Annotated in this window: 211 protein-coding genes and 1 pseudogene (2 of these 212 running past the window's edge); 94 read left to right on the forward strand and 118 right to left on the reverse strand. The window is 70.2% G+C overall.

From position 1 onward, the window contains the following. The 6 genes from B9Y95_RS10515 to B9Y95_RS10540 all read right to left on the reverse strand — a co-directional run. Nucleotides 1–712 carry the 5' portion of a zinc-binding dehydrogenase gene (locus tag B9Y95_RS10515; protein WP_085511839.1) on the reverse strand. Its footprint begins 416 nt before the window's first position, so only the first 712 of its 1,128 coding nucleotides appear in the window; the start codon lies at nt 710–712; the stop codon falls past the left edge of the window. Between the two features lie 19 nt (nt 713–731). Continuing rightward, entirely contained in the window at nt 732–1,532 is an 801-nt protein-coding gene (locus tag B9Y95_RS10520) for an HAD family hydrolase (protein WP_234994077.1), read from the reverse strand. Further along, nucleotides 1,529–2,776, reverse strand: coding sequence for a TIGR03364 family FAD-dependent oxidoreductase (locus B9Y95_RS10525; protein WP_234994078.1), 1,248 nt, complete (start codon nt 2,774–2,776; stop codon nt 1,529–1,531). Before B9Y95_RS10525 ends, B9Y95_RS10520 begins: the two co-directional genes overlap by 4 nt. 11 nt (nt 2,777–2,787) lie before the next feature. After that, nucleotides 2,788–4,545, reverse strand: coding sequence for a phosphonate ABC transporter, permease protein PhnE (gene phnE, locus B9Y95_RS10530; protein ID WP_085511841.1), 1,758 nt, complete (start codon nt 4,543–4,545; stop codon nt 2,788–2,790). Next, nucleotides 4,545–5,540, reverse strand: coding sequence for a phosphonate ABC transporter ATP-binding protein (phnC, locus tag B9Y95_RS10535; RefSeq protein ID WP_085511842.1), 996 nt, complete (start codon nt 5,538–5,540; stop codon nt 4,545–4,547). The genes phnE and phnC overlap by 1 nt, the downstream gene beginning before the upstream one ends. A gap of 117 nt (nt 5,541–5,657) precedes the next feature. Continuing rightward, nucleotides 5,658–6,578 carry a phosphate/phosphite/phosphonate ABC transporter substrate-binding protein gene (locus B9Y95_RS10540; RefSeq protein WP_085511843.1) on the reverse strand — a complete coding sequence of 307 codons (921 nt, stop codon included), beginning with the start codon at nt 6,576–6,578 and terminating at the stop codon, nt 5,658–5,660. Nucleotides 6,579–6,839: 261 nt separating this feature from the next. On the opposite strand from B9Y95_RS10540, the gene B9Y95_RS10545 reads away from it, so the two are divergent. Together B9Y95_RS10545 and B9Y95_RS10550 are read left to right on the forward strand one after the other, a co-directional pair. Continuing rightward, nucleotides 6,840–7,985: an alpha/beta hydrolase gene (locus tag B9Y95_RS10545; RefSeq protein ID WP_234994079.1), complete on the forward strand. Its 1,146-nt coding sequence runs from the start codon at nt 6,840–6,842 to the stop codon at nt 7,983–7,985. A gap of 58 nt (nt 7,986–8,043) precedes the next feature. Next, complete coding sequence (locus tag B9Y95_RS10550) at nt 8,044–9,474, forward strand: alanine--tRNA ligase-related protein (protein ID WP_085511845.1); 1,431 nt, start codon at nt 8,044–8,046, stop codon at nt 9,472–9,474. 14 nt (nt 9,475–9,488) lie between these two features. Here the strand turns inward: B9Y95_RS10550 and B9Y95_RS10555 are convergent, their stop codons facing one another. Both B9Y95_RS10555 and B9Y95_RS10560 read right to left on the reverse strand, forming a co-directional pair. Then, complete coding sequence (locus tag B9Y95_RS10555; RefSeq protein ID WP_085511846.1) at nt 9,489–11,540, reverse strand: bifunctional lysylphosphatidylglycerol flippase/synthetase MprF; 2,052 nt, start codon at nt 11,538–11,540, stop codon at nt 9,489–9,491. Nucleotides 11,541–11,594: 54 nt separating this feature from the next. Next, nucleotides 11,595–13,190, reverse strand: coding sequence for a PucR family transcriptional regulator (locus B9Y95_RS10560; RefSeq protein WP_085511847.1), 1,596 nt, complete (start codon nt 13,188–13,190; stop codon nt 11,595–11,597). A 156-nt stretch (nt 13,191–13,346) separates the two neighbouring features. Here B9Y95_RS10560 and gabT point away from each other — a divergent pair, with 156 nt between their 5' ends. The 13 genes from gabT (at nt 13,347) to B9Y95_RS10625 (ending at nt 28,313) form a co-directional block, all read left to right on the forward strand. Continuing rightward, nucleotides 13,347–14,711, forward strand: coding sequence for a 4-aminobutyrate--2-oxoglutarate transaminase (gabT, locus tag B9Y95_RS10565; RefSeq protein ID WP_085511848.1), 1,365 nt, complete (start codon nt 13,347–13,349; stop codon nt 14,709–14,711). Nucleotides 14,712–14,872: 161 nt separating this feature from the next. Beyond that, complete coding sequence (locus B9Y95_RS10570; protein ID WP_085511849.1) at nt 14,873–16,339, forward strand: NAD-dependent succinate-semialdehyde dehydrogenase; 1,467 nt, start codon at nt 14,873–14,875, stop codon at nt 16,337–16,339. Between the two features lie 342 nt (nt 16,340–16,681). Then, nucleotides 16,682–18,040, forward strand: a complete 1,359-nt coding sequence (locus B9Y95_RS10575) for a flavin monoamine oxidase family protein (protein ID WP_085511850.1) — start codon at nt 16,682–16,684, stop codon at nt 18,038–18,040. 251 nt (nt 18,041–18,291) lie between these two features. Continuing rightward, nucleotides 18,292–19,188, forward strand: a complete 897-nt coding sequence (locus B9Y95_RS10580) for a universal stress protein (RefSeq protein WP_079705049.1) — start codon at nt 18,292–18,294, stop codon at nt 19,186–19,188. Next, a complete protein-coding gene (locus tag B9Y95_RS10585) occupies nt 19,185–20,762 on the forward strand; it encodes an APC family permease (protein WP_079705048.1) in 1,578 nt (525 codons plus the stop codon). Before B9Y95_RS10580 ends, B9Y95_RS10585 begins: the two co-directional genes overlap by 4 nt. A 104-nt stretch (nt 20,763–20,866) precedes the next feature. Next, nucleotides 20,867–21,127 carry a phosphoribosylformylglycinamidine synthase subunit PurS gene (gene purS / locus B9Y95_RS10590; protein WP_064294182.1) on the forward strand — a complete coding sequence of 87 codons (261 nt, stop codon included), beginning with the start codon at nt 20,867–20,869 and terminating at the stop codon, nt 21,125–21,127. Further along, a complete protein-coding gene (purQ, locus tag B9Y95_RS10595; protein WP_064294181.1) occupies nt 21,124–21,825 on the forward strand; it encodes a phosphoribosylformylglycinamidine synthase subunit PurQ in 702 nt (233 codons plus the stop codon). The genes purS and purQ overlap by 4 nt, the downstream gene beginning before the upstream one ends. A 109-nt stretch (nt 21,826–21,934) precedes the next feature. Then, nucleotides 21,935–22,636, forward strand: coding sequence for a FadR/GntR family transcriptional regulator (locus tag B9Y95_RS10600; protein ID WP_085511851.1), 702 nt, complete (start codon nt 21,935–21,937; stop codon nt 22,634–22,636). A 174-nt stretch (nt 22,637–22,810) separates the two neighbouring features. After that, a complete protein-coding gene (locus B9Y95_RS10605) occupies nt 22,811–23,695 on the forward strand; it encodes an NAD(P)-dependent oxidoreductase (RefSeq protein WP_123539680.1) in 885 nt (294 codons plus the stop codon). Between the two features lie 48 nt (nt 23,696–23,743). After that, nucleotides 23,744–25,072: an MFS transporter gene (locus B9Y95_RS10610; RefSeq protein ID WP_085511853.1), complete on the forward strand. Its 1,329-nt coding sequence runs from the start codon at nt 23,744–23,746 to the stop codon at nt 25,070–25,072. 80 nt (nt 25,073–25,152) lie between these two features. After that, complete coding sequence (locus B9Y95_RS10615) at nt 25,153–26,046, forward strand: transketolase (RefSeq protein WP_085512181.1); 894 nt, start codon at nt 25,153–25,155, stop codon at nt 26,044–26,046. Further along, a complete protein-coding gene (locus B9Y95_RS10620) occupies nt 26,043–27,053 on the forward strand; it encodes a transketolase family protein (RefSeq protein ID WP_085511854.1) in 1,011 nt (336 codons plus the stop codon). The genes B9Y95_RS10615 and B9Y95_RS10620 overlap by 4 nt, the downstream gene beginning before the upstream one ends. Nucleotides 27,054–27,059: 6 nt before the next feature. Then, a complete protein-coding gene (locus tag B9Y95_RS10625; protein ID WP_085511855.1) occupies nt 27,060–28,313 on the forward strand; it encodes a four-carbon acid sugar kinase family protein in 1,254 nt (417 codons plus the stop codon). A gap of 66 nt (nt 28,314–28,379) precedes the next feature. Here the strand turns inward: B9Y95_RS10625 and B9Y95_RS10630 are convergent, their stop codons facing one another. Continuing rightward, complete coding sequence (locus tag B9Y95_RS10630) at nt 28,380–28,754, reverse strand: winged helix-turn-helix transcriptional regulator (protein ID WP_085511856.1); 375 nt, start codon at nt 28,752–28,754, stop codon at nt 28,380–28,382. 116 nt (nt 28,755–28,870) lie between these two features. Here B9Y95_RS10630 and B9Y95_RS10635 point away from each other — a divergent pair, with 116 nt between their 5' ends. From B9Y95_RS10635 to B9Y95_RS10655, 5 genes are all read left to right on the forward strand, one after another. Continuing rightward, entirely contained in the window at nt 28,871–29,728 is an 858-nt protein-coding gene (locus tag B9Y95_RS10635; protein WP_085511857.1) for an SDR family oxidoreductase, read from the forward strand. Between the two features lie 213 nt (nt 29,729–29,941). Next, nucleotides 29,942–31,645 (forward strand): amidohydrolase, encoded by a 1,704-nt coding sequence (locus tag B9Y95_RS10640; RefSeq protein WP_085511858.1) that lies wholly within the window; start codon nt 29,942–29,944, stop codon nt 31,643–31,645. Between the two features lies 1 nt (nt 31,646). After that, on the forward strand, nt 31,647–32,540 hold the full coding sequence (locus B9Y95_RS10645; RefSeq protein WP_191940473.1) for an ABC transporter substrate-binding protein: 894 nt from the start codon (nt 31,647–31,649) through the stop codon (nt 32,538–32,540). Continuing rightward, on the forward strand, nt 32,537–33,514 hold the full coding sequence (locus B9Y95_RS10650) for an amino acid ABC transporter permease (protein WP_085512183.1): 978 nt from the start codon (nt 32,537–32,539) through the stop codon (nt 33,512–33,514). The genes B9Y95_RS10645 and B9Y95_RS10650 overlap by 4 nt, the downstream gene beginning before the upstream one ends. Beyond that, nucleotides 33,511–34,287, forward strand: coding sequence for an amino acid ABC transporter ATP-binding protein (locus B9Y95_RS10655; RefSeq protein ID WP_085511859.1), 777 nt, complete (start codon nt 33,511–33,513; stop codon nt 34,285–34,287). Before B9Y95_RS10650 ends, B9Y95_RS10655 begins: the two co-directional genes overlap by 4 nt. A gap of 75 nt (nt 34,288–34,362) precedes the next feature. Here the strand turns inward: B9Y95_RS10655 and B9Y95_RS10660 are convergent, their stop codons facing one another. The 6 genes from B9Y95_RS10660 to B9Y95_RS10685 form a co-directional block, all read right to left on the reverse strand. Then, complete coding sequence (locus B9Y95_RS10660; RefSeq protein ID WP_064294172.1) at nt 34,363–34,581, reverse strand: hypothetical protein; 219 nt, start codon at nt 34,579–34,581, stop codon at nt 34,363–34,365. A 151-nt stretch (nt 34,582–34,732) separates the two neighbouring features. Further along, on the reverse strand, nt 34,733–35,356 hold the full coding sequence (locus tag B9Y95_RS10665; RefSeq protein ID WP_085511860.1) for a hypothetical protein: 624 nt from the start codon (nt 35,354–35,356) through the stop codon (nt 34,733–34,735). Then, nucleotides 35,353–35,961: a DUF6286 domain-containing protein gene (locus B9Y95_RS10670; protein WP_085511861.1), complete on the reverse strand. Its 609-nt coding sequence runs from the start codon at nt 35,959–35,961 to the stop codon at nt 35,353–35,355. The genes B9Y95_RS10665 and B9Y95_RS10670 overlap by 4 nt, the downstream gene beginning before the upstream one ends. Further along, complete coding sequence (locus tag B9Y95_RS20665) at nt 35,958–36,371, reverse strand: hypothetical protein (RefSeq protein WP_085511862.1); 414 nt, start codon at nt 36,369–36,371, stop codon at nt 35,958–35,960. Before B9Y95_RS20665 ends, B9Y95_RS10670 begins: the two co-directional genes overlap by 4 nt. Continuing rightward, on the reverse strand, nt 36,368–36,559 hold the full coding sequence (locus tag B9Y95_RS10680; protein WP_056008790.1) for a DUF2273 domain-containing protein: 192 nt from the start codon (nt 36,557–36,559) through the stop codon (nt 36,368–36,370). The genes B9Y95_RS20665 and B9Y95_RS10680 overlap by 4 nt, the downstream gene beginning before the upstream one ends. After that, nucleotides 36,556–37,014: an Asp23/Gls24 family envelope stress response protein gene (locus B9Y95_RS10685; RefSeq protein ID WP_079001390.1), complete on the reverse strand. Its 459-nt coding sequence runs from the start codon at nt 37,012–37,014 to the stop codon at nt 36,556–36,558. The genes B9Y95_RS10680 and B9Y95_RS10685 overlap by 4 nt, the downstream gene beginning before the upstream one ends. Before the next feature lie 241 nt (nt 37,015–37,255). On the opposite strand from B9Y95_RS10685, the gene purL reads away from it, so the two are divergent. After that, nucleotides 37,256–39,589 carry a phosphoribosylformylglycinamidine synthase subunit PurL gene (gene purL, locus B9Y95_RS10690; protein ID WP_085511863.1) on the forward strand — a complete coding sequence of 778 codons (2,334 nt, stop codon included), beginning with the start codon at nt 37,256–37,258 and terminating at the stop codon, nt 39,587–39,589. A 210-nt stretch (nt 39,590–39,799) separates the two neighbouring features. Here the strand turns inward: purL and B9Y95_RS10695 are convergent, their stop codons facing one another. Further along, nucleotides 39,800–40,240, reverse strand: a complete 441-nt coding sequence (locus B9Y95_RS10695; protein WP_085511864.1) for a GntR family transcriptional regulator — start codon at nt 40,238–40,240, stop codon at nt 39,800–39,802. A gap of 184 nt (nt 40,241–40,424) precedes the next feature. On the opposite strand from B9Y95_RS10695, the gene B9Y95_RS10700 reads away from it, so the two are divergent. From B9Y95_RS10700 to B9Y95_RS10740, 10 genes are all read left to right on the forward strand, one after another. After that, a complete protein-coding gene (locus B9Y95_RS10700; protein WP_085511865.1) occupies nt 40,425–41,111 on the forward strand; it encodes a GntR family transcriptional regulator in 687 nt (228 codons plus the stop codon). A 118-nt stretch (nt 41,112–41,229) separates the two neighbouring features. Next, nucleotides 41,230–41,895, forward strand: coding sequence for a nicotinamide riboside transporter PnuC (gene pnuC / locus B9Y95_RS10705; protein ID WP_085511866.1), 666 nt, complete (start codon nt 41,230–41,232; stop codon nt 41,893–41,895). A 252-nt stretch (nt 41,896–42,147) separates the two neighbouring features. Next, complete coding sequence (locus B9Y95_RS10710; RefSeq protein ID WP_085511867.1) at nt 42,148–43,215, forward strand: peptidoglycan-binding protein; 1,068 nt, start codon at nt 42,148–42,150, stop codon at nt 43,213–43,215. Beyond that, on the forward strand, nt 43,212–43,943 hold the full coding sequence (locus B9Y95_RS10715; protein WP_085511868.1) for an ABC transporter ATP-binding protein: 732 nt from the start codon (nt 43,212–43,214) through the stop codon (nt 43,941–43,943). The genes B9Y95_RS10710 and B9Y95_RS10715 overlap by 4 nt, the downstream gene beginning before the upstream one ends. Continuing rightward, nucleotides 43,940–45,151 carry an ABC transporter permease gene (locus tag B9Y95_RS10720; protein WP_085511869.1) on the forward strand — a complete coding sequence of 404 codons (1,212 nt, stop codon included), beginning with the start codon at nt 43,940–43,942 and terminating at the stop codon, nt 45,149–45,151. The genes B9Y95_RS10715 and B9Y95_RS10720 overlap by 4 nt, the downstream gene beginning before the upstream one ends. Before the next feature lie 115 nt (nt 45,152–45,266). Next, nucleotides 45,267–45,545, forward strand: a complete 279-nt coding sequence (locus B9Y95_RS20360) for a hypothetical protein (protein WP_123539678.1) — start codon at nt 45,267–45,269, stop codon at nt 45,543–45,545. Continuing rightward, nucleotides 45,542–47,296, forward strand: a complete 1,755-nt coding sequence (locus B9Y95_RS10725) for an alpha/beta hydrolase (protein ID WP_123539677.1) — start codon at nt 45,542–45,544, stop codon at nt 47,294–47,296. Before B9Y95_RS20360 ends, B9Y95_RS10725 begins: the two co-directional genes overlap by 4 nt. 5 nt (nt 47,297–47,301) lie before the next feature. Continuing rightward, nucleotides 47,302–47,850, forward strand: coding sequence for a YgdI/YgdR family lipoprotein (locus tag B9Y95_RS10730; protein WP_085511871.1), 549 nt, complete (start codon nt 47,302–47,304; stop codon nt 47,848–47,850). Continuing rightward, the gene (locus tag B9Y95_RS10735; protein ID WP_085511872.1) at nt 47,847–48,269 is read left to right on the forward strand and encodes a YgdI/YgdR family lipoprotein; all 423 of its coding nucleotides are present in this window, start codon (nt 47,847–47,849) and stop codon (nt 48,267–48,269) included. The genes B9Y95_RS10730 and B9Y95_RS10735 overlap by 4 nt, the downstream gene beginning before the upstream one ends. 159 nt (nt 48,270–48,428) lie before the next feature. Next, entirely contained in the window at nt 48,429–48,884 is a 456-nt protein-coding gene (locus B9Y95_RS10740) for a VOC family protein (RefSeq protein ID WP_085511873.1), read from the forward strand. A gap of 2 nt (nt 48,885–48,886) precedes the next feature. Here B9Y95_RS10740 and B9Y95_RS10745 read toward each other — a convergent pair whose 3' ends face one another. After that, nucleotides 48,887–49,573, reverse strand: a complete 687-nt coding sequence (locus B9Y95_RS10745; RefSeq protein WP_085511874.1) for a TetR/AcrR family transcriptional regulator — start codon at nt 49,571–49,573, stop codon at nt 48,887–48,889. 151 nt (nt 49,574–49,724) lie between these two features. On the opposite strand from B9Y95_RS10745, the gene B9Y95_RS10750 reads away from it, so the two are divergent. From B9Y95_RS10750 to B9Y95_RS20845, 3 genes are read left to right on the forward strand one after another with little or no spacing between them, the layout of a single operon-like run. Continuing rightward, nucleotides 49,725–52,562, forward strand: coding sequence for an MMPL family transporter (locus tag B9Y95_RS10750; protein ID WP_085511875.1), 2,838 nt, complete (start codon nt 49,725–49,727; stop codon nt 52,560–52,562). Continuing rightward, nucleotides 52,559–54,673: a YhgE/Pip domain-containing protein gene (locus B9Y95_RS10755; RefSeq protein ID WP_085511876.1), complete on the forward strand. Its 2,115-nt coding sequence runs from the start codon at nt 52,559–52,561 to the stop codon at nt 54,671–54,673. The genes B9Y95_RS10750 and B9Y95_RS10755 overlap by 4 nt, the downstream gene beginning before the upstream one ends. Before the next feature lie 34 nt (nt 54,674–54,707). Then, nucleotides 54,708–54,848 (forward strand): hypothetical protein, encoded by a 141-nt coding sequence (locus tag B9Y95_RS20845; RefSeq protein WP_162852291.1) that lies wholly within the window; start codon nt 54,708–54,710, stop codon nt 54,846–54,848. Nucleotides 54,849–55,003: 155 nt separating this feature from the next. On the opposite strand, the gene B9Y95_RS10760 is transcribed toward B9Y95_RS20845, so the two are convergent. The 5 genes from B9Y95_RS10760 to B9Y95_RS10780 form a co-directional block, all read right to left on the reverse strand. Continuing rightward, nucleotides 55,004–55,996, reverse strand: a complete 993-nt coding sequence (locus B9Y95_RS10760; RefSeq protein ID WP_085511877.1) for an NADP-dependent oxidoreductase — start codon at nt 55,994–55,996, stop codon at nt 55,004–55,006. A gap of 147 nt (nt 55,997–56,143) precedes the next feature. Beyond that, a complete protein-coding gene (locus B9Y95_RS10765) occupies nt 56,144–56,980 on the reverse strand; it encodes a carbohydrate ABC transporter permease (protein ID WP_085511878.1) in 837 nt (278 codons plus the stop codon). Then, nucleotides 56,977–57,957: a carbohydrate ABC transporter permease gene (locus tag B9Y95_RS10770; RefSeq protein WP_085511879.1), complete on the reverse strand. Its 981-nt coding sequence runs from the start codon at nt 57,955–57,957 to the stop codon at nt 56,977–56,979. Before B9Y95_RS10770 ends, B9Y95_RS10765 begins: the two co-directional genes overlap by 4 nt. Nucleotides 57,958–57,963: 6 nt before the next feature. Beyond that, nucleotides 57,964–59,262 carry an ABC transporter substrate-binding protein gene (locus B9Y95_RS10775; RefSeq protein WP_085511880.1) on the reverse strand — a complete coding sequence of 433 codons (1,299 nt, stop codon included), beginning with the start codon at nt 59,260–59,262 and terminating at the stop codon, nt 57,964–57,966. A 98-nt stretch (nt 59,263–59,360) separates the two neighbouring features. Next, the gene (locus B9Y95_RS10780; RefSeq protein ID WP_085511881.1) at nt 59,361–60,593 is read right to left on the reverse strand and encodes an aminotransferase class V-fold PLP-dependent enzyme; all 1,233 of its coding nucleotides are present in this window, start codon (nt 60,591–60,593) and stop codon (nt 59,361–59,363) included. A gap of 237 nt (nt 60,594–60,830) precedes the next feature. Between B9Y95_RS10780 and B9Y95_RS10785 the strand changes: the two genes are divergently transcribed. After that, complete coding sequence (locus B9Y95_RS10785) at nt 60,831–61,523, forward strand: FadR/GntR family transcriptional regulator (RefSeq protein ID WP_085511882.1); 693 nt, start codon at nt 60,831–60,833, stop codon at nt 61,521–61,523. Between the two features lie 184 nt (nt 61,524–61,707). On the opposite strand, the gene B9Y95_RS10790 is transcribed toward B9Y95_RS10785, so the two are convergent. The 3 genes from B9Y95_RS10790 to aztA all read right to left on the reverse strand — a co-directional run bounded on the left by B9Y95_RS10790 (nt 61,708) and on the right by aztA (nt 64,006). After that, nucleotides 61,708–62,649 carry an SDR family NAD(P)-dependent oxidoreductase gene (locus tag B9Y95_RS10790; protein ID WP_085511883.1) on the reverse strand — a complete coding sequence of 314 codons (942 nt, stop codon included), beginning with the start codon at nt 62,647–62,649 and terminating at the stop codon, nt 61,708–61,710. Nucleotides 62,650–62,906: 257 nt separating this feature from the next. Beyond that, nucleotides 62,907–63,251, reverse strand: a complete 345-nt coding sequence (locus B9Y95_RS10795; protein ID WP_064296108.1) for a chorismate mutase — start codon at nt 63,249–63,251, stop codon at nt 62,907–62,909. Between the two features lie 62 nt (nt 63,252–63,313). Beyond that, complete coding sequence (gene aztA / locus B9Y95_RS10800; protein WP_200811391.1) at nt 63,314–64,006, reverse strand: zinc ABC transporter ATP-binding protein AztA; 693 nt, start codon at nt 64,004–64,006, stop codon at nt 63,314–63,316. A 50-nt stretch (nt 64,007–64,056) separates the two neighbouring features. Between aztA and aztB the strand changes: the two genes are divergently transcribed. From aztB to aztD, 4 genes are read left to right on the forward strand one after another with little or no spacing between them, the layout of a single operon-like run. Then, entirely contained in the window at nt 64,057–65,055 is a 999-nt protein-coding gene (gene aztB, locus B9Y95_RS10805; protein ID WP_085511885.1) for a zinc ABC transporter permease AztB, read from the forward strand. Beyond that, nucleotides 64,947–66,272, forward strand: a complete 1,326-nt coding sequence (locus B9Y95_RS10810) for a hypothetical protein (protein WP_234994081.1) — start codon at nt 64,947–64,949, stop codon at nt 66,270–66,272. The genes aztB and B9Y95_RS10810 overlap by 109 nt, the downstream gene beginning before the upstream one ends. Before the next feature lie 2 nt (nt 66,273–66,274). Continuing rightward, nucleotides 66,275–67,207 (forward strand): zinc ABC transporter substrate-binding protein AztC, encoded by a 933-nt coding sequence (gene aztC / locus B9Y95_RS10815; protein ID WP_085511886.1) that lies wholly within the window; start codon nt 66,275–66,277, stop codon nt 67,205–67,207. A 28-nt stretch (nt 67,208–67,235) separates the two neighbouring features. Next, nucleotides 67,236–68,483: a zinc metallochaperone AztD gene (aztD, locus tag B9Y95_RS10820; RefSeq protein ID WP_085511887.1), complete on the forward strand. Its 1,248-nt coding sequence runs from the start codon at nt 67,236–67,238 to the stop codon at nt 68,481–68,483. An 84-nt stretch (nt 68,484–68,567) separates the two neighbouring features. On the opposite strand, the gene B9Y95_RS10825 is transcribed toward aztD, so the two are convergent. The 3 genes and pseudogenes from B9Y95_RS10825 to B9Y95_RS10835 form a co-directional block, all read right to left on the reverse strand. Then, on the reverse strand, nt 68,568–69,962 hold the full coding sequence (locus B9Y95_RS10825) for an FtsX-like permease family protein (RefSeq protein ID WP_234994082.1): 1,395 nt from the start codon (nt 69,960–69,962) through the stop codon (nt 68,568–68,570). 233 nt (nt 69,963–70,195) lie between these two features. Continuing rightward, a pseudogene (locus B9Y95_RS10830) lies at nt 70,196–70,891 on the reverse strand (ABC transporter ATP-binding protein); the annotation flags it as partial. A 102-nt stretch (nt 70,892–70,993) separates the two neighbouring features. After that, the gene (locus B9Y95_RS10835) at nt 70,994–71,308 is read right to left on the reverse strand and encodes a hypothetical protein (RefSeq protein ID WP_085511889.1); all 315 of its coding nucleotides are present in this window, start codon (nt 71,306–71,308) and stop codon (nt 70,994–70,996) included. Between the two features lie 127 nt (nt 71,309–71,435). Between B9Y95_RS10835 and B9Y95_RS10840 the strand changes: the two genes are divergently transcribed. After that, nucleotides 71,436–72,590 (forward strand): AI-2E family transporter, encoded by a 1,155-nt coding sequence (locus B9Y95_RS10840; protein ID WP_085511890.1) that lies wholly within the window; start codon nt 71,436–71,438, stop codon nt 72,588–72,590. Between the two features lie 65 nt (nt 72,591–72,655). Here the strand turns inward: B9Y95_RS10840 and B9Y95_RS10845 are convergent, their stop codons facing one another. The 8 genes from B9Y95_RS10845 to B9Y95_RS10880 form a co-directional block, all read right to left on the reverse strand. Continuing rightward, nucleotides 72,656–73,753, reverse strand: a complete 1,098-nt coding sequence (locus tag B9Y95_RS10845; RefSeq protein WP_085511891.1) for an ABC transporter ATP-binding protein — start codon at nt 73,751–73,753, stop codon at nt 72,656–72,658. Next, complete coding sequence (locus B9Y95_RS10850) at nt 73,750–74,562, reverse strand: ABC transporter permease (RefSeq protein WP_085512186.1); 813 nt, start codon at nt 74,560–74,562, stop codon at nt 73,750–73,752. The genes B9Y95_RS10845 and B9Y95_RS10850 overlap by 4 nt, the downstream gene beginning before the upstream one ends. Then, nucleotides 74,559–75,527 (reverse strand): ABC transporter permease, encoded by a 969-nt coding sequence (locus B9Y95_RS10855; RefSeq protein ID WP_234994083.1) that lies wholly within the window; start codon nt 75,525–75,527, stop codon nt 74,559–74,561. Before B9Y95_RS10855 ends, B9Y95_RS10850 begins: the two co-directional genes overlap by 4 nt. Further along, a complete protein-coding gene (locus B9Y95_RS10860) occupies nt 75,527–76,636 on the reverse strand; it encodes an ABC transporter substrate-binding protein (RefSeq protein WP_085511892.1) in 1,110 nt (369 codons plus the stop codon). Before B9Y95_RS10860 ends, B9Y95_RS10855 begins: the two co-directional genes overlap by 1 nt. A 387-nt stretch (nt 76,637–77,023) precedes the next feature. Beyond that, the gene (locus tag B9Y95_RS10865) at nt 77,024–77,656 is read right to left on the reverse strand and encodes a GNAT family N-acetyltransferase (RefSeq protein ID WP_085511893.1); all 633 of its coding nucleotides are present in this window, start codon (nt 77,654–77,656) and stop codon (nt 77,024–77,026) included. Nucleotides 77,657–77,705: 49 nt separating this feature from the next. Then, nucleotides 77,706–78,821 carry a lactonase family protein gene (locus B9Y95_RS10870; RefSeq protein ID WP_159453386.1) on the reverse strand — a complete coding sequence of 372 codons (1,116 nt, stop codon included), beginning with the start codon at nt 78,819–78,821 and terminating at the stop codon, nt 77,706–77,708. A 42-nt stretch (nt 78,822–78,863) separates the two neighbouring features. Then, the gene (locus B9Y95_RS10875) at nt 78,864–79,157 is read right to left on the reverse strand and encodes a winged helix-turn-helix transcriptional regulator (RefSeq protein ID WP_085511895.1); all 294 of its coding nucleotides are present in this window, start codon (nt 79,155–79,157) and stop codon (nt 78,864–78,866) included. Nucleotides 79,158–79,190: 33 nt separating this feature from the next. After that, nucleotides 79,191–80,477 (reverse strand): adenylosuccinate synthase, encoded by a 1,287-nt coding sequence (locus B9Y95_RS10880; RefSeq protein ID WP_064295554.1) that lies wholly within the window; start codon nt 80,475–80,477, stop codon nt 79,191–79,193. A 252-nt stretch (nt 80,478–80,729) separates the two neighbouring features. On the opposite strand from B9Y95_RS10880, the gene B9Y95_RS10885 reads away from it, so the two are divergent. Further along, nucleotides 80,730–81,482 carry an HAD-IIB family hydrolase gene (locus B9Y95_RS10885; protein WP_064295553.1) on the forward strand — a complete coding sequence of 251 codons (753 nt, stop codon included), beginning with the start codon at nt 80,730–80,732 and terminating at the stop codon, nt 81,480–81,482. Nucleotides 81,483–81,647: 165 nt separating this feature from the next. Here B9Y95_RS10885 and B9Y95_RS10890 read toward each other — a convergent pair whose 3' ends face one another. Beyond that, on the reverse strand, nt 81,648–82,124 hold the full coding sequence (locus B9Y95_RS10890; RefSeq protein WP_064295552.1) for a DUF3151 domain-containing protein: 477 nt from the start codon (nt 82,122–82,124) through the stop codon (nt 81,648–81,650). A 125-nt stretch (nt 82,125–82,249) separates the two neighbouring features. Between B9Y95_RS10890 and B9Y95_RS10895 the strand changes: the two genes are divergently transcribed. From B9Y95_RS10895 to B9Y95_RS10905, 3 genes are all read left to right on the forward strand, one after another. Further along, nucleotides 82,250–82,945 (forward strand): TetR/AcrR family transcriptional regulator, encoded by a 696-nt coding sequence (locus B9Y95_RS10895; RefSeq protein WP_085511896.1) that lies wholly within the window; start codon nt 82,250–82,252, stop codon nt 82,943–82,945. Continuing rightward, nucleotides 82,935–83,591: an ATP-binding cassette domain-containing protein gene (locus B9Y95_RS10900; RefSeq protein WP_064295550.1), complete on the forward strand. Its 657-nt coding sequence runs from the start codon at nt 82,935–82,937 to the stop codon at nt 83,589–83,591. Before B9Y95_RS10895 ends, B9Y95_RS10900 begins: the two co-directional genes overlap by 11 nt. 70 nt (nt 83,592–83,661) lie before the next feature. Further along, nucleotides 83,662–85,539 (forward strand): YhgE/Pip family protein, encoded by a 1,878-nt coding sequence (locus B9Y95_RS10905; protein ID WP_085511897.1) that lies wholly within the window; start codon nt 83,662–83,664, stop codon nt 85,537–85,539. Nucleotides 85,540–85,969: 430 nt separating this feature from the next. Here the strand turns inward: B9Y95_RS10905 and B9Y95_RS10910 are convergent, their stop codons facing one another. Next, nucleotides 85,970–86,290, reverse strand: a complete 321-nt coding sequence (locus B9Y95_RS10910) for a hypothetical protein (RefSeq protein WP_085511898.1) — start codon at nt 86,288–86,290, stop codon at nt 85,970–85,972. 247 nt (nt 86,291–86,537) lie between these two features. Further along, the gene (locus tag B9Y95_RS10915; protein ID WP_085511899.1) at nt 86,538–87,143 is read right to left on the reverse strand and encodes a TrmH family RNA methyltransferase; all 606 of its coding nucleotides are present in this window, start codon (nt 87,141–87,143) and stop codon (nt 86,538–86,540) included. A 170-nt stretch (nt 87,144–87,313) separates the two neighbouring features. Here B9Y95_RS10915 and B9Y95_RS10920 point away from each other — a divergent pair, with 170 nt between their 5' ends. Both B9Y95_RS10920 and B9Y95_RS10925 read left to right on the forward strand, forming a co-directional pair. Next, entirely contained in the window at nt 87,314–88,111 is a 798-nt protein-coding gene (locus B9Y95_RS10920) for an HAD-IIA family hydrolase (protein ID WP_079705004.1), read from the forward strand. Between the two features lie 71 nt (nt 88,112–88,182). Then, nucleotides 88,183–89,223, forward strand: coding sequence for an alcohol dehydrogenase catalytic domain-containing protein (locus B9Y95_RS10925; protein WP_085511900.1), 1,041 nt, complete (start codon nt 88,183–88,185; stop codon nt 89,221–89,223). A 24-nt stretch (nt 89,224–89,247) separates the two neighbouring features. Here B9Y95_RS10925 and B9Y95_RS20850 read toward each other — a convergent pair whose 3' ends face one another. The 3 genes from B9Y95_RS20850 to B9Y95_RS10940 all read right to left on the reverse strand — a co-directional run bounded on the left by B9Y95_RS20850 (nt 89,248) and on the right by B9Y95_RS10940 (nt 95,168). Then, nucleotides 89,248–92,901 (reverse strand): hypothetical protein, encoded by a 3,654-nt coding sequence (locus tag B9Y95_RS20850; RefSeq protein ID WP_085511901.1) that lies wholly within the window; start codon nt 92,899–92,901, stop codon nt 89,248–89,250. Further along, the gene (pyrE, locus tag B9Y95_RS10935; protein ID WP_175116436.1) at nt 92,901–93,449 is read right to left on the reverse strand and encodes an orotate phosphoribosyltransferase; all 549 of its coding nucleotides are present in this window, start codon (nt 93,447–93,449) and stop codon (nt 92,901–92,903) included. The genes B9Y95_RS20850 and pyrE overlap by 1 nt, the downstream gene beginning before the upstream one ends. A gap of 162 nt (nt 93,450–93,611) precedes the next feature. Then, a complete protein-coding gene (locus tag B9Y95_RS10940) occupies nt 93,612–95,168 on the reverse strand; it encodes an amino acid permease (RefSeq protein ID WP_085511902.1) in 1,557 nt (518 codons plus the stop codon). Nucleotides 95,169–95,407: 239 nt separating this feature from the next. Between B9Y95_RS10940 and B9Y95_RS10945 the strand changes: the two genes are divergently transcribed. The 5 genes from B9Y95_RS10945 to B9Y95_RS10965 all read left to right on the forward strand — a co-directional run bounded on the left by B9Y95_RS10945 (nt 95,408) and on the right by B9Y95_RS10965 (nt 100,694). Then, nucleotides 95,408–96,775, forward strand: a complete 1,368-nt coding sequence (locus B9Y95_RS10945) for a glutamine synthetase family protein (RefSeq protein ID WP_071262237.1) — start codon at nt 95,408–95,410, stop codon at nt 96,773–96,775. Continuing rightward, on the forward strand, nt 96,762–97,598 hold the full coding sequence (locus tag B9Y95_RS10950) for a gamma-glutamyl-gamma-aminobutyrate hydrolase family protein (protein ID WP_085511903.1): 837 nt from the start codon (nt 96,762–96,764) through the stop codon (nt 97,596–97,598). The genes B9Y95_RS10945 and B9Y95_RS10950 overlap by 14 nt, the downstream gene beginning before the upstream one ends. Continuing rightward, on the forward strand, nt 97,595–98,959 hold the full coding sequence (locus tag B9Y95_RS10955; protein WP_085511904.1) for an aldehyde dehydrogenase family protein: 1,365 nt from the start codon (nt 97,595–97,597) through the stop codon (nt 98,957–98,959). Before B9Y95_RS10950 ends, B9Y95_RS10955 begins: the two co-directional genes overlap by 4 nt. A 128-nt stretch (nt 98,960–99,087) precedes the next feature. After that, nucleotides 99,088–99,876: a 3-oxoacyl-ACP reductase gene (locus B9Y95_RS10960; RefSeq protein WP_085511905.1), complete on the forward strand. Its 789-nt coding sequence runs from the start codon at nt 99,088–99,090 to the stop codon at nt 99,874–99,876. Between the two features lie 53 nt (nt 99,877–99,929). Next, nucleotides 99,930–100,694 (forward strand): FadR/GntR family transcriptional regulator, encoded by a 765-nt coding sequence (locus B9Y95_RS10965; protein WP_085511906.1) that lies wholly within the window; start codon nt 99,930–99,932, stop codon nt 100,692–100,694. A gap of 142 nt (nt 100,695–100,836) precedes the next feature. On the opposite strand, the gene B9Y95_RS21100 is transcribed toward B9Y95_RS10965, so the two are convergent. Next, nucleotides 100,837–100,959 carry a hypothetical protein gene (locus B9Y95_RS21100; RefSeq protein WP_255376692.1) on the reverse strand — a complete coding sequence of 41 codons (123 nt, stop codon included), beginning with the start codon at nt 100,957–100,959 and terminating at the stop codon, nt 100,837–100,839. Between the two features lie 71 nt (nt 100,960–101,030). Between B9Y95_RS21100 and B9Y95_RS10970 the strand changes: the two genes are divergently transcribed. After that, nucleotides 101,031–101,981 (forward strand): LysR family transcriptional regulator, encoded by a 951-nt coding sequence (locus B9Y95_RS10970; protein WP_085511907.1) that lies wholly within the window; start codon nt 101,031–101,033, stop codon nt 101,979–101,981. Between the two features lie 12 nt (nt 101,982–101,993). Here the strand turns inward: B9Y95_RS10970 and B9Y95_RS10975 are convergent, their stop codons facing one another. Then, nucleotides 101,994–102,695 (reverse strand): DedA family protein, encoded by a 702-nt coding sequence (locus B9Y95_RS10975; RefSeq protein WP_085511908.1) that lies wholly within the window; start codon nt 102,693–102,695, stop codon nt 101,994–101,996. Between the two features lie 220 nt (nt 102,696–102,915). On the opposite strand from B9Y95_RS10975, the gene B9Y95_RS10980 reads away from it, so the two are divergent. Next, on the forward strand, nt 102,916–103,791 hold the full coding sequence (locus B9Y95_RS10980) for an exodeoxyribonuclease III (RefSeq protein ID WP_085511909.1): 876 nt from the start codon (nt 102,916–102,918) through the stop codon (nt 103,789–103,791). 24 nt (nt 103,792–103,815) lie between these two features. Here the strand turns inward: B9Y95_RS10980 and B9Y95_RS10985 are convergent, their stop codons facing one another. From B9Y95_RS10985 to B9Y95_RS10995, 3 genes are all read right to left on the reverse strand, one after another. Beyond that, nucleotides 103,816–105,396 (reverse strand): DUF4832 domain-containing protein, encoded by a 1,581-nt coding sequence (locus B9Y95_RS10985; protein ID WP_085512188.1) that lies wholly within the window; start codon nt 105,394–105,396, stop codon nt 103,816–103,818. A 159-nt stretch (nt 105,397–105,555) separates the two neighbouring features. Beyond that, entirely contained in the window at nt 105,556–107,148 is a 1,593-nt protein-coding gene (locus tag B9Y95_RS10990; RefSeq protein WP_200811392.1) for an amino acid permease, read from the reverse strand. A gap of 160 nt (nt 107,149–107,308) precedes the next feature. Next, nucleotides 107,309–108,229: an AEC family transporter gene (locus B9Y95_RS10995; protein WP_085511910.1), complete on the reverse strand. Its 921-nt coding sequence runs from the start codon at nt 108,227–108,229 to the stop codon at nt 107,309–107,311. A 164-nt stretch (nt 108,230–108,393) separates the two neighbouring features. Between B9Y95_RS10995 and B9Y95_RS11000 the strand changes: the two genes are divergently transcribed. Beyond that, the gene (locus B9Y95_RS11000) at nt 108,394–109,503 is read left to right on the forward strand and encodes a Glu/Leu/Phe/Val dehydrogenase family protein (RefSeq protein ID WP_085511911.1); all 1,110 of its coding nucleotides are present in this window, start codon (nt 108,394–108,396) and stop codon (nt 109,501–109,503) included. Between the two features lie 79 nt (nt 109,504–109,582). Here B9Y95_RS11000 and B9Y95_RS11005 read toward each other — a convergent pair whose 3' ends face one another. Next, nucleotides 109,583–110,596, reverse strand: a complete 1,014-nt coding sequence (locus tag B9Y95_RS11005; RefSeq protein WP_085511912.1) for an NADP-dependent oxidoreductase — start codon at nt 110,594–110,596, stop codon at nt 109,583–109,585. Nucleotides 110,597–110,692: 96 nt separating this feature from the next. Next, nucleotides 110,693–111,079, reverse strand: a complete 387-nt coding sequence (locus B9Y95_RS11010) for a DUF1304 domain-containing protein (protein ID WP_085512190.1) — start codon at nt 111,077–111,079, stop codon at nt 110,693–110,695. Nucleotides 111,080–111,218: 139 nt separating this feature from the next. Here B9Y95_RS11010 and B9Y95_RS11015 point away from each other — a divergent pair, with 139 nt between their 5' ends. The 14 genes from B9Y95_RS11015 to B9Y95_RS11085 all read left to right on the forward strand — a co-directional run bounded on the left by B9Y95_RS11015 (nt 111,219) and on the right by B9Y95_RS11085 (nt 125,928). Next, a complete protein-coding gene (locus tag B9Y95_RS11015; RefSeq protein WP_085511913.1) occupies nt 111,219–111,800 on the forward strand; it encodes a TetR/AcrR family transcriptional regulator in 582 nt (193 codons plus the stop codon). A 131-nt stretch (nt 111,801–111,931) separates the two neighbouring features. Next, complete coding sequence (locus B9Y95_RS11020; protein ID WP_085511914.1) at nt 111,932–112,840, forward strand: ABC transporter ATP-binding protein; 909 nt, start codon at nt 111,932–111,934, stop codon at nt 112,838–112,840. A gap of 54 nt (nt 112,841–112,894) precedes the next feature. Beyond that, entirely contained in the window at nt 112,895–113,956 is a 1,062-nt protein-coding gene (locus tag B9Y95_RS11025; protein WP_085511915.1) for an aliphatic sulfonate ABC transporter substrate-binding protein, read from the forward strand. A gap of 37 nt (nt 113,957–113,993) precedes the next feature. Continuing rightward, nucleotides 113,994–114,839, forward strand: coding sequence for an ABC transporter permease (locus tag B9Y95_RS11030; RefSeq protein ID WP_085511916.1), 846 nt, complete (start codon nt 113,994–113,996; stop codon nt 114,837–114,839). A gap of 161 nt (nt 114,840–115,000) precedes the next feature. After that, entirely contained in the window at nt 115,001–116,434 is a 1,434-nt protein-coding gene (locus B9Y95_RS11035; protein ID WP_085511917.1) for a DUF6421 family protein, read from the forward strand. Between the two features lie 134 nt (nt 116,435–116,568). Then, on the forward strand, nt 116,569–117,972 hold the full coding sequence (locus tag B9Y95_RS11040; RefSeq protein WP_085511918.1) for a sensor histidine kinase: 1,404 nt from the start codon (nt 116,569–116,571) through the stop codon (nt 117,970–117,972). After that, nucleotides 117,969–118,676 carry a response regulator gene (locus tag B9Y95_RS11045; RefSeq protein WP_085511919.1) on the forward strand — a complete coding sequence of 236 codons (708 nt, stop codon included), beginning with the start codon at nt 117,969–117,971 and terminating at the stop codon, nt 118,674–118,676. The genes B9Y95_RS11040 and B9Y95_RS11045 overlap by 4 nt, the downstream gene beginning before the upstream one ends. A 63-nt stretch (nt 118,677–118,739) precedes the next feature. Next, nucleotides 118,740–119,744 carry an aldo/keto reductase family protein gene (locus B9Y95_RS11050; protein WP_085511920.1) on the forward strand — a complete coding sequence of 335 codons (1,005 nt, stop codon included), beginning with the start codon at nt 118,740–118,742 and terminating at the stop codon, nt 119,742–119,744. A 187-nt stretch (nt 119,745–119,931) separates the two neighbouring features. Further along, nucleotides 119,932–120,816, forward strand: coding sequence for an ABC transporter ATP-binding protein (locus B9Y95_RS11055; RefSeq protein WP_085511921.1), 885 nt, complete (start codon nt 119,932–119,934; stop codon nt 120,814–120,816). Beyond that, nucleotides 120,813–121,964: an ABC transporter permease gene (locus tag B9Y95_RS11060; RefSeq protein WP_234994084.1), complete on the forward strand. Its 1,152-nt coding sequence runs from the start codon at nt 120,813–120,815 to the stop codon at nt 121,962–121,964. Before B9Y95_RS11055 ends, B9Y95_RS11060 begins: the two co-directional genes overlap by 4 nt. Then, nucleotides 121,961–122,398: a hypothetical protein gene (locus tag B9Y95_RS11065; RefSeq protein WP_085511922.1), complete on the forward strand. Its 438-nt coding sequence runs from the start codon at nt 121,961–121,963 to the stop codon at nt 122,396–122,398. The genes B9Y95_RS11060 and B9Y95_RS11065 overlap by 4 nt, the downstream gene beginning before the upstream one ends. Before the next feature lie 164 nt (nt 122,399–122,562). Then, the gene (locus tag B9Y95_RS11070; protein WP_175116455.1) at nt 122,563–123,672 is read left to right on the forward strand and encodes a threonine aldolase family protein; all 1,110 of its coding nucleotides are present in this window, start codon (nt 122,563–122,565) and stop codon (nt 123,670–123,672) included. A gap of 92 nt (nt 123,673–123,764) precedes the next feature. Next, complete coding sequence (gene thrC, locus B9Y95_RS11075) at nt 123,765–125,210, forward strand: threonine synthase (RefSeq protein WP_085511923.1); 1,446 nt, start codon at nt 123,765–123,767, stop codon at nt 125,208–125,210. 373 nt (nt 125,211–125,583) lie between these two features. Beyond that, complete coding sequence (locus tag B9Y95_RS11085) at nt 125,584–125,928, forward strand: hypothetical protein (protein WP_143736442.1); 345 nt, start codon at nt 125,584–125,586, stop codon at nt 125,926–125,928. A gap of 213 nt (nt 125,929–126,141) precedes the next feature. On the opposite strand, the gene B9Y95_RS11090 is transcribed toward B9Y95_RS11085, so the two are convergent. After that, nucleotides 126,142–127,083 (reverse strand): NADP-dependent oxidoreductase, encoded by a 942-nt coding sequence (locus B9Y95_RS11090; RefSeq protein ID WP_085511926.1) that lies wholly within the window; start codon nt 127,081–127,083, stop codon nt 126,142–126,144. A 175-nt stretch (nt 127,084–127,258) separates the two neighbouring features. Here B9Y95_RS11090 and acs point away from each other — a divergent pair, with 175 nt between their 5' ends. Both acs and B9Y95_RS11100 read left to right on the forward strand, forming a co-directional pair. Next, entirely contained in the window at nt 127,259–129,355 is a 2,097-nt protein-coding gene (gene acs, locus B9Y95_RS11095; protein WP_085511927.1) for an acetate--CoA ligase, read from the forward strand. Nucleotides 129,356–129,435: 80 nt separating this feature from the next. Then, nucleotides 129,436–130,017, forward strand: a complete 582-nt coding sequence (locus B9Y95_RS11100; protein WP_085511928.1) for a nitroreductase family protein — start codon at nt 129,436–129,438, stop codon at nt 130,015–130,017. Nucleotides 130,018–130,087: 70 nt separating this feature from the next. On the opposite strand, the gene B9Y95_RS20370 is transcribed toward B9Y95_RS11100, so the two are convergent. The 5 genes from B9Y95_RS20370 to B9Y95_RS11125 form a co-directional block, all read right to left on the reverse strand. Then, a complete protein-coding gene (locus B9Y95_RS20370; RefSeq protein WP_143736444.1) occupies nt 130,088–130,273 on the reverse strand; it encodes a hypothetical protein in 186 nt (61 codons plus the stop codon). 361 nt (nt 130,274–130,634) lie between these two features. Continuing rightward, nucleotides 130,635–131,288 carry a DUF1345 domain-containing protein gene (locus B9Y95_RS11110; protein ID WP_229940487.1) on the reverse strand — a complete coding sequence of 218 codons (654 nt, stop codon included), beginning with the start codon at nt 131,286–131,288 and terminating at the stop codon, nt 130,635–130,637. A 60-nt stretch (nt 131,289–131,348) separates the two neighbouring features. Beyond that, entirely contained in the window at nt 131,349–131,768 is a 420-nt protein-coding gene (locus B9Y95_RS11115) for a hypothetical protein (protein WP_085511930.1), read from the reverse strand. Between the two features lie 88 nt (nt 131,769–131,856). Further along, entirely contained in the window at nt 131,857–132,834 is a 978-nt protein-coding gene (locus B9Y95_RS11120) for a PrsW family glutamic-type intramembrane protease (protein ID WP_085511931.1), read from the reverse strand. A gap of 253 nt (nt 132,835–133,087) precedes the next feature. After that, the gene (locus B9Y95_RS11125) at nt 133,088–135,250 is read right to left on the reverse strand and encodes an ATP-dependent Clp protease ATP-binding subunit (protein ID WP_085511932.1); all 2,163 of its coding nucleotides are present in this window, start codon (nt 135,248–135,250) and stop codon (nt 133,088–133,090) included. Nucleotides 135,251–135,372: 122 nt separating this feature from the next. Between B9Y95_RS11125 and B9Y95_RS11130 the strand changes: the two genes are divergently transcribed. The 4 genes from B9Y95_RS11130 to B9Y95_RS11145 are packed head-to-tail and all read left to right on the forward strand — an operon-like array spanning nt 135,373 to nt 139,243. After that, complete coding sequence (locus B9Y95_RS11130) at nt 135,373–136,323, forward strand: siderophore-interacting protein (protein ID WP_085511933.1); 951 nt, start codon at nt 135,373–135,375, stop codon at nt 136,321–136,323. 4 nt (nt 136,324–136,327) lie between these two features. Further along, nucleotides 136,328–137,398 (forward strand): iron chelate uptake ABC transporter family permease subunit, encoded by a 1,071-nt coding sequence (locus B9Y95_RS11135; protein WP_085511934.1) that lies wholly within the window; start codon nt 136,328–136,330, stop codon nt 137,396–137,398. Next, the gene (locus B9Y95_RS11140; RefSeq protein WP_085511935.1) at nt 137,395–138,438 is read left to right on the forward strand and encodes a FecCD family ABC transporter permease; all 1,044 of its coding nucleotides are present in this window, start codon (nt 137,395–137,397) and stop codon (nt 138,436–138,438) included. Before B9Y95_RS11135 ends, B9Y95_RS11140 begins: the two co-directional genes overlap by 4 nt. A 1-nt stretch (nt 138,439) precedes the next feature. Next, nucleotides 138,440–139,243 carry an ABC transporter ATP-binding protein gene (locus B9Y95_RS11145; protein WP_085511936.1) on the forward strand — a complete coding sequence of 268 codons (804 nt, stop codon included), beginning with the start codon at nt 138,440–138,442 and terminating at the stop codon, nt 139,241–139,243. A gap of 189 nt (nt 139,244–139,432) precedes the next feature. Here the strand turns inward: B9Y95_RS11145 and B9Y95_RS11150 are convergent, their stop codons facing one another. Continuing rightward, nucleotides 139,433–140,263, reverse strand: coding sequence for a hypothetical protein (locus B9Y95_RS11150; RefSeq protein ID WP_143736446.1), 831 nt, complete (start codon nt 140,261–140,263; stop codon nt 139,433–139,435). A gap of 20 nt (nt 140,264–140,283) precedes the next feature. Next, nucleotides 140,284–140,691, reverse strand: a complete 408-nt coding sequence (locus tag B9Y95_RS11160) for a hypothetical protein (protein WP_143736448.1) — start codon at nt 140,689–140,691, stop codon at nt 140,284–140,286. Between the two features lie 440 nt (nt 140,692–141,131). Here B9Y95_RS11160 and B9Y95_RS11165 point away from each other — a divergent pair, with 440 nt between their 5' ends. Beyond that, nucleotides 141,132–142,133: an ABC transporter substrate-binding protein gene (locus tag B9Y95_RS11165; protein ID WP_200811393.1), complete on the forward strand. Its 1,002-nt coding sequence runs from the start codon at nt 141,132–141,134 to the stop codon at nt 142,131–142,133. A gap of 118 nt (nt 142,134–142,251) precedes the next feature. On the opposite strand, the gene B9Y95_RS20670 is transcribed toward B9Y95_RS11165, so the two are convergent. Further along, entirely contained in the window at nt 142,252–143,991 is a 1,740-nt protein-coding gene (locus B9Y95_RS20670) for a hypothetical protein (RefSeq protein ID WP_085511941.1), read from the reverse strand. After that, nucleotides 143,988–144,656, reverse strand: coding sequence for an ABC transporter ATP-binding protein (locus tag B9Y95_RS11175; RefSeq protein WP_123539674.1), 669 nt, complete (start codon nt 144,654–144,656; stop codon nt 143,988–143,990). The genes B9Y95_RS20670 and B9Y95_RS11175 overlap by 4 nt, the downstream gene beginning before the upstream one ends. 106 nt (nt 144,657–144,762) lie before the next feature. Here B9Y95_RS11175 and B9Y95_RS11180 point away from each other — a divergent pair, with 106 nt between their 5' ends. Next, nucleotides 144,763–147,021, forward strand: coding sequence for a beta-glucosidase family protein (locus tag B9Y95_RS11180; RefSeq protein WP_085512193.1), 2,259 nt, complete (start codon nt 144,763–144,765; stop codon nt 147,019–147,021). Between the two features lie 10 nt (nt 147,022–147,031). Here B9Y95_RS11180 and B9Y95_RS11185 read toward each other — a convergent pair whose 3' ends face one another. From B9Y95_RS11185 to B9Y95_RS11210, 6 genes are all read right to left on the reverse strand, one after another. After that, complete coding sequence (locus B9Y95_RS11185; RefSeq protein WP_085511943.1) at nt 147,032–148,495, reverse strand: MGDG synthase family glycosyltransferase; 1,464 nt, start codon at nt 148,493–148,495, stop codon at nt 147,032–147,034. 9 nt (nt 148,496–148,504) lie between these two features. Further along, nucleotides 148,505–149,710 carry a glycosyltransferase gene (locus B9Y95_RS11190; protein WP_085512194.1) on the reverse strand — a complete coding sequence of 402 codons (1,206 nt, stop codon included), beginning with the start codon at nt 149,708–149,710 and terminating at the stop codon, nt 148,505–148,507. A 52-nt stretch (nt 149,711–149,762) separates the two neighbouring features. Continuing rightward, nucleotides 149,763–150,332 carry a DUF2017 family protein gene (locus B9Y95_RS11195; protein ID WP_085511944.1) on the reverse strand — a complete coding sequence of 190 codons (570 nt, stop codon included), beginning with the start codon at nt 150,330–150,332 and terminating at the stop codon, nt 149,763–149,765. After that, entirely contained in the window at nt 150,329–150,613 is a 285-nt protein-coding gene (gene clpS, locus B9Y95_RS11200) for an ATP-dependent Clp protease adapter ClpS (protein ID WP_085511945.1), read from the reverse strand. Before clpS ends, B9Y95_RS11195 begins: the two co-directional genes overlap by 4 nt. A gap of 52 nt (nt 150,614–150,665) precedes the next feature. Continuing rightward, the gene (locus tag B9Y95_RS11205) at nt 150,666–152,387 is read right to left on the reverse strand and encodes a PAS domain-containing sensor histidine kinase (protein WP_159453387.1); all 1,722 of its coding nucleotides are present in this window, start codon (nt 152,385–152,387) and stop codon (nt 150,666–150,668) included. A 167-nt stretch (nt 152,388–152,554) separates the two neighbouring features. Next, nucleotides 152,555–153,472 carry a DUF817 domain-containing protein gene (locus B9Y95_RS11210; RefSeq protein ID WP_085511947.1) on the reverse strand — a complete coding sequence of 306 codons (918 nt, stop codon included), beginning with the start codon at nt 153,470–153,472 and terminating at the stop codon, nt 152,555–152,557. Between the two features lie 91 nt (nt 153,473–153,563). Between B9Y95_RS11210 and B9Y95_RS11215 the strand changes: the two genes are divergently transcribed. Next, complete coding sequence (locus tag B9Y95_RS11215) at nt 153,564–155,036, forward strand: hypothetical protein (RefSeq protein ID WP_085511948.1); 1,473 nt, start codon at nt 153,564–153,566, stop codon at nt 155,034–155,036. Nucleotides 155,037–155,126: 90 nt separating this feature from the next. On the opposite strand, the gene B9Y95_RS11220 is transcribed toward B9Y95_RS11215, so the two are convergent. The 7 genes from B9Y95_RS11220 to dnaK form a co-directional block, all read right to left on the reverse strand. Then, nucleotides 155,127–156,326 carry a class I SAM-dependent methyltransferase gene (locus B9Y95_RS11220; protein ID WP_085511949.1) on the reverse strand — a complete coding sequence of 400 codons (1,200 nt, stop codon included), beginning with the start codon at nt 156,324–156,326 and terminating at the stop codon, nt 155,127–155,129. Between the two features lie 42 nt (nt 156,327–156,368). Further along, on the reverse strand, nt 156,369–156,761 hold the full coding sequence (locus B9Y95_RS11225; protein WP_085511950.1) for a RidA family protein: 393 nt from the start codon (nt 156,759–156,761) through the stop codon (nt 156,369–156,371). An 84-nt stretch (nt 156,762–156,845) separates the two neighbouring features. Then, the gene (locus tag B9Y95_RS11230; RefSeq protein ID WP_143736452.1) at nt 156,846–157,490 is read right to left on the reverse strand and encodes a hypothetical protein; all 645 of its coding nucleotides are present in this window, start codon (nt 157,488–157,490) and stop codon (nt 156,846–156,848) included. A 90-nt stretch (nt 157,491–157,580) separates the two neighbouring features. Continuing rightward, nucleotides 157,581–157,997: a heat shock protein transcriptional repressor HspR gene (locus B9Y95_RS11235; protein WP_064297156.1), complete on the reverse strand. Its 417-nt coding sequence runs from the start codon at nt 157,995–157,997 to the stop codon at nt 157,581–157,583. 30 nt (nt 157,998–158,027) lie between these two features. Next, entirely contained in the window at nt 158,028–159,029 is a 1,002-nt protein-coding gene (locus B9Y95_RS11240) for a DnaJ C-terminal domain-containing protein (RefSeq protein ID WP_079704948.1), read from the reverse strand. 2 nt (nt 159,030–159,031) lie between these two features. Further along, the gene (locus B9Y95_RS11245) at nt 159,032–159,706 is read right to left on the reverse strand and encodes a nucleotide exchange factor GrpE (protein WP_085511952.1); all 675 of its coding nucleotides are present in this window, start codon (nt 159,704–159,706) and stop codon (nt 159,032–159,034) included. A gap of 2 nt (nt 159,707–159,708) precedes the next feature. Further along, nucleotides 159,709–161,571, reverse strand: coding sequence for a molecular chaperone DnaK (dnaK, locus tag B9Y95_RS11250; protein ID WP_085511953.1), 1,863 nt, complete (start codon nt 161,569–161,571; stop codon nt 159,709–159,711). Between the two features lie 283 nt (nt 161,572–161,854). On the opposite strand from dnaK, the gene B9Y95_RS11255 reads away from it, so the two are divergent. Then, nucleotides 161,855–162,412, forward strand: coding sequence for a hypothetical protein (locus tag B9Y95_RS11255; RefSeq protein WP_085511954.1), 558 nt, complete (start codon nt 161,855–161,857; stop codon nt 162,410–162,412). A 109-nt stretch (nt 162,413–162,521) separates the two neighbouring features. On the opposite strand, the gene B9Y95_RS11260 is transcribed toward B9Y95_RS11255, so the two are convergent. Next, a complete protein-coding gene (locus B9Y95_RS11260) occupies nt 162,522–165,104 on the reverse strand; it encodes an ATP-dependent Clp protease ATP-binding subunit (protein ID WP_085511955.1) in 2,583 nt (860 codons plus the stop codon). Between the two features lie 160 nt (nt 165,105–165,264). On the opposite strand from B9Y95_RS11260, the gene B9Y95_RS11265 reads away from it, so the two are divergent. The 4 genes from B9Y95_RS11265 (at nt 165,265) to B9Y95_RS11280 (ending at nt 168,914) form a co-directional block, all read left to right on the forward strand. Beyond that, complete coding sequence (locus B9Y95_RS11265) at nt 165,265–166,731, forward strand: MFS transporter (RefSeq protein WP_085511956.1); 1,467 nt, start codon at nt 165,265–165,267, stop codon at nt 166,729–166,731. A 74-nt stretch (nt 166,732–166,805) separates the two neighbouring features. Further along, complete coding sequence (locus B9Y95_RS11270) at nt 166,806–167,384, forward strand: helix-turn-helix domain-containing protein (RefSeq protein ID WP_085511957.1); 579 nt, start codon at nt 166,806–166,808, stop codon at nt 167,382–167,384. A gap of 25 nt (nt 167,385–167,409) precedes the next feature. Further along, a complete protein-coding gene (locus B9Y95_RS11275; protein WP_085511958.1) occupies nt 167,410–168,507 on the forward strand; it encodes a serine hydrolase domain-containing protein in 1,098 nt (365 codons plus the stop codon). Further along, a complete protein-coding gene (locus B9Y95_RS11280; RefSeq protein ID WP_085511959.1) occupies nt 168,504–168,914 on the forward strand; it encodes a hypothetical protein in 411 nt (136 codons plus the stop codon). The genes B9Y95_RS11275 and B9Y95_RS11280 overlap by 4 nt, the downstream gene beginning before the upstream one ends. A gap of 21 nt (nt 168,915–168,935) precedes the next feature. Here the strand turns inward: B9Y95_RS11280 and B9Y95_RS11285 are convergent, their stop codons facing one another. From B9Y95_RS11285 to B9Y95_RS11300, 4 genes are read right to left on the reverse strand one after another with little or no spacing between them, the layout of a single operon-like run. Then, nucleotides 168,936–169,352 carry an RbsD/FucU family protein gene (locus tag B9Y95_RS11285; RefSeq protein ID WP_085511960.1) on the reverse strand — a complete coding sequence of 139 codons (417 nt, stop codon included), beginning with the start codon at nt 169,350–169,352 and terminating at the stop codon, nt 168,936–168,938. 43 nt (nt 169,353–169,395) lie between these two features. Then, nucleotides 169,396–170,259 (reverse strand): amidohydrolase family protein, encoded by an 864-nt coding sequence (locus tag B9Y95_RS11290; RefSeq protein WP_085511961.1) that lies wholly within the window; start codon nt 170,257–170,259, stop codon nt 169,396–169,398. Beyond that, the gene (locus B9Y95_RS11295) at nt 170,259–171,212 is read right to left on the reverse strand and encodes an aldo/keto reductase (RefSeq protein WP_085511962.1); all 954 of its coding nucleotides are present in this window, start codon (nt 171,210–171,212) and stop codon (nt 170,259–170,261) included. The genes B9Y95_RS11290 and B9Y95_RS11295 overlap by 1 nt, the downstream gene beginning before the upstream one ends. Then, nucleotides 171,205–172,494: an L-fuconate dehydratase gene (locus B9Y95_RS11300; RefSeq protein ID WP_085512195.1), complete on the reverse strand. Its 1,290-nt coding sequence runs from the start codon at nt 172,492–172,494 to the stop codon at nt 171,205–171,207. Before B9Y95_RS11300 ends, B9Y95_RS11295 begins: the two co-directional genes overlap by 8 nt. 180 nt (nt 172,495–172,674) lie before the next feature. Here B9Y95_RS11300 and B9Y95_RS11305 point away from each other — a divergent pair, with 180 nt between their 5' ends. Further along, on the forward strand, nt 172,675–173,577 hold the full coding sequence (locus tag B9Y95_RS11305; protein WP_085511963.1) for a fumarylacetoacetate hydrolase family protein: 903 nt from the start codon (nt 172,675–172,677) through the stop codon (nt 173,575–173,577). Then, entirely contained in the window at nt 173,574–174,344 is a 771-nt protein-coding gene (locus tag B9Y95_RS11310) for an SDR family NAD(P)-dependent oxidoreductase (RefSeq protein WP_085511964.1), read from the forward strand. The genes B9Y95_RS11305 and B9Y95_RS11310 overlap by 4 nt, the downstream gene beginning before the upstream one ends. Before the next feature lie 205 nt (nt 174,345–174,549). Here B9Y95_RS11310 and B9Y95_RS11315 read toward each other — a convergent pair whose 3' ends face one another. Next, nucleotides 174,550–175,206 (reverse strand): MarR family winged helix-turn-helix transcriptional regulator, encoded by a 657-nt coding sequence (locus tag B9Y95_RS11315; protein ID WP_234994085.1) that lies wholly within the window; start codon nt 175,204–175,206, stop codon nt 174,550–174,552. A 53-nt stretch (nt 175,207–175,259) separates the two neighbouring features. On the opposite strand from B9Y95_RS11315, the gene B9Y95_RS11320 reads away from it, so the two are divergent. Next, complete coding sequence (locus B9Y95_RS11320) at nt 175,260–176,021, forward strand: hypothetical protein (protein WP_143736454.1); 762 nt, start codon at nt 175,260–175,262, stop codon at nt 176,019–176,021. Nucleotides 176,022–176,415: 394 nt separating this feature from the next. Here B9Y95_RS11320 and B9Y95_RS11325 read toward each other — a convergent pair whose 3' ends face one another. The 6 genes from B9Y95_RS11325 to B9Y95_RS11350 form a co-directional block, all read right to left on the reverse strand. Further along, entirely contained in the window at nt 176,416–177,594 is a 1,179-nt protein-coding gene (locus B9Y95_RS11325; protein WP_085511967.1) for a glycoside hydrolase family 1 protein, read from the reverse strand. Nucleotides 177,595–177,695: 101 nt separating this feature from the next. Then, nucleotides 177,696–179,483, reverse strand: coding sequence for an ABC transporter ATP-binding protein (locus B9Y95_RS11330; protein ID WP_085511968.1), 1,788 nt, complete (start codon nt 179,481–179,483; stop codon nt 177,696–177,698). Beyond that, nucleotides 179,480–180,400, reverse strand: coding sequence for an ABC transporter permease (locus tag B9Y95_RS11335; protein WP_085511969.1), 921 nt, complete (start codon nt 180,398–180,400; stop codon nt 179,480–179,482). Before B9Y95_RS11335 ends, B9Y95_RS11330 begins: the two co-directional genes overlap by 4 nt. Next, a complete protein-coding gene (locus B9Y95_RS11340) occupies nt 180,397–181,368 on the reverse strand; it encodes an ABC transporter permease (RefSeq protein WP_085512196.1) in 972 nt (323 codons plus the stop codon). Before B9Y95_RS11340 ends, B9Y95_RS11335 begins: the two co-directional genes overlap by 4 nt. A gap of 8 nt (nt 181,369–181,376) precedes the next feature. Beyond that, nucleotides 181,377–183,053 (reverse strand): ABC transporter substrate-binding protein, encoded by a 1,677-nt coding sequence (locus B9Y95_RS11345; protein ID WP_085511970.1) that lies wholly within the window; start codon nt 183,051–183,053, stop codon nt 181,377–181,379. A 153-nt stretch (nt 183,054–183,206) separates the two neighbouring features. Then, nucleotides 183,207–184,328, reverse strand: coding sequence for a LacI family DNA-binding transcriptional regulator (locus B9Y95_RS11350; protein WP_085511971.1), 1,122 nt, complete (start codon nt 184,326–184,328; stop codon nt 183,207–183,209). 205 nt (nt 184,329–184,533) lie between these two features. On the opposite strand from B9Y95_RS11350, the gene B9Y95_RS11355 reads away from it, so the two are divergent. After that, complete coding sequence (locus B9Y95_RS11355; protein ID WP_085511972.1) at nt 184,534–185,334, forward strand: isocitrate lyase/PEP mutase family protein; 801 nt, start codon at nt 184,534–184,536, stop codon at nt 185,332–185,334. A 108-nt stretch (nt 185,335–185,442) separates the two neighbouring features. Here B9Y95_RS11355 and B9Y95_RS11360 read toward each other — a convergent pair whose 3' ends face one another. Genes B9Y95_RS11360 through B9Y95_RS11385 form a run of 6 tightly spaced genes read right to left on the reverse strand, consistent with a single transcriptional unit; the run spans nt 185,443 to nt 190,651 of the window. Beyond that, nucleotides 185,443–186,309, reverse strand: a complete 867-nt coding sequence (locus B9Y95_RS11360; protein ID WP_085511973.1) for a prenyltransferase — start codon at nt 186,307–186,309, stop codon at nt 185,443–185,445. Further along, nucleotides 186,306–186,686: a hypothetical protein gene (locus tag B9Y95_RS11365; protein ID WP_085511974.1), complete on the reverse strand. Its 381-nt coding sequence runs from the start codon at nt 186,684–186,686 to the stop codon at nt 186,306–186,308. The genes B9Y95_RS11360 and B9Y95_RS11365 overlap by 4 nt, the downstream gene beginning before the upstream one ends. Further along, nucleotides 186,683–187,036 (reverse strand): lycopene cyclase domain-containing protein, encoded by a 354-nt coding sequence (locus tag B9Y95_RS11370; protein ID WP_085511975.1) that lies wholly within the window; start codon nt 187,034–187,036, stop codon nt 186,683–186,685. Before B9Y95_RS11370 ends, B9Y95_RS11365 begins: the two co-directional genes overlap by 4 nt. After that, complete coding sequence (gene crtI / locus B9Y95_RS11375) at nt 187,036–188,616, reverse strand: phytoene desaturase family protein (RefSeq protein WP_085511976.1); 1,581 nt, start codon at nt 188,614–188,616, stop codon at nt 187,036–187,038. Before crtI ends, B9Y95_RS11370 begins: the two co-directional genes overlap by 1 nt. Continuing rightward, nucleotides 188,613–189,581 carry a phytoene/squalene synthase family protein gene (locus B9Y95_RS11380; protein ID WP_085511977.1) on the reverse strand — a complete coding sequence of 323 codons (969 nt, stop codon included), beginning with the start codon at nt 189,579–189,581 and terminating at the stop codon, nt 188,613–188,615. Before B9Y95_RS11380 ends, crtI begins: the two co-directional genes overlap by 4 nt. Beyond that, complete coding sequence (locus B9Y95_RS11385) at nt 189,578–190,651, reverse strand: polyprenyl synthetase family protein (RefSeq protein ID WP_085511978.1); 1,074 nt, start codon at nt 190,649–190,651, stop codon at nt 189,578–189,580. The genes B9Y95_RS11380 and B9Y95_RS11385 overlap by 4 nt, the downstream gene beginning before the upstream one ends. Before the next feature lie 85 nt (nt 190,652–190,736). On the opposite strand from B9Y95_RS11385, the gene idi reads away from it, so the two are divergent. Next, nucleotides 190,737–191,282: an isopentenyl-diphosphate Delta-isomerase gene (idi, locus tag B9Y95_RS11390; protein ID WP_085511979.1), complete on the forward strand. Its 546-nt coding sequence runs from the start codon at nt 190,737–190,739 to the stop codon at nt 191,280–191,282. Nucleotides 191,283–191,342: 60 nt separating this feature from the next. Here idi and B9Y95_RS11395 read toward each other — a convergent pair whose 3' ends face one another. Further along, nucleotides 191,343–191,780, reverse strand: a complete 438-nt coding sequence (locus B9Y95_RS11395) for a YdeI/OmpD-associated family protein (RefSeq protein ID WP_085511980.1) — start codon at nt 191,778–191,780, stop codon at nt 191,343–191,345. After that, entirely contained in the window at nt 191,777–192,727 is a 951-nt protein-coding gene (locus tag B9Y95_RS11400) for an EamA family transporter (protein WP_085511981.1), read from the reverse strand. Before B9Y95_RS11400 ends, B9Y95_RS11395 begins: the two co-directional genes overlap by 4 nt. 45 nt (nt 192,728–192,772) lie before the next feature. Between B9Y95_RS11400 and B9Y95_RS11405 the strand changes: the two genes are divergently transcribed. After that, nucleotides 192,773–193,258 carry a MarR family winged helix-turn-helix transcriptional regulator gene (locus B9Y95_RS11405; protein WP_085511982.1) on the forward strand — a complete coding sequence of 162 codons (486 nt, stop codon included), beginning with the start codon at nt 192,773–192,775 and terminating at the stop codon, nt 193,256–193,258. Nucleotides 193,259–193,351: 93 nt separating this feature from the next. Here the strand turns inward: B9Y95_RS11405 and B9Y95_RS11410 are convergent, their stop codons facing one another. After that, nucleotides 193,352–193,879, reverse strand: a complete 528-nt coding sequence (locus tag B9Y95_RS11410) for a hypothetical protein (protein WP_085511983.1) — start codon at nt 193,877–193,879, stop codon at nt 193,352–193,354. 63 nt (nt 193,880–193,942) lie between these two features. Next, the gene (gene dcd / locus B9Y95_RS11415; RefSeq protein ID WP_056009122.1) at nt 193,943–194,533 is read right to left on the reverse strand and encodes a dCTP deaminase; all 591 of its coding nucleotides are present in this window, start codon (nt 194,531–194,533) and stop codon (nt 193,943–193,945) included. Nucleotides 194,534–194,670: 137 nt separating this feature from the next. Here dcd and B9Y95_RS11420 point away from each other — a divergent pair, with 137 nt between their 5' ends. Further along, the gene (locus B9Y95_RS11420; protein WP_085511984.1) at nt 194,671–195,420 is read left to right on the forward strand and encodes a type 1 glutamine amidotransferase; all 750 of its coding nucleotides are present in this window, start codon (nt 194,671–194,673) and stop codon (nt 195,418–195,420) included. A 90-nt stretch (nt 195,421–195,510) separates the two neighbouring features. On the opposite strand, the gene B9Y95_RS20855 is transcribed toward B9Y95_RS11420, so the two are convergent. The 5 genes from B9Y95_RS20855 to hxlB all read right to left on the reverse strand — a co-directional run bounded on the left by B9Y95_RS20855 (nt 195,511) and on the right by hxlB (nt 199,416). Further along, nucleotides 195,511–195,675, reverse strand: coding sequence for a hypothetical protein (locus tag B9Y95_RS20855; protein ID WP_162852292.1), 165 nt, complete (start codon nt 195,673–195,675; stop codon nt 195,511–195,513). Between the two features lie 351 nt (nt 195,676–196,026). Continuing rightward, entirely contained in the window at nt 196,027–196,203 is a 177-nt protein-coding gene (locus tag B9Y95_RS20675; protein WP_159453388.1) for a hypothetical protein, read from the reverse strand. Between the two features lie 104 nt (nt 196,204–196,307). Further along, entirely contained in the window at nt 196,308–197,843 is a 1,536-nt protein-coding gene (locus B9Y95_RS11425) for a carboxylesterase/lipase family protein (protein ID WP_085511985.1), read from the reverse strand. Between the two features lie 265 nt (nt 197,844–198,108). Beyond that, on the reverse strand, nt 198,109–198,735 hold the full coding sequence (hxlA, locus tag B9Y95_RS11430; protein ID WP_085511986.1) for a 3-hexulose-6-phosphate synthase: 627 nt from the start codon (nt 198,733–198,735) through the stop codon (nt 198,109–198,111). 69 nt (nt 198,736–198,804) lie between these two features. After that, nucleotides 198,805–199,416 (reverse strand): 6-phospho-3-hexuloisomerase, encoded by a 612-nt coding sequence (gene hxlB, locus B9Y95_RS11435; RefSeq protein ID WP_085511987.1) that lies wholly within the window; start codon nt 199,414–199,416, stop codon nt 198,805–198,807. 101 nt (nt 199,417–199,517) lie between these two features. Between hxlB and B9Y95_RS11440 the strand changes: the two genes are divergently transcribed. Continuing rightward, on the forward strand, nt 199,518–200,807 hold the full coding sequence (locus tag B9Y95_RS11440) for a helix-turn-helix transcriptional regulator (protein ID WP_085511988.1): 1,290 nt from the start codon (nt 199,518–199,520) through the stop codon (nt 200,805–200,807). Nucleotides 200,808–200,830: 23 nt separating this feature from the next. Here the strand turns inward: B9Y95_RS11440 and B9Y95_RS11445 are convergent, their stop codons facing one another. The 18 genes from B9Y95_RS11445 to B9Y95_RS11530 all read right to left on the reverse strand — a co-directional run bounded on the left by B9Y95_RS11445 (nt 200,831) and on the right by B9Y95_RS11530 (nt 217,528). Continuing rightward, on the reverse strand, nt 200,831–201,244 hold the full coding sequence (locus B9Y95_RS11445; RefSeq protein ID WP_085511989.1) for a phage holin family protein: 414 nt from the start codon (nt 201,242–201,244) through the stop codon (nt 200,831–200,833). Nucleotides 201,245–201,362: 118 nt separating this feature from the next. Next, a complete protein-coding gene (locus tag B9Y95_RS11450; protein WP_085511990.1) occupies nt 201,363–201,956 on the reverse strand; it encodes a short chain dehydrogenase in 594 nt (197 codons plus the stop codon). Nucleotides 201,957–201,994: 38 nt separating this feature from the next. After that, nucleotides 201,995–202,648 carry a hypothetical protein gene (locus B9Y95_RS11455; protein ID WP_085511991.1) on the reverse strand — a complete coding sequence of 218 codons (654 nt, stop codon included), beginning with the start codon at nt 202,646–202,648 and terminating at the stop codon, nt 201,995–201,997. After that, the gene (locus B9Y95_RS11460) at nt 202,645–203,406 is read right to left on the reverse strand and encodes a hypothetical protein (RefSeq protein WP_085511992.1); all 762 of its coding nucleotides are present in this window, start codon (nt 203,404–203,406) and stop codon (nt 202,645–202,647) included. Before B9Y95_RS11460 ends, B9Y95_RS11455 begins: the two co-directional genes overlap by 4 nt. After that, on the reverse strand, nt 203,403–203,780 hold the full coding sequence (locus B9Y95_RS11465; RefSeq protein WP_085511993.1) for a PadR family transcriptional regulator: 378 nt from the start codon (nt 203,778–203,780) through the stop codon (nt 203,403–203,405). The genes B9Y95_RS11460 and B9Y95_RS11465 overlap by 4 nt, the downstream gene beginning before the upstream one ends. A gap of 113 nt (nt 203,781–203,893) precedes the next feature. Next, the gene (locus tag B9Y95_RS11470) at nt 203,894–204,505 is read right to left on the reverse strand and encodes a DUF1349 domain-containing protein (protein ID WP_085511994.1); all 612 of its coding nucleotides are present in this window, start codon (nt 204,503–204,505) and stop codon (nt 203,894–203,896) included. A gap of 85 nt (nt 204,506–204,590) precedes the next feature. Then, nucleotides 204,591–205,250 carry an IMPACT family protein gene (locus B9Y95_RS11475; RefSeq protein WP_085511995.1) on the reverse strand — a complete coding sequence of 220 codons (660 nt, stop codon included), beginning with the start codon at nt 205,248–205,250 and terminating at the stop codon, nt 204,591–204,593. A gap of 82 nt (nt 205,251–205,332) precedes the next feature. Beyond that, nucleotides 205,333–206,004, reverse strand: coding sequence for a response regulator (locus tag B9Y95_RS11480; RefSeq protein WP_200811394.1), 672 nt, complete (start codon nt 206,002–206,004; stop codon nt 205,333–205,335). 182 nt (nt 206,005–206,186) lie between these two features. Beyond that, complete coding sequence (locus B9Y95_RS11485; protein ID WP_085511996.1) at nt 206,187–207,458, reverse strand: sugar ABC transporter permease; 1,272 nt, start codon at nt 207,456–207,458, stop codon at nt 206,187–206,189. A gap of 2 nt (nt 207,459–207,460) precedes the next feature. Continuing rightward, nucleotides 207,461–208,234 (reverse strand): ATP-binding cassette domain-containing protein, encoded by a 774-nt coding sequence (locus B9Y95_RS11490; RefSeq protein WP_085512197.1) that lies wholly within the window; start codon nt 208,232–208,234, stop codon nt 207,461–207,463. Between the two features lie 83 nt (nt 208,235–208,317). Next, nucleotides 208,318–209,418: an ABC transporter substrate-binding protein gene (locus tag B9Y95_RS11495; protein WP_085511997.1), complete on the reverse strand. Its 1,101-nt coding sequence runs from the start codon at nt 209,416–209,418 to the stop codon at nt 208,318–208,320. Between the two features lie 125 nt (nt 209,419–209,543). After that, complete coding sequence (locus B9Y95_RS11500; RefSeq protein ID WP_085511998.1) at nt 209,544–210,422, reverse strand: CPBP family intramembrane glutamic endopeptidase; 879 nt, start codon at nt 210,420–210,422, stop codon at nt 209,544–209,546. Between the two features lie 49 nt (nt 210,423–210,471). After that, on the reverse strand, nt 210,472–211,173 hold the full coding sequence (locus B9Y95_RS20680) for a hypothetical protein (RefSeq protein ID WP_085511999.1): 702 nt from the start codon (nt 211,171–211,173) through the stop codon (nt 210,472–210,474). Beyond that, nucleotides 211,170–212,132 (reverse strand): carbohydrate ABC transporter permease, encoded by a 963-nt coding sequence (locus B9Y95_RS11510; RefSeq protein ID WP_085512000.1) that lies wholly within the window; start codon nt 212,130–212,132, stop codon nt 211,170–211,172. Before B9Y95_RS11510 ends, B9Y95_RS20680 begins: the two co-directional genes overlap by 4 nt. Beyond that, nucleotides 212,132–213,040 carry a carbohydrate ABC transporter permease gene (locus B9Y95_RS11515; RefSeq protein WP_086472999.1) on the reverse strand — a complete coding sequence of 303 codons (909 nt, stop codon included), beginning with the start codon at nt 213,038–213,040 and terminating at the stop codon, nt 212,132–212,134. The genes B9Y95_RS11510 and B9Y95_RS11515 overlap by 1 nt, the downstream gene beginning before the upstream one ends. Before the next feature lie 96 nt (nt 213,041–213,136). Then, complete coding sequence (locus B9Y95_RS11520) at nt 213,137–214,405, reverse strand: ABC transporter substrate-binding protein (RefSeq protein ID WP_085512001.1); 1,269 nt, start codon at nt 214,403–214,405, stop codon at nt 213,137–213,139. Between the two features lie 91 nt (nt 214,406–214,496). Then, nucleotides 214,497–216,509: a DUF2264 domain-containing protein gene (locus B9Y95_RS11525; RefSeq protein ID WP_085512002.1), complete on the reverse strand. Its 2,013-nt coding sequence runs from the start codon at nt 216,507–216,509 to the stop codon at nt 214,497–214,499. After that, on the reverse strand, nt 216,509–217,528 hold the full coding sequence (locus B9Y95_RS11530) for a hydroxyacid dehydrogenase (protein WP_200811395.1): 1,020 nt from the start codon (nt 217,526–217,528) through the stop codon (nt 216,509–216,511). Before B9Y95_RS11530 ends, B9Y95_RS11525 begins: the two co-directional genes overlap by 1 nt. 128 nt (nt 217,529–217,656) lie before the next feature. Here B9Y95_RS11530 and B9Y95_RS11540 point away from each other — a divergent pair, with 128 nt between their 5' ends. From B9Y95_RS11540 to B9Y95_RS11550, 3 genes are all read left to right on the forward strand, one after another. Continuing rightward, the gene (locus B9Y95_RS11540; RefSeq protein WP_123539673.1) at nt 217,657–219,615 is read left to right on the forward strand and encodes a heparinase II/III family protein; all 1,959 of its coding nucleotides are present in this window, start codon (nt 217,657–217,659) and stop codon (nt 219,613–219,615) included. After that, a complete protein-coding gene (locus B9Y95_RS11545) occupies nt 219,612–220,760 on the forward strand; it encodes a substrate-binding domain-containing protein (RefSeq protein WP_085512005.1) in 1,149 nt (382 codons plus the stop codon). Before B9Y95_RS11540 ends, B9Y95_RS11545 begins: the two co-directional genes overlap by 4 nt. A 109-nt stretch (nt 220,761–220,869) precedes the next feature. Continuing rightward, a complete protein-coding gene (locus B9Y95_RS11550) occupies nt 220,870–221,745 on the forward strand; it encodes an endonuclease domain-containing protein (RefSeq protein WP_085512006.1) in 876 nt (291 codons plus the stop codon). A gap of 59 nt (nt 221,746–221,804) precedes the next feature. On the opposite strand, the gene B9Y95_RS11555 is transcribed toward B9Y95_RS11550, so the two are convergent. Then, complete coding sequence (locus B9Y95_RS11555; protein WP_085512007.1) at nt 221,805–222,299, reverse strand: FBP domain-containing protein; 495 nt, start codon at nt 222,297–222,299, stop codon at nt 221,805–221,807. 327 nt (nt 222,300–222,626) lie between these two features. Here B9Y95_RS11555 and B9Y95_RS11560 point away from each other — a divergent pair, with 327 nt between their 5' ends. Then, on the forward strand, nt 222,627–223,241 hold the 5' portion of the coding sequence (locus tag B9Y95_RS11560; protein WP_085512008.1) for a cysteine desulfurase-like protein. It continues 594 nt past the right edge of the window; only the first 615 of its 1,209 coding nucleotides appear in the window; the start codon lies at nt 222,627–222,629; its stop codon lies beyond the right edge, outside the window.

Here is a 223,241-nt window from a genome sequence, read left to right on the forward strand (position 1 = left end):
CGCCGAAGCGACCGGCGAGCAGCCGCCGGGCGGGGTCCGGATCGCTCACGACGACACGCGCGCCGGCGTCGGTCGCGATGGCCGCGACGGTCAGTCCGAGCATCCCGGCGCCGGTCACGAGCACCGCGGTGCCGGGCAGGTCGCGCCCGGCCGCGTCCAGCGCGGCGATCGCGGTGGCGGTCGCGCAGGACGCCGGAGCGAAGACGGCGGCGGGCGGTGTCTCCCCCACGATCACGATGGCCGTGCCCTCGAGGAGTTCGACGTGGGTCGCGAACCCGCCGCTCAACTCCCATCCGCGGTGCACCCGGTCGTGCCCGTACTTCGCGAGCCGGCGGCACTTCTGCTCCAGACCGGCGGAACAGCGGTCGCAGACGCCGCAGCTCACGACGACCGACCACACGACCCGCATCCCCGCGACGAGGACCGTCCCGTCCACCGCGGTGACGGGTCCCCCGACCGCCACGACGCGTCCGACCTGTTCGTGCCCGAGGACGAGCGGCGTGGCGGCGTCACGGTGCCCGAGGACGGTGTGCACGTCGGAGCCGCAGACGGTCGCCAGTTCCACCTCGACGAGGACGTCCCCCGGCCCGAGCGTCACCCCGGGCACCGCCATCGCCTGGTGCGGGTGCCCAGGCCCCTGCCAGACCATCGCGATCGGCGACGGTCTGATGAAGACGTCGTTGCCCTCGTGCGCGGTGAGCGTCGTGTGCATGGTTCCCCCGGTCGGTCGTTCAGTCGAGACCGAGGAGCGCGGGCAACTCGGCGATGCTCGTGATGATCTCGTCGGCGCCCGCCGCGAGGAGCGTCTCCTCGTCGTGCGCTCCGGTGAGCACCCCGACGACGAGCCCCGCGCCGGCGTTCACCCCGGACAGCATGTCGCTGGCCGTGTCGCCGACGACGACCACGGTGTCGACGGCGCTCGCACCGAAGCGGAGGAGCGCCGTCAGCGGCAGGTCCGGCGCTGGACGCCCTCGACCGGCGTCGGCGGGCGACAGGGCGTCGTCGGCGAGCTCGGACCACCCGAGGTTCGCGAGGAGCGCATCGCGCGTGGCGGGGGCGAACCCGGTGGTGAACACGACGCCCACGCCGAGCTCGCGGAGCCGTCGCACCGTGTCCTCGGCTCCGGGGATCGCCTCGACGCGCCCCTCGCCGACGAGGCGCTCGTAGGCCTCTTCGAAGGTGGCGTTGCCGGAAGCGGCTCGAGCCTCGTCGCCGTCGGTCAGCATGAGGAACACGTCGAGCTTCGACTGGCCCATCGTGTCGCGGACGAGCTCGATGGCCGCGTCGAGCGCGTCCTCGGTGTCGATGCCGATCGTCTCGGCGGCGACGCGGAAGGCGTCCTCGACGACGCCGTCGTCCGAGACCGTCGTCCCGGCGAGGTCGAGGACCACCAGTTCGAGCAGGAGGTCGTCCTCGTGCGCGTCGTCGAACCCGCCCTCCAGATCGTCGAGGTCGGCGAGGTCGGTCTCCACGTCGTCGTCGAGGTCGGGCGCCGCGGTGCTGTCCTGCTGGGGTCGATCGATGCTGGTCACGAGAGGCCTTTCTGAAGGTGGGCTGATGCGGCACGGATGCTGGTCGGCTGGGCCGGCGAGAAGGTCGGGCCGAGGTGCTCGGCGACGGCCAACTCGCCGAGCGCGGGTCCGGTGGTCATCCCGATGCCCGTGGTCGCGGCGACCACGCGGACGCCAGGGGTCGGTTCGTCGATGAGCAACTCCTCCGGAGCGGTGGCGTAGACGCCCTGCCAGCGTTCGAGGACGTCGAGCCTCGTCCCGAACAGCGTGCTTCCAGCCCGCAGGAGTTCGTCGAAGGCATGCTCGGATTGGAACGGGGAGACCGCCTCGCCGCGGCTGTGGGTGTCGCCGAGGATGATCGAGCCGTCCGGCAACTGGGTCGCCATGAGGTTGACGTCGAGCGAGGCGAGCCCGGGGTGGTCCTGCTGCAGTCGCTCCCGGAGCGCCGGGATGGCGGGCGAGTCGGCGAATCCCGCGTAGCGCAGGAGCGACCACCCGGTCAGGAGCGGCGCCGGCATCGGCATCGCGAGCTCGGCGCGCACCCGGACCATGTCGAGCGCGCATCGACGGACGACCGCCCGCTCGGCCAGCTCGGGGAGGAGCGTGTCGATGTCGTGGTTCACCGCGACCACGGTGAGGCCTGCGGCGATGACGCCGCGGCTGGTGTCGACGAAGCCGGAGCGCAGTCCGGTCACGGTCGTCCGGCGTCGGAACTCGACACCGCGGCGTTCCAGGTACGCCGTGACGGCGCCCAGCGCCTGGCGCGGGTTCACCTGGAGGTCGCGTGGCAGCCAGGCGCCGCCCACCACGTCGGCGGCGCTGATCGGCACCTGCTGCAGGAACTCGGCCGCGTCGTACAAGCGCACGTCGGCCGCGGCACCCGCCTGGGCACGGGACGCCGCGAAGTCCTCGAGGACGCGCAGCTCGTCGAGGTGCCGGGCGACCACATGCGTGCCCGAGCGCCGAACCCACAGTCCCGCATCCTGCTCGAGTCGCTGCCAGATCTCGGCCGAACGTGCGGCGAGGCGAGCGGCGAGCCCGGCCTGCGGCGTCGCCGCCAGGTGACCGAAGTTGCGGACCGACGCGCCCTGGGCTTCGGCCGAGCGTTCGACGACCACGACCTCGGCACCGGCGTCCACGGCGGCGAGCGCCGCGGACAGCCCGACGATGCCGGCTCCGACGATCACGACGTCCGCGCGATCGGCCGAGGCACCGAGCGAGCCGACACCGAGGCCGACCCGCGCTGCCGACATTCCGCCGCTCATCCGTCGTCCGTTCACGAGAACACCCTCCGCATCCACATGGCGATGCCTTCGACGACGAGGACGACCGCGAGGATCATCAGCACGATGGCCGTGACCTGGTCGTAGTTCCCGCCCTGGTCCGCCTGGATCAGGTAGTAGCCGATGCCGCCTCCGCCGACGATGCCGAGCATGGTCGCGGCGCGGATGTTCGTGTCGAGCGTGTAGAAGGTGTGCCCGACCAGCGCACGGGCGCCCTGCGGGAGCGTCGCGGCGGCGTAGACCTGCGGTCGCGTCGCACCGACGGCGGTCAGTGCGCGCTCCGGTCCGGGCGCGACCTCCTCGAAGGAGTCGGCGATGAGCTTGCCGAGGAGGCCGATCCCGCAGATGCCGAGCGCGAGCGTCCCCGCCTGGGCACCGAGCCCGGTGACGACGATGAGGAGGATCGCGAGGATGAGCTCCGGGATGCCGCGGATGCCGACGAGCGCGAACCGGGCGCCGGTGCGGACACCGCGGTTCGGGGCGACGTTCCGTGCGGCGAGGGACCCGATGACGATCGAGCAGACGAGGGCGATGAGGGTCGCCGCGAAGGCGATCGCGACGGTCTCGAACATCGCCTCGACCATCTGCTCCGTCGTGCGCATGCCGAACGACGGCGGCCAGAGACGGACGAGGACGTCTGGCGCCTTGGACCAGAACGTCACGAGGTCGCCCCACTGGATGTCGGACACGACGACGCCCCAGACCACGACCACCACGGCGAGCCAGGCGCCGACGGTGTCGCGGACGCGGGCCGGCGTCCAGGGGCGCTTCGCAGCAGCGGCGATCCGGGACTCGGCGCTCGGAGTGGCGGCCGTCCGGCTGCTCCCATTCCCCGCGCGACGTGCCTCCCGGCCCGCGGCCACCCGACGCACGACGCGGTCACCGAGTCCGCGTCCGGTCGGCTGCACCCCGAGCATCACGGTCCGCACGGTGCTCGACACGATCTCCATGACGACGCACAGGGCGAAGATGACGATCGCGAGTCCGATGCCGAGTGAGTAGTCGAGCGATTTGAACGCGAGCGACAGTTCACGGCCGAGGCCGAGGACTCCCACGTAGCCGAGGAGGACCGAACCGCGCAGGTTGATGTCGCCGCGGTGGAGGACCGTGGCCACCCACGACGGGAGGACCTGCGGCAGGACACCCGAGGTGAACTCCTGCAGCTTCGAGCCGCCGGCCGCCCGGATCGCGAGCCGCGGCCCTTCGTCGACCTGCTCGATCGCGTCAGCGAAGAGCTTCGAGATCATGCCGACGGAGTGCAGCCCGATCGCGATGATGCCGGGCAGCGAGCCGAGCGAGAACATGAGCACGAGGATCATCGCGATGACGACGTCGGGCACGGCACGGCTGAGCACGCCGACGAACCGACCGACCGCGCGCCACGCCGGTCCTGGGGTCGTGTTGGCGGCCGCGAGGTACGCGACCGGGATCGAGAGCACCGCAGCGAGCACGGTGCCGGAGATGACGATCCCGAGGGTCAGGGCGGTGAGCGACAGCAGTTCCCCGGGCGGCGGGAACGTGATCGTGCCCACCCGGTTGAAGAAGTTGACCGCGTTGCCCCAGCTCGCCACCATGTTCGGGATCGAGATCCCGACCTCGAGGAGCGAGTAGACCGAGAACGCGAGCAGCGCGACGAGCGTGAGCACGGCGGCGATCGTCTGCGGGCGGAGCCGACCGACCGGGACGGGTCCGGAGAGTCCTGGCGGGCGACCGGCGGGCGGTGCCGTCTTCGCGGGCGCGGTGACGACCATCAGCGGGTCCGGCCAGGTCGACGGAGTTCGTCGGGCTCGCGGCCGTCGACATCGGCGTCGAACTCCCACTCCGGGTCGTCGGGCAGTTCGTCCTCGCCCACGCGCTCCTCGACGCCGAGCAGGCCGCGGAGGTCGTCGTCGGGGTCGCCGAGCAGCTCGTCGGTCTCCAACTCCACGGCGATCGCCTGCAGCTCACGGGTGCTCGTCGCGACCCGGCCGTAGATCTCCATCACCTCGGTCTTCGACAGGCCGTCGGTCGTGGTGTCGAGGACCACCTCGCCGTGACGGAGACCGACGATGCGGTCGCCCCAGGAGAGCGCGAGGTCCACCTGGTGCAGGCTGCACACGACGGTGAGTCCGCGATCGATCGCGATCTCGCGGATGAGAGCCATCACCTGCTCACTCGACTCCGGGTCGAGGGAGGCGACTGGCTCGTCGGCGAGGAGGATCTCGGGGTCCTGCATGAGCGCTCTGGCGATGGCGACGCGCTGCTGCTGACCGCCGGAGAGCGTGTCGGCGCGCTGGTAGGCGCGCTCGAGGAGCCCGACGCGGTCGAGGTGACCGAGTGCCTTCAACTTCAGGGTGCGGCCGTAGCCGAGGATGCCGAGACGCGGCCCACGGACGCCCGCCAGCGACCCGGTCAAGACGTTCTCGAGGACGGTGAGCGACGGGACCAACTCGAACTGCTGGAAGACGAACCCGACGCGGGCACGGAGCCGGCGCAGGGCGCGCTGCCCGAGGGCCGGCACCTCGTCGCCGAGGACCGAGACGGATCCGGCGGTGGGCCGCTCGAGACCGTCCAGGTGACGGAGGAGCGTCGACTTGCCGGAGCCCGACAGACCGAGCAGGACGACGATCTCACCACGACGGATGTCGAGGTCGACGCGCTGCAGGGCGACCGTCCGGTCGAAGCGCTTCGTGACCCCACGGAGACGCACGAGCGGTTCCGCTTGGTCGGGTGCGGTGTGACGCGCCTGCTGCTCGGTGACGCTCATGACTGCTGCCTCTCGTGAGGTTGATGGTGGTGCGGATGTCGCACCTCGACAGGCTCGGTGAGCGGATACCGGAGCACCGGTCACTGAGCCTGTCGAAGTGCAGAGGTCCAGCTCAGATCAGGCCTGGCACTGCTTGGCGTTGGTCTTCTTGCAGATGTCGCGGATGGTGTCGTAGTACGCGTCGTCGACCGGCGAGGTGCCGTAGAAGGTCGCGCGGAAGGCGTCGCTGTCGGCGCTCTTCACGCCGGAGTCGATGATCTGGTCGATCGTGACCTCGGACAGGGCCTTCTCGAGCTTCTCCTTCACGTCGGCGGGCAGCGAGTCGGACTCGACGATCGGCGCACCGGGGACCATCGTGCGGTCGATGACCTTCACGCCGTCGTTCTTCTCGACCTCGGAGTCCTCGGCGAAGCCCGCCTCGCACTCGACGCCCTCGGCGGTCTTCGTCACCGAGACGTCGTGCTTGCCGGCGAAGACCGGGGTGATGTCCTTCTCGGGGTCGATCCCGGCCTCGAGCAGGTTGTAGCTCGGGAAGAGGTACCCGGACGTCGAGGACGGGTCCACGAAGCAGACCTTCTTGCCCGCGAACTCCTCGATCTTCGTGATCGACGAGTCCTTCGGGACGATCGCCTCGGAGTAGTAGCCCGGCTCCTGACCCTTGTCGGTGATGATCGACGAGATCGGCGTGATCTTGGCCCCGTTGTTGAGCGCGGTCACGTAGGTGAACCCGGAGAAGGAGGCGACGTCGATCTTGCCGGCCACGGCCGCTTCGATGAGGGCCGCGTAGTCGGTCGACTCGTGGTACTCGACCTTCTTGCCGGTCTCCTGGGCGATGTAGTCCATGAGCGGCTGGTAGTTGGTCTGCGTGTCGACCGAGTCGGGGACGACGCCGAAGACGAGGGTCTGGTCGTCGACCGCGAAGGTCCCGGCCGCGGCGGAACCGGTGTCGCTGGCGGTGGCGCTCGAGCAGGCGGCCAGGCCGATCGAGAGGAGGGCGGCGGCGCCGAGCGCAGCGACGCGGGTGAGGGAGAGCTTCATGTGCTGGGACGTACCTTTCAGAAGGACCGATGCACCCGCCCGCTCCGCGCGTGGCTCCGGTGGATCGGAACCGCGAGTGACCGACGCGGGCACTGCTGTGTGCCGTACGTGTGATCACGCTACGAGCGGCGCCCGAACAGGGCCGGGCCTCCCGGTGAACAGGAGGTGAAGCCCCGCGGAAGGATCGATCAGGCAAGCCACGGCCGTCGTCCGCCGAGCCGCCTAGACTGCTGGAATCCGCCCATCCGAGCAGCAGAGCAGGTGAGTCGTTTGCCCCTCGACCCGATCTTCGTCGAACGAGCGCGGACGCACCGCGCCTACCTCATCTCGACCGCACTCGAGCAGGCGAAGGCCTTCTTCCTGCGGCCGAAGACGACCACCGTCGCGCGCCCGAAACCCGCTCCCGCGGCAGACCCGACGGCGACCTCCCCGAAGGCCGCCGGGCCGAAGCCGAAGCCCTCGAGCCCGACGGCGAAGGCCACCACCGCCGCACCCCGCCGCAAGAAGACGCGCGCACAGCATCGCAAGGCCGCGCGGAACTGGGACAAGAAGGAGCTCGCGACCGTCGGCGTCCCGGGCCCGGAACTGCGCATCGAGGAGCACACGATCCCGGTCGCCGGTTTCCCCGACGTCCGGATCCGGCTCTACCACCCGCCGACGGCCGACGGCGACCAGGCCGTGCCCGCGGTCCTGTCCTTCTTCGGTGGGGCGTTCCGCATCGGCGGGATCGACTACCCGACGACCGACGCGGGGTTCCGTCGTCGGGCGGCCGACGCCGGCGTGGTCATCGCCGCCGTCGACTACGCGCTCGCTCCCGAGCACCGGTACCCGACGCAGCTGGAGCAGGCCCACGCCTCGCTCGAATGGTTGTTCGCCGAGGCCGCGACGCTCGGGATCGACGCCCGGCGGATCGCCGTCGCCGGGGTGTCCGCCGGCGGCAGCATCGCGGCGGCGCTCACGCTCCTGAACCGTGAACGCGGCCGGCTGCCCATCCGACTCCAGCTGCTCGAGGTGCCGGTCACGGACCTCACCGGCGGCCACATCGACCTCCGTCCCGTGCGGGAGATGGGCATCCCGAGGATCTTCGCGATCAAGGAGCTACGTTCCGTCGCGAAGACCTACCTCCTGGATCGACGTCAGGCGAAGGAACCGCACGCATCGCCCCTCCTCGCCCGATCGCACGCGGACCTCCCCCGCGCCGTGATCCTCACGGCCGAGTACGACCCGCTCCGCGGCGACGGCGCGGCCTACCTCGCCGCGCTCCGGGCCGACGGCGTCGACGCGAGCGGGACGATGTACCTGGGCGCGACGCACGACACCCCCATCTTCGGCGGCGTGCTCCCCGCGGCCCGCCGCTGGCACGACGACGTCGTGACCGCCCTGCGATCACTCCACGACGCGGACTGAGTCGGGTCGCCGCGCCCACCGGCTTCCCCTCGGGCCGGAAAGCTGGAATCGTGTCGGCATGGACGCCCACGAGATCCGCAACGCCTACCTCGACTTCCTCGAACGGAACGGCCACGCGCTGATCACGCGGGCGCCGCTCATCCCGCGCGGCGACACGAGCACCCTGTTCAACGGCAGCGGAATGCAGGCACTCCTGCCGTACCTCCTCGGTGAGGAACACCCCGACGGACGGCGGCTGACCGACAGCCAGCCGTGCGTCCGAGCCCAGGACATCGAGGACGTCGGCGACAACCGGCACACCACCTTCTTCGAGATGCTCGGCAACTGGTCGCTCGGCGACTACTTCAAGGAGACGCAGATCCGGCAGTTCTTCACCTTCCTCGTCGACATCGTCGGGCTGGATCCGGAGCGGATCTCCGTCACCTGCTTCATCGGCGATCCCGCGAACGGCATCCCACGCGACGACGAGGCCGCGTCGATCTGGGCGTCCGTGTTCGCCGAACGCGGGGTCTCCAACGGGATCGCGGAGATCGGTTCCCAGGCCGACGGCGACGCCCGCGGGGTGCGGCCCGGAGAGCGGATCTTCTTCTACGACGGCGGCGAGAACTGGTGGTCCCGCGGCGGGTCGCTCGAGGGCACCCCGATCGGCGACCCGTGCGGCCCCGACAGCGAGGTGTTCTACGACTTCGGCCCCGAGTACCAGGATCCGTCCTACGGCCTCGCGCATCCCGCGAGCGACGGCGGACGGTTCATGGAGATCGGCAATCAGGTGTTCATGCAGTACCGCCGACGCGAGGACGGCTCGTTCGAGGAACTGGCCCGGCGCAACGTGGACTTCGGCGGCGGCCTCGAACGCATCGCCGCCGCGGCGATCGACTCCGACGACGTCTTCCGCATCTCGCTCCTGTGGCCCATCGTCGAGCGACTCCAGGAGCTCACCGGGAAACGGTACGAGGACGAGACCGCCGCGATGCGCATCATCGCCGACCACCTGCGGGGTGCGACCTTCCTGGCGGTGGACGGTGTGCGTCCGTCGAACAAGGAGCAGGGCTACGTCATGCGGCGGCTGCTCCGACGGGCGATCCGGCTCGCGCTCTCGCTCGACCTCCACGAGAACTTCTTCGGCGAGATCGTGCCCGTCATCGCCGGCTTGTACGCCGATGACTACCCGGAGGTGGCCGCCGCCCGCGACGAGGTCGTCGCTGTCCTCGTCAAGGAGGAGCAGTCGTTCCGACGCACGCTGGGCGCAGGCCTCCAGATGGTCCAGGGGTACGCCGGGCGGGTCATGACGGGACACGACGTGTTCCGGCTGTCGGACACGAACGGCTTTCCGAAGGAGCTGACCATCGAGGAGGCCGGGCGCCTCGGCATCGAGGTCGCTCCCGACTGGGAGACGGAGTTCGCCGCCGCCCTCGCCGAGCAGCGCGCGCGGTCCCGCGGAGCGACGCACCTCGGCGCCGCCGGCCTCCCGGGCGGCGACACCGCCTGAGGGTCGACCTCCGCTCAGTCGCGCTTGAGCATGTCGATGCCGGCGCCGGCGAACTGCCGAAGCGTCGCGTCCGGCAGGAACGCACGGGTGAGCGCCGCGGCGATCCGCGTGAGGTCGCCCTCGTCGCGGTACAGGAGGTAGATCGGCTCCGATCGCGGATTGAACTTCTGCTTGAACCGGTGGAGGGACGAGAAGCCGTACACCGGCTCGAGGATGCCGCTGAGCTGGCCGAGCAGGTGCGCGATCCGCCCCTCCTCGTCCTCCACCCGGTGCGCGAGCGGGGCACCCGAGAGCGAGAGGATCTGCGCGCCCTCCTCGGCGAAGACCTTGGCCGAGGAGGCGATGAGGAACTCCATGACCGAGCCGAAGCCCTCCTCGCGTCGCCGCATGAGGTCGAGCGTCCACCCGCGGTGCTCGCCCTCGGGACCGAAGACCGGGAGCCAGCTGAGGAATCCGTCGACGTCGCCGTCCGGTGAGATCGCGAGGGCCAGACGGACCTCCGGGTCGTCGACCTCCTGCAGGGTCCCGAGGGTGAACCGCATCTCCGGCAGACCCTTGTCGCCGACCCAGCCCTCGGAGATGGCGCGGATCTGCTGTCGGACGCCCCAGGTCTCGGCGGCGTACGTGCTCATCCGGAAGACCATCCCCTCGCGCTCGGCCTTGTTGAGCGCCGTGCGGATGTTCGACCAGGCCTTGCCGGTGAACGCGAGACCCGGGAGGTCGACGATCGTGTCGTCGGCGATGATGAGGTCGCGCCATCCCTCGGGCATCGCGTCCTTCGTCCCCTGGCTGGAACTGAAGAAGCACGGGATGAGGGAGTCACGCTCGGCCGCCTGGACGAACTCCGCGACGCTCGCCTGGAGGTGCTCCGGAGGACCGAGCGGGTCGGCGAGCACGATCGCGACACCGGCGTGCTTCTGGTAGGGCACGAGACCCACCGAGGTGCGGAAGTACTCCATGCCGTCCCACGTGGCCATCCAGGAGAGCGAGCCGCCGCCGTCGGTCCGGATGAGCGCGCGGGCGTCGTCCGCCGACGGCAGGTCCTGCTGCTGCTTGCGCCCGACGCCGAGCTGCCGGCGTCGGTGGGACGAGAACGCGCTGCGGGTCGCAAGGAGGTAGACGAGGAAGGCGAGCCAGAGCACGGACGTCGCCAGGAACACGTCGGTGTCGCCCCAGTCGATCGGGAGCTCGGTTGGGTCGAGCGGCGACAGTGCCAGGTACAGGACCGCGACCAGGACGTTGAGGATCGCCCAGACGACACTCAGCACCCATGCCCAGCGGCGACCGAGCCGCAGGCCATTGGCGACGAGGATGATCACGACCGTGTCGATCGCGACGTCGAGCCACGGGCCCTCCGCCGGAGCGGTCGGACCGAACGGACCGTTGGTCGGCACGAGCAGGGCGACGATCTGGACGACGCCGAGCGCCACGCTCGTCGTGAACGCGAGCAGTCGGCGCTCGCGGACGCTGGCCCGCTGGATACGGAAGGAGCGGTTCACCGCGAGGACGAAGAGCACCGCGAAGGCGTGCTCGAGGTCCGCGAGCGAGCCGATGAAGAGGACCCCGATCGCGGCGTAGGACGCGACGATGATCCAGCCCCGCTGCCGCCACGGTGAGGCGAAGAGCGACACACACGCGGCGAAACAGGCCATCGTCCCGCCGGACGGACCGACGTCGAGCATCCCGGCGAGGCTCGTCGCCCAGGGCCAGGGCAGCTGACTCGCGGCCCAGAGGAACCCGGCGGTGGCGAGGACGGCGACGAGCTGACCGGCGGCGAACGTGACGAGCGCCACTTTCGATCCCCGCCACCACTCCAGCAGTCCGACCCAGGCGAACCCGATCACCGCGAACACGTAGGCCCACGGCTCCACGACGAGGAACGTCCCGGTGACGGGGGTCCACCAGCGCCCGGCCTCGAAGGCGGGCAAGCCGTAGGCGACCGCGTCCCACCACGGTTGCGCCGTCGTCGACTCCCAGAGGCCACGCCCGACGACGCCCACGACGAGGACGACCAGCACCAGGGCGATCGTGACCGGCACCCGGGCGACCACCGTTCGGATCCTCATGCGCGCTGCCCCCTTCGTGGTTCCACGGAGCACACGCGCGCCGTGCGGTCGAGGCTACAGAACGGCCGTGCGCGACCGCAACGCATCACCGTCCGGCAGGCTGACCAGCGCGAGCCAGAGTTCGGCCCGAGCGGCGAAGGTGTCGAGCGGTCGCCCGAGCACCTGTTCGACCCGGGTGATGCGGTTGCGGAGCGTGTGTCGATGGATCCCGAGTCGCCGCGCGGCGGGCTCCCACTGCCCGTTCGCCTCGAGCCAGCCCCGGAGGCTCGGCACGAGGTCGGAGCCCTCCTCACGGTCGACGCGGAGCACGGGCTCGAGCAGTTCCTCGGCCACGGCGGCTGCGCGGACGGGATCGAGCAACCCCGCCATCCCTGCTGCGGCGAGCGCCCCGAACCGCACGACGGCCTCTCCGGCGGAGACCGCGTGCTCGTGCGCGGAGACCGCCTGCTCGATCCCCGTCGTCAGTTCGGCGAGCGCGACGGCTCGGGAGAGGCCGAGCCGCCGCGCGGGAGCGGCAGCGATCACGTCCTCGACCGCGCGATCCACGCCCGTCTCCGTGTCCCCCTCGGCCGCTGCGAGGAGGAGGACGGGCCGTCCGTCCTGCTCGGCGACGAAGAGCGAACCCGGACTGAGCGTCTCGGCCCGTTCCAGCTCGGTGAGGAGCGCCTCGCGCCCTTCGGTCGGCCCGGAGCAGACGCCGACACGAACCGCTCCGGTCGGCAACGGCGTGCCGAGCTGTTCGGCGACCTCGCGCGCCGCGGGGGCCTGTCCGGCGCGGAGGAGCTGCCAGACACCGGTGCGCAGCGAGCGCCCAGCCCGCCCGAGCGCGCCGCCCTGCTCGAGGGTGAGCCCGGCGATGGCGACGACGGAGGTCACGACGCTCTGGGCCGCGGCGTCCAGGGGGCCGTCGGTCCCGGCGATGGCGAGCACGCCCCGGAGGTCCCCACGCCGACCGAGGGTCTGGAGCGAGACCGTGCGGGTGCGGCTCGCGAGCGTCGCCCCCGACCGCTGTCCGCGGCTCAGGAGCATGGTGGCCTCGCCGGCCACCCGCTCCAGGAGGCGCTCGGTCTCGGGACCGGCGGTGGGCCCATCGCCCGCGATCGCCACCGGCGTCGCATGCGCGTCGAAGAGCACGACCCAGGCACCGAGGGACCGCGCGAGTTCGGTGACGACGGCGACCGTCGCGTCGGGTCGGAGTGCGGCGAACGCGATGGCGCGCTGGGCTCCCAGGGCCCAGGCGTCCCTCGCCCGCGCCGCCTCGGTCAGGAGGTCGGCCGCGTACCGGATGACGGCGATGAACGGCGTGCGGTACGGGACCTCGATGAGCGGCATCCCGTGCGCCGCGCAGGCCTCGGCGAGTTCCGGCGGAGTCCCTGCCGTGATCACCTCGGTGCCGAACCCCAGTCCGGCGACACCGGCGTCGGCGAGGCGGGCGACGTACGCCTCGACCTGCGTCGTCGACACCGCGGTGCCGAACTGCGTGCCCGTCGTGAGCAGCACCTGGTCGGCGAGGAGGAAGGGCGTGGGGTCCGGCAGGTCGGACCCGGACACCCAGGCGACCTGGCGGTCGAGCGCACCCTCGGACCCGGCCACCACGAGCTTCAGGCCGAGCGCACGGTGGTCGAGGAGGTCCTGCAGCGTCGGTGCCATGGCGAGAGTCTACGCATGGCTGCCGGATCGTCCAACCAATGCCGCTGGCATGGACGGACTGTCGACTGCCTCGACGCGAACCGCTGCCTAGCCTGGGTGCACTGCTCGCGGACGACCTCGGCGCCCCCGCCGGACGCGGCAGCCGAAGGAGTACCGATGACGAGCAGCACCGCAGCCCCCGCGCCCTCCATCCTCGGCGGACCCTCGCTCCCCCAGGAACGTCGCCTCGTCACCGCCATCCCCGGACCGATCTCCGAGGAACTCATGGCCCGGAAGCACGCCGCGGTCGCGTCCGGCGTCGGCACCACGATGCCGGTGTTCGCGGCCGGCGCGGGCGGTGGCGTCCTCGTCGACGTCGACGGCAACTCCCTGATCGACCTCGGGTCCGGCATCGCCGTGACCGGCGTGGGCAACAGCAACCCGCGCGTCGTCGAGGCCGTCACCCGACAGCTGCAGGAGTTCACCCACACCTGCTTCACCATCACCCCCTACGACTCCTACGTCGAGGTCGCCGAGACGCTCAACCGCCTCACCCCCGGCGACCACACCAAGCGGACGGCACTGTTCAACTCGGGCGCCGAAGCGGTCGAGAACGCGGTGAAGATCGCCCGCAGCCACACGAAGAAGCAGGCGGTCGTCGCCTTCGACCACGCGTACCACGGCCGCACGAACCTGACCATGGCCCTCACCGCCAAGTCCATGCCGTACAAGAGCGGCTTCGGCCCCTTCGCCTCCGAGGTGTACCGCGCACCGCTGTCCTACCCCTTCCGAGACGGCGGGCTCACCGGCCCCGAAGCGGCACAGCGCGCGATCACCCAGATCGAGAAACAGATCGGCGCAGACAACCTCGCAGCGATCATCATCGAACCCATCCAGGGCGAGGGCGGCTTCATCGTCCCGGCGGACGGCTTCCTGCCGGCCCTGCTCGACTGGGCCCGCGCGAACGACGTCGTCTTCATCGCCGACGAGGTGCAGACCGGCTTCGCCCGCACGGGTGCGATGTTCGCGTCCGAGCACTTCGACATCGTGCCCGACCTCATCATCACCGCCAAGGGCATCGCGGGCGGCCTGCCACTCTCCGCCGTCACCGGACGCGCGGAGATCATGGACGCCCCGCACGCCGGCGGCCTCGGTGGCACCTACGGCGGCAACCCACTCGCCTGTGTCGCCGCTCTGGCGGCGATCGAAGCGTACGAGGAGGAGGACCTCGCAGCCTCGGCCCGGGCGATCGAAACCCGTATCATCGACCGCTTCACCGCGGAACAGGCCTCCGACCCCCGCATCGGCGACATCCGCGGGCGCGGCGCCATGATGGCGGTCGAGTTCGTCGACCCAGCCACCGGCGAGCCCGACGCCGCCCTCACGGCACGCGTCGCGAAGGCCGCCCACCAGGCCGGGGTCATCGTCCTCACCTGCGGCACCTACGGCAACGTGGTCCGCTTCCTCCCGCCGCTGACCATCCCCCTCGAGCTGGTCGACGAAGGACTCGACGTCGTCCTCGAGGCACTCGCCGCGAACTGACGCCACGCCCGCCGGTTCCGCCCTTCGACAAGCTCAGGGACCGAGACGGCCCCGCCCTTCGACAAGCTCAGGGACCGATGTGATCGTCCCGAGCTTGTCGAGGGGCATGCACGCTGAAACACTGTGACCGACGGCACCGACACCACCAAGGAGCTCCACCCATGACCGACGCACGTGAAACCGATCTGCTCGCCAAGGTCCCGAACGGCCTGTTCATCGGAGGCGTCTGGCGCGACGCGACGGAGGGCGCGACGCTCGACGTGAGCGACCCGTCCACCGGCGACGTCATCAAGACGATCGCCGACGCCTCGGTCGCCGACGGCACCGCGGCCCTCGACGCCGCGGTCGCGGCCCAGGACGAGTGGGCGGCCACCGCTCCCCGCACCCGCTCGAACATCCTCCGGAAGGCCTTCGACCTCCTCCAGGAGCGTCGCGAGGAGTTCGCCCTCCTCATGACGCTCGAGATGGGCAAGCCGCTCGCCGAGGCGAACGGCGAGGTCACCTACGGTGGTGAGTTCCTCCGCTGGTTCTCCGAGGAGGCCGTCCGCATCTCCGGACGCTACGGGTCGAACCCCGAGGGCACCGGCATGATGACCGTCTCGCAGCACCCCGTCGGGCCGTGCTTCCTCATCACCCCGTGGAACTTCCCGCTCGCGATGGCGACCCGCAAGATCGCCCCGGCGCTCGCCGCCGGCTGCACGGTCGTCGTCAAGCCCGCCGAGCTCACCCCGCTCACGACCCTGTACTTCGTGAAGCTGCTCGAGGACGCCGGGCTCCCCGCCGGCGTCGTGAACGTCATCACCACCTCCAGCTCCTCCGCAGTGTCCGGCCCGATCATCGCCGACCCGCGGCTCCGCAAGCTGAGCTTCACGGGCTCGACGGCCGTCGGTCAGAAGCTCATCGAGCAGTCCGCGAAGAACGTCCTCCGCACCTCGATGGAGCTCGGCGGCAATGCCCCGTTCGTGGTGTTCGAAGACGCCGACCTCGACAAGGCTGTGGAGGGCGCGATGGCCGCCAAGTTCCGCAACATCGGACAGGCGTGCACCGCTGCGAACCGCTTCATCGTCCACCGCGACGTCGCGGCCGAGTTCGCGAAGCGCGTCACCGACAAGGTCAACGCGTTCCGTATCGGTCGTGGCACCGAGGACGGCGTGACGATCGGCCCGCTCATCGACGACCGCGCGGTCACGAAGGCGAAGACGCTCGTGGGCGACGCCGTCGAGCGCGGCGCCCAGGTCCTCACCGGCGGCGAGGCCGTCGACGGCCCGGGCACCTTCTTCCAGCCGACGGTCGTCACCGGCGTCGTGCCGGGATCCGACATCCTCCGCGAGGAGATCTTCGGCCCGGTCCTCGCGATCGTGCCGTTCGACGACGAGGACGAGGCCGTGCGTCTTGCGAACGACACCGAGTACGGGCTCGTCTCCTATGTGTTCACCACCGACCTCGCCCGCGGACAGCGCATGATCGGCCGTCTGCAGACGGGCATGATGGGCCTCAACGTCGGCGTCATCTCGAACGCCGCAGCACCGTTCGGTGGTGTCAAGCAGTCGGGCATCGGACGCGAAGGCGGGCTCGAGGGCATCCACGAGTACCTGTACACGAAGTACACCATGACGCCCATCGGCTGAACCGCCTCGGTCGGCACGACGGAAACCGTCGCCGATCGCCGATCCGACCGGCGACCTCGCCATCCTCGGTTCCATCCGACCGCCGGATCCGCCATACTCGACTATCGGCGCCGGTCCCGAGCACCACCCGACGCCCGAGTATCACCCCAGTCCAGAGCACCACCCGGTATCGACAGCACCACCCGGCCCCCGAGCACCACCCCGGTCCCTGAGCACCACCCCGGTATCGACAGCACCACCCGGCCCCCGAGCACCACCCCGGTCACCCGAGCACCACCCCGGCCCCCGAGCACCACCCCGGTCCCTGAGCTTGTCGAAGGGCCACGAACAGGAAGACACCTCATGAGCGCTATCGAACGCGACGTCGTCATCATCGGCGCCGGGGCCTCCGGGCTCACGGCAGCCACCAAGCTCCGCGCGGCGGGCCTGTCCGTCGCCGTCCTCGAGGCGCGCGACCGCGTCGGTGGTCGCCTCTGGACGAACCACATCGACGGCGCGATGCTCGAGCTGGGCGGCCAGTGGGTCTCCCCCGACCAGACCGCGCTGCTCGCCACGCTCGAGGAGCTCGGGCTCGACACCTACTCCCGCTACCGCGAGGGCGACAGCGTCTACGTCAGCGCCGAGGGCGTGCGCACCCGCTTCACGGGCGACATCTTCCCCGTCGCCGAGTCGACCGCAGCGGAGATGGAGCGACTCATCACCCTGCTCGACGAGCTCGTGGAGGAGGTCGGCGTCACCGAGCCGTGGGCGCACGCCCGCGCGAAGGAGTACGACCGCATCTCGTGGAGCGCCTGGCTCGCCGAGCAGACCGACGACGTCGAGGCACGCGACAACATCGCCCTCTTCATCGCCGCCGCGATGCTCACGAAGCCCTCCCACTCCTTCTCGCTCCTGCAGGCGCTCCTCATGGCGGCGTCCGCCGGCAGCTTCACCCACCTCGTCGAGGCCGACTTCATCCTCGACAAACGCGTCGTCGGCGGCCTGCAGCAGGTCCCGATCAAGCTCGCCGAGGCCCTCGGCGACGACGTCCACCTGTCCTCGCCCGTGCGTCGCCTCGAGTGGTCCGACACCGGCGTCTCGGCCGAGGCGGACAGCGTGACGGTCAACGCGCGGTACGCGATCGTCGCCGTCCCGCCGAACCTCTACTCCCGCATCGACTTCCAGCCGCCGCTGCCGCGCCTCAGCCACCAGATGCACCAGCACATGTCGCTCGGGCTCGTCATCAAGGTCCACGCCGTGTACGAGACGCCGTTCTGGCGCGAGGACGGCCTCTCGGCCACCGCGTTCAGCCCGTACGAGCTCGTCCACGAGGCCTACGACAACACGAACCACGAGGACCCGCGCGGCACGCTCGTCGGGTTCGTCTCGGACGAGCGCGCCGACGAGGTCTTCAAGCTGAGCGCAGAGGAGCGTCGCGAGCGGATCCTCACCTCGCTGTCCCACTACTACGGCGAGCAGGCCCTCTCCCCCGTCGTCTACTACGAGAGCGACTGGGGCAGTGAGGAGTGGACGCGCGGCGCGTACGCGGCGAGCTTCGACCTCGGTGGCCTCTCGCGGTACGGCGCCATGCAGTCGACGCCGGTCGGTCCGATCTTCTGGTCGACGAGCGACCTCGCCGCCGAGGGCTACCAGCACGTGGACGGCGCGATCCGCAAGGGCGCCGACACCGCTGAGGCGATCATCGCCCGCCACCAGGCGTAAGCGTCTCCCGGTTCCGCCCTTCGACCAGCTCAGGAACCGCTTGTCGAAGGGCGCTCCGCTCCCCGACCACCGCCTCCGGTCCCTGAGCTTGTCGAAGGGCCACCCCCGTCGATACCCTGCACCAACGAAACACCCGCACACCGCCGTGCATCCTGGTCCCGGTCCCGCCCTTCGACAGGCGGTTCCCGAGCCCGTCGACAAGCGGTTCCTGAGCCTGTCGAAGGGCGCACCCGATCGAAAGCGAACACCAGATGAGATACATCGTTGGCTACACCGATACGCCGGCGGGACGCGACGCGCTCGCGCTCGGCATCCGGATCGCTCGGACCACCGGAGCCCGGCTCGACATCGTCCTCGTGCTCGCGAACGAGGAGCGCCCGACGATCACCCCCGCGGACCCCGGCTACGAACGGTTCCTCCGCGAAACGGCCGACCGCTGGCTCGCCGAGGCGCTCGACGCGGTCCCCGCCGACATCACGGCCAAGACACACCTCGTGTACGACGAGTCGTTCGCGGAGGGCCTCCTGGAGGCCTCCCGCATCCTCGAGGGCGGGCTCATCATCATCGGTGCGGCGCGAGGCGGACTCCTCGGCCGGTTCACGCTCGGCAGCGTCGCGAACACGCTCCTGCACTCGGCGGTCGTCCCGGTCGCCCTCGCTCCGGTCGGCAGCCGCGACCTCCTCGACGCGCAGCCCACCGGCGGCACGGTCAGCCGGATCACCTGCGCGATCGGCACCCGTGCCGGCGCGCACCAGCTGCTCGACGCGGCCATCGTCGTCGCCAAGAACGCGGTCATCCCGCTCCGCCTGGTCTCGCTCGTCGCGCTCGACCAGCCGGAGGGCGCCGAGCACCCCGAGGCGACCGCCCGGGCCGAGTCGCACGCGGCGGAGGTCCTCGCCTACGCGACCGAGCACCTGCCGAAGGACATCGACGTGACCACCGAGATCGCCTCGGGCACCCGCATCGAGGACGCCGTCTCGCACCTCGAGTGGAAGCCCGCGGAGATCGTGCTCGTCGGTTCCAGCCGACTCGCCACCCCGAAGCACCTCTTCCTCGGCTCCACGGCAGCGAAGATGCTGCGGGAGCTCCCCGTACCCATGGTGGTCGTGCCCCGCGACTCCGTGCTGACCCTCGGAGACCCGACATGACTCCTCCCGAAACCACTCCCCCGCGCGACGTCGCCCACCCCGAGACGACCGCGACGGGCGCCCTCTCCAAGAAGGGCCTCGGCGCCGGCACCGTCGGTCTCGTCGGCGCGATCGTCATCGGCATCTCGTGCATCGCCCCGGCGTACACCCTGACCGGTGCCCTCGGTCCGACCGTCGCGGAGGTCGGCACCCACGTGCCGGCCATCTTCCTCGTCGGCTTCATCCCGATGCTGCTCGTCGCCTTCGGCTACCGGGAGCTCAACAGCCGCATGCCGGACTCCGGCACCTCGTTCACCTGGGCGACGCGCGCGTTCGGCCCGTGGGTCGGTTGGATGGCCGGTTGGGGCCTCATCGCCGCGACCATCGTCGTGCTCTCGAACCTCGCGGGCATCGCGGTCGACTTCTTCTATCTGATGCTGTCGCAGATCTTCCAGAACCCCGACATCGCGGGCCTCACGTCGAACCCGTTCATCAACGTCATCACCTGTCTGGCGTTCATGCTCGGGGCCACGCTCATCTCCTACCGCGACATGCAGACGACGCAGAAGCTGCAGTACGTGCTCGTGGGCTTCCAGTTGCTCGTGATGGTGCTGTTCGGCATCGTCGCCTTCGCGCACGTCGCGGGCGGTGACGCGTTCGACGCCCTCCCGATCTCGCTCGACTGGTTCAACCCGTTCGCCGTCGGGTCGTTCAGCGCCTTCGCCGCCGGCCTCTCGCTCTCGATCTTCATCTTCTGGGGTTGGGACGTCACGCTGACGATGAGCGAGGAGACGAAGGGGTCGAGCTCGACGCCCGGCAAGGCCGCCACGGCCACGGTCGTCATCATCGTCGTCCTCTACCTGTTCCTGTCGGTCGCGCTCATCAACTACGCGGGCGTCGGCGACGGCGAGTTCGGGCTCGGCAACGAGGACATCCAGGGCAACGTGTTCTTCTCGCTCGCGGGGCCCATCCTCGGTCCGCTCGCGATCCTCGTGTCGATCGCGGTGTTGTCGTCCTCGGCAGCTTCGCTGCAGTCGACGTTCGTCTCCCCCGCGCGGACCCTGCTCGCGATGGGGCACTACGGCGCGCTGTCGCCGAAGTTCTCGAAGGTGCACCCGAAGTTCTTCACGCCCGGCTACGCGACGATCGTCTCGAGTGTCGTCGCGTCGGTGTTCTACGCGGTCATGCGCTTCATCTCCGAAGACGTGCTCTGGGACACGATCACGACCCTCGGCATGATGATCTGCTTCTACTACGGCCTGACGGCGTTCGCGTGCGTCTGGTACTTCCGGAAGCAGTGGTTCTCGAGCGCACGGAACTTCTTCTTCCAGTTCTTCTCCCCGCTCGTCGGCGGTCTCATCCTGGGCGTGCTCTTCTTCACGACGATCATCGAGAGCGCCGACCCCGACTACGGCAGCGGGTCGAACATCGGCGGTGTCGGGCTCGTGTTCATCCTCGGCATGATCATCATCGTGGCGGGCATCGTCATCATGCTCATCCAGGCGAAGCTCCGACCGGACTTCTTCCGCAACAAGACGCTCGCCCGCGGCATCGCCGGCGACGCGAACGAAGCGGACGCCGCCCTCCCGGAATGACCCGCTGACCACGACGCGGCGCCGATGCACCTCGTCGGCGCCGCGTCGTGCGCTCGGCGCTAGACTGTTCGCATCCCCGCCGCGTCGCAACGAAAGAGACCTCCGTGCCGACCATCGTCGTAGAAGTCATGCCGAAAGCCGAACTGCTGGACCCCCAGGGCAAGGCCGTCGCCGGCGCCCTCGCGCGTCTCGGCAAGAGCGAGTTCACCGATGTCCGCATCGGCAAGCGCTTCGAGCTCACGGTCGACGGCCCCATCACCGACGCCACGCGCGCCACGGTGCAGCAGATCGCCGACGACATCCTCTCGAACGCCGTGATCGAGGACGTCGTGGCCATCCACTACCCCGAGGGCTCCGAGGCATGACGACCCGTATCGGTGTCATCACCTTCCCCGGTTCGCTCGACGACCGCGACGCCCAGCGCGCGGTCCGCATGGCGGGTGCCGAGCCCGTCGCGCTCTGGCACGGCGACCACGACCTCCAGGGCGTCGACGCCGTCATCCTGCCGGGTGGCTTCAGCTACGGCGACTACCTCCGCGCCGGCGCGATCGCCGCAGTCTCGCCGATCATGACCGAGCTGAAGGACGCCGCCGGCAAGGGCATGCCGATCCTCGGGATCTGCAACGGCTTCCAGATGCTCGTCGAGGCGCACCTGCTGCCCGGTGGCCTCATCCGCAACGCCCACCAGCAGTTCATCCGTCGCGACCAGCTGCTCACAGTCGAGAACGCCGACACCGCCTGGACCCACCAGTTCTCGAAGGGGCAGGAGATCACCATCCCGCTCAAGAACGCCGACGGTGGCTACATCGCCGACGCCGAGACCCTGGCGCGCGTCGAGGGCGAGGGCCTGGTCGCCTTCCGCTACGCGGGCGTGAACCCGAACGGTTCGCTCGACGACATCGCCGGCCTCACGAACCCCGCTGGCAACGTCGTCGGGCTCATGCCGCACCCCGAGCACGCGATCGAGCCGGGCTTCGGTCCCGACACCCCGCTCGCCATGCGCTCCGGTGTCGACGGTCTCGCCTTCTTCACGAGCGCCGTGCAGGCCCTCCAGGCGGTCTAGCTCGTTCGTTCGCCCATGTTTGGGCGAGGGAACGTTCGGTAGCCCAAACTTGGGCGAACGAACGCACCGGCTACGATCGAAGCTGGTCGGACCAATCGAGGGGGCGGATGTGGCTGAACCGCTCGAGGCGCTCGTGAGTCGCCTCATCGAGCTGTCCACCCCCGAGCCCGACACGACCGCCAGACGTCTTCCGCCTGAGCGCGAGCTCGGCAATGCGCTGGAGATGAGCCGGGGCGCACTCCGCGAGCAGCTCGCGGTCCTCGAACGGCTCGGCTTCCTGTACCGCACGCAGGGGCGCGGAACCTATCTCGACGCCCCCGGCGACGACTTCGTCCGCAGCTGGTTCACGATCTCCCGACAACTCGGACACCTGACGGACCAACAGTTCGCTCGGTCGCGCATGCTGCTCGAGGAGACGGTCGCCGAAGCCGCCGCGAGCCTCGTCACCGAGGAGCAGCTCGCCCTGCTGCGCGCGGACGTCGACCGCATGATCGAATCGACGCGATCCGGCGATCACGAGGCGGCTCTCGAAGCAGACGTCATGTTCCACAGTCGCCTGAACGCCATCGTCGACGATCCGATCTTCCGGCTCATGCACGCCGGGTTCAGCCACGTCCTGCGCGAGGCGATCCGCACCAGACGACTGCAAGCGATCGCGGTCGAGGAGCCCGACGAGCACGGGGTGCGCAACACCGACAGCGTCCATTACGCCGTCGTCGACGCCCTCGCCTCCCACGACCCCGAGGCCGCTCGGCGGGCCATGCACCAGCACTTCGTCGACTGGTTGCAGCTCGGGGTCGACGCGCACTGACGCGAGTCGCCCAGGCACCCGCGAGCGCGGCCTCTCCGGCTCGACGCCCCCATCCCGCACGCAGCATTGGTTCAACCAATACTTGACACGGTCGGAGCGAGCGCCGTACGATCGTTCGCAGCAGATTGGTTGAACCAATCATCCGCTGACACCCGCGCACCGATGGAGGACGCCATGGCGACGACGCCACAGCCCGCAACCACGCTCACCTTCGTCGGTATCGGCGCGATCGGTCTCCCGATGGCCGCCCAGCTCGTCGCCGCCGGTCACCGGGTCACTGGGGTCGATCCGTTCCCCGCCGCCCACGAGCGCGCCGCCACCGTCGGAGTCCCCGCCGTGTCGTCGCTCGCCGAGGCACCCCGCGCCGACATCGTCATCGTGATGGTGGCGACGCCTGATCAGCTGGCCGCCCTGGTGGACCACGCCCTCGACGCCACGGACGTCGCGGGCCAGACGTGGGTGGTCATGAGCACGGTCGGCCCGGCCTCCGTGGCCGAGCAGGGTGCACGCCTGTCCGCAGCTGGTGCCGCCGTCGTCGACGCGCCGGTCACCGGAGGCGTCGCCCGGGCACGCACGGGCGAACTGACCCTCTTCGTGTCCGGCCCATCGACGGCGACCGCGACGGTGTCGGGGGTCCTCGGAGCGCTCGGCACCGTCCGGATCGTCGGCGACGAGGTCGGCGAGGGGCAGGGCATCAAGGTGGTGAACCAGCACCTCTGCGCCGTGCACATCGTCGCCGCTGCCGAAGCGCTCGCCCTCGCTGAAGCGCTCGGGCTCGACCCGGCGACCGTGCTCCCCCTGGTCGAGTCCGGCGCCGCCGCATCCTGGATGCTCTCGGACCGTGGCCCCCGGATGCTCGAGGGCACCGACGTCGAGGTCTCGAGCCAGATCAACATCTTCGTCAAGGACGCGGGGCTCGTCGCCGATGCGGCGAGCGCCGCGGGCGCGTCGACGCCCGTCCTCGACGCCGCCCGCGAGCGATACCTGGCCGCGGCCGAGGCCGGCCTCGGCACCCGCGACGACTCCCGCGTGATCGAGACCTATCGTCCGAGCGTCTGAGCGACGCCCGACCGCACGACCCCCCACCATTCGTTCAAGGAGGAACCCATGGCACACCCCACCCCCGCACCGGCTCCGGTGAAGGACAACCCGATCAAGGTCTCGACGGCCTCGATGATCGGGACGGCCGTCGAGAGCTACGACTTCTTCATCTACGGCACCGCGGCAGCGGCGTATTTCGGGACGGCGTTCTTCCACGCCGAGAACGCCTTCGTCGGTGTCCTGGCCAGCTTCGCGACACTGGCGATCGGCTTCCTCTTCCGCCCACTGGGCGGGTACCTCGCGGGGCATTTCGGCGACCGCATCGGCCGCAAGACGATCCTCATCTGGGCACTGTCGATCATGGGGGTCGCGACCTTCCTCATCGGCCTCCTCCCGACCTATGGGACGGTGGGCGTGCTGGCACCGATCCTGCTGATCCTGCTCCGCGCGATCCAGGGCATCGGGTACGGGGCCGAGTGGGGCGGCGCCGTCCTGATGGCGGTCGAGCACGCACCGCTCAAGCGCCGAGGGTTCTTCGGCGCGGTCCCGCAGATCGGGATTCCCGCCGGGCTCCTCCTGGCGAACGGTTCGTTCCTCCTCAGCGCCGCACTCTTCGACGGCGACTGGGTGTGGCGGGTACCGTTCCTGTTCTCCATCGTCATGGTCGCCATCGGCCTCTGGATCCGTCTCGGCATCCACGAGTCACCGGACTTCGAGCAGATGAAGGCGGCCGGAGAGATCCACAAGCGCCCGGCGATCCAGGTCATCAAGCAGGACTGGCGGATCATCCTCCGCATCATGGGTCTGCGACTCGCCGAGACCGGCGGCTACTACATCACGACGAGCTTCGCCCTGTCGTACGTGGTGCTCGCCGGCATCTCCGACAAGCAGTACGTCCTGTACGGCACGCTCGTCGGCTCGGCGCTCGGCCTCGGAACCCATCTGGCCTACGGCGCACTCAGTGACCGCATCGGTCGTCGGAACGTCTTCCTGATCGGCTCGATCTTCACGATCCTGTTCGGTGTCCCGATGTTCCTGCTGATCAACACTGGTGCGATCATCATGATCATCGTCGCCGTCACCCTGAGCCTCATCCTCAGCCACGACCCGATCTTCGCGGTCGAGGGGTCCTGGTTCTCCGAGCAGTTCGACCGGAACGTCCGCTCCTCGGGCATCTCGCTCGGCTACAACGGCGCGAGCGTCATCGCCGGGCTGCTGCCCTTCATCGCGACGGCACTGTACGGCTGGATCGGTTGGATCGGCCCCGCGGTGCTCCTCAGCGCGCTCGGGATCGTCTCCACCCTCTGCGCGCTCACCGCCCGCGAGACCGCGCCGATCAAGACCGGACAACTGACCGCCGCGGACACCAGCCCGGTCGAGCTCCTCCGCCGCTGACCGACCGCCCCACGATCCACCGGGTGGTGTCGGCCGACGGCGACCGACGTCGGCACCATCCGATCCGGAAGGAATCCAGCATGACCTCCACCATCACCGGCACCGCCGATCAGCCGACGACCCGGTCCTCACGCGGCACCGCGGTCAGGGCGGCCGCACATCGCATCCGCCACCACATCCTCGACATGGGCGAAGTGCAGGGTCAGGGGTACGTCGGACAGGGTCTCGGGGCCGCCGACATCCTCGCCGTCGCCTACGCGGACCTCCTGCGTCTCCGCCCTGCCGACCCCCACTGGGAGGGCCGAGACCGCTTCCTGCTCTCCACGGGGCACTATGCGATTGGCCTGTATGCCGCGCTCGCGGAGGCCGGGGTGATCCCGGTCGAGGAATTGGAGAGCTACGGCTCCGACGACTCGCGCCTGCCGATGTCGGGGATGGCCAGCTACACCCCCGGCATGGAGATCTCGGGCGGCTCGCTCGGCCACGGCCTCGGGGTCGCGGTGGGGATGGCGCTGGGGCTCCGCCTGCAGGGGAACGGTGCTCGCGTCGTGAACTTCCTCTCCGACGGGGAGCTCGACGAGGGTTCGACCTGGGAGGCCGCGATGGGCGCGCACCACCACCGTCTCGGCAACCTCCTGGCGTTCGTCGACATGAACGCCCTGCAGGCGGACGGACCGACGGCCGGCGTCCTCGGGATCGAGCCGGCGCACGAGAAGTGGGCGTCGTTCGGCTGGTTCACGCAGCGCGTCGACGGCAACGACGTCGACGCGCTCCTCGATGCGGTCGACCGCGCGACCACCGCAGCGGAGGCCCGGGGGGTCCCGGCGGTGATCCTGTGCGACACGCTCGTCGGGCGCGGCGTCCCACTGCTCGAACAGCGGGAGAAGGCGCACTTCATGAAGATCGACGAGCACGAGTGGCAGCTGTGCCGCGACGAGCTGACCGCAGGATTCGACGGGACGGACCAGGCATGAGCACCACGACCACGAGCCCGAGGCTCAAGACGTCCGCGATGATCGCGTCGTTCGCCGATCCCGGTCAACGCACCTCGTCGGCTCCCTTCGGTCACGCCCTCGCGGCACTCGCCGAGACGGACCGACGGGTGGTCGGCCTGTCCGCCGATCTCAGCAAGTACACCGACATGCACGTCTTCGCGAAGGCCCACCCGGAGCGCTTCTTCCAGATGGGGATGGCCGAGCAGTTGCTGTACGGCACCGCCGCCGGCATGGCGGAGACGGGTCTCGTCCCCTTCGCGTCCACCTACTCCGTCTTCGCCGCTCGCCGGGCGTACGACTTCATCTGCCTCGACATCGCCGAGCCGAACCTCAACGTCAACATCGTGGGCGGGCTCCCTGGGCTCACGACGGGGTACGGACCGAGCCACCAAGCGACCGAGGACGTCGCGATCTTCCGCGGCATGCCGAACCTCACGATCGTCGACCCGTGCGACGCCCTCGACATCGAGCAGGCCGTCCCGCAGCTCGCCGCGCACGACGGCCCGACCTACCTGCGACTGCTCCGCGGGAACGTGCCGATGGTCCTCGACGAGTACGACTACACGTTCGAGCTCGGGAAGGCGAAGGTCCTCCGGCCCGGCGCCGACGTCGTGCTCATCTCCAGCGGGCTCATGACGATGCGGGCCCTGCAGGCGGCGGAGGCGCTCGCGGCACATCATCTCGACGTCTCGGTCGTCCACACGCCGACGATCAAGCCGTTCGACGAGGCGACGGTCCTCGCCGAGATCGACACGCCGCGCCTCGCGGTGACCCTCGAGAACCACACCGTCGTCGGTGGGCTGTTCGAGACGGTCGCGAGCGCGGTCGTGCGACGCGGGCTCGGGAAGCGGGTCGTCCCGATCGGCCTCCCCGACGCGTTCCTCGACGCCGGGGCGCTCCCAACCCTCCACGAACGCTACGGACTCGCGACGACCAGTATCGTCGATCGCGTACTCTCCGAACTCCGTCGCGACGACACCGCTTAGGACGCCATGAAGACCCTCATCCTCGACGACGACCCCACCGGCACGCAGTCGGCCTCCGGCGTCGACGTCCTCCTCGAGTGGGACGCCGACCTCATCGAGCAGGCCCTCGGCGGAGCCGACGCGGTCTACCTGCTCACCAACACCCGGGCCGTCCCCGAGGCCGACGCGGTCGTGCTCCTCGAACGCACTCGGACCGAGGCTGAGGAGGCTGGACGCCGGCTCGGTGAACGGGTGCACATCGTCCTCAGAGGTGACTCGACCCTGCGCGGGCACGTGTTCCCCGAGACCGCAGTCTTCACCGGGGACCGCAGCGTCATCGTGTTCGTCCCGGCCTTCCCGGAGGGCGGGCGCACGACGATCGGCGGCACCCACTACGTCCGGATCGGTGACGAGACGCTGCCGGCCCACGAGACGGAGTACGCGCAGGACCCCGTCTTCCCGTTCCGCTCGGGACACCTGCCGGACTACGTGCGCGAACAGTCCGGGCGGGAGGCCGCCCACTTCGGTCTGGCGGGTCTCCGCGACGACGCCGCCGAGTTCCGTGCAGCTCTCCGTGATGCCGTTCCCGGAACGGTGCTCCTTCCGGACGCGGAGACGGGAGACGACGTCCGGCTCATCGCGCAGGCCATCACGGCGGCGTGGGCCGACGGAGCCGACGTGGTCGTCCGGTCCGCGTCACCCCTCGCTGCGGCCATCGCGGGCGTCGAGAGCGACGGCCTCCTTCCCTCGCCGCTCGTCGCGGAGCCGATCGCCGCGCTCCTCGTCTGCGGCTCCCACACCATCGGTGCGACGCGACAGCTCGCTCCGATCGAGGCGGCGTTCGGCCCTGCCGAGATCGTCCCGACGAGTGACGCCCTCCAGGATGCCGTCGCCACCGGGCGGGCTGTGGCGGAGGCCGTTCGAGCGAGACTCGCCGCGACGGGGTTCGCCGCGATCTCGTCCGAGCGGGAACGGGACGCCTCGCACAACACGCTCGACCACGGCGAGCGGGTGATGATCGCACTGACGTCGGCGACCGCTGCGCTCCGACGATCGGTGGAGGTCGTCGTGTCGAAGGGCGGCATCACCTCCGCCGAGGTCGCCCGGGTCGGCCTCGGCGCCAGGCGCGCGCGCGTCCTCGGACAGGTGCTACCCGGGGTCTCCGTGTGGAGCGTGGTGACTCCCGAGGACGAGGAGAAGCTCTACGTCGTCGTGCCGGGCAACGTCGGCGACCCGTCGACGCTCGTCGACGTCCTTGCAGCGCTCGGCCGGACCGCCTAACGCCCCTCGTTCGCCCATCTTTGGGCGACGCGAGGCTCGTTCGCCCAAAGATGGGCGAATGAAGGCTCAGGCGCGTCCGAGCATCTCCGACGCGTTGTGGTCGATCCACGCCATCAAGGGCATCAGGTGCTCATTGAGGTCGCGACCGCGGTCGCTCAGGCTGTACTCGACACGAGGCGGGATCTCGGGGTGCGCGACGCGGACGACGAGGCCGTCCTCCTCGAGCGTGCGGAGCGTCTGGGCCAGCATCTTCTCGCTGATGCCCTGGACCACCCGTCGCAGCTCACCCCAACGATGGGTGCCGTCGGACAACGCCAGGAGGACGAGGACGCCCCACTTGCTGGTCACGTGGTCGAGCACCGTGCGCGAGGGGCAGGCGGCCGGCAGGATGCCGTCGGTGAATCCAGGGCGTCTTCCCAGCTGCGTGTCCACGCTTGTCATGACTCATTCCTTACTCGTCGGACAGTAGCTTACCTCAAAGTGGGTACTGCGGATCGGGAAGTAATGTGATCGGAAGCGGGTTCCTCCTCAGCGAACCCCATCGAAAGGACCCTCACATGTCTCTCGTCGTCACCGGAGCCACCGGCCAGCTCGGCCACCTCGTCGTCGAGCACCTGCTCGCCCGCGGCACCGACCCCGCCACCATCGTCGCCACCGGCCGCCGGACCGAGGCGCTCGCAGATCTCGCCGCACAGGGCGTCCGCACCGCGAAGGTCCACTTCGCCGACCCTGCCACCCTCGACGCCGCCCTCGAGGCCGGCGACACGGTCCTGCTCGTCTCCAGCAGCGAGGTCGGCCAGCGCGTCGCCCAGCACGCCGCGGTCATCGACGCCGCCAAGCGCGCCGGCGTCGCCCGCCTCGTCTACACGAGCGCACTCCGGGCCGACACCTCCCCGTTGATCCTCGCCCCCGAGCACAAGGCGACCGAGGAGCTCATCCACGCGTCCGGCCTCCCCTTCACCATCCTCCGCAACGGCTGGTACACCGAGAACTACGGCCAGTCCGTCGACCAGGCCAAGGCGACCGGATCGTTCGTCGGAAGCGTCGGCGACGGTCTCGTGTCGAGCGCGTCGCGCTCCGACTACGCGGAGGCGGCCGCCGTCGTCCTCACCACCGACGGCCACGAGGGCAAGGCTTACGAGCTCGCCGGCGACGTCGCGTGGTCGCACCCCGAGCTGGCGCAGGCGATCAGCGAGGTCGTCGGCCGCGAGGTCGTCTACCAGGACCTCTCCCCCGAGGACCACCTGAAGGCCCTGCGGGCCGCCGGTCTCGACGAGGGCACCGCGGGATTCGTCGTCGCCCTCGACGGCAACACCCGTGACGGGCTCCTCGCCGACACGAGCGGCGACCTCGGTCGGCTGATCGGACGTCCGACGACGCCGCTGGTCGAAGGACTGCGCACGCTCGTCGCCTGAGCCGCGTCGACACCTCCTGCAATCAGCCGGGCCCGGAGCGCTTGCTCCGGGCCCGTTCGCGTGCGCTGACGCTCCGGTTGAAGGATTCCGTTGCAGAAACGCGATCGGACGCACGAATCCGTCACCTCGATCCGGGTTATGCTCTCGATACCGCTAGCGCGCCGAGGATGACGCGCCGGCCAGACGGCACCACCGACGCTTCGAGCAGGTGATATGACGAGCAACGCGGACACGGTCTTCACCGGAGGCACCGTCTTCCGGAACGCCCTGCTCACGCCGCAGACTGGAGCCGTCGCCGTCTCCGACGGCCGGGTCGTCGCCCTCGACGCCGACGCACACGCGGCGATCGGTCCCGACACCGAGGTCGTGGACCTCCGAGGCGGTCTGCTGCTCCCCGGCTTCGTCGACGCGCACGTCCACCCGATCGAGGCCGGACTCGAACAGCTCGCGTGCGACCTGTCGGCCGAGCGCACACCCGAGGGGTACCTCGCCACGATCGCGGCCTACGCCGAGGCCCACCCCGAGCGCCCGTGGATCGTCGGCGGCGGCTGGCAACAGGCCGCTTTCCCCGGCGGCACCCCGCTCGCCGCGGACCTCGACCGAGTGGTGCCGGACCGGCCCGTCTTCCTCCAGAACCGCGACCACCACGGCGCCTGGGTAAACACCGCGGCACTCCGGCTCGCGGGCATCGACCACACGACACCGGACCCCGCCGACGGCCGGATCGAGCGGGGCGCGGACGGCACCCCGAGCGGCTCGCTCCACGAGGGTGCCCGCTCGCTCGTGTCCCGGTTCGTCCCCGTCGACACCGACGAGGACGTCGCGGCGGCCCTCGTCGCAGCCCAGCAGACCCTCCACGGCTTCGGCGTCACCGGCTGGCAGGACGCGATCGTCGGCGACTACGGCAGCCACACCGACACGAGCGACGCCTACCTGCAGGCGATGGCGGACGGGTCGCTCACCAGCGACGTCGTGGGGGCGCTCTGGTGGGACCGGGATCGTGGACTCGAGCAGATCGACGACCTCATCGCACGCCGCGACGCGATCGCACGCCGCGCCGCAGCCCTCGGGATGACGACCGGGCACTTCACCGCGGGCACCGTCAAGATCATGCAGGACGGCATCCCCGAGAACCGGACCGCCGCGATGATCGACCCCTACCTCCGCACCTGCCACTGCGGCGACACCGCGCCCGAGCACGGCATCTCCTTCCTGGCGCCCGCGATCCTCGTCGAGGCGGTCACGAGGCTCGACGCCGCGGGGTTCCAGGTCCACTTCCACGCGATCGGCGACCGGGCGGTCCGCGAGTGCCTCGACGCCCTCGAGGCCGCGCGGGAGCGCAACGGCGAGAGCGACAACCGGCACCACATCGCGCACGTGCAGATCGTCCACCCCGACGACCTGCCGCGGTTCGCCCGACTCGGCGTCACGATGAACATGCAGGCGCTCTGGGCCACGTGGGAGCCCCAGATGGTCGAGCTGAACCTGCCCCTGCTCGGCGACGAACGCGCCTCCTGGCAGTATCCGTTCGGCGATGCGGCACGACTCGGCACCCTGCTCTGTGCCGGATCGGACTGGCCCGTCACGACCCCCGACCCATGGCAGGCCCTGCATGTGGCGGTCAACCGGACGCTGCCGGCCGACGACCCCGACCACCACCCCGAACCGCTGAACCCCGGACAGTCGCTGACGCTCGGAGCCGCGATCGCCGCGTACACGCGCGGGTCCAACCGGATCGACCACCGCGACGACACCGGCGTGATCGAGGTCGGTGCCGTCGCAGACCTCGTCCTCGTCGATCGTGACCCGTTCGCCGGCCCCACCACCGAGATCGCGCACACCAGGACCGTCGGGACCTGGATCGCCGGACGCCGCGTCTTCACCTCCACCACCACATCAACCGAGCAAGGAACCTGACATGAAGAACCGATACCTGCTCCCGGCCGCACTCACGGCCGCCGCCGCGCTGCTGCTCACCGGCTGCGTCAACAACGAGGTCGCCACGCCCGACGCCACCGGCTCCACGGCCGCGGTGACCGTCGACAAGGCGGCCGAGGCCCTGCTCCCCGACGACATCCGTCAGGCCGGCAAGCTCATCCTCGGCACCGACGCGACCTACGCGCCCAACGAGTTCAAGGACGCGAACGGCGACCCGATCGGTTGGGAGATCGAGCTCGCCGACGCGATGGCCGGCAAGCTCGGTCTCACCACCGACTACCAGGTGGCGAAGTTCGACAACATCATCCCGAGCATCACCGGTGGCAAGTACGACGTCGGGCTGTCGTCCTTCTTCGACACCAAGGAGCGCCAGCAGCAGGTCGACATGGTCGACTACTTCACGGCCGGGATCCAGTGGGCGACCCTCGCGGGCAAGTCCGTCGACCCCGACGACGCCTGTGGGCTGAAGGTCGCGGTCCAGAACGGCACGACGGAGGCCCTCGACGACGTCCCCGCCAAGTCGCAGGCCTGCACCGACGCCGGCAAGCCGGCGATCGAGGCCCTCGGCTACGACACGCAGGACGAGGCGACGGCGGCGGTCACACTCGGCCGCGCCGACGCGATGACCGCCGACTCCCCGGTGGTGCAGTACGCCGTCCAGCAGAGCGACGGGAAGCTCGAACTCTCCGGCGACGTGTACTCGACGTTCCTCTACGGCATGCCGATCGCGAAGGACCGAGGCGACCTCGGCAAGGCCCTCCAGGCCGCCCTGCAGTCCTTGATGGACGACGGCACCTACGGCTCGATCCTGAGCAAGTGGGGCGTCGAGTCCGGCGCCATCGACAAGATCGACATCAACGGCGCGACGAGCTGACCGTGAGCGACTCCAGAACGACCGGCACGGGGTCCGCGCCCCCGGTGCCGTTGAAGGTCGTCAAGCTCCGCCATCCCTGGCGGAACGTGTTCGCCGTCATCATCGTGCTGCTGCTCATCGCCTTCGTGGTCGACGCGGCGACGCGGCCGGCGTACGACTGGCCGGCCGTCGGCAAGTACGTCTTCGACCGGCGGATCACCATGGCGGCGCTCATCACGCTGCAGCTGACGGTGTACTCGATGATCGGCGCCATCGTCCTCGGCGTCGTGCTCGCGATCATGCGACTGTCGCCGAACCCGGTGCTCAAGGCCATCGCGTGGGGCTTCGTCTGGCTGTTCCGCGGGACGCCGGTCTACGTGCAGTTGGTCTTCTGGGGCCTGCTCGCGACGATCTACCCGACGCTCGACATCGGCCTGCCGTTCCTCCCGCCGATCACACAGCTGCCGACGGACGCCGCGCTGAACACGTTCTGGATCGCCGTCATCGGGCTGGCGCTCAACGAGGCCGCCTACATGTCGGAGATCGTGCGCGCCGGTCTGTTGTCGGTGGACCGGGGACAGGAGGAGGCGTCGACGGCGCTCGGGATGAGCTGGGCGCAGACGATGCGGCGGGTCATCCTGCCGCAGTCGATGCGGATCATCATCCCGCCGACGGGCAACGAGGTGATCTCGATGCTCAAGACCACCTCGCTCGTGACGGCCGTCCCGTTCACGCAGGAGCTCTACACGAGGTCTCGGGACATCTCGTCCGAGACGTTCAACCCGATCCCGCTGCTCATCGTCGCGTCGCTCTGGTACTTGCTGTTCACCTCGATCCTGATGGTGGGTCAGTACTTCCTGGAGAAGCGGTTCGCGCGCGGGCTCACCCGGATCGACGCGGGGGCACCGGTCACGACCGAGGCCATCCAGGTCCAGGAGGCCGAGGCGCGCGCCAAGCAGAGCCCTGCCGACGGCGAGAGCGGAGAACGACGATGACGATCACGGACACGACCGACATGGTCCGCGCCGAGGGCGTGGTGAAGTCCTTCGGCTCGAACACGGTCCTCAAGGACATCTCCCTCACGGTACGACGCGGCGAGGTGATGTGCCTGGTCGGGCCGTCCGGTTCCGGCAAGTCGACCTTCCTGCGCTGCATCAACCACCTGGAGCGGGTCGACGGCGGACGGTTGCTCGTGGAGGGGGACCTCATCGGCTATCGCGAGCGGGGCGACAAGCTCTACGAGTTGAAGCCCAAGGAGGCGGCGAAGCAGCGGCGCGACATCGGCATGGTGTTCCAGCGGTTCAACCTGTTCCCCCACATGACGGCGCTCGAGAACATCATCGAGGCGCCCATGCAGGTGAAGGGCCAACGGCGAGCGGTCGCCGAGCAGCGCGGCCGGGAACTCCTGGACCGGGTCGGTCTGAGCGACAAGGCGGCGGCGTACCCCGGTCACCTGTCGGGCGGTCAGCAGCAGCGGGTCGCGATCGCGCGGGCCCTCGCGATGGACCCGAAGCTCATGCTGTTCGACGAGCCGACCTCGGCACTCGATCCGGAGCTGGTCGGCGAGGTCCTCGACGTCATGAAGGGGCTCGCGAAGGACGGCATGACGATGATCGTCGTGACGCACGAGATGGGGTTCGCCCGGGAGGTGGCCGACTCGCTCGTGTTCATGGACGGCGGCGTCGTCGTGGAGACCGGAGCGCCCCGCGAGGTGCTCGCCGATCCGCAGCACGCCAGGACGCGCGCGTTCCTCTCGAAGGTGTTGTGAGCACGAACGCCGCCCGCTCCCCCAGACCTGGGCGAGCGGGCGGCGTTCCACCCGCGGACGGGCGGGCGACGAGGCTCAGTGGAGCTTCTTCTGGACTTCCTTCTGGGCCTTCGCCGTAGCCTTCTTCGCGTTCTTCACGGCCTTCTTGCGCGCCTTCTCGACGCGAGGGTCGTTCCAGAACTCTTCTGCGGCGTGCTTGATCTCGCGGTACCGCGTGCGACCGGCCTTCGCACCGAGCGTGTAGGCACCGAAGGCGATGAGGCCGACGATGATGAGGAGGATCTTCTTACCCATGGTGTTGCTCCCTCTCCCACGGATCGCCGTGGGGCGTTGATGTGTCCCGATGGTCCATCCCGCGACACTGGCATTCTGCGACGCGTGGCTGCGGATCAGCCGATTCGGACGGGGGCTTGCAATTGCACCGGCACGTCCGGATCAGTGACGGTCACTGGAGGACGCGCTTCGGCTTGGCGGCGCGGAAGCCGCCTCCGACCTCCACGAGGACGGGGAGCTCGACGCCGAGCAGGCGATCGAGCGACTCCACCGCCGTGCTGACGGTCTCCACCGCCGTGCGGGGCGAGACGCCGCGCCGGCAGGTGACGGCGACCTTGAGCGCCTGTGCCCGGTTCACGTCCCAGGCGGAGACGCGGACGGACGAGAACGCTTCGGTGTCGTCGAGCGCATCGCCGAGCGCGTTGGCCGCGACGTCCGTCTCGAGCACGATGTCGCCGTGCTCGACGGTCGCGCGGTGTACGACGCCGGAACGGCCACGACCCTGGCGGAGGACGAACGAGATGAGCAGCGCCGCGACGAGCACGAGCAGCACGATCCCGGCGATCGGGACGAGGACCGGGGCCGTCTGACCGGCGTCCGCGCCGGGCACAGCGGCGAACGGGTTCCAGGCGAACCAGCCGTCGATCGTGTCGAGCACGGCGGCACGGTTGTCGCGCCACCAGTCGGCGACGACGGGCACGGTGACGACGGCGAGCGCCGCCGCCCCGACCACGACGAACACGACTCCGATGAGGAGGATGAGCAGACGGTTCAGTCCGCGGTTGGTGGAGTTCACTGTCCGACCTTCCCGTTCGACGAGATGGAGGTGGTCGCCCGGAGCGACGGCTGCAGGCCGAACGCGTCGAGGTCTGCGGCGACGGCGCGGTCGACCTCGGACCGGTCGACGGGCATGCCGCTGGCCGGGGTGATCCGGATCGCCGCGGTCCGACGACCGACGGCCACCGAGGTGCCGTCAGGATGCGTGGCGGCCGTCGTCGAGGCGCGCTGCGCGAGGGCCGACGCGATGACCTCGTCGTCGACGACCGCGAGCACGCGCCCGGTCGACAACAGGTGGCGGTGCCGACGTCCCGGTCCGAGCGCGATCCCGATGAGGATCACCCCGAGCAGGAGCACGAGTGCCCCCGCGACACCGAGGATGACGGGTTGCGTCGTCGGCAGGCTGGCCGCGGCTCCCGGGATCTCACCCGGGGCGACGAGGAGCGGGCGGACGCCGATGAGGGCGAGCACCGTCTCCACGGCGATCCAGAGCGCGACGAGCACGAGCAGGACCGCGAGGAGGATCGCGGCGGTCGAGCGCGGCGAGTGCAGTTCGCGGCGAGCCAGGCGCCGGAGCACCCTCGTCGGACCGGCGACCGGGGTCGTGGCTGCGGTGGCGGTCATGAGACCCGTCCTTCCTGGTCGATCTCGAGTCCGCTCACGCGGATGGAGACGCGCGAGACGCTCGAACCGGACAACTGCTCGACGCGAGCGGCGATGGCACCGGTGGCGGCCGAGACGCGTTCGACGATGGAGCCCCCTGCGCGCTGGAGCGCGTCGGGGGTGGCCGAGACGCGCGCCAGTGGGATCGCACGCATCGGCGAGGTGACGATGAGCGCGAGTGCGCCCCGGTCGTCGGCGAGCTCGACCTTCACGCGTCCCACCGGGACCCCGAGCGACTCGGCCGCGATGTTCACGGCGACGTGCTCGAGGGCCTTCGCGGTGACCCGCGTCCGGCCCGGCCCGCCGTGCGGGTGCACGACGGGCGCTTCGGCGACCGGGGCCACACCCCGGTCGAGGACGGCGGTGGTCATGACGAGACGCGCTTCCCGCGGACGGCGTCGACGATCGCGTTCAGGTCGGTCTGGCCGGTGACGATGCGGGCCACGAGGGCGCCGATCCCCATCGCGACCGCGACGAACACGAACGCCCAGAACCCGAAGGCCACCCAGCTGAGTGCGAGGACGGCGCCGATCAGGATGCCGGTGTTGGTCGCGGTCACTGGACTCGCGCCTCGGCGTTCTGGTCCTCGTCGTCGGACGGGATGAAGACGTCGCTGACGGTCACGTTGACCTCGGTGACCTCCATGCCGACGAACTGCTCGATCGCGCGGATGATGGAGGCACGGACCTCGCTCGCGACGGCCTGCAGGTCCACCGGGTAGTCGGCGACGATCACGACGTCGACGGCGACCTGGGTCTCGCCGACCTCGACGCGGATGCCCTGCGAGAGGTCGGAGGAGCCGATGGCGTCGCGGATGGCACCGAAGGCACGGGCTGCGCCACCACCGAGCGCGTGCACGCCGCGGACCTCGCGGGCTGCGATGCCGGCGATCTTCGCGACCACGCCGTTGTCGATGACCGTCTTGCCGTGGGTGTTCGTCTGCGTGGCGGCGTTGTTCTCGCCGACGACACCCTTCGTGACGGTGGGCTTCGGGGAGTTGGTGGTGTTCGACATGGTGTTGCCCTTCCTGGTTCGTCTCGAGCGAGCGGTTGATCGCTTCGTTGGTGATAGGACGCAACCATCGCACCGATCGTCACGGTCGATCTCGAAGCTCGTGAAGCGACCTCGAATCCGGCACCGCACCGTGACGAATCGGCGTCGATCTCCGACGCCCATCCGAGGATCTGTTCGTCGCCGCGCGCCGCTAAGATTGGTGGGTCCGGCATCCCACCACTTCCTTTGGAGTCCTGCCCTCGTGACGACCACCACCCCCACCAGCTCCGCCGTCGCCGACACCGTCGAGAACGCCGTCGCGACACCGGACCGCGAGCAGCCCTACGGCGCCCTCGGCCTGAAGGCCGACGAGTACGCGAAGATCCGCGAGATCCTCGGCCGTCGTCCCACGAGCGGCGAGCTCGCCATGTACTCGGTCATGTGGAGCGAGCACTGCTCCTACAAGTCCAGCAAGATCTACCTGCGCCAGTTCGGCCAGAAGGTCACCGACGACATGAAGAAGAACCTCATGGTCGGCATGGGCGAGAACGCCGGCGTCATCGACGTCGGCGAGGGCTGGGCCGTGACCTTCAAGGTCGAGAGCCACAACCACCCCTCCTACATCGAGCCCTTCCAGGGTGCGGCCACGGGCGTCGGCGGCATCGTCCGCGACATCATCTCGATGGGCGCCCGACCGGTCGCCATCATGGACCAGCTCCGCTTCGGCGACATCGACCACCCCGACACCGCGCGCGTCGTGCACGGCGTCACCGCCGGCATCTCCTCCTACGGCAACTGCCTGGGCCTGCCGAACATCGGCGGCGAGACCTACTTCGACAAGGTGTACCAGGGCAACCCGCTCGTCAACGCCCTGTCGGTCGGCGTCCTGCGTCACGAGGACCTCCGCCTCGCCAACGCCTCGGGCGTCGGCAACAAGATCGTCCTCTTCGGTGCCCGCACCGGTGGCGACGGCATCGGCGGCGCCTCCATCCTCGCGTCCGACTCCTTCGACGCGAACGGCCCGACGAAGCGTCCGGCCGTCCAGGTCGGCGACCCGTTCGCCGAGAAGGTGCTCATCGAGTGCTGCCTCGAGCTCTACCGCGACAGCCTCGTCGAGGGCATCCAGGACCTCGGTGCCGCCGGCATCTCCTGCGCCACGAGCGAGCTCGCGGCCAACGGCGACGGCGGCATGTTCGTCGAGCTCTCGCACGTGCTGCTGCGCGACCCCTCGCTGACGCCCGAGGAGATCCTCATGTCGGAGTCGCAGGAGCGCATGATGGCGGTCGTCGAGCCGGGCAAGCTCGACGCCTTCCTCGCCGTCACCGACAAGTGGGACGTCGAGACCTCGGTCCTCGGTGAGGTCACCGACACCGGTCGCCTCGTCATCAACTGGCACGGCGAGGAGATCGTCAACGTCGACCCCTCGACCGTCGCGGTCGACGGCCCGGTCTACGAGCGCCCGGTCGCCTACCCCACCTGGATCGACGCCCTGCAGGCCGACTCCGCGTCGGCCCTCCCCCGCACCGACGCCCCCGCCGAGCTGGAGCAGCAGTTCCGCTCCCTCCTCGGCTCGGCGAACCTCGCCGACAAGAGCTGGATCACCAACCAGTACGACTACTACGTCATGGGCAACACGGCGCTGTCCTTCCCCGACGACGGCGGCATGATCCGCGTCGACGAGGAGTCCGGCCTCGGCTTCGCCATCGCGACCGACGCGAACGGCCGCTACTGCCAGCTCGACCCGCGCCAGGGCGCGCAGCTCGCGCTCGCGGAGGCCTACCGCAACGTCGCCGTCACCGGTGCCGTCCCGGCCGCCGTCACCGACTGCCTGAACTTCGGCTCGCCGGAGAACCCCGAGGTCATGTGGCAGTTCTCCGAAGCCGTCGCCGGCCTGTCGGACGCCTGCCTCGAGCTCGGCGTGCCCGTCACCGGCGGCAACGTGTCGTTCTACAACCAGACGGGCGACGTCCCGATCTTCCCGACGCCCGTCGTCGGCGTCCTCGGCGTGATCGACGACGTCGCACGCCGCATCCCGAGCGGCTGGCAGGACGAGGGTGACAACCTCTACCTCCTCGGCACCACGTCGCTCGAGCTCGACGGCTCCGCCTGGGCCGGGACGATCCACGACCACCTCGGCGGTCTACCGCCCAAGGTCGACCTCGCCGGCGAGAAGACGCTGGCCGAGCTGCTGCACGCCGCGGCCAAGGAGGGCCTCGTGTCCTCCGCCCACGACCTCTCCGACGGTGGTCTCGCCCAGGCGCTCGCGGAGAGCGTCATGCGCTTCGGTGTCGGTGCCCGGGTGTTCCTCGGCGAGCTGCTCACGCGCGACGGCGTCGACCTCACGACGGCGCTCTTCTCCGAGTCCACCGGACGCGTCATCGTCTCGGTGCCGCGCGAGGATGACGTCAAGTTCCAGGGCCTGTGCGAGGGCCGCGGCTACCCGGTGCTCCGCATCGGCGTGACCGACGCCTCGGCCGTCGGCGACGCGACCGAGCCCGCCCTCGAGATCCAGGACGTCCTGACCATCCCGGTCTCCGAACTGCGTCGGGTGTCGAAGAGCGTGCTCCCCGAGCGGTTCGGCCCGGTCATCGGCTGAGCGACCCGCTTCCACACAGCCCCTGCGCCCGACGGCGTGGGGGCTGTGTCGTTGCTGGATGGGGCTTGAGACGCCGGGTGGGCGGATACCCGAAACCCACCCACCCGACTCACCACCAGGCGCTCGGGCCAGGAACCCGAATGTCCTGACCGGCGTCTCCGGCAGCTGTGTCGCAAGCGACTCTTGCAGCATATCAGCATTTGGAATGCTTCACGGGAGCGTGGCGGCCATCCCCCACAGTCGTTCCACGGCCAGTTCCGCGGCGATCGCGTCGCCCTCCGCCACCGCGTCGCGGAGGATCGGGAAGTCGACCGCGAGCGACGGCCAGTCAAGCCAGTCGGTGTCGGCGGTGACCTCGAGTTGCGGCGACAGCAGCGCGAGTGCATCGCGAGCGGTCGTGACCAGGATCCGGTTCGGACAGAGGGCGACGAGATGGTCCATGAGCGGCCATGAGCGTTCGGCGTACGCGACCGGGTCCTGCAAGCCGATCACTCGCGACACCTCGTCCAGCTCGGCGATGAGCGCCGCTCGGTCGGCGTCCCCGAGGACCGGCACGGTCACCCGCGTGACACCGCCCAGCAGCGCCCCGAGCGTCTGGAACAGGTGGATCCGCCGATGGCGGGGCCTGCTGTCCGCCGAATCCGCCGACATGCGTCCCACCTTCCTGTCCGTCCGGGGAGCTCCTGTGCGCGCCAGGATAGCAAGGCTCCGAGCGCGAGCGGCTCCACCTGTGCATCCGGCATGTTCTACGACACATGAGGCGTAAAACTATCCGACACACCTTGGATATAGGTATTCTGAACTGGTCATATCCCAGCTCGACGATCGGAGTCCCATGCCTGTTCCCAAAACCGTCGAGACGAGCCCACGGAAGCTCCTGCGCGACATCGTCTTCGAGCAGCTCCTCACCGCCATCGAGGACGGCACCCTCGAGCCGGGCGAGCGCCTCAACGACGAAGAGCTCGAGAAATGGCTCGGCGTCTCGAGGACCCCGATCCGTGAAGCGATCAGCAAGCTCGCCGACATCGGACTGGTCGAGACCGCACCGCAGCGGTACACCCGCGTCGCGAAGCCCACCACCGAACAGTACGCCGAGGCGCTGCGCCTCCTGAACGGGTTCCATGAGCTCAGCGCACGGTGGAGCATCCCGAACTTCACCGATGACGACGTCGCGGCGTTCCGCAAACTCGGCGACGCGGTCCTGGCGGACATCGAGGCGCGCGACAAGCACGTCCTCCGGTCGTCATCCGCCTTCGCCGACTACATGGTCGAGCGCACCGACAACTCGCTGCTGCAGCAGGTGGCCCGTCAGATGAACACCCGGGTGACGTACACCTCCCTTCCGACGATCGAGTTCTTCCAGTGGGACATCTTCGCCGCCTACGTGACCGGACTGGTCGCGGCCGCCGAGGCACGCAGCGCCGAGGACGCCGAGCGCGTGATGCGCACGCAGGCGGAAGCGACGGACGCGTTCCTCGAGCGGATCATCGCATCGCGAGGGAGCGCGCCGAACGCCGACTAGTCACCCGACTCCTCCGAGAGCCGTCTCCCGCCCGGGAGGCGGCTCTCCGCGTTGTACGGTGGACCGTCGGTCACCTGGCCGCGACTCGCCTGACGATGGACCTGATCGGAGCACTGCAATGGGGATCCTCCTCTGGCTCTTCGACGCGACGTTCAGGATCGGCGACCAGGTGGTCCTCTGGCGGGAGGTCGTCGGCAACCTGTTCGGCTTGGCGAGCGCGCTCGGCGGGATGCGCCGCCGGGCCTGGGCGTGGCCGGTCGGCATCATCGGGAACGCCCTCCTCCTCACGGTGTTCCTCGGTGCCGTCTTCCACACCCCGAACCCGACGAACCTCCTGGGCCAGGCGGGCAGGCAGCTCATGTTCATCGTCGTGTCGGTCTACGGCTGGGTGCAGTGGCGGCGGGTCGAGCGGGTCGAGGTGACGACCGGCCCGGTCGCCGTGATCAGGCCCCGCTGGGCCGGATGGCGCGTGAGGCTCGTCCTCGTCGGCCTCCTGCTCGGCGGCACGCTGGTGCTCACTCCGGTCTTCCGCGCACTCGGCTCCTACGAACCGGTCTGGGCCGACGCCTGGATCTTCATGGGCTCGCTCCTCGCCACCTGGGGGATGGCCAAACGCTGGGTGGAGTTCTGGCTCATCTGGGTCGCCGTCGACCTCGTCGGCGTCCCATTGCTGTTCAGCGCCGGGTACTGGGTCTCGGCGTCGATGTACCTGTTCTACGGGGTGTTCACCCTCGCCGGCTTCTTCGTCTGGGCGCGCGGCGAGCGCGTCGTCGCGGCGAGCTGAACCGGCGCCTCGGCGAAGGGCGTCCCAGCCGGGCAGCCGGCTTGCCGGAGGGCGGTCGTCCAGCGTGCACGACGGGAGGTTCAGAGAACGTCAACGGTTTCCGTGACGCCCGCGCAATGCGCCATCGGGTGGACTGGTCGTCAGCAGTCGACCCGACCCCTGAGGAGTGCAGATGTCCGACATCACGAGCAGTATGACGGAGGCCCGTGGTCTCGCGTCCGATCCGAGCGCAACGCTCGGTTCGAGTGCCCGATGAACGCCCGACGGCGAGCGGTCCTCGCCGCGGTCTGCGTCGGCGCCGTCCTGCTCGCAGGCGGCGCCGTCGCAGCCGCGACGACCCTGATCCCCGCCCAGGGGACGAGCCAGGAGGAACCGCGCAGCAGCATCCGCACCGGCACCGCACCGATCACCGCCGGCGACCTGGCCGGCACGACGCAGGCGAGCGGGACCCTCGACTACGCGGACCAGCGCACCATCGGCGGTGGGACCGGCGTCGTGACGAGCACCCCGGCCCCGGGAAGCACGGTCTCACTCGGTGGCACCCTGTACGCGGTCGCCAACGTCCCGGTGATCCTGCTCCACGGACCACTGCCCGCCTGGCGCACGTTCGAAGCCGGGATGAGCGACGGACCGGACGTCCAGCAGCTCGAACAGAGCCTCGCCGCGCTCGGGTTCTTCGACCGCGAACCGGACCGCGAGTTCGCCGCGTCGACGGTGCGTGCCATCGAGCGCTGGCAGAAAGCCCTGGGTGTCGAGGAGACCGGACGCCTGGAGCTCGGATCGGTCGTGTTCCTGCCGGGTGATGTGCGGATCGCATCGGTCGACGCCGCGGTCGGCACCACTGCATCCGACAAGATCGTCACCGTCTCGTCCCTCGTGAAGCGCATCGACGTCCCGCTGAAGCTCGCGGATCAGCGGCTCGGCGTCGTCGGGACGATGGTCGACGTCAACCTCCCCGGCGGACAGCGGACGACCGGCACGGTCACCGATGTCGGCGTCCCGACCGAATCGGATTCGGACGGTCAGAAGAAGGTCACGATCCCGGTCGGCATCATGCTGGACGACCCGGCGGCGGCGGCCGAACTGCAGCGCGCGACCGTGACGGTCGGTTTCCCGACGGAACGACGCGAGAACGTCCTCTCCGTCCCGGTCCAAGCGCTCATCGCGATCGACGACGAGCACTTCGGCGTCGAGGTCGTCGACGAGAAGGGGAAGCACCGGCAGGTCCCCGTCACGACGGGCCTGTTCGCCGACGGTCGCGTCGAGGTCTCGGGCGACGGCATCCGCGAAGGTCTCGACGTCGTGGTGCCGGTCTCATGACGGACACCACGACGGCGTCGGCTGCGGCACTCGCACAGCCGGCCGGACCGCCGATCATCCATCTCGACGGGGTCACCCGCGAGTACGGTGAGCCGCCCACGCTCGCCCTCGCCGGTGTCGACCTGACGATCGAGGAGGGCGAGTTCGTCGCCATCGTCGGGCCGAGCGGATCGGGGAAGTCGACGATGCTCAACCTCATCGGAACGCTCGACCGGCCCACCAGCGGGACCGCCCGCATCGCGGGCTCGGACGCCGGACGCCTCTCGGACGCGAAGCTGTCGGCGCTGCGCGCCTACCGCATCGGCTTCGTCTTCCAGCAGTTCCACCTCGCCGACGGCGTCACAACGGTGGACAACGTCGCCGACGGCCTCATCTATGCCGGAGTACCGCGGGCTGAGCGCCGACGACGGGCGCGCCTCGCGCTCGAACGCGTCGGACTCGGCCACCGGCTCGACCATCGGCCCTCGCAGCTCTCGGGCGGAGAGCGGCAGCGCGTCGCCATCGCGCGCGCGGTCGTCGGAGACCCGCCCCTGCTGCTCGCCGACGAGCCGACGGGCAACCTCGACTCCGTCTCCGGCGCGAGCATCGTGGAGTTGCTGCACGAGCTCCACCGCGGCGGGACGACCATCGTCGTGATCACCCACGACGCCGGACTCGCAGCCCGACTGCCACGTCAGGTGGCGATCCGCGACGGCCGCATCGTCGACGATTCAGGGAGGGCGGCATGACCGACCGCAACGGCGGCACCGAGGACGACCGTCGATCACGCCTGCTCGGTCGCGACATCCTGCGGCTCGGGACCACCGGGCTCCGCGCCCGCCCGACGCGCGCGGTGCTGTCGGCCCTGGGGATCGCGATCGGGATCGCCGCGATGATCGCCGTCGTCGGCATCTCCTCCTCCAGCCAGGCGAAACTCCAGGCGCAGCTCTCGGAGCTCGGAACGAACCTCCTGACCGTGCAGGCGGGCAAGAGCCTCTTCGGCCAGGATGCGGCCCTCCCGGAGAGCACCGTCGGCAAGGTCGGGCTCATCGACGGTGTGGAACAGGTCGGTGGCGCTGCGACCATCGACAGCGCGTTCGTGTACCGGAGCAGCTTCATCGACCGGGGCCAGAGCGGCGGCCTCGCCGTGACGGCCGTGACGGAGGGACTGCTCGACGTCGTCGGCGGCACCCTGGCGGCAGGCGACTGGCTGAACCGGGCGACGAGTGGCTATCCCACCGTCGTGCTGGGGTCGAAGGCCGCCGAACGACTCGGTGTCGCCACCGTCGGCTCGGTCATCCAGGTGGGCGAGCAGGCGTTCACCGTCGTCGGCATCCTGGACCCGATCGGCCTCGCGCCCGAGCTCGACACGAGCGCGATGATCGGCGAGGCCGTCGCCGCAGAACGATTCGGCTACGACGGCAAACCCACGATGGTGTACGAACGGTCGACGGACGAGCGCGTCGGTGACGTACGGGCGCTCCTCCCCCGCACCGTCAACCCGGCGGCACCCGAGGAGGTCGAGGTGTCCCGACCCTCCGACGCCCTCGCCGCCAAGCACGCCGCCGATCAGGCGTTCACCGGACTCCTCCTCGGCCTCGGCTCGGTCGCCCTGCTCGTCGGCGGCATCGGGGTCGCGAACACGATGGTGATCTCCGTGCTGGAGCGCCGCCGGGAGATCGGCCTCCGCCGAGCACTCGGCGCCACCCGCGGGCACATCAGGTCCCAGTTCCTCACCGAGGCGCTCCTCCTCTCGGCGATCGGCGGGGTCGCGGGCGCGCTCATCGGAACGGGCGTGACGAGCGTCGTCGCCGCGGTGAACGACTGGCCGACGGCGGTACCGCCGGAGGTGCTGCTCGCGGGCGTCGGCGCGACCCTGGTGATCGGGGCGATCGCCGGCCTCTACCCGGCGATCCGAGCCGCCAGGACGCCACCGACCTCGGCCCTCAGCGGGTGAGGCCACCCCGGCGGGCGCTGTCCCGCGCTCGCCGGGGCGGCCCGCCAGTCGGTTCTCCAACTGATATATTGAGTTCCTGATGCGGAGATACCGCTGTCTGACAGGGATTGGTGCGGTGTCCGAACTCCGAATCGACAGCGCCGGTATCGCCCGAGTGGCGAACCACATGATGACCGTGGACGCGCTCATCCCCGTCACCGATGTCGGCGAACCGTCCGACAGCGACAGCGACGTGTGCGTCGCGGCCCTCGCGGAGTTCGCAGCATGGCGGGCGTCCGAACTCGCGAGCTTCCACGAGTTCCTGCTCGACTCGTGGGAAGCGGCGACCGGGGCGGCTCGGGCGTTCGTCGAGGCCGATCGCGCGGCGGCCGAGGCAGCCGGAGGCACCCGATGACCTGGGTTCCGGAAGACCCGTCGACCGGTTCATCCGAAGGCTTGGACGGAGCACGGGCGACGCTGCTCGACGACGGACTGGCCGCCGGGCTCATCTCCGACTCCCTGAGCTGGACGATCACAGGCATGCGCACCGTGTGGTCCGGCTCCGGAGTGAAGGAATGGTGTGCGGCGCTCGATGCACACCGCGCCCGCGTGACGGCCTTCGCCGAGGTGGCCGGCACGGCGGCGGAAGCGATCGCCTGGTACACCGAGGAGTTCGAGCGGATCCAGCGGGCGACCCTCACGCAGCAGTGGCTGCTCGCCGAGGTCGCGGACGACCGGTCGAAGCACGACCGCCGCGTCGCTGAGTTCGTCGGGCCCGTGTCGGCAGATCAGCAGAGGATCTGGGCGAAGCAGTCGGCCGCCCTCGACCACGAACGTGAGGTCTCGCTCACCTTGATCGCCCGGCTCGCCGAAGAGCGCACGACCGCGGAGAACACCTTCACGGGCCTGATGCAGGCCGCGATCCCCGCCACCTGGGGCGCGACGAGACGCCTCGCGGCGGATCTCGGCATCTCCGACCCGTCAATCATGACGCCCCACCATCTGGCGGCGGCAGCGGCGGCCGGCACCCTCGGGCTCGAGCGACTCTTCGAGCGCCTCATGACCCTCACACCGGAACAGGTCGCCGAATACTGGGCGATCCTGCCCCGATCAGTCATCGACGCCCTCATCGCCGCCCACCCCGACGCCATCGGCAACCTCGGAGGGGCCGCCTACGCGGACCGCAGCCTCGCCAACGTCAGTCGGCTCGATCAACTGCTCACCGACGCACAAACGGCCTACGACCAGGCCTTGGAGCATGCAGGCGACCCCCTCAGCCAAGCTGTGGGGGCTCTCGCTCAGGCCCTCGACCGGCTGGAGGCAGCGAAGTACCTCGCGGACAACTACGCGAACGGGAAAGGCCTCGGCAACAAGCCTCCGCAGTACCTCATCAGCCTCGACACCACGGTCGAGGGCGTCCCGCTCGCCGCCATCTCGGTCGGCGACCTCGACACCGCGACGGACGCGACCTTCTTCGTCCCGGGCATGGGCAGCAGCGTCAACGAAGCGGAAGACTACCTTCGCGGCGTCATCGAACTGCGGAAAGCCGTCAAGACCAGTGCCGCGGTCCTGTGGCTCGGCTACCGCAGCCCGGACGTCACAAACGTCCTGTCGGATGATCATGCGCGAACGGGCGGGGCCCAACTCGGCGCTGCCCTCGGCGGCTATGACGCGATGAGGAAGGCCGCGGGAGGCGGCGCGAAGCTCAACGTCATCGGGCACTCCTACGGCACCACCACCGCCGCCTACGCGTTGAACCGGGGCGACTACGACGTCGACACCTTTACGATGCTGGGCTCCGCCGGTATCCCACCCGACATAGGGGTCAACGACCTCAACATGCCGCCCAAGGACGTCTACGCGACTCGGGCCAACTGGGACCTGGTCGCCGGTTTCGGCCAGCACGCCTCGGACCGGTTCGACCCCGAGGCTGTCGATTGGGGCGCGCACGTGTTCGGAGCCGACGGCACCGACACACTGGAAGGCGTCACCGAGCACAATGCGGTCGGCTCGAATGAGTCCGAGGACGATCACAAATACCTGGGGAAGGACACCGAGTGCATGGCGAACATCTTCAAGATCCTCCAAGGTGACGGTGAGCATACGACGGGCGGGCGCCGCTTTCTCCTGCTGCCGAACCGTCCTCGCGTGCCATCGGAGTGGTGAGTGCCATGCGTCGCCTCGTCAACGCCCCCGTCGCCCTAGCGACTGTCCTGCTCCTCACCGGGTGCAGTGACGCGTCCCAGGTCGTCGAGCCCAAACCCACCGGAGACACGATCATGACCCCCGACGAAGCCAAACACGACCTCTGGGACCGCCTCGACGCCGCCGAAACCGCCCTCGGCGGCACCTGGGATAAAACCGAAACCGAAGTCGCCCACAGCTGCGAACAGGGAGCAGGCTTCTACTACGACTCCTGGCGCCGACGCACCGAACACACCACCAACCCTGACGAACCCACCGACACCCTCATCGAGTTCTGGACCAACGAGGGCTACACCCTCCGAACCGGCAGCTACAGCCCCGAACACCGGTTCGTCACGGCCACCACACCCAACGGCACCAAGCTCTACTACGCCATCGGCAAAACCGGAACCGGTGAAATCGACATCTCCGGCTACGGCCCCTGCATCCCCGGAGACTACAAGGAGGTCAGCGACGAGGACTTCCGCCGATACAAAGAGAACAACCCGGCCGAGTTCCCCACGCCGTCGCCATGAACCCGCCCCTGTTCGTGACCGCCGCCCCGACAGCCATCATCGCCCTAGCGGCCGTCCTGCTCCTGACCGGGTGCAGTGACGTGTCCCAGGTCGTCGAGCCCAAACCCACCGGAGACACGATCATGACCCCCGACGTAGCCAAACACGACCTCTGGGACCGCCTCGACGCCGCCGAAACCGCCCTCGGCGGCACCTGGGATAAAACCGAAACCGAAGTCGCCCACAGCTGCAACGACGGGAACGGCTTCTACTACGACTCCATCCGACGCCGCACCGAACACGCCACCGACCCCGACGAACCCACCGACACCCTCATCGAACTCTGGAACGACCAGGGCTACACCCTCGAAACCGGCAGCTTCAGCCCCGAACACCGCAAAGTCATCGCCACCGCGCCGAACGGCACACGACTCTCCTAGGCCGTCGGCGAGGCCCTCGCCGGCGAAATCAACATCTCCGGCTACGGCCCCTGCATCCCCGGCGACTACGGCGAGGTCAGCGACGAGGACGTCCGCAAGGTCCGAGAGCGACGCAGCGCCACCGCAGTCCCAACCCCATCTTCATGTAGCGTGCAGCCCATGGACATCAGACTCGAGAACGTCGGGATCGCGGTCCGCGACCTCGAGGCGACGATCGCCTTCTTCACCGACCTCGGCCTCACCGTGCTCGGCCGGGACACGGTGAGCGGTGAGTGGGCCGACACGGCCGTGGGCCTCGACGGCAACCACGCCAGGATCGCCATGCTGCAGACCCCGGACGGCCACGGACGCCTCGAACTCTTCGAGTACCTGCACCCCGCCGCGATCGAGACGGAGCCGACCCTGCCGAACGAGATCGGCATGCACCGCGTCGCATTCGCCGTCGACGACATCGACGAAGCGCTCGCGATCGCCGCCAGACACGGCTGCCACCCGCTCCGCGGGGTCGCGGATTATCAGGGCGTCTACAAGCTCAGCTACGTGCGCGGGCCGAGCGGCATCATCGTCATGCTGGCCCAGGCGCTGCAGCCGGATCGAGCCGGCGAGTCGGCCTGACGTCATTCAGTGACCGACTCGGTGAGGGCGCGGACGATGGCCGGGAGCGTGCGCATCGCGAGTTCGCGCGGCGAGCCTTCATCGCCGTCCGGGTCCATGAGCACGGCCGTCTGGATGGCCGACTCGTAGAGGGCGACGACGATGTTCGCGATGTCGGGCGTCGGGATCGTGAACCGGACGTGTGCGAGTCCGGCAGCCTGGTCGAGCCACGCGGCGAGCTGTCGGCCCGCGCTCTCCTGGTGCTGGAGATAGCGGGCTGCGACGTCGGCGTCGCGCATCGCCAGCATCCGGAACTCCGACTGGACGAGGCACCAGCGGCGGTCATCGGGCTGGAGTTCGAGGAAGGCACGGATCAGGGCCTCGAGCGATCCCTCGGTGTAGCGACCCGCTGCGTCGAGGAGCGACGGGCTGACCGCCTGCAGTCCTGCCTCCAGGCGGTCGAGGCGGAGCTGGTTCTCGCGTGACTCGAGGGCGAAGAACAGCTCCTCCTTCGAATCGAAGTTGGAGTAGAAGGCGCCGCGGGTGAAGCCCGCGCGCTCACTGATCTGCTCGACCGACGCCGCGTGGACGCCGAACTCGGCGAAGACCTCGTAGGCGGCGTCGACCAGCCGCTCGCGCGTCCGCTGTCGGCGCGCGGACTCGACGGGTGCCTCGTCGCTCGGGGACTCGACCGCTTCGTGCACGCGCATCCTGACACCTTACTGACAGCTCGACCGACTTCTTGCCGATACACCACTGTATCCAATACAGTCGTGTATCGGATACACCGCTGTATCGATCCTGTTCGAATTTCTCCGTCGGCTCGCCTGCAAGCAGCGCCGACCTCCCTAGGAGCGACGCGTGTCCTCACTGCTCTACACTCTCGGCCGCTGGGCGTTCGGCGCCCGCAAGCTCGTACTGATCCTCTGGATCGCCGTGCTCGCCCTCGCAGGTGGCGGCGCGCTGCTCTTCAACCAGGGAACCGACAACGCCTTCTCCATCCCCGGCACGGAGTCGCAGGAGGCACTCGACTCGCTCGACCACACCTTCCCGCAGGTGGCCGGCGCCTCGGCGCAGATCATCGTCGTCGCTCCGAAGGGCGACACCGTCGAAGACGCCGGGGTCCGGTCGGCGATCGACGACGCCGTCACCGCCCTCGGCGACATCGGGCAGGTCGAGCAGGCGGTCTCCCCCTTCGACGAGAACGTGACGGGGGCGGTCTCGGAGGATCAGCGGGCGGCGCTCATCTCGATCCAGTTCGACGGCGCGCAGACCGACATCACCGCGGCCACGATCAGCGACGTCGAGGACGCGGAGGCGAGCCTGGCGAACGCCCTCCCTGCCGGAGCCGAGTCGTCCCTCGGCGGGCAGCTCATCAGCAACAGTCTGCCGACGCTGAGTGTCATCGAGCTCGTCGGCGTGGTCGTCGCGCTCGTCGTCCTCATCCTCACCTTCGGCTCCTTCCTCGCCGCGGGCATGCCGCTCATCACCGCACTGCTCGGGGTCGGCATCTCGATGGCGCTCATCTTCGTTGCCACCGTCTTCGGGCCGATCTCGTCCACGACGCCGATGCTCGCGCTCATGCTCGGTCTCGCCGTCGGCATCGACTACGCGCTGTTCATCATCTCGAGACACCAGGACGGCCTGCGCAGTGGGCTCGACCCGGCCGAATCGGCCGCCCGCGCGACCGCGACGGCCGGCTCCGCCGTCATCTTCGCGGGCCTCACGGTCATCATCGCCCTCCTCGGGCTCGCGGTCGCGAACATCCCGTTCCTCACGACGATGGGTGTCGCCGCGGCGGTCGGTGTCGCGATCGCCGTGGTCATCTCGCTCACCCTCATCCCGGCCATGCTCGGCTTCGCCGGCGAGCGCCTCCGGCCCAAGGCGAGGCGGGCCAGGAAGCGTGCGGCGGCCCGGGGCGCTGCCGCTGCGCCGGAGCTTGTCGAAGGGCAGCAGGACTCGCTTGCTGAGCACCACACCGCGGTCCCTGAGCCTGTCGAAGGGCCCAACCGCTTCTTCCTCGGCTGGGTGCGCGGCGTCACGCGAATCCCCATCGTCACGATCGTCGCCGTCGTCGCCGTCCTGGGCGCCCTCGCCATCCCCGCCCTGTCGCTCCGACTCGCGCTCCCCGACGCCGGTTCGCTGCCGGAGGGCGACGGAGCCCGCACGACGTACGACCTCGTCTCCGAGCACTTCGGCGAGGGCTTCAACGGGCCGCTGATCGTCACCGGCGGCATCGTCGGCAGTACCGACCCACTCGGACTCATGGCCGACCTCAAGCAGGAGATCGAGGGACTCGACGGCGTCGCCGCCGTTCCACTCGCCACCCCCAACGCGACGGCCGACACCGGCATCATCCAGGTCATCCCGAGTGGCAGCCCCGACTCACAGGCGACGAAGGACCTCGTCGCCGAGATCCGGGGACTGCACCAGTACTTCCAGGACGAGTACGACGTCGACCTGCAGGTCACCGGGTTCACGGCCATCGGCATCGACATCTCCGATCGCCTCGGCGGCGCCCTCCTCCCCTTCGGCCTGATCGTCGTCGGCCTGTCGCTCGTGCTCCTGACGATGGTCTTCCGCTCGATCTGGGTACCGATCAAGGCGACCCTCGGCTACCTGCTGTCGGTCGCCGCGTCGTTCGGCGTCGTCGCCCTCGTCTTCGAGCACGGCGTGTTCGCCGAGGCACTCCACGTCGCCAGGACCGGTCCGGTGATCAGCTTCATGCCGATCATCCTCATGGGTGTCCTGTTCGGGCTCGCGATGGACTACGAGGTCTTCCTCGTCTCCCGGATGCGCGAGGACTTCGTCCACTCGGGACTTGCGAGGCGATCCGTCGAGACCGGCTTCCTCGGCTCGGCGAAGGTCGTCACCGCCGCGGCCGTCATCATGTTCGCGGTGTTCGCCGCCTTCGTGCCGGAGGGCGACACGAACATCAAACCGATCGCCCTCGGGCTCGCGGTCGGCGTCTTCGTCGACGCGTTCATCGTGCGCATGACCCTCGTGCCGGCGGTGCTCGCGCTCCTCGGCGACCACGCCTGGTACCTGCCGAAGTGGCTCGACCGCATCCTGCCGTCGTTCGACGTCGAGGGCGAGGGCCTGCAGCGCGAACTCGAGCTGCGCGAGTGGCGCAACGGTGACGAGGTCGCGATCGCCGCCGCCGGGGTCACCCTGGCCGGTGCGGACGGACCGCTGTACGAGGACGTCGACACGACGGTCGCCGTCGGTGGCGTGCTCGCGGTGCAGGGCGCGCGCCCGGTCTCGGTCACCGCCCTCCTGCTGACGCTGGCCGGTCGCCTCGAACCCGACCACGGTCGACTCAAGGTCGCCGGTCTGGTCCTGCCGGTCCGCGCCGGGGCCGTCCGGTCCCGCGTCGCGTACGTCCGTCTCGACCACGGCGAACCTGTCGGGACGCTCGCTTCGGCGCTGGCCGAACGCCCGGCCGTCATCGTCCTCGACGGGGTCGACACCGTGCCGGACGACGACACGAGACGCGGACTGTACGAGCGCCTGCTGACGGCGACCAGGGCCGCGGAGCGCACGCGCCGGCCACTCACGATCGTCGTCGGCACCGCGGACGCGTCCTCGCTCGCCGACGTCCTGCCGACCACGGCGCCGGAGGTACTCGACCTCGACCGCGCCGCCTCCACCACCCCCTCCACTCCCACCGCCATCGCTGAATCGAAGGTCGACGCATGAGCACCATCCTGAACCGCCTCGAACGGGCCCGCTCCGGCAAGGGCATCACGGTCGTCTCGATCATCGGCCTCATCCTCGTGCCGCTCGTCATCGCGGGCGGACTCGTCTGGGCGCTGTGGAACCCGGCGGAACGACTCGGTCAGGTGACCGCCGCCATCGTGAACGACGACAGGCCGGTGACCGTCAACGGCCAGACCGTGCCGCTCGGCCGCCAGCTCTCCGCGGGCCTCGTCGACGGCGACCAGGAGACCAACTACACCTGGGTGATCACCGACGCGTCCGACGCGAAGGCGGGCCTCGCCGACGGTTCGTACACGGCGGTCGTCACGATCCCGGAGAACTTCTCGAAGGCGGCGACCTCGTTCTCGGGCGACGCCGCCGACGCCGAGCGCGCCCGCCTCGACGTGACGACGAGCGACCGCAGCAAGCTCGTCGACGACGCCATCTCCCAGACGATCACGCAGACCGCGGCCTCGCTCCTCGGTCGACAGCTCACCACCACCTACCTCGAGAACGTCTACGTCGGGTTCAACACCGTCCACGACCAGCTCGGCGAGGCCGCCGACGGTGCGAAGCAGCTGTCGACGGGCGGACTCTCCCTCGCGCAGGGCGCGCAGCAACTCGCGAACGGCACCACGCAGCTCGCCACGGGCGCGACGCAGTTGTCGTCGGGTGCGACGCAGCTGAGTGACGGGGTGAATGCACTGGCCGACGGCGCGACGCAGCTGTCCTCCGGTGCCTCGCAGCTGAGCGGTGGAGCGAGTCAGCTCGCCAGCGGAGCAGCGACGCTGTACGCCGGGACGCAGGGTGACGGGAGCGCCGAGAACCCGGGGCTGGTCGGTGGAGCCGCCGGGATCGCCGGCGGCGCGAACGACGTGTCCGCAGGGCTCGCCGACCTGTCGGCCGGCGCCCAGGGCACCAAGCAGCTCACGGCCGCGGTGGCCGCACAACTCGCATCACTCAGCGCCGACTGCGCTGCGTCCGGAGCTTCCGCGACGTACTGCGCGGACGTCGTGACGGCGAGTGGACTGGCCGCCACGGTCGCCACCGGCGGACCGATCGACGCGAACACGGAGTATCCGGGCGCCGCGGCCCTGGCCGACGGGACCGCACAGGCTGCGGCCGGCGCCGCCGCCCTCGCGACCGGTGCCACGAAGTTCTCCTCCGGCATGCCCGCACTCGTCGACGGCATCGCCAAGATCAACACCGCGGCGGCACAGATCGCGGCGGGCGCAGCGGGCCTCGCCGACGGCGCGTCCAAGGCCGCCTCCGGGACGGCTCAGCTGCAGACGGGTGCATCCGCCCTCGCCGACGGCGCCGGCCAGGCGGCCACCGGCACGACCCAGCTCGCCGACGCGTCGAACCAGCTCGCGTCGGGGGCCGGGACCCTGTCCGGCGGGATCACCTCGCTCGCGTCCGGGCTGCAGAGCGCGGTCGACAGCCTGCCGACCTATACGAGCTCCGACCGACAGACGCTCGCGGACGTCGTCGCCGACCCGGTCTCGGCCGGTGATTCGGCAACGGTGTCCTTCGGCACGAACAGCGCTCCCTTCTACGCCGTCCTCGCCCTCTGGCTGGGTGCGCTCGCGAGCTTCCTCGTGCTGCGGCCGGTGCCCGCGCGGGCGTTCGGGTCCACCCGTTCCTCGCTGCGGCTCGCGCTCGGGGCCTTCGTCCCGGCCGGCGCGATCGGGATGCTGCAGGGCCTGCTCGTCGCCGTCATCACCGCACCACTGCTCGAGCTCGACGCGGGCGGATGGCTCGCCTTCGCCGGGATCGCCGTCCTCGCAGGACTCGTGTTCGCCGCCGCCAACCAGGCGCTGAACGCCCTGTTCGGCGGTTCGGGTCGGTTCATCTCGATGATCGTCGCGCTCGTCGGTCTGGCCACCGGAATCATCGCGACCGCTCCGCAGGTGCTCGACCAGGTGCTCGGATTCCTGCCGATCGCGCCGGCCCTCGGTGGTCTGCAGGCGATCGCGATCGGCGACACGGGAGCAGCGGCCGGCGTCGTCGGCCTCGTCCTCTGGCTTCTCGGGTCCCTCGCCGCGACGACGTTCGCGATCGCCCGGGCGAGGACCACGTCGGTGAAGGCCCTCGTCCCGGCCGTCGCCTGATGCCGGTTCAGGACCCCGCCGGTAGGCTGGGGTGATGAGCAGCAGCGAAGACCGGGAACTGGCCGAGTGGGGCGAGCAGCGCAAGCGTCGTCAGCGGCTCATCGCCTGGGTCCTCGTCGTCGCACTCGTCCTCGGTGGAGGCGGCGCGACCGTCCTCGGCTTCATCTTCAACTAGCCCCCGCCCTCCCTGCCCGGATGCCAGCGCGGTGCGCTGACGCGAGCGCGCCCCACACGCGCGGGCGCGGGTCTCCGGAGGGGCGCGCTCAGGCACGAGACCCGCGCCCGCGCCGGAACCGAGCATCTCGGGTCAGCGCACCGCGCTGACCGTCGTCAGGGTCTGGCGTCGTGCAGGTCTCGCTGCTTGACGATGCGCTCCGGATTCGCCGGACGCATACCGACGATGATCTTGCCCCGCGCGTGCAGCCGCTCGAGATCCTCGAACGCGTCGATGATCAGGTCGAACGGGTAGAACGCCGAGACGACGACCTTCAACGCATGGTCGGCGGCGTACTCCGCGAGGCGTTGCAGCTGCTTCGTGGCGTGCGCGGCGAACTCCTCGTCCGGCTCGAGTGCGGCGAGTTCGATGGCCTTCCGATCCTCGCTCGACCGGTACTTCTCCGGTGGAACACCGAGTTCGAACGCGAGCTCCTGACCGTCCTGACCGAAGTTGTCGATGAACGCCGTCACGCCCTCCGGCGCGAGCTTGCGGATCCGATCGGCCATGCCCTCGCCGTAGACGACCGGCTTGACGCCCTGTTCACGGAGGAAGTCGTGATTGCGCTCACCGCACGTGCCGATGACCCGCACGCCCGCGAACTTCGCCAACTGCGCCTCGATGTTCCCGACGCCTCCGGCCGCCGCCGAGATGACGAGGGTGTCGCCCTGCTTGAGGTGCAGCCCGTCCAGCGTGTCGAGCGCCGTCAGTCCAGCGAGGTAGAGCCCGCCGGCCTCCTCCCAGCTCACGCGCTTCGGCTTGCGGACGAGGGATGACGCCGGTACGACGACCTGGGTGGCGTGCGCGCCGCGGACGGCGTGACCGATCACCTCGTCGCCCCGCTTCCAGCCCTCGACCCCGGTCCCGACCTCGCGGACCAAGCCGGCGAAGTCGCTCCCCTGCCCCGTCGGCAGCTCGATCGGCACCGTCTCGGCGAGGTGCCCCTCGCGGACGAACGCCTCGATATGGTTGATGCCGCTCGCGAGGACGTCGACCACGACCTCGCCCCATCTGGGATGCGGCATCTCGGACTCGATGAACTCGAGTACGTCGGGCCCGCCGTAGCGGGCGTAGCGGAGTGACCTCGTCGTCTGCTTCGAACCGAACATGGTTCATCTTCCACCTGTCGGTCGCTAGCCGATCGAACTATCAGCTGGCTTACAGGTTCACCGGACGGCTTCGCATGACGACGCCCGCTCGCCCAGGAATGGGCGAACGGGCGTCGGCTCGCCCATTCTTGGGCGAATGAGCGGGGGTCAGCCCTTCACCGCTCCGGCCGTCAGACCCTGGACGATGTACCGGCTCGCGAACGCGAACAGCACCATCGTCGGGATGATCGTCAGCACGGCGGCCGCCGACATGGAGCCCCAGTCGATGTTGTAGCTCGTGATGAAGCCGTTGAGCGCCGTCGGGATCGTCTTGTTCGCGTCGCTGTTGATGAGTGTCACCGAGAGGAACAGCTCGTTCCAACAGTTCACGAAGTTGAAGATGAACGCCGCCACGATCCCGGGCTTCAGCACCGGGACGAGCACCCGGAAGAGCGCGCCGAACCGCGAGCAGCCGTCGATCATGGCCGCCTCCTCGAGGGCGTCGGGGATGTTCTCGAAGAACCCTCTGAGCATGACGGTGCAGAACGGGATGCACACCGCGATGTAGATGAGGATGAGCCCGAACCGGTTGTCGACGAGCTTGAGCTGCGTCATCAGCAGGTAGAGCGGGCCGAGCGCGATGAACGACGGGATCATCTGCGTGGCGAGGAACGCCAGCAGGATCGCCCCCTTGCTCCGGAACTCGAACCGCGCCAACACGTACGCCGACAGCATCGAGATGAAGGTCGCCACGACGGCTGCGATCGTCGCCACGATGAGGCTGTTGACGACGTAGGTGCCGAACTGCGCCTTGCTGAACAGGCCGAGGTAGTTCTCGATCGAGAACACCTCCGGCCAGTACGTCAACGGGTAGGAGAAGATCGCGCCCGGCTTCTTGAACGAGGTGACGACGATCCAGTACAGCGGGAACACCGTGATGACGAGCCAGAGCCCGAGGAAGAGGAACTTGACGACCTTCGCGGTCCGTGTCTCCTGGTCGATCATGCCTTCACCTTCTTCTCACGCATGGACAGCAGGTAGAACGCGGTGAACACCAGCAGGATCGCGACGACGATGAGGCCGATCGCGGAGGCCCGGCCGTAGTCGCCGCGCTGGGTGGTCGCGATCATCCAGGTCGTCAGGATGTGGGTCTGGTTCGCCGGACCGCCGCCCGTCATGCCGTAGATGATGTCGGGGAAGTTGAAGATCCAGATGACCCGGAGCAGCACCGTGAGGGCGAGCGTCGTGCGGATGTACGGGATCGTGATCTGGAAGAGCATGCGCGCCTTGCCCGCGCCGTCGAGCGCCGCGGCCTCGAAGAGGTCCTCCGGCACCGACTGCAGGGCGGCGAGGATCATGATCGCGAAGAAGGTGACGCCGTACCAGACGTTCGCGACGATGACGGCGAACATCGCGGTGTTCGGGTCGGCCAGCCACGGGATCGGGGTGTCGATCAGCCCGACCTTCTGGAGCAGGTCGTTGATCACACCGAACTCGCTGTTGAACATCCAGCGGAACAGGATGCCGATGAGGAAGCCCGAGATGGCCCACGGGAAGAAGATCATCGCCTGGTAGAGGCCGCGGAAGCGGAACCTCCGCCGCAGCCACAGGGCGATACCGAAGCCGATGACGAACTGCGGGACGATCGAGGCCACCACCCAGAGCACGGTGTTCGCGACGACCTTGCCGAAGGCCGGGTCGGCGAAGACGGCAAGGAAGTTGGCGAAGCCCACCCAGGAGGTGTCGGTGAGGTTGGCGAGGTTCCAGTTACGGAACGCCATCTGCGAGCCGGCGATCATCGGGTAGTAGATGAAGATCGCCACGAAGATGAACGCGGGGGCGAGGAAGGCGAGGAGGCCGAAGCCGCGGCGCACCGTGAAGGTGCGCCGCCGACGCCCACCGGCGGTCCGCGAGGGACCGGCCGGGGGTGTCGGGGTCGCACGCTGCTGCGTGCGACCCGCTTCGTCAGTGGTGGTCGTCATGGACGGTTACTCGCTCTTCCACTTCTCGGTCCAGTACTCGTCCCAGCCCGCGAGGAGCTTCTCCGGCGTCAGCTGGCCGATGAGGACCTGCTGGATCTCCGAGTCGGACTTCTGGATCCACTCGGTCCACCAGGAGGAGCCGCGCGGCTGCGTGACGCTCAAGTAGGTGTCCGGGTTCTCGTTCATCGTGACGTAGCTGGCCCACGGGCCGGTCTTGTAGAAGTCGCTGTCCGCCGCGCTCTTGACGATCGGGACGAGGCTGTTCTCCTGGGCGAAGGTGGTGGCCTGCTTGTCCTCGGAGAGGAACTCGATGAGCTTCGCGGCCTCGGCCTTGTGCTCGCTCGACGCCGCCGTGCCCCAGCCCGCGGTCGCCATGGGCTGCGCGGCCTTGCCGGTCGGGCCGGTCAACAGCGGAGCGGTGCTCCACTGCTCGGCCGTGATCGCCTCGGACTGCTCGACGGTCGCGATGACCTCCGGGTCCTGCAGGAGGAACGCGGTCGAACCGTTCGAGAAGCCTTCGACCATCTCGGGGTAGCCCCACGCGACGGACGACGGCGGCGAAGCCTCCTTGAAGAGGTCGAAGTAGGTGTTGACGGCGTCGAGCGCCTCCGGTGCGGAGAAGATCGTGTCGCCGCTCGTCAGCTTGAACGCGTTCTCGGTGTCGAGGTCGTCGGCGACGTAGGCCTCGATGGCCGCGACGACGTTGCTGTTCGCATTGGTGCCGCCACGGAAGGCGTAGCCGAACTGGTTCTTCGAGGGGTCCTGGATCGCCGAGGCCTGCTCGAGGAGGTCGTCCCAGCTCGTCGGGGGCCCGTCGAAGCCGGCCTCCTTGATGAGGTCGGTGCGGTAGAACAGGCTCAGCCCGTAGAAGCCGTAGGGCACGTAGTAGACCTTGCCGTCCTCGCCCTTCGCGTACTTCGTCGCGTTGTCGGTGAGGTCGTCCCAGCCCTTCCAGTCCTCGAGCTCGCCGCTCATGTCGTCGAGCCAGCCGTTGGTGGAGAACGGGCCGACGGTGATGTCGCGGACCTCGAGCACGTCGACGCCGGAGCCGGACTGCAGCATCTGGGTGATCTTCTGGTCGGCCTGGTCGGTCGGCGGCGAGATGAGCTCGACCTTGATCTTCGGGTTGTCGGCCTCGAAGTCCGCGATGAGCGACTTCAGGACCTCGGTCCGGGCGGGGTTGGTCAGGCTCTCGACCATCTGCAGGGTGACGGTGCCGTCGCTCGCGCCGCCGGCACAGGCCGACAGGGCGAGGCCGGTGACGACGGACAGGCCGATGGCTGCCGTTGCGCGTGACTTCCTCATGCTCGCTTCTCCTTTGAGTGGTGCTGGTGGGGGTGCTGCGGGGGTGGGTGCGGTGTGGTGGTACGGGTGTGGTGGTGTCGGGTCGGGCGGTTCCGCGCTCAGCTCGTGGCCGCGCGCTCCTCCTCGGCCCATCGCGCGAGCACCGGGACGGCGTGCTCGGCGAAGTGTTCGAAGTCCTCGGGGGTGTTGTAGACGTGGGTGGAGAGTCGGACGTAGCCGATCCCGTCGAGGCTCGTGAACGCGCCCTCGACACCGAGCTCGGCGGAGACGCGGTCGCGGAGGCCGTCGGCGGTCGCGTGGGTCGTCGCGAGGCCGGTCGGGAGCTTGACGAGCCGGAGGGCGTTGACGGGCATGCCCACGTCGACGTGGCTGTCCTCGCCGGTGATGGCGGTCACGGCGTCGGCGACCACCTCGACGGCGTAGTCGGCGAGCTCGGTCATGTAGTCCCTGGCGGCCGACCAGCCCCACATGTCCTCGATGAACCCGAGCGACGTCGCCGCGGCGAGGTAGCTCGTGACGTCGACCGTACCCTGCGTGTCGAAGCGCTGCGGGAACGGGTACGGCGAACCCCAGGAGTCGATGAGCGGGTAGAGCTCCTGCGCGAGCTGGCTGCGGGCGACGAGGACCGCGGCACCACGCGGGGCGCACCCGAACTTGTGCAGGTTGCCGACCCAGAAGTCGCAGTCGAGGTCGCGCATGGGATCGGCGTACAGGCCGGGGACGTGCGCGGCGTCGACGAGCGTGGGGATGCCGGCGGCACGGGCGGTGGCGGCGATCTGCTGGACCGGCAAGAGTCTGGCGGTCGGCGAGGTGATCTGGTCCATCACGATGAGGGCCGTGCGGTCGCTGAACTCGGCGACGACGGCGTCGTGGGCGGTCTGCGCGTCGGCGTCGAGCGGGATGCGGGCGGTCCGGACGGTGCCGCCCCAGCGACGCGCGAGTCGCTCGGCCCCCATCGTGACGGCGCCGTAGCCGTGGTCGGTGACGATGATCTCGAGGCCGCGCTGCACGGGGAGGCTGGAGAAGACGACGCTCGCCCCGGCGCTCGCGTTCGGAACCATGGCGAGCTGGTCGACCGACGCCCCGAGGAAGTCGGCGATCCCAACACGGGCCGCGCCGACCTTGGCCGGGAGGGCCGGGAACCAGGTGAGGGGTGCCGCCTCCATCTCGCGGCGGAGCGCCTGCTGGTGATCCTGCGCGACGATCGGGACCGCCCCGAAGGATCCGTGGTTGATGTGACGCTTGGTCGGATCCAGCGTCCAACCGGCCGTTGCCGGTCGGCCGTCGCCGAGCGTGAGCGGCGCTGGCCGTGCGATGGTGCGAGTGTCCACAGTGACGTTCCTCCGAGTCGATTATGCAGTGGATTGTCCGATAACCATAGGGGCAACGTTTGATGACTTGGGTTTCTGTCGTGTTACAAGTGATCGCCCAGGTCGTTTCGGGATCGACTCATCGGATGACTTGATGTTCGAGCATGGAGTCATCGGACGTCTCATGATCCGTGGCGGCTCGCGGATCACCGGTGAGGGGCCGCTACGATGGCGGGACGACCCCTGAGGAGGAGCCGCATGTCCGCAGTCGACACAGCGTTCCACGGCCTGCGACACATGATCGCGTCGGGACGGCTCGTGGCGGGGCAGCGGTTCCCGGCCGAGAACGAACTCTGCGACGAACTCGGCGTGTCCCGCGGGTCTCTTCGTGAGGCCGTCCGCATGCTGGCCGCCCTCGGGATCATCGAGTCGCGGCACGGCTCGGGCACCTACGTGTCGATGCTCCGGCCCGAGGAGATCATCGGCAGCCTGTCACTCACGGTCGACCTCCTCCCCCTCGACGGTCTTCTGCAGATGTACGAGCTGCGGCGGGTGCTCGAGACCCATGCCACCTCGCAGGCGGCTGCTCGCGCGAGCGACGAGGTGCGCGCCGAACTCACCGAACTCGTGGAGGCGATGGAACGCACGACCGACCCCGCCGAGTCGAGCGAGCTGGACCACCGGTTCCACGAACTCATCGCACGGACGGCCGGGAACGCCACGCTGACGGCCCTGCTGCAGGTCTTCCGGTCGCGCTCGCGGGCCTACGACGTCTTCAGCCTGCCCGCCGGCGACGAGCTGCGTCGGGTCAGCAACCGCGGCCACCGGGCGATGACCGAGGCGATCCTCTCGCGCGACCCCGTCGGGGCGGCCGGGGCGGCATCAGCGCACGTCGCGCAGACCGAGGAGTGGTTGCGCGTCCTGCAGCCGCCGGCGACCCCCGCCGACTGAGGTCGGTTGCGCCAGCGCGGTGCGCTGACGTCAGCGCGGGTCTGCGGCGCGAGCGCGGGTCTCCGGAGGGGTGCGCTCAGCGCCATGCCCCGCAGTCACGCCGGTTGAGGCGCAGTCACGCGAGCGCACCGCGCTGGGGCCGATTCCCCGCGCTCGCGCCGGCGCGGTGCGCTGACGGCTGCGGTTAGGACGCCGGGAGGATGGGCGTGCCGATGAGCCGCTCGAGGTCGGTCCACAGCGCCGCCGCGACGTCCCGGTCGGTCGTGATCGCGGCAGGGGTCTGCCGCACGGCGTCGCCCTTCGTCAACCACCGGGGACCGAAGAACCAACCACCGTCGGCCGCCTCGTCGGTGACCGCTCGGAGCGTCGGCTCGGCACCACGCCGCTTACTCTGCGCGTAGACGGACTGCAGGGTGTCGGAGAAGCGACGTCCTCGAGTCGGCTCGTTGACGCCGGGGACGCGACGGTCGAGTCCGTTGACCGAGTAGCCGGGGTGCGCGACGAGGGCCCGGACGGTGCTGTGCGACGCCGCGAGCCGACGGTCGAGCTCGAAGCCGAGCGACGAGAGGGCGATCTTCGACTGGGCGTACGCCTGCCAGCCGCTGTACCCGTCGCGGAGCTGCAGGTCGTCGCCGTGGAACCGGACGAGCAGGGTGGAGAGGCTTCCGAGGAGCACGACGCGCGGCGCGGAATCGTGCGCATCCGCCGTGCGCTGCAGCACCGGCAGGGCCTCGGCGAGCAGGGCGGCGTGGCCGACGACGTTCGTCGCGAAGACCAGCTCGATGCCGTCGGCCGTCTCCTGCCGCTCCTTCGGCATGTGCACCATGCCGGCGTTCGCGACGAGGGCGTCGAGACGGTCGAGATCCGCGAGTCGCTCGCCCGCCGCGCGCACCGAGTCGAGCGAGGACGTGTCGAAGGGGAGGTGACTGAGTCGGGCATCGGGCACCTTCGCCCGGATCGCCCGCATCGCCGCCTGGGTCTTCGTCGCACTCCGTGACGCGAGGACGACCTCCGCGCCCGCTCGCGCGAGCCCGAGGCTCGTCCAGAAGCCGAGGCCGGCGTTCGCTCCGGTGACGAGGACGACGCGTCCGGTCTGATCGGGCAGGGAGTCGGCGTTCCAGGTCATGGACTCATGATGGCGCAGGACGCTGGACGCTACCCGAAGAAGCGTCACCCCTTGCCCTGGACCATCCGAGGTGCCAGCGCGGTGCGCCGACGTGACCGCACGCGAACCGGGCCGAGCGGGGACGAACGGGCCTGACCGCACGCGAACGGGCCTGACCGCGGGTCACACGCGTGGGCGCGACCCTCCGGAGACCCGCGCTCACGCCACAGACCCGCGCTCGCGTCAGCGCACCGCGCTGGCGGAACGGAACACGAGGATCAGTGTTGGTTGGCGAGACGCTCGTGGTGGTGGATGACCTCGGCGACGACGAAGTTGAACCACTTCTCGGCGAAGGCCGGATCGAGATGGGACTCCTCGGCGAGCGCCCGGAGACGGGTGATCTGCCGCTGTTCGCGCGCCGGGTCGCTCGCAGGCATGTCGTGCTCGGCCTTCAGGCGACCGACCTCCTGCGTGCACTTGAACCGCTCGGCCAGCAGGTGGACGAGCGCCGCGTCGATGTTGTCGATGCTGCTCCGCAGGCGGCCCAATCGCTCGGTGGCCGCCTGGGCGTCCGCCGCAGCGGCGCCGGTCGTGGGTTCGGGTTGCTGCTCGGCCTGGCTCATGCGAAAACTCTAGCAACGCGCCAGGGGCCGGAGCCGGGTCGCCGGGCGATCCCCCAGCCGGTTCACCGCGGATCCTCGACGAGACATCCCGCCTCGAGGTGCACCCGCGCGTCGGCGTCTGCGACCGCGACCGGATCGTGCGTCACCTCCACCACCATCGCGCCACGGTCGGCCTCCGCCCGGAGCACCTCGCGGATCGCCAGCCCGGCAGCACGGTCGAGGCCGACGGTCGGCTCGTCGAGCAGCAACAGGTCGGCCTCACGCGCGAGCGCCTGCGCGACGAGGACCCGCTGGCGCTGCCCGCCCGACAGCTCACCGAAGGAGCGCCCGGCGAGGTGCAGGACGTCGAGGCGGGCGAGGCTCTCGTCGACGATGCGCCGATCCCCCGCGCCGAGTCGACCCCACCAGCGACGCAGCGTCGGCCAGCGTCCCATCGAGGCGACGTCGCGCACCGTGACCGGGAAGCGCTCAGGCACGGCACTGCGTTGCGGGACGTAGGCGGCCGATCGACCGTCGAGGCCGTCGACCCCACCCGAGGTCGGTCGATGAAGGCCCGCGATGACCGCGAGCAGCGTCGACTTCCCCGCACCGTTCGCCCCGGTGACGACGGTGATGGCGGCCGCCCCGACCTCGACCGAGATCCCGTGCAGGACGCGCGCGCCGTCGTACTCGGCCGACACGTCGTGGAGTCGGATGCCGGACACGACGGGCTGTCCCGACATCGGAGGGCGAGGGGTGCTCGTCGCGGATCGCATGTCATCACCCTATCAATACTGAGAATCATTTTCATGTAGAGTGCTCGACCATGACCTGGATCACCGAGCCGTTCACCGCGGCGTTCCTCCTGCGCGCCCTCGCCGGCGGTCTGCTGGTGGCGGCCGTGTGCGGTGTCGTCGGCACCTGGGTCGTCCTCCGCGGCCTCGCGTTCCTCGGGGAGGCGATGGCCCACGGCATGCTGCCCGGCGTCGCCACCGCGGCACTCCTCGGGCTGCCGCCGGTCGCCGGCGCGGCCATCAGCGCGGTCGTCATGACCGCCGGCGTCAGTCTCGTCTCGCGGCGCGGCAGGCTGTCCCACGACACCTCGATCGGTCTCCTCTTCGTCGGCATGCTGGCCCTCGGGGTCATCATCGTGTCGTCGAGCAGATCGTTCGCCACCGACCTCACGGCGATCCTCTTCGGCGACATCCTCGCCATCCGGCCCGCGGACCTGGTGGGCCTCGCCATCGCACTCCTCGTCACCGTGGGCGTCACGGTCGCGTTCCACCGCCCGTTCGTCGCGCTCGCCTTCGACCGCCGGGTCGCTCAGACCATGGGCCTCCGGCCGCGACTCGCCCACGCGATGCTCGTCGGCCTCGTGACGCTCGCGGTCGTCGCCTCGTACAGCGCCGTCGGCACCCTGCTCGTCGTGGCGCTCCTCCTCGGGCCGGCCGTCGCCGCGGCCCACTGGGCACGCCGCATCCCGCTCATCATGCTGCTCGCCGCGGGCTTCGGCGGCCTCGCCGTGCTGCTCGGCCTGCTCCTCTCCTGGTACGGCGACACCGCGGCCGGAGCGTCCATCGCCGCCTGCTCGATCCTGCTCGCCACGGTGTCCTGGGGCGCGCGGGCGCTCGTCGGACGGCTCCGGCGGCCCACCGACCGACACCTCGACCACTCCGACGACCACCTCACCGAACCGACCCACCTGGAAAGCGCACCGTGCACCGACTCCTCCGACCGACCATCCGACCAGGCGGCATCCGCCCGACCGACGAACGGCTCCCCCGCGCCACACGTACCGCGCTCGCTCTCGGCACCCTCGCGCTGACGCTCACCGCCTGCGCGCCGCAGGGGTCGTCATCACCCACCGCGACGGCCTCGGACGAACCTCGCGGACACGGCTACGTCGAAGGCGCGAGCGAGCTCCCCGAACCGCAACTGCACCTCGCGACCGCCGACGTCGACGGCACCTTCGAGCTGACCGACCTGCTCAGCGAGGAGCGCACGACGCTCGCCGAGCTCGGCCCGATCTCGGCGCTCACGGGCGACGGCCGGTTCGTCGCCGCGCAGTCCGAGCCCGCCGGCACCGTGACGATCATCGACACCGGTGTGTGGACGGTCGACCACGAGGGCCACCAGCACTACTACCGTGCCGAGGCGCGGGTCGTCGGCGAGATCGAAGGCGACGGACAGGCGACGATCACCGCCGGTTCGACGACCACCGCCGTGCGGTTCGCCGGTTCGGGCGAGACACTCCTCCTCGACACCGCCGCACTCGGCACGGGCGACATCACGCAGTCCGGTCGGATCCGGACCTCGCCCGGTGCTCCCGGAATCACCGTGCCGATCGGCGAGACGGTCGTCGCGACCGACGGGACCGGCAAGCTGCATCTCCATGGCGTCGACGGCGACCTCCTCGACCCCTCGTCGGCGTCCGTGACCGCTGCCGACGCCGTGCTCGCCGGGTGCACCGATCCGGCCGGCAGCATCACGACGAACGTCGGCGTCGTCATCGGCTGCGCGGAGGGCGCGCTCCTCGCCGTCGTCGACCGCAGCTCGAGCGAGGCCGACCCGGTCCCCACGTTCGAGGCGATCCCCTATCCGCAGGCTGTCGCCGCCGCCGACCGCGCGACGTCCTTCCACGCGCGTCCCGGCCGTCCGACGGTCGCCGCCGTCGCCGGCACCTCCGGCGCCTGGCTGCTCGACACCCGCGAGCGCAGCTGGGCGCTACTGCCGACCCCCGCGCCCCTGCAGCTGGTCACCGCAGTCGACGACCGCGACCAGCACGTCGTCGGCCTCACGACGACCGGCGACCTCTTCGTCATCGACGGTGCCACCGGCGCCGTGACGGGGACCGCGGCCGCACTCGTCGGTGCAGCCGACCTCGCCACCGGCGTCCAGCTGGAGGTCGACCAGAACCGCGCCTACCTGAACACCCCGGGCACCCGCACCGTCTCCGAGATCGACTACGGCGACGGCGCGCGGATCGCCCGCACCTTCACCTTCGACACGGCACCGGCGTTCCTCGCCGAGACGGGACGCTGACCATGCGAGCGACCATCCCCCGGACGACCGCCCTCCTGCGCACGACCGCCGTCCTCACGGCCGGCCTCGTGCTGGGCAGCGGCCTGACGAGCTGTGCGGCGAGCGCCGACGACCGCCCGCTCGTCGTCGTGACCACGAACATCCTCGGCGACGTCGTCGGTGGACTCGTCGGCGACCAGGCCGAGGTCCTGACCCTCATGCCGCCCGACGCCGATCCGCACTCCTTCGAGATCTCCGCGCGGCAGGCGGCGCGCATCACCGGTGCGCAGCTGCTCGTGTCGAACGGCCTGGGACTCGAGGAGGGACTCACCCAGCACCTGGAGACCGCGGCCGACGAGGGCGTGCCGATCGTCGAGGCCGGCTCGCTCGTCGACGTCCTCAAGACCGAGTCGGGCGCGACCGATCCGCACTTCTGGACCGACCCGACGCAGATGACGTCGGTCGTGGCCGGGGTCACCGAGGCGTTGCTCGAGGAGATACCCGCCCTCGACGCGGCCGAGCTGCAGGCGAACGCCGCCGCCTACACGACCGAGCTCGAGACGCTCGACACCGAGATGGCCGAGGCGTTCGCGGCCATCCCGGCCGAGCAGCGGAAGCTCGTCACCAACCATCACGTGTTCGGGTATCTCGCCGCCCGCTACGACTTCCAAGTCATCGGCGCCGTCATCCCGAGCGGCACCACGCTCGCGGCCCCCAGCGCCTCGGACCTCGACGAACTGTCGACCGCGATCGAGGAGGCCGGCGTCCGGACGATCTTCGCCGACTCCTCGCAACCCGACCGGCTCGTGCAGGTGCTCGCCGACGAGTCGGACGTCGACGTCGACGTCGTCCCGTTGTTCACCGAGTCGTTGACCGCCGAGTCGGGCGACGCCCCCACCTACCTCACCATGATGCGCGCGAACACCGAGCGCATCGCCACCGGACTCTCGCCCTGAGCGGGCGTCCACGAACCGATAGGAAACCATGCAGCAGCACCACCGCAGTCCCCTGGCATCGCGCCTGAAGCGCGGCCGGGTCCCGTTCCTCGCCGTCGGCACCGCCGCAGCCCTCCTCCTCACCGGATGCTCGACCGCGAGCGGCTCCGCGCCCGACCCGAGTGCGTCGACCTCCGCCGACCCGCAGAGTCGGATCACCCTGACCTATGACGGCGGCCTCCTCGTCCTCGACGCCGCCTCCCTCGAGGTGGTCGGCGACCTCCCCCTCGACGGCTTCAACCGGGTGAACGCCGCCGGCGACGGGCGGCACGTGCTCGTCACCACGACGAAGGGCTTCCAGGTCCTCGACACCGGGACGTGGACGGACGAGGACGGCACCTCGAAGCAGGCCGACCCGGTCCTGACCGACCTCGTCTTCCCCGCCGACACCGCAGGCCACGTCGTCCGTCACGCCGACAAGACCATCCTGTTCGCCGACGGCTCCGGCGACACGACGATCTTCGACAGCGCTGACCTCCTCGAGGCCACCGACGAGCTGCCCGAGACCGAGACCATCCCGTCGGAGGCCGCGCACCACGGTGTCGCCATCGAGCTCGAGGACGGTACCGTGCTGTCCACGATCGGCACCCCGGACGCGCGGACCGGTGTCCGCGTGCTCGACGACTCGCGCACCGAGATCGCCCGCAACGAGCAGTGCCCCTCGGTGCACGGTGAAGGCACCGTCAAGGACGAGGTCGTCGTGTTCGGCTGCAGCGACGGCGTGCTCGTCTACGACAGCGGCGTCTTCACGAAGATCCAGGCGCCGGACGCCTACGGGCGCACGGGCAACCAGTACGTCAGCGAGACGTCCTCCATCGCGGTCGGCGACTACAACAGCGACCCCGACGCCGAGGGCTACGACCTCCGTCAGCTCGCGTTCACCGACGCAGTCGCGAAGACGACGAAGATCGTCGACCTGCCGGAGGGTGTCGGCTACACCTGGCGCGACGTCGCCCGAGGGCCGAACGACGAGGTCATCGTGCTCGGCAACGACGGTTCGCTGCACATCCTCGACGAGCAGACGGGTGCCGTCACCGACACCATCGAGGTCATCGACGCCTGGGAGCCGCCGGCCGAGTGGCAGGACGCCCACCCGGCGCTCGTCGTCCAGGACGGTGTCGCCTACGTGACCGACCCGGCGACGACGTCGATCCATGCTGTGGACCTCGCGTCGGGCGACATCACGACGGGTGAGCTGCCCGGCGTCCCGAACGAGATCGCGGTCGTCACGGGCTGACCCGACCTCACCGAGAGCGCCCGTTCCGTCCTCCCCGCGTCATGCAGGGGACGGAACGGGCGCTCTCATCGTGCGGCCGGACGGTCAGACGCGCTCGGGCGCTCGGAGCACCCCGGAGACGACCGGACGGGTCGCGCGCAGGGCCGCCCACACGAGCCCGATGCCACCCGCGAAGCACCCGACGATGACGAGGACCGACAGCGGGGCGAGGATGACACTGATGCCGGCCATCGGCAGGACGAGCAGGACACCGAGTCCGGCCGAGCCCAGCGCGACCACCCGCAGAGGCAGCATGACTGCGCGACCGCGAGCCCGTTCCATGACGTCCCGCGGCACCCCCAGGCGGTCGAGGCTGACGTACAGGTCTCGCCGGTCGAGGACCGCCGACGCCTGGTTCACCCCGACGGAGCACGCGACCATGAGGAACGACGCGACGAGCGTGATGACCACGCCGGTGCGGATGTCGTCGATGAGGATGGCGCTCTCGCGGTCGAGGTCGGAACCGCCGGCGGCGTCCATGAGCGCCACCCCGGTCCCGGCGACGACGGCCACGAAGCTCGTCATCGCCACGCCACTGACCTGACGCCACGCCGCCTTCGGCGACTCGAGGATGGTCCGGGCAGCGAGGAGCCGCTCCGGCGTCTTGGCACGCTTGGCCGACCCACGGCCGATCACCCCGACGACCCAGGGGCCGATCAATCCGAGCACCCCGACGCCGGCGGCGAACCCCACACCCAGGACCACGATCATGACGGCGACCTCCTGCAACCCCGTCACGACGGAGAGCATGCCGTAGGCGACGATCACGACGACGGCCCCGACGACGATGCGCAGCCAGTGCACGGTCGGCGCCTGCTGCTTCGTGCGGACACCGAGCGGGCTCACGTTCACCGCGCGGAGACCGATGGCGGCACTCGCTGCTGCGAGCAGCACGACGCCGAGGACCACTGCGGCGATGATCGGTACGCCGACCCAGACGCCCTCGACCCCGATCTGGGAACCACCGAACGGGATGAGCCCGACGAGCGGCAGCATGCCGAGGTACAGCAGGATCCCGGCGAACGCACCGAGGAGGGCGACCCCGGCCGACTCGAGGACGGTCATCACCGTGACCGTGCCGGGCGTCGCGCCGAGGAGTCGGAGGGTGGCGAGGCGGTCGTCGCGGCGCCGGGCGGAGAGCCGCGCGGCCGCCCCGCCGAGCGAGCCGAGCGGGACGAGCAGCAGGGCCAGCGCCAGCACACTGAGCACCTGGTAGATGAAGGCCGTCTCACCGGTCCAGCGCCAGAACATCAGGGCGCCACCGAGCACGGTGAGCACGAGTGCGGTGGTCACGGCGAACGCGACCGCCGGGAGGACGATCGTCGCGGGGCTCTGCGCGCCCGGGCGGGCGAGCATCCAGGTGAGACGGACGACGGGACTGCGACCGCTGCCGGCGGGGACCGGGATCCGGGTCGGTGCGACCCCGAGTGCGGCGGTCACGGTCGGGCACCGTTCGGGACGACGCCGGTCGCCTGACCCGGGTGGGCCTGCGGCGGGTACGGCTGCGCAGCGGGCTGGGGGTACGGCTGCGCAGCGGGCTGGGCGTACGGCTGCTGCGGGAACGGCTGCCCGGCGTGCTGCTGCTGGTACGGGAGCTGCTGCGGCGGGAACGGCGGCTGCACCTGCTGCGGCACGGGTGCCTGCCCGGTCGCGACCTGCTGCGGCGGGGTCGGCGCGCCGACCCCGCCCGGCTGCCCGACGATCCGACCGTCGGCCAGGCGGATGGTCCGGGAGCACCGCGCGGCAACCGTCTCGTCGTGCGTCACGAGGACGAGCGTGCGTCCCTGCCCGGTCGTCGCATGGAGCAGGGCTCCCATGACGTCGGCCGAGGTCCGGGAGTCGAGCGCGCCGGTCGGCTCGTCGGCGAAGACGATGGGGGCGCCGGTGACCTGGGCGCGGGCGATCGCGACGCGCTGCGCCTGACCGCCGCTCAGTTCGCCGATCCGACGGGTCTCCATGCCGGCCAGTCCCAGGGCAGCGAGCCATGCTGCCGCGCTCGTCTCAGCGGCGATGCGCGGTGTCCCGCCGAGCATCAGCGCGATGGCGACGTTCTCGACGGCGGTCAGCTCGGGGATGAGCAGGCCCTGCTGGAAGACGAAGCCGAAGGACTCGCGCCGCAGCTGCGAGCGGTGCCGTTCGTCGAGCTGGTCGACGCGGACGACGCCCGTCGGGGTGCTGAAGGCGATCGAGCCGGTGTCTGGGGTGACGATCCCGGCGAGCGCATGCATGAGCGTGGTCTTGCCGGAGCCGGAGGCACCCATGATGGCGACCGACTCACCGGGGAGGATGTCGAGGTCGACGCCGGCGAGGGCGACGGTCGGCCCGTACTGTTTCGTGAGTCCGCGAGCGGAGAGGATCGAAGTGTTCATGCTTCCATCGTCGGCGGCGGGTGTCGCTCTTCGCGTCGGCCGGGCGATGCAAGCTCCGCCGTGCGGGTCATCCGCGAGGTGGACCCGGCGTGGACCTCGCGGTCAGTTGCCGCGGCGGCGGTACTGGGCGAAGACCGCCGCGTCGGCCGCCCAGCCCGCGCCGAGGAACCGGAGGCCTGTTCCGGCGTCGGTCCCGTCGGCTCCGGCAGCGGGTGCCTGCGTCGGCTCGACCGAGGCGGTGAGGTCGACCCCGGCAGCGCCGGCGGCGACGTGTGCCGTAGCGCTGACGCGCTCGGCGACCACTCCCTGTTCCGCGGCCTCGTCGCGCCGGCTCGGCATCGGCTCCGTCAGCGGGACCGCCCGCAGTGGTGCGGTGATCCGGGTGTGGGCGGCGTGCGAGCGGGTGATCGATGACATGTTCCCATCGTCCTGAACCCGAGCATCCGGCACATCCCGCAGTCGGGTGATCCTCCGGGCCCCGGCCTCATCCTCCGGTACCACGACAGCCGTCGGACAAACGGGCGGTGGGCAATACGCTTGCGACATGACGAGTGCACCCCATCGCCACCAGCCGCTGCGTCCGGCGGCACGTCAGCAGCGGGTCCGGTTCCGCGCCCATCGCCCGGCCGAGGTGACGACCACCGTCAGGGCGACGCTCCAGCGCCCCTTCGCGATCGGCTTCGTCGGAGCACTCGGTGCCCTCGCGGCCATCCTGCTCATCCTCACCCTCGGCTCGCTGTCGACCATCCTCGTCTCCATCGCGGTCGGCCTCTTCATCGCGCTCGGCCTCGACCCGGTCGTCGTCCGGCTCGAGGCACGCGGCATCAAGCGCCCGTTCGCGATCGCGATCGTCTTCGCCGTCTTCGCCGTCCTGCTCGCGCTCCTCCTGGCCCTCGTCATCCCCGTCGTCACCCGGCAGGCCGTCGAGCTCGTGAGCAACGCCCCGACCTTCCTCACCGGCATCCAGGACCAGGAGTGGTTCCGGTCCCTCAGCGACTACCTCGGTCCAGGCGTCGACCTCCAGGGCGCGCTCGACTGGCTCTACGGGGTGGCCGCCGACCCGAAGACGTGGGTCGTCCTGGCCGGCGGTGCCCTCAACCTCGGCGTCGGCATCGCGAACGGCTTCTTCGGCGGCTTCATCGCCCTCGTCCTCGCGCTCTACTTCCTCGCGTCCATGCAGGCGATGAAGAACGCCTTCTACTCCCTCGTGCCCCGTCGCTCCCGGCCGCGCGTCGTGTCGATCACCGACCAGATCACCGCCTCGATCGGCGGATACGTGAGCGGCATGGTGGTGCTGGCCGGGATCAACGCCGTCCTCGGGCTCATCATGATGCTCATCGTCGGGGTGCCGTACGCCGGGATCCTCGCCGTCGTCATCTTCTTCGTGACGCTCATCCCGCTCGTCGGCTCGATCATCGCGACCGTCGTCGTCGCGACCGTCGGGCTGTTCGACTCACCGACGACGGCACTCATCGTCATCGTCTACTACCTGGTCTACATGCAGATCGAGTCGTACGTGCTGACCCCGCGGGTCATGAACAAGGCGGTCTCGGTGCCCGGCGCCCTCGTCGTCATCGGCGCGATGGTCGGCGGTTCGCTCATCGGGCTACTCGGCGCCCTCGTCTCCATCCCCGTGACGGCGTCGATCCTGCTGATCATCAAGCAGGTCGTGGTGCCACGGCAGAACGCGAAGGCGTAGCCCTTCGACAAGCTCAGGGACCGGTGGCGGGCTCAGGGACCGGTGGCGGGCTCAGGGACCGGTGCTCAGGCCGTCTGCACAGGGACCGGGCGACCGGCGAAGCGGATGCGGACGGACTCCTCCGCCTCCAGCCGTTCCGTCGCACCGTGCTGCACCGCGACCAGCGTGCCGTCCGGCAGCTCGACGGTCGTGCGACGCACCGGGCCGAGGAAGCTGGACGTGAGCACGACCGCAGCGGACCCGACCGCGGGCTCCGTCGCGTCGGTGAACACGACGTCCTCAGGCCGGACGAGCGCGACGACGGCCCCGTCCCCCGGCTGCTCGCCGATCACCGGCAGCACCTGCCCGAGCACCTCGACCCCGCCGGGCACGAGCTCCCCCGCGATCCGGTTGCTCAGGCCGATGAACTCCGCGACGAACGGCGACGACGGCCGCGAGTAGAGCTCCTCCGGTGTGCCGATCTGCTCGATGACGCCGGCGCGCATGACGGCGACCCGGTCTGCGACGGCGAGCGCCTCCTCCTGGTCGTGCGTCACGAAGAGGGTCGTGATCTGCAGCTCCGACTGGATCCGACGGATCTCGTCGCGCAACTGGACGCGCACCTTGGCGTCGAGGGCGCTGAGCGGCTCGTCGAGGAGGAGGACCCGAGGACGCGTGACCAACGCCCGGGCGAGGGCGACGCGCTGCTGCTGCCCACCCGACAGCTGGTGGGCGTAGCGGGCGGCGAGGTGGCCGAGGCCGACGAGGTCGAGACTCTCGGCGGCACGCGTCCGTCGCTCGGCCGCGGGCACCTTCCGCATGCGCAGGCCGAACTCGACGTTCTCGAGCACCGTGAGGTGCGGGAACAGCGAGTACGACTGGAACACCATGCCGATGTCGCGCTTGTTCGTCGGCACGGACACGACGTCGACCCCGTCGATGAGCACACTCCCCGAGGTGATGTCCTCGAGTCCCGCCAGGCTGCGGAGCGCGGTCGTCTTCCCGCACCCCGACGGCCCCAGCAGCGCGACGAACTCGCCGGGCGCGAGGTCGAGGCTCACGCCGTCGAGGGCGCGGGCACCCGAGCCGTAGTCCTTCACGACGCGATCGAACCGCACCGCTGCGCCGGCCGGGCGTCCGTCTCCAGGCGTCGCTGCGGGTGCCGACTGGTCGATGGTGGTCATGGTGTCTCCCTGATGCGTCGGATCGATCCGACGCGGCCGATGATGAACAGCAGGACGAAGGCGAAGGCGAGCGCCAATAGCGCGAAGGCCACCGCCACGAAGGGGTCGCTCTTCGACACCTGCACGAGCGAGGTCTGCAGCGTGTTGCGTCCGAGGAGCGAGGCGATCGTGTACTCACCGAGGACGACGGCGACCGAGATGACCGACGCCGTCAGCACGCCGCGACGCAGATTGGGCAGCAGGACGCGGACGAGGACGGTCCCCCAGCCGGCGCCGAGCGTGCGCGCGGCCTCGGCGAGGGTGCCGACGTCGACCGACTGCAGGTTCGCCGCGATCGCCCGGTAGGCGTACGGCAGCACCGTGATCCCGTAGGCGAACGCGAGCGTCCACGGCGCACTGCCGAGGAGCCTGGCCACGACCGAGTAGACCGGCGCGAGTCCGACGACGAGCACGATGGCCGGGACGGTGATCGGGATGATGCAGACGAACTCGAGGACGCGCTGCAGCTTCGGGAAGCGGAGCTTGACGAGGATCATCGTCGGTAGCAGGAGCACCACGACGATCAGCACGGTCACCGCGGCGAGCACGACGGAGTTGCCGATGCCCTGGAAGAGCACCCGGTACTTCCGCGAGTTCTCCGGGTCGAGGATCGCGGCCCAGTGCCCGAGGTCGTGGCCGCCGTCGATCCCGGCGCGCAGGGTGAACTCGACCATCGACAGGATCGGGACGGCGAACACGACCGCGACGACGACGAGGATGATGCGGCTCGTGAGCTTCGACGGCGTGGCCGAGTCGCGGACGGCGCTCATCGCTGCCACCGTTCCGTCCGCGCCTGCAGGGCGGAGTAGGCCGTCATCATGACGACCATCACGACGATCATCCCGATCGCGAGCGAACCGGCGAGGTTCTCCCGGCCCAGTACGGTCTCGCTGATGAGGGCACCGCGGATCTGCAGCGGCACGATCTGCGCCCCCTGGCTGATGAGCGCGGCGGCGGTGGCATAGCTCGAGAACGCGTTCGCGAACAACAGCAGGAGCGACCCGAGGAAGGAGGGGGCGAGGATCGGCATCGCGATCCGGGTCCAGTAGGTGAAGCGCGTGCCGCCGAGGGTCGCGTTCGCCTCGGACCAGGTCCGCTTCAACCCCTCCATCGCGGGCATGAAGGTGATGACCATGAGCGGCACCTGGAAGTACAGGTACGGCAGGAGGAGCCCGGGGACCTGGTAGAGCCAGACGCCGTCGGCGAAGAGGTCGACCCCGAGGCGGTCCTTGAGGAACACCGTCACGAGGCCCTGGATGCCGATGGTCGCGATGAAGGCGAAGGCGAGCATGACGCCGCCGAACTGGGCGAGGACGCTCGAGGCCGCATCGACGAAGGTGCGGATGAGCCCGTCGGGTCGGACCGCGAGGAGCGCGTAGCAGACGAGGGCCCCGATGACGGCTCCGGCGACCGCGGTGACGGCGGAGACCCAGAAGGAGCTGGCGAAGGCCCCGAGGACCGCCGGCTCGGCGAGCGCCGTGAGGTTGTCGAGCGTGAACGCACCGTCGCCGTCGAAGAAGCCGGTGGCGAGGGCGAGGAACGTCGGGACCGCGAGGAAGAGCAGGGCGTACAGGGCGAACGGCGTCAGGCCGAGGAGCGCCAAGCGCGGACGGCGGCGGGGGCGCGCCGCGGCGGGTTCGGTCGAGGCATCCGATGCATTGGTCGGCGGGAGCGAGACGGCGGGGCCGGTGTGTGCCGACCCCGCCTCACTCCGCCTGGTGGCGGAGGCACTCATCAGGAGATCGCTGCCGCCCACTTCTCGGCGAGCAGCGAGGTGGCCTGCTCGGTCTGCTCGGGCGTGAACTGCACGAGGTCGGCGGGCATCTCGCCCACGGCGTCGAGGGCCTGCTGGTCGACGGTGTCGGCCTCGACCATCGCGGCGAGGGTCGACGGGTACGCGCCGGCGGCGAGGTACAGGTTCTGCGCCTCGGGGCTGAAGATGAACTCCTGCCAGAGCCGCGCGGCCGCGGGGTGCGGGGCATCCACGTTGACAGCCTGGTTGTAGTAGCTGCCGACGGCCGAACCCGGGAGGACGGTGGTCTTCCAGTTGCGCTGGCCCTCGTTCTCGGTCGCCGCGGCGAGGTTGTTGTAGCTCCAGTCGATCACGACGGGGGTCTCACCCGAGGCGATGGTCGCGGGGGTCGGGTCGAGGGGCAGGAAGTTGCCCGCCTGGTTGAGCTTCTGGAAGAAGTCGACACCGGGCTGGATGTCGTCGGCCGAACCACCGGACTGCAGGGCGGCGAGGTAGACGCCGGCTGCGGCGGCACCGGCCTGGGTCGGGTCGCCGTTCAGCGCGACCTTGCCCGCGAACTCGGAGCCGAGGAGGTCGTCGAGGGACTTCGGTGCCGGGACGGCGTCCGCGTCGTAGCCGATGGAGACGAGGCCGGTGTAGTCGTAGACCCACAGGCCGGTCTTCTCCTTCGAGCCCTCCGGGATGTCGTCCCAGTTGGCGACCTGGTACGGCGCGAACTGGTCGAGGTTGTCGAGGGCGACGGCGGAGCCGAGATCGAAGACGTCGGGAGCGGTGTCCTGACCCTGCTGGTTCTTCGCGGCCGTGATCTCCTCGGCGCTCGAGACGTCGGGGTCGGCCGAGTTGACCGTGATGTCGTACTTGTCCTCGAACGCGGAGATGATCTTCCCGTAGTTCGCCCAGGTGTCGGGGAGGGCGATGACGTTGAGCTGGCCCTCGGCCTTCGCCGCCTCGACGAGCGCGTCCATCCCGCCGAAGTCCTCGGCGGAGGTCGCCTGCTTGGCGTCGACGTCGGAGCCGGCTCCGGTGTCCGCTCCGGCGGAGCATGCGGTGAGCGCGGTCGCTGCGAGCGCGACGATGGCGAGGGCGGTCATACGCCTGGTGTTCACGGTTCCTCCAGTGACGTCGGCGGCCGCCCGTGCTGTCGGGCCGTCGGATACCGCGTCCGTCGTCTGGAGGACAAGCTAGGGTCGCGACGTAGCGCGATCGGGGCCTGCCGGTGTCGCGCAGGTGAACAGTGCCCGTCGCCATCGCCCAGGCCGTCCTCTGGCCCCTGAGCCTGTCGAAGGGCAGGGGCAGCACCGGGAGGACCGCCCTTCGACAGGCTCAGGGACCGGGCGGGGTGCTCAGGGACCGGGCGCGGTGCTCAGGGACCGGGCGCGGTGCTCAGGGACCGGGCGCGGTGCTCAGGGACCGGGCGCGGTGCTCAGGGACCGGGCGGGGGGCGCAGGGGCCGGGCGAGGAGGGGCTCCGGGGCCGCGTCAGCCGCGGAGGGCGACGGGGCCGGGGCTCCTGGCGAGGCGCTCCTCGAGACCGGACCGGACCTCCGGCCACTCCTCGGCGAGCACGGAGAACAGCGCGGTGGTCCGCCACGTACCGTCGGCCCGCTGCTTGTCGCGGCGGATGAGCCCCTCGAACGTGGCCCCGAGGCGCAGGATCGCGGTGCGCGAGCGCTCGTTGCGTTCGTCGGCCTGGATCTTCACTCGGCCGAAGCCTGCCTCGAACGCGAGCCCGAGGAGCAGCAGCTTCGTCTCGGCGTTGACGGCGGTGCCCCAGACGCGCGGGTCGTACGCCGTCCAGCCGAGGTGGGCGGCCTCCCCCGGTTCGTCGAAGTCGCCGAGCGTGGACGTGCCGACGAGGAGCCCGTCGTGCTCGCCGCCGACGAGCCGGATGACGTAGGTGTTCCGCACGCCGGTCGTGAAGTAGCCGTCGGCGAATGCGTCGAATTCGGCCTGCGTCGTCGGCAATCCCGCCGGCCCGCCGCCGTACCCGCCGGCGAAGACCTCCGGGTGCACGATCGCCGTGAACAGCTCCGGATAGTGCGCGCGGTCCAGCGGTTCCAGGCGGATGGTCCGGCCGTCGATGGGGCGGGGCTCAGGGCGTCGTGCGGTCACCGTTCCACCGTATCCGGTGGCGGGCGTCGCGCGAGGACCGGTCTCGCGATCAGGCGAGGATGAGGCAGGTGGGCGAACCGGCGTCGAGCGTCCCGAGGAGCGTCGTCGGGACCCCCGTGCGCTCGTCGAGCCGGAAGCTCGCGATGGAGTTCGACAGCTGGTTCGCGACGTGCAGGAAGCGACCCGACTCCCGGTGGTGGCGCGGCATCGTCCCGCCGCACTCGACGTCGGCCACGGCCTCGACCCGCGAACCGTCGCCGGTGACGCGCAACGTCGCGATACGGTCGCTCCCGCGGACGCCGACGTGCAGCTGCTCCCGCGAGGCGGCGAGGCTGATCTCGGCACCCGTGTCGCCCTCGGACACGCCCTCCGACGTCGCGACGGTCGCTGCGAGCATGTGCCAGTGCCCGTCCGTGCCGTCGACGCCGAGGGTGAAGACCTCGACCGAGTACTCCGTGATGACGTGGAGGTGGCCGCTCGGGTGGACGACGAGGTGTCGCGGACCCGTGCCTCGCGGGAACACCACGGTGTGGTCGAGCACCAACCGCGACCCCCGGAGCTGCCAGATGCGGACCGTGTCGTGGCCGAGGTCGGTGGTCGCGATGCGGCCGTCCGGGAGGAGTGCCGAGGCGTGCGCACGCGACGGTCGGGACGGCAGCGCCTCGCCGACGGCGGCCTCCAGCGCGAGGAGCGTGAGTGCGTCCTCTCCCGCGTCGGCTGACTCCGCAGCGAGCGCGGTGGGCGACGCCCAGGGGTCGACCGAGGTCTCACCGAGCTTCGGTTCACCCGCGAACGCCGCGTTCTCCGCGAGCGGGACGGTCACAACCCGACCGTCGCCGTAGCAACTCGCGATGAGGACGTCGGCACCGGGGACCGTCGCGACGTGGCACACCGAGTCGCCGGCTTCGATGGGCTTGCCGAACGGCGCGAGCCCGAACTCTCCGGAGCGCTTGAACGCCTCGACGGCCCCGGTCGACTCGCTCGCCGCGTAGACGATCGGCAGCGTCGGGTGCAGGGTCAGGAACGAGGGCGACTGCGCCTCCGACGACTGCACGAGGCGGAGGGTGCCCGCCTCGTCCTGGCGCAGCAGACTGATGCCGGCACCGGTGCCGTCGGCCTCCGAGGTGTAGGAACCGAGCAGGAGGTAAGGGTTGTCGTCGCTCACCCCCACAGTCTCCCACCTGCGCCGTCTGACACCGGCGCCCGCTCAGGAGGCGCGGCGGGCGCGGACACCGGCCGCGTACTCCTTCGGGGTCATGCCGATCGCCTCACGCACGATCCGGATGAGCGTCGCGCGGGTGATGCCGAGGGCGTTCGCGAGGGTGACCAACGAGAGGTCGGGATCGTCATCGAGGGTCGCCAGAGCGCGCCGGACCCGCGGGTCGAGCGCACCGGCGTCGCGCTGGGCACGAACCGCCGGGCGAGGCCTGACCTCACCGCTCGTGAGCTCCTCGACCGGTGGCAGCCCGGGCAGGGACGGCTGACTGGATTCGTCCACCATGACGCGTTCGACGCTCGTCGTCCGCTGCTCGGATCAGTCGACGAGGTCGTGACGCACGACGATCGCGTCGCGGCCGGGACCCACGCCGATCGCGGAGATGCGCGAACCACTCATCGCCTCGAGCGCCAGCACGTAGTCCTGGGCGTTCTTCGGGAGGTCCTCGAAGCGGCGGACACCGGTGATGTCCTCCTGCCAGCCGGGGAACTCCTCGTAGATCGGGACGGCGTGGTGGAAGTCGGTCTGCGAGACCGGCACCTCGTCGACCCGGACGCCGTCGACCTCGTAGGCGACGCACACCGGGATGGTGGCGAGGTCGTCGAGGATGTCGAGCTTCGTCAGGACGAAGTCGGTGACACCGTTGATGCGCGCCGCGTACCGGGCGATCGGGGCGTCGTACCAGCCGACGCGACGCGGGCGGCCGGTCGTCGTGCCGAACTCGAAGCCCTTCGAGCGGAGGTAGTCGCCGGACTCGTCGAACAGCTCGGTCGGGAACGGGCCGGCGCCGACGCGGGTCGTGTAGGCCTTGACGATGCCGATGACGCGGTCGAGGCGGTTCGGGGCGACACCGGAGCCGGTGGCCGCACCACCCGAGGTCGCGTTGGAGGAGGTGACGAAGGGGTAGGTGCCGTGGTCGACGTCGAGCATCGTGGCCTGGCCGCCCTCGAAGAGGACGATCTTGCCGTCGTCGAGCGCCTCGTTCAGCACGAGCGCGGTGTCCGCCACCATCGGGCGGAGTCGCTCGGCGTAGGCGAGGAGGTCGGCCACGATCTCGTCGACCGTGATGGCGCGGCGGTTGAAGACCTTGACCAGCAAGTGGTTCTTCTGGTCGAGGGCGCCCTCGACCTTCTGGCGCAGGATGTTCTCGTCGAAGAGGTCCTGGATGCGGATGCCGACGCGGTTGATCTTGTCGGCGTAGGCCGGGCCGATGCCACGGCCGGTGGTGCCGATCTGGCGCTTGCCGAGGAAGCGCTCCGTCACCTTGTCGATGGTGCGGTGGTACTGGGTGATGACGTGCGCGTTGGCGCTCACGAGGAGGCGCGAGACGTCGATGCCGCGGGCCTGAAGTGCCTCGAGCTCGTGGAACAGCACCTCGATGTCGATGACGACACCGTTGGAGATGACGGGGACGACGCCGCTCGTCAGGATGCCGGACGGCAGGAGGTGGAGCGCGTACTTCTCGTCACCGATGACGACCGTGTGCCCCGCGTTGTTGCCGCCGTTGAACTTCACGACGTAGTCGATGCGGTCACCGAGCAGGTCGGTGGCCTTCCCCTTGCCTTCGTCGCCCCACTGGGCGCCGACGATCACGATTGCTGGCATCTGGATGCCGCCCCTTCCGGATTCTCGTGTGCCCGGCGGATCCGCTGGGGAACCACGCCCTGACAGGCCGGACGCCCACCCTCTGCGGGCGGGCGTCTCGTGCACGCACCCCTCCATCGTACCGGAGGAGGGTCACGGGCACCGAGTCCCAGGCTGCGCTCGATACCATGAGGGGATGTTCAGGCCTCGGGCGGCCGTCCTGCCTGCCGATCGCCCTCGACGACCGTCCTCTCGACCGACCGAACGGAACCCATGACCTCCCTGCCGCGCCTCGTCGCCTTCGACCTCGACGACACCCTCGCCCCGTCGAAGTCCGCGCTCGACCCTCGCATGGCCGAACTGTTCGTCGCACTCCTCGAACGCACCTCGGTGTGCATCATCTCGGGCGGCCAGATCGTGCAGTTCCAGAACCAGGTGCTCGACCGGCTCGGAGCCGCGTCGCCCGAGGCCCTCGGCCGACTGCACCTCATGCCCACCTGCGGCACCCGGTACGACCGCTTCGACGGCACCGCGTGGGTCACCGTCTACAAGCACGACCTCACCGACGACCAGAAGGCCCGCGCCATGGGCGCGCTCGAGACCGAGGCCAAGCGACTCGGCCTCTGGGCCGACGAGACCTGGGGACCGATCCTCGAGGACCGCGGCTCGCAGATCACCTTCTCCGCCCTCGGGCAGGCCGCGCCGGTCGCCGAGAAGACCGCCTGGGACCCCGACGGCGCGAAGAAGGAGTCGCTGCGCGCCGCCGTGCAGGCGCTGCTCCCCGACCTCGAGGTCCGCTCCGGCGGCTCGACCTCCGTCGACATCACCATGGCGGGCGTCGACAAGGCGTTCGGCATGACACGGCTCGCCGAGCACACGGGCATCCCGCTGGAGGAGATGGTCTTCGTCGGCGACCGTCTCGACGAGGGCGGCAACGACTACCCGGTCCTCGCACTCGGGGTGCCGTCGGTGGCCGTGCACGGCTGGCAGGATACCGCGGCGTACCTGGAGTCGCTCGGCCTGTAGGGCGTCGGCCCTGCCCTTCGACCGGCTCAGGAACCGGGGACGCGGCCTGCCCTTCGACAGGCTCAGGGACCGGAGATGGAGCTCAGGGACCGGGGATGGAGCTCAGGAACCGGGGATCGACAGGCTCAGGAACCGGGGATCGACAGACTCAGGGACCGGGAAGGGCTAGTCGGAGCCGAGGATGACGATCGCGGAGGTCGGCGGGGCCGCGGCCGCGACGAGGTACTCGATCTCCTCCGACGCGGTGGGGTCGGCCTCGCGCAGGAAGGTGTCGAGACGCTCGACCTCCTCGGTCTCGCCGATCGCCTTCGCGGAGCGACGGAGCGCGTAGAGCGAGCGCAGCACCCCGCGGTTCGGCGCGTGCGACCACGGGATCGGGCCCTGACCCCGCCAGCCGGCGGCGCGGAGTGAGTCCAAGCCGCGGTGGTACCCGACCCGTGCGGCCGCGTAGCCGGGGATCGGCGACTGGGGGTCGTGGACCGCGTCGGCGAGGAGTGCCCAGCCGAGCGAGGAGCGGGGGTGGGCCGCGAGGAGGTCCGCCAGTGCCTCGATCGAACCGACGGCCGCGTGGAACTCGGCATCGGTGGCGCTGTCGTCCGGCAGCAGTGTCGGAGGGGTTGCCATCAGATTCTCACCGGTCATCGTTCAACCATAGCTCCGTTCCCGGGGCCCGGCGTGGGAGGAAGCTGGCAGCCCTCGCTGAGAGCTCGCCGCATCCGCCGACATCGATATTGCACACCACTGTGCAAGATAGTACGATCGCTGTCATGACCACCACCCAAGCGCCTGCGAGCGGGTCGCGCGCCCCTCGTCGCGACGCCGCCGAGAACCGGGTCGCGCTGCTCGAAGCCGCCCGCCTGGCGCTCCGCAGCGACCCCGACGCCAGCCTCGAGACCATCGCGGCAGCCGCCGGCCTCACCCGCCGTTCGGTGTACGGACACTTCGCCACGCGCGACGAGCTCGTGAACGCCGTCGTCGTGGCGGGGGCCGAGCGCGTCGCCTCGTCGATCACGGCCGTCCGGGGCGGCGACCCGCTCACCACCATCGCGCTCATCGGCGACGTCCTCTGGGCCCAGGTGGACCACGTCCGCATCATGGCGCCGCTCGCCGTCCGCGGGCCGCTCCGCGCAGTCACGGCAGCCGCCCTCGAACCCGTTCGGACCCTCCTCCTCCGCACCGTCGAGGCCGGTGTCGCGGACGGTTCCATCCGCCCCGACATCGACGCCGGGGTCCTCGCCCGACTCGTCGAGAGCACGGCCGTCGGGGTGCTCGAAGAGGCGACCCGATCCGGCCTCTCGACGAGTGCCGGCCGCCGCCTCGTCATGCTCGCCACCCTCGGGGCGGTCGGCCTGTCGTGGCAGGACGCCACGGCGGTCGTCGACCGCGCCGACACCGAACACGCAGACACCCACCGCCACACCACCGGCACCGGCACGAACGAGGAGTCCTCCCATGCGCGTTGAACTCGACGGCGTCTCCAAGGGCAAGGGCGGCATCGTCCTCGAGCCGACCTCCCTGTCCTTCCGGACTGGCGAGGCGACCTTCGCCCGCGCCGAGACCGAGCAGCGTCCGACCGTCCTCGGCCTCATCGCCTCCGGCCGCATGAAGCCCGACACCGGGACCGTCCTCGTCGACGGAGCGACCGACCGCAAGACGATGCGCCGCGTGATCGCCCTCATCGACGCCCCCGACGTCTCCGAACCGGCCAGCGGCGTCGCGGTCTCCGGCGTCGTCGCCGAAGAGCTCATGTTCGCCGGCCGGGCGAGCCACCCCTTCGCCGTCGCGCGGTTCCTCGAGTCACTCGACCTCGCGCACCTCGCGAAGCAGCCGATCTCGACCGTCGCGCCGACCGACCGCGTGCGGCTCCTCACCGAGCTCGCGGTCCTCCGGGAGGACGTCACCGCGCTCGTCCTCGTCTCCCCCGACCGCCACGGCGGCGACCCGCTCGAGTGGTGGAACCTCGCCCGCAAGCTCGCCGCCCGTGGCTACGGCGTCCTCGTGATCGCCGGTGACGCCTCGGCGACCGCCATCAACGCCACCGCCGACGCCCCGGTGTCCGAGAACGCCACGGACGAACTCGTCCCCCTCTTCCAGCAGGACTGGTCGTGACGCACACCGTGCACCACGACCGTCCAGCCCTCCCCTCATCCCGCACCACCCGTCCCCAGAAGGACCTCCTGTGAAGATCTTCGCGATGATCCGCGCTGAACTGTCCCGCCTGTGGGCCACGCCCATGTCGCGGCTCGCCCTCATCGCCCTCATGTGTGTCCCGCTGCTCTACGGCGGCCTGTACCTCTGGGCGAACCAGGACCCGTACGCCAAGCTCGACCAGGTGCCCGTGGCGCTCGTCGTCGAGGACACCGGTGCGCCGGCGACCGACGACACCACCGGCGACGCGACCGGCGAGACGGAGAACTACGGCGACGACATCGCCGACCAACTGATCGAGGACGGATCGTTCGCCTGGCACGAGGTCAGCGCGGCCGACGCCGCCCGGGGCGTGAACGACGGGACCTTCGACTTCAGCGTCACGATCCCCGCCGACTTCTCGACCTCCCTCACCTCCGCGTCGGGCGACGCCCCGCAGCAGGCGACGGTGCAGCTCACCACCAACGACGCCAACAGCTACCTGGCGACGACGATCGGCGAGCAGGCCGTCAAGCAGATCAAGGCGACCATCGTGCAGACGGTGAACCGCCAGGCCGCCGGCCGGTTCCTCATCGCGCTCGACACCATCAAGACGAAGCTCGTCGACGCCACCTCGGGCGCGACGCAGTTGGCCGACGGCGCACAGCAGGCCTTCGACGGCGCCGGGACCGCCCAGGCCGGTGCGGCGACCCTCGCCTCCGGCACCGCGCAGATCGCCTCGGGGACGGCCAGCCTCCCCGCTCAGACCGACCAGCTGGCCTCGGGCGCCGAGCAGGTGGCATCCGGGACGTCGACCCTCGCCGGCAAGGGCGACGAGGTCGGCGCGGCCGCCCAGCGACTCGTGGACTCGATCCCCACGGCCCGCGCGCAGATCTCCCAGACCCTCGCGGAGAACGGCTTCACCCCCGAGCAGATCGCCCAGGTGCTGGCACTGCTCGACCCGGTGGCCGCCGACGCCACCACGGCGAACGAGCGCGTCCAGACCGTCGTGTCGCAGGTCGACCAGCTGAACAGCGGCGCCCAGCAGGTCGCGGGAGGCGCTCGGACGCTGAGTGACGCCATGCCCGCGCTCGCCTCGGGGACGCAGCAGGCCGCCGACGGTGCCGCATCGCTGCAGACCGGCCTCACGACCCTGCAGACGGGCCTCGGCACCCTCCGTGACGGCATCGTCACCCTCCGCGACGGTCTGCAGTCCGGCGCGGACGCCATCCCCGCGACCACCGCGGACTCCCGCGAACTCCAGGCCAAGACGATCGCCGATCCGGTCAAACTGACCAACTCCTCGGTGACGAGCGCGGGCACCTACGGAGCCGGACTCGCGCCGTTCTTCGTCAGCCTCGCCGCCTGGATCGGCATCTACGCGCTCTTCCTGATCGTCAAGCCGGTGTCGCGGCGCGCGATCACGGCGCTGCACAGCCCCATCAAGGTGACCGTCGCCGGCTGGCTCACGCCGGGCCTCCTCGGCACGATCCAGATGGTCGCGCTGTTCGGGATCCTCGCCGGTGCCCTGCACTTCGAGGTCCACAACCCGCTCGCGACCTACGGGATGATGGCGCTCGCGTCCCTCACCTTCGCGGCGATCATCCTGACCCTCAACGTGTGGTTCGGCAGCGTCGGGCAGTTCCTCGGCCTGGTGCTCATGGTCGCCCAGCTCGTCACCGCCGGCGGGACGTTCCCCTGGCAGACACTCCCGGCGCCGCTCGCAGCCCTGCATCACGTGCTCCCGATGTCCTACGCCGTCGACGGCATGCGCCAGCTGATGTACGGGGGACGGATGGACGCCGCCCTGCAGGACGCCGGGGTCCTGCTCGCCTGGCTGGCGATCGCGCTCAGCCTCTCGGCGATCGGCGTGACGCGGATGACGCACGCCAGGACGCTCCGCGACCTCCGGCCGAGCCTCATCGGCTAGGCACCGGTCGAGCGCGCAGGAGCCCGCGCAGGAGCGTCGTCCTCGGGTGGGACGACGCTCCGGCGCGTGTGGTCAGCCTGCTGCGTGCGACGCCCATTCGGGTCGGGCATCGTTCGACGTCGGCGTCCGAGCGCCGCGTCGATCCGGGTTCGGGTCCGCCCGACAGCGTTGCACTCCCTTGAGTGATCGACCGGAGGCGCGATCATGACGCGGAACGCGGCAGATTCTCCGGAACGTCGTCGAGCCACCGGACGGACCGGCCGTCGTCCGTCGCGGAGAACCCTCCGTCGTACCCCGGAAACACCGGAGGCCGCCGGGAGTGGGGGGACTCCCGGCGGCCACCGGTGCGACGGAACGGGCGCGTTCCGTCTGGAGCAGCTGTGCGACGTGGTTCGGGCCACGGCGACCAGCTGCGGGTGCAGCGCGCTGCTCAGCTGGAGAGCAGCGACGCCGCCTCGCGCTGTTCGGCAAGCATCCGACGACGAGTCGCGAACGCGGCTCCGGCTCCCCAGATGAGGAGCGAGGCGAACAACGCACCGGCCGGAGCGATGAGCTCGCCCGAGCCGGTCTGTGTCGCACTGATCGAGCTCGACGCCTCGTCGACCCGGGCGTCGGCCTGCGCCGGCGCGGCGACGCCGACGATGAGGGCGACCGCGAGGGCTGCGGGGACGGCGAGCGCGGCGATGCCACGGACCTTGGACGGGTGGGTTCCTCGTTCGGGCGAGGCTCCCAGGGCAGAACGGTGCGTCATCTTCGATTCATCCTTCGGGTGACCGCCGATTCGCACCGCACGGATTCGGGTCCGTGCGGTGGCCCTCGGTGGCTTCGGGTGCCGGAGGGATTCGGGTTCAGCGGTGGAGTGTTGCTCCGCTAGACAGTATGCCGCGCGGTGTCGGCACTTTGGGGGACCGCGGGGTCAATTGAGGGAATCTTGAGGTGTTCCTGAGGTAGGCGCAACGGTGCCGTCGGAAACCACCCGCGGACGGGGGCCAACCCGATCAGGATGCGTCGAAGGAGACGTGCTGCATGACCCAGGTGTGCATCGCGACGGCCGCTGCCGCGGACGCGTTGATCGATCTCGTCGACCCGAACTGGGTGATCTCGAGCACCGCATCGGCCGCGGCGAGCGCCTCCGGCGAGAGCCCCGGCCCCTCCTGTCCGAAGAGGAGCAGGCACCGCTCGGGAAGCCTGAACGTCTCGATCGGGACCGATCCCGGCACGTTGTCGATCGCGACGATCGGCAGCTCGGCCGCCGACGCCCAGGCGACGAGCGCCGCGACGTCGACGTGGTGCTCGACGTGCTGGTAGCGGTCGGTCACCATGGCTCCGCGCTTGTTCCAGCGACGGCGTCCGACGATGTGGACGGTGTCGGCGGCGAACGCGTTGGCGGTGCGCACGATCGAGCCGATGTTCATGTCGTGCTGCCAGTTCTCGATGGCGACGTGGAACGGGTGGCGGTGGTCGTCGATGTCGGCGACGATGGCCTCCATCGACCAGTAGCGGTAGCGGTCGACGACGTTCCGGGTGTCGCCGTCGCGCAGCAGCGCGGGGTCGTACCAGGGGTCGTCCGGCCACTCCCCCTGCCACGGACCGACGCCGGCCATCGGACTCTCAGCCTGATCAGGGCCGACGACCGGGTCGTCCGGGTGGAGCGGGGTCTCTGGCACCAGCCAACCCTACCCGCGCCGTGCCACACTGGAGGTCCGGGCCCGACGCCGCGCCACCCCCGCGGCGCAGCGCTCGCGCAGCCCGCACGGAGCACCTGGAGGAACGCATGTCACGACGCGACGAGGTCGAATGCTGGCTCACCGACATGGACGGCGTGCTCGTCCATGAGAACCACGCCCTCCCGGGTGCCGCCGCGCTCCTGCAGCAGTGGCAGGACCAGCGGACACCCTTCCTGGTGCTCACCAACAACTCGATCTTCACCCCGCGAGACCTGAGCGCCCGACTGCGTGCCTCCGGCCTCGACGTGCCCGAGGAGTTCATCTGGACCTCCGCCCTCGCGACGGCCGCCTTCCTGGCCGAGCAGGAGCCGGGCGGCTCGGCCTTCGTCATCGGGGAGGCCGGGATCACCACGGCCATCCACGAGGCCGGCTTCACCATGACGGAGACGAACCCCGACTACGTGGTCGTCGGCGAGACCCGCAACTACTCGTTCGAGGCCATCACCAAGGCGATCCGCCTCATCGCCGGTGGCGCACGCTTCATCGTGACGAATCCGGACGCGACCGGACCGAGCAAGGACGGCCCGCTTCCGGCGACCGGCGCCATCGCGGCCCTCATCACGAAGGCCACCGGCATGGAGCCCTACGTCGTCGGCAAGCCGAACCCGATGATGTTCCGATCGGCGCTCAACAAGATCGGCGCCCACTCGGAGAACACCGGCATGATCGGCGACCGCATGGACACCGACATCGTCGCGGGCATCGAGGCCGGTCTCCACACGATCCTCGTGCTCACGGGCATCAGCGACGAGGCCGAGATCAACCGCTACCCGTTCCGTCCGAACGAGATCCTGAGCGGCGTCATCGACCTCGTGAAGACTGAGCCCGTCGAGGTCGAGATCTAGGCCCTGCCGCCACCACCAGCCCCACCGATCCACTCCGCCCCGCACCGCACTGCACCGCACCGAGGACTTCCATGCGCGCCGTCGTCTACGACCAGTTCACCGCCGAGCCCGAGGTCCGCGACCTCCCGGATCCGGTGCCGTCCGACGCCGGCGTCGTGGTGCGGGTGGAGACCACGGGTCTCTGCCGGAGCGATGCGCACGGCTGGCTCGGGCACGATGACGGCATCGCCCTCCCCCACGTGCCCGGCCACGAACTCGTCGGGCGCATCCACGCCGTCGGCCCCGCCGTCGAGCGGTTCCGCGTGGGCGACCGCGTCACGGTGCCCTTCGTGTGCGCGTGCGGACGCTGCGCCCAGTGCCTCGCCGGGAACGGGCAGGTCTGCCCGAACCAGACGCAGCCGGGCTTCACCCACTGGGGTTCCTACGCGGAGCTCGTCGCCCTGCACGACGCCGACGTCAACCTCATTCCGGTGCCCGAGTCCCTCGACGCCGGAGCCGCCGCCCTCCTCGGGTGCCGGTTCGCAACGGCCTTCCGCGGGCTCGTCCACCGCGCCGGGCTCCGCAGCGGGGAGCGCCTCCTTGTCGTCGGTTGCGGCGGCGTCGGGCTGAGCGCGGCCATGATCGGCGTCGCACTCGGTGCCGAGGTCATCGCCGTCGACATCGACGCCTCGGCCCTCGCGCGTGCGGCGTCGATCGGCGTCACGCACACGATCGACTCGAGCGGGCTCGACGAGGCCGCCGTCCTCGCGCGCATCGCCGAAGCCGCACCGGCGGGCGTGCAGGTGTCGGTCGAAGCCCTCGGGCGCGAGTCCACGATGCGCCTCAGCCTCCTCGCGCTGGCACCGATGGGCCGTCAGGTGCAGATCGGGCTGTTCTCGAGCGAACCGACCCTCCCGTTGCCGCGCATCATCTCGCAGGAGCTGTCGCTCCACGGCAGCCACGGCATGCCCGCGTCCGACTACTCGGAGCTGCTCGACCTCGTCGCGAGCGGCGCGCTGCGCCCGCAGGACCTCATCGAGCACCGCATCGGCCTCGACCAAGCACCGGCAGCACTCGCCGCCCTGGCGTCCGGCGACCGCTCGACGGGCGTGACCGTCATCGACGTCGCCTGACCCGCGACGGCGTCAGGTGCGTCGTCAGAGGGTGTCCGGGACCTCGGCCGCCGACCATCCCGCGGAGGCGCTCGGCAGCGTGGCGTCTGCAGCCGCACCGGCCGCGTTCGCAGCACCGACGAGCGTTCCGAAGTAGAACGCGAGCAGGAGCAGCACGGCGGCGCCCAGGCCGACGACCGCCCAGAGCAGCGCCTTCGGGATGCCCTGATCCGCGTGCTCTCCGCGGTATTCGGGGAGGTCGCGGTCGGGAGCGGACTGCGTGGCCTGAGGCGGCAAGGTGGCACCGACGATACCCGCGGCCGCGGCCGGGGTCGTGAGCGCGCTCGCGCCATCGAGTTCCGGGAACGCGACCGTCTCGCCGGGGAGCGCGGCCGGGGCCGTCTGCGGCACGTTCGCGATCGGCCCCTGCGAGGGGACGGCGGCGGCGTGTGCGCCGAAGACGGACACCGAGGCGGGGGTCACTGGTGTGGGCGCGGTGTCCGAGGCGACATCGGGCTCGGCCACCGGGGAGGTGTCCGCAGCGTTGTCATCGTCTCCGGCAGCGTGGGCCCCGGTTCGTCGTGACCCGCCGGTGTCGTCGTCGGCGTCCGTGCCGTCGACATCGGTACCGTCGGCGGCGACGAGGCCCGGGATGGGGGCGAGCGGGAGATCAGGGTCGGCAATCGCGTCGGCCTGGAGCGACCAGCCGCCCTCGGCGGCGAAGGCGTCGGCGAGCGACCGTGCCGAGGCCGCCTCGGCCGTGGCGGTGGCGTCCGGCTGATCGGACGGCTCGGAAGGGGCGACCGTGGCCGTGTCGTCGGCCTGCTCGGTGTCGGCGAGCGGCGTGGCAGCCGGCTCACCGTCGATCGCAGCGTCATCGGTCGGGGCGACCTGGACCGCATCCGTCTCAGGTCCGAGGTCGAACAGCGACTCGAGCCGCAGCTCCTCGCTGACCGGCTCGGGCTCGCCGATCGGCTCAGGGTCGATCGAGCCCTCGTCGGCGAGTGGGGCATCCGACGCGGCGGCATCCGCGGTGGGATCGGTCGCACCGTCGGCGACTGCGCCGTCCGGCACGAACGACGGAAGCGGTGTGACGCCCGCTGCAGCGAGCGGGACGGCGTCGAACTCGAGGATCTCCTCGTCGAATTCGTCGTCGAGCTCCTCCGGGTCGACGGCGAACGCCGGGGTCTCGGGAGCAGGAGTCCCGGTGACCGGGGTCGGTGCCGTCTCGGGAGCGGAGTCGGCGTCGAGGTCGGCCGAGGTCTCCGTGTCGTCGGTGTTCTCGCCCGAGCCGATGCCGGAAGCGGCACCGGCAGCGGTTGCGGCCCCTGCGGCGGCGAGGCCGCCGGCCGCGACGGCTGCGTCGAACCCACCGAGTGACAGCGTCGGGAAGAGGTCGACCGTGTCGTTCGCGGCGGGGACGATCGGTGCGGCGTCCGGCGCGGAGCCGTCGGTCTCGGTCGCGTCGTCGGTCCAGCTGGCGAACTCGTCACCGGGTCCGTCGACGAGCGGACGACCGAGCGTGACGGCGGCGAGGCCCGGAGCGAAGGGCTGGACGTCGCCTGCGATGAACGCGGCATCGGGCACCTCACCCTCGAGCGCGAGCTCAGAGGGGGACTCCGCACTCACGGCTGTCGACTCGGCGCCCTCCCACTCCACCGGCGGGACCGGGATGGGCTGGGTCGTGGGAGCCGCGTGAACGAGCGGGTCGAGGGCGTCATTCGGCGCGAGGTCCCACACGAACGGTGCGGTGCCGAAGGGGCTGACCGTCGGCTCGGGTTGCACGCCGTCGAGGGAGATGAGCTCCGTGATGGAACGCTCGGCCTTCGGGGTCGGCGGGCCGAAGGCCGGCGGGACGTCGGCGGTGTCCGTCGCGTCGTCGTCGACCGGCGCATCGTCACGGCCGGGCTCGGCATCGGCGTCGGGTGTCGGCGCCGGAGGAACGGCTGCTGCTGCGGCTGCGGCACCCGCAAGGGCCGAGAAGCCCGGACCGCCGAGGCTGTCGAACGGCCGCGTCTCATCGAGCGGCTCGGCGTCGACGTCGGGGACCGTCTCGGGCCACGGGACGTCGGCGGGCGAGGTCGGCTCCGCTGCACTCGCGGGCGACGCCGATGCGACCGTGTCCCAGCGGAACGGTGCCGCGGGGGTGATCGGCTCGGAGGCGACGATGCCGTCGGATGCGGACTCGGGGTCCGAGTCGGCCGTCGGCTGGACCGGCTCGCTCGCGGACGGGGACGTCGCCTCATCGGTGGCGGCGACGGCGACGGATTCGTCCGCGGTGTCGACCTGCTGGGGCGCCTCGTCGACCGGCTCCCCCTGCGGTTCCTCGGACGGCTGCTCCTCCGGTGCCACCGGCGCGGCGCCGAACGTCTCACCGAACGGTTCCGTCAACCAGGCCAGCGGATCCGTGCGCGGTGCCGAGGCGTCGGCACTCGCCGGCGCGGCGGTCCAGACGTCGTCGGTAGCTGCTTCGTCGTCCGGGGCTTCGTCGAGTCCTGTGTCGGAGGGCGCCGAAGCGTCGATCGTCGTGTCACGGACCTCGACGGTCTCGCCACCGAGGACGTCGTCGCCGAACGTCTCGGAGAGGCTCCAGGAGCCCTCCGGGAGATCGTCGTCCTGCACTTCGGTGTCGGGCGTCGTCGCGGAGCCGGACGGCACATCGTGGTCCGCCGCGGTGGGCGTCGGCATCGGCGTCGCCGGCGGGGCGGTGGGCGGCAGCGGTGCGGCGGGCGTGCCACCGGCGGGCGTCGAGGTGGAGGTCGTCGCGGCGGTCTCTTCTGCTTCGACCGCGGCCCAGGCCGCCGGGTCGTCGGCTGCAAGTGCTCGGGCCGTGGGCAGAACGGCCGTCGAGACGTCCTCCGGGGCCACTGGACCGGCCTCGGTGTCGTCGCTGCCACCGAGGCTCCAGGGCTCGTCGTCGACCGGTGGCAGGACGACCGGGTTCGTGGGCGCGGGCCGGAAGGTACCGGCGGGCGCGTGCTGGAGGACGGAGTCGGTGTCGACCGTCAGCTCGTTGCGGGCGGGCGGCACCGGTGAAGCCGGGGCAGGGGTCGGTGGAACGACCGGGAGCTCGAGGGCGTTCGGGTGCCGCAGCCCCTCCGACCGGACGGGAGCTTCCTCGGGCATCGGGTCGGCCGGGGCCGCAGGCGCGACGGGGGCGGCGGGCTCCGCGCTGGGGGCATCCGGCGTCGGCGGCGCAGGGACCGGGGTCGGGTCGTCGGCCGGGTTCGGCACCTGGCTCTGCCACCAGGCGAGGAGTTCGGCCTCGCTCGCGAACTCACCGGGACCAGTGGCCGGGGCGGCGGGCGGCGGCTCGACGGGAGCGGGCGTCGGCTCGACGGGAGCGGGAAGCGGCTCGACCGGAGCCGGCGTCGGCTCAGTGGCCGTCGGGGTCGCGGGCGCATCCGGCACGGACGGCGCGGACCACTGGGGCTCTGCCGGGACCGGCGCGGGCACCGGCGAAGCAGCGGACTGAGCAGCGGCGTCGCCGACGACCGGGAGGACGCGCGTCCGGTCGTCGTCGTCGACGGGCGACGGAGCGACGGCAGCAGACGGGTGCTCGTCGACCGCGTCGGTGGCGGGCTGCGTCTCGATCGCCTCCGTGTCGTCGGCGTCGAGCTGCGAGAGCAGCCAGTCGGTTCCGTCCGCGGGTTCGTCCGGAAGCCCGGCCCCGCCGCGTCCGGTTCCGTCGCCGGACATCAGACGAGTCCCAGGTCTTCCAGGCCGATCGCGGCCAGGTACTGGTAGCCCGCGGCCTCGATGATCTCGCGGGCGCCGGTCGCGCGGTCGACGACGACGGCGACGGCGACCACCTCGGCTCCGACCTTCTCGAGGGCCTCGGCCGCCTTGAGCGGTGAGCCACCGGTGGTCGAGGTGTCCTCCAGCACGATCACGCGCTTGCCCTGGAGGTCGGGGCCCTCGACCTGCTTGCCGCGGCCGTGGTCCTTCGGCTCCTTGCGGACGACGAACGCGTCGTAGGTGAGTCCGCGCGCGGCACCCTGGTGCAGGATCGCGGCGGCCACCGGGTCGGCGCCCATGGTGAGGCCACCGACCGCGAAGACGTCGGGGACGTCGGCGATGAGGTCGATCATGACCTGCCCGATGAGGGGCGCGACGCGGTGGTCGAGGCTCACTTTGCGGAGGTCGACGTAGTACGTCGCTTTCTTGCCGCTCGTCAGGGTGAAGTCACCGTGGAACACGGCTTCCGCCGAGATGTGGTCAATGAGCTGAGCTCGTGCGTCCGTCACGTCGACGAGTCTACAAGCTGTGACCCCCATCGCCGCAGTCGCCCGGATGGGGGCGTTCCACATCCCCGACGCGGGAGAGCCCCGGCGTGTCGGGCACGACTCGCCGGGGCTCGGGGACGCCACGCCGCCTCCGTCCTGCGTCGGGGCGGCTGCGTCCGGGGGTCAACGCGCGGTGCCGGAGCCCGGGTCCTCGGGACGGTCGGCTGCGAGCAGCTCCGCCTCGGTCGCGCCGCCGTAGCCGTCCGTCGCCGGGTCGCCGTGCAGACCACCCGAGACCGCGTACTCCTCCTCCGGTGACATGACGAGCCGGTGGCGACCCCAGACCGCGAAGGCGACCAGCATGACGACGTAGACGACGACGATCGCGATGATCGCCGGGAGGAACGTCGGGTTGAGCAGGAAGCCGACGAAGATGAGCGCGGCGATGACGGCCGCGATGACCGCCCCCGGCACACCCCACGGGCTGAGGTAGGGCCGCTTGGCGTTCGGGAACTTCTTCCGCAGCAGCAGGAACGCGATCATCTGCATGAGGTACGCGAGCACCGCACCCCAGACCGCGATGTTCAGCACGATCGCCCCGGCGACGCCGCCCGATCCGCCGGCCGCGTCGACGATGAGCAACGCGATGAACCCGATGATCGCCCCGGCCACGAGGGCCACCCACGGCGTCTGCCGCTTGCCGGTGAGGGAGAGGAACCGCGGGTAGTACCCGGCGCGGGACAGCGAGTACATGTTGCGACCGTAGGCGAACATGATGCCCTGCAGCGAGGCGAGGAGCCCGATGAGCGCGAAGAGGGCGAGGACCGCCGCCGCACCGTCACCGACGATGGCCCGGAAACCGTCGAGCAGGGGCTCCCCTGCCGTCCCGGTCGCCTCGGCACCGATGACGCCGGTGTTGAGGAAGAGGACGAGGAGGCCGGTCACGATGAGCGTGCCACGAGCCCAGAACCCGGCCTTCGGGATGTCGCGCACCGGGTTGTGGGACTCCTCCGCCGCGAGCGGCAGCTCCTCGATGCCGAGGAAGAACCACATCGCGAAGGGCAGGGCGAACAGGATCGGGAGGACGCCGTGCGGCAGGAACTCCGTCTGGCCCGCGTCGGGGGCGATGTCGAACAGGTTCGCCCAGGCGAACTGGCCGGAGAAGATCGCCATCGCGGAGAAGACGAGCAGGATGCCGATGGAGATGATCGAGACGACGATCGCGAAGCGGAAGGAGATGCTCGCACCGGCGGAGTTGAGCGCGATGAACGCGACGTACAGGATGGCCCACCACACGGGCGACGGCATGGAGAAGCCGAGCAGCTCGCTCGTGATGGCGTCGGCGTAGGAGGCCGAGAAGTACACGATCACGGCCGTGGTCGCGACGTACTCGATGGTCTCCGCGAGGCCGGTCACGAACCCGCCGAGCGGACCCATCGCCGCTCTCGCGAAGGAGTAGGCCCCACCGGTGTGCGGCATCGCCGCGGCCATCTCCCCGATCGAGAAGATCATGCCGTAGTACATCGCGACGAGGATGACGAAGGCGATGAGCATGCCGCCGAACCCGGCGAAGTCGATGCCGAAGTTCCAGCCGGAGAAGTCCCCGGAGATGACCGCCGCGACGGCGAGGCCCCAGAGACCCCACACCCCGGCCGACCGCTTCAGGCTGCGTTTCTCGAAGTACCCCTCGCCGGCCGCGGTGTAGGTCACCCCGGAGATCTTGCGCGTGTCGTCAGCCATCGATGCGTCCTGTCGCTCGGGTTGCGCGCTCGTCGGGCTCGCACAACGTCGTCAGATTCGGTTGGCCCGACTCTAGGACCTGCAATGGTCGCGTGTACATACCTTTGCGAGGAAATCCGTCTCACAAATGCATCGATCCGCTGGAGGCACTGTGATGTAATGGTCGAGTTCGCGACCTTTCAGTTCTCCATCGAGGCAGAACGCCGACGACGGGTCCCCCGGATCAACGAGGAGCTGCCATGCACCCACGCTCAGGAAACCTGACGCTCGAGGAGCTCACGACGGCCGTCGCCGCGCGCGAGATCGACACCGTGATCCTCGCGTTCACCGACATGCAGGGCCGACTCGTCGGCAAACGCGTCTCGGCCCGCCTCTTCGTCGAGGACGTCGCCGAGCACGGGGCGGAGTGCTGCAACTACCTGCTCGCGGTCGACGTCGAGATGAACACGGTCGACGGCTACGCGATGTCGAGTTGGGAACGCGGCTACGGCGACATGGCGATGATCCCCGACTTCTCGACCCTCCGCCGCGCACCCTGGCTGCCGGGCACGGCCCTCGTCACCGCCGACCTCCAGTGGCTCGACGACGCCCCCGTGGTCGCTTCGCCCCGTCAGATCCTCATCGCCCAGCTCGAACGGCTCGCCGAACGCGGCCTCGTCCCGTTCGTCGGCACGGAGCTCGAGTTCCTCGTCTTCGACGACACCTTCCGGGAGGCCTGGGCGAAGGACTACACGAAGCTGACCCCCGCCACCGACTACAACATCGACTACGCGATCCTCGCGTCGACCCGCATGGAACCGTTGCTGCGCGACATCCGCAACGCCATGGACGGCGCCGGCATGTACTGCGAGGGCGTCAAGGGCGAGTGCAACCTCGGGCAGCAGGAGATCGCGTTCCGCTACGACCACGCCCTCGTCACCTGCGACAACCACTCGATCTACAAGAACGGGGCGAAGGAGATCGCCGACGCCCACGGCAAGAGCCTCACGTTCATGGCGAAGTTCGACGAACGCGAGGGCAACAGCTGCCACATCCACATCAGCCTCCGTGGCGAGGACGGTTCGGCCGTGTTCGCGGACCCCGACGCGCCCGACGGCATGTCGAAACTCTTCCGGCACTTCCTGGCCGGGCAGCTCGCCGCGATGCGCGAGCTGACGATGTTCTTCGCCCCGAACATCAACTCCTACAAGCGCTACGTCGACGGCAGCTTCGCCCCGACGGCCGTCGCCTGGGGACACGACAACCGCACGTGCTCGCTCCGGGTCGTCGGCCGGGGGCTCGGCATGCGCGTCGAGAACCGGGTACCGGGCGGCGACGTCAACCAGTACCTCGCCGTCGCCGCGCTCATCGCCGCCGGACTGCACGGCATCGAGAACGAACTGGAGCTCGAGGACCCGACCAGCGGCAACGCCTACACGGGCGGCGCGCCCCGCGTCCCGACGTCGCTCCGGGAGGCGGCCGAGCTCTTCTCGCAGTCGACGATCGCCCGCGAGGCCTTCGGCGACGAGGTCGTCGACCACTACCTGAACTTCGCGAAGGTGGAACTCGCCGCCTTCGACGCCGCGGTGACGGACTGGGAGCGGGTGCGCGGCTTTGAACGCCTCTGACCCGAACGTCCCAGCGACCGACCCGCCCGTCTCGAGCGCTCCGCTCATCGGCATCACGACCTACCTCGAGCAGGCCCAGACCGGTGTGTGGGACGTCCCGGCGTCCTTCCTCCCGAAGGTGTACCTCGACGCCGTGACGGATGCGGGCGGGATCGCGGTCCTCCTCCCACCCCAGCCGGTCACCCGAGCGGTGGCCGCGTCCGTGCTCGCCCGCCTCGACGGACTCATCGTCTCGGGTGGCGCCGACGTCGACCCCGGCCTGTACGGGCAGGTCGCCCATCCACGCACGGGTCGGCCACGGACGGACCGGGACGCCTGGGAGGAGGCGCTGCTCACGGCGGCGATCGACGCCGAGCTGCCGTTCCTCGGCATCTGCCGTGGCGCGCAACTCCTGAACGTCGCGCTCGGCGGGACGCTCGTCCAGCACCTCCCCGACCTCGTCGGCGACGACTCCTTCCAGCCCGGCGAGGGCGTCTTCGGGCCGAAGACCGTCGCGATCGACGCCGACTCGCGACTGGCCGCGCTGCTCCGGCAGGACGACGACGAGCTCGACGTGCACGTCTACCACCACCAGTCGATCGACCGCGTCGCCGACGGGCTCGTCGTCACCGCCCGTACCGAAGAGGGCGTCATCGAGGCGGTCGAGCTGCCGACGGTCCCCTTCGGTCTCGCCGTGCAGTGGCACCCCGAGGAGGAGACCGCCGACCGGCGTCTCTTCGCCGGGCTCGTGGACGCCGCGCGTCGACACCGCGACGCCGGGACCACAACAGGAATCAGCACCAGCACCACACCCGGCACCGAGAGCAGGAGCACCGCACCGTGAGCTACACGATCCTCAATCCGGCGAACGAGCACGTCGTCACGACCGTCGAGCACCTCGACCTCGCCGAGACCGACGCCGCCATCGCCCGCGCCGCCGTCGCCCAGCGGGCCTGGGCGGCCGTCAGCCCCGCCGACCGCGCCCAGGCGCTCCGCCGTTTCGCCGCATCGGTCGACGCCGACCGCGAGCACCTCGCGAGCCTCGAGGTCGTCAACTCGGGCCACCCCATCACCCAGGCGCGGTGGGAGGCCGGTCACGTCCGCGACGTCCTCGAGTACTACTCCGCGTCACCCGAACGGCTCTTCGGTCAGCAGATCCCCGTCGCCGGGGGCATCGACCTCACCTTCCACGAACCGCTCGGCGTCGTCGGCATCATCACCCCGTGGAACTTCCCGATGACGATCGCCGCCTGGGGGTTCGCACCGGCGCTCGCGGCGGGCAACGCCGTGGTCCTGAAGCCCGCGGAGTGGACACCGCTGACGAGCATCCGTCTCGGTGAACTCGCCCTGGAGTCCGGCCTCCCCGAGGGCCTGTTCCAGGTGTTGCCGGGCCGCGGATCGGTCGTCGGCGAGCGCTTCGTCACGAACGAGACCGTCCGGAAGGTGGTCTTCACCGGATCGACCGCCGTCGGCAAGCGCATCATGGCCGGCGCGGCGGAGCAGGTGAAGCGGGTCACCCTCGAACTCGGCGGCAAGAGCGCCAACATCGTGTTCGCAGACGCCGACCTCGAACGCGCGGCCGCCGCCGCCCCCTACGGCGTCTTCGAGAACGCGGGCCAGGACTGCTGTGCCCGGAGCCGGATCCTCGTGCAGCGGAGCGTGTACGAGCGGTTCATGGAGCTGTTGGAGCCGGCCGTGCAGGGTGTGGTCGTCGGCGATCCGAACGACGAGGCCACCGAGATGGGGCCGCTCGTCTCCGCCCCGCACCTGGCCGCCGTGCGCTCGTACGTGCCCGAGGGTGCGCCGGTCGCCTTCACCGGGAGCGCCCCGGACGGCCCGGGGTACTGGTTCGCGCCGACCGTGTTGACGCCCGCCCGCGACGACCGCACCGTCCGGGAGGAGATCTTCGGTCCCGTCGTCGCCGTCCTGCCCTTCGAGGACGAGGCTGACGCCCTCACCCTCGCGAACGACACGGAGTACGGCCTCTCCGGCTCGATCTGGACCCGCGACATCGGCCGTGCGATGCGGGCCGCTCGAGCGGTGGAGTCGGGCAACCTGTCCGTCAACTCCCACTCCTCCGTCCGCTACTCCACCCCCTTCGGCGGGTTCAAGCAGTCGGGTCTCGGGCGCGAGCTCGGTCCCGACGCCCCGCTCGCCTTCACTGAGACGAAGAACGTCTTCCTCGCCGTCGACCCCGGTCCCTGAGCTTGTCGAAGGGCCGCACCACCCCGGTACCTGAGCACCACCCCGGTCCCTGAGCACCACCCCGGTCCCTGAGCACCACCCCGGTCCCTGAGCTTGTCGAAGGGCGGGGCAGAGAGAAAGAGCACCACATGACCATCACCCCCATCGACCTGACCCAGCGGCTCGCCGGCAAGGTCGCCGTGATCACCGGCGGAGCGAGCGGCATCGGTCTCGCCACCGCGAAGCGCTTCGCCGCTGAGGGCGCGACCGTCGTCATCGGCGACCTCGACCCGACCAGCGGCCAGGCGGCGGCCGAGCTCGTCGGTGGGCTCTTCGTCCGGGTGGACGTGACCGACCAGGCGCAGGTCGACCACCTGTTCGACACGGCGGCCGAGACCTACGGTTCCGTCGACATCGCCTTCAACAACGCCGGCATCTCCCCGCCCGACGACGACTCCATCGAGACGACCGAGCTCCCGGCCTGGGAGCGCGTGCAGGACGTGAACCTCAAGTCGGTCTACCTGTGCTCCCGCGCGGCCATCCGCCACATGGTGCGACAGGGGAAGGGCTCGATCATCAACACGGCGTCGTTCGTCGCCGTCCTCGGTTCGGCCACCTCGCAGATCTCCTACACGGCGTCCAAGGGCGGAGTGCTCGCGATGAGCCGCGAGCTCGGCGTGCAGTTCGCGCGGCAGGGCATCCGCGTCAACGCCCTCTGCCCGGGTCCCGTCAACACCGCGCTGCTGCAGGAGCTCTTCGCGAAGGACCCGGTCCGTGCGCAGCGGCGACTCGTCCACATCCCCCTCGGTCGGTTCGCGGAGCCCGAGGAGTTGGCCGCCTCCGTCGCCTTCCTCGCGAGCGACGACTCGTCCTTCATCACCGGGTCGACGTTCCTCGTCGACGGTGGCATCTCCTCCGCCTACGTGACACCGGAATGAGCTGACGACATGCCCGGGCGGGGGACGCGACCCCGGGGAAATAGACTGATCCGATGAGCGAGACGCGGAAGGGCGACGAGGCGACCGAGGTGCTCAGCGCCGAGCTCCTCCTGCGTCCGGGCCGCGCCGGGAACGCCTTCGAGGAGACCGTCCAGCGGCTCCTGCAGTCCATCCGCCTCGGGCTCATCGAGCCGGGCGGTCGTCTGCCGGCCGAGCGCGAACTCGCGACGATGCAGGGGGTCAGCCGCGACACCGTGCGGGATGCGATCGCCGCGCTCACCGAGGCCGGCTACCTGACCTCGCGGCGCGGGCGCTACGGCGGGACGTTCGTCATGGACGAGCTGCCTGACGACGAAGCGTTGAACGGGACCGACTCCCCCGAGATCGGCCGCGTCACGATCTCGGCGGCGGAGATCGAGGACACGCTCACGCTCCGCAGCATCCTCGAGGTCGGTGCGGCGCGCGAAGCGGCGCAGTGCAAGCTGTCCGGCGCCGACCGCGAACGGCTCTGGCAGGCGCTCGGAGACTGTCGGGACGCGGCGCCCGCCGACTACCGCCGCCACGACTCCCGCCTCCACCTGCTCATCGCGGAGCTCGTGGGTGCCCCCAGCCTGCTGCCGCTCGTCGCCGAGTCGCGCATGCGCGTCAACGAACTCCTGAACGGCATCCCGCTGTTGGCGGTCAACATCGCGCACTCCGACGAGCAGCACGAGCGCATCGTCAAGGCGATCCTGCGCGGTCACCCCGAGGAGGCGGCGCAGGCGATGGCCGAGCACGTCGCCGGCTCCGAGGCGCTGCTGCGCGGCTTCCTCGCCTGAGCCGCACCCCGGTCCCGAGCCCCCACCCGGTCCCCGAGCCCTACCCCGGTCCCCGAGCCTGTCGAGGGGGACATGGAACGACCTCCCGGCGACGAGTCGCGAGGAGGTCGGATGCGCCGGTCGGGCCGGCGGGTGCGAGGTCCTAGAAGGACTTCGGGTAGGTGCGGGCCGGGATAGCACGGTAGCCGTCGCGCTTGACGACGACGACCGATCCGACGGCTGCACTCGCAGCGAGGAGGGCGATGATGCCGAGATAGATGGTCATGGTTCTATGAAACGCCTGTTGGCCGTGAAGGACAAGCGAACAATACTGACGTCACTCGGTAGCATCACTACATGGACGTCCGCCGACTCGATTTGCTTCGTGAACTCGCCGAGCGCGGCACGGTGCACGCCGTCGCCGAAGCCACGCATCGCACCCCGTCCGCGGTCTCCCAACAACTCAAGGTCCTCGAGCGCGAGGCCGGCCTGCCGCTCACCGAACGGCGTGGCCGCGGGCTCGTCCTCACCGACGCCGGCCGGGCACTCGCGGCCAGCGCCACGGACGTCGCCGTCGCGATCGAGCGGGCGACGAGCGTGTGGGACGAGTACCGCAACCGTCCGATCGGCACCGTCACGGTCGCGACCTTCCCCACCTTCGGGCAGATGGTCGTACCCGCCGTGCTCCGCACGCTCGAAGCGGTACCCGGCCTGCGGGTCGTCGTGAGCGACCGCGATCCCGATCTCGAGGACTTCCCCGATCTGGCGGCCGACTTCGACATCGTCATCGCGCAGGCGATCAGCGGCGAGCGCAACTGGGTCCGTCGCGGTCTCCGCATCACGCAGCTGCTCTCCGAGCCGCTCGACGTCGTGCTGCCGGTCGGGCATCGCCTCAGCGGCCAGACCGTCCTGACCCCGGCGGACCTCGCTGACGAGTCCTGGATCGGCGTGCCGGTGGGCTATCCGCTCGACCGCCTGCTCAGCAGCATCGAGGCCGAATCGGGCGGCGAGCTCCGAGTGGTGCAGCGGGTGAGCGACAACCGCATCGCGGAGGCGATGGTCGCGGCGGGCCTCGGGATCGGCCTCCTCCCGCGATACACGGCGAGTGGCCCGGAGCGCGGCATCGTCCTCCGTCCGCTCGCGGGGCTCGACGCGACCCGTCGGATCGTCGCACTGTCGCGTCCCGACCGCGCCGAACGCCTGGCGGTGCGGACGGTCCTCGACGCGATCCGCGTGGAGGCGCAGTCGGTCGCCGCCTCGCACACCGCGCCGGAGCCCGAGGAACTCACCACGCCCCGCTGGGTGTGAGCGGGACCGTTCTCAGGAGTCCGTCTGCGCGTCGGCGCCACTGCGCTCCCGGCGATACCGCTTCACGCCCTTCCAGACCGCGACGCCGACGGCGATCACGACGCCCGCGATGACCACCTTCTGCAGGATGCCCGCGTACTCCTCGACGATGTGCCACTGCTCGCCCAGGAAGAAGCCGGCGAGGACGAAGACGGTGTTCCAGATGGCGCTGCCCGCGAAGGTGAGCAGGGTGAACCGCAGGACCGGCATCCGTTCCACACCGGCTGGGATGGAGATGAGGCTTCGGAAGATCGGCAGCATCCGTCCGAAGAACACGGCCTTCGAGCCGTGCTTCCGGAACCAGGCCTCCACGCGGTCGACGTCCTCGACGTGGACGAGCGGGACCCGCTCGGCGAGACGGCGCATCCGGTCGCGTCCGAGCACCGCCCCGATCGCGTAGAGGGCCAGCGCACCGATCACGGAACCGGCCGTCGTCCAGATGAGGACCTCGACGAGTCCGAGCTTGCCCTGACTGGCGGCGAATCCGGCGAGCGGGAGGATGATCTCGCTCGGGAGCGGCGGGAAGAGGTTCTCGAGGGCGATGGCGAGCCCGGCTCCCGGACCACCCAACGTCTCCATCAGGTCGACCGCCCAGTCGGCGACCCCTCCGAGGGCACTGTCCCCTCCCGTTGAGGCGGCGGACAGGCTGAACGTGGCGGCGGTGGACGTCGTCATACCCACGACGCTACGCGACACCCGCTCGCCATCCCTGGGAACCTCCGCTCAATCCCCCACCCGCCGTCCTACCCGATGCCCCGTGCTCTTTCCCTAACTCAGGAAGTCTCCGGCGTGTCGGGGCTCACCGGCGGCACGCCCGGGCGACACGCCCAGCGTCTCCTGAGTTAGGGACATCGGACTGAGACGGAGGGCGGGGCAGGTTCGATAGCGTTGGGGCATGCGCATCGCCACCTGGAACGTCAACTCGATCCGTACCCGCGTCGGCCGCGTGGTCGACTGGCTCGTCCGAGAAGACGTCGACGTCCTCGCCATGCAGGAGCTCAAGTGCAAGCCCGAGCAGTTCCCGATGGAGGCGTTCACGAAAGCCGGCTACCAGGTGGAGCTCCACGGGCTCAGCCAGTGGAACGGCGTCGGCATCGCCAGCCGCCTCCCGATGGAGGATGTACAGATCGGCTTCCCCGACATGCCCGGCTTCGGCAAGCCACCGGCGAGCCTCGCGCTCGACGGTCCCGGGTTCGACGCCGACGGCCTGCCGCTCGAAGCGCGAGCCATCGGCGCGACGGTCGACGGCGTCCGTCTCTGGAGCTTGTACGTCCCGAACGGCCGCGCCGTGGGCGACCCGCACTACGACTACAAACTCCGCTGGCTCGCGGCGCTCGAAGCCGACACCCGCTCCTGGCTCGCCGAGAACCCCGAGCTGCCGCTCGCGCTCATGGGTGACTGGAACGTCGCGCCGCTCGACTCCGATGTCGGCGACCCGAGCTTCGGACCGGGCTCGACTCACATCTCGGAGCCCGAGCGCGCGGCTCTGGCAGCCTTCGTTGACGCCGGCCTCCAGGACACCGTGCGACCGTTCGTCCCCGAGGGCTACACGTTCTGGGACTACAAGCAGCTCCGATTCCCGCGCAACGAGGGCCTCCGGATCGACTTCATCTACGGCTCGCAGGCCTTCGCGGACCACGTCGTCGAGGCGTCGATCCACCGCAACGAGCGCAAGGGCGACAGTCCGAGCGACCACGTTCCCGTCGTCGTCGACCTCGACTTCACCCTCTCCGACGAGGATGAGGACGACTCGCCGATGATCTTCGGCTGAGCCGACGCCCTCACCCGAGTCCGGTCAGGCGTTCCGACGACGCCGGGCGAGCAGGAGGGCGAGGGCTCCGAGCGCCACCACGCCACCGCCGAGGACCGCGGGAGCGAGCGACGAGACGCCCGTGTCGGGCAGTCTGGCCGCAGCACCGGCCACCGGTTCAGCCATGACGACACCGTCGGCTCCGACGGTCACCTGACGCTGCAGGCTGTTCACGCCGGTCGCCGCATCCCAGGTGCCGACGTTCGCCGTCTGGACGGCGTAGAGCGGGTTCGCCGCGACCGACTCGTGCGTGGCCGGCAGCGACAGCGCCGTGTCATAGCGACCGTCCGGGACGTCGGCGAGCGACGCCTGGAGCGTGACGGTCTCCCCCGCACCCCAGGTCCGAGCGTCGGAACCGAACGGGACGCGCACCGTGCGCTCGGCGTTCGACAGCACGAGGTAGGCAGGCCTGCTGTTGTACGGAGCCGCCCAACCGTCGTTCCGGACCGTGAGCGAGAGCGTGCCGTCCACGACCGAGCTCTCCGTCATCACGAAGCGGTAGCCGAGTCGCTTCGCGGTGGTGTCGAGGTTCTCCTGCCCCCAGGACTGCAGGACGTCCTGCAGGTAGTCCCAGTTCAGGTAGCTGAAGTTGTAGCGTTCCATCTCGGCCGAGGCTGTGGCCCACTCCGACCGCGGCGGGTTCACGTTGCAGGTCTCACCGCCGACCGGCACCCAGTCGCTCTCTTGCGCGAGGTAGTCCTGATCGAGCGAGATCGGGTCGGACAGGTAGGTGCCCCAGTCGTCGGGTGCCGCGAGGAAGCAGTCGTTGTGGTGACCGATGCGCGAGATGGCGCTGCCGTCGAACGCCTGCGCCTCGGTGATGGCCCCAGCGGTCCCGGACGGCACCCCGAGGATGTTCTGCTTCATGTTCATGGTCCGCACCTGGATGGAGCGGTCGGCGGGAACCGCCTCGAGGAGCGCCTCGACGACTGCGCGGCGCTTCGCCCAGTCCTCGTCCGTGAGGACACCGGGGTTCGCCGGGTCCGCGGCGAAGTGGTCCGTGTAGTAGCCCTCGCCCCAGAGGCCGACGAAGCCGGCCTGGACGACGGAGATGACGTCGGCGTTGTCCTGGAAGATCGGCGTGAGCTGCTCGATGTGGGTGAGCACGATGTCGAGCGGTGCGTCACCGTAGGGCGGCGTGTAGGGGAAGTCGCCGCCGGCGAGGTACGCGAAGCGGGGGATGATCGAGATGCCGGCGGTGCGGGCCGCGTCGAAGTCCGCCTGGACGAGCGCGAGCCAGGCCGGGTCGAGGGTCGGCTCGGCCACGAACCGTTCCAGGTAGAAGACGCGGACGAGTTCGGTGATGCCCTCCTCGCGGTAGGCCGCCAGGGTGGCGACGTCGAGCGGCGTGTACCCCGGCCCGCCCTCGGTCCCCTCGGGGTAGTAGTGCGTGTTGTTCGTGTGGTCGAAGCCGCGCTCGGGATTCGCGATGATCGCGTCGCTCGGCTCGTAGGCGACCGTGTCGGCCGGGGTCGGGGCAGGTGCTTGCGCCGCAGCGCTCAGCGGTGTGGCGACGACGATGCCGCACGCGGCGAGCACGGCGACGAGACGGAGACGACGGTTCACGGGAACTCCAGCGGGGTCCGGTGGTGCACGGAAGAGGTTGCCCACATCCTGCTGAACCGGCTCCCGAGGTGCAAGGGAATGCTCGAAACCGACCCGAAGTGATCACTATCGCTTAGCGATTCACCGCGAACCGCCGACCCGCCGTCGTCCGTTCTCGCGCTAGGACCGCGGTGCGCCCCCGCGCTTCCGCTTGTTCGCATCGATGGCGGGACGCTCGGCCACCACCGGCCAGGTGCCTGTGTGCCCCTCGCGTGCGGCCGCGGCGGCCATGATCCGCGGCTTGGCGGCGAACCATCCGACGATGAGCATCGGGATGAGGACGATGAGGGAGGCGAGGACCCAGCGCCCGGTCTCCGAGAAGCCCATGGTCACGAGGACGAACAGGAGGAACGCGAGCGTCAGATACGACGTGAACGGTGCCCCGAACAAGCGGAACGACGGCCGCTCGACCTTGCCCTGCTTCGCCCAGCGCTGCAGCTGGATCTGGCAGAGGATGATCGTCGCCCAGCCGCCGATGATGCCGATGGCCGAGATCTCGAGCACGAGCTCGAACGCCTTCGACGGGTAGAGCGCGTTCAGCAGGACGCCGAGCAGGGTCAGCGCTGCGGTGAGCAGGATCCCGCCGAACGGGACGCCGTTCTTGCTCATCTTGCCCGTGAACGCGGGGGCCGAACCGTTGACGGCCATCGATCGGAGGATGCGACCGGTCGAGTAGAGGCCGGCGTTGAGGCTCGACAGCGCCGCGGTCAGGACCACGAAGTTCATGACGGACGCCGAGATCGCCCCGGCCTGCTCCGACCCGATGTGCGAGAAGAAGGTGACGAACGGGCTCTCACCGGCCTGGTAGGCCGTGTAGGGCAGCAGGAGCGAGAGGAGCAGCACCGAACCGACGTAGAAGATCGCGATGCGGAAGATGACCGTGTTGACGGCCTTCGGCATGATCTTCTTCGGTTCGGCCGTCTCACCGGCCGCCGTACCCACGAGCTCGATGGCCGCGTAGGCGAAGACCACACCGGAGATCGCGATCATCGGGGCGAAGGCGCCGACCGGGAACAGCCCGCCGTTGTCGCCGATGACCGAGAATCCGACGGCGCCGATGTCGGTGCGTCCGCCGAAGACGATGAAGCAGACGCCGACGATGAGGAAGATCACCAGCGCCGACACCTTGATCAGCGCGAACCAGAACTCCATCTCTCCGAACAGCTTGACGGAGACGAGGTTGAGCGCCAGCACGACCACCAGGGCGGCGAGCGCGAAGACCCACTGCGGGAAGTCCTCGAGCTCCTTCCAGCCGAAGAGCTTGCCGAAGGTCTTGATGTAGAGCGCGGCCGCGGTGACGTCGACGATCGAGGTCATCGCCCAGTTGAGGAAGTACAACCACCCCGCGCCGAACGCCATCTTCTCGCCGTAGAACTCACGCGCGTAGGAGATGAACGAGCCCGAGGACGGGCGGTGGAGGACGAGTTCACCCAGAGCGCGGAGGATGAGGAACGCGAAGAACCCGCAGAGCGCGTACACGAGGATGAGCGCCGGACCGGAGCTGTTCAGGCGCCCGCCCGCACCGAGGAAGAGCCCGGTGCCGATCGCGCCGCCGATCGCGATCATCTGGATCTGCCGCGGCTTGAGGGTCTTGTGGTACCCCTCCTCCTCACCGGAGAAGTCCTGCACGGCGAGCATCTCGTCGCCGACGGTCTCGCGGGATTCGGCCCAGTCTCCGGAACGTTCGTGTCGTGGGGTCGTGCCTTCGGTCATGTCGTCCCATCGGGTCGGGTCCGACGGCGCTCCGCCGGACTGGACGGTGGCATATCTCAGTCGTGCCCGCCCAAGAGTAGTCGCGAACGTTCGGCATTTCCGGCCATCGCTGTCCATTCTTCGGAGGACAGAGGCACTCCGGACGGACCGGTTCCGGGGCTCAGGCGAGCAGGGCGGCGACGACGACGAGGACCGGCACGGAGAGGATCGTCGTCAGCAGGACCGTGTCGCGGGCGAGCGTGACACCCTGCTCGTATCGGCTGGCGAAGTTGTAGACGTTCTGGGCCGCCGGGAGGGCCGCGAGCACGACCGAGGCGAACAACGGCGTGCCGCTCAGCCCGAAGCCGAAGTGCGCGATGAGGTAGGCGAACCCGGGCATCACGACCGATTTGATCGCCGTCGCAACGAAGATCTCCCGACGTCCGCTGCCGGCCTGCAACGGCCGCATGCCGTGCAGCGACATCCCGAACGCCATGAGGATGAGCGGCACGGCTGCGCCGCCGAGGAGCTCGAACGGAGCCATGACGGGCTCGGGGAGCCGGACGCCGAACAGGTTGAGCACGACGCCGATGATCGACGCGACGATCATCGGGTTGCGGAAGGGTTGCGTCACGATGCCGAGGAAGGAGACGGAGCCGCGCTGTCTGACGTCGAGGATGGTGAGCGCGATCGGAGCGAAGACGAGGAGCTGCAGCAGGATGACCGGGGCGACGTAGCCTGCCTCACCGAGGACGTAGACCGCGACCGGGATGCCGATGTTGTTGGCGTTGACGTAGCCTGAGCCGAGCGCGCCGATCGTCGCGACGGAGAGGTCCTTGCGCAGCCACACGGCGTTCAGCAGCACGAAGAGCGCAGCCGCAGCGAGGGCACTCGCGAGGGCGACCCAGATGAAACTGCTGAACACCTCGTGCAGGTCGGCCGTGGCGAGCACGGTGAACAGCAGCGCCGGGTTGGTGACGAAGAACGCCACCCGGTTGAGCACGTGCCCGGTCGTCGGGCCCCCGACCTCGAGACGCCCGGCGACGTAGCCGACGAGGATGACGGTGCCGATGATCGCGAACCCCGTCAGCACTCCACCCATGCCGTCCAGCCTAGGTGCAGCCCGTCCGGCGGCCCGGTCGAGCCGACGGTTGTGGAGCGGGCGGTCGGCGTGGAGAATCTGGGGAGGAGAGCCGGGCACCACCATCGCCCAGTGATCCGCTCCCACCAGGAGCCCGCACCAATCACCCACGAGGAGATCCGACGATGACGTCATTCGACCCGGTCGCGTCCAGCGACGCGATGCACAGCACCACCCTCCCCCACGAACGCCTCTCCATCAGCCGCGGACCGCGCTCCGGGCTGACCATCAGCGTCGCCCTGCACTCCACCGCCCTGGGGCCGGCCCTCGGCGGCGCGCGACTCTGGCGGTACGGGTCCTGGCTCGAGGCCGTCGACGACTCCCTCCGCCTCGCGGCGGGGATGACGATGAAGAACGCGGCCGCCGGTCTCGCGCACGGCGGCGGCAAGTCCGTCATCCACCTGCCCGTCGGCACGACCCTCGACCCCGCGGAGCGCCGCGACGCGATGCTCGACCTCGGCGACGCGGTCGAAGCGCTCGGCGGCGCCTATCGCACCGCGGAGGACGTCGGCACGACCGCCGAGGACATGGCCGTCGTCGCCGAGCGGACCGACCACGTCAGCGGGCTGCCGGCGGACCGCGGAGGGGTCGGCGAACCGAGCGAGGCGACGGCGGCCGGCGTGCACGCGGCCATCACCGCGACGCTCGAGACGGTCTTCGGCACCCCGCTCGTCGCGGGCCACCGGGCGACGATCTCCGGGCTCGGTCAGGTCGGCGGCCGGCTGGCCCGACGACTCGCGTCCGAGGGGGCTCGCCTCATCGTCACCGACGTCGACCCGCGGAAGCGGGCCCTCGCCGAGGAGATCGGCGCCAGCTGGATCGAACCGGGCGACGAGCACCTCGTCGAGACGGACCTCTTCGTGCCGTGCGGTGTCGGTGGTGCCCTGAACGCCCGGGTGATCGGGCAGCTGCGGTGTCGCGCCGTGGTCGGGGCGGCGAACAACCAGCTCGCCTCCCGCGCCGACGCGGTGGCCCTCGAGGAGCGCGGCATCCTGTGGGCGCCGGACTTCGTCGCGAACGCGGGCGGCGTGATCTACCTCGCCATGGCGTCGGAACCGGGCGCCGACGCCGCGGCCATCGAACAGCGGGTGTCGGCGATCGGGCGGACCGTGCAGTCGATCTACCGGGAGGCCACAGCGGCGGGCGTCACGACGCTCGTCGCCGCCGAGCGCCTCGCGATGGCCCGCATCGATGCCGCCGAGGTCACCGCTTCCGGAACGCTCGCCGTCGTGTGACTCGAACGCGTGGTTCGTTCGCCCGAACATGGGCGAACGAACCACGCGTCGCCCAAAGATGGGCGAACGAAACGGGACGTCAGAGCTTGACGACCATCTTCCCGGTGTTGGCGCCGCGCATGAGCGCGAGGAACGCGTCGAGCGTGTGGTCGAGGCCCTCGTAGACGGTCTCGTCGAAGACGACGTCACCGTTCTGCAACCAGGCACCCATCTCACCGGAGAACGCCGGGAAGTGCTGCGTGTAGTTGCCGACGGTGAAGCCCGTGAGGGTGAGCCCGCGGGTCACGATGTTCGACAGGTTGCGCGGGCCCTCGGCACGCTCGGTGTCGTTGATCTGCGAGATGACGCCGCAGAGTGCTGCGCGTCCGCCGTCGTTGAAGGCGTCGATCGCCGCTTCGAGGTGCTCGCCGCCGACGTTGTCGAAGTACACGTCGATGCCGTCGGGTGCCGCGGCCGCGAGCTGCTCGGTGACGGGGCCGTCCTTGTAGTTGAACGCGGCGTCGTAGCCGTACTTCTCCGTCAGCAGGGCGACCTTCTCAGCCGATCCGGCCGAACCGATGACGCGCTTCGCGCCCTTGAGACGGGCGATCTGGCCGACCATCGTGCCGACGGCGCCTGCCGCACCGGAGACGAACACCGTGTCGCCCTCCCGGAACTTGGCGACCTCGAGCAGACCGACGTACGCGGTGAGGGCCGTCATGCCGAGGACGCCGAGGTAGGCGGACAGCGGGACGCCGGGGAGCTCAGGGACGACGCGGAACCCGCTGGCGTCCTCCTGGACGAGGTCGCGCCAGCCGAACTGGTGCAGGACGACGTCGCCGACGGAGAAGCCTTCGGCGGCCGACTCGACGACCCGGCCGATGGCGCCGCCGGTCATCGTCTCACCGAGCTGGTACGGCGCGACGTAGGAGCGGGCGTCGTTCATGCGACCGCGCATGTAGGGGTCGACGGAGAGGAAGAGGTTCTGGACCCGGAGCTGGCCGGGCGCGAGCTCCGGGAGTTCGACGGAGACGGTCCGGAAGTCGGACTCGGTCGGCCAGCCGACCGGTCGCGAGACGAGCTGGATCTGGGTGCTGAGCGCGGGGGTGTTCATGTGGTGCCTTTCCTTGGTGCGGTGATTCGGTGGGCGGGCGCAGCGCGTCGTCGGGTTGCGGACGGGGTGACGCCTGGGGCGTCGGGATGGGAGGTGTCAGACGGCCAGCGCGATGACGAGTGCGATGAGTCCGAGCAGCGGGGCCGTCCCCTGGACGATCGCGGCGCGTGCCTTCGTGCGGTCCGAGGTGATGAGGACGAGCGAGGCGAGGAGCATCGAACCCGCCGAGGCGAACACGAGCGCCGCCCCGATGCCGGTCGAGCCGGCGATCAGGAAGACCATGCCGACGATGGTGCCGATCGCGAGGAACAGGTTGTAGAAGCCCTGGTTGTACGCGAGGCCGCGGGTGGTCTCGGCCTCGAGCTCCGTGGTACCGAAGGTCTTGCGCGTTGCCGGCTCGGTCCAGCGCAGCGACTCGAGCACGAAGATGTAGACGTGCAGGAGGGCGGCGATGCCGACGAGGACGAGACTGACGACGAGCATGGGACGGGCCTTCCGGGAGATCGGTGTCGAGTCGTCCGGGTGGAGCGACATTCTGTACCGATGGGTCTACTATAATAGTAGAACGCTCGGTACACAACCCACCCGTCCGGAGGACCGGCCGAGCCAGGAGGAGGCATCCATGGGACGCACGCAGGAGTTCGACACCGTCGCCGTCGTCCAGGCGGCGCGCGACGTCTTCTGGGACCGCGGGTACGAGGCGACCTCGCTCGCCGACCTCGAAGCGGCCACCGGTCTGCGGCGGTCGAGCCTCTACCACGCCTTCGACAGCAAGCGCGGGCTGTTCGACGCCGCCGTGCAGGACTACCTCGACACCGTCATCCGACCGCGCCTCTCGGTCCTCGCGCGGGCGACGGACGGCAGAGCCGGGCTCACCACCTACTTCTCCGGCGTGCAGACGGTCATCGCGACCCTGCCCGACGACTCCCCCCGCCGCGGTTGCCTCCTCCTCAACAGCGCGGCCGGCCTCGCGGCCCACGACGATGCACTGCGCGAGGTCGTCGACGGCTACCGCGCCGAGCTCACCACCGCCGTCTCGGACGCCCTCGCCCTCGCCCGTCCCGAGGCGGACGCGGACGAACTCACCGCGGCCGCGCGGCAGCTCACGTCGTTGTCGGTCAGCGCACTGCTGCTCGCCCGGGTCAACCGGGAGGAGGCCGTCGCCATCCTCGACGTCGCCCTCACGCAGGTCGGCAGCTGGTAGCGGACGCATAACACCGGAACCCTCCGGATGTCACGAGCGCACGCCAATGTGACGCTCTGTTTCGGCGACCGAGAGCGGTCCGTCACCCTCGCGTAGCATGGCGGGCACCCCACCCCTGGAGCCCGAGACCCATGACGAACGCTGCCCCAAGCCCGCTCGCCGCGAGCTCGCCGGTCACCCGCGACGCCGTCCCCGGCGGCTCTGCGGATCGTGCCTCCACGGTCGCGTTCGCCGGGGTCGGCCGCACCTTCGCGAGCGGTGCCGGCAAACGCGCCGACGCCCCGCGGCCCGTGCTGCGCGACGTCACGATCACCGCCGAGGCCGGCGAGGTCGTGGCGATCCTCGGTACGAGCGGCTGCGGCAAGTCCACCCTGCTGCGGATCGCGGCCGGTCTCGACCACCCGACCGCCGGCTCCGTGCTCATCGACGGCACACCCGTCGCCGGTATCGACCCGCGCACGGCCTTCGGCTTCCAGGAGCCTCGACTCCTCCCCTGGCGCACCATCGCGGCGAACGTCGCACTCGGTCTGCCCAAGCGGACACCCGCAGCCGAAGGACGCGCCCGCGTCGCCGAGCTGCTCGAACTCGTGGGGCTCGCGGACTTCGCCGAGCACCGCCCACGGGAGGTCTCCGGCGGCATGGCGCAACGCGCCTCGCTCGCGAGAGCCCTCGCCCGCCGGCCGGGCGTCCTGCTCCTCGATGAACCGTTCGGTGCCCTCGACGCCCTCACCCGGCTGAAGATGCAGGACCTGCTGCTCGCCATCCACCTCGCCGCGCCCACCACCATCCTGCTCGTGACGCACGACGTCGACGAAGCCCTCCAGCTCGCCGACCGGGTCATCCTCCTGGGTCGCGAGGACGGACAGCCCGGTTCGACCATCGCGCAGACCGTGACCGTCCCCGGCAACCGCCCGCGCGACCGCGGGTCGGCAGAGCTCGCCGAGCTGCGCGGCCGCCTCCTCGACGGACTCGGCATCGACCGCCACGGTCTCGCCCGCGGCGACCAACGACTGCCGTCCATCCCGCACTTCCCGTACTGAGCCACCCACCACCTCCGCCGTCATCCCGCACCGATCCACAGCAAGGACCAACGCATGACCTCACGACGCCGCTTCACCACCTCCCGCGCCGGGCGCGCGGCCCTCGTCGCCGCGACCGCCGCCGCAGCGCTCCTCCTCAGCGGCTGCGTCGCGGGCGAGAACGCTCCTGCGGCCGGCGGCGACAGCACCGCCGGCACCACCGAGGGCGGCACGCTCGACATCGACTTCGCGACCTACAACCCGCTCTCCCTCATCATCAAGGACCAGGGCTGGCTCGAGGACGCACTCGACGACCAGGACATCACCGTCAACTGGGTCCAGTCGGCCGGCTCCAACAAGGCCAACGAGGCGCTGCGGGCCGACGCGATCGACGTCGGGTCCACCGCCGGGTCCGCCGCGCTCCTGAACCGGGCGAACGGATCGGCCATCCAGGCGATCGACGTCTTCTCGCAGCCCGAGTGGTCGGCGATCGTCGTCGGCCAGGGCTCGACGATCACGGACGTCGCCGAGCTCAAGGGCAAGAAGGTCGCCGCGACGAAGGGCACCGACCCCTACTTCTTCCTCCTGCAGGCACTGGAGGAGGCCGGCCTGTCCGCCTCAGACGTCACGATCGAGAACCTCCAGCACGCCGACGGCTGGGCTGCCCTGCAGAACGGTTCCGTCGACGCGTGGGCCGGTCTCGACCCGATCATGGCCGGCGCCGAGGAGGCGGGCGCGAAGCTCATCTACCGCAACGTCGACTTCAACAGCTACGGCATCCTGGCCGCGACCGAGTCCTTCATCGACGAGCGCCCGGACGTCGCGCAGACCGTCGTGAACGCCTACGAGCACGCTCGTGAATGGGCTGCGTCGAACCCCGACGAGACGGCGCAGATCCTCGCGGACGCCGCGGGCCTCGACCTCGCCGTGGCGACGAAGGTGATCACGGAACGCTCGAACCTCGACGTCGACCCGGCGCCGGGCAAGGCGCAGGAGCAGGTCCTGTCGATCATCGGCCCGATCTTCGTGGAGTCCGGCGACGTCTCGTCGCAGGACAAGGTCGACGACGCCCTGGCCGACCTCTTCAACCCGAGCTTCGTGGACGACGCGGACCCGTCCGTCATCGGCACGAAGTAGTCCGGCGCCTCGCCGTGAACCGTCCCGAGAGGAACCCGTGAGCGACCAACCCGGACTCGGCACCCCGACCGCAGGCCTCGCGGGTGCCCAGGCGACCCAGTCCGGCCGCGAAGCGCGCGCCGTCCTCGGGTCGCGCAGGATCGTCGTCGTCCTCGGCGGCTTCCTCGTCCCCGTCGTCATCCTCGGGGCCTGGCAGCTCGTCACCGCGTTCGGCCTCGTCCCGCCCTCGCAACTCCCGGCACCCGCCGAGGTCTGGGCGGCCGGCGTGGATCTCGCGCAACGCGGCTGGCTGCAGCAGGACGTCGCCATCTCGGTGCAGCGCGTCCTCATCGGGTTCCTCATCGGCGCTGTCCTCGGCCTCGTCCTCGGCGCGGTCGTGGGGCTCTCGCGCCTCGGCGACATCCTGCTGTCGACGACCTTCGCGGCGATCCGCGCCGTCCCGTCGCTCGCGTGGGTCCCGCTGCTCATCCTCTGGCTGAAGATCGGTGAGGAGTCGAAGATCACGCTCATCGCGATCGGCGCGTTCTTCCCGGTGTACACGACGGTCTCCGCCGCGCTCCGACACGTCGACAAGCACCTGGTCGAAGCCGGCCGCGCGTTCGGCCTGAACGGTGTCGCGTTGTTCCGGACGGTACAACTGCCTGCCGTGACGCCCTCGGTCGTCTCCGGCCTCCGGCTCGCGCTGGCGCAGTCGTGGTTGTTCCTCGTGGCGGCGGAGCTCATCGCCTCGTCCATGGGACTCGGTTTCCGCCTGGTGGACTCGCAGAACAACGGCCGGGTCGACCGCATCTTCTTCGTCATCATCGTGCTCGCGCTGCTCGGCGCGATCACCGATGCGCTCGTCGGTGTCCTCGACCGCTGGATCAAGCGCCGCTGGGGGTAGCGGCTCGCCCGCAGTCGGCCGTGCAGTTCCCCAGCGCGAACGGCCGAATGTTGCAGCGAAGTCGCTCCTGACGCAAGAAATCCGCACCCCCTCCGCCCCTACGCTCGAAGGAATCGTCACCCACCCCGGGCGACGCCTGCGCACGCGGAAGGAGGTTCACCATGTCGAACGTCGCCACCACCCACACGAAGAGCATCGTCGGAGAGCCGGAGGTCGTCGAAGACGCCGCCGCACTCGTCGGGCACCCGGCCTGGACGGACCTCAAGGCCGCCGCGACCGCGCTGCAGGCCGTCCAGGTGAAGGACGGCTCGATCCCCGAGTCGAGCGACCACGGGCAGGCGGCAGGGCACGTCGCCACGATCGTCGCCAGTGTCCGCGCCCTCGCTCCGAACTTCCCGCACGACGCCGAGTACCTCGACGCCCTCGTCGCCGACTTCGACCGCTGGGAGCGCGACGGTTTCGGCGTCCCGGACTTCCTCGACTCGCTCGTCGCCTTCCACCCCGAGCGGCACCGCGTGGACGGCTTGGGACACCTCGTCGTGTTCCCGATGGTCACGCAGAACGGTTCGACCGACCGCCACATCGAGGCCGTGCTCGTCGAGGTCATCTGGCCCGAGTTCATCGCCGCGCTCGAGGCCGGCGACTACACGAACGCGCTCTTCGTGCCGATCCGCTTCCTCGACTTCACGCCGGGGTACGACACGAACTCCGCGGTCCTCTTCCCCGAGACGGTCGCGATGCGCGCGATCCCGGCGTTCACCTGGGGCGCGATCTTCCAGGACCGCGAGGCGGCCCGGTACCGTCGGGTCGTCCGAGCCGCGGCCGAGATCACCAAGCTCGACCTCCCGGCCGACGCCGCGTCCCTCCTGGACGACCAGCAGCTGGCCGAGGAGACCTTCGTCATGTGGGACCTCATCCACGACCGCACGCACATGCGCGGTGACCTCCCGTTCGACCCGTTCATGATCAAGCAGCGGATGCCGTTCTTCCTGTACTCCCTCGAGGAGCTGCGCTGCGACCTCACGGCGTTCCGCGAGTCCGTCCGGCTGGAGCGCACGCTGACGACCCGCGCGGAGACCGAGACGCTCGACGCGGCCGACGTGGCGATCCTCGAGCACGCGAAGCTCGTCCAGTACGCGATCATCTTCGACCGCATCTTCCGGTTCGCCATCACCGGCTCGCGCGTCCGGAACTACGACGGCGTCGGCGGCCAGCTGCTCTTCGCGTGGATGCACCAGCACGGCGTGCTGCACTGGACCGACACCAGGCTCACGATCGACTGGGACGAGGTCCCCGACGTGGTCGTGCGGCTCGGCGAGAGCATCGATGAGCTGTACTGGCGATCGATCGACCGTCCGAAGACCGCGCACTGGCTCGCCGCGTACGAGCTCGTCCGGACGACGCTGACGCCGCACCCCGCGTCGGAGTGGGCGCGTGGGCTGTCCGACGAGATCCTGAGCGGACCGCCGCGTGGACTCACCGACGCGGTCCTCGACGACGAGTTCCCCCTGTCGATGTTCTACGAAGCGCTCGGCAAGAAGATGGCGGACGTCATCACGTCGACCGCCGGGATCACGGGGCGATCCGCGGCCTGACCCGACCGTGCCGCGGAGGAGCCCGGAGCAGCACTCTCCTGAGTGCCGCTCCGGGCTCTTGTTCGAGCGCCGGACGGCCGCGCTCCGTCGCTCGACGGATGTCCCCGGCGGGGCGTCGCGCTAGCGTGGACGGCATGAGCGAGCCCGCCGTCGACCAGCAGGAGGAACGCCCGGTCGACCCCTACGACGCCGAGTGGCGGCGTCCGGCCGCGACGCCGTCGGAACAGCGGTCCGACATCATCCTCGCCGTCGCCCTCGGCGTCGGCACCCTCCTCAGCCTCACGCTGTACACGATCGCCGGGTTCTACCCCGAGCCCGCACCGATGTGGGCGTCCGTCCTCTGGGCGATCGGCATCACCGCGCCGCTCGCGTTCCGTCGCCGCTTCCCGTGCTCCGTCTCGATCGTCGTCGCCGTGATGTTCATCGTGGGCGGCACGGTACTGGTGCCCGAGGTGCTGTTCACGAACATCGCGCTGTTCCTCGCGATCTACACGGTCGGGGCATGGGTTCCGAACCGACGTCGGGCCGTCCTCATCCGCGTGCTCATCATCGTCGCCATGTTCGTCTGGCTGCTCGTCTCCATGTTCATCCAGGCGACCGACCCCGACGCGTTGCCCAGTCTCTCCCGGGTGGGGCTCTTCTCGCCCCTCGTGGCGTTCATCCTCATCCAGATCCTGACGAACATCCTCTACTTCGGAGCCGCGTACTTCTTCGGCGAGCGCGTGTACCAGTCCTCCCGGGAGCGGGCGGCGCTCGAGCAGCGCACGGCCGAGCTCGAGGCGGAGCGCGCCCGGTCCGCCCGGCAGGCGGTCGCCCTCGAGCGGGTGCGGATCGCGCGCGAGCTGCACGACGTCGTCGCCCACCACGTCTCGGTGATGGGGGTCCAGGCCGGCGCCGCGCGCACCGTGCTCGATGCGAACCCGGCGGCCGCGCGGGACGCCCTCACGAACGTCGAACTCGGCGCACGGAGCGCGATCGAGGAGCTGCGCAAGATGCTCGGCACCCTCCGCGCGCACGGCGAACCGACCGACGAGGAGAGCAGCCCGTCGACCGTCGGCGTCAGCCAGCTGGGCCGGCTCGCCGACGAGTCGACGGCGAACGGACTGCCGACGAGGTTCGAACTCGTGGGCACACCGGTCCCGATCCCGGCCGTCGTGTCGTTCAACCTCTACCGGATCGCGCAGGAGGCGCTCACGAACGCCCGCAAGTACGGCGGTACCACGGCCACGGCCGAACTCAGGCTCCGCTATCTGGACGACGCGGTCGAGCTCGAGATCACGAACACGGGGACCGTCCCGACGGTGGCCCGCCGTGGTGGGCTCGGACTCATCGGGATGCGGGAGCGCGTGGCGTCGTCGGGCGGCGTCCTCGAGGTCGGGGCCCGCGCCCGCGGCGGCTTCCTCGTGCGGGCCGCCATCCCGCTCGGCAGACCGGGCGACCAGGCGATGGAGTCCGTCGCGGCGTCCATCGCCGACGCCCGCTTCGCCTCCTCCGCCGCAGCACGACCCCAGACCACCACGACGAAGGACCAGGCATGACCGAGCATTCCACCCGCATCCTCCTCGTCGACGACCAGGAGCTGCTGCGTGCCGGCTTCCGCATCATCCTGGGCTCGCAGCCCGGGATCGAGATCGTCGGTGAGGCGTCGGACGGCGCCGAGGCCGTCGCGCTGGCGACGACGCTCGCGCCGGACGTGATCTGCATGGACGTCCAGATGCCGGGCATGGACGGCCTCGAGGCCACCCGCCGGATCGTCGCGGATCCCGAGGTGCACGCCGCCGTCCTCATCCTCACCACCTTCGACCGCGACGACTACCTGGCAGAAGCGCTCCGGGCCGGTGCGAGCGGGTTCCTCCTGAAGAACTCCTCGCCGGAGGAACTCGTCGCCGCGGTCTCGGTGATCGCGGGCGGGGAGGCGCTCCTCTCGCCGGCGGTCACCCGCCGGGTCATCGAGGGGTTCACCAGGCAGGCCCCCGCCGTCGAGGACGCCGTGGAGGATCACGCCGTCCCGGCCGGGCCGACGACCGGCGCCGAATACGGGCAGCTGACGGAGCGCGAGCGTGAGGTCCTGCAGCTGGTCGCCCAGGGGCTGTCCAACCAGGAGATCGCGACCACGCTCTTCGTCGGCGAGGCGACCGTGAAGTCGCACGTGTCGAAGGTGCTGCAGAAGCTCGCCCTCCGCGATCGCATCCAGGCGGTCATCTACACCTACGAGCACGGGCTGGCGTCACCGCGCAGCTGAGGGTTCGCTCCGTCTCCGCGCAACCCCGTCGGTCGGTCGGATGCGAGGAGTAGCGTGACGTCCATGGAATTTCGATATCTCGGCAACAGCGGACTCAAGATCTCAGAGATCATCTTCGGCAACTGGCTGACCCACGCCTCGCAGGTGGAGAACGACGTCGCCACGGCGAGCGTTCGCGCCGCCCTCGACGCCGGCATCACCACCTTCGACACGGCCGACGCCTACGCGAACACGGCGGCTGAGCAGGTGCTCGGCGACGCCCTCAAGGACGAACGACGCGCGAGCCTGGAGATCTTCACGAAGGTCTACTGGCCCACCGGCCCGAAGGGGCACAACGACGTCGGGCTGTCGCGCAAGCACATCATGGAGTCGATCGACGGTTCGCTCACGCGTCTCGGTACCGACTACGTCGACCTGTACCAGGCCCACCGCTACGACAGCGAGACGCCCCTCGAGGAGACGATGCAGGCCTTCGCCGACGTCGTCCGGGCGGGCAAGGCGCTCTACATCGGCGTGAGCGAGTGGAACGCCGAGCAGCTGCGCGCCGGCCACGCCCTGTCCAAGGAGCTGGGCTTCCAGCTCATCTCGAACCAGCCGCAGTACTCGATGCTGTGGCGGGTCATCGAGGAGGAGGTCGTCCCGACCTCGCGCGAACTCGGCATCTCCCAGATCGTCTGGTCGCCGGTGGCGCAGGGCGTCCTCAGCGGCAAGTACCTGCCGGGCGCAGAGCTCCCGCAGGGCAGCCGGGCCACCGACGAGAAGGGCGGCGCCGACACCATCAAGCGCTTCCTCGACGACGAGGTGCTCACGGCCGTCCAGCAGCTGAAGCCCATCGCCGACGAGCTCGACCTCACCATGGCGCAGCTGGCGCTCGCCTGGGTGCTGCACAACGACAACATCGCCGGCGCGATCGTCGGTGCCTCGCGTCCCGAGCAGGTCACCGCGAACGCCGCCGCGGCCGGTGTGAAGCTCGACGACGCGATCATCGCCCGCATCGACGAGGCCATCGGCTCCGTCGCCGAGACCGACCCCTCGAAGACGGTCTCCCCGGAGTCCCGCCCCGCCTGATCCAGCGCTCGGCTGGTCCACGACGCCCGGTATCCCCCACTCGACGGAGAAGGGGACCGGGCGTCGTCGCGTCAACCCGTCCTGCGGCGGATGCCGTCGGCACACCACGCCGCGTAGCGTGATCGCCATACCGGGAGAACCCGACGCAGGACACTCGGTCCAGCACGCAGATCACAGGAGGCGGCCGATGCTCGAACTCAGCCACATCGACAAGTCGTACGGCGAGCGGAAGGTGCTCGACGACGTCAGCTTCCAGGTCGCCCCCGGCCGCATGACAGGGTTCGTCGGTGGGAACGGCGCCGGCAAGACGACGACGATGCGCATCCTGCTCGGTGTCCTCGCCGCGAACGCCGGAACCGTCACCCTCGACGGCACCCCGCTCACCCCGGAGGACCGCCGCCGGTTCGGCTACATGCCGGAGGAGCGCGGCCTCTACCCGAAGATGCGGGTCGAGGAACAGCTCGTCTACCTGGCCCGCCTCCACGGGTTCACGACCCACGCCGCCAAGCGCAACGCCGGCGAGCTGCTCGAGCGCCTCGGCCTCGGCGAGCGCCGGAACGACGCCCTCGAGAGCCTGTCGCTCGGCAACCAGCAGCGGGCGCAGATCGCCGCAGCGCTCGTCCACGACCCCGACGTCCTCGTCCTCGACGAGCCGTTCTCGGGCCTCGACCCGATGGCGGTCGACGTGGTCGTCGGGGTGCTCAGCGAGTTCGCCGCAGACGGATCCCCCGTCCTGTTCTCGAGCCACCAGCTCGACATCGTGGAGCGCCTCTGCGACGACCTCGTGATCATCGCCGGTGGCAGGATCCGCGCCTCCGGCTCGCGCGAGTCCCTCCGCGAAGCCCACGCCGGCAACCGCTACGAGCTGCTCACCGCGGCCGACACCGGCTGGCTGCGCGAGCGTCCGGGGATCTCCGTCGTCGACTTCGACGGTGGCTACGCCCTCTTCGACGCCGACGACGCCCAGGCGGCGCAGGCCGTGCTCCGTGAGGCGCTGACGCTGGGCGACGTCACGAGCTTCGCCCCCCTCCGACCCACTCTCGCCCAGATCTTCAAGGAGGTCATCCAGTGACCACGGCAACCGCGTCCCCGATCCAGCCCGCCGGTCGTCGTCGCTCCGGCCCGGCCTCCCCCAGCCTCGTGCAGAGCATCGGTCTCGTCGCCGAACGCGAGGTCAAGATGCGTCTGCGGAGCAAGACGTTCCTCATCTCGACGGGCATCCTGCTCCTCGTGATCCTCGCCGGCATCGTCGTCGGCGGGTTCCTCGCGAAGAACACGGCCTCAGAGACCACGAAGGTCGCGGTCGTGGGGAACGCGGGTGCGGGACTCGTCGACGGCAAGACCTTCGACGTGACCGAGGCGGCCGACGTCGCCGCCGCTGAGGCCCTGGTGAAGTCGGGTGATGTCGAGGCGGCGATCGCACCGGCCACCGACGACAACCCCACCGGCGTCCAGGTCATCTTCGACTCCGAGGCCTCCAACACGCTCATCATGCAACTGAGCGCGCAGCCGCAGGTCACCATCCTCGATCCCGACGCGGACGGCTCCGCGGGCTTCCTGCTCTACATCGTGTCGCTCGGGTTCGGTCTCGTGTTCTTCGTCTCCGCCACCACCTTCGGGGCGTCGATCGCGCAGAGCGTCGTCGAGGAGAAGCAGACCCGCGTCGTCGAGATCCTCATGTCCGCCATCCCCGTGAAGGCGCTCCTCGCGGGCAAGGTGCTCGGCAACAGCATCCTGGCGTTCGGGCAGATCCTGGCGATCGCGGCGCTGTCGGTGATCGGGCTGACGGTGACGGGCCAGACGGAGCTGCTGGCCGGCCTCGGGACCCCGGTCGTCTGGTTCGTGGTGTTCTTCGTGCTCGGCTTCATCCTGCTGGCCGCACTGTTCGCCGCTGCCGGTTCCCTGGTCTCGCGTCAAGAGGACATCGGTTCGACCACCACGCCGATTACGATGCTGATCATGATCCCGTACTTCGCCGTCATCTTCTTCAACGACAACCCGGTGGTGATGACGATCATGTCCTACGTGCCGTTCTCTGCAGCCGTAGGCATGCCCGTCCGTCTCTTCGTCGGCTCGGCGCAGTGGTGGGAGCCGATCCTGTCCCTGCTGATCCTCGCGGTCACTGCAGCGCTCGTCATCCTCGTCGGCTCGCGGATCTACGAGAACTCGCTGCTGAAAATGGGTGGCCGGGTCAAGCTCTCGGAAGCGCTCAAGGCATGAGCGGGCTCGGCGGGATCGACGAGGTCTTCAACCCCGGTGCCTTCGAGGCCAAGCAGTTCCTCGATGCCGAGCAGCGCCTCCCCGCGCCGGCCCCGCTCGCGGGCGATCCGGCGGGCGACATCTACGGCGACGAGCCCATCGTCCTCGACCTCGTGGACGAGGATGAGGAGGACCAGGACGCCCGTCTGACGCCCGAGCAGGCCGCCGCGCTGTCGGCCGAACAGCCGGCTCAGCCCTTCGCCGAGGACGAGCAGCAGGCCGCCGCCGCCTCCTCGATCGCCGTGCACGCGCTCGCCTACGAGCACGCGCTCGCGCAGGAGACTCCGGACGCGGAGCCGGAGCCCGGTGCCCACGCCGACGTCGACGCCGCGATCGACGCCGTGCCCGAGGAGGTCGTCCCCTCCTCCGACGGCCCGCGTCACGCCGCCGACTGACCCCGTCTGTCAGTCCCCTAACTCAGGAAGGTCCCGGCGTGTCGCGGCGTGTCGGCCGCGCGCACCGGCCGCCACGCCGGGACACTCCTGAGTTAGGGGAGACCGACGACACCAGGTCGACCACGCAGGAAGTCGGCCTGCGATGCACGGAAGCTGCGTGCGGCATGCGCGAGGATGGATCAGTGACCGACTCTCTGCATGACACCAGCATCCGCGGCTTCGCCTCCGACAACTACTCCGGCGTCCACCCCGAGATCCTCGACGCCCTCGCGGCGGCCAACGGTGGCCACCAGATCGCGTACGGCGAGGACGACTACACCCGTCGGCTGCACGAGGTCTTCGCCGATCACTTCGGCCGCGACGTCGCCGTGTTCCCCGTGTTCAACGGCACCGGCGCGAACGTCGTCGGTCTGCAGTCCATGCTCCCGCGCTGGGGTGCCGTCATCTCGGCGTCGACCGCGCACATCAACTCCGACGAGGGCGGCGCGCCGGAGCGGGTCGGTGGCATCAAGCTCCTGACGGTCGACGCCCCCGACGGCAAGCTCACGCCCGACCTCATCGACCGCGAGGCGTGGGGCTGGGGCGACGAGCACCGTGCACAGCCGCTCGTCGTCTCGATCACGCAGACCACCGAACTCGGCACCCTGTACACGCCCGAGGAGATCCGTGCGATCGCCGACCACGCGCACGGTCACGGCATGAAACTGCACCTCGACGGCGCCCGCATCGCCAACGCCGCCGCAGCCCTCGGCGTCCCACTGCGCGCGTTCACCGCCGATGCCGGTGTCGACGTGCTCTCCTTCGGTGGGACGAAGAACGGACTCATGTTCGGCGAGGCCATCGTCGTCCTCGAACCGTCGGCGTCGGAGGGCCTCGTCTACCTGCGGAAGCTCAACATGCAGCTGGCGTCGAAGATGCGCTTCGGTGCGGCGCAACTCATCGCCCTGCTCGAGCCGGCGGCCGACGGTGGCGACGGGCTCTGGCTCCGCTCCGCGACCCACGCGAACGCGATGGCCGCGCGCCTCCGCACCTCCCTCGAGGCCCTCATCGCCGCCGGGGAGGCACCGGGCCTCGGCTTCAGCCAGCCGACCCAGGCCAACGCGGTGTTCGCGACCCTGCCCGCGGGTGTCCCCGACCGCCTGCGTGAACGCTTCCGCTTCTACGACTGGGACGCCGCGAAGGGCGAGGTCCGCTGGATGTGCTCGTTCGACACCACGGAGGACGACATCGACGCGTTCGTCGCCGCGATCCGCGAGGAACTCGCCCGCGCGTAGCGGCCGGTCACGATGACGGCGGGTCTCCGCGCGTCGACCCCCGATATGGCAAGGTTGGAGATCGGGCTTCCAACCGGATGAGAGAGACGGTCATGCACTATCAGTCGACGCGGGGCCACGATCTGCCCCAGCACTTCTCGGACATCCTCCTCGGCGGGCTCGCCCCGGACGGCGGACTGTACCTCCCGGCCGAGTACCCGCAGCTGACCGCTGAGGAGCTCGAGTCGTGGCGCGAGCTGTCCTACGCCGACCTCGCGTTCGCCGTGCTGTCGAAGTTCGCCGACGACATCCCCGCCGCCGACCTCCAGGACATCACCCGTCGCACCTACACCGGCGAGGTGTACTCGAACGGCCGCGCCGGCGACGACGCCTCGCTCATCACCCCGCTGCGCACCCTCGGCGAGGAGGGCGGCACCGAGCTGCAGCTCCTCGGCCTCTCGAACGGCCCGACGCTCGCCTTCAAGGACATGGCGATGCAGCTGCTCGGCAACCTCTTCGAGTACACGCTCGCGAAGAGCGGCGACGAGCTCAACATCCTCGGCGCGACCTCCGGCGACACCGGGAGCGCGGCCGAGCACGCCATGCGCGGCAAGACCGGCATCCGGGTCATCATGCTGAGCCCGCACGGCCGCATGAGCAGTTTCCAGCGCGCGCAGATGTTCAGCCTCCAGGACGACAACATCGTGAACCTCGCCGTCGAGGGCAACTTCGACGACTGCCAGGACATCGTGAAGGCCGTCTCGAAGGACGCTCCGTTCAAGGCGCTCCACGCCGTCGGTACGGTCAACTCGATCAACTGGGCCCGCGTCGTCGCGCAGGTCGTGTACTACGTGCACGGCTGGCTGCTCGCGACCGACGGTCCGGGCCAGAAGGTGTCGTTCTCGGTGCCGTCCGGCAACTTCGGCAACGTCTGCGCTGGGCACATCGCCCGCTCCATGGGGCTCCCGATCGACCAGCTCGTCGTCGCGACGAACGAGAACGACGTCCTCGACGAGTTCTTCCGCACGGGCGTGTACCGCCCGCGCTCGGCGGCCGAGACGCACCACACCTCGAGCCCGAGCATGGACATCTCGAAGGCGTCGAACTTCGAGCGCTTCCTCTACGACCTCGTCGGCCAGGACGCGACACGGCTCGGTGAGCTGTTCCGGTCCCTCGACGAGGAGGGCGGGTTCGACCTCTCCGGGACGCCCGAGTTCGAGCGGATCAGCGAGTTCGGCTTCGTCTCCGGTCGCAGCACCCACGCCGACCGCGTCGCCACCATCCGCGACGTCCACGAGCGCTACGGCGTCACGATCGACCCGCACACCGCCGACGGCGTCACGGTCGCCCGTCGCCACCTGCGCGAGGGCGTCCCGATGCTCGTGCTCGAGACCGCGCTGCCGGCGAAGTTCGCCGAGATCGTCCGCGAGGCGCTCGGCGAGGAGCCGGAGCGTCCCGAGGCGTTCGAGGGCATCGAGGGGCTCGAGCAGCGCTTCGAGATCGTGCCGGCCGACGTCGACCGCATCAAGGCGATCATCGCGCAGCACACCGGCCGCTGACCCTCCCCGGTCCCCGAGCCTGCCCCGGTCCCTGGTCCTGCCCCGGTCCCCGAGCCTGCCCCGGTCCCTGAGCCTGCCCCGGTCCCTGAGTCTGCCCCGGCCCCTGAGCCTGCCCCGGCCCCTGAGCCTGCCCGGTCCCTGGTCCTGCCCCGGTCCCTGAGCCTGCCCGGGCCCTGAGCATGCCCCGATCCCTGAGCCTGCCCCGATCCCTGGTCCTGTCCCGGTCCCTGAGCCTGCCCCGGTCCCTGAGCTTGTCGAAGGGCACCGCGCTGTCGACACCGCGTCCGGTCCGGCGGGGAGCGCGGAGGATAGGCGTCCGGCGTCCCTGAGCCAAGCCCCCGCGACGTCTCGGCGTCCGGCCTACGCTGCCGTCATGAGCCATCCCTTGGATCCAGCAGCAGCAGACGCCCAACGCGACGCCCTTGCCCACGGCGGCCCGGGTGCCCAGGCACACGTGCCGGGTGAGGACCAGACCGACAGCTCGGTCGGCGGTGTCGTGCCCGACGGCGGTGCGGTCGACCGCTCCGCCGACGACGCGGCCCCCGGCGACGGCGGCCTGAGCAACGCCGGCGACGGCGTCGGTGGTGACGACGTCGTCGGCGATGCGGGTCTCGACGACGACGCGGACACCGAGGACGCCGTCGAGGACCTCGACGACCAGGACGACCTCGCGGACCGCGCTCCCGTCGGCGACAGCTTCGGCGAGGGCCCGGAGTAGCGCTCCGGTCCCTGAGCGAAGGGCGCTCCCGCTCAAGTCACTCCGGTCCCTGAGCCTGTCGAAGGGCACCCTGTCGAAGGGCACCCAGTCGACGCCTCGTCCTGACCCCGGTCCCTGAGCCTGTCGAAGGGCACTCCCACCCGAGTCACTCCCGGTCCCGCTCTGACCCCCGGTCCCGTCCACACTCCGATCCCTGAGCCTGTCGAAGGGCGCTCAGGGGACGAGGATGAGCTTCCCGCTCGGGTGACCCGACTCGCTCTCGCGGTGCGCCTCGGCGGCCTCGGCGAGAGGCCGGACGGTGCCGAGCTCGAAGCTGAAGCGCCCCTCTTCGACGAGGGACGCGACCGCCGGGATCGCCTCCGCCCGCCAAGCCTGCTCCTGCGCCGTGAGCGGGAGCGGGTTGCCGCCGGACCACGCCTGGATCCCGAGGTCGGCCGCCTTCGCGCCGACGACGATCGTGCCGATGTGCTGCCGGTCCTCGACCAGCTCGAACGAGGCCTCGAGCGCCTCGTCGGTGCCGACGGCGTCGAGCACCCGGTCGACGCCCTGCGGGGCGGCCTCGCGCACGCGCTCGACGAGCCCGGGACCGTAGGTGACGGGCATCGCCCCGAGTTCCCGCAGGCGTGCGTGGTTCCCCTCGCTCGCGGTGGCGACGACGGTCGCTCCCCAGGCCACGGCGAACTGTACGGCGGCGTGCCCCACCGAGCCCGATCCACCATGGATCAGGAGGGTCGTCCCCTCGGTCACGCCGAGCGAGCGCAGCGCCTGGTAGGCCGTGCTCACGGGGATACCGATCGCCGCTGCCTCCTCGAAGGAGATGGCCGCCGGTTTGCGGATGATCTGGTCGGGCGTGACGACCACGTGGGTCGCGTACGTCCCGGAGGCGTTGACGACGACGACCTCATCGCCGATCGACCAGCCCTCGACCCCGGCGCCGACCTCGACGACGACCCCGGCGCCGTCGCTTCCGACGCGTCGGGTGCCCTGCAGCTCGCCGCCGCGGACACCGCTGCGGAGCTTCCAGTCGATCGGGTTCACGCCCGCGGCGCGCACCTCGACGACGAGTTCGCCGCGGCCCGCCTGAGGCGTCGGCACCTCGACGAGTTCGAGGACGTCGGCCGAGCCGAGCTCCTGGTACTGGATGACGGTCGCCATGTCGTTCCCTTCTCGAGACGCGCCGTGCGCGCTCCTGATCGACGTCCGCCGCGCATCGCGGCGGCCCTTCGAGGCTACTCCCGACACTCCTCCACAGCCCCTCGGAACGTCCGGACCATGACGCCGCATGACCCACGGATGGCACCGGCACCGGCCTCCCGCGTAGCGTTGCAGCATGCCTCCCACTGATGGATCGACGTCCGCAGCGCCCGCCGCCACCATCGCGAACCTCCTCGCCGAAACCCGCAGCTACGCCCCGCCGGCCGAACTCGCCCAGAAAGCGAACGTCGGCCCGGAGGAGTGGGCTCGCGCGGCCGCCGACCCCGTGGCGTTCTGGGAGGAGCAGGCCCGACGCCTCGACTGGGTCACCCCGTGGGAGACGGCGCACACCTGGGACCCGGCTCGGCCGGTCGAAGGGTCCGACCCATCGGACCCCGAGCCCGAACTCACCGTCCCCGCCGCCACCTGGTTCGCCGGGGGAAGGCTCAATGTGGCGGTCAACTGCGTCGACCGGCACGTCGACGCCGGACGAGGCGACAGGGTGGCCCTCCACTTCGAGGGAGAGCCGGGCGACCGCCGCTCCATCACGTACGCCGAGTTGCAGCGCGAGGTCGCGAAGGCGGCCAACGCCCTGACGGCACTCGGCATCGGCCAGGGCGACCGCGTCGTCATCTACCTGCCGGTCATCCCCGAGACGGTCATCGCCACCCTCGCCGTCGCCCGTATCGGCGCCATCCACTCCCTCGTGTTCGGTGGGTTCTCGGCCGAGGCGCTGCGCTTCCGAGTGGAGGACACCGAGGCGAAGCTGCTCATCACCACCGACGGCCAGTACCGCCGGGGCACCGCCGTGCCGGTCAAGCAGAACGCCGACGCCGCCGTCGACGGCGTGCCGTCCGTCGAGCACGTGCTCGTCGTCGCACGCACGGGCGATGAGACGCCGAACGTGCCGTGGACCCCCGGTCGGGACGTCTGGTGGCACGACACCGTGGGTGTCGCCGCGGACACCCACGAGGCCGAGGCGTTCGATGCGGAGAACCCGCTCTTCATCATCTACACGAGCGGCACCACCGGGAAGCCCAAGGGACTCGTCCACACCTCAGGCGGGTATCTCACGCAGGCGTCCTGGACCCACTGGGCGATCTTCGACGCCAAAGACGACGACGTCCACTGGTGCACCGCCGACCTCGCCTGGGTCACCGCGCACACCTATGAGATCTACGGTCCGCTCTCGAACGGGCTCACCCAGGTGATCTACGAGGGCACGCCGAACACCCCGCACCAGGCGCGGCACTTCGAGATCATCGAGCGCTACGGCGTGACGACGTACTACACGGCGCCCACGCTCATCCGGACCCTCATGACGTGGTTCCCCGAGGGGCCGCCCGCCGAGTACGACCTCTCGAGTCTCCGGCTCCTCGGCACCGTCGGCGAGGCGATCAACCCCGAGGCCTGGATGTGGTTCCGCGAGCGCATCGGGCGAGGCGAGACCCCGGTCGTCGACACCTGGTGGCAGTCGGAGACGGGGTCGGCCGTCATCGCGCCGCTCCCCGGCGCGACCACGATCAAGCCGGGTTCCGGCAGTCGCGCACTCCCCGGCCTGGAGGCGCTGGTCGTCGACGAGGAGGGTGAGACGGTGCCGTACGGATCCGGCGGCTATCTGGTCGTCAGCCGCTTCGGACCGTCGCTCGCGCGCACGGTCTGGGGCAACCCGGAGCGCTACCGCGACTCGTACTGGGCGAAGTACTGGAAGCAGGGCTACTTCTTCTCCGGCGACGGCGCGAAGTGGGACGAGGACGGCGACATCTGGGTCCTCGGGCGCGTCGACGACGTCATCAACGTCTCGGGCCACCGCCTGTCGACCATCGAGATCGAGTCGGCCCTCGTGTCGCATCCCCACGTGGGCGAGGCCGGCGTGGTCGGCGTGCACGACCCGATCACGGGGAGCGCGATCGCCGCGTTCGTCATCCCGTCCTCGCGATCCCACGGGCCCGAGGCCGACGGCGAGGCGTACTGGTTGGAGCGCTCCGCGGCACTCCGCGAGGCACTGCGCTCCCACGTGGCGAATGAGATCGGCCCGATCGCGAAGCCCCGCGACGTCTTCGTGGTCCCAGACCTCCCGAAGACCCGCTCGGGGAAGATCATGCGGCGTCTGCTCGGCGACATCGTCGACCAGCGGCCCCTCGGCGACACGACGTCGCTGCAGGACGAGGCGGCCCCGCACCGGATCGCCGAGATCGTCACCGCTGCACGGACCCCTCGAGCCCGGGAATAGCGCCCTGATCGATGCAGTTGCATCCATCGTCAACGGCGACGCAACCTCTGTCCACTTCCCTTGTTTCGCTTGGAGACCGTATGTCCATCGTCACCCGTACCGCCCAGACCGACGCCCCGATCCTCGATGTCCTCGCCGACCGCTGGAGCCCCCGCGCTTTCGTGAGTGAGCCTGTCGCCGAATCCAAGATGGCCTCGGCCCTCGAAGCCGCGCGTTGGTCGCCGAGCGCCAACAACGTGCAGCCCTGGCGGTTCATCGTCGGCACCAAGGGCACCGCCACGTTCGACACGATCGCTGAGCAGCTGGTGGCCTTCAACCGCGGTTGGGCAGCGCAGGCCGGCGCGCTCATCGTCGCCGTCGCCGAGACCCTCGACGACGAGGGCAACGAGCGCCCCTGGGCCATCTACGACCTCGGCCAGGCGATGGCGCACCTGAGCATCCAGGCCCACAGCGACGGTCTCTTCGCACACCAGATGGCCGGCTTCTCCGCCGACGGCATCCGGGAGGCGTTCTCGCTGCCGGACGGCCTCGTGCCCTTCACCGTCACCGCGCTCGGCGAACTCGGCGACCCCGAGCTGCTGCCCGAGGGCATGCTCCGCGACCGCGAGACCGCTCCGCGTGAGCGTCGTCCCATCGCCGACCTCGTGATCGTCCAGGAGTAGTCCGCTCGGTTCCTGCACCACCACGCTGCGCAGTCCGGTCCGCCGGGCTGCGCAGTCGTCGTTCGCGGGCTCACCCGTCATCGCTCGGACGAGGCCGGTGACGACGCAGTCCAATGGCCGACACGATGAACAACGCAGTCAAGGCCGCTTCCACGCATGATCGCGAGATGAGTTCTCCAGTCGCGCCCCAGTGGGCCCCGTAGACGATCATGCTGACCGTCGCGAGACCGGCGAGCAGGGCAGCGAGAGCGCTCATCGAAGCTCGTTCCGTCAGACGCCACCAATCGCGCGACGTGTTCGGCTCCGTTGCACCGCGTGACAGGCGGGCTATCGCCCATACGCCGACCCCTTGGAACACCGCGACCATGGAGCCGCCGTCCGTCGTTCCGAACTGGACTGGCGCAGCCAGCAGACCAACGACGAGGCACACTCGCATCAACCGCGAGCGTATCCTCAGATGCTCGATCCTCTTGCACATATGAAATATTTGAGTATACCTTGACCCGCCGCCGACGACTCGATCGGTCAAGGACAAGCGGCGGTCGAGTAGTCCACCCCGCCCCAGGCAACGCAAGCGGACATCCAACCGCCCGTCGAAGGGCGTGTCCGTCGCGCCGCTACAGCCCCGCGACGAGGTTGATGACGGTCGCCAGGATCACGGAGCCGAAGAGGTACGACAGCAGGGTGTGCTTCAGCACGGTGCGGCGCAGCTCGCTGGACCGCAGCGTCGTGTCGGAGACCTGGTAGGTCATACCGAGGTCGAACGAGAGGTAGGCGAAGTCGCTGTACTGCGGCGCCTCCTCCTGGTTGAAGTCGATGCCGCCCTCCGGCGCCGCGAAGTACATGCGCGCGTACCGCAGCGTGTAGATCGTGTGGATGAGCGCCCAGGAGAGCGCCACGCTCACGACCGCGAAGCCGGCGAGCACGCCCTGCTCGACCCCGGAGGACGCCCTCGCCTGCAGGATGACGACGCTCAGGGCCACGAGGCTCCCGACACTCGCGAGCACGATGAGCACCTCACTCGTCGTTCGCCCGGGCTCCTCCGAGGTCGCGTGTTCGCGCGTCCGCTCCGGGCCCATCCGCCAGATGCGGATCCAGAGGGAACCCACGAAGACCACGCACGTGGTCCCCCAACCGGCGAGGATCGCACCCGCCCAGAACCAGTTCAGGCCGACGATCACGCCCACGGCGACACCGACGAGGGCGGAGACGGTCAACCGGAGCTTCGCGCCGTGCCGCACCATGATCGTTCCGGACGTCGATGAGCTCACGAGCTGATCGTGGCACCGTCCGCGGAGGGCGTGACGCAGGCTCGCGGCCGACGCCGCACCTCACACCGCTTCGACGAACAACTCCTCCAACTCGGCGAAGACCCCGACGGCAAGCCGTTCGAACTGCTCGGCGCTCAGCCGGATCGTCTCGCCCGGGACGAGGCCGGTGAACGACGTCCTCTCGGCGTACTGGAGGACGGTCCCCACGGTGAACACCCGGTCGCGGTCGAGGATCGACGCGACGATGAGTTCGAGCTCGTTGAGGGCCCCGGGACCTTTCCCGAGCACGGAGCGCACCCGGTGGACGAACGGCCGGTCGAGCACGAGGGTGAGGCCGGTGAAGAACTCGGGGTCGACCACGGCCAGTGCTGCGGGGTCCGCTCCGGCCTCAGCCAGCGTCTCGCGTCCGGCGACGAGGGCGGCGATCATCGTCTTCGCCTGGTCGACCTCTCGCTGTTCGAAGGTCTTGCGTCCCAGCATGGGTGTCTCCTCGGCGTCGCGGATCAGGTGCGCTTCACGCTACTCCCCAGCATGCCCGGATCACAGCAGGCCTCGCGCCGTGCGATGGTCAGGCTTGCTTCCGCTCGCGACGCGGGACGTGGAGCGACACGACGCCGGCCTCACGGTTGATGTGACGGACCCGCGCCCGCCAGATGAGTGCGAACGCGACGACGAGCACGACCATGGCCGGCACCACGAGCGCTTTGAGCACCGGCATGCTCGGGAACAGCAGCCCCCAGAGCACGGTGTTGCCGTCCCACAGGCCGTGCATGACCGCGACGAGCAGGTAGGTGAGGAGGACGCCCACGGTGATCCGGAACCGGCCGTTGCGTGCAGCCGCGAACACGGCCGCGGCGAACAGTGCCGTCCACAGTGGGTGTCCGACCGGGTCGAAGACGGTCCGGGCGAACGCGGCCCCGGCCGCTTGGAACGCCGGGTGCGAGAGGATGGTCTCGAGTGGTGGCGAACCGGCGGCCAGCTTCTGCGAGGCCTCGACCCCGTCCGCCCACCCTTGCCCGATGTACCAGAGGTTCTCGAGGACCGCGAAGCCGATCCCGACTGCGCCGCCGACGAAGAGCCCGCCCCGGGCGGTCTTCACCGGCAGCCGCCACGCCACGATCACGACGGCGATGACCTTCGCCAGCTCCTCGGCGACCCCGGCGAAGAACAGCCCGATGTCGTGCGGGTTCTCGCCTGCATCGGTCGCGGCGACGCCGATGAGGGAGTCGAAGGTGCTGCCGAGTGTTATAGCGATGAAGCCTCCGACCAGGACCGCCCAGAGGAGCGTCGCCGTCGTGACGCCGTCGCCCGACTGGAGACGTCGGGCCATGATGAGCAGCAGGGTGGACGCGGCCAGCCCTGAGCCGAGCAGGATCCACGCGGGGATCACCGCCGGGTTGCCGAGGAGGACGTGCGGCACCAGCAGCAGGAACAGCCAGAGCGCCACGCCGCCGAAGAAGAACCAGGTCGGCGTGTGGCGACGTCGCCAGATCGGGTTCGCCGGTTGGACCACCTCGGGAGCCGTGCTCGGGGCTGCGTGCGACATCGGGTCCTCTCGGCTGGGCCGACAGGTGCCGGTCCGGTTCAGCTCGGACCGTCCGGGCCCGATGCGAGGATCACGCTAGTGCGGGACGACTGTCGCGCACTAGGGGGTTCCTCCCCCGTTCGGGGGGCACTGCCAGCGCGGTGCTGTCGCGCGAGCGCGGGGCATACGCGTGAGCGCGCCCCTCCAGAGGGGCGCGCTCACGTCGGTGGGTCGCGCTCGGGTCAGCGCACCGCGCTGGCCCCAAGCAACCGGGCTAGGCCGGGACCACCGCTCGCTCGACCGTGAGGCCGTCGCCGTCGCTCGCGAGCCCGACGTGGACGGTGTCGCCGTCGCGGATCGAGCCGTCGAGGATCGCCCGCGCGAGGCGGTCGTCGATCTCCCGCTGCATGAGTCGACGCAGCGGACGCGCGCCGTACATGGGGTCGTATCCGCGCTCCGCGAGCCACGCACGGGCGTCGGGCGTGACGGCGAGGTGCAGCCGACGCTCGCCCAGTCGACGCTGCAGGCGGTCGATGTACAGCTCGACGATCTGGCCGAGCTCCGCCTCGCTGAGCGGCTGGAACACGACGATGTCGTCGAGACGGTTGATGAACTCCGGCTTGAACGCCTGGCGCACGAGCTGCTGGACCGCCTCCTCCTTCTGCTCGAGGGAGAGCGACGCGTCCATGAGGTACTGCGAGCCGAGGTTGGAGGTCAGCACGAGGATGACGTTCCGGAAGTCGACCGTGCGCCCCTGTCCGTCGGTCAGGCGGCCGTCGTCGAGCACCTGCAGGAGGATGTCGAACACCTCGGGGTGCGCCTTCTCGACCTCGTCGAGCAGCACGACGGAGTACGGACGTCGACGAACGGCCTCGGTGAGCTGGCCGCCCTGCTCGTAGCCGACGTACCCCGGAGGCGCGCCCACGAGCCGGGAGACCGAGTGCTTCTCGCCGTACTCGGACATGTCGATGCGGACCATGGCCTTCTCGTCGTCGAAGAGGAACTCCGCGAGCGCCTTCGCCAGCTCGGTCTTGCCGACGCCGGTGGGGCCGAGGAACATGAACGAACCGGTCGGGCGGTCGGGGTCGGAGATGCCGGCCCGGGTGCGCCGGACGGCGTCGGACACGGCGGCGACCGCACGGTGCTGCCCGATGAGTCGTCGGGACAGCTCCTGCTCGAGGTGCAGCAGTTTCTCCGTCTCGCCCTGCAACAGGCGACCGACGGGGATGCCGGTCCACGCGGCGATGACGGCTGCGATGTCCTCGGAGGTCACCTGGTCGTTGACCATCCGGGGTTCGCCGTCGGTGTCCTGCTCGGCTGACTCCGCGAGCGCGAGTTCGCGTTCGAGCTGCGGGATGTCGGCGTAGAGCAGCTTGGACGCCTGTTCGAGCTTGCCCTCGCGCTGGGCCCGTTCGGCCTTGCTCCGGGCGGCGTCGAGCTGCTTCTTGAGGTCGCCGACCCGGTTGAGGCTCGCGCGTTCACGCTCCCAGCGCGCCTGGAGTTCGCCGAGCGCGGCCTGGCGGGTCGCGAGGTCCTCCCGGAGGCGGGCGAGGCGCTCCTTGGAGGCGTCGTCCTTCTCCTTCTTGAGGGCGAGCTCCTCGAGCTTCAGGCGATCGACGCTGCGTCGGAGCTCGTCGATCTCGACGGGGGCCGAGTCGATCTCCATGCGCAGTCGGCTGGCCGCCTCGTCGATGAGGTCGATCGCCTTGTCCGGCAGTTGCCTCGACGTGATGTAGCGGTTGGACAGGGCAGCCGCCGCGACGAGCGCGTTGTCGGCGATGGCCACCTTGTGGTGCGCCTCGTACCGCTCCTTGAGGCCACGGAGGATGGCGACGGTGTCCTCGACACTCGGCTCCCCGACGAACACCTGCTGGAAGCGACGCTCCATGGCGGCGTCCTTCTCGATGAACTCGCGGTACTCGTCGAGCGTGGTCGCGCCGATGAGCCGCAGTTCTCCACGCGCGAGCATGGGCTTCAGCATGTTGGCCGCCGCGACGGACCCCTCGCCGCCACCGGCACCCATGAGGACGTGGAGCTCGTCGATGAAGGTGATGATCTGTCCGTCGGACTCGTCGATCTCCTTGAGCACCGCCTTGAGGCGTTCCTCGAACTGCCCGCGGTACATGGCGCCGGCCACGAGCGCTGAGAGGTCGAGGGAGATGAGCTGCTTGCCCTTGAGGCTCTCGGCGACGTCTCCCGCGACGATGCGCTGGGCGAGGCCTTCGACGACGGCGGTCTTGCCGACGCCGGGCTCGCCGATGAGGACGGGGTTGTTCTTGGTGCGTCGCGTGAGCACCTGGCTCACGCGACGGATCTCGGCGTCGCGGCCGATGACCGGATCGAGCTTGCCGGAGGCGGCGATCTCGGTCAGGTTGACGCCGTACTGCTCGAGCGCGCTGCGCTGATCCTCTTGCTGAGGCGTCTGGCCTGCTGGCATGGGTACGGTCTCCTGTTCAAAACTTGAGTGAATCTGACTCAAGTTTACCACCGCCACTCCGTGCCGACAAGGCGCGATCGGCAGGTGACCTCCAGCGCATCGAAGGGTAGGCTTACCTATCGATGCCTCGCCTCAGTGAACAGACCCCCGACTCGATCTTCATCCTCCTCGCAGCCGTCGTCCGGCGCATCGAGCAGGTGAGCCCGAGCTATCGGCGGTTCACGTTCACGGGCCCCGAGGTCCAGCACATCGCAGACAACCGTCACGACCAGCGCATCAAGCTGCTCTTCCCGCTGCCCGACACCGGCTTCGACGAGCTGCCGATGCACGACGACTGGTACCAGGCGTGGCGACTGCTGCCCAACGACAAGCGTCACCCGATGCGCACCTACACGATCCGCGAGGTCCGGCCAGAGCTCGCCGAGTTCGACGTCGACATCGCGCTGCACGGCCGCGTCGGCCCCGCGTCCACCTGGGCGATGGACGCGAAGGTCGGCGACGAGCTCGTCGTCAACGTCCCGAACGCCCGGTCGGCCGTCCCGGCCGGCGGCATCGACTGGCACGCGCCGGCCACCGTCGACCAGGTGCTCCTCGCCGGCGACGAGACGGCCCTGCCCGGGATCGCCGGGATCCTCGAGCGCCTGCCGAGCACCGCGCGCGGGATCGCCGTCGTCGAGCTGCCGCACGAGGACGACATCGCCGCCCTGTCCACGAAGCCCGACGGGGTCGAGGTCGTCGTCCTCTCCCGCGGCGACCAGCCCGTGGGCACCCTGCTCATCCCCGAGGTCGAGCGCATCGCGAGCCGTCTCGCGCCGAGCGTCGACACCGCCACGATCGCCACGCAGCCGGCACTCGAGGACGTCGACGTCGACACCGAGCTGCTCTGGGAAGCGCCGGTCAACGCGACCGGAGGCCCCGTCCTCGAGAGCGCACCGCTCTACGCGTGGCTCGCCGGAGAGGCGTCGGCCATCAAGACGCTCCGTCGGCACCTCGTCTCCGGGTGCGGCGTCGACCGCAAGTCGGTCGCGTTCATGGGCTACTGGCGACACGGCAAGGCCGAAGACAACCGATGAGCCGGTGAGCGCCGACCTCGACAGCCTGCGGCTCCCGACCGCGGCCGCCCGCGCACGAGAGGCGTCGACCGGCATCGCCCGATCGACCGCCTCGCGCTGGCTGCTGCTCGTCGCCGCGCTCGTCGTGCTCGCCGCCATCGCAGCGGGCAGCCTCTTCATCGGCTCGGGGACGATCAGTGCCGCAGAGGTCTGGCGCGCCCTCTCGCAGGGCGGCGACGACACCAACGCGATCCTCATCACCGGGTTCCGGGTGCCGCGCATGCTCCTGGCCATCGGCGTCGGTGCGGCGCTCGGCCTCGCCGGAGCGATGATGCAGGCCGTCACGCGGAACCCGCTCGCCGACCCCGGCATCCTCGGCGTCAACGCCGGGGCGTACATCGCGGTCGTGCTCGCCGTCGCCATCGCTGGCACCGCCGACCTGAGCTCCTACGTGTGGTGGTCCTTCGCCGGCGCGGGCCTCGCGTCCGTCATCGTGTACGTGATCGGCTCCCGGGGCCGCGCCGGGGCGACCCCGGTCCGCCTCGTCCTCGCCGGCGTCGCGCTCTCCGCCGCGCTCCAGGGAGTGACCTTCGCCATCACGATCCGCAACCCCGACATCTTCGACAAGATCCGCTTCTGGCAGGCCGGCTCGCTGCAGAACCGCCAGATGGACGTGTTCCTCGGGGTGCTGCCGTTCCTCATCGTCGGGGTCGTCCTCGCCCTCGTCGTCTCCCGGTCACTCAACGCCGTGGCCCTCGGAGACGACCTCGCGACCTCCCTCGGCACGAAGGTGCTCCGGACGCGGGTGCTCTCGGTCGTCGCGATCACCCTGTTGTGCGGTTCGGCCACCGCGGCGGCAGGACCGATCGCCTTCCTCGGACTCATGTCGCCCTACCTCGCCCGCGCCATCGTCGGGCCGGATCAACGCTGGGTGCTCCCGTTCACGATGGTGTTCGCGCCGATCATCTTCCTGCTGTCCGACCTCGTCGGGCGGGTGGCCGTCCCCGGCGAGATGCCGGTCGGGATCGTCACGGCGTTCGTGGGTGCCCCGCTCCTCATCGTGCTCATCCGCCGTTCGAAGGCGCAGGGGCTGTGACCGCCGTCGCCGAACCGGGCCGGCGCACAGTGCGGGTCGGTCGGGTCAGCTGGGTGGTCCACCGGCGTGAGCTGGTCGTCGTCGGCGCCCTGGTCGCCGTCGTCGTGGGGGTCGGCGCCTTCGCGCTCACGCAGGGCGAGTACCGCATCCCGCTCGACAAACTGCTCGCCGCGTTCACCGGCACGGGCTCGGAGAGCGTCCTCCGCATCGTGTTGGAGTGGCGCCTGCCGCGGGTCGTGATCGCCGTCGTCGGTGGGATCGCACTCGGGCTCTCCGGCGCGATCTTCCAGTCGATCACGCGGAACCCGCTCGGCAGCCCCGACATCATCGGGTTCAACTCCGGCGCGTTCACCGGCGCGCTCATCGTCACCCTCGTCGTCGGCGGGAACTACGCGGCGACGGTGTCCGGTGCGTTGATCGGCGGGCTCGCGACTGCCCTCGTCGTCTACCTCCTCGCGTGGTCTCGGGGCGTCCAGGGGTTCCGGCTCATCGTGATCGGCATCGCGATCAGCGCCGTCCTCAACGCGTTCAACGACTACCTGCAGCTGCGGGCGGACCTCAACGCCGCCATCGCGGCCGCCAGCTGGGGCATGGGTTCGCTCGCCGACCTCGGATGGCAGGACGTCGTGCCCGTGACGATCGCGGTCGCGGTCCTCGTCCCCCTCCTCGCGCTCCTGTCCCGCCGACTCCGCATGCTGGAGTTCGGCGACGACATCGCGAGCGCCCTCGGCATCCCGGTCGAGCGCACGCGGCTGCTGCTGCTCGTGATCGGCGTCGCCCTCACCGCGACCGTCACCGCGGTCGCCGGCCCGATCATCTTCGTCGCCCTCGCCGCACCCCAACTCGCCCGGCGACTGACGAAGTCCGCCGGCATCACCCTCGTCCCCTCGGCCGCCATGGGCGCGGCGTTGCTCCTCGTGAGCGACGTCGTGGCCCAGCGGATCATCGCCCCGGCCGCCCTGCCGGTCGGTGCGGTGACCGTGACCCTCGGTGGCATCTACCTCATCGCCCTGCTCATCACGCAGGCGGGAAAGCACTGACATGAAGATCGACAGCCCCACCACCAGACTCGCCGGAACCGCCCTTCGCGTCGGCTACGACCAGCGGACCATCATCCACGAACTGGACATCGCGATCCCCGACGACTCGTTCACGGTCATCGTCGGCCCGAACGCCTGCGGCAAGTCGACGCTCCTGCGTGCCCTCGCCCGACTGCTGAAGCCGACCCAGGGACAGGTCGTGCTCGACGGGCAGGAGATCACCCGGTACCCGTCGAAGGAGGTCGCGAAGCGCATCGGGCTGCTGCCGCAGACGTCGATCGCGCCGGACGGCATCTCGGTCATCGACCTCGTGTCGCGTGGCCGGTACCCGCACCAGTCGATCCTCCGACGCTGGTCGGCGGCCGATGAGGCGGCGGTGCTCGCGGCGATGGAGGCGACGAACGTCACGGAGCTGTCCGGTCGCCTCGTCGACGAACTGTCCGGCGGCCAGCGCCAGCGGGTGTGGGTGGCGATGGCCCTCGCCCAGGAGACGCCGTTGCTGCTGCTCGACGAGCCGACGACCTTCCTCGACATCACGCATCAGGTGGAGCTACTCGACCTCTTCACCCGGCTCAACCAGGAGGGTGGCCGCACCCTCGTCGCGGTCCTGCACGACCTCAACCAGGCGGCGCGGTACGCGACGCACCTGATCGCGATGCGCGACGGACACGTGGTCGCGCAGGGTGCGCCGGCGGACATCGTGACGGCCGAACTCGTCGAGGAGGTCTTCGGGCTCCGCTGCCGGATCATCGACGACCCCGAGTCGCACACGCCGCTCGTCATCCCGCTGATGGGCGCGCACTGACCCGTGGTGGCGACCGGTGTCAGCGCGGTGCGCTGGCGCGAGCGCGGGTTTGTGGGCGGCGCCGGCGCGGTGCGCTGACGTGAGCGCGGGTTTGTGGGTGTGAGCGCGCCCCGGTGATGTGAGCGCGGGTCTCCGGAGGGGTGCGCTCACGCGGGTGGGGCGCGCTCACGGGGTGAGCGCGCCTCGGTGTCAGCACCCGATGGCGGGTTTACCGGGGCGGCAGGGTTTGTCGACGCCGACGGTCGAGTTGCGGACGATCTGGACCGTGTGGGGTTCTTCGGTCGGGATCGACAGGGTGCCGACGACGGGAAGCCACCCGGTGTCGCCGATGCGGTACTCGGCGGCGTACTCGACCTCGGCGGTGATGGTCCTCGCTCCGACCGTCGTGTAGCGGTGGCTGGTCGGGGTCTTGGAGAACTCGGCCAGTCCGAGGGCAGCCCACGAGGATCCACCGGTCCGGGTCGTGGTCGTGTCACCGTCGCCGTAGTCGAAGGTGAAGCCGACGGGGATGAAGTTCACCTCCGCGACCTGGCCCAACAGGGTGCCGGTGCGGGTGTGGCCGGAAGCGGCGGCGATGACGTTGGTGTGGAGCCCGCGGACACCCCAGGCGACGGGTTCGGTGGTGACGGTCGGGGCGGCGGGTGCGAAGCTGGCGACGTCGCGGATCGTGACGGGCTGTGCGGCAGGTGCTGCTCCGAGGTCGGTGCCGAGATCGCCGGGCGTGAAGGTGTAGCACTCGTCCGGCCGCATGAGGCTGCAGACCGTCCGCTCACCGTTGGGCCCGTCGGTCACACCGGGCGGCAACTCGGCCGAACCGCCCCCTTCGCCGCCTCCGCCTGTGCCGCCGCCGGAACCAGCGCCAGTGCCAGGGCGTTCGACGCTGCCCCCGATGTCGACCGAGCCGTTGCCGATACAAGCGCCGATGGAATGGTCCAAGTCCGAGCACTGCGCAGCGACCGCCGCAGTCCCCGGGCCGAGTGAGAGGACCAGGCCGAGGACCAGCGCCCAGGCGGTAAGCACCGTCGGACGGTGAGATTCGTTCAGTTGCATTGGTCCTTCTCCTTCTGCTTGGAACTCACGAAGAGCGATCGATCTGCTTCTCGATACGCGATGGCGACTGCCCAGAGCGACTGGGTCGCGCGATCGGCTGGCACGACAGACGCCCCGGCGCTATCGAGCACCTGGACACTGGAGATATCGACACAGACGTCTGCACGGGCCACGATCTGGAGGGAGTCCGGGTGTGGCAGCCAGAGGTCGAGGACGACCGATTGGACCGACGGCGTGCCGGTGACGGCGTACCCCAGCTCTGCCGATCGGCGGTACCCGTCGATCTCCACCTGAGCGACGTCGTCTGATGCCAGCGTCGAGATCCGTTCCGGGTTCGCTCCACCCTCGGCGAGGATCTGGAACGAGAGCTCCTGGAAACGCTGATACGTCTCGGTCACCGCCGCAAGCGCCTCCTCCTCGTTCTCGAAGACCGGCGGCGAACTCTGCGGAGGCGGCGCGGGTTCAGGTCCGGTGCACGCGGTGAGGGCGAGCAATCCCGCCGTGAGAACGATCGTGGAGACAGAGCGAAAGCGCGAGGTCCGTGGCATTCCTCGACGCTAAGCGCGCCCAGACTCCCGCCCAGGGTTATCCACAGAGCAGATATGCCTACACGGACATATGTCGCACAACTGGCCCGCGCGACAGCGCGGCGCGCTGGCGTGAGCGCACCCCAGGGGACGTGAGCGCGGGTCTCCGGAGGGCCGCGCTCGCGTCAGTGCCCCGCGCTCACGTCAGCGCACCGCGCTGGCCGAAGCACAAGCGTTACCGGGACGTGACTTGGGAAGCTTAGGCTTACCTCATACCCCACGTCTTCAACGGAAAGCAGAACATGCGCCGCATGCCCCGCACCCTCACCGCCGTCGCCGCCCTCGCGGTCGCCGGCCTCGCCCTCGCCGGCTGCACCGCCGGGTCCTCCACCGATGACGCCTCCACCGGCACGCTCGGCACCGTCGACACGATGTTCGGCGAGGTGACCGTCCCGGAGCCCGCCGGCGACCTCACCGTCGTCGCCCTCGGCTGGTCCGACGCGGAGATGGCACTCTCCCTCGGCGTGGTGCCCGTCGGCGTGTACGACTGGCAGTCCTTCGGCGCCGACAACAAGGCCGTCGGCCCATGGGCCACCGACCTGTTCGGCGACGTGACCCCCGAGATCATCGACGACAGCGGCGACACGGTCAACTACGAGCAGATCCAGGCGCTCGAACCCGACCTCATCCTCAACACCCGCTCCGCCGGCGACGAGAAGCAGTACGAGCGACTCTCCGAGATCGCCCCGACCGTCTTCGCACCCAAGGGGACCGCCGCGTTCGCGACCCCGTGGGACGTCCAGCTCGAGCAGGTCGCCGCCGCGCTCGGGAAGCCCCAGGAGGGCGACGCGCTCGTCTCCGCCACGAAGCAGTCGATCAACGAGGCCGCCGACCTCCACCAGGAGTTCGCCGGGCTCACCACCGTCGCCGCGACGAAGTTCGGCGACGCCTACGGCGCCTACCTCGAGGGTGACGGTCGCTTCGACATCCTCGCCGACCTCGGCTTCCAGCAGAACCCGGCCGTCCTCGACCTCGAGGCCTCGGGCTTCTACGCGGCGGTCTCCGCCGAGCAGGTGTCCGCGTTCGACGCCGACGTCGCCGTCCTCCTCCCGATCGGGTTCAGTGCAGCGGACACCACCGCCGACCCGCTCCTCGCGAGCCTCCCCGTGGTGCAGGACGGTCGCGCGATCGTCCTCGACCCCGCCGACGAGCTCACGCAGGCCTACAGCGCGGCGTCCGTGCTCAGCATCCCCGTCGTCCTCGAGCAGCTCGTCCCGAAGCTCGCCGAGGCCGCCGCCAAGGTCGCGAAGTAGGGTCCAGCCCACCAGCACCACAGCAGGAGATCCGCGCGAGAGCCGGACGGAATCACTTATTCCGTCCGGCTCTCGCGCTGTTCTCCTGTTCTCACGCCCTGCCGGGGCTCGCTCGGGCTCAGGCCGGCCGGGACAGCTTCCGCAACCGCGCGAACCCCAGCGCCGCGACGATCACGAGCACCACGACCAGCAGGACGACAGCCGCACCAGGCGCCACCGGCGCGAGCGCCGTCAGCCCACCGCCGACGAGGAGCGCCAGCAGGACGGCATCCGACTGCCAGACCAGGACGTTCAGCGAGGAGGCGTCGCCGAACGGCGTCGGGACGGGCATGAGCAGCAGGATCGGCAGTGGTCCCTTCGCGGCGTCGAACGTCCGGAGTACGACGCTCCACACCGCGAGCAGCAGCCACCACCCGAGCGGCTGGAGGAGCGCCATCCCGCCCGGTGCAGCGGAGGCGAGGACCCCGAGCAGGGCACCGATCCCACCGATCACGACCGCTGCGAGCAGCGGCGCGACGGCTCCTGCGAGTACGAGCGAGCGCGGGCTCCGGCCGTAGAGCGTCGGCGTCCCGGCGCTCTCGACCCCGTGCCGCACGGCGTCGCACCAGACGCCCACCGCGAGGTAGGCGAGGAACGCCGCGGGGACGGCGAGCATCCACCGCACACCGTCCGGGAGCCCGAAGGAGAGACCGACCGCCGCACCGGACGCCGCCAGGATCAGGGAACCGAGGGCGACCCGCCCGGGTATCCGCCGAGCTCCGACGATCGACCGCCGGAGGACGACGAGCCAGAACGGCCCGGTCATCCGCAGCGGGACACGGCGACCGCTCGTCGGGGAGGCTCGCAGCCCGCCGACGGCACCCGAGGCGTCACCGCTCTGCAGCATCATCCCGACCCGCTGCCAGCGCAGCGCCTGGTCGAGGAGAGGCCCGCTCCGGAGCCCGTCCAGGTGCCGCGGGACGAGCAGGAGGGAGACCGCCCCGAGCACGACGAGCGCGACCGCCGGCCACCAGGACACCGGCACACCCACCGACGCGAACCAGCCGCCACCACCCCAAGTGAAGAGCCCCGCCCAGTCCCCCGTCGCGAGTGCGCTGCCGAGCACCATGGCCTCGATGCCGCCAGCCACCGGCGCCCAGAGGAGCCCCAGCCACCCCCACGGCGAGACGAGCAGCATGCCGGGGACGAAGAGACCGAGCACTCCGCCCACGCCGGCGACGATGACGACGGCGGCCACCGTCCGTCGCGAACCGTGCTGACCGAGCAGCCACGCCACCGCGAGCAACAGGGAGAAGCCCACGGCACCGATCACGAACGCCACCACGGCGACGGGCACGGTCGGTCCGGCCATGCCGATCTCCGAGGCCGCGTCGGCGGTCACGCCGACCGAGACGGTCGCCCGCTCCCCCGGTACCAGGAGCCGCGACAGCCCGACCACCCCGGCCGCGAGGACCGAGAGCCCGACGAGCGCGAGCGCGGAGGCGACGAAAGGACGACGCAGTGTGAGCCGACGCGGCAGCGGCGAATCGGCGAGGAACTGCACCGCCGCAGGCCTCGGCACGACCGGCCCCCTCGTCCGACCACCGAGCACGACCACGATCGTCGTGATCGCCGCGATCAGCGCGACCACCCCGGGCCGGACGGCCACCACCACGCCCGCGGCGTCCGGCTCGATCAGTCCGAGGACCGCGAACCGCACGAGCGGAGCGCCGACGACGAGCGCGACGAGCAGCCCGGCGTACACGACGAACGCGACATCGGTGATCCGAGGACGCCCGTCGCGCGCGGCGAGCACAGCCCTGCCGGCGCGGAGGATCCGACGGTCGTCGCGCGAGATGCGCCCGGGGCCGGTGCTCACGGGGCTTCGACCGTGATCGCCTCGTCCGCGACCCGTTCGACGAGCCCGGCGTCGTGGCTCGCGAAGACGATCGCAGCACCGCGCTCCTTCGCGAGCAGGATGCGGTCGGCGACGAGGCCACGTCGCTCGGCGTCGAGGCGCTGCTCCGGTTCGTCGAGCACGAGGACGTCGAAGGGCCGGACGAACGCCGTCGCCAGGGCGAACAGTTGCGACTGACCCGAGGACAGCTCGGTGGAGAAGCGGCGCGCGAGCGTGTCGATGCGCAGGGCCGCGAGCAGCTCGTCGGCGGCGTCGTCCGCCGCCTGGCCGGTCACACCCCAGCTCGTCGAGATGTAGCGCAGGTGTTCGCGCAGCGTCAGGTCCGGCGCGTAGGCCGGGGTGCCGATGAGCGCAGACACGGAGCGACGAACCGTGCGGTCGCGGTCGTCGATGGTCCGGCCCTCGATCGTCGCCGTCCCGCTCGACGGGCGCAGCCGTCCGCTGAGGATGCGCAGCAGGGTCGTCTTGCCCGATCCGTTCCGGCCACGGACGGCGAGCGCCATCCCCCGCTCGACCCGGATGTCCGTCGGCGCCAGCAGGGTCTCCCCGTCGATCACCGCTCCGACGCCGTCCGCCTCGATCAGCGGCTGCATCGCGGCAACCGACTCCCCCTCGTGTCCCGACATCGTCCCATCCTCGCAGGCGTCCGCCGAGGTGTCCTCCACCGTGCGGCGGATCGCGCGGTCGGGCGTCGGGGCTCAGCACGCCGGTCGAGGGTGCAGAATGCAGAGCATGGGAATCGTCACCGGGCGCCGGAACGCGCGTCCGCCGAAGCAGCGCCGCGCAGGCGGACCACCCGAGGGCGACGCCTACGACGAGGTCGTGCAGGAGATCCGCGCCGGACGCCTCGACGCCGACGCAGGCGCCGAACGACTGATCGAGCGGCTGACCGACGCGGAGCTCCTCGGGCTGCTCGACGGCGACTCCCCACGCCGACTCCTCCCGTTGATCCCCGTACTGCTCCACCGGCGTCCGTTCGTGGCCGGAGCCGTCCCCCGGCTCGGGATCCCGGGGATCCGGTTCAGTGACGGTGCCCGCGGTGTCGTCATCGGCGAGTCCACCGCGTTCCCCGTGACGATGGCGCGGGCGGCCACCTGGGACCCGGTGCTCGAGGAGCAGGTGGGTGAGGCGATCGGCGCGGAGACGCGGATCCGCGGGGCGAACTACTCGGCGTCCGTCTGCGTGAACCTGCTCCGCCATCCCGCGTGGGGCCGCGCACAGGAGTGCTACGGCGAGGATCCGGTGCTGACGGGCCGGATGGGGTCGGCCATGACCCGCGGCGTCCGCGTCCACACGATGGCGTGCGTGAAGCACTTCGCGCTCAACTCCATGGAGGACGAGCGCTTCGAGGTCGACGTCTCGGTGGACGACCACGCGTTGCACGAGGTCTACCTGCCGCACTTCAAAGCCGTGATCGACGCGGGCGCGGACTCGGTCATGAGCGCCTACAACCGGGTGCGGGGCGAGTACATGGACGTCAACCGTCCGCTGCTCACGGACGTGCTGCGGGAGGAGTGGGGCTTCACGGGCTTCGTGACGAGCGACTGGGTCTTCGGGACCCATGCGGCGGTCGGTAGCCTGGAGGCCGGGATGGACGTGGAGATGCCGCTCCGCCTGCGACGGGCGCACGAGTTGCCCGCCGCCCTGCGGGCCGGCACCCTCCACCACGCCACCGTCCTGCGCTCGGCCCGACGCATCCTGCGGACGACCCTCCTGCACGCCGCGACCCGCACCGAACCGCAGCCCTCGGCGGACGTCGTCGCCGGCTCGGCCCACCGCGCGCTCGCCCGACACGTCGCCGAGGAGTCGATCGTGCTCCTCGCCAACCGGCCGGTCGACGACGGCGTACCGCTCCTCCCCCTATCGGCGACGACCCGTCGGATCGCGGTGGTCGGCCGTCTCGCGGATCGGGCGAACCTCGGCGACCACGGCTCGTCGCGCGTCCGTCCGCCGACCACCGTCTCGCCGCTGCAGGGGCTCCGTGAGGCACTCCCCGACACGCAGATCACGAGCACCCCGGCCGGGAACGTGCGGGCCGCGGTCGCTGCGGCGGCGGCAGCCGACACGGCCATCGTCGTCGTCGGCTTCGACCAGCACGACGAGGGCGAGTCGGTCGTCACCGGCGGCGTCGACGTCGGCGTCCTCGGAGCGGCCCTGGACTCGGGTCGACTCCGCAGCGCCATCACCGGCGTTGCACACCTGGCGTCGCGGTTCGTGCGTGGCGGCGATCGCACCTCGCTCCGCCTCCGGCCGTCGGACGAACGCCTCATCCTGGCCGTCGCCGCAGCCAACCCGCGCACGGTCGTCGTGCTCATCGGCGGGAGCGCGATCCTCACCGAAGCCTGGCGCGACCGTGTCCCGGCGCTCGTCCTCGCCTGGTACGGCGGGATGGAGGGCGGTCGGGCGCTCGCCGACGTCCTGACCGGTGTGGTCGAGCCCGGCGGACGACTGCCCTTCGTGATCCCGACCGATCCCGCACACCTGCCGCCGTTCGACCGTGAGGCGAAGGCCGTCGTGTACGACGACCGCTGGGGTCAGCGGCGGTTGGACGAGGAGGGCCACACGCCGGCCTTCCCGTTCGGCTTCGGCCTCGGGTACACGACGATCGACCACCGCCTGCTCGGGCACCGGTTCGACGACACCGGCGGGACCGCCGAGGTCCTCGTGACGAACACCGGTCGCCGCGAGGGGTCGACCGTCGTCCAGCTCTACGCCGCCGACACCGCACCCGAGCGACCGGTCGCCCAGCTCCTCGGGTTCCGGAAGGTGACCCTGCAGGCGGGTGAGGAACGCGTCGTCCGGGTCGTCCTCGATCCGACGCCGACGCTCGAGCGCGACCCGGTCACCCGCCGCTGGTCGGCCCGCGCCGGCGACTGGGCCCTGCAGGCCGCCCAGCACAGCCCGTCGACGTGGGCGTCCGCGGTCCCGCTGCGGACCGGTGACAGCGACCTCGACGACGACCCCGCCCGACTGCCGGACACAGCTGGCTGACCCGACCCGATCAGCTCGGGCCGGCCGACTCGAGGTCGGCGAGACCCTCGACGCGCACGGCGAGCTCCTCATCCCGTCCGAGGACGGCGCGGAGCAGTCGCTGCGTGTCACGCCGGACGGAGAGCACCGCGTCGTCGCGTCGCAGCAGGAGGGTGCCGTCCGGCCCGGTGTAGCGGTGCTGCAGGTCGTCCAGCTCACCGGCCCGGAGCAGCGCCACCGTGCTGGACGCCGCCGGGTCGACGAGACGCACGAGGGCCGACTCGCCCTCGAGCTCGCTCGCGACCACCCGTCGGGCACTCGCGTCGAAGATCGTCTTCTGCGCTGCCCGGGTCACGACGAACGGTCGCGCCGGACCGTCGAGCAGCCGGCCGACGACGTCGCGGGCCGCGTCGGGGCGACCGACCCGTCGGGCTGCGGCCTGCATCCGCGCCAGACGACCCGGTTCGCCGAGGATCCCGTCGATCTTCCACCCGATCGTCGTCGCGGTGTTGCACCGGACGGCGGCCCCCTGCTCCATGAGGTAGTCGCCGTTGCGGACCTCCTGCCCGGGGATGGGGTTCACGAGCACCATCGGCAGACCGGCGGCCATGCACTCCGACGCCGACAGGCCTCCGGGCTTGCCGATGAACAGGTCGGCTCGGCGCAGGAGCTGCGGCATCTCGTCGGTGAAGCCGAGCACGGTGTAGCGGTCGTCGCCGGGCGCGATGAGGTCCTCGACGCTCCGTCGCAGTGCCTCGTTCCGCCCGCACACGATCGTGGCGGTGAACGGCGACCGGAGGTGCAGCGTCTGTCGGACGACCGCGAGCGCGTAGTCGCCGCCGGACGCACCGGCCGAGATGAGCAGCATGGGCGGTGCTGCCGGGTCACGCTCGGCCGGGCCGCTCGGCTGGGCGGCGATGGGGATCCCCGAAGCCACGACGCGGTCGGGCGGGAGACCGAGGGCCGTCAGCTGGACCCGCCCCTCCTCCCGGGCGAGGAAGAGCGCGTGGAAGGCGCTCGTCAGCCACAGCCCCTGGAAGTCGTAGTCCGTGGTGACGACGGCGGTCCTGGCGTCGACGGCACCACGGAGGATGAGGGAGGCCAGCAACTGGGCCGGGAGGAAGTGGGTGCAGATGATCGCCGTGGGTTTGAAGCGTTTGATCGCACTGACCACCGGCATCGCGTTCGCCCGCGTCCAGGGGTCGAGCGGGCCGCGACGACGGAAGGGCGCGTCGCTCAGGTCGTAGCCCCACTCCACGAGCCAGGGCGTCTCCTCGACGAGCACGAAGTACCCCTTGCCGAGGACGTCGCGGTACAGGGAGGTGCTCGCCTGGAGGACGTCCAGGACCTCGACCTCGGCGACGTCGGGACGCCCGGCGCACGCCTGTTCCACCGCGGCGGCGGCGCTGTTGTGTCCGGACCCGACCCCTGCCGACAGGATCAGGACGCGTTCGCCGCCATCCGGTCCGGGGTGCTGCTTCGATGTCCTGCGCATGAGCCGATGCTAGCGCGCGGCCTCCGGCGCCAGGGCTGCCTCGTACAGGGCGATGAGGCGGGTGGTCTGCGTCGACTGGCGCAGGGTGCGGGCGAGGCCCGGTGCGACGACGGGCGCCGTACCCGCCTCGATGTCGGCGACGGCGCGGCGGATCGCTTCGGCGAGCGCCTCGACCCCGCCGTCCGTCGGCTGCCACATCGAGTCGGCGGGGAGTTCCGCCGCGATGTTCGGGTCGCTGATGATCGACGGTGTGCCGAGTGCGGCCGCCTCGAACACGGTCATGCCCTGCGTCTCGAACCCGATCGACGTCTGCACGAGCGCGTCGGCGTCGGCGATCGCGCGCAGCGAGTCGGGGTAGGAGACACGTCCGGCGAAGACGACGTGGTCGGCGAGGTCGTGTTCGGCGACGAACGCCTGGGCCTTCGCGAGCAGGAGTCCGGCCCCGTACAGGCGGAACACCGCGTCGACGTCCGCGAGCCGGACCGCCTCGAGGAACTCCATGAGCCGCTTCTCCTGGCTGAAGCGGCCGATCCACACGAACGACGGCAGCCGGTGCGGCACGTGGAGCGTGGTCGCGCGTTCGTCGAGGATCTCGTCGAGCACCGCGTCGTCGACGCCCGTCGACAGGACCTCGGCGTGGGCGGTCACGCCCTGCTCACGGAGGACGCGCGCGAAGTGGTGCGACGGCGCGATGACGACGGACGCACGCTTGGCGAACTCCTGCAGGTAGGACCAGACGCCGGTCGGCAGGGTCGAGAGCCGCGGCCGGAGGACCCGGCGCTGCCACCAGGACAGGGCTCCGACGACGAGGCCCGGCGCCGGCATGGTCTGTTCGATGCCGACGTCCATGCGGTTGTGCATGGTGTGGAGGGCCGGGATCCCGTGCCGTTCGGCGTAGCGGTAGGCCGTGAGCGCCTGCCAGAAGTCGGCCTGCACGTGGACGACGTCGACCGGGGGCAGCTCGGCCAGGCGAGCGTCGAGCCAGCGGTCGGTGAGCCGGCCTGGCACGGTCATCGAGTACTCGCGGTCGAGCGTGATGGGGATCGAGGGGGTGTCGAGGTAGTGCGGGTCGTCGTCGTGCTCCTGGTGCATCCGCGGCGAGCACACCGTGACGGTGTGCCCCGCGGCCTCCAGGAAGCGCCGTTGCAGCCGGATCGAGACCTGGGCCCCGCCGGACGACTCGGGGTGCTGGTCGCTGAAGACGAGGATGTGCATGGTCACCAAGGCTACCCGTGGCACCCGGGTCGCAGGTGTCCGGCGCCGCGACTCAGGCTTCGTCGAGGACGGCGACGATCGACTCCTGCAGGTACCCGAGCCAGGCGTAGATCGCCATCATGAGCTGCGGATCCTGCTCGTCGTCCGAGGTCGTCGGAGACGGGTCGAACGGCTCCGCGTCGTCCTCTTCGATGCCGAGTCGAGCCGCGATGGTGAGCCGGGTGTCGTTGAGGAACCGCAGCCAGGTCCAGGCCGTCTCGCCCTCGAGGGTCACTGCTGCACCGTCCTCGTGCCCGGCCGGGACGTCCATCGGCTGAGCCGCGTCGGACGCGTCGGTGGTGAGCGCCGCCAGGACGGTGCGCGCCGCGGTCACCTTGCCGCCGACGAGGTCGTCGGCGGTGAAGCGCCGGAACTCCGCGGCGGCCTCGGGGTCGTCGCGGTACCCCTCGGGCACCAGTCGCGCCATGGCGGGGTCGAGCTCCACGGCCGTCACCAGCCCGGCGCGCGTCGCGTCCTCGAGCATGTCGACGAGCTGGCTCGCCAACTGTTCGAGGATCGAGGTCTCCTGCTCGTCGAGGCGCAGCACGACGGGTCCGACGGGCGGACGGACGAAGGCACTCATGCGTCGGCCTTCGCGAGTGAGGCCCAGAGCCCGTACCCGTGCATGGCCTCGACGTGGCGTTCCATCTCCTCGCGGTTACCGGTGGCGACGACGGCGCGTCCCTCGTGGTGCACGGCGAGCATGAGTCGCTCCGCCTCCTCGTGCGTGTAGCCGAAGTAGCTGCGGAACACGAGGGAGACGTAGGACATGAGGTTCACCGGGTCGTTCCACACGATGGTGACCCACGGTTGCATGGTGAGGGTCGCCTGGTCGACGATCGGCTGGTCGAGGATCTGCGCCATCCTCCAAGCCTCCCACGATGCGTGCCGCAGCGCCTCCCTGACCGGGTCCGACTCAGGAAGCGGACGGTGCGCCGGCGCGCGGCTGGCGGAGCGGCAGCGTCACGGTGAAGGTGGAGCCGCGGCCCGGGCGGCTCGACACGGTGATCCAGCCATGATGCGCCTCGGTGATGGACTTCACGATCGACAGCCCGAGCCCGACACCGGGCCGCGCATCGTCGCGGACCTCCCTGGCTCGGAAGAAGCGGTCGAAGAGCTGCCGCTGGTCGTCCGGCGAGATGCCGATGCCGGTGTCCGCGACGTTGACGGTGCAGGTCGTCCCGTCCACCGCGACGGTCACGACGACGCGTCCACCCCGCGGCGTGTACTTCACCGCGTTCGACAGCAGGTTGTCGAGGACCTGGCGGAGCCGGGCACCGTCGCCCTCCAGTTCCACGTGCGGGGGGACCTCGGCTCGGACGACGACACCGGCCTCCGACGCCTGCGGGAGGATCGCGGCCGCGCTCGCCCGGGCGATGTCGGCGACGTCGGTGAGGGCGATCCGCACGCGCATCTCGGCGTCGCCCGCTGCGAGCAGGTCACCGATGATCGCGTACAGCTGCTCCGCGTTGCGTTGGATCGTCGAGACCTCGCGCTCCAGCCCGAGCTGCCGCAGGTCGTGTCCTTCGGTGAGGAGGTCGAGGTAGCCGATGATCGACGTCAACGGGGTGCGGAGCTCGTGCGACACGTCGATGAGGAACGCTTCTCGCAGCGCCAACGCATTGGCGAGGTCGGTGACGTCGTGCCCGACGGTGATGGTGCCGACGAAGGTCCCGTCGTCGGTGTGCACCTGTCGCGCGTTCCCGATGATGGCGCGCTGGTCGCCCGGCTCCCCCACCCAGTACAGATCGCCACGGAAGCTCTCTCCGCGCAACGCCCGGTTGATGACCTGCTCCTCGGGTGGCACCCGGGTCTTCCGGTCCGGTCCGTAGACGTGGACGCCGGCCCGGGTCTTGGGGTCGAACCCCGCCAGTCGGGCCTGCTCGTACGTGGCCTCGTTCCGGAGCGCCGCCGTGCCGTCCGGCCGGAAGAAGGCGACGGCGGCGTCGACGGATTCCGAGACCGTCGTCGCGATGGCCGCCGCCTCCGTCGCTGCGGCGAGCGCGATGCGCGCGCGCCCTTCATGGGCGCGGAGCTGACGCGCGGCCAGGTGCACGGTGACGGTCATGATGAGGACCAGGGCCGGCAGGATGCAGATCGCACCCCACCCGCCAGGCGTCGTCGGCCATGCTCCGGCGCGCGCCACCGGGATGAGGGAGACGAAGACCGCTCCGAACACCGGGACGGGCAGTGCCGAGACCCCGAACCCACCCGCGAGCCAGAGCACCGGGATCACGATCAGGAGACCCGACGTCGGCAGGTTCGGCAGGGTGTCGCGGAAGAACCCGACGGCGAGGATGTCGATGGTCGGAACGAGCACGAGCAGACCGCGGAGTGCACCGGACGGTGGCACGGCGAACAGGAGGGACGTGGCCGCGGCCGTCAAGGAGAGCCCGATGAGGAAGTCGGGCTCCAGCAGGGTCCACGTCGAGGTCAGGCCGATGTACAGCCCGAGCATCAGGATCGAGGCGATGAACGCGAACTGCGCACCGGCGAAGAGGTGGTTGGTCCGCGGCAGGGGTGTGGCTGCCGCGGCCGGGACGGAGATGCCGACGGCCGGTGATGCGGGCCGTGGAGCGGCGGCAGGTCGAGCCGGGGCGGGCCGAGCCTGGCCCGGCTGAACGGGACCCGGCCGCATGGGAGCTGGCCGAGCGCCGCCACGATCACGGAATCGTGGGTCCTGGGGCTGACGCTGGGCCATGGCTGCTCTCCGGAGGGGACGAGCGATCGCCGGGATCGGGTCGCTCACTCCCGAACCCTACCCGGTGCGCGGACCGCCTTCAGCAACTGTTGACAGCAGGCGGCTCAGGTCGGGAGGCGATCGGGCCGCTTCGGCGGGTACACCCAGGTGACCATCACCACCGAGATCATCATGAGGAGGAACCACGACACCAGCTTGGTGAGCGGGACGAGCTGCCAACCGTCCTCCTGATTCGGGTACAGCCAGGCGCCCGTGATCGTCCCGACGTTCTCGGCGATCCAGATGAAGCAGGCCACGAGCAGGAACGCCACCAGCACGGGCATACGGTGCGTCCGACGGAACACGCGGAAGTGCATCATCGTCCGTGTGAACACGACGAGGACGGACGCGAGCAGCACCCATCGCAGATCCACGATGAAGTGCTGGCTGAAGAAGTTCACGTAGATGCCGGCCGCGATGATCGTCGTGAGCCACACCCGTGGATAGCGGTCGAACCGGAGGTCGAAGAGCCGGTACACGCGGACCATGTACGACCCGACGGCCGCGTACATGAACCCGGTGTACAACGGCACGGCGCCGAGGTGCAGGACCCCGCCGCCGTCGTACTCCCACGACCCCACCCCGGTCTTGAACAGCTCCATGCCCGTCCCGACGACGTGGAAGAGGACGATCACCCAGAGCTCGCGGCCCGTCTCGAGCCTGGTGACGATCATGACCACCTGGATGACGATGGCAGCGACGACGAGCGCGTCGTTCCGGGCGAGCCAGACGTCGTCCGGGTACCAGAGGCGGGCGGCGACGATCACGGCGAGCATCGCTGCGCCGAAGATGCACGCCCACGCCTGTTTCGCCCCGAAGACGAGGAACTCGACGGCCTTCGCCCGCGCACCGCCGTCGGGGGCCTCGCGCAGGAGCCGGTTGGCCCGGTCGTCGATCCAGCGCTCGACCACGGTCAGTTCGTGCTGGTCCACCCGACGTGCGTCGCGACCCGCTCCATCTGCGGGGGTGGGCGGCTCGGACATCGGGCCAGCATACGGGCACACACCGCGCCGCACCTGGGACGTCGGGACCACCCCGACGCGGGCTGCGGCGTGCAGCTCCTAGGGTGGGTCCATGCCGCAGAACCGCACGATCCGGACCGCTGCCACGGCGTTGTTCGCCGTGGCAGCCGTCCTCGGCCTCTCGGGCTGTGGCGACGTGAACGCCGCTTCCGCCGCCGGGCGGGACTTCGAACAGCTCCTGGACGGCGTCCCGGAGGTGGCCGATGTCGACACGACCGGGAGCAACACCCTGCCGTGGAGCGGAACGGCATCGGCGTCGGTGCTCATGGACGACGACGTCACCGACGATCGACTGAGCGGGATCGTGGACCGCATCGGCGGATTCCTGAACGAGCAGGCGAAGCGGAGCGGCGGAGCGACGTGGGAGGGCGTCGACCTCACCGTCCGTGGGTTCACCCTGTCCGTCCTCGACCGACGAGCCGACAACGCGACCCAGCTGGAGCTGCTCGCCTCGCTCGAGGACGAGGGCGTGCCGGGAGGCGAACTGCAGCTCTCCGCCGCCGGAACCGACGGTACACGTGCGTCCTCGCTCACCCTCGTGGCGCGTCCCGGTGAGGACTTCCTCGCCGCCTACGACCTGGCCAGGGCGACCGCCGACGCGACGCCCGCCTACGCCGCCGCGGTCGTCACCGGCCGCAGCGACGACGGCGTCGACCCGGCCGAACCCGACGAGGACGACACCGACGATGCGGCCCCCGGCGTCCCGAACTGGGACGGGACCGCGCGGTTCTCCATCTCCTCAGGCGTCGACGACGATGCGACGGTCAGCGGCGATCCCGGCACGACCCGCGCCGCCTACCTGGCCGTCGCCGAGCAGTTCGAGGTCATCGGCGCCACGCTGACCCCGGCCACGATCGACCTCCGCATCGCGAGCGTCGACGACGTGGCCGCCGCGACCGCGGTGGCGACGAGTGCGGTTCCGGCGGACGTCGCAGTGGAGGTCCAGGGCGGCATCGTCACCTGGGATGACGGCGTCCAGTCGGCGGACATGCTGCCGGTCGCCCAGGCGCTCGGCGCGGTGCCCGGCGTGACCGCGATCGCGGCGTCGAGTGACCGCCTCGGGATCACCGTGTCGGATCCGATGGCGGGGCGAGTCGCTCTCGACGCGCTCGACGCACTGCCGGCGGCGTCGATCGTCGAATCGCTCCGGATCGGTGGACACGTCGCGAACGGCGACCCTGGCACGTTCTCGGTGAGCGGCTCTCGCGCGGAGGCCGCATCGCTGCTCACCCTGGTCGAGCAGCTGGCCGCATCGGGCTCGCTGGCCTCGTTCGAGGGCAGCGCCGGCCGCCTGCAGGTGGACGTCCGCCCGGCGGACGACGCGACACTCGGGGCGGCGATCGGGCTCGTCAAGGCCGGCATCGCGCCGGGGACCTGGACGAGGATCGGCGTCGACGGCGAACGGGGGACGTGGTGGTTCGACGCGATCGACACGATCACGATCGACGCCTCCGAGTACGCCGACGAGTCCCCGGAGGAGACCGCGCTCCGCGAGCGCATCGAGCGCCTCTGGAACGCCGCCTGACGTCCACAACTCCTGCAACGCCTATCCGGACCGTCGGCGATGCGGGTGCTCGAGCGGCCGCTGCTCGCCGAGCGGTCCAAGCAGCAGGAGTTACGGACGCGGCTCGCCGACGGCCCGGGGGCGCGAGACCGTCACCGTGAACTTCTGGTTGCGTGCGAACTGCCTCGTCGGACCGACGAGCCGCTCGAGGGCAGCCCGATAGCCGAGGTGCGAGTTCCACACGACGGCGAGGGTGCCACCCGGCTGCAGGACACGCGCGGCCTCGGCGAACAGGTCGTGGGCGACGCCCGTGTGGACGGTGGTCCCGCTGTGGAAGGGCGGGTTCAGGACGATGAGGTCGGCTGACGCGTCCGGCTGCATCGACAGGCCGTCGTCGCGGAGCACCGTGATTCGCTCGGCCAGCCGGCGGTCGACGTCGTCGTTGGCGGCGATGGTCGCGGTGGTCGAGGCGACCGCGGCAGCGGACTGGTCGGTCGCGATGACCGCGAGCTCGGGCCGGGCGATGGCGAGCGACACCGCGAGGACGCCGGTACCGCATCCGAGGTCGATGGCGGTCCGGGCGTCGGGCGCGATGTCCGGCAGTGCCTCGAGCAGGAAGCGGGTGCCGATGTCGAGCTTCGTGCCGGCGAACGCCGCCCCGGCGGCGGCGATGGTCAGGCCGATGTCGGCGTGGTGCTCGGTGCGCAGCGCGGTCGAGGCCGTGGTGTCGGTTTCGTCACGCTCTCCCTCGACGGCGGCGGTCACCGGGTCGCTCGCGCGGAGTACCCGGGACTTCTGCCGGGCGAGGCTCGCGGTGACAGTCGAGAAGCTCCGACCGAGGACCTCGTTCATCGCGGGCGTGAGGTGCTTCACCCGGCCACCGGCCAGGAGACGGACGTCAGCGGCGCCCCAGCGGGCCACGGCGGCGGCGATCTCGTGCAGGGCTTCGAGGTGCTTCGGGAGTTGCAAGAGGACGAGTGATGCGCCCGTGAACAGCTCGTCGCCGAGCGGCAGGTTGCGGAAGCCACCGTCGACGCCGAGCCGTTCGGCGTTCGCGGCGAGTGCGCGTTCACCGACCGCCGCGTCCTGGTGCACCCGGACGTCGGTCGCCCCCAGGAGCGCGACGGCGCCGAGGGTCAGCGCCCCGTAGGCGTCGCCGACGACGACGATCTCGCCGGGCGTCGGCACTCGCCCGGCCAGGGCCACGGCCGCTTCGTCGAGCAGGAACCGATCGGTCGCGTCGACGGCGAAGAGGTTGGGTGCCTCGTGATCGGGGAACCGGCGCAGCGCGTCGAAGGAGAACTCGGGCATCCCCTCAGCGTACCGGCGGGCCGTCCGCGCGGGTTCTCGCGGTCAGGACGCGGGGACCGCCGCCACGGCGTCGATCTCGACGAGCGCTCCCGGGCGTGCCGGGGCGACCGAGACGACCGTCACCGCGGTCCGGCGACCACCCCAGACCGCCGCGGTCGCCGCGTAGCCGTCGGACGGATCGATCCCTGGCGCGAGGTAGATGGTGAGTTTCGCGACGTGCTCGGGCCCGGAACCGGCCTCGGCGAGCACCGTGAGGACGTTGCGGAGCGCCTGTTCCGTCTGCGGACCGAGGCCGTCGAGGAGCGCGCCCTCGGCGTCGACGCCGTTCTGCCCGCCGATGAACAGCGTCGGGCCGGCCGGGAGGATCATGCCCTGCGCGAAGGCGGGGCTCGTGTACATGGAGGGCGGATCGACGGCGATCGGCGGCGTGGACATGGCGGCTTCCCTTCCGGAGCGGCGACACAGCCTGGACCGGCTGATGCAGCGATTCTGCTCCCGGGGACCGACACCGTCCAGTGGTCAGCTGCGTCTGCGCGCGCGTCGAGCCGGCTTCTCCGCCTTCACGGCTCGGAGGACGGCCGGGAAGACGAGGACGCCGAGCCCGGCGGAGACGAACAGGTTGACGACCGTGGCGATGGCGACGCCCTGGCCGAAGGCGCGGACGGTCTCGAGGCCGCTGGCGTCCTCGGCGCGGACGGACGCGATCGCACCGAACACGATGACGAGGCTGATGACCGCGAAGATCAGTTGCAGCGGGACGGTGGCCCACATGCCCCAGTGCGTGACGGCTCCTGCGCGACGCACGCCGTGACGTCGCAGGATCCGCAGGCTGAGGGCGATGCCACCGAGGAAGGCGACGACCCCGAGCGCGACGTACCCCCACACCCAGGCACCCAACGGCGGTGTCAGGAAGAGCAGGATGAACCCGAACACGCGCGAGAAGCCGTCGACCCATTCGGCCTCGCCCGCACCGAGCAGGACGCCGACGAGGATCGGGGCGCCGATCACGACGAGCGTCAGCAGCGGAAGCACGCCGGCGATGACGCCGAAGTACATGAGCGGGTAGGCGGTCACCCCGGTCAGGCGGGCGCCGCGCCGCCTCCGGGCCGTCGCGGGTGCGGTCTGCGCCGGGTCCGGCTTCGTCACCACGGGCTGCGCGCTCATGCCCCAACCCTACGCGGCGTGCAGACAGACGAAAGCGCACTCGTGGTCGTCATCCACGCGGGATGACGACCACGAGTGCGCTTTCGTCGGCTACTCGGAGAGCGACGGCCGCCAGACGACGACCTCGGTCCGGCGGCGGGTGCGGGTACCGCTCCGCATCGGAACGACGCTCCCCTCCATGCCGGCGGCGAACACCCGGTTGCCCGGGGTACGCAGCAGGGCGTTGGCGAGCGCGTGCTCGAGCTCCCGAACCCGACCCTGGAGCGAGCTGACCTCGTTCTCCAGGGTCAGGATGCGGGAGATGCCCTCGAGGCTGACGCCCTCGGCACTGAGCCTGGACACCTCACGGAGCTGGGCGATGTCGCGCATCGAGTACCTGCGCGACTTCCCGGCGGTCCGCGTCGGCGACACGAGCCCGAGCCGGTCGTACTGTCGGAGGGTCTGTGGGTGCATGCCGGCGAGCTCGGCAGCCATCGCGATCGCGAAGACCGGCGAATGCTCGTCCATGCTCCCTGCCCTTCCGTGTGCTGCTGGCTACTAGCCCCGAGCCCTGGCGATGAGCTCGTCTCGGGGGTTGTCCTTCGGCTCCAGCTCGTGGAACCGTTCGAGTGCTTCCTTGGCCTCGCCGCCGAGATGCGCCGGGACGACGATCTGCACGACGGCCAGGAGGTCGCCGGTGCCCTTCGTCGTCGCGACACCACGGCCCTTGACGCGCAGGACGCGGCCGCTCGGCGTACCGGGGGCGACCCGCAGCTTGACGGGGTCGCCGCCGAGCGTCGGAACCTCGATCGTGGCACCGAGCGCGGCCTCCACGAAGGTGACCGGTACGGTGACGCGGAGGTTCAGGCCGTCGCGTTCGAACACGGGATGCTTGCGGACACTCACGGTGACCACGATATCGCCGGGTTCGCCGCCGTCCGGACTCGGCTGCCCCTTGCCGCGCAGGCGGATCTTCTGTCCATCCGACACACCCGCCGGGATCTTCACCTTGATGGTGCGTCCCTCGGAGGTCTGCAGGGAGATGGTGTCGCCCTGCGTGGCCGTGATGAAGTCGATCGTGGTGTGCGCGGTGATGTCGCGGCCCGGCGTGGGTCCGCCGTAGCCGCGGAAGCCGCCGGAGGTCTGGCCGAAGCCACCCTGGCCGAACATGCCGCCGAGGATGTCCTCGTACCCGGGAGGAGCCTGCTGGTAGCTGTAGCTCTGACGACCGCCACCACCACCGCCCCCACCGAACATCGTCCCGAAGACGTCCTCGAAGCCGCCCTGACCGCCGCCGGCACCCGGGGCGGTGAAGCGTGCTCCACCGCCCATGGCGCGAACGGCGTCGTACTCCTTGCGCTGCTCGGGGTCGCCCAGCACCGAGTGGGCCTCGCTGATCTCCTTGAACTTCGCCTCGGCCTTCGCATCACCCGGGTTGGAGTCCGGGTGGTACTGCCGGGCGAGCTTCCGGTAGACCTTCTTCAGTTCCGCCGGCGTCACATCCTTCTTGACGCCGAGGACCTTGTAGAAGTCCTTGTCGAACCAGTCCTGACTCGCCATGGCTAGCTCGCCGGGACCGCGACGACCACCTTCGCGGCGCGCAGCAGGGTGGAGCCCAGGTGGTACCCGGTCTCCACGACGTCGAGGACGGTCTCGCCCTCGGCGCCCGGCGTGGGCTGCTGGAAGATGGCCTCGTGCACGTTGGGGTCGAAGGTCTCGCCGACCGCTCCGAACGGCTTCAGCCCGAGCTTCTCGGCAGCACCGCGGAGCTTGGCCGCGATCTGCGTGAAGGGGGCGTCGCCCTCGAGGTCGCCGTGCTTGTCAGCGCGATCGAGGTCGTCGAGCACCGGGAGCAGGACCTTGGCGACCTCGCCGGTGGTGCGCTCGCGCTCCACCTCGCGGCCGGCCTCGGTGCGCTTCCGGTAGTTCGCGTACTCGGCCGTGACGCGCTGCAGGTCGCCGAGGCGTTCTGCAGCGAGCTGCTCGGCCGGGGAGAGGTCGCCGCCCTGCACGGGCTCCTCGGGAGCCGCGTTGAGGATGTCCTCGACGGTCAGCTCGTCGTCGGCGACCGGTGCGTCGGCGTCGGCGGATTCGGCAGGTGCGCCCGAGGGGGCCGACGCGTCGGCGTCAGCCCCCTCGGTGCCAGGCTGACGAACCTCGCCGGTCTCCGGGTCGATCCGTCGCTTGTCACGAATGATGGGATCGTCCTGGTTCTGGTTCTGGTTCTCGTCAGTCATGGTTACTTCTTGTCCTTGTCGTCTTCGTCCTCGACGACCTCGGCGTCGACGACGTCCTCATCGGAGGTCGCCTCCTCAGCCGGGGCCTCGGTTCCTGCGGCGGACTCGGAGGCCTGCGCCTGGGCGTAGATCGCCTCGCCGAGCTTGACCTGGCTCTCGTTGAGCTTGTCGAACGCGGTCTTCACCGCGTCCTCGTCCTCACCGGCGAGCGCGCTCTTCAGGGCGTCGACATCGGCCTGGACGTCGGTCTTGACGTCCTCGGGCAGCTTGTCGTCGTTCTCCTTGATGAGCTTGTCGATCGAGTAGGCGAGCTGCTCGGCGCTGTTGCGGACCTCGGCCTGCTCGCGGCGGGCCTTGTCGTCTGCAGCGTGCTCCTCGGCCTCGCGGACCATGCGCTCGATGTCCTCCTTGCCGAGGGACGAGCCACCGGTGATGGTCATCGACTGCTCCTTGCCGGTGCCCTTGTCCTTGGCGGACACGTGCACGATGCCGTTGGCGTCGATGTCGAAGGTGACCTCGACCTGCGGCACACCGCGCGGAGCCGGCGCGATGCCGGTCAGCTCGAAGGTGCCGAGGTTCTTGTTGTCGCGGGTGAACTCGCGCTCGCCCTGGAAGACCTGGATCGCGACGGACGGCTGGTTGTCGTCGGCCGTGGTGAAGGTCTCGCTCCGCTTCGTGGGGATCGCGGTGTTGCGCTCGATGAGCTTCGTCATGATGCCACCCTTGGTCTCGATACCGAGCGACAGGGGGGTGACGTCGATGAGCAGCACGTCCTTGCGCTCACCCTTCAGCACGCCGGCCTGGAGGGCTGCGCCGACGGCGACGACCTCGTCAGGGTTGACGCCCTTGTTGGGCTCCTGACCACCGGTGAGCTTCTTGACGAGCTCCGCGACGGCGGGCATGCGGGTCGATCCACCGACGAGCACGACGTGCGCGATGTCGGAGACCTTCACGCCGGCCTCGGCGATGACGTCGTTGAACGGCTTGCGGGTGCGCTCGAGGAGGTCGTTGGTGAGCTCCTCGAACTTCGCGCGGCTGAGCGTCTCGTCGAGGTTCGCCGGGCCGTTCTCCGTGAGGGAGAGGTACGGGAGCTGGATCGAGGTCGACATCGAGGAGCTGAGCTCCTTCTTCGCCTGCTCGGCGGCTTCCTTGAGGCGCTGCTTCGCGATCTTGTCGCCCGAGACGTCGACACCGGTCGAGTCCTTGAAGCGCTTGATCAGGTAATCGACGACGCGCTGGTCCCAGTCGTCTCCACCGAGGCGGTTGTCACCCGAGGTGGAACGGACCTGGATGGTGGAGAAGTCGTCGTCCTTGCCCACTTCGAGCAGCGAGACGTCGAAGGTACCGCCACCGAGGTCGAAGACGAGGATGAGCTCGTCCTCCTTGCCGCGGTCGAGGCCGTAGGCGAGGGCAGCGGCGGTCGGCTCGTTGATGATGCGGAGCACGTTGAGGCCTGCGACCTCACCGGCCTCCTTCGTGGCCTGACGCTCGGCGTCGTTGAAGTAAGCGGGGACGGTGATGACCGCGTCGGTCACGGTGTCGCCCAGGTACTGCTCGGCGTCGCGCTTCAGCTTCGCGAGGATGCGAGCGGACAGCTCCTGCGGCGTGTACTTCTTGCCGTCGACGTCGAACTTCCAGTCGGTGCCCATGTGGCGCTTGACGCTCGCGATGGTGCGGTCGACGTTGGTGACGGCCTGGCGCTTCGCGGTCTCGCCGACGAGCACCTCGCCGTCCTTGGTGAATGCGACGACGGAGGGGGTGGTGCGGAAGCCCTCGGCGTTGGCGATGACGGTGGGTTCTCCACCTTCGAGGACGGCGACCACCGAGTTGGTGGTACCGAGGTCGATGCCTACTGCACGTGCCATGTGTTGGTTCTCCTTGTGTTGACTGCCGGTTCGGAACTCGTCGACTCGGGCGGCATGCTGTGGGCGTCCGGCCGACTCGACGAGCTCGGCACCGAGCTGGTTGATGGGGTGATGCTGGTGCGACGTCGAGACTTGAGCCCCGATGACTCAATGCTACCGAGGCCCGGTTTCGACGTCAAGAAAGTTGAGTCCTCCTGGCTCAACTCCCAGCGGATGGCCAGTTTGCGCGTTCCCCGTGCTACCCCCGATCCGCCGAGCTCGGCGCGACTCCTAGGCTTGGAGGATGTCCCATCGCCTCTCCCCTCGTCTCCTGACCGCCCTCATGGCAACGATCGGAGCCCTCACCCTCGCCGGGTGCGGATCCGGAGCCCCGACGTCGAGCTCCACGACCGTGAGCACTCCGAGCGCCACCCCCACCTCGACGCCCTCCGCCGAGGCGACCGAGACGGCCACAGCTGCGACGTGCGACACGATCCTCACTGAGCAGGGATACGCGGACCTCGCGCAGACCCAGATGGAACCGCGGGCGTACCAGGTCACACGGACTGACCTGACGTTCCTCGTCGACGCCGGTGGTGTCGCGTGCACCTGGATGAAGCCGCAGACCGACATCTCGGCGACGGTCGCGCAGGCACCGTTCGACGAGACGGCCTGGGCTGCCAAGCAGGCCGAACTCGAGGCCGCCGGATTCGTCGCGAGCGACGAGTCCGGACTCCCGTTCCTCGTCGAGCCGACCGACCCGGGCGGCAACCTCTCCGGTGGCTTCGTGTGGCAGGACGGGCAACTCTTCTACGTGAGCGCGCCGAGCCTGCTGGATTCGGTGCAAGGACTTCAGGAGTAGGAACTCTCCGGCGCTCCGGTCACCGAGCCTGTCGAGGTGCCCGCGCACAGACGACGACAGGCCCAGGGCCGGAGGTCCGGTCCTGGGCCTGTCGCCGGGGGGGCTCTGCCTAGGCGGCTTCCGCCACCACCACGGAGCGCTCGGTGACGACGATCTTCCCGCCGACCGCGTCGACGTGCACGGTCGAGCCGTCGCCGACCCCGCCGCCCACGACGAGCTCGGCGATGCGGTCGTCGACCTCACGCTGGATGAGGCGACGCAGGGGGCGCGCGCCGTACTCCGGCTCGTAGCCGAGCTCCGCGAGGAGCGCGAGCGCTTCCGGCGTCGTCTCGAGGGACGCACCGCGTGCGGCCAACCGTTCGGTCGTGCGGCCGAGCATCAGTCCGACGATCTCCTGCAGCTGCTGCTGGTCGAGCTTGCGGAAGAGGACGATCTCATCGATGCGGTTGAGGAACTCCGGACGCATCGCCTCGCGCAGCTTGCCCATGACCCGGGCACGCAGCGCCTCCTCGGAGCCGAAGCCCGTGGGGTCGTCGGCGCCACCGGCCACGAAGCCCATCGCACCGGACCGAGAGGCCAGGAACTCGGAGCCGAGGTTCGAGGTCATGACGACGACCGTGTTGCGGAAGTTGATCGTCCGCCCCTGACCGTCGGTCAGGCGACCGTCGTCGAGGACCTGCAGGAGCAGGTTGAAGACGTCCGGGTGCGCCTTCTCGATCTCGTCGAACAGCACGATCGAGTACGGGTTGCGCCGCACGCGCTCAGTGAGCTGGCCCGCCTCGTCGAACCCGACGTACCCGGGAGGGGCACCGACGAGTCGCGACACCGTGTGGCGTTCGCCGAACTCGCTCATGTCGAAGCGGATCACCGAGCGCTCGTCAGCGAAGAGGGATCCGGCGAGCGCCTTCGCGAGCTCCGTCTTACCCACGCCGGTGGGACCGAGGAACAGGAAGCTGCCGACGGGTCGGTTCGCATCCCCCATGCCCGTGCGGTTGCGACGGACGGCCTTCGACACCGCGGTCACGGCGTCGTGCTGGCCGACGACGCGAGCGTGCAGTTCGGCCTCGAGGCCGGCGAGACGTTCCCGCTCACCCTCCGTGAGCCGACTGACCGGGATACCGGTGGCACGGGACACGACGCCGGCGATCTGGGCCTCGTCGACGACCGCGTCACGGTCGGTGCGGGCACCGGGTCCGTTGGAGGCGGCGTCGAGCTTCGCCTGCACGGCGGTGATCTCGTCGCGGATGCGCGAGGCCTCCTCGTAGTGCTCGGCCGACACGGCCGCGTTCTTCGACCCCTCGAGTGTCGCGAGCTCCTCGACGAGGGCACTCACGTCGACCGCGTTCCCGAGCCGCAACCGCAGCCGGGCTCCGGCCTGGTCGACGAGGTCGATGGCCTTGTCGGGCAGGACACGGTCGGGCAGGTAGCGGGCCGAGAGCTCGACGGCGGCGCGGAGGGCGTCGTCGGTGAAGCGGACGTCGTGGTGCTCCTCGTACGCCGGACGGAGACCGTCGAGGATGAGGACGGCATCCTCGATCGACGGCTCGCCGACACGCACGGGCTGGAAGCGGCGTTCGAGTGCCGGGTCCTTCTCGATCCCGCGGTACTCACGGAGCGTGGTCGCACCGATGAGGTGCAGCTCACCGCGCGCGAGACGCGGCTTGAGCATGTTCCCGGCGTCCATGCCGCCCTCGCCGGAACCTCCGGCGCCGACGACGGTGTGGACCTCGTCGATGAAGACGATCAGCTCGGAGCGGTTGGCTGCGATCTCGTCGAGCAGGCCGGTGAGGCGCTCCTCGAAGTCGCCGCGGTATCGGGTTCCGGCGACCATGGCCGGCAGGTCGAGCGAGACGACGCGCTTGCCGCGTAGCTGCTCCGGGACGCCGCCGTCGACGATCGCCTGGGCGAGCCCCTCGACGACCGCGGTCTTGCCGACGCCGGCCTCGCCGACGAGCACGGGGTTGTTCTTGGTGCGGCGGGAGAGGATCTCGATGGTCTGCTCGATCTCCTCGGAACGTCCGATGACGGGGTCGAGCGATCCACCTGCGGCGAGCGCCGTGAGGTCGGTGCCGAAGCGGTCGAGCATCGGGGTGTCCGAGTCGAGGTCGTCTGCATCGCGGTCGTCCTGATCGTCGGTGGCGACGCCGGGGTCGCCGACGGTCTGGCGCATGCCCTGGGTCAGCGCCTCCCCCGTGACGCCGGCGCGGGCGAGGACCTCACCGGCGGGCGAGTCCTGGTTGATGACGAGCGCGAAGAAGAGGTGCTCGGGGTCGACGTACGTCGATCCGGCGGCGCGGGCCACCTGGTAGGCGTGGAACAGCGCGCGCTGGGCCGACGGCGTGATGGCCGGGTCCTTGACGCTCGGCGAGGACGCCTGCGGCAGGCGCTGCTCGGCGGCCTTGGCGATGGCCTTCGGGTCGACGCCGAGGCGCGCGACGGCGTCCTTGGCGGGCTCCTCACTCACGATGACCCGCAGGATGTGCAGCGCGTCGAGCTCGTTCTGGCCGCGCTCGAGCGCGAACCGGCCGGCGCGCTGCAGGATCTCCTGCGTCCGAGCGGTGAGGAAGCGGCTGAGGTCGATGGTCCGCGCCGAACGCGCCCGCTCGCCCTCGAGGTATCGGGCGAGGAAGTCGTCGAACGACGACGATCCGCCGTCTGCTGCTGCGCCGCCCTGGGTGAAGTCTTCGGGCACGTGAACCTCCTGGATTCAAACTTGAGTGTCGTACGCTCAAGTCCAACGCGGGGTGCCCGAAGCTATTCCCGGCAACGATCCGCGTCCCAGCGAACCTTCAGCCATCGCGCTGCAGGACGCGCGCTACCGCCCGTTCACCACGCGGCACTAGCCTCAGTGCATGAGCACGACTCCCCCAGGTGGCACCGACGACACCGGCCGGACAGGCGGGCACGGCGACGAGGCCCCTCGTCTCGGATCCCGGCCCCGCAACTTCCCGCCACCACCGCTCGTCACGCCCGACGCCGCAGCGGCCACCGTCGACCTCGACACCTCGCAGGTCGCCGCTGTGAAAGCGCAAGCGGGTCGTAAGGGTCGCATCTTCGCGTGGAGCCTGTGGGACTGGGGTTCGGCGTCGTTCAACGCCGTCGTCACCACCTTCGTGTTCACCGTCTATCTGACCAGCGACTCCTTCGGCGAGGAGGCCGCCGTGTCGGCGTCGCTCGGGTGGGCGCTCGCCGCCGCCGGGCTGCTGATCGCGATCCTCGCGCCGGTCGTCGGCCAACGGTCGGACTCAGCCGGGCGACGGAAATTCTGGCTCGGCTTCAACACCTACGTCGTCGTCGCGATCACGGCGCTCCTCTTCTTCGTCGCCCCCGATCCGAACTTCCTCTGGCTTGGCCTCGTCCTCCTCGCGGTCGGCAACATCGTGTTCGAGTTCGCCGGCGTCAACTACAACGCGATGCTCGCCCAGGTGTCGACGCCCACCTCCATCGGCAAGGTCTCCGGTCTCGGCTGGGGCATGGGGTACATCGGCGGCATCGTGCTGCTGCTCATCGTGTACTTCGGCTTCATCTCCCCCGAAGTCGGACTCTTCGGCGTCACCGGCGAAGACGGCATGGACGTCCGCGTCGCGATGCTCGTCTCCGCGGCGTGGTTCGGGATCTTCGCCCTGCCCGTGCTGTTCGCGGTACCCGAGTACCACGCGCCACAGGCCGTCGCCCGGCCGCACGTCGGGTTCTTCGCCTCCTACGGCGTCCTCGCCAAGAGCATCGCGGAACTCTGGCGCGACAGCCGACAGACGCTCTACTTCCTGCTCGCGAGCGCCGTGTTCCGCGACGGGCTCGCCGGCGTCTTCACCTTCGGTGGCGTCCTGGCCGCGGGGACCTTCGGCTTCTCACCCGGCGAGGTGATCATCTTCGCGATCGCCGCCAACGTCGTCGCCGGGGTCGCGACGATCACGATCGGCCTGCTCGACGACAAGGTGGGGCCGAAACCCGTCATCGTCGCATCGCTCATCGGCCTCGTCATCGCGGGAAGCGCCGTGTTCCTCCTCCACGAGGGTGGCGCGACGATCTTCTGGATCTTCGGCCTCATGCTGTGCCTGTTCGTCGGCCCCGCCCAGTCGGCGAGCCGCTCGTTCCTGGCGCGCATCATCCCGGAGGGACGCGAAGGGGAGGTCTTCGGCCTCTACGCCACGACCGGCCGAGCCGTGTCATTCCTCGCGCCGACCGCCTTCGCACTGTTCGTCACGCTCGGCGGGGCGCAGTTCTGGGGGATCCTCGGGATCGTGCTCGTGCTGCTCATCGGCCTCGGACTACTGATCCCGGTGCACGCGAAGCAGGGGCGGCTCGCCTCACGGGTGTGACACGCGCCGCTACCGCTCCGGCCATCGGACTTTCCAGCTTGATTTCGTAATTACGATATTTGTACACTTGGGTCATGACGACCATCGACCCCGGCGATCACGAGGCGCGTCTCGCGCGCCTCGAAGCCGCCGTGTTCGCCCGACCGGCCGACGACGACACGACCACCGAGCGACCGGATGACGTTCCGTCCGCAGCCGCGGCGGGCGACGCCGACACCTTCTGGGCGCTCCGCGGGCTCCAACAACGCACGGCCGAGCTCGAGCATGGAGCGGTCCTCTTCACCGGATCGGTCGTCGCCGGCGGCGGACCCGTGCAGTGGCAGTACGCCAGAGCGACCGACGACCTCCTCGCGCTCGGCGACGACCCCGACGCCGCGGAATCAGCAGGCTCCGGTCCACTCGCGACCGCGGCATCGCGGCTCGCGGCCATCGGCTCCCCCGTCCGGCTGCAGCTGCTCCTGGCCGTCGCCAACGGCACCTCCGCACTCGCGGACCTCGGCGAACTCGACGGCATCGGGACGACCGGCCAGGTCTACCACCACGTCCGGGTCCTGACGGCCGCCGGCTGGCTGCAACCCGCCGGCCGCGGACGGGTCGCGGTCCCACCCATGCGACTCGTCCCGCTGCTCGTCGCCGTCGCCGCCATGGAATGACCACCGACCCCAGGAAGGACCCCGCATGACCGCCACACCACGCAGCACGTCCCGACCCAGACGGGTCTGGGTCATCGCCGCCGTCAGCACCGCTGTCGCCCTCGCGGTCGGGCTCGCCTTCCGGCCAGGGCCCTCGACGCTTCCCCCCGAGGCCACCGGCGACACCGAACTCGCGGCGACCGTCCGCGAGCTCGCAGGCCCCGACCGCAAGGCCCTGCTGGCCGTCGTCGTCACCCCGGACGGCACCCGCACCGCGACGATCGGTGCCCAGCCGGACACCCGGTTCGAGATCGGATCGGTGAGCAAGGCCTTCACGGGACTGTTGCTCGCCGACGCGATCGAGCGCGGCGAGGTCACCCCGGACACCAGGCTCGGTGAGCTCCTCGAACTGGACGACGCGCCCGCAGCGGACGTCACCCTCGAGCAGCTCGCCACCCACACCTCCGGCCTGCCCCGGCTGCCGATCGACCTCTCGACGATCCTCTCCTCGACGTGGTTCGCGCTCACGACGGCGAACCCGTACGGCGAAGACCTCGACCAGCTGCTCGAAGAGGCGCGGTCCGCGTCCCTCGACACCCCGAAGGGCACCTACTCCAACCTCGGCTTCGAACTCCTCGGTGCCGCCCTCGGATCGGCCGCCGGCACCAACTACGCCGACCTCCTCGAGGAGCGGATCACCGGTCCGATGGGGCTCGACTCGACCGCCCCCGTGAGCGATGCGGCCGACCTCGGCGACCGCGACCTCCTCGGCGAGACCGCCGGCGGACGGACCGCCGCCGCATGGACCGGCGCGGCGATCGGGCCCGCCGGTGGCATCCGCTCGGACACGGAGGATCTCGCCCGCTTCGCGGAACGACTGGCCGACGGCAGCGCGCCGGGCATCGAGGCACTCGCCCCACAGGCGGCGTTCGGCGATCGCGAGATCGGCTGGGCCTGGATCACCGATCGGAAGGCGATCGACGGTGAGGACCTCGTCTGGCACAACGGCGCCACGGGCGGGTTCGCGTCCTTCGTCGGCGTCGTCCCGGCGACCGGCACCACGGTGGTCCTCGTCTCAGCGACCCAGGAGTCGGTCGATGCGGCCGGCGTCGCCCTCCTCGAGCAGATCGGAGCAGCACGATGATCGAGATCCTGATCCCCGCCGTCGTCGCCCTCGTCGTCGCGTGGGTCCTCGCCCTCCAGGTCGTCCACGCGTGGAGTACGGGGCGCTGGACGGCGACCGAGCGCTACCGACTGGTCGTCGACGCGGTCGACAGCATCGCGATCCTGGCCCTCGTCCGCGCACTCGCCTCGCCCGTCGGCGTCTGGTCCTGGGCGTGGGTCCTCGCCGTCGCGATCGTCGGCTTCGGACTCGCCGGAGCAGCCCTGCGCTGGCACTCACTCCCCTGGCACGCACCCAAGCCGAAGCGCTCACTCGACGAGCATGGGGCGACGGTCGAGACCGTGGTCGAACCCCGCACCCGCGGTCGGCAGGTCCTGTCGGGGATCTACGCCGTCGTCGGTGCCGCGATCGTCGCGCTCTGCTGGTGAAGGCCGCAGACCACGGGCGGGTCAGGCGCCCGGGAGCACGAGCCCCTTCCGCAGGGTGACGTTCCCGTACTTCCTGGTCTCGCCCGTGCGGATGATGAGGAACGCCGTGGCGGCCTCGTCGTAGTAGGCGAACCGGTCGACGAAGCGCACGGCGTCCTCGGTCGTGCCGGCGGCGGCGATGAGTTCACGCTGGACATCGAGCACCGTACCGTCGGCACTCGTCATGAGGTCGAGCACGGGCTCGTCGTCGAGCGGGATCACCGTGCGCACCGCTCGGAGGACCTCCGGTGTCGACAGTGTCGGCAGCACGACGACGCGTTCGCCGAGCCGGGCGGCCGGGAAGTGCGCGTCGGCGATCACCACCGCGTCCGAATGTCCCATCGCGTCCAGGTGCAGCAGCAGTTCGCCGCTCAGCACCGGGTCGATCCCTGTCAGCATGGTGACCTCCTCGTCATGGTTCCGTGTCCATCCGTCTGCCCGATCATGTCAGTCCGTCGACGCCGACCGGCCCGCGGGGGTCGAGCCGGTAGACGCGCGTCGCCGTCCCGCCACGCAGTGCATCGCGTTCCGCCGGCGACAACTCGTCGACGAGACCGGACAGCTCGTGCCAGACCGCACCGTACCCGCCGCTCGTGACGGTCATCGGCCAGTCGCCGCCGAGCATCAACCGCTCGGGCCCGAAGCAGGCGAGTGCGGTGTCCCAGGCCCGACGCACGTCGGCCGCCATGAACGGCCGACCGGCTCGATTGAGGCCCGACACCTTGGCGACCACGTTCGGTGACGCCGCCGCCGCGGCCAGCTCGGTCGCCCATCGTTCGAACGCCTCATCGTCGCGCGGCGGCTTCGCGAGGTGGTCGACGACGACCGTCAGCCCCTCCTCCAGCCGCGCGAGTTCCGTGGCGTCGCGGAGCAGGCGAGGGAAGGCGTTCGGGAGGTCGAGCGGAAACCCCCGGTCCGCGAGGACCGCCGCCAACCGGCGCGCGGGTGCCGCCAGGAGCAGGCCGTCCCGGGGATCGTCGTGCAACAGCTGACGAACGCCGCGGAACCGTGGATGCACACCCCAACGGTCGAGCAGGGCCTCGGCCCGCTTCGCATCGTCGATCGGCACCCAGCCGACGACGCCGGCCACCCAACTGAAAGCGTCCGATGCACTGAGCATGGACATCGTGTCGAGCTCGGTGTCGTCGGCCTGGACGAGGACCGCCGCATCGACACCGGCCGCCTGCAGCTCTGCGGCCGCACGCTCCGGCGTGAAGTCCTCGCGAAGCGCCTCGTCGGCCGAAGCGAGCCAGTGATACCCGTCGGCGCGATTCCAGAGATGGAGGTGCGCGTCGATCGTCCGCATCAGCCGAGCAGCCCTCTGGTGCGCAGCTCCGTCCAGAAGGTCTCGGGGATCGGCGCCTCGAAGCGCTCCACGTTCTGGATCATCTGCTCCGGCCGCGAGGCACCGACCGCGACCGTCCGCACGGCGGGGTGGCGGAGCGGGAACTGGAGGGCGGCTGCGGGCAGTTCGACCTCGAACCGACGGCAGATCTCGGCGATGTCGACGGCGCGGTCGAAGACCTCCGGCGGGACGGCACCGTACTCGTAGCGTCCGTCGCGGTCGGGGACGGCGCGGGCCAGCAGGCCGGAGTTGAACACCGAGGCGGCGACCACACCGACGCCGTGTTCCAGGCAGGCGGGCAGCACCTCCTCGCCCGCTGGCTGCTCGGCGAGCGTGTACCGACCGGCGATCATGATGAGATCGGTCAGGCCCGTGCGCACCGCAGCGAGGAGTGCGGCGACGTCCATCGACCCGATCCCGACCGCCCCGACGAGTCCTTCGTCGCGGAGGGCGGCGAGCGCCGGGATCCCCTCGGAGATCCCGGACTCCGGATCGTTGCGTTCCGGGTCGTGGAGGTAGAGCACGTCGACGTGGTCGAGTCCGAGTCGTTCGAGGGACTCGTCGAGCGAACGCCGCACGCCGGCCTCGCTCGCGTCCCACTCGCGCCGCAACGTCGCGGGGACGACGAAGTCGTTGTCGGTATCGAGCGCACCCTCCCCCGCGGGGTTCGGCACGAGGAGGCGGCCGACCTTGGTGGACAGGACGTACTCGTCGCGGGGCTTCGTCCGCAGGAAGGCGCCGAGCCGACGCTCGGAGAGACCGAGGCCGTAGTGCGGAGCGGTGTCGTAGAAGCGGACGCCGTGTTCCCAGGCCGCATCGAGGATCGCCCAGGCCTCCTCATCGCTGAGCTCGCGGTAGAGGTTGCCGAGGTTGGCGGCGCCGTACGCGAGCCGCGGGACGAGCAGGTCAGGCACCGGCGCCCCGGAAGGTGAATTCGGCGATCGACGTCGCGAGCATCTCCGAACCGCCGCCGGGGGCGACCGGCGCGCGGTACCGGCCGGCGACGATCTCGACGGGCTCGACGAAGTGCTCGTGCAGGTGGTCGACGAATTCGATCATGCGTCCATCCTCGCTCCCGGACACGGCGATGAAGTCGAACATCGAGAGGTGCTGCACCGCTTCGCACAGCCCGACGCCACCGGCGTGCGGGCAGACCGGGACACCGAACTTCGCGGCCAGGAGGAGGATCGTGATGTTCTCGTTCACGCCGGCGACCCGCGTGGAGTCGATCTGGAGCACCTGGAGGGCGTCGGCCTGCAGGAACTGCTTGAACATGATGCGGTTGGCCATGTGCTCGCCGGTCGCGACCGGGATCGGGGCGACGCCGCGCGCGATCGCCGCGTGGCCGAGGATGTCGTCGGGGCTCGTCGGCTCCTCGATCCAGGCGATGTCGTAGGGGGCGAGTCGCGACATCCAGTCGATCGCCTCCGCGACGTCCCAACGCTGGTTGGCGTCGACGGCGATCCGGATGTCGGGTCCCACGGCGTTCCGGGCGATGGCGAGGCGACGGACGTCGTCTTCCACGTGACCGCCGACCTTGAGTTTGACCTGCGTGAATCCGTCCGCGACCGCTTCGCGACACAGACGGTCGAGCTTCTCGTCGGAGTAGCCGAGCCACCCGGGCGTGGTCGTGTAGGCGGGGTACCCGGCTGCGAGCAGGGCCTCGATCCTGGCCTCCCGTCCCGGTTCCGCGCGTCGGAGGATCGTGAGGGCGTCGTCCGGGGTGAGGACGTCGCTCAGGTAGCGGAAGTCGACGAGCTCGACGAGCTCCTCCGGCGTCATCGTGGCGAGCAGTCGCCAGAGCGGCAGGCCGGCACGTTTGGCCTTGAGATCCCAGAGCGCGTTGACGACGGCGCCGATCGCCATGTGCATGACGCCCTTCTCGGGGCCGAGCCACCGGAGCTGGGAGTCGTAGACGAGTTCGCGCCAGAAGGCTCCGAGGGCGTCGAGCACGGGCTCGACCTCGCGACCGAGGAGGTGCTCCCGGAGCGCGGTGATCGCTGCGACCTCGACGTCGTTGCCGCGTCCGATCGTGAAGACGAAGCCGTGGCCCTCGTGGCCGTCGTCCGCGTCCGTCACGAGCCGCAGGTAGGCGGCCGAGTAGTCGGGGTCGGGGTTCATGGCGTCCGAGCCGTCGAGGGTGGTCGAGGTCGGGAACCGGACGTCGTGCGTCTCGAATCCGATGATGGTACTCACGTCGGCATGCTCCTTCGGGCTGGTGCCACCGAGCTTAGACATCCGATGTCTGGGCTGTCAATGCGCTCAGTTCAGACGAAATCGTCTGTTGCGACGGCCGGATCGGGCGGTAGAGTTCAGACGTTATCGGCTACGAAGCCGGGTCCGAACGCGGGCACCGGCGGAACCGGAAGGACCAGCATGCGCTTCGCCAGACTCGGCCCCGTGGACAGGGAGACCCCCGTCGTGTTCGCGGGCGACACCGCCTACGACCTCCGATCGATCACCCCCGACATCGACGGAGCATTCCTCGCCGGCGGCGGCATCGCCCGCGTTCGCGCCGCCCTCGAGTCGGGTGCCCTCCCAGTCCTCGACGGCGCCGACGACCTCCGGATCGGCGCTCCGATCGCCAGGCCGAGCGCGGTCGTCTGCATCGGGATGAACTACGCGGCGCATGCAGCGGAGTCGGGATCCGCTCCCCCCGAGATCCCGATCATGTTCCTGAAGACGCCCAACACGGTCGTCGGCCCGAACGACGACGTCCGCATCCCGCGAGGCAGCACCAAGACCGACTGGGAGGTCGAACTCGGCGTCGTCATCGGCGAGCGCACCTCCTACCTCGACAGCCCTGATGACGCCCTCGGCCGCATCGCCGGCTTCGTCACCGCGAACGACGTGTCGGAGCGCGACTTCCAGATGGCGGCGAGTGGCGGGCAGTGGTCGAAGGGCAAGTGCGCTCCGGGCTTCAATCCGACCGGCCCCTGGCTCGTGACGCCGGACGAGGTCGACGCCGGCGCCCTGCGACTTCGCAGCTGGGTCAACGGCGAACCGCGCCAGGACTCGAGCACGGCCGACCTCATCTTCGACGTCGCCACCGTCATCTGGCACCTGAGCCAGTACCTGCAGCTCGAACCAGGCGACCTCGTCCTGACCGGCACACCCGAGGGCGTCGCACTCTCCGGCCGCTTCCCCTACCTGGCACCGGGCGACGTCTGCGAAGTCGAGATCGAGGGCCTCGGCCGCCAGCGACAGCGGTTCGTCGACCCGGTCCCTGGAATCGCGCCAGCTGCCAAGCCGGCCGAGGCACTCGGAGCCCGCGCATGAGCACCGCAGACACCGGCGAGTTCGACGGGCTCGTCGCGATCGTCACCGGCGGCGCTTCGGGGATCGGCGCCGCCATCGTCGAACGCCTCGCCGCCGATGGCGCGAGCGTCGCAATCCTCGATCTGAACCCATCGCCCGACGAGGACTCCGCCACCCGCCTGTCGGTGCGGGCGAACGTCGCCGACGACGCGTCGGTCCGTGCTGCGATCGAAGCCGTCGTCGCACGGTTCGGCCGCCTCGACATCGTCGTGAACAACGCCGGTATCGGCGCACAGGGGACCGTCGAGTCGAACGACGACGACGAGTGGCACCGCGTCTTCGATATCAACGTCGTCGGCATGGCTCGCGTGACGCGCGCGGCCCTCCCACACCTGCGCGAGTCGCCGTCGGCCGCGATCGTGAACACCGCGTCGATCGCCGCGACGGCGGGACTCCCCCAGCGCGCGCTCTACACGGCGACGAAGGGGGCCGTGCTGTCCTTGACGCGCGCGATGGCCGCCGACCACCTGCGCGAGGGCATCCGGGTCAACTGCGTGAACCCGGGTACGGCCGACACCCCGTGGGTCGGCCGGCTGCTCGACAGCGCCGCCGACCCGGCCGCAGAACGCGCCGCGCTCGAGGCACGTCAGCCGCATGGCCGACTCGTCGCCGCGACCGAGGTCGCCGGCGCCGTCGCCTACCTGGCGAGCCCGCGATCAGGCTCGACGACCGGCACCTCGATCGCCGTCGACGGCGGGATGCAGGAGCTCCGCCTCCGCCCCGAGTAGCCCGACGCCGACGCGGGCTCGCGCCGTCTCGCCCGCTGTCAGGCTCCCTAACTCAGGAGCTCCCCGGCGTGTCGGCTGCAGTAGCGGCCCGGGAGGCGCACCGCGCCGCACGCGTCCTGAGTTGGGGTGCGACGACGATGGCGGGTGGCGCTGACGTCAGGGCTGTCGGGCCGTCGACGCAGGAGACACACGGTCCGCGGGCGAGCTACCGGTCGGTGTCGGGGCGAGGCCACGCGGCGACGAAGCGCTCGAGGTACGCCGCGAACTGCGCCGCCTCCTCAGGAGTGAACCCCGAGAGCGCGGTCGTGACCGCGTCGCGTCGACCCCGGTGCGCCTCCTGCAGGACCGCGCGGCCGGCGGCGCTCAGCTGCACCACGCTGCGTCGACCGTCGTTCGGGTCGACGGCGCGAGCGACCTCGCCGCGCTTCGTCGCCTCGGCGACGAGTCTGCTCGCCCGCGGCTGGTCGACGCCGATCGACTCCGCGAGCGCACTGATCCCCATACCATCGGCCGCCTCGTCACGAGCGAGCGCGTCCAGCATCCGGAACCGAGCCGCCTGGGCGATCGCCTGCTCGCGCGGGTGACGGGCGCCACCGCCGGGACCCCAGGGCCCGCCGAAGCCGGGTCCGAAGCCCGGACCGCGCCCGCGCCCACGTTCGTCATCAGCGCCGCCGTCGGCGTCATGCCGATGACCGCCCCCGTGCTCATCGTGGTGGTGATGACCGGGCCCACCGCGCCCACCGCGTCCGCCGAAGCGACGGCCTGACTGGTCCCGCCGGATCTGGACGAGGGCCTGCTCGACCATCTCCACCGGGTCGGTTGCTGTGGGTTCGCTGGGCTGCTCTTGACGATCATCGGACATACATGTCATTATACATTTACATGTAACAGAGCATGCAAATAAGGAGACCACCCATGAACACCCCAATGACTTCCCCGGAGCAGTCCACCACCCAGTCCGCCGAGCGCCCGCTCGACTTCTGGCTCCGCACCGTCGACCACGCGATCAAGCACTCGATGCACGAGGCGCTCGCCGAGGACGGCCTCGGTCGCCGCAGCTGGCGCACGCTCGAGCTCATCGCCTCCGGCGCCGCGAGCGTCGACGAGATCGACGCCGCGCTCCCGCCACACCGCCGCGGACCGCGCGGCCCCGAACGGTTCGGCCGCCGCGGCGGGTTCGGCCCCGGTCGCGGCTTCGGTCGCCCCGAGCGCACCGCCGAGACGACGGCGGACACCGCACCCGAAGAGCGTCCGAGCGACCACGAGCACGGCCACCCCGCTCACGACCGGGCCTTCGGGCGCGGCCGCGAGTTCGGTCGCGGCTTCGGTCGTGATCACCGATCCGGCGGCGCACCGTTCGGCCCTGGCCACGGCCACCACCGCGGCCCTCGTCGCTCGACCGCGGACATCGTCATCGACTTCGCCGCACGCGGCTGGGTCATCGTCGACGCCGACGGCATCACCCTGACCGACACCGGTCGCGAGGCGCACGACGCGCTCCGCACCAAGGTCGACGCCGTCCGCCAGACCGTCGCCGACGCCGTCTCGCCCGAGGACCTCGCGACGACGCTCGCCAGCCTCGAGAGCATTGCCCGAGCCTTCGGCCAGGACGAGCACACAGCGCACGAGCACGGCCCGCGTGGTCGCTTCGGTCGCGGCCCACGCAGCGAGCGCTGACCGGCCGCCGGCGTCTTCCGCCCATGCGGACCCCAGCCGACCACCATGCACAGAGCCCCGGGCAGCAATCGCTGCCCGGGGCTCTCTCCGTTCGACCCACCGCCCCTATCTCAGGACTCCGACGCGTGTCGCCACCCACACGAGCCCGACACACCGGACATCTCCTGAGTTGGGGACGAACGGACCACACCCGACCCCGGCGCCCCTATCTCAGGACTCCGACGCGTGTCGCCACCCACACCAGCCCGACACACCGGACATCTCCTGAGTGAGGGACGAACGGACCACACCCGACCCCGGCGCCCCTATCTCAGGACTCCGACGCGTGTCGCCACCCACACCAGCCCGACACACCGGACGTCTCCTGAATGAGGGACGACACTGGGGGCTTCCGCTACTCCGTGAGGCCGTTCGCCTTCGCGACGTTCCCGAGCCACGCGAGGCTCGGCTTCGGCGTGCGTACGAAGGTCTCGCGGTCGACGGCGATGAGGCCGAAGGTCGGCCGGAAGCCACTCGCCCACTCGTAGTTGTCGAGCGCACTCCAGTGGAGGTAGCCCTCGAGCTGAATCCCGTCCTGGATGCAGGCGTGCAGCTCGCGCAGAGCGCCGTCCGTGTAGTCGATCCGGCGGGTGTCGTCCGAGGTCGCGATGCCGTTCTCGGTGATCATGATCGGCACCCCGCCCGACAGCTCCCAGGCGCTCCGCATACCCTCGGCGGCGGCCGGCGGGTAGAACTCCCAACCGGTGAGCGTCGTCTCGACACCGTCCTCGACGGGCAGCGGACCCTTCGGCCCGATGAACGTGCGCGTGTACGCCTGGACGCCGAGGAAGTCGTCGCCGGCGGACTGCTCAAGGTACCAGTCGTCACGCGGGTAGCCGTACTCGCGCAGCATCTCGTCGGAGCCCGGCTCACCGTTCGACCGGAACGCCTGCGTCGCGATGGTCCAGCCGGACTTCAGGCCGGACACCTGCGAGAGCACCTCCCGCGAACGCTTGTGGGACTCGAGGAGGGCGTCCGCTACGAACAGGTCAGGGTTCGGCAGGCCGTACGCGACGAGGTTGGCCGCGTCCTCACCACCGGCGAGCATCGCGGCGATGTTCGGCTCGTTGATGGTGCAGACGTGTTCGACGCCCTCGCCGACGATCGGCAGGGTCAGCTCGGTGTACCGCGCGAAGAGGTCGGCGGCGTCCTTCGCCCGCCAGAACCCGTCGCGCTCGAACCAGCGCGGCACCGTGAAGTGCATGAGCGTGACGACCGGGTTGAGTCCCAGCTCGTGCGCGGTGTCGACCATGCGACGGTAGTGGTCGACCTCGGCACGCGAGACGATGCCGCGCTCCGGTTCGATCCGGGCCCACTCGATGCTGAACCGGTAGGTGTTGAGCCCGGCGTCGGCGAGCAACTGCATGTCCTCGCGGTAGCGGTGGTAGCTGTCCATCGCGTCGCCCGAGGGCTCGACGATGTTCGTCCCGGCTTCGTGCTCGTGCACCCACCAGTTGCTGTTGATGTTGTTGCCCTCGATCTGGTGGGCAGCGGTGGCGGCGCCCCAGAGGAAGCCGTCGGGGAAGGTCAGCACGGGTTGTTGCTCCTGTTCGTCGTGCGATTCGTTCGCCCCTGTTTGGGCGAACGAGCGTGCGCTCGCCCAAGGATGGGCGAACGGACGCGAGGGGGTCCGCGTCAGCGCTTGGCGCGGGCCGGGTTGGGGACGGCGTCGAGCAGCTGGATCGTGTACGGATCCTGCGGGTGCTGCAGGACGTGCGCGGTCTCGCCACGTTCGACGACGCGACCCTGGTTGAGGACCATGATGTTGTCGGTCACGAGTCGTGCCGACAACAGGTCGTGCGTGATGTAGAGCATCGAGACGCCCCACTGCTCGCGCAGGTCCTCGAGCAGTGCGAGCACACCGGCACGCAGCGACACGTCGAGCATCGACACGGGCTCGTCGGCGATGAGCACCTGCGGGTCGCTCGCGAGCGCCCGGGCGATCACGACGCGCTGCCGCTGTCCACCGGAGAGCTGGTGGGGCAGCTTCGCCGCGAACTGCTCGACGGGCGAGAGACCCACCGTCTCGAGGAGTTCGAGCACGCGCTTGCGGACGGCGTCGCCCTTCAGGCCGGTGAAGTTCACCACCGGACGGGTGAGCGTGTACTCGACCGTGTGCAGCGGGTTGAGGGCCGCGTACGGGTCCTGGAAGATCATCTGCACGTTCTTGTGCAGATTGCGGATGCCCTTGCGGTTGAGCTGGGCGACGTCGAGGTCGCCGAAGCGGACGGCGCCGGAGGTCGGCTTCTCGATGCCCGTGATGAGCTTCGCGATGGTCGACTTGCCGGAGCCCGAGGCCCCGACGAGCGCGAGCGACTGACCGGGTTCGAGCGTGAACGACACGTCGTCGACGGCCGTCACCGCGGACTCACCGCGACGCGGCGGCGGGTAGACCTTCGAGACGGCGTCGACGATGACCGCCGACTCCGCCGAACGACCGGCTCTGGCAGCAACGGTCCCTGAGCCCGTCGAAGGGCCCGCCTCGGAGCTCGCGCTCGTCGCGGTCGGGACGCTCGTCGTCGTGCCGGACACCGGAGCAGTGCCCCGGTTCGCCCGCGAGGGGAAGCCGGGCAGCTCGACGACCGCGGCGCGCGGGTCGGCGTAGTGACTGAGCAGCATCCGCGTGTACGGATCCTGCGGACGCTCGAGGATGTCGCGACTCGGGGCGTCCTCGACGATGCGGCCCTCGTGCATGACCAGCACGCGCTGCGTCGCCTCGAGCACGACACCGAGGTCGTGGCTGATGAGGATGGCGGTGAACCCCTCGGCCTGCTGCAGCTCGGTGATCGTGTCCATGATCGCGTGCTGCACCAGGACGTCGAGCGCGGTGGTCGGCTCGTCGAACACCATGAGGCGAGGCTCGAGCGACAGGGCCAGCGCGATGGACACGCGCTGGCGCATGCCACCGGAGAGCTCGCCGGGGAAGCGCGCGAGCACCTGTGGCGTCAGCCCGACCTTGCCGACCAGCTCGGCCATCCGGGCGTCCCAGCGGTCGCGGGAGACGTGGCCGTGCGCCTTGAAGATGTCGACGAAGTGGTTGCGGATCGTGCGGACCGGGTTGAGTGCGTTCATGCCCGACTGCAGCACCATGGCGAACCCGCCCTGCCGCTGCTCGCGGAGCGCCTCGTCGCCGAGCTCGCGGATGTCCTTGCCACCGAAGAGGATCTGCCCGCCGTTGATGCGGGCCGGCGGCTTCTGCAAGCGGGTGGCCGCGAAGCCGAGCGTCGACTTCCCGGAGCCGGACTCGCCGACGAGCCCGATGAACTCACCGGCACCGACGGAGAACGACACGTGGTCGACCGCCTGGACCGGCGCGGCGCCGACTGACTCGTAGACGACGGACAGGTCGCGGACCTCGAGGAGCGCTCCGGTCCCGGCTGCCGGCGCGGATGCGCTCTCGGCCTGGAGGTTGACGGCGTTCATCGTGACTTCCCTTCACGGAGGCGCGGGTTGCTGATCGCGTCGACACCGAAGTTGATGAGGGTGAGGCTCATCGCGAGGAGCGCGATGCAGAGACCGGGGGCGAAGAGGAGGATCCATTGACCGGTGAGCAGGGCGTTGGAGTTCTGCGCCCAGTAGAGGATGGTGCCCCAGCTGACGATCGACGAGTCGCCGAGGCCGAGGAACTCGAGGCCGGCCTCCGCGAGGATCGCACTCGTCGCGGCGCCGAAGAAGCCACCGGCGATGAGGGACGTCATGTTCGGCAGGATCTCGTTGAACACGATGCGGAACGGTCGGTCGCCGGAGAAGCGAGCGGCGGTCACGAAGTCACGCGAACGCAGCGACTGCGTCTGGCTGCGGAGCACACGGGCACCCCACGCCCACCCGGTGATCACGATGACCGCGACGATCATCACGAGCCCTCCGTTCTGGAGGTACGCGGCGATGACGATCATGAGCGGCAGGCCGGGCACAACGAGGAACAGGTTGACGATGAAGTTCACGACCTCGGCGCCGAAGCCCTTGATGTAACCCCAGCTGAGGCCGATCAGGACCGCGACGATCGTCGACAGGATGCCGGCGATGAACCCGACCGTGACGCTGATCTGCGAACCGTAGATCAGCTGGCTGAGGACGTCCTCGCCCGCCGCCGTCGTCCCGAACCAGTGCTCGGGGCTCGAGTCGGCGTTCCGAGGGAACCCGTCCTGGCTCGCGCCGTACGGTGCGAGCACCGGGGCGAAGATCGCGACGAGGATGAAGAACGCGAGGATGATGAGCCCGAGGCGGGACTTCCAGTTGGCCCAGAGCGTCGCCGCCGATCGACCGATGAAGGCGAACCTCCTCGGCGGACGCACGGCCTGGTCGGACTGCAGTGTCTTGACGTGCTGTGTGGTGGTCATCGGCGGGTCCTTGGGTCGAGTACGCCGTACAGGATGTCGACGAGGAAGTTGGCGATGAGCACGCTCACGGTGATGAGCAGGAAGAGCGCCTGCATGAGGGGGTAGTCCTGTCCGATCACCGCGTTGAACAGGAGGAATCCGATGCCCGGGTACCCGAAGACCTGCTCCACGAGGATCGAGCCGCCGACCACACCGCCGAGCGCGAGCCCGAAGCCGGTGAGGTTCGGGAGGATCGCGTTGCGGGCCGCGTACTTGATGGCGACCGTGCGACCACGGAGACCGTTCGCCTCGGCGAAGGTCACGTAGTCGTCACCGAGGGTGTTGATCATCGCGTTGCGCATGCCGATGATCCAGCCACCGAGGCTCGTCACGAGGATCGTCAGCGCCGGCAGCACCGCGTGGTACGCGACGTCGACGATGAAGTCCCAGGTGAAGGCCGGTGAAGCCGTCGGACCGAAGGCACCCGAGGTCGGGAACCAGTGGAGGACGTAGCCGGCGAAGAACAGCAGGAGCAGCGCGGTCCAGAAGTACGGGAACGTGCTGGCGAACGTGCCGCTCAGCGTCGGCAGGGCGTCGAGCCAGGTGTTCCGCCGCCAGGCCGCGAGCACACCGATGAGGGTGCCGAGGATGAAGGCGACGATCGTCACGATCCCGAGCAGGATGATCGTGTACGGGAACGCCTGCCAGATGAGCTCACCGACCGACTGCGGGAAGAAGGTGTACGAGACCCCGAAGTCGAGCGTGACGACCTGGTGGAGGTACGTGACGTACTGCTCCCAGAGGTTGCCGCCGGGGACACCGAGTTGAGCCTCGATCGCCGCCCGCGTGGCCGCGGAGACCGGGCCGTTCTGCGCGAGCTTCGCGATCGCGGCGTCGGTCGGGGAGCCGGGCATGAGCCGCGGCAGGAGGAAGTTCAGCGTGACCGCCGCCCACAGGGTGAGGACGAAGAGGCCGAGTTTGCGCACCATGTACACGGTCACTCACCGTCCTTCCGGAGCTTGAGGTGCGTGAACACGAGGAGCGGGGTCTGGTCGTAGGTCTGCAGCGGCGCGTAGGGGTTGTCCGCATCGGGCCAGCCGGTGAACTTCTTGTCGTTGTAGAGGCCCCAGAGTCCGCCGTAGTACATGCCGATGACCGGGAAGTCGCTGTAGACGATCTGCTGCATCTGGTGGCTCAGCCCCAGGCGAGTGGCCTCGTCGGTCGTCTCCTTGTACTGGGCGAGCAGCTGGTCCATCTGCGGGTTGCGGTAGCGACCGAAGTTGCTGGACGTCGTCTCGCCGATCGGCTTCGCGAACTCGCTGTTGAAGCTGTTGTTGAAGCCCTGGAACATGATGCCGTTGCCCATGCCACCCATGGCGACCTCGAAGGCACCGCTCTGGATCGCTTGCTGGTACCCCGGCGGCTGCGGCTGCTTGATCTGCACGTCGATGCCGAGGGCGCCGAGCTCCTTGCGGACCTCCTGGACCGCACGGAGCCAGTCCGCGTAACCGTTGGCGGTCGTGATCGAGAAGCTGAACTGCTTGCCCGCCGCGTCGACGAGCTTGCCGCCCTGCTGGGTGTACCCGGCGGCCGCGAAGGCCTCGAGGGCGCCGGCGGTGTCCTGCGTGATCATGCCCTGGTTCGGCAGGGTCGGGTCGAGCTCGTCCTCCTGGTTGGGGAGCATGAGACTCGACTGGCCGGCTGCACCGAGGTAGCCCTCGGTCGCTGCGTCGGCGATCTTGTCGCGGTCGAGCGCCAGGGCGATGCCGCGACGGACGTCGACGTTGTCGAACGGGGCGACGTCCATGTTGGGCACGAGCCCGATCACGCCTCCCGGCGGGAACCAGAACTTGTTGTGGTCGTTGGCCGCACCCCAGGTGCCTTCGACGTTCGACAGGAACGAGTAGGCCCAGTCGAAGCCCTTCGTGACGATGTCGAGTTCGCCGGTGGCCGCGGGGATCACGAGGTGGTTGACCTCGATCTTGTCGGCCTGCCAGTACGTCTCGTTCTTGTCCATCGTGTACTGCTGCGAGGTGTAGTTGCCGAGGACGTAGGGGCCGGTGCCGACCGGGTTCGGGTTCCGCCAGGTGTCGGGGCTCTTGACGTCCTTCCAGATGTGCTCCGGGACGATGAGCGTCTGCGAGACGATGTCGGCCGCGGGGGCGTCGTCGTCGAGCAGGTGCATGATGACGTGCTGGCCCTGCACCTCGATCGTGTCGATGTGCTGCCAGGCGCCCTTCTGGTCGAGCGTCGGGTACTGCTTGATGAGGTCGAAGGTGAACTTGACGTCCTCAGGGGTGAAGGCCTCGCCGTCGGACCAGGTGGCGCCGTCGCGGATCGTGTAGTCGATCGTGCGGGCGTCCGGGAGGTCGACCTTCTCGGCGAGCCACGGCGTCTCCTTGCCGTCGAGCACGTTGATGATCACGAGCGGCTCGTAGATGTAGCTCGAGGCCGAGCGCTTGTTCACGAGGTAGGGGTTGAAGTTCCGCTCGAGCATCGGGGTGCCCTTGTCGGAGGCCAGCAGCATCGTGTCGGCGGGGATCGAGGGATCCGGCTCGCTCTTGATCTGGATGCTGCAGCCGGAGACGAGCAGGGCCGCCGCGGCGATCATCGCCGCTGCTCCGAGTCGTCTGCGCCTGCGGACCTTGGTCCGCTCGTGCGTCGTGTGCGTCATCGCCACCGTCCTTGCTGAAGTCTGTACCGGTTGAGTGTAAGCGCATACATTGCCCGACGCAACCCGTGTTGGATTTCCCTAACTCAGGAAGGCCTCGGCGTGTCCGCAAACGTACTCGCGCCCCACGGGGCGACACGCCGCACACGTCCTGAGTTAGGGCAGGGACACGGCGACGCTCGACTCGGAGCTCTCGCGGAGGACGACCTCGACGGGGAGCCGGACGGACATCGCGGGCAGCTTCGGCTCGGCGAGGCGACGGGCGAGCGCCTGCACGGAGACCCGGCCGAGCGTCTCCATCGGCTGCCGGACCGTCGTGAGCCGCGGAGCGGACAAGCGGCCGGCGTCGATGCCGTCGAATCCGGTGACGATGAGCTCCTCCGGGACCGCGACCCCCGCGATCCTGGCGGCGTCGATCACGCCGAGCGCCATCTGGTCGTTGGCGCACACGACGGCCCGCGGCAGCCCGTCGCGTCGGAACAGCTCCCGACCGACCCGTCGCCCACCCTCCCGCGTGAAGTCGCCGCGGAGGGTCGGCTCCTCCGGGGCCTCAAGCGACCGGTCTGCGAGGGCCGCGCGGAACCCGCTCCAGCGCTCCGCGTCATCGGGCGAGCCGAGGCTTCCCGCCACGTACTCGAGCTCTCGAGCGCCGAGGTCGTCGATGAGGTGCGCCGTGAGCGTGCGCATCCCCTCCGCATTGCTCACGGAGACGTGGTCGAGGTCGTCGCCGCGCCGGGGCCCAGCCATCACGACGATCGGGACGTGGCGCGACAGGCGCGCCAGCTCCTCCTCGCTGGTGCTCCCGGCCAGCACCATGAGGCCGTCCACCCGCCCCGCCATGTCGCGCACGGTCTGCGTCGCCGTGGATCCGCGGCCGACACCGACGAGCAGCGCGAACCCGCTCCGCCAGGACTCCAGCTCGCAGCCGCGCAGCACCTCGTCGAAGTAGAGGTTGAGCGTCCGCGTGTCGGTCCGCTCCGGGATGTCGCGGACGATGCGCGCTCCCCCGGCCGCCGCCTCGTCACCCTCGAGGGCGATGTCCCCGAGGTCGTCCATCGCGTCGAGCCCCTGGAAGAACAGGCCGATGACGCCGGTGCGGCGCGCGGCGAGTCCTCGTGCGGCTCCACTCGGGACGTACCCGAGTTCACCGACCGAGGCGAGCACGCGGTCTCGCGTGGCCGGCTTCACGTCGTCGGGGCGGCTGAGCACCCGCGAGACCGTCGCGATGGAGACGCCGGCGTGGTGCGCGACGTCGTAGACCGTCGGCGGTTTCGTCATGGGAACGCCTTCCTTCGGCCACCAATGATACGCACGGCATCCTGCCCGCCCGTTCCACCGGCGGCGGGGGATGGCGCACGGAGCGCCCTCGTCTTGCGTCACGGGAGCGGCCCACACGAGCCGGGAACCGCAGCCAACCCGAACGTTCCCTGAATTCTCGACGCTTGTCGGCTGGGCGGCCGACGTCCGCTGACAGACTGCGGACATGACTGATCAGCATGCCAAAGCCGTCCTCCTCAACTCCCTCCACGAGCCGGGTTCCCCGCTCATCGTCACCAACGTCTGGGACGCCATCACCGCGAAGGTCGTCTCCGAAGCCCCCGGCGTCGTCGCCCTCGCCTCGGCGAGCCACTCGGTGTCGAACGTGCGCGGGCTCGAAGACGGCGGCGGCCTCGACGTCGACGAGGCGATCGCCGCCGCGAAGATCATCGTGGGCGCCGTGGACCTGCCGGTGACGATCGACTTCGAGAAGGGCTACGCCTCAGACGCGGCCGGGGTTCGTGAGAACGTCCGCCGCCTCATCGTCGAGTCGGGTGCCGTCGGCATCAACCTCGAGGACTCCGTCGGCGCCGCGAAGGCCCCGCAGTTCCCGATCGAGGAGGCCGCGGCCCGCGTCGCCGCCGCTCGCGCCGGAGCCGAGGACGCGGGCATCCCGCTCGTCATCAACGCCCGGGTCGACACCCTCGCCGGCGACCCCGAGGCGTGGGACGAGGCCGTCGCGCGCGCCAACGCCTACCTCGAGGCCGGTGCGGACGTCGTCTTCTTCCTCGGACTCGGTACGGAGGAGCTCGTCGCCGAGGCGATCGAGCAGGTGCACGGACGCATCTCCGTCATCGGCTACCCCGGCGCGGTCCCGCTCAAGCGCCTGGCCGAACTCGGCGTCTCACGTGTCAGCTTCGGCCCCGGCACGCTCGGCCTGACCCTCGCCGCCCTCCAGCGCGCGGCGACCGGCCTCACCGAGCTCGGCGAGTACCCCGAGGACCTCGGCTTCTCCTTCGAGCTCTGAGCCCGACCCCCTCCCTAACTCAGGACGCGCCCGGTGTGTCGCGCCGCTCCCGCCTGCGGGACTGGCGACGCGCCGCCGTGTTCCTGAGTTAGGGAGAGGAAACAGGGGTCAGGACGTCAGGAACCAGTACCAGATGATGAGCATCGTGACGAGGAAGCCCGTCAGGAAGTTGAGGCGGAGGAACCGCTTCCAGCCCGCGTTGGCCCGCTCGGCGTCCTCCTCGCGGAGGTTCCAGAACGGCAACACACTCGCGGCGTAGGGCAGCGCGAGCAGGCCCGCCAGCGGGATGGGCCACGGGGTCACGAGCATCAGCGCACCGCCGGCCAGGTAGGCGGCGAAGGCGAACCGGACGGTCGCCGCCGCACCGATGACCGTCGCGATCGAGCCGATCCCGCCCTCCCGGTCGGCGATGATGTCCTGCACCGCACCGAAGGCGTGGCTGGCGATCCCCCAGAGGAAGTAGCCGACGAGCAGCGCCCAGAGCGCGGGGGTGAAGACCGCGCCGGCGAGGACGAGGCCGTAGACCGCCGGGCTCACGAAGTGCGTGCTCGAGGTGAGCGAGTCGATGAACGGTCGCTCCTTGAACCGCAGGCCGGGCGCGCTGTACGCGATGAGCGCGAACACGCTGATCGCGAGGACGAGCCACGACAGCGGCGACCCGATGACGACGAGGTAGGCGAGGAACGGGACGTTCGTCACGATCGCCGCGAAGATCGTCAACCGGTGCATCCGGCGGTCCAGGACCGCGCCCTCGACGCCGCCCTTGCGCGGGTTCCGCAGGTCGGACTCGTAGTCGAAGACGTCGTTGATGCCGTACATCGCGAGGTTGTACGGGATGAGGAAGTACAGCGTCCCGAGCCAGAACGTGAGGTCGAGCTCGCGCGTGGTCAGCAGGTATGCCGCTGCGAACGGGTAGGCGGTGTTGATCCACGACAGCGGTCGGGAGGACAGCACGAGCTGGCCGAGTCGGTTCATGCCGGGTCCTCCTGGGACGGGGATGGGGAGACGGGAGCTGGGGTCCGACGCTCGAGGAGCACCCAGAGCGACGGGAGCAGGACGGCCGCGGCGATGGCGTAGGCGAAGTCCTCGAGCGGCGCGATGCCGATGAAGGCGCCGGAGATCAGTTCCGGGTCGTAGCCGACGAGTCCGATGCCGATCATGATGTTGTCGAACAGCGCGGTCATGAGCAGGAGGACGACGAGCCCACCGCCCACCGCGAGCAGCCAGGTGCCCGCCGTCAGACCGGCGGAGCGCGATCCGCTCGCACGGCGTCGATCGAGCCGCACGACCGCGAGCAGGGCGACGACCGCCACGACGGCGAGGAACCATGCATTGAGGGCCCAGTAGGTCATCGTCCGCTCACCTCGGCGGCGCCGGTCCCGCGGCGGGACACGCGGCCGAGCGTGTGTCGCGCCGCACCGAACAGGTTCATCGTGAGGTAGCAGAGCAGCGTCAGGAAGAAGACCTCCTCGATCGGCAGCTCGGGCGCGACCTGCAGCCCGGTCATGAACGAGGTCTCACCACGGAAGAAGATGCCGGTGCCGATACCGAGCAGATCCCACACGAGGAAGAACACGACGCCGATCGGCAGGATGATCGCGGCCCGCCGTCGGTCGGCCCAGAAGAACAGCCGGAACCGCCGGTCGAGCATGACCATCCCGGTGATCGAGACGAGCAGCGCCAGCAGGTACAGCAGACCCATCAGCCGGTCGCCTCGGCGCGAGCGCGCAACGGCTCCGCCATCGGGCCGGTGGTGATGTCGCCGCGCATGCGCTTCACGACGAGCTCGGCGCTGATGAGGCACATCGGCAGGCCGATGCCCGGGATGGTCGAGCCACCCGTGTAGAACAGGCCGTCGACCTGCTTGCTGACATTGCCGCTCCGGAACATCGCGCTCTGCGAGAGGATGTGCGCCGGCCCGAGGGCGGTGCCCTTCCAGACGTTGAGGTCGGTCGCGAAGTCGGCCGGTCCGACGTCGCGACGCACCACGATGCGCTCGGCGAGGTCGGGGACGCCGGCCCACTCGGCGATCTGCGCGATGGCGGCGTCGCCGATCTCCGCGACCCGGGCGTCTCCACCGCCACCGATGGACGGATCGGCCGGGACCGGCACCAGGATGAACAGGTTCTCGTGGCCGTCGGGTGCGACGCCCGCATCGGTCGCGCTCGGGCGGCAGACGTACAGCGACGCGGGGTCGGGCACGCTCGTCTCCTCACCGAAGATGCGACCGAAGTTGTCGCGCCAGTCGGCCGTGAAGAACAGGCTGTGGTGCAGGAGTTCCGGGAGCTCGCCGCGGACGCCGAGCATGACGAGCACGGCTCCGGGACCGGCGGTGCGCTTCTCCCAGTACTCGGCCGGGTAGGTCTGGAGTTCGCGGGGCAGCAGCGTCGTCTCGGTGTGGTGCAGGTCGGCGGCGGACACGACGCGGTCGGCGCGGAGCAACTGCCGACGACCGTCGGCGTCGAGGTAGTTGACGCCGTCGACCCTGGCGCGGCGGCCGGCGGGCATCGTGGTGATGCCGGTGACCTCGGCGCCCGTGATGATCTCCACACCCTCGGCGTGGGCGAGCTCGGCGATCGTCTCGATGATCCGCGAGAAGCCGCCCTGCGGGTAGAGCACGCCGTCCTCGAGGTCGAGGTAGCTCATGAGGTGGTACATGCTCGGCGCCTCGAAGGGCGAGGAGCCGAGGAACACGGCCGGGTAGCCGAGGATCTGCTGCAACCGGACGTCGGAGACGGTGCGCGCGGCCAGCGTGTCGAGGTCCTCCGTGAGGAGCTTCGCGAGCTTCGGCATCCGGGCGAGGACCTCACGGCTCGCGAGCGTCCGGTACGACTCGAACGTCGTGTACAGGAAGCTCCGGATGGCGATCTCGTACGTCTCCTTCGCGCTGCGGAGGTATTCGTCCATCTTCGCGCCGGCACCGGGCTCGACCGACTCGAACAGGGCGAGGTTGCCGGCCCGGTCGGCGGCGAGGTCGAGGTGCCCGTCGCGGCCCTCCGAGTAGACGCGGTAGGCCGGGTCGAGTCGCCCGAGGTCGAGCTGCTCGGCGGCGGAGGTGCCGAGGAGCCGGTAGAAGTGGTCGAAGACCTCCGGCATGAGGTACCAGCTCGGGCCGGTGTCGAAGGTGAAGCCGTCCTGCTCCCAGGTGCCGGCACGGCCGCCGAGCACATCGCGTCGTTCGAGCAGCGTGACCCGCTGGCCGTCGCGGGCGAGCAGGGCTGCGGTGGCGAGACCGCTGATACCGCCGCCGATGACGACGGTCCGGTTGTGGGAGGTGGTCATGACTGCGAACTCTCGTCGATCGTCGGGATGGAGGCGGTGGTGCCGGTCGTGGCCGGTGTGCGACCGGCGAGCGCGCCCGCGGCGATGCGGAGCTTGACCGGGTCGGGCACCCGGACACGCGTGCGGACGAGCGCCGAGGCCGGCGTCGTCCGGATGCGTCGGGCGAGTTCGGAGAAGAGCTCCTGGGCGAGGGCGACCGCGCGACGGCTCGACTTCGGCAGCCGCCCGAGGACCGCTGCCGAGCGGTCGAGATCGGCTTCGATGTCGTCGAGCAGGCTGTGCTTCTGCGCCTCGGTGAGCTCGTCGACGGCGACCCCGGGGAAGTAGCTGCGTCCGAGCTCGTCGTGGTCGGCCGAGAGGTCGCGGAGGAAGTTGACCTTCTGGAAGGCGGCACCGAGACTCCTGGCGCCGACGACGAACGCGGCGCGCTGGGCGTCGTCGACGTCGTGGCCGCGCAGGAAGATCCGCAGGCACATGAGCCCGACGACTTCGGCGGAGCCGTACACGTAGTCGCGGAACGTCTCGGGGGTGTGGACGGTGCGCGAGAGGTCCGCGCGCATGGACGCGAAGAACGGACGGGTGAGGTCGGTCTCGATCCCCGCCGACCGCGCCGAGATGGCGAAAGCGTGGACGACGAGGTTGCTGCTGTACCCCGTCTCCATCGCGTCCTCGGTGTCCTGCTCGAGGGCGTCGAGCATGCGGAGGACCCGCTCGGGGTCGAGCCCGGCTGCCGCGGCCACGCCGTCGACGATCTCGTCGGCGATACGGACGAGCGCGTACACGTTCTCGACGTCCTGGCGGATGTCGCCACCCAGCAGCCTGGCCGCCAGTCCGAAGGACGTGGAGTACCGACGGATGACGATGCTGGCGGTCTCCTGCGCGACCCGGTCGTAGAGCTGTCGTGCGTCGCCGACCGCCGAGGCGTCGTCGGCCGGTCGCCCGGTCCCGTCCCCTGCTGCGGTCATCGCGACCGCTCGAGCACGGTGGCGACGATGGGGCGGAGCTCGTCGCGGAGCTGCGCCGGGATGCTCGGCGAGGCCAGCTGCTCCCAGGCGCGGTTGGCGTAGTCACCGGCGAGCAGGGTCGCATGCTGGCGGGCGCCTGTCGTCGTGAGGACCTCGCGCAGGACGGCGGCACCCTCCTCGTCGAGGTCCGGGTCGCCGAAGAGGTGCTCGACGGCGTGCCACTCGGGCTGCTCCGCCGCGAACGCCACCATGACCGTCAACTTGCCCTCGCGGAGGTCGCCGATGGTCGTCTTGCCGGTCGTCTTCGAGTCGCCGAAGACGCCGAGGACGTCGTCGATGATCTGGTAGGCGATACCGATCTGTTGCCCGAACGCTCCGAGTGCGTCGATCGTCGCCTCTGGAGCACCGGCCAGGACGCCGCCCGACTGCAGGGGCGCCTCGAACGAGTAGTACGCGGTCTTCAGGCGCTCCATGCGGATGATGTCGTCGACCGTCGGGACGACGCCGCCGACCGTGAAGTCGACGTCGGCGAGCTCTCCGGCCGCCGAGGCGGAGATGGCGTCGTCGAGGATCTCGCGCAGGCGGGTGCGGACCGCGTCGGCGCTCCCGGCGCGGTCGATCAGGCGGTAGGACGCGGACAGGGCGAGGTCGCCGGCGATGACGGCGACGGACATGCCGCGGTGCTCGGCGAGCGGTAGCGGGATGCCCGCGGTCTGCGCGATGTCGCGGTAGCTGCCGGAGACGTTGGGGCTGCCGCGCCTGACGAAGTCGCGGTCGATCACGTCGTCGTGGACGATCAGCGCGGTGTGCAGGAGTTCGTAGGCGGCGGCGACGTGAGCCGCGGCGACGATGTCCGTTCCACCCAGCGCCTCGTAGGCCGTCATGACCATCCGTGGGCGGAACCGCTTGCCGCCGGCCATGCTGCGCTCGATGGTCTCCCAGAGCCGCAGGTAGCCGGCACCGCCGAACGACACCGCCTGCGTCTTCGCCAGTTCGAGGAAACGCTCGAGGGCATCCTCGACCTGATGCTGTTGTCGATAGGGCGCGTCGACGACGTGGTGGGTCTCCATATCACGAGGCTACTTCACGGAGCGGCGAGATTAGTACGCTAGCTGTCCATTCGCGTTCACCCCGATCGTCGGGGAGAATGGACACATGTCGGTACCCGAAGAACTCGTCGTCCTGCTCGCCGAGGACGGCACCCGCATCGGCACCACGCCGAAGGCGACCGTCCACACGCTGGAGACGCCACTCCACCTCGCGTTCTCCTGCCACGTCATCGGGCCCGACGGTCGCATCCTCGTGACCCGGCGCGCGCTCTCGAAGCTCACGTGGCCGGGCGTCTGGACGAACTCGTTCTGCGGACACCCCGGTCCGGACGAGGACAGCGTGGACGCCGTGCTGCGTCGGGCGAGTGCCGAGCTGGGCCTGCCGATCTCCGCGCCGGAACTGGTGCTGCCCGACTTCCGGTATCGCGCGGTCGACGCCTCGGGTGTGGTCGAGTACGAGATCTGTCCGGTCTACGTCGCCTACACGGACGCGACGCCCGAGCCGAATCCCGACGAGGTCATGGAGTGGGCCTGGGCCGAGCCCGAATCGCTCCGCGCGTCGGTCGAGCAGGCGCCCTTCGCGTTCAGCCCGTGGCTGACGCTCCAGCTGCCGCTCGTCGTCCCGCTGCTCGCGGAGTCCGCAGCCCGCTGAGGCGCCCGGATCTGCGCGGATCGAGCCGGTTTCCGAACAGATTCAGGCGACTGAGCGAGGTCAGGCGCCGCGGAGCGCTTCCAGGGCCGCGGCGATCCGCTTGTCGCGCGTCGCATCCGTCTTCGCCAGTGCGACCGGCTCGGCCAGCGCGCGCTGTCGACTGAACGACAGGGCTCCGTAGGCGGCGAGCGCCGGCTCGTCTCCCGCGAGCGCCGTCTCGAGCTCGGGCGGCAGCGGGAACACGCGCGGAGCGTCGTCGACCTCGAGGTCCACGTCGACCTCGTCGCCTCCCGCGACCCCGGCGGCGGCGCGGTTGGCGGCGCTCAGCGCGATCAGGTACCGGCCGCCCATCGGGGTGATGGTGCTGCGGTAGGTGGTCGCACCCACGGTGACGACGACGGGCACGCGCTTGCCCCGGTCCAGGCCCTCGACGACGGCGTCGGGGACGAGGATGCCGGTGTTGTTGCCCTGGAGTTCGATGACGGTGCGGAATCTCATGCGCTCAGTATGACCCGGGGCCGTCTCGCGGTGAAGACCAGGATGAGGGAGCCGGCGACGACCGCGATCCCGAGCACTTGTCCGAGGCTCAGCGCCTCGCCGAGGACCACGAGGCCTGCCAGCACGGCGACGACGGGACTGAGCAGGCCGAGGAACGACACCGACGACACGGGGAGCGCGGCGATGCCTCGGAACCACAGGGCGTACGCGAGGGCGGTGCCGACGAGGGAGAGGTAGACGTACCCGCCGATCGCCGCTGCGTCCGGGGCGGCCGACGGAAGTCCCTCGACGACGAGCAGCACCGGCACGAGGACGAGACCGCCGGCGACGAGCTGCCAGGCGGTCAGCGCGAGGCCGGAGACCGGTGCGCCGCTGGCCAGGGTCAGGCCAGGGTCCGAGCTCGTGCGCCGGCGCGCGCCGATCCGGCGGCCGACCTCCGGCCTCCCCCACCGCTTGCTCAACACCGAGCCGAGCGACATCGAGACCGCCCCGGCGAGCGCGGCGACGACGCCGATCACATCGAGACGCGCGTCGGCCTGCAGCACGATGAGGGCGACGCCCGCCACCCCGGCGAACCCGGCGACGACGCGACGCACGGTCAACGCCTCCCCCACCAGCAGGCTCGCGAGCACGGCGACGAGCACGGGGCCGATCGCCCCCATGGTCGCGGCGACCCCGCCGGGCAGTCGGTAGGCGGCGAGGAAGAGGAATGCGAAGAAGGCGCCGATGTTGAGCGTGCCGAGCACGAGCGACCGCCACCACCAGCCACCGACCGGCAGGGTTCGCGTGATCGCGAGGAGCAGGAGGCCCGCGGGCAGCGCACGGAGCACGGCTGCCAGCAGCGGTCGTCCCGGCGGGAGCAGTTCGCTCGTGACGAGGTAGGTCGTCCCCCAGCTGATCGGGGCGATGGCGGTGACGGCGGCGATGCGGAGTTGATTGCTAAGCACTGAGCGATAATAGCTCAGCGCTAAGGGAATTGCTACGCTGACTGGATGAGCACGCGCGTCGACGACATCCTGAGCCAATGGCGGAGCGAGCGACCCGACCTCGACGTCTCGCCAATGGCCGTCATCGGACGACTGTCGCGAGCGGCGGCGGCGGTCGACGCACGCCTCTCCACGACCTTCGCCGAGCACGGTCTCGACAGCGCCTCGTTCGATGTGCTCGCCACCCTGCTCCGCGCCGGCTCACCGCACGAGCTCGCGCCGAAGGACCTCGCCCACTGGTCGATGGTGACGTCGAGTGCGATCGCCCAGCGCGTGAACAAGCTCGTCGAGCGCGGTCTCGTGACGCGCCGTCCGAGCGAGCGGGACGGGCGCGGCACGGTCGTCGCCCTCACCCCGGCCGGCAAGCGCCTCGTCGAGGCGGCCCTACCCGACCACCTCGCCACCGAGGAACGCATCCTGGACGGCTTCACCGCCGCCGAGCGCAAGCAGCTGGCGTCGTTCCTGGAGCGCCTGGCGGGCACCGACCCCTGAGTGTCGCGTCGACGCTCGCGGCACGTCTCCGCTCCCGCGGCACGCCCTGTTCCACGTGCCGCGAGCGTGGGCACGTGCCCGCGCAGCACCGATTCAGACGATGCGGCGACCCTCGTTGTGCTCCTGCAGCCACCAGGTCACGCCCTCGTCGTCGGACACCCAGCTCTCCCAGGTGTACGAGTCCTCGGTGATGCCGCTGAAGTTCCACCGGATGAGCTTGTCGTCGTTCCGCGTGCCGTCCTGACGGATGCCGTCTGAGCGGTGCGGCGTCGCTACGAGCTGGCAGAACTCGCCGCGCCGTGGCTCGACGTAGTTCACCCGCCAGGCGCCCATCAACCGGTCGTAGACGCGGAGAGCCGTACTGACCGTCTCCCAGCCCGACGGTTCCGCGTCGTTCGCGACGAGCTGGACATCCTGCACGGCCCGCCCTTCGAGGATGTATGACACGATCCACCGGAAGTCGGACTCGACCCACTCACCGCTCTCGTCGTCGAGGCGCTTCGAGTGGACGTCCCAGGATCCGACGAACTGCCCGAACCGGACCATGCGACGCGGGTAGAGCGGCGTCGGCCCGTCGGCGGTGATCGCGCGGGCGAAGTCGGGTCGCTCTGACGTGCTCATGGCGGGGCCTTTCTGCTGGTCCACCTGCTCGCCCGTCGTCGGGACGCCCGCCTCAGTCCTGCGTCAGCGCTGCGTCTCGCCGACGTCGGTCCGGTGGAAGTTCTGGAAGGAACGGGAGGCGGTGGGTCCACGCTGTCCCTGATACCTGGAACTGTACTCGCTCGACCCGTACGGGCGCTCGGCCGGTGACGTGAGCCGGAAGAAGCACATCTGGCCGATCTTCATCCCCGGCCAGAGCTTGATCGGCAGCGTGGCGACGTTGCTGAGCTCGAGGGTGACGTGCCCCGTGAAGCCCGGATCGATGAAGCCCGCAGTGGAGTGCGTGAGCAGCCCGAGACGACCGAGCGAGCTCTTGCCCTCGAGGCGTGCGGCGACGTCGTCCGGGAGGGAGACCCGCTCATACGTGGACCCCAGGACGAACTCGCCGGGGTGGAGGATGAACGGCTCGTTCGGCAGCGTCTCGATGAGGCGCGTCAGCTCCGGCTGATCCTCCGCGGGATCGATGAAGGGGTACTTGTGGTTGTCGAAGAGGCGGAAGAAACGATCGAGGCGGACGTCGATGGACGACGGCTGGATCATCTCCGGCGAGTAGGGGTCGAGCGCGATGCGGGAGGCGTCGAGTTCGGCTTTGATGTCACGGTCCGAGAGCAGCACGGTGACAGTGTATCGGCCGGGAGCCCGAACCCTCGGGCCGGTGACGACGCCCGGATTCGCTACGATGCTCGCACGGTGACGACCTCCGCGACCCGGCGGAGACCGGTCGCGCCGCCCCAGCGACCTGGAGGCCTCCGATGACCAGACCGCACGTCCTCGTCCTGCAGCACGTCCCCTGGGAGCGACCGGCGGTGCTCGGCGAGGTCCTCACGGCAACGGGGATCGATTGGACGCTCGACACCATCGTGGAGCGTCGTGAGCTGCCGCCGGCGCGCGAGATCACCGGGTTCGACGGGCTCGTCCTCCTCGGGGGCCCGATGGGCGCGCTCGACGTGGAGGAGCACCCGGGTCTCGGGCTCGAAGCGCAGCTCGTGCGAGATGCGGCCGTGCTCGGCATCCCGGTGTTCGGGGTCTGTCTCGGGCATCAGCTCATCGCGACGGCCCTCGGAGCCACGCTCCACTCGGCGGCCGCGCATGAAGTGGGTGTCGGCGACGTCGAGCTCCTGACCGAGAGCGAACTCGGCATGCGGGGCGAGCGGCTGCCGGTGCTGCACTGGCACGGCGACGTCGTCGACGCTCCGTACGGAGCGACGGTCCTTGCGTCGTCCCCGTCGACGCCGAACCAGGCGTTCCGGATCGAGGACCGGGTCTTCACGACGCAGTTCCACCTCGAGGTCGACCCGCCGATGCTCGACCGGTGGCTCGCGGAACCGCTCATGCTCCGCGATCTGCCGTTCATCGCCGGGACCGCGGAGGACGCGGCCGACCGGCTGCGGTCCGAGGTCGCCGCGGTGGCGGGGCCGATGCGCGAGGCCGGCGAGCGGTTGTTCGGGGCCTTCGCCGACGCGGTGCTCCGGCGGACGAGCGTCGACCCGTCCCTCCGGTAGGACCCGGACCGCGCCCGGACGCAGCACCCCGGACACAGCGAAGCGGCCGGCCCCCGGAGGGACCGACCGCTTCGTGAACTCGAAATCGAGTTAGAGGGCCTTGCGACCCGTGATCGTCCTGATCAAGAACGCGATGATCGCGATCGCGAGCAGCACGAGGCCGACCCACAGCAGGAAGTTGAGGGACTGGACGAACCCACCGGTGATGGCGAGAACGATGGCAACGACGATGACGATGATGAGCAGAATGTTCATGGTGAAGCTCCTTTCGCAGAACTCCGTCCACCGTATGGGGGCCTGACCATTCCGTCCCGGGGGTTGACATCGCCCGAAGTCGTTCCGCTACGCGCGCGGAGCGTCCCCGCGTTGCACACCTCCGCCCTCCTGCGTTTCGGCTTGCGCCAGCGCGGTGCGCTGACGCGAGCGCGGGGCACACGCGTGAGCGCGGGTCTCCGGAGGGTCGCGCCCACGCACACGGGTCGCGCTCGGACCTGATCCCGGGGGTTCGGACCAGCGCACCGCGCTGGCACCGGTTCGGCACAGCTCGGTCGACAGCACCGCGCTGACCAGGGATTCCCGAGCTGAGGACAGTCCCGGCGAGCTGCGCTAGAGGAGGCCCGGCTGGTCGGCGGGGTCGCCGTCGCCGGGCTCGGAGCCCGGGTCGTCGACCGTCGGCGCCGCCATCGGATCATCGCTCTCGGGAGCGTTGTCGGGCAGCGCTCGGGAGATCGCCTCCTGCGCGTCGCCGATCGGGTCGTCCATCTCGTCTCGTGGGTCACTCATGCTGATTCCTTTCCTCGTGTCCCGACGGTAACGCGGGACGCCTCACAGCCACACCCCCTGGCAGAACGGCCCGGTTCGTCCTACGAGCCGAGTGCCCGGGCCCGTCAGACCGGTGTCGATGGCGTCGTCGACGCCGCTTCCGCGAGTCGCTTCGCCGCTGCGAGCACGCGTGCACTCGCGAAGGGCTCGACCGGCGGCGCCCCGGCCGCGTCGAACACCTCGATCCCGGAGGCGTCGCGGTCGGACCGCGACCAGCCCGGCGACCCGTCTCGGACGAACGCCACGACCGCGCCGTGGATCCGATCCGCGAGTTCCTGCGGCGCGTGCGGGCCCGCCACCCGGGTGACGTCCGGGTCGTCGAGCACGTCGAAGATGAACGGGACGTCGAGGCAGTGCTCCGCGATCCCGCTCACCGCCGAGCGCCACACGAAGTCGGAGACCCAGGTCTCGGCGTCGTCCCGCAGCGCCAGCCAGCGGATGACGCGCTCCCGGAACATGACGTCGCTCACGAAGCGCCCCGCGACGACTCCCGTGCGTTCGCCGGGCTGGGTCGCGACGTACGCCTCGGCGAGCGGTTCCGGCACGCCCATCAGTTCCAGGGCGCGCGTCGGCGCCACGGCGTCGAAGTCGTCGAGTCGACCGGTGAAGAACCCGGCGAACTCCTCTCGGGTCGCGCTGACGAGCAACGGCTTGTCCGCACCTCGTCCCGCGATCATGCCGGCTTCGACGGTGTCGACGACCAACTCGCCGTCGACGATCGGGCCGAGGCCGAGGCGGCCGTTCATCGTCGTCATCCCGCGGAGTACGGACTCCGGGTCGGTCGCGCCGCCCGGGACGAGTTCGAAGCGCTGGGCCTCGATCAGCGTCGCCTCCGAGACGCTCGCGAACCCGGCCAGGGTCGCGGGCACCCCGAGGTGCTCGGCGAGTCGTGCGGTCAGGGCCTGCGCGTCGTGGAGCGGGACGTCGCCGGGGACGCCGGACACGGAGATCGCCCGGTGGAACAGGTGCCTGGCCGACGGGACCGTGAGCAGGGTCATGACGGACCCGCCGCCCGCGGACTGGCCGGCGATCGTGACCCGCCGCGGGTCACCGCCGAACGCCGCGATGTTGTCGCGCACCCACTCGAGCGCGAGGATCCAGTCGAGGACCCCGCGGTTGGCTGGGGCGTCGGGCAGCCAGCCGAAGCCGTCGAAGCCGAGGCGGTAGGACACCGAGACCGTGACGACGCCGTCGCGGTTGAAGGCCCGACCGTCGTACCAGGGGCTCGCGGGCGACCCGGCGATGAAGCCGCCGCCGTGGATCCAGACGAGGACGGGCAGACCGGCGCCTTCGGATGCAGGTGCCGGGTCGGGCGTGAAGACGTTGACGTTGAGCGTCGAGTCGCCGGGGATCGACGGTTCCGGGATGGTCGTGATCTCGGCCAGGGCCTTCCGCTGCGGTGTCGCGCCGTAGGCGGTCGCGTCGAGGACGCCGTCCCAGGGGCCCTTGGGCTCGGGGGCCTGGAACCGTCTCGCTCCGGTCGGCGGCTCGGCGAACGGGATGCCGAGGAAGGCGACCGATCCGTCGGCGCGGCGAGTCCCGCGGACCGCTCCCGAGGTCGTCTGTGCGATGGGCTGCTCTGGGCTGGAATCGGTCGTCATCGGCGGATCCTCCGGGTACTCGGCTGCGCGCTCATCCGACGAGCGTCGCGTGGTGATCCGCCCAGTATGCCGCGTCACGCCCGAATCCCGTCCGATGTTCGGGCTTCACCCAGCCGCCCGACCCGATGCGCCAGCGCGATGCGCTGACCCGGGCGCGCCCCGGAGCCGTGAGCGCGGGTCTCTGGAGACCCGCGCTCACGTCCGACGCACCGCGCTGACGTCAGCGCACCGCGCTGGCCAACCCGACGGGTGCGGGGTTGGGGGGTTAGGCGACGATTGCCGCGCGGAGCGCTGCCGCGGAGGCCGCCGGGTCGTCAGCCGAGTAGATCGCACCACCGGCGACGGCGACCTGCGCGCCCGCCTGCTGCACCGACGCGATCGTCGACACGTTCACGCCACCGGCGACCGAGAACGGCACAGCGGCCGCTTCCCCGTCGGACAGGAGCGTCTGGAAGGTGAAGCCCTCCTCGGCCTGCTCGTCGAGACCGGCGTGCATCTCGACGAACGCGGCACCGAGAGCGGTGACCTCCTTCGCGCGCTGCACCTTGTCGGCGACCCCGATGAGGTCGACGACGACGGACTTGCCGTGCGCCTTCGCGGCCTTCACAGCGCCGACGATCGTGCTGTCACCGGCTGTCCCGAGGACGGTGACGATGTCCGCTCCGGCGGAGAAGGCGATGTCGGCTTCGAGCTCACCGGCGTCCATCGTCTTGAGGTCGGCGAACACGATCTTGTCGGGGTGGGCGTCCTTGATGGCGGTGACGGCACGCAGGCCCTCGCTCTTGATGAGGGGCGTGCCGAGCTCGAGGATGTCGACGTAGGGCGCGACCTTCCCGGCGAGTTCGAGGGCTGCCTCGGTGGTGAGGACGTCCATGGCTACCTGGAGCTTCATGTGGTGCTGCTTTCTGTCGTGATGGGATGCGTCCGGCGTGCGCCGGGCGCGTGGGAAGGAAGAGGGCGACTACTCGAGGTTCGCGTGGCGCGGCCACAGCTCCTCGGCGCTGACGCCGTCGGACTGCCAGAGCGCATGGAAGAACGCATCGCCGAGCAGCATGACCGCCTGCTCGAAGAGGCTCCCCGAGTACTGCACGGAACGCGTGCCGCCGTGGTCGGTCTTCTGCGCGGCAGGGACGACGATCGTCTCGGCGGCCAACTCGGCGAGCGCGGATGCGGCGTCGGTCGTGATGGCGATCACCTGCGCCCCGACGGAGACGGCCGTGTCCGCGGCGCGCACCACACCCGTCGTCGTACCGGAGCCGCTGGCGACGAGCAGGACGTCACCCGAGGTGATGGCGGGCGTCGTCGTCTCGCCGACGACATGCACGGTGAGCCCGAGGTGCATGAGGCGCATGGCGGTCATGCGGAGCGCGAGACCGGAACGACCGGCACCGGACACGAACACGCGGTCCGCCGTTCGCAGGCGGTCGAGTGCGCCGGCGAACGGGGCTGGATCGGCCTCCAGCAGGCTCGACACGGTGCGATGCAGCTCGGTGTCGATTGCGGCGAGCGCCCCCTGGACCGTCGAGGTCGCAGGCGTCACCGACGTGGATGGAGGGACGGTGGGGTTCGACATCCCTCCATCCTGGGCGTGATCGGGTAGGTACGCCGCTGCTCACCCGAACGGTCCCACCTACCCGAACGGGTGGGTACGGACCGATGGGATAGGGTGCGGACATGATCCAACGCGCTGTCACCTACCCGGTCGAGCTGCTCGACGGCCTGGCCTCCGTCGCATCCAGCTCGCTGCTCCGCATCGCCGGCGCGTTCCGGGAGGTCCTCGAGCCGGTCGTCGCCCATTCCGCGCTCGTGATCTTCACCGAGGACTGCACGGGCCGCCCCCGGAAGAAGGCCGGCGACCCCGCGATCGTCGAGGGCGTCACGATCGCCGAGCTCGACGCCGTCCGACAGCGCACCCCGCGCGGCCCGGTCACCGCGGCACTCGCTGATGCCGGACGACACGCCGACCGGCCGACGTCGGCGGTGATCGCAGGCGCGGAACGTCCGATCGCAGCGTGGTTGGCCGACACCGGCGCCCTCCTCGTCCTGACCGACCCGCAGGGTCCGATCGACGACCGGCTCGTCGGCGCCCTGTGGGAGGTCGTCGCGGCCGGCATCCGCCAGCAGGTCGCGACGGCGGCCCCCGACTACCTCCGCGACTCGCGGGCGGCGTCGAGCGAGCGGGCCGGCGCCATCGCGGAACTCACCGACGCCCACGCGACGACGCTGGAGTCGATCCTCGCCGTCACCCGGTCGCGCCAGACGTCGCCCGAGGACGCCCGTGCTGCGGTGACCGAGATCGCCTCGGCCGCGATGGTCGAGCTGCGGGCGGTGTCCGACCGCGACCGCCAGCTGGCCGAGGAACCGGTCGCGCGCGCCTTCGCCAGACTCCGCGAGGACCTCCGCCCGCTGGCCCGCTTCGGCGGCCCCGAGGTCCAGTTCATCGAGCCGCCCGTCGACGGGCGGGCCCTCCCCGGCGAGGTGGCGCACGCCGGACGGGCGATCGTCCGCGGCACGGTCCTCGCGCTCGTCGAGCAGTCCTCGGTCGGGCGGGTCCGGGTGCAGTGGGACTGCGACGGCAGCAACCTGCTCATCGGCATCCGCGACGACGGCCCCGGCGAGTTGACCGTCGACACCCCGAGCGTGCAGCAGCTCGGCGCTCGCGTCGCCGCCCTCCGCGGCAGCCTCGATGTCCAGGCGACGCCCGGGTGGGGCTCGGAGCTGCACGTGACACTGCCGCTCGACCCGCCGCCCGCGACGCAGACCCGCGCAGACTCGGCCGCCGCGCTGACCGAGCGCGAGTGGAGCGTGGCCGAGCTGGCCGCCGGAGGAGCACGGAACCGGGCGATCGCCGAGACCCTCACCATCAGCGAGAACACGGTCAAGTTCCACATCGCGAACGTCCTGCGGAAGCTCGGCGTCGCGAGCCGCGTCGAGCTGGCAGCCGCCTTGGCTGCCAGCCGCTGATCCCCTCCGGGCTCCGCAGCCGCCTACCGCTTCGAGCTCGTGCGGCCCCGGTCGCCATCCCGGTCGCCGAACCGTCGCGTGATGAGCGCCCAGCCGAGGATCCAGCTCCCGAGCGCCGTGACCAGCCACACCACCAGCGGTGCGAGCACCCAGGCGAGGACACCGCGGATGTGGAGACCGCCGGGGAGGATCGACGCGACGAAGAGGGACACGAGCGTCGTCACCAGTCCGATGCCGCCGAGGATCGCCGAGGCGTACCGCCGCGCGAGGCGGAGGATGAAGGGCCCGAGGACGCCCTGCGCGATCGTGAAGACGACGACGGCGATGATGAAGCCACCGAGCGACAGACGGACGCCGGGCACGACCCAGTCGGCGACGAGCAGCCCGATCGCCGAGGACAGCAGACTGACGGCGATGCTGAGCAGGAGGCGGGTCATGTGCCGACCCTAGCGCTGGGGCCTCGACCGCGTCGAGAGCACGGCTGAGGTGAGGCGGATCGTCGCTCCGCGGACGACCGGACGACGATCCGCCTCACCTCGGGAGTGCCGGGAGGGCTCAGTCGAGAGCGAGCACCCGACCGGTGCCGACCCCCTCGACGGCACGGACGAACGCGAGGCCGACCACGTCGGACGCGACTGGCGCGAAGCCCGGGAACGCGTCGTGGTACCCGGTAGCCTCGGCCAGCACCGTGGGGCTGATTGCGTTGATGCGGATGCCGCGCGGGAGTTCCGGGGCGGCACCGATCACGAAGGACTCGACCGCTCCGTTGGCCATCGAGGCCGCAGCGCCCGTCGCGATCGGCTCGCGGGCGAGGATGCCCGTCGTGAGCGTGAAGGAGCCGCCGTCGCGGACGAACGGGGTCCCGATGCGCACGACGTCGAGCTGGCTGAGCACCTTGCCGAGGAAGGCCGCGCGGTAGTCGTCGCGGGTCAGCTCCTCCACGGGCTTGAACGGGACTGATCCGACGGCGACGATGACCGCGTCGACCTCGCCCACCTCGGCGAACAGTGCCTCGATCGACGCCTCATCGGTGGTGTCGACGGCAGGCGCCGTCGAGCGCGACACCGCGATCACCTCGTGACGCTCCGCGAGGGCGTCCTGCGCCGCTCGTCCGACATGTCCACTCGCACCGATCAACAGGATTCTCATGCGGGCGACGCTAGCACCGGCGTCGGACGCCGGCTCCGTCAGTTGGCGTCGTCCATCCCGGTGACGTGGACGGCGTAGCCGTGGCACCCTGCACGAGTCCAGTCGTAGGCGTCGCCGAGCGGGGTGTCGCCGTACTCCGCCAACTCCGCCGCCGGGCCGTCTTCGGAGAGGATCATCGTTGGCCGTTCGGGGTCGAGCAGCGCACGATTGTTCGTCCAGGCGTACCAGAACCCCTGATCAGCCATGCACGTCGCGATGATCTGCTGCTGTGCCTCCCAGATCCCGTTGTTCGCCTCACCCCACTCGTTGGTCGGCGGGATCACAATGGACGCCGGGTCGGTGGTGGCGTCGTACCAGCCCTCCGGCGTCTGCGAGTAGTCGACGCCGGACGCCGGCGAGACGGGTTCGCCGGCGTCCGGCGTCGCTGCCGGATCCGCGGGCACCACGGGTTCGACCGGTGGGAGGTCGTCGAGCGACGCGGCGGCTTCGGCGACCGCTTCGAGGGATCGTGCGTCGTCAGCTGCCGCCTGGGCGTTCGACACCCCGATGAACACGCCGCCCGCTGCCACCGCGAGCACCCCGCTCATCGCGATGCCGAGCCCGATCCGTCGACGGAGTGTTCCGGGACTCCGGCGGACGGGTACCGCCTCCTGCGCAGCGTCCGGCCGGTCGTGGAGCTCGTTCGCGCTCATGCCGTCTCCCCCTGCACCGACGCCGCTGCGTCCCGTTCCGTCGTCCGGCGACCCCCCGGCCACCACCACACCGCGGCTCCGATGAACCCGAGCGCAGCACCCGCGCCGATCGCCACACTCATCACCCACCACGGTTCGAGCCCGGCGCCCTGCGAGCTCAGGCGGGACACGATGAGCACGCCGGTCGCGCTGACGCGATACATGATGTCGCCCGCGAGCACGCCGATGAGGACCGCTGCGGGCGCCAGGAGCCCCGCGCCGAGCCACCGACTGCGTCGCCGCAGCGACAGCACGAGCCCGACCACGCCCAGGACCGCGGCGATCGCCACTCCGAGCGCGCCCGACGGGACCTCGACGACGTCGCCGATGACGAGCGCACGGAGGATGCGGACGAGGAGGAACAGCGCTGCTCCGGTGACCAGGACGCCGCCCGTCACCACGAGGGCTGCGAGGACGTCACCGGCCCGCCGCATGCCGAGCGGCATCGGATCGACGCCATGGCCCGCGCGCAACTGCCCGGAGCGCCACGAGAGGTCGTGCGGGATCCCGCGGATGGCCCGCAGCATGATGTCGCGCCGCAAGCGCTGCGGCGTGACGCCCGCCTCCTGTGCCCAGACGGCGTGCTCGTGCAAGTCGGACGCGATCTCGTCGCGGCGCTCTCCGGCGACCTCGGGCGAGAGGTCGCGGGTGTACCACCCGCACCAGTTCAGGACCCGGTGGGCGGCCGTGCGGTACTCCGGCGTCCGAATGGCGGTCATGCGATCGCCCCCTGCGTCCACGCCGCACCCGCCGGCCTCGCCGAAGCGGCCTGCTCACCGGCGATCCTCGCGTGCTCCCGATCCCGGGCCGTCGCGCCTTCACCCGTGATCCGGTACAGCCGTCGACGGGGGCGGCCATCCGCCTCCGCGACCTCTGGGTCCTCCCACGTCGCCTCGATCAGGCCGGCGTCCGCCATCCGCGACAGGGCCTTGTAGAGCGTGCCGTGCGCGGTGAGGGCGGCGTCCCCGGCTTCGGCGAGCTGCTTCGCGAGGGCGAACCCGTAGAAGCTCCCCTCGGTCGACTGCAACACGGTGCCGACGTCGAGGATGTCGAGCTCGAGCGGGAAGAGCGTACCGGGTCGTCTGCGTGCCATGGAGCCACTTTAGGAAGATAGGTTCCGATACGTCAAGCTTCCCTTGCGCTGGGTCGCCCGGAACTACACACGTACCGCCGGTTTCCGTGCAATTCCAGGCAACTCAGCGGGGGTCAGCTCCCGTCGCGAAGGTCCGTCGGGGGTGCCGCACCGAACGCGATCTCGTCGAACCGCGCCTCACAGGGTGGACCGACCGGCGCCTGCGAGAGGAAGCCGACGCGCACCGGAGCGTCGCTGTGCAGACGGAAGACGCGGACGAAGTCCCACGTGACACCGTCGGTCGAGCTGTGGAACGCCCAGGCCTCACCGCGGCGACTGACGCGCATCCACACGTGGTCGGCCGTGACGTGCGTCGAGTTCACGTCGTCCGACCAGGTGTTCGTCACGACACTCACCACCATCGCCTGTCCCTGCGGCGACTGCTCGAAGCAGAGCTTGGCCCAGTGCTCGTCGTCGATCCAGAGTGCGAGGGCACCGGCGTCGAAGGTGCTGCGCTCACTCACGACCGCGACCCGCGCCGAGAGCGTGAAGTGGTCGGGTGCGTCGAAGGCGAGCGCCGTGGCACGCAGCTCACGCGGCCCACCGAGCGAGCTGTTGCTCCAGTCGACGCCGGCGGCGGAGGTGAGGGTGAGCGCTCCGGCATCGGCGTCGAACGATGCGATTCCGGGGGTCGAGGTCCAGGCGAGGTCGGGAAGCCCGTCGATGCGGGTCACGTCGGTGTGCATGGTCCGACCCTATCGGGACCGCACGTTCCCCTGAGTCGCCCGGATCTGCTCAGCATCCGGCTGATTCCGTGCAGATCCGGGCAGCTCAGCGAGGCACCGGGACGTCGACGACGCGTTCCTCCCCGACGGCCACGGCGAGCGAACCGTTGGAGGCCGACGCGACGTCAGCCTGGAGCCGCTCCAGCTCCGACGGCGGTACCCACAGTTCCAGCTCCGCCTGCGCCCCGTAGGTCTGATCGCCGAGCGTCGCGCCGTGGCTGCCGGCCCAATCGCGCAGCAGGTTGTCGTACCGCCCGGCGTCGGCGTGCGGGACGACGAGGGTCGCGCGGGTCAGCGTGTCACGGCGCACGAGCGCGGCGAGGTCGAGCGTCTCGGAGGCCGCGGACGAGTACGCACGGACGAGACCGCCCGCCCCGAGCTTGACGCCGCCGAAGTACCGCGTGACGACGACGACCACGTCCGTCAGCTCGCGCCGCCGGATGACCTCGAGGATCGGCATCCCCGCCGTGCCGGACGGTTCACCGTCGTCGGACGAGCGGGCCTGGTCGCCGAGCAGGCCCGTGACCATCGCGACGCAGTGGTGTCGCGCGTCCCACGCCTGCTTCTTCACCCGCGCGATGACCGCTTCGGCCTCCTCCGGGGAGGCGACCGGATGCGCGAGGCCGAGGAAGCGCGACTTCTTGACCACGAGTTCGTGCTCGACCGGCGCGGCGATCGTGGCCGGGTACTGCCGCTCGGTGGTCATCCCGCCAAGGCTAGCTGGCGGCGCCCGCCGAGTCGCCCGGAACTGCACGGTTCAGGCGCGAGAACGCGCAGTTCCCGGCGAATCAGTGTGCGGGGTGGCGACGGTCGGCCTCGAAGACCGCGGCCTGTGTGCGCCGCTCGAAGCCGAGCTTCATCAGCAGTGACGAGACGTTGTTCCGGATGGTCTTCTCCGCGAGACCGAGCCGTTCGCCGATCTGGCGGTTGGTGTGTCCCTCGGCGATCAGCCGCAGGATCTGTTGCTCACGGAGGCCCAGCGTCGACTCGGCGATGCCGTGGACCGCCGGTGGCGTGAGCTGGATCACGGCCGTCCGACGCGCCTCGGGCGAGGACACCGGCCGTCCGGCCGCCACGTCGTGGATCGCCCGGAGGAGGGCGTCGCCGTGGATCGTCTTCGAGACGAATCCGGCGGCCCCTGCGACGACCGAGGCCCGCATGGCCGGCTCCTCGTCGTAGGCGGTGAACATCAGGCAGCGGATGCCCGGGACTGCGGTGATCATGTCGCGACAGACGTCGATCCCGTTGCCGTCCGGCAGATGGACGTCGAGGAGCGCGACATCGGGAGTCGTCGCGACGATGCGTCGGCGAGCCTCCGCGGCCGTCGCCGCCTCACCGACGAGGTCCATCTGCGGATCGGCGCGGAGGATCTCGGCGACCCCTCGCCGGATCGTCTCGTGGTCGTCGAGGACGAACACGCGGATGCGCGACGATTCCGCGCCTCCGTTCGCGTGATGCACAGGCCACCCCCGGCGGCTCGGCGGCTCGCGACCGCACTGGCGCCGGACACGAAACGCAACGGGTACGGATCGATTTCGGCAGCAGCATACTCTCCCCGGCCGCGAATGGACTCAGGTGATCGCCCCGATCCACAGTGACCACGACGTCGGCAGCTCGATCGAGGCCTGCACCGCGACCCGAGTCAGGCCTGTCCGTGACTCTGGCGGGAACGCCGGGACAGCGAATCGACGATCACGGCGAGCAGGAGGACCGCGCCCGTGATCATGTAGCGGATGGAGGAATCCAGGTTCAAGAGCGTCAGGCCGTTCGAGATCGACTGGATCACGATGATCCCGAGCAGCGCCGACCAGGCCGAACCGCGCCCGCCGAACAGGCTCGTGCCGCCGATCACGGCTGCAGCGATCGCATTGAGGTTGGTGTCGCCTCCACCACTGCTCAGGCTGGCCGACGTGAGCCTGGCGGCTGCGAGGAGTCCGCCGACGACGGCGAACGTCGAGCACAGGATGAACACCGAGATGTAGATGCGGTTCACCCGGATCCCCGCTCGCCGGGCAGCCTCGACCGAACCGCCGACCGCGTACACCGACCGTCCCCACTTCGTCCGCGAGAGCATGAAGTTCATGATCATCACGAGCACGACGAAGAGGACGAACATCGCGCCGACACCACGGTCGGTGGCCAGGTAGGCGACGACCACCGCCCCCAGGACGACGACGACCGCACCCCGGATGACGGAGGACACGAGCGCGCCGGCCGGCAGGCCCGCCTCGCGACGCCGGCGGGAGCGGAGCACGCCGCTCACGATGATCGAGCCACCGGAGAGCGCCACGAGGAGGTACGCCAGCCAGGGCGGCAGGAACCAGCTCTGGGCGAACTGCACGATGGGCGAGTCGTAGGGGATGTTGATCGACCCGTTCGGGCCGAGCACGAGGAGTTGGAGCCCGAGGAAACCGAGCAATCCTGCGAGGGTGATCACGAAGCTCGGCACGCCGAACCGGGTGAACAGCAGCCCGTACAGCAGCCCGATGAGCACACCGGCCACCAGGGCGACGATGATCGCCAGCCACAGGCTCCAGCCGGCCTGGGTGAGCCCCGCACCGAGGATCGCCGCGGCGAGCCCGCTGACGGAGCCGACCGAGAGGTCGATCTGGCCGAGCAGGAGCACGAGCACGATGCCGATGGCGATCGTTCCGACCGCCGCGCACTGCAGGGTGAGGTTGACGAGGTTGTTCGCGGAGAGGAAGTTCGGGTTGAGCAGCTGGAAGACCAGCCAGATGACCACGAGTCCGATGACCACGGGGAGCGCGCCGAGGTCGCCGCCGCGGAGCCGCCCGAGGCGGGACCGCGGGACGATGATGGAGGTCGTGTCGCTGGCGGGTACGACCGGCTGTCCGGCGAGCGCGGCAGGACCGCCGCCGTCGGCGGGCGCGGTCGGAGGCGTCGAAGCGTCCATGTTCAGGCTTCCGTTCTGTGCTGGGCGCTCGCGCGGCGCGTGACCGCGTTGTCGGTCGCTCCGGTGATCGCGGCGATGATGTCCTCCGAGGTCACGTCGGCGATCCGGAAGTCGCCGTTGTTGCGACCGAGCCGGAGTACCACGACCCGGTCAGCGACCGCCTGCACGTCGACCATGCTGTGGCTGATGAGTACGACGCCGTGGCCGAGGTCACGGAGGCGTTCGACGAGGTTCAGCACTTCGGCCGTCTGCGCGACCCCCAGCGCCGCGGTCGGTTCGTCGAGGATGACGATCCGCGGATCACCGACGAGCGAACGCGCGATCGCGACCGTCTGCCGCTGGCCGCCGGAGAGCGCCGCGATGGGGATCCGAACGGACGGGATCTTGGCGGACAGCTGCCGCAGCAGCGTCCACGACCGCATCTCCATCTCCTCCTCGTCGAGCGTGAAGCCGCCGATCTCCCGCCCCAGGAACAGGTTGGAGACCACGTCGAGGTTGTCGCACAGGGCGAGGTCCTGGAAGACCGTCGCGATGCCGAGTGCCCGGGATGCAGTCGGGGACGTGATCGACACGGGTCGACCCTCGAAGGAGATCACGCCGTCATCGGCGGGATGCACACCCGCCAGGATCTTGACGAGCGTCGACTTGCCGGCGCCGTTGTCACCGACGATCGCGACGACCTCGCCGGGTGCGATGTCGAGGTCGACGTCGGTGAGCGCTTGGACGGCCCCGAATCGCTTCGAGACGCCGCGGAGCTGGAGAACAGGTTCGGGCATCGTGGCCACGCTTCCTCGGGTGGGACGCTGTCGGACCACGGCCCGGGATCCGGGGCGCAGTCCGACAGCGATCGGCGGTTCGGCTACTTGATACCGGCGGCGTCGCAGGCCGTCTTGTAGGCCGCGGTGCAGATGTCGGCGACCGTGTAGAACTTGTCCTTCACCACGGTGCTCTGGATGGTGTCCACCGTGACCGCGACCGGGGTCAGCAGGAACGACTGGACCTCAGCGCCACCAGCGGTCTTGACGGTCGTGTCACCCGTCACCTTCTTGCCGTTGGCGAGGTCGACCGCGAGTTGCGCCGCCTGCTCCGCCTCGGGCTTCAGCGCCTTGTAGACCGTCATGTACTGCTCACCGGCGAGGATCCGCTGGATCCCCGCGAGTTCGGCGTCCTGACCGGTCACCGGAGGCAGCGGGGTCGTCCCGGCTGCGTTGAGCGCGGCGATCGCACCACCCGCGGTGCCGTCGTTGGCCGCGTAGAGACCGGTGATCTGGTTGCCGAACTGGGTGATCTGGCCGGCGACCCAGTCCTGGGCCTTCTGTGGATCCCATCCTGGTGTGTCGTACTCGGCGAGGACCTTGTACCCGCTCGGATCGATGATCTTGTGGGCTCCGGCCTTGAACTGCGAGGCGTTGTTATCGGTGGGCGAGCCGTTGACCATGAGGATTCCGGCGCCCGCCGCGACACCGTCCTTCTTCAGCTTGTCGACGAGCGCTTGTCCTTGCAGCTCACCGACCTTCTCGTTGTCGAACGAGACGTAGGCGGCGATGTCGCCGCTGTTGATCAGCCGGTCGTAGGAGATGACCGGCACGTTCTTGGCCTTGGCCTCGTTGACGATCGCGACCGCCGCCTCGCCGTCGAACGGATCGAGGACGAGCACCTTCACGCCCTGCGTCAGCATCGACTCAGCCTGCTGCTGCTGCTTCGCCGCGTCACCGTCGGCGTTGCTGTAGAGCACCTTGCACTTCGGGCAGAGGTCGGTGACCTTGGCCTCGAAGTACGGCTTGTCGGCGCTCTCATAGCGCGCGGTCACGGAGTCCGGGAGCAGGAGTCCGATCGACGCGCTCGACCCGTCGGAGCTCGAGCCCGAGCCGGACGTCGACGCCCCGTTCGCACACCCACTCAGCAGGCCGACGGTCGCGAGGACCGCGAGGACGGCGAGCGGTTTCGAGATGGTTCGCATGTTCCCTCACTTCATCGTGGGCGCATGTCCATGCCTCGAGCCGCTCCCGAGTCAGGAGGATCATCGTCCGTCGTCAAGCATCGGTCTTCGGACGCTCGACGTTCGGGACGAATGTCCCGTGGACTTCAGGGTCGCAGCACGTCGTCGGCCGGGTGGGCCTGCACGTGCCCACGGACGAAGATCAAGCCGATCACGGCCACGAGCATGATGAGCAGATTGGCTGGACCGGCGATCGCCAGGAACACGCTCTGACCGGCGGCCGCTCCCGCGTGGTCGATCCCACCGGTCGAGAGGAAGAGCGTCGGGTCGTAGAGTCCGTGGATCAGGATCGGCCAGATGAGGTTGCCGGTCACCCGGAGCGTCAGGTACATGCACACGCCGAATCCGAAGGTGTAGACGACGGTCACGAGCACGGTCGTGACCGGTTGGCCCGACAGGAGGTTGGAGGCGTGCAGCAGCGCGAAGACCAGTGAGGAGATCACCATCACGATCCACTCCGAACTTCCGGCGTCGCGCAGCATCTTCACGACGAGTCCGCGGGTCAGGATCTCCTCGGCGAACCCGATGAACACGCCGGACAGCATCGCGACCACGACCACGGAACCCTCGTAGCTCCCGTAGTCGATGCCGAGCAACCGCAGGACGACCGCGGCGAGGATCACGATCGGAGCGGCCCACATCCACCAGCGTCCCCGGATCGGCTGCTTCGCGAAGAGCTCCCGGAACCAGCCGACCGACAGGACGAAGGCGATCGAGAGGACCGAGCCGACGATGAGCGGCAGCATGAGCCCGAAGAACACGCTCTGCGGGGTCGCGAAGATGTCCTCGCCGATCTGCGAGCCGAAGAGCTGCCCGACGACCCAGCCGGCTCCGAGGTACAGGGCCAGGTAGACGATCGCCAGCAGGAACGCCCGCCCGATGCCGCCCTTCGCCCAGAAGTCGTGCCATCCGCTGGTGGTGAGTGTCCGCTGACCGCTGTGCCCGTGACCCCTGTGCTCGCCCATGCATCGATCCAACCACTCAACGGGCCCGAGCGCCCGACAATCCGGGTCGTCAGTCTGCGAGCGCCGCTGCGGCGTTGCTCCAGACCGCGTAGAGGACGAAACCGCCGAGGGCGAGGAGCCCGAGCACCGGTTGTGCGAGGACGATGAGTGCCCAGGCGACCAGGAGCACGAGGGACAGGAGTGAGGTGCCTGGCCGACGGACGGTCCGGACGAGCCCGCCGAGCAGCTGGGCCCGGAACCGCAGGCCCGGAGCAGCCGCCAGCCCGGCGAACACGCCGAAAGCTGCGACGACCGCGAGCAGCAGCACGACGACGAGCAGCGGCCCGAGCAGCATCGCGAACGGCGTCCCCCACACCGCGACGATGTCGATCACGACGACGAACGTGAGCGCACACACGAGCGACCACACGGCGAGCGCCGGACGCCAGGTCCGCAGGAGGCCGATGCCCACCTCGCGGAGCGGCCCGGTGTCGGCGGCGTCGCGCGACCGCTGGAACGACCAGCAGCCGGCGGCGAAGGCGGGGCCCAGCGGGAGCGAGCACAGCAGCAGGAACGGCCAGCTCGCGAGCGGCTCGGCGACGAGGACGATCGCGGCCGCCAGCGGGAGCGCGCCGACCCCGACGCCGACGCTGACCATGAGGGATCGGTACACGACGCCGAAGACCGACTCGAAGGTCTCCCGGCGCGGCTGCAGCAGCCCGCGCACGCCACCGGCACGGCTGTCCGCGCGCCGCTCGGTCACCGCGCTCATCCCTTCATCCCACTCGTCGCGATGCCCTGGATGAAGTAGCGCTGGCCGAGGAGGAAGATCAGCACGATCGGGATGACGGAGACGACGGACCCGGCCATGATGAGCGCATACTCGGCGTCGTACTGCCCGACGAAGGAGCGCAGACCGAGCTGCACGGTCCAGAGGTCGTTGCTCGTCAGGTAGATGAACGGACCCATGTAGTCGTTCCAGGTGGAGACGAAGGTCAGCAGCGCGAGACTCGCGAGCGCCGGCTTCGTGAGCGGCAGGATGATCCGCCACCAGATCGCGTACTCGTTGAGGCCGTCGATGCGGGCGGCCTCGCTCAGTTCGTCGGGGATGGTCAGGTAGTACTGCCGCATAAGGAACACCCCGAAGGCGCCGAACGCCTGCAGCAGGATGATCGAGAGGTGCGTGTTCACGAGGCCGGCGTTCTGCATCATGATGTACTGCGGGATCATGTAGGCCTGCCACGGCACGGCGATCGTCGCGATGTAGGCGACGAACAGGACGTCACGTCCCTTGAAGTGCATCTTCGAGAAGCCGTAGGCGGCGAAGCTCCCGGTGAGCACCTGCAGGATCGTGATGGTGACCGACAGGAACAGCGAGTTCTTGAGGTAGGTCAGCATCGGGATGCGGGTCCAGATGTCGACGTAGTTCTGCCAGACGAACTCGGTGGGGATCCACTGGACGGGGATCGAGAACACCTCGTTGTTCTGCTTGAGCGACGACGAGACCATCCAGAAGAACGGGACGAAGATGATCGCGGTCAGCACGGTGAGCATCACGTAGATGAGCACGCGGCGCAGCGGCGAGATCGGACCGTGGCGGCGCACCCGGGTGCGCTTGCCTCCAGCCCCGGGCAGCACGGGTGGGGTGATGGCGTCGGTGACCTCGGCGATCGCGACGTCCGCCGACGACGGGACCGTGGACGAGGCACGCGTGGTGGCGCTGGTCGACATCAGCGTTCCTTCCTCTGCTGCAGCTTGAACTGGACGACGGTGAAGACGAGCACGATGATGAACAGCACGAGCGAGATCGCCGAGGAGTATCCGAAGCGGTTCTCGGTGATGCCCTCGCGGTAGATGAGCTGCGAGAGGACGAGCGTGGACCGGCCTGGGCCACCTCCCGTCATGACGACGATGAGGTCGAACACCTTGAAGCTCGCGATCGTCACCATGATGAGGACGAAGAACGTCGTCGGACGCAGTGACGGGATCGTGATGTTCCAGAACCGCTGCCAGGCGTTCGCACCGTCGACCTCGGCGGCCTCGTAGTACTCCTGCGGGATCGCTTGGAGCCCCGCGAGGTAGAGCACCATGTAGTAGCCCATGTCGCGCCACACGCTCGTGATGATCACGGCGGGCATCGCCCACGCGGAGCTCGTCGTCCAGCCGGGCGGGTCGGCGACACCGATGAGCTCGAGGAACTGGTTGATCGGGCCGGCGGTCGGGTTGAAGAGCATGTTCCACACGACCGCGACGGCGACGAGCGAGGTGATGTACGGGAAGAACATCGCGGTGCGGAAGAAGCCGAGGCCGCGGAGCTTGCGGTTGAGGAGCAGTGCCAGGCCGAGCGACGCGAGGATCGTGAGCGGGATGTGGCCGGCCGCGTAGTAGGCGGTGTTGCCGAGTGCGATCCAGAAGGACTCGTCACGCATCATGCGGGCGAAGTTCGCGAACCCGACCCACTCGGGCGGTGAGTACGAGTCCCACTTCATGAACGCGATGACGAACGCCGCGCACATCGGGATGAGGGTCAGGAGCGCGAAGCCGATGAAGTTCGGCAGGATGAAGCTCCAACCGACGAGCGCATTCCTGCGGACGCGGCTGCTGGAGCGGGTGCGTTGCGGTGGGGCTGCGATCGCCATGACGAGCCTTTCGAGGATGGTGGTGCTGGGTCGGTGGGGACGCGCCGGGTGGACGCGGGGATCGCGGGGCCGGGCGGGCCGACCCCGCGATCGCGGCTAGTCGACGAGGACGTCGTTCTTGACGCGGTCCTGCATCTTCGTGATGGCGTCGTCGACCTTCGACTCGCCGACCATGATGAGGTCGTGCTCCTCGTCGAGGATCGAGCTGACGTCGGAGGAGTACTCGCTCACGGGCATCTCGAGCACGACGTCCTTCGGCTCCTGGAACGCCTTGACCGAGAGGTCGTCGGTCGGGAGGGCCGTGAACGCCGCGGTGACGTCGTCGGACTGGTACGCGGGGACGACACCGATCGCGGCGATGGCCTTGGCGCCCGCCTCACTCGCGGCGAACTCCAGGAAGGTCTTCGCCGCAGCCTGGTGCGTGGAGTTCTTGTTGACGGCGAACGCGGTCGGCGAACCGAACGTCACCGTCTCCTCACCGGACTTGAGCTGCGGCATCTGCGCGACACCCCAGTCGACGTCGGTCGCGCCCGTCTCGATGGACTGCGCGATGCCCGCGATGTACCAGGTGCCCATCGGCATCATCGCGGCCTTGCCGGTTTCGAACATCGTGCGGTAGCTGATCTGCTGGGTCTTCGCCGTGCCGTAGTCGAGCGCGTAGCCCTTCTCCTGCAGGTCGAGGGTGAGGTCGTACTGGTCCTGCATGAAGCCGTAGTCGCCGCTGATCAGGTCGCCGCCGGTCTGGGCTGCGGCGATCGACTGGACGACGGAGCGCCAGTAGTGGTTGTACGTGCCGTAGACCTTGGAGTCGCCGTCGCCCGAGGTGAGCTTCGCCGCGATGTCCGCGTACTCGTCCCAGGTGAGGTTGTCGGGGTGCTCGATGCCGGCCGCATCGAAGATGGCCTTGTTGTAGTACAGCAGCCAGAAGTCCTGACGGTACGGCGCCGCGTAGTAGGTGTCGTCGAGGGCGAACGGCTCGATCCCGGCGAGCTTGTCCGCGCCGATGTCGTCGACGACGTCGCCCACGTCGACGAGCTGGCCACGGTTCGCGTAGCGCGCGTAGTCGGTCACGTTCTTCATGGTGAGGACGTCGGTCTTGTCGCCGCCCGCGAGCATCGTCGTGACCTTGTCGGAGTAGTCGTCGGCGAGGATGTCGACGGGCTCGATCGTGATGTCGGGGTGCTCGGCCTCGAAGGCGTCGAAGAGCGCCTTGAACTCGGGCGTCTGGTCGTAGTTCCAGACGGAGACGCTGAGCGTGACAGGGCCGTCCTCGTCCTGCTGGGCGGAGCCTGCACCCGAGCAGCCGGTGAGGGCGAGGCCGGCTGCTGCGGCGATCGCGGAGATGGTCAGGATGGGTCGCTTCATTGCGGATGCTCCTCGGTGAGTAGTGGTGCTGTCGGTGGTGATGGCGGTGCTGGTGGGACGGGATGCTGCGGGGTGGAGCGGTCGGTGCGCGTCAGTGCGACGCGGGCAGGTCGAGCGAGGTCGTCGCCCCGTCCGGCCAGGTGATGGTGCGGGCGGTGGACCCGGCGACGCCCGCGATCGCCGGGGCGTCGACGCCCGGCTGCGTGGCGCCGTCCAGGAGGAGCGCGAACGCGTGCCAGTGGTCCGTGCGGACGGGTCCGTCGGTCTCGCACCACGGCGTGCCCGAGCGCGGTCCGAGCGGGGTGGCGTCGTCGAGGTCGCGGACACCCGACCGGAGCGCGACGGTCGGGAGCGGGTCGTGCTCGTCCGGGAGCGCGACGACGGCCGAACGCACACCGTCGGCGACGGCGACCGCCGAGGTCGGGTCGGTGGCGACGGCCAGGTCACGACCGCTGACGGTCCACCCGCCGACACGCAATGCGCCGAGGGGGACCTCGTCGCCCGCGCCCGGGACGACGCGGACGAACCGCACCTCCCAGGGCCCACGGACGGCCGAGCAGAGGTGGATCCGCGCGCCGGCGCGGGTCCGGTCCGCCGCGTGGCCGTGCCCGTGGTCCGGGCCGTCGGCGTCGGCGTCGATCCAGCGGGCGAGACCCGAGGACGTCGCCCGACCGGTGGCCGACCCGTCGGAGGTCGGCAGCGTCGTCAGCCCACCTCTGGTGAACCCGGAACGGTGACTCGGGACACCCTCGGCGTCCAGGAGTACCACCGATCCGTCGAACGGGTCGCGGGCATCGGCGGAGAGCACCGGCGCGGTCGCCGTCGAATAGCCGAGGCGTGCGTACAGCGGGGCATCGCGTTGGGCGACGCCGTCGTTCGCGTGGTCCGTCCCGTGGTTGACGACGCGGACGACACCGTCGGCGGTCGTCCCGCTGACGATCCACCCCGGGGCGACGACGGTGCGGAGGACGTCGCCCCGCTCGATCGGCAGTGGTTCCTCGATGGCCGTCCACACCGGATGGTCGGCCCGGAGCGCGAGCCCGAGCATGCCCTTCGACGCCCAGTAGGGCGAACCGGGGCCGGAGTAGGACTGTGCGAGCTGCCGCCACTCCTGGTGCCAGCCGAGCGTCAGGATCCCGCGGTCGTCGGGGGCTCCAGCGGCGTCGAAGTGCGACACGACACCACTGGCCGCCCGACGGATGAGTCCCGGCGAGAGCGCGGTCGATCCGGCCATCGCACCGGCCCAGAACGGCGCGGCGGCGGCGAAGCGGTAGATGAGACTCCGCCCCTGGACGAGCGGCGAACCGTTCGCGCCGACGAGCGTGACGGCGTCCTCCAGGTAGCGGTCGAGGTGGGCGTCGTAGCGGTCGAGGCGTGCCTGATGCGGGTGGCCCGGCGCGAGCATCGTGCGCCACAGCACCGGATAGAGGTGGAGCGCCCACCCGGTGTAGTGGTCGTAGGCGCGCGTGCCGCCGTCGGCGAACCAACCGTCCTCGCGGAAGAAACCGTCCGCGATCGCGAGGTCCTCCTCGAGGTCCGCTTCCGAGAACGGGCCACCGACCGTGCGCAGGAACTCCTCGACGACGATGCGGAACCACACCCAGTTGATGGGCGGGTACGGCTGGCCGATGACGGTGGCGAGCCAGTCGATCGTCGTGCGCTTGGTCCGGTCGTCGAGACGGTCCCACAGTTCGGCACGGGTGAGGTGGAGTCCGATCGCGATGGCTGCGGCCTCGACCTTGGCCTGGTCGACCTCGTCCGGCCGCGGCCACCGCTCCGGGGAGTCCGGGTCGGTGCCCGCCGCGAGGCCGGCGGCGTAGCGCTCGACGAGGTCGCCGGTCCGTGCGGGGTCACCGGCGATGCGGAAGGCGGCGAGCATGAACGTCCGCGCGAACCCCTCCAGTCCGTCGATGTCGGAGCCGTAGCCGCCTGGCGCACCCGGGAACAGGATGCGAGCACGACGGGGCGAGGTGAAGGGTTCGGCACCGCCGAGCAGCCGGTCCGCGAGGTCCTCCCAGTGCCTGCGCGTCCAGCCGGTCGACGGTGACAGGGTGCGGTCCAGGGCGAGTGTCTCCGACGCCCTGGCGGTCAGGAGCGCGACCATCAGGCGCTCACCCCCAGGTCGGCGACCCGGACGGCTTCGCGCGGGTCCTCGCCGTTGAGGAACCGCTCCAGGTCGTCGAGCGCCGCGTCCGTCATGCGCAGCGTCTCCCGGCCGAGGGAGCCCGCGATGTGCGGGGTGATCGAGACGTTCGGGAGGTCGAGCAGCGGCGAGTGCACGGGCAGCGGTTCCGGGTCGGTGACGTCGAGGATCGCGTCGAGGCGCCCGCTCGCGCACTCCGCCGCGAGGGCGTCGGTGTCGAGGAGGCTCCCGCGGGCCGTGTTGATCACCGTGGCGCCGTCCGGGAGCGCCGCGAGCTGGGCAGCCCCGATCATGCGCTTCGTCTCCGGGAGCTCCGGGGCATGCAGCGAGAGCACGTCGACGTTCGGCAGGAGTTCGTCGAGCGGGACGAGTCGGGCTCCGGCCGCGGCGACGGCCGTGGCGTCGGCGTAGGGGTCGGCGACGAGCACCTCGACCGCGTCGAGCTGCTGGAGCAGGGCGACGACGCGACGGCCGATGCGCGAGAAGCCGACGACGCCCACCCGGCGTCCGAGGTTGGACAGGTTCGTGGTCTCGAGCAGGGTGCGCCACTCGCGACGGTGCGCCCGCGGGTCGCGGGCGAAGACCTGTGCCCGCTTGCCGGCGAGCACGATCGAGGCGAAGGTGAACTCGGCGACCGGGATGGCGTTCGCCTCGGCGGCCGTGGTGACGACGATGCCGCGCTCCCAGACCGCGTCGGTCACGAGCGAGCGGACCGTGCCGGCGCAGTGGAAGACCGCGCGCAGCCGGGGCATGCGGTCGAGCCGCTCCGCCGTGAGCGGCGGGGTGCCCCACGAGGTGATGAGCACCTCGACCTCAGCGAGCCGTGCGGCGAGCGCCGGGTCGTCGAGGTCGCCGGTGGTCTCGTCGTCGCGGACCTCGCACAGCGCGTGGAGCCGGGCCAGTCGGGCGTCGTCGAAGAGCGTCGAGAACACGTCGGGCCACATGGCGACCAGGGCTGCGGGGCGCGCGGCGTTCGACATCTGGTGCTCTCCTTCGAGTGGGCCGCGGTTGCATGCGGTTGTCAGGTAGTGAATACTCCAATCCGATCGGAGTCAAAACAGTCGATCACAAACGAACAAGCTCGATCGAAGATGATCATGGAGACGTCGTGCATCCACCCTCGCAGACCGCACCGGCCACACCCGCCACCGATCAGCGACGTCGGTCGCACGGCCCGTTGGTGACGGCGTGGTCACAGCGCCCGGCGACCGCACTCCGGTCCATCGTGCCGGACGGCGACTGGAGCTCGATCGACCGGCGACTGCTCGACGCTTTCGTCGCCCAGGCGACCCGTGAGTCCGCGACCACCGACCGTGCCGCGACGCCCTGGCCGCAGCCGCTCTTCTCGCAGTACAGCGCCTACCCGCTCGCCGGAGAGCGTCTCTCCTACGAGACGGCGGTCGGTGACCGACTCGCACGCCTCTCCCGCGCCGTGGTCCTCGCCGCCGCGTCCGCAGCCGGTGTCGCGGTGGCCGCACCACTCGACCCGCTCGCCGAGGTCGCCGACGGCCTGTGGCTCCTCGCGGAACAGACGACCTGGTGCTGGGCGGCCCACGACGACGCGTTCCGTCGGTTCGGGACGGTCACGCCGTCGCTCGACGAACCGTTCCTCGACCTCGGCGCCGGTGAGGCGGTCGCGGCCGTCGCCTGGGCGATCGCCGTCCTCGGCGACGAGCTCGACGAGCGCTACCCGGGCCTCACCGACCGGCTGCGAACCGAGGCCGAGCAGCGGGTGTTCCGGCCGTTCCTCGACCGCGACGACTGGCACTGGCTCGGCCTCGATGTCGACCCTGGCGGCGAGCCGGACGCCCTCCACAACTGGAACCCCTGGATCCTCGGCAACACGATCGCCGCGGCGGCGGTGCTCTGCAGCCCCGACCGAGCCGAGCTCGTCATCGACCGAGCCGTCGACGGCATCGACCGCTACCTGGCGGGCCTCCCCAAGGACGGCGCGATCGACGAGGGCTGGGAGTACTGGTGGAACGGAGCGGCTCGCGCCCTCGAGGCGCTCGAGACCCTCGATCGTCTCGCCGGAGGTCGCCTCGCGCTCGACGGCCTCGACCTGCTGCCCGAGTCACTGCGCTTCCCGCTGCGGATGCAGCTGTCCGCCGACTGGTACGTGAACGTCGCGGACGCCGGAGCACGCGGTGACCGCTCGCTCCCGTTCGATCTGCTGCATCGCTGGGGCCGGCGACTCGCCCTGCCGGACGTCGTCGCGTACGCAACGGCACATCGCGATCCCGATGCACCCGTCGCCACGGACCGGGCCGGACTCGGACGTCTCGTCCGCGTCTGCCTCGATCATGAGTGGGCGGTCGCGGACGCCCGGAGCGCAGCCATACCGCTGCCGGCTTCGGTCGACCTGTCGTCGATCGGCGTGAGCCTCGCCCGTGAGCACGACGGGCGATCCGACGGACTCGCGGTCAGCCTGAAGGGCGGCCACAACGACGAGAACCACAACCACAACGACCTCGGGAGCGTGATCGTCGCGCTCGACGGCGTCCCCGCGATCATCGATCCCGGGCGGCCCACCTACGACGCGCGGACCTTCGGCCCGGACCGCTACGACATCTGGTGCATGCGCAGCGACTGGCACAGCGTCCCGGCACCGCGCGGTCTGCTGCAGCAACACGGTCCGGCGTTCGCGGCGCGCGATCGCCGGGGCGGAGACCAGGGCGGGCAGGCGAGCTGGTCGATGGACCTCGCTGCGGCCTACGGGCTGGCGGAGCACGAACGCTGGCGCCGGACCGCGACGCTCGACCGCACGGCGTCGCGGGTCGTGATCGAGGACGTCTGGACGCTCGACGACGCGGCGGGCACGATTGTCACCCTCATACTGTGGGGCGACGCGACCGAACTCGATCAGGCGACTCTGCGCGTCCACCGGCCGGTCGCCGGCATCCGGGACGTGGTGCTCCAGCACGACGCGGCCGAGGTCGCGATCGAGGTCGTCCGACTCGACGACCCGATGATGCGGTCATCCTGGGGCGACACGATCACCCGCGTGCGGCTGTTTCCGCATCCCGATTCGGATCGTCTGCTCGTCACCGTGGAGGCCGCACGATGAGCGACGACGGCGTCTCCGGAGACCGGGGACCGACGGGCGGCACGGGACCCTCACAGGTCTTCGGCATCGAGCGCCGCGAACGCATCATGGACGAGGTCCGACGCAACGGTTCCGTCGTCGTCCGCGAACTCGCCGTCATCCTCGGCGTCACGGAGCTGACGATCCGACGCGACATCACCGCGCTCGCCGACCTCGGGCTCGTCACGCGGGTCCACGGTGGTGCGACCGCCCGGAGTTCCCTCGACCAGACGGTCGCGCGATCCGCCGACGCCGCCGGCCCCGCCCGATACCGCATCGGCATGGTCGTGCCGTCGCTCAGCTACTACTGGCCGCAGATCGTCAACGGCGCCCGTGCCACGGCCGCCCTCAGCCGGTCGCAGCTCGTGCTCCGCGGCTCGTCCTACGACCCGGCCGACCAGCGCCGGCAGATGGCCGCGCTCGTCGAGACGGGTGGGATCCACGGGCTCATCGCCGCACCCGACACCGCGGGCCAGGACGGGTACGCCCTCCTCGCCTGGCTCGATGCGCTGCCGATCCCGGTCGTGCTGGCAGAGCGTCGCGCACCGTCATCGCTCGCGCTGCGCTCACTGGAGTGGGTGACGACGGACCACGAGTTCGGCGCGGTGCTCGCCGTCCGCCACCTGTACGAACAGGGGCACCGCCGCATCGGCATCGCCGCGGCACGACACTCCCCCACCTCGGACCACCTGCGGCGCGGGTGGGCCAGGGCGTCCGCGGACCTCGGGCTGGACACGGGCCTGACGGTGAACGCCGAGATCGACGACGTCGAGAACGGCGCCAGGGACGCCCGGCTGGGTGCGCTCGTCGACGAGTGCCTCGCCACGGGGACCACCGCGCTGTTCGTGCACGCCGACCCGCAGGCGATCCTGCTCGAGCACCACTGCCTGGACCGCGGTGTGCGGATCCCCGAGGACCTCGCCATCGTCGCCTACGACGACGAGGTCGCGGAGAACGGCGAGCCGCCCATCACCGCGCTGCGCCCACCGAAGCAGCACATCGGTCGGATGGCCGTCGAGACGATGGTCGCCCGTCTGTCCGAAGGCCGCCGTCGTCCGACGCAGCGCACCCAGGTCCTCCCCGAGTTGCAGGTCCGCGCCTCGTCCCTGACCGCGCCGCCCGCCTGAGTCGCCCGGATCTGCGCGAAATCGGCCGGATTTCGTGCAGATCCGGGCGACTCAGCAAGCCTGTGGAGAACGTGGGCGGGTAACCACTCGGTGCAGGCACAGTGATGGGATGCCAGCTGAGCTTCCGGACGGACCGTTCCTCGTCGGCGACGCGCTGCGCAGCGGGATGACACCCGGCGAACTCCGCAGTCGTCGGCTCGAGAAGCCGGGTCACGGCATCCGGTCCGCCCGCCCGGTGGAGACGGTCGAGGATCGCTGTCGTGCATTCCTGCACCGCCTGTCCGACCGGGTCTTCGTCTGCGGTCCGACCGCTGCCCTCCTGCTCGGCCTGCCGCTCCCGTGCCGGCTCTCCACCCCCGATCGCCTCGACCTCGCCGTGGCCGCACCGGCCCGCGCTCCGCACGCCGCCGGGATCGCCGGCCGGTCGGTCACGATCGATGAAGCGGACGAGGTGTTCGTCCGCGGCGACATCAGGCTGACGAGTCCGGTTCGAACGTGGCTGGACCTTGCCGCGACGCTCCCGCTCGCCGATCTCGTCGCGACAGGCGACCACCTGCTTCGGACGAGTACCGCAGGCCTGGCCGAGTTGGAGGAGGCTGCAGCCCGCTATCCGAGCCGGCGCGGCCGTGGAGCCATCGCCGCCGCACTCCCGTTGCTCGATCACCGCGCGGAATCACCGCCCGAGTCCATCGTCCGCGTCGCGCTGGTGCGCGGAGGCCTCACCGGCTTCGAACCGAACCAGGAGATCCGGGCGGCGAACGGATCGTTCCTCGCCCGCGCTGACCTCTGCCACCGGGCAGCGCGGATCGTCATCGAGTACCAGGGTGACTACCACCGGGTCGAGGTCGACCGGTGGCGCAAGGACCGCGCTCGCTCCAACCGCCTGCGGGCCGCAGGGTGGACGGTCATCGAGCTGACGGCCGACGATCTCCGTGACCTCCGCGCCGTCGTCGCCTCGGTGCGCGCCGCCCTCGCCGGCCACTGAGTCGCCCGAATCTGCACGATAATCACTGGATTTCGTGCAGATCTGGGCGACTCAGCGGGTCAACCGACGCCGTTCAGGACCGAGGAGGCGAAGGAGGCCGCACGGACGCTCAACGTCGCGATGCGCTCCTGGCGGGCCGCCTCCGCGTCGAAACCGACGTAGGCGAGCGGCGGCAGCTTCCGCACGTTGGACGAGCACTGGAAGTCGGCGCAGACGAGCGTGCCGACGGTGTCGCCGTTCTTGCCGGCCTGTCCGGCCCGCTTCGCGCTGTAGAACACGACGTCGTTGCTGAGCGTGATGTCCTGGCACCACGCGCACTGCGGCCGGGTGCGGGGCATCGCGTCGGCCTGTCTGAGCAGGATGCCGACGGGTTCGCCGTCGACGATCGTGACCACGTACGCGCGTCGCGGCAGCTTCTTGTCGCGCCACCCGAGGAAGTCACGCACCTCGAAGTCGAGCGTGTCGAGGTCGACAGGAAGGCTCACGTCACTGACCTCCTTGCGCGACGCGTTGACGAAGGAGGCTCGGATCTGGGATTCGTTCAGGGGGATCATGGGTTCACCGGTTTCGGCTGGGCCGTCGTGGCGACGGCGGAGAGACCCTCCGCGCGTCGGTGCGCTGCGGTGGGTGCGTCAGGGTGCGCGGCCCCGTCGTCGCCGCTCGGACGAGCGCGATGGACGAGGCCGACGTCCTCACCGGGTGGGCGAGGTGGTCGACCGGGTGGACCGCTCTCTCGGGCCGGCGTTGCGGACGCCGACGACCTCCAGACGCCCGACACGGGGCGGAGCGATGAGCATGGACACACAGGCACTGTATCAAGCGATCGCGCGCTCGCTCCCCTGGTCCCCACGTTCTGGCTCCCGGCGCGGCAGGATGGACGCATGAGCCTCGACGTCGCACTCCTCCGCACCGCGTTCCCCTCCCTCGACTCCGGCATCGCCCACTTCGACGGCCCCGGCGGCACCCAGACGCCGCTCGCCGTCGGCCAAGCCATCCTCGACACCCTCACCGGCCCCCTGTCCAACCGGGGCTCGTCAGTCGCCTCCGAACGTCGGGCGGACGACGCCGTGACCGCCTTCCGCGCCGCCTGCGCCGATCTGCTGGCCGCCGATCCTCGGGGCATCGTCTACGGTCGCAGCGCCACCCAGCTCACCTACGACTTCTCCAGGCACCTGTCGCGCGGCTGGATCGCCGGCGACGAGATCGTCCTGTCCCGACTCGATCACGACGCGAACGTCCGCCCGTGGGTGCAGGCGGCGGACCGCGCGGGCGCAACCGTGCGCTGGATCGACCTGGACCCGGCGACGGGCGAGCTCGACGTCGCGGACCTCGACGACCTCATCACCGAACGGACGAGACTCGTCGCCGTGACCGCGGCGTCGAACCTCCTCGGCACCATCCCGCCGGTGCGGACGATCGCCGACCGGGCGCACGCGGTCGGCGCGCTCGTCTGGGTCGACGGCGTCCACTACACGGCCCACCACGTCGTCGACGTC

It is taken from the genome of Plantibacter flavus, from assembly GCF_900177615.1.
In the GTDB taxonomy this organism is placed as follows: domain Bacteria; phylum Actinomycetota; class Actinomycetes; order Actinomycetales; family Microbacteriaceae; genus Plantibacter; species Plantibacter flavus.

What these genes read in the sequence shown, in the direction of transcription:
- B9Y95_RS10525 (WP_234994078.1), bottom strand. Translation starts at nt 2,776, where the DNA reads ATGAGCGGCGGAATGTCGGCAGCGCGGGTCGGCCTCGGTGTCGGCTCG.
- phnE (WP_085511841.1), bottom strand. Translation starts at nt 4,545, where the DNA reads ATGGTCGTCACCGCGCCCGCGAAGACGGCACCGCCCGCCGGTCGCCCG.
- phnC (WP_085511842.1), bottom strand. Translation starts at nt 5,540, where the DNA reads ATGAGCGTCACCGAGCAGCAGGCGCGTCACACCGCACCCGACCAAGCG.
- B9Y95_RS10540 (WP_085511843.1), bottom strand. Translation starts at nt 6,578, where the DNA reads ATGAAGCTCTCCCTCACCCGCGTCGCTGCGCTCGGCGCCGCCGCCCTC.
- B9Y95_RS10550 (WP_085511845.1), top strand. Translation starts at nt 8,044, where the DNA reads ATGGACGCCCACGAGATCCGCAACGCCTACCTCGACTTCCTCGAACGG.
- B9Y95_RS10555 (WP_085511846.1), bottom strand. Translation starts at nt 11,540, where the DNA reads ATGAGGATCCGAACGGTGGTCGCCCGGGTGCCGGTCACGATCGCCCTG.
- B9Y95_RS10560 (WP_085511847.1), bottom strand. Translation starts at nt 13,190, where the DNA reads ATGGCACCGACGCTGCAGGACCTCCTCGACCACCGTGCGCTCGGCCTG.
- gabT (WP_085511848.1), top strand. Translation starts at nt 13,347, where the DNA reads ATGACGAGCAGCACCGCAGCCCCCGCGCCCTCCATCCTCGGCGGACCC.
- B9Y95_RS10570 (WP_085511849.1), top strand. Translation starts at nt 14,873, where the DNA reads ATGACCGACGCACGTGAAACCGATCTGCTCGCCAAGGTCCCGAACGGC.
- B9Y95_RS10575 (WP_085511850.1), top strand. Translation starts at nt 16,682, where the DNA reads ATGAGCGCTATCGAACGCGACGTCGTCATCATCGGCGCCGGGGCCTCC.
- B9Y95_RS10580 (WP_079705049.1), top strand. Translation starts at nt 18,292, where the DNA reads ATGAGATACATCGTTGGCTACACCGATACGCCGGCGGGACGCGACGCG.
- B9Y95_RS10585 (WP_079705048.1), top strand. Translation starts at nt 19,185, where the DNA reads ATGACTCCTCCCGAAACCACTCCCCCGCGCGACGTCGCCCACCCCGAG.
- purQ (WP_064294181.1), top strand. Translation starts at nt 21,124, where the DNA reads ATGACGACCCGTATCGGTGTCATCACCTTCCCCGGTTCGCTCGACGAC.
- B9Y95_RS10605 (WP_123539680.1), top strand. Translation starts at nt 22,811, where the DNA reads ATGGCGACGACGCCACAGCCCGCAACCACGCTCACCTTCGTCGGTATC.
- B9Y95_RS10610 (WP_085511853.1), top strand. Translation starts at nt 23,744, where the DNA reads ATGGCACACCCCACCCCCGCACCGGCTCCGGTGAAGGACAACCCGATC.
- B9Y95_RS10615 (WP_085512181.1), top strand. Translation starts at nt 25,153, where the DNA reads ATGACCTCCACCATCACCGGCACCGCCGATCAGCCGACGACCCGGTCC.
- B9Y95_RS10620 (WP_085511854.1), top strand. Translation starts at nt 26,043, where the DNA reads ATGAGCACCACGACCACGAGCCCGAGGCTCAAGACGTCCGCGATGATC.
- B9Y95_RS10625 (WP_085511855.1), top strand. Translation starts at nt 27,060, where the DNA reads ATGAAGACCCTCATCCTCGACGACGACCCCACCGGCACGCAGTCGGCC.
- B9Y95_RS10630 (WP_085511856.1), bottom strand. Translation starts at nt 28,754, where the DNA reads ATGACAAGCGTGGACACGCAGCTGGGAAGACGCCCTGGATTCACCGAC.
- B9Y95_RS10635 (WP_085511857.1), top strand. Translation starts at nt 28,871, where the DNA reads ATGTCTCTCGTCGTCACCGGAGCCACCGGCCAGCTCGGCCACCTCGTC.
- B9Y95_RS10640 (WP_085511858.1), top strand. Translation starts at nt 29,942, where the DNA reads ATGACGAGCAACGCGGACACGGTCTTCACCGGAGGCACCGTCTTCCGG.
- B9Y95_RS10645 (WP_191940473.1), top strand. Translation starts at nt 31,647, where the DNA reads ATGAAGAACCGATACCTGCTCCCGGCCGCACTCACGGCCGCCGCCGCG.
- B9Y95_RS10655 (WP_085511859.1), top strand. Translation starts at nt 33,511, where the DNA reads ATGACGATCACGGACACGACCGACATGGTCCGCGCCGAGGGCGTGGTG.
- B9Y95_RS10660 (WP_064294172.1), bottom strand. Translation starts at nt 34,581, where the DNA reads ATGGGTAAGAAGATCCTCCTCATCATCGTCGGCCTCATCGCCTTCGGT.
- B9Y95_RS10670 (WP_085511861.1), bottom strand. Translation starts at nt 35,961, where the DNA reads ATGACCGCCACCGCAGCCACGACCCCGGTCGCCGGTCCGACGAGGGTG.
- B9Y95_RS20665 (WP_085511862.1), bottom strand. Translation starts at nt 36,371, where the DNA reads ATGACCACCGCCGTCCTCGACCGGGGTGTGGCCCCGGTCGCCGAAGCG.
- B9Y95_RS10685 (WP_079001390.1), bottom strand. Translation starts at nt 37,014, where the DNA reads ATGTCGAACACCACCAACTCCCCGAAGCCCACCGTCACGAAGGGTGTC.
- B9Y95_RS10695 (WP_085511864.1), bottom strand. Translation starts at nt 40,240, where the DNA reads ATGTCGGCGGATTCGGCGGACAGCAGGCCCCGCCATCGGCGGATCCAC.
- B9Y95_RS10700 (WP_085511865.1), top strand. Translation starts at nt 40,425, where the DNA reads ATGCCTGTTCCCAAAACCGTCGAGACGAGCCCACGGAAGCTCCTGCGC.
- pnuC (WP_085511866.1), top strand. Translation starts at nt 41,230, where the DNA reads ATGGGGATCCTCCTCTGGCTCTTCGACGCGACGTTCAGGATCGGCGAC.
- B9Y95_RS10710 (WP_085511867.1), top strand. Translation starts at nt 42,148, where the DNA reads ATGAACGCCCGACGGCGAGCGGTCCTCGCCGCGGTCTGCGTCGGCGCC.
- B9Y95_RS10715 (WP_085511868.1), top strand. Translation starts at nt 43,212, where the DNA reads ATGACGGACACCACGACGGCGTCGGCTGCGGCACTCGCACAGCCGGCC.
- B9Y95_RS10720 (WP_085511869.1), top strand. Translation starts at nt 43,940, where the DNA reads ATGACCGACCGCAACGGCGGCACCGAGGACGACCGTCGATCACGCCTG.
- B9Y95_RS10725 (WP_123539677.1), top strand. Translation starts at nt 45,542, where the DNA reads ATGACCTGGGTTCCGGAAGACCCGTCGACCGGTTCATCCGAAGGCTTG.
- B9Y95_RS10730 (WP_085511871.1), top strand. Translation starts at nt 47,302, where the DNA reads ATGCGTCGCCTCGTCAACGCCCCCGTCGCCCTAGCGACTGTCCTGCTC.
- B9Y95_RS10735 (WP_085511872.1), top strand. Translation starts at nt 47,847, where the DNA reads ATGAACCCGCCCCTGTTCGTGACCGCCGCCCCGACAGCCATCATCGCC.
- B9Y95_RS10740 (WP_085511873.1), top strand. Translation starts at nt 48,429, where the DNA reads ATGGACATCAGACTCGAGAACGTCGGGATCGCGGTCCGCGACCTCGAG.
- B9Y95_RS10745 (WP_085511874.1), bottom strand. Translation starts at nt 49,573, where the DNA reads ATGCGCGTGCACGAAGCGGTCGAGTCCCCGAGCGACGAGGCACCCGTC.
- B9Y95_RS10755 (WP_085511876.1), top strand. Translation starts at nt 52,559, where the DNA reads ATGAGCACCATCCTGAACCGCCTCGAACGGGCCCGCTCCGGCAAGGGC.
- B9Y95_RS20845 (WP_162852291.1), top strand. Translation starts at nt 54,708, where the DNA reads ATGAGCAGCAGCGAAGACCGGGAACTGGCCGAGTGGGGCGAGCAGCGC.
- B9Y95_RS10760 (WP_085511877.1), bottom strand. Translation starts at nt 55,996, where the DNA reads ATGTTCGGTTCGAAGCAGACGACGAGGTCACTCCGCTACGCCCGCTAC.
- B9Y95_RS10765 (WP_085511878.1), bottom strand. Translation starts at nt 56,980, where the DNA reads ATGATCGACCAGGAGACACGGACCGCGAAGGTCGTCAAGTTCCTCTTC.
- B9Y95_RS10770 (WP_085511879.1), bottom strand. Translation starts at nt 57,957, where the DNA reads ATGACGACCACCACTGACGAAGCGGGTCGCACGCAGCAGCGTGCGACC.
- B9Y95_RS10775 (WP_085511880.1), bottom strand. Translation starts at nt 59,262, where the DNA reads ATGAGGAAGTCACGCGCAACGGCAGCCATCGGCCTGTCCGTCGTCACC.
- B9Y95_RS10785 (WP_085511882.1), top strand. Translation starts at nt 60,831, where the DNA reads ATGTCCGCAGTCGACACAGCGTTCCACGGCCTGCGACACATGATCGCG.
- B9Y95_RS10790 (WP_085511883.1), bottom strand. Translation starts at nt 62,649, where the DNA reads ATGACCTGGAACGCCGACTCCCTGCCCGATCAGACCGGACGCGTCGTC.
- B9Y95_RS10795 (WP_064296108.1), bottom strand. Translation starts at nt 63,251, where the DNA reads ATGAGCCAGGCCGAGCAGCAACCCGAACCCACGACCGGCGCCGCTGCG.
- aztA (WP_200811391.1), bottom strand. Translation starts at nt 64,006, where the DNA reads ATGCGATCCGCGACGAGCACCCCTCGCCCTCCGATGTCGGGACAGCCC.
- aztB (WP_085511885.1), top strand. Translation starts at nt 64,057, where the DNA reads ATGACCTGGATCACCGAGCCGTTCACCGCGGCGTTCCTCCTGCGCGCC.
- aztC (WP_085511886.1), top strand. Translation starts at nt 66,275, where the DNA reads ATGCGAGCGACCATCCCCCGGACGACCGCCCTCCTGCGCACGACCGCC.
- aztD (WP_085511887.1), top strand. Translation starts at nt 67,236, where the DNA reads ATGCAGCAGCACCACCGCAGTCCCCTGGCATCGCGCCTGAAGCGCGGC.
- B9Y95_RS10835 (WP_085511889.1), bottom strand. Translation starts at nt 71,308, where the DNA reads ATGTCATCGATCACCCGCTCGCACGCCGCCCACACCCGGATCACCGCA.
- B9Y95_RS10840 (WP_085511890.1), top strand. Translation starts at nt 71,436, where the DNA reads ATGACGAGTGCACCCCATCGCCACCAGCCGCTGCGTCCGGCGGCACGT.
- B9Y95_RS10845 (WP_085511891.1), bottom strand. Translation starts at nt 73,753, where the DNA reads ATGACCACCATCGACCAGTCGGCACCCGCAGCGACGCCTGGAGACGGA.
- B9Y95_RS10850 (WP_085512186.1), bottom strand. Translation starts at nt 74,562, where the DNA reads ATGAGCGCCGTCCGCGACTCGGCCACGCCGTCGAAGCTCACGAGCCGC.
- B9Y95_RS10855 (WP_234994083.1), bottom strand. Translation starts at nt 75,527, where the DNA reads ATGAGTGCCTCCGCCACCAGGCGGAGTGAGGCGGGGTCGGCACACACC.
- B9Y95_RS10860 (WP_085511892.1), bottom strand. Translation starts at nt 76,636, where the DNA reads ATGACCGCCCTCGCCATCGTCGCGCTCGCAGCGACCGCGCTCACCGCA.
- B9Y95_RS10875 (WP_085511895.1), bottom strand. Translation starts at nt 79,157, where the DNA reads ATGGTGGACGAATCCAGTCAGCCGTCCCTGCCCGGGCTGCCACCGGTC.
- B9Y95_RS10880 (WP_064295554.1), bottom strand. Translation starts at nt 80,477, where the DNA reads ATGCCAGCAATCGTGATCGTCGGCGCCCAGTGGGGCGACGAAGGCAAG.
- B9Y95_RS10885 (WP_064295553.1), top strand. Translation starts at nt 80,730, where the DNA reads ATGACCTCCCTGCCGCGCCTCGTCGCCTTCGACCTCGACGACACCCTC.
- B9Y95_RS10890 (WP_064295552.1), bottom strand. Translation starts at nt 82,124, where the DNA reads ATGACCGGTGAGAATCTGATGGCAACCCCTCCGACACTGCTGCCGGAC.
- B9Y95_RS10895 (WP_085511896.1), top strand. Translation starts at nt 82,250, where the DNA reads ATGACCACCACCCAAGCGCCTGCGAGCGGGTCGCGCGCCCCTCGTCGC.
- B9Y95_RS10900 (WP_064295550.1), top strand. Translation starts at nt 82,935, where the DNA reads ATGCGCGTTGAACTCGACGGCGTCTCCAAGGGCAAGGGCGGCATCGTC.
- B9Y95_RS10910 (WP_085511898.1), bottom strand. Translation starts at nt 86,290, where the DNA reads ATGACGCACCGTTCTGCCCTGGGAGCCTCGCCCGAACGAGGAACCCAC.
- B9Y95_RS10915 (WP_085511899.1), bottom strand. Translation starts at nt 87,143, where the DNA reads ATGGCCGGCGTCGGTCCGTGGCAGGGGGAGTGGCCGGACGACCCCTGG.
- B9Y95_RS10920 (WP_079705004.1), top strand. Translation starts at nt 87,314, where the DNA reads ATGTCACGACGCGACGAGGTCGAATGCTGGCTCACCGACATGGACGGC.
- B9Y95_RS10925 (WP_085511900.1), top strand. Translation starts at nt 88,183, where the DNA reads ATGCGCGCCGTCGTCTACGACCAGTTCACCGCCGAGCCCGAGGTCCGC.
- B9Y95_RS20850 (WP_085511901.1), bottom strand. Translation starts at nt 92,901, where the DNA reads ATGTCCGGCGACGGAACCGGACGCGGCGGGGCCGGGCTTCCGGACGAA.
- B9Y95_RS10940 (WP_085511902.1), bottom strand. Translation starts at nt 95,168, where the DNA reads ATGGCTGACGACACGCGCAAGATCTCCGGGGTGACCTACACCGCGGCC.
- B9Y95_RS10945 (WP_071262237.1), top strand. Translation starts at nt 95,408, where the DNA reads ATGCACCCACGCTCAGGAAACCTGACGCTCGAGGAGCTCACGACGGCC.
- B9Y95_RS10960 (WP_085511905.1), top strand. Translation starts at nt 99,088, where the DNA reads ATGACCATCACCCCCATCGACCTGACCCAGCGGCTCGCCGGCAAGGTC.
- B9Y95_RS10965 (WP_085511906.1), top strand. Translation starts at nt 99,930, where the DNA reads ATGAGCGAGACGCGGAAGGGCGACGAGGCGACCGAGGTGCTCAGCGCC.
- B9Y95_RS21100 (WP_255376692.1), bottom strand. Translation starts at nt 100,959, where the DNA reads ATGACCATCTATCTCGGCATCATCGCCCTCCTCGCTGCGAGTGCAGCC.
- B9Y95_RS10970 (WP_085511907.1), top strand. Translation starts at nt 101,031, where the DNA reads ATGGACGTCCGCCGACTCGATTTGCTTCGTGAACTCGCCGAGCGCGGC.
- B9Y95_RS10975 (WP_085511908.1), bottom strand. Translation starts at nt 102,695, where the DNA reads ATGACGACGTCCACCGCCGCCACGTTCAGCCTGTCCGCCGCCTCAACG.
- B9Y95_RS10980 (WP_085511909.1), top strand. Translation starts at nt 102,916, where the DNA reads ATGCGCATCGCCACCTGGAACGTCAACTCGATCCGTACCCGCGTCGGC.
- B9Y95_RS10990 (WP_200811392.1), bottom strand. Translation starts at nt 107,148, where the DNA reads ATGACCGAAGGCACGACCCCACGACACGAACGTTCCGGAGACTGGGCC.
- B9Y95_RS10995 (WP_085511910.1), bottom strand. Translation starts at nt 108,229, where the DNA reads ATGGGTGGAGTGCTGACGGGGTTCGCGATCATCGGCACCGTCATCCTC.
- B9Y95_RS11000 (WP_085511911.1), top strand. Translation starts at nt 108,394, where the DNA reads ATGACGTCATTCGACCCGGTCGCGTCCAGCGACGCGATGCACAGCACC.
- B9Y95_RS11005 (WP_085511912.1), bottom strand. Translation starts at nt 110,596, where the DNA reads ATGAACACCCCCGCGCTCAGCACCCAGATCCAGCTCGTCTCGCGACCG.
- B9Y95_RS11010 (WP_085512190.1), bottom strand. Translation starts at nt 111,079, where the DNA reads ATGCTCGTCGTCAGTCTCGTCCTCGTCGGCATCGCCGCCCTCCTGCAC.
- B9Y95_RS11015 (WP_085511913.1), top strand. Translation starts at nt 111,219, where the DNA reads ATGGGACGCACGCAGGAGTTCGACACCGTCGCCGTCGTCCAGGCGGCG.
- B9Y95_RS11020 (WP_085511914.1), top strand. Translation starts at nt 111,932, where the DNA reads ATGACGAACGCTGCCCCAAGCCCGCTCGCCGCGAGCTCGCCGGTCACC.
- B9Y95_RS11025 (WP_085511915.1), top strand. Translation starts at nt 112,895, where the DNA reads ATGACCTCACGACGCCGCTTCACCACCTCCCGCGCCGGGCGCGCGGCC.
- B9Y95_RS11035 (WP_085511917.1), top strand. Translation starts at nt 115,001, where the DNA reads ATGTCGAACGTCGCCACCACCCACACGAAGAGCATCGTCGGAGAGCCG.
- B9Y95_RS11040 (WP_085511918.1), top strand. Translation starts at nt 116,569, where the DNA reads ATGAGCGAGCCCGCCGTCGACCAGCAGGAGGAACGCCCGGTCGACCCC.
- B9Y95_RS11045 (WP_085511919.1), top strand. Translation starts at nt 117,969, where the DNA reads ATGACCGAGCATTCCACCCGCATCCTCCTCGTCGACGACCAGGAGCTG.
- B9Y95_RS11050 (WP_085511920.1), top strand. Translation starts at nt 118,740, where the DNA reads ATGGAATTTCGATATCTCGGCAACAGCGGACTCAAGATCTCAGAGATC.
- B9Y95_RS11055 (WP_085511921.1), top strand. Translation starts at nt 119,932, where the DNA reads ATGCTCGAACTCAGCCACATCGACAAGTCGTACGGCGAGCGGAAGGTG.
- B9Y95_RS11065 (WP_085511922.1), top strand. Translation starts at nt 121,961, where the DNA reads ATGAGCGGGCTCGGCGGGATCGACGAGGTCTTCAACCCCGGTGCCTTC.
- B9Y95_RS11070 (WP_175116455.1), top strand. Translation starts at nt 122,563, where the DNA reads ATGCGCGAGGATGGATCAGTGACCGACTCTCTGCATGACACCAGCATC.
- thrC (WP_085511923.1), top strand. Translation starts at nt 123,765, where the DNA reads ATGCACTATCAGTCGACGCGGGGCCACGATCTGCCCCAGCACTTCTCG.
- B9Y95_RS11085 (WP_143736442.1), top strand. Translation starts at nt 125,584, where the DNA reads ATGAGCCATCCCTTGGATCCAGCAGCAGCAGACGCCCAACGCGACGCC.
- B9Y95_RS11090 (WP_085511926.1), bottom strand. Translation starts at nt 127,083, where the DNA reads ATGGCGACCGTCATCCAGTACCAGGAGCTCGGCTCGGCCGACGTCCTC.
- acs (WP_085511927.1), top strand. Translation starts at nt 127,259, where the DNA reads ATGCCTCCCACTGATGGATCGACGTCCGCAGCGCCCGCCGCCACCATC.
- B9Y95_RS11100 (WP_085511928.1), top strand. Translation starts at nt 129,436, where the DNA reads ATGTCCATCGTCACCCGTACCGCCCAGACCGACGCCCCGATCCTCGAT.
- B9Y95_RS20370 (WP_143736444.1), bottom strand. Translation starts at nt 130,273, where the DNA reads ATGAGCGCTCTCGCTGCCCTGCTCGCCGGTCTCGCGACGGTCAGCATG.
- B9Y95_RS11115 (WP_085511930.1), bottom strand. Translation starts at nt 131,768, where the DNA reads ATGCTGGGACGCAAGACCTTCGAACAGCGAGAGGTCGACCAGGCGAAG.
- B9Y95_RS11120 (WP_085511931.1), bottom strand. Translation starts at nt 132,834, where the DNA reads ATGTCGCACGCAGCCCCGAGCACGGCTCCCGAGGTGGTCCAACCGGCG.
- B9Y95_RS11125 (WP_085511932.1), bottom strand. Translation starts at nt 135,250, where the DNA reads ATGCCAGCAGGCCAGACGCCTCAGCAAGAGGATCAGCGCAGCGCGCTC.
- B9Y95_RS11130 (WP_085511933.1), top strand. Translation starts at nt 135,373, where the DNA reads ATGCCTCGCCTCAGTGAACAGACCCCCGACTCGATCTTCATCCTCCTC.
- B9Y95_RS11145 (WP_085511936.1), top strand. Translation starts at nt 138,440, where the DNA reads ATGAAGATCGACAGCCCCACCACCAGACTCGCCGGAACCGCCCTTCGC.
- B9Y95_RS11165 (WP_200811393.1), top strand. Translation starts at nt 141,132, where the DNA reads ATGCCCCGCACCCTCACCGCCGTCGCCGCCCTCGCGGTCGCCGGCCTC.
- B9Y95_RS11175 (WP_123539674.1), bottom strand. Translation starts at nt 144,656, where the DNA reads ATGTCGGGACACGAGGGGGAGTCGGTTGCCGCGATGCAGCCGCTGATC.
- B9Y95_RS11180 (WP_085512193.1), top strand. Translation starts at nt 144,763, where the DNA reads ATGGGAATCGTCACCGGGCGCCGGAACGCGCGTCCGCCGAAGCAGCGC.
- B9Y95_RS11185 (WP_085511943.1), bottom strand. Translation starts at nt 148,495, where the DNA reads ATGCGCAGGACATCGAAGCAGCACCCCGGACCGGATGGCGGCGAACGC.
- B9Y95_RS11190 (WP_085512194.1), bottom strand. Translation starts at nt 149,710, where the DNA reads ATGCACATCCTCGTCTTCAGCGACCAGCACCCCGAGTCGTCCGGCGGG.
- B9Y95_RS11195 (WP_085511944.1), bottom strand. Translation starts at nt 150,332, where the DNA reads ATGAGTGCCTTCGTCCGTCCGCCCGTCGGACCCGTCGTGCTGCGCCTC.
- clpS (WP_085511945.1), bottom strand. Translation starts at nt 150,613, where the DNA reads ATGGCGCAGATCCTCGACCAGCCGATCGTCGACCAGGCGACCCTCACC.
- B9Y95_RS11205 (WP_159453387.1), bottom strand. Translation starts at nt 152,387, where the DNA reads ATGCGGCCGGGTCCCGTTCAGCCGGGCCAGGCTCGGCCCGCCCCGGCT.
- B9Y95_RS11210 (WP_085511947.1), bottom strand. Translation starts at nt 153,472, where the DNA reads ATGTCCGAGCCGCCCACCCCCGCAGATGGAGCGGGTCGCGACGCACGT.
- B9Y95_RS11215 (WP_085511948.1), top strand. Translation starts at nt 153,564, where the DNA reads ATGCCGCAGAACCGCACGATCCGGACCGCTGCCACGGCGTTGTTCGCC.
- B9Y95_RS11220 (WP_085511949.1), bottom strand. Translation starts at nt 156,326, where the DNA reads ATGCCCGAGTTCTCCTTCGACGCGCTGCGCCGGTTCCCCGATCACGAG.
- B9Y95_RS11225 (WP_085511950.1), bottom strand. Translation starts at nt 156,761, where the DNA reads ATGTCCACGCCGCCGATCGCCGTCGATCCGCCCTCCATGTACACGAGC.
- B9Y95_RS11230 (WP_143736452.1), bottom strand. Translation starts at nt 157,490, where the DNA reads ATGAGCGCGCAGCCCGTGGTGACGAAGCCGGACCCGGCGCAGACCGCA.
- B9Y95_RS11235 (WP_064297156.1), bottom strand. Translation starts at nt 157,997, where the DNA reads ATGGACGAGCATTCGCCGGTCTTCGCGATCGCGATGGCTGCCGAGCTC.
- B9Y95_RS11240 (WP_079704948.1), bottom strand. Translation starts at nt 159,029, where the DNA reads ATGGCGAGTCAGGACTGGTTCGACAAGGACTTCTACAAGGTCCTCGGC.
- B9Y95_RS11245 (WP_085511952.1), bottom strand. Translation starts at nt 159,706, where the DNA reads ATGACTGACGAGAACCAGAACCAGAACCAGGACGATCCCATCATTCGT.
- dnaK (WP_085511953.1), bottom strand. Translation starts at nt 161,571, where the DNA reads ATGGCACGTGCAGTAGGCATCGACCTCGGTACCACCAACTCGGTGGTC.
- B9Y95_RS11255 (WP_085511954.1), top strand. Translation starts at nt 161,855, where the DNA reads ATGTCCCATCGCCTCTCCCCTCGTCTCCTGACCGCCCTCATGGCAACG.
- B9Y95_RS11265 (WP_085511956.1), top strand. Translation starts at nt 165,265, where the DNA reads ATGAGCACGACTCCCCCAGGTGGCACCGACGACACCGGCCGGACAGGC.
- B9Y95_RS11270 (WP_085511957.1), top strand. Translation starts at nt 166,806, where the DNA reads ATGACGACCATCGACCCCGGCGATCACGAGGCGCGTCTCGCGCGCCTC.
- B9Y95_RS11275 (WP_085511958.1), top strand. Translation starts at nt 167,410, where the DNA reads ATGACCGCCACACCACGCAGCACGTCCCGACCCAGACGGGTCTGGGTC.
- B9Y95_RS11280 (WP_085511959.1), top strand. Translation starts at nt 168,504, where the DNA reads ATGATCGAGATCCTGATCCCCGCCGTCGTCGCCCTCGTCGTCGCGTGG.
- B9Y95_RS11285 (WP_085511960.1), bottom strand. Translation starts at nt 169,352, where the DNA reads ATGCTGACAGGGATCGACCCGGTGCTGAGCGGCGAACTGCTGCTGCAC.
- B9Y95_RS11290 (WP_085511961.1), bottom strand. Translation starts at nt 170,259, where the DNA reads ATGCGGACGATCGACGCGCACCTCCATCTCTGGAATCGCGCCGACGGG.
- B9Y95_RS11305 (WP_085511963.1), top strand. Translation starts at nt 172,675, where the DNA reads ATGCGCTTCGCCAGACTCGGCCCCGTGGACAGGGAGACCCCCGTCGTG.
- B9Y95_RS11310 (WP_085511964.1), top strand. Translation starts at nt 173,574, where the DNA reads ATGAGCACCGCAGACACCGGCGAGTTCGACGGGCTCGTCGCGATCGTC.
- B9Y95_RS11315 (WP_234994085.1), bottom strand. Translation starts at nt 175,206, where the DNA reads ATGTCCGATGATCGTCAAGAGCAGCCCAGCGAACCCACAGCAACCGAC.
- B9Y95_RS11320 (WP_143736454.1), top strand. Translation starts at nt 175,260, where the DNA reads ATGAACACCCCAATGACTTCCCCGGAGCAGTCCACCACCCAGTCCGCC.
- B9Y95_RS11330 (WP_085511968.1), bottom strand. Translation starts at nt 179,483, where the DNA reads ATGAACGCCGTCAACCTCCAGGCCGAGAGCGCATCCGCGCCGGCAGCC.
- B9Y95_RS11335 (WP_085511969.1), bottom strand. Translation starts at nt 180,400, where the DNA reads ATGACCACCACACAGCACGTCAAGACACTGCAGTCCGACCAGGCCGTG.
- B9Y95_RS11340 (WP_085512196.1), bottom strand. Translation starts at nt 181,368, where the DNA reads ATGGTGCGCAAACTCGGCCTCTTCGTCCTCACCCTGTGGGCGGCGGTC.
- B9Y95_RS11345 (WP_085511970.1), bottom strand. Translation starts at nt 183,053, where the DNA reads ATGACGCACACGACGCACGAGCGGACCAAGGTCCGCAGGCGCAGACGA.
- B9Y95_RS11350 (WP_085511971.1), bottom strand. Translation starts at nt 184,328, where the DNA reads ATGACGAAACCGCCGACGGTCTACGACGTCGCGCACCACGCCGGCGTC.
- B9Y95_RS11355 (WP_085511972.1), top strand. Translation starts at nt 184,534, where the DNA reads ATGACTGATCAGCATGCCAAAGCCGTCCTCCTCAACTCCCTCCACGAG.
- B9Y95_RS11360 (WP_085511973.1), bottom strand. Translation starts at nt 186,309, where the DNA reads ATGAACCGACTCGGCCAGCTCGTGCTGTCCTCCCGACCGCTGTCGTGG.
- B9Y95_RS11365 (WP_085511974.1), bottom strand. Translation starts at nt 186,686, where the DNA reads ATGACCTACTGGGCCCTCAATGCATGGTTCCTCGCCGTCGTGGCGGTC.
- B9Y95_RS11370 (WP_085511975.1), bottom strand. Translation starts at nt 187,036, where the DNA reads ATGGGTCTGCTGTACCTGCTGGCGCTGCTCGTCTCGATCACCGGGATG.
- crtI (WP_085511976.1), bottom strand. Translation starts at nt 188,616, where the DNA reads ATGACCACCTCCCACAACCGGACCGTCGTCATCGGCGGCGGTATCAGC.
- B9Y95_RS11380 (WP_085511977.1), bottom strand. Translation starts at nt 189,581, where the DNA reads ATGACCGCAGCAGGGGACGGGACCGGGCGACCGGCCGACGACGCCTCG.
- B9Y95_RS11385 (WP_085511978.1), bottom strand. Translation starts at nt 190,651, where the DNA reads ATGGAGACCCACCACGTCGTCGACGCGCCCTATCGACAACAGCATCAG.
- idi (WP_085511979.1), top strand. Translation starts at nt 190,737, where the DNA reads ATGTCGGTACCCGAAGAACTCGTCGTCCTGCTCGCCGAGGACGGCACC.
- B9Y95_RS11395 (WP_085511980.1), bottom strand. Translation starts at nt 191,780, where the DNA reads ATGAGATTCCGCACCGTCATCGAACTCCAGGGCAACAACACCGGCATC.
- B9Y95_RS11405 (WP_085511982.1), top strand. Translation starts at nt 192,773, where the DNA reads ATGAGCACGCGCGTCGACGACATCCTGAGCCAATGGCGGAGCGAGCGA.
- B9Y95_RS11410 (WP_085511983.1), bottom strand. Translation starts at nt 193,879, where the DNA reads ATGAGCACGTCAGAGCGACCCGACTTCGCCCGCGCGATCACCGCCGAC.
- B9Y95_RS11420 (WP_085511984.1), top strand. Translation starts at nt 194,671, where the DNA reads ATGACCAGACCGCACGTCCTCGTCCTGCAGCACGTCCCCTGGGAGCGA.
- B9Y95_RS20855 (WP_162852292.1), bottom strand. Translation starts at nt 195,675, where the DNA reads ATGAACATTCTGCTCATCATCGTCATCGTCGTTGCCATCGTTCTCGCC.
- B9Y95_RS20675 (WP_159453388.1), bottom strand. Translation starts at nt 196,203, where the DNA reads ATGAGTGACCCACGAGACGAGATGGACGACCCGATCGGCGACGCGCAG.
- B9Y95_RS11425 (WP_085511985.1), bottom strand. Translation starts at nt 197,843, where the DNA reads ATGACGACCGATTCCAGCCCAGAGCAGCCCATCGCACAGACGACCTCG.
- hxlA (WP_085511986.1), bottom strand. Translation starts at nt 198,735, where the DNA reads ATGAAGCTCCAGGTAGCCATGGACGTCCTCACCACCGAGGCAGCCCTC.
- hxlB (WP_085511987.1), bottom strand. Translation starts at nt 199,416, where the DNA reads ATGTCGAACCCCACCGTCCCTCCATCCACGTCGGTGACGCCTGCGACC.
- B9Y95_RS11440 (WP_085511988.1), top strand. Translation starts at nt 199,518, where the DNA reads ATGATCCAACGCGCTGTCACCTACCCGGTCGAGCTGCTCGACGGCCTG.
- B9Y95_RS11445 (WP_085511989.1), bottom strand. Translation starts at nt 201,244, where the DNA reads ATGACCCGCCTCCTGCTCAGCATCGCCGTCAGTCTGCTGTCCTCGGCG.
- B9Y95_RS11450 (WP_085511990.1), bottom strand. Translation starts at nt 201,956, where the DNA reads ATGAGAATCCTGTTGATCGGTGCGAGTGGACATGTCGGACGAGCGGCG.
- B9Y95_RS11455 (WP_085511991.1), bottom strand. Translation starts at nt 202,648, where the DNA reads ATGAGCGCGAACGAGCTCCACGACCGGCCGGACGCTGCGCAGGAGGCG.
- B9Y95_RS11460 (WP_085511992.1), bottom strand. Translation starts at nt 203,406, where the DNA reads ATGACCGCCATTCGGACGCCGGAGTACCGCACGGCCGCCCACCGGGTC.
- B9Y95_RS11465 (WP_085511993.1), bottom strand. Translation starts at nt 203,780, where the DNA reads ATGGCACGCAGACGACCCGGTACGCTCTTCCCGCTCGAGCTCGACATC.
- B9Y95_RS11470 (WP_085511994.1), bottom strand. Translation starts at nt 204,505, where the DNA reads ATGCACACCGACGTGACCCGCATCGACGGGCTTCCCGACCTCGCCTGG.
- B9Y95_RS11475 (WP_085511995.1), bottom strand. Translation starts at nt 205,250, where the DNA reads ATGACCACCGAGCGGCAGTACCCGGCCACGATCGCCGCGCCGGTCGAG.
- B9Y95_RS11485 (WP_085511996.1), bottom strand. Translation starts at nt 207,458, where the DNA reads ATGGACGCTTCGACGCCTCCGACCGCGCCCGCCGACGGCGGCGGTCCT.
- B9Y95_RS11490 (WP_085512197.1), bottom strand. Translation starts at nt 208,234, where the DNA reads ATGCCCGAACCTGTTCTCCAGCTCCGCGGCGTCTCGAAGCGATTCGGG.
- B9Y95_RS11495 (WP_085511997.1), bottom strand. Translation starts at nt 209,418, where the DNA reads ATGCGAACCATCTCGAAACCGCTCGCCGTCCTCGCGGTCCTCGCGACC.
- B9Y95_RS11500 (WP_085511998.1), bottom strand. Translation starts at nt 210,422, where the DNA reads ATGGGCGAGCACAGGGGTCACGGGCACAGCGGTCAGCGGACACTCACC.
- B9Y95_RS20680 (WP_085511999.1), bottom strand. Translation starts at nt 211,173, where the DNA reads ATGAGCGCGGTGACCGAGCGGCGCGCGGACAGCCGTGCCGGTGGCGTG.
- B9Y95_RS11510 (WP_085512000.1), bottom strand. Translation starts at nt 212,132, where the DNA reads ATGTCGACCAGCGCCACCACGCGTGCCTCGTCCACGGTCCCGTCGTCG.
- B9Y95_RS11515 (WP_086472999.1), bottom strand. Translation starts at nt 213,040, where the DNA reads ATGGCGATCGCAGCCCCACCGCAACGCACCCGCTCCAGCAGCCGCGTC.
- B9Y95_RS11520 (WP_085512001.1), bottom strand. Translation starts at nt 214,405, where the DNA reads ATGAAGCGACCCATCCTGACCATCTCCGCGATCGCCGCAGCAGCCGGC.
- B9Y95_RS11525 (WP_085512002.1), bottom strand. Translation starts at nt 216,509, where the DNA reads ATGGTCGCGCTCCTGACCGCCAGGGCGTCGGAGACACTCGCCCTGGAC.
- B9Y95_RS11530 (WP_200811395.1), bottom strand. Translation starts at nt 217,528, where the DNA reads ATGTCGAACGCCGCGCGCCCCGCAGCCCTGGTCGCCATGTGGCCCGAC.
- B9Y95_RS11545 (WP_085512005.1), top strand. Translation starts at nt 219,612, where the DNA reads ATGAGCGACGACGGCGTCTCCGGAGACCGGGGACCGACGGGCGGCACG.
- B9Y95_RS11550 (WP_085512006.1), top strand. Translation starts at nt 220,870, where the DNA reads ATGCCAGCTGAGCTTCCGGACGGACCGTTCCTCGTCGGCGACGCGCTG.
- B9Y95_RS11555 (WP_085512007.1), bottom strand. Translation starts at nt 222,299, where the DNA reads ATGATCCCCCTGAACGAATCCCAGATCCGAGCCTCCTTCGTCAACGCG.